213 protein-coding genes, 1 tRNA gene and 2 pseudogenes (1 of these 216 only partly in view) are annotated in these 228879 nt (G+C 60.0%); 106 read left to right on the top strand and 110 right to left on the bottom strand.

Going from position 1 to position 228879, the window contains the following annotated elements:
- On the top strand, positions 1-632 hold the 3' portion of the coding sequence (locus JQR87_RS18095; RefSeq protein WP_407294527.1) for an SdiA-regulated domain-containing protein. 277 nt of this gene lie to the left of the window's left edge; only the last 632 of its 909 coding nucleotides appear in the window; its start codon lies beyond the left edge, outside the window; it ends in the stop codon at positions 630-632.
- Between the two features lie 36 nt (positions 633-668).
- Here the strand turns inward: JQR87_RS18095 and rpiA are convergent, their stop codons facing one another.
- Positions 669-1340, bottom strand: coding sequence for a ribose-5-phosphate isomerase RpiA (gene rpiA, locus JQR87_RS18090; RefSeq protein ID WP_407294529.1), 672 nt, complete (start codon positions 1338-1340; stop codon positions 669-671).
- 173 nt (positions 1341-1513) lie between these two features.
- Here rpiA and ilvA point away from each other — a divergent pair, with 173 nt between their 5' ends.
- Both ilvA and JQR87_RS18080 read left to right on the top strand, forming a co-directional pair.
- Entirely contained in the window at positions 1514-3028 is a 1515-nt protein-coding gene (ilvA, locus tag JQR87_RS18085; protein ID WP_407294531.1) for a threonine ammonia-lyase, biosynthetic, read from the top strand.
- A 20-nt stretch (positions 3029-3048) separates the two neighbouring features.
- The gene (locus JQR87_RS18080; RefSeq protein ID WP_407294533.1) at positions 3049-3489 is read left to right on the top strand and encodes a DUF2269 family protein; all 441 of its coding nucleotides are present in this window, start codon (positions 3049-3051) and stop codon (positions 3487-3489) included.
- Between the two features lie 21 nt (positions 3490-3510).
- Here JQR87_RS18080 and JQR87_RS18075 read toward each other — a convergent pair whose 3' ends face one another.
- Positions 3511-4164, bottom strand: coding sequence for an HAD family hydrolase (locus JQR87_RS18075; RefSeq protein WP_407294534.1), 654 nt, complete (start codon positions 4162-4164; stop codon positions 3511-3513).
- Between the two features lie 179 nt (positions 4165-4343).
- Between JQR87_RS18075 and JQR87_RS18070 the strand changes: the two genes are divergently transcribed.
- Positions 4344-4823 carry an RNA pyrophosphohydrolase gene (locus JQR87_RS18070; protein ID WP_407294536.1) on the top strand — a complete coding sequence of 160 codons (480 nt, stop codon included), beginning with the start codon at positions 4344-4346 and terminating at the stop codon, positions 4821-4823.
- A gap of 19 nt (positions 4824-4842) precedes the next feature.
- Positions 4843-7116 (top strand): phosphoenolpyruvate--protein phosphotransferase, encoded by a 2274-nt coding sequence (gene ptsP / locus JQR87_RS18065; protein WP_407294538.1) that lies wholly within the window; start codon positions 4843-4845, stop codon positions 7114-7116.
- Here ptsP and JQR87_RS18060 read toward each other — a convergent pair.
- On the bottom strand, positions 7113-7892 hold the full coding sequence (locus JQR87_RS18060) for an NRDE family protein (RefSeq protein ID WP_407294539.1): 780 nt from the start codon (positions 7890-7892) through the stop codon (positions 7113-7115). The genes ptsP and JQR87_RS18060 overlap by 4 nt on opposite strands.
- A gap of 156 nt (positions 7893-8048) precedes the next feature.
- Between JQR87_RS18060 and JQR87_RS18055 the strand changes: the two genes are divergently transcribed.
- The 3 genes from JQR87_RS18055 (at position 8049) to JQR87_RS18045 (ending at position 10547) form a co-directional block, all read left to right on the top strand.
- On the top strand, positions 8049-8831 hold the full coding sequence (locus tag JQR87_RS18055; protein ID WP_407294541.1) for a sulfite exporter TauE/SafE family protein: 783 nt from the start codon (positions 8049-8051) through the stop codon (positions 8829-8831).
- A gap of 12 nt (positions 8832-8843) precedes the next feature.
- A complete protein-coding gene (gene lgt / locus JQR87_RS18050; protein ID WP_407294542.1) occupies positions 8844-9644 on the top strand; it encodes a prolipoprotein diacylglyceryl transferase in 801 nt (266 codons plus the stop codon).
- 108 nt (positions 9645-9752) lie between these two features.
- Positions 9753-10547 carry a thymidylate synthase gene (locus tag JQR87_RS18045; protein WP_407294544.1) on the top strand — a complete coding sequence of 265 codons (795 nt, stop codon included), beginning with the start codon at positions 9753-9755 and terminating at the stop codon, positions 10545-10547.
- Positions 10548-10583: 36 nt separating this feature from the next.
- Here the strand turns inward: JQR87_RS18045 and JQR87_RS18040 are convergent, their stop codons facing one another.
- On the bottom strand, positions 10584-11648 hold the full coding sequence (locus tag JQR87_RS18040; protein WP_407294545.1) for a transporter substrate-binding domain-containing protein: 1065 nt from the start codon (positions 11646-11648) through the stop codon (positions 10584-10586).
- 152 nt (positions 11649-11800) lie between these two features.
- Between JQR87_RS18040 and JQR87_RS18035 the strand changes: the two genes are divergently transcribed.
- From JQR87_RS18035 to JQR87_RS18025, 3 genes are all read left to right on the top strand, one after another.
- Positions 11801-12571 carry a ParA family protein gene (locus tag JQR87_RS18035; protein WP_407294547.1) on the top strand — a complete coding sequence of 257 codons (771 nt, stop codon included), beginning with the start codon at positions 11801-11803 and terminating at the stop codon, positions 12569-12571.
- 333 nt (positions 12572-12904) lie between these two features.
- Positions 12905-13819: a response regulator gene (locus tag JQR87_RS18030; protein WP_407294548.1), complete on the top strand. Its 915-nt coding sequence runs from the start codon at positions 12905-12907 to the stop codon at positions 13817-13819.
- A 173-nt stretch (positions 13820-13992) separates the two neighbouring features.
- Positions 13993-14889 carry a peptidoglycan DD-metalloendopeptidase family protein gene (locus tag JQR87_RS18025; protein WP_407297640.1) on the top strand — a complete coding sequence of 299 codons (897 nt, stop codon included), beginning with the start codon at positions 13993-13995 and terminating at the stop codon, positions 14887-14889.
- Between the two features lie 33 nt (positions 14890-14922).
- Here JQR87_RS18025 and JQR87_RS18020 read toward each other — a convergent pair whose 3' ends face one another.
- The 8 genes from JQR87_RS18020 to glcC all read right to left on the bottom strand — a co-directional run bounded on the left by JQR87_RS18020 (position 14923) and on the right by glcC (position 22462).
- Positions 14923-16263: a hemolysin family protein gene (locus JQR87_RS18020; RefSeq protein ID WP_407294550.1), complete on the bottom strand. Its 1341-nt coding sequence runs from the start codon at positions 16261-16263 to the stop codon at positions 14923-14925.
- Between the two features lie 97 nt (positions 16264-16360).
- Positions 16361-17662 (bottom strand): phosphate regulon sensor histidine kinase PhoR, encoded by a 1302-nt coding sequence (gene phoR, locus JQR87_RS18015; RefSeq protein ID WP_407294551.1) that lies wholly within the window; start codon positions 17660-17662, stop codon positions 16361-16363.
- 79 nt (positions 17663-17741) lie between these two features.
- Entirely contained in the window at positions 17742-18431 is a 690-nt protein-coding gene (gene phoB / locus JQR87_RS18010) for a phosphate regulon transcriptional regulator PhoB (RefSeq protein WP_407294553.1), read from the bottom strand.
- Between the two features lie 148 nt (positions 18432-18579).
- Entirely contained in the window at positions 18580-19476 is an 897-nt protein-coding gene (ubiA, locus tag JQR87_RS18005; RefSeq protein ID WP_407294554.1) for a 4-hydroxybenzoate octaprenyltransferase, read from the bottom strand.
- Positions 19477-19525: 49 nt separating this feature from the next.
- The gene (locus JQR87_RS18000) at positions 19526-20065 is read right to left on the bottom strand and encodes a chorismate--pyruvate lyase family protein (protein ID WP_407294556.1); all 540 of its coding nucleotides are present in this window, start codon (positions 20063-20065) and stop codon (positions 19526-19528) included.
- A gap of 190 nt (positions 20066-20255) precedes the next feature.
- Complete coding sequence (locus JQR87_RS17995) at positions 20256-20996, bottom strand: hypothetical protein (protein ID WP_407294558.1); 741 nt, start codon at positions 20994-20996, stop codon at positions 20256-20258.
- A gap of 160 nt (positions 20997-21156) precedes the next feature.
- On the bottom strand, positions 21157-21378 hold the full coding sequence (locus tag JQR87_RS17990) for a hypothetical protein (protein ID WP_407294560.1): 222 nt from the start codon (positions 21376-21378) through the stop codon (positions 21157-21159).
- A 313-nt stretch (positions 21379-21691) separates the two neighbouring features.
- A complete protein-coding gene (glcC, locus tag JQR87_RS17985; RefSeq protein ID WP_407294562.1) occupies positions 21692-22462 on the bottom strand; it encodes a transcriptional regulator GlcC in 771 nt (256 codons plus the stop codon).
- A 233-nt stretch (positions 22463-22695) separates the two neighbouring features.
- Here glcC and glcD point away from each other — a divergent pair, with 233 nt between their 5' ends.
- The 10 genes from glcD (at position 22696) to JQR87_RS17935 (ending at position 33537) form a co-directional block, all read left to right on the top strand.
- The gene (gene glcD / locus JQR87_RS17980; RefSeq protein ID WP_407294564.1) at positions 22696-24195 is read left to right on the top strand and encodes a glycolate oxidase subunit GlcD; all 1500 of its coding nucleotides are present in this window, start codon (positions 22696-22698) and stop codon (positions 24193-24195) included.
- Entirely contained in the window at positions 24195-25253 is a 1059-nt protein-coding gene (gene glcE / locus JQR87_RS17975) for a glycolate oxidase subunit GlcE (protein ID WP_407294566.1), read from the top strand. The genes glcD and glcE overlap by 1 nt, the downstream gene beginning before the upstream one ends.
- A 3-nt stretch (positions 25254-25256) precedes the next feature.
- Entirely contained in the window at positions 25257-26474 is a 1218-nt protein-coding gene (gene glcF / locus JQR87_RS17970; protein ID WP_407294567.1) for a glycolate oxidase subunit GlcF, read from the top strand.
- Positions 26475-26524: 50 nt separating this feature from the next.
- Positions 26525-26929 carry a heme-binding protein gene (locus tag JQR87_RS17965; RefSeq protein ID WP_407294569.1) on the top strand — a complete coding sequence of 135 codons (405 nt, stop codon included), beginning with the start codon at positions 26525-26527 and terminating at the stop codon, positions 26927-26929.
- 18 nt (positions 26930-26947) lie between these two features.
- Entirely contained in the window at positions 26948-29128 is a 2181-nt protein-coding gene (locus JQR87_RS17960; RefSeq protein ID WP_407294571.1) for a malate synthase G, read from the top strand.
- A gap of 223 nt (positions 29129-29351) precedes the next feature.
- On the top strand, positions 29352-31061 hold the full coding sequence (locus JQR87_RS17955) for an L-lactate permease (protein ID WP_407294573.1): 1710 nt from the start codon (positions 29352-29354) through the stop codon (positions 31059-31061).
- Between the two features lie 158 nt (positions 31062-31219).
- Positions 31220-31387: a rubredoxin gene (locus tag JQR87_RS17950; RefSeq protein ID WP_046162989.1), complete on the top strand. Its 168-nt coding sequence runs from the start codon at positions 31220-31222 to the stop codon at positions 31385-31387.
- Between the two features lies 1 nt (position 31388).
- Entirely contained in the window at positions 31389-32591 is a 1203-nt protein-coding gene (locus JQR87_RS17945; RefSeq protein ID WP_407294574.1) for an FAD-dependent oxidoreductase, read from the top strand.
- Positions 32592-32740: 149 nt separating this feature from the next.
- Positions 32741-33013, top strand: coding sequence for an HU family DNA-binding protein (locus JQR87_RS17940; protein WP_158187095.1), 273 nt, complete (start codon positions 32741-32743; stop codon positions 33011-33013).
- Positions 33014-33150: 137 nt separating this feature from the next.
- The gene (locus JQR87_RS17935; RefSeq protein ID WP_407294576.1) at positions 33151-33537 is read left to right on the top strand and encodes an SCP2 sterol-binding domain-containing protein; all 387 of its coding nucleotides are present in this window, start codon (positions 33151-33153) and stop codon (positions 33535-33537) included.
- Positions 33538-33573: 36 nt separating this feature from the next.
- On the opposite strand, the gene JQR87_RS17930 is transcribed toward JQR87_RS17935, so the two are convergent.
- From JQR87_RS17930 to JQR87_RS17920, 3 genes are all read right to left on the bottom strand, one after another.
- Positions 33574-34236, bottom strand: a complete 663-nt coding sequence (locus JQR87_RS17930; protein WP_407294578.1) for a DUF2931 family protein — start codon at positions 34234-34236, stop codon at positions 33574-33576.
- Positions 34233-35786, bottom strand: a complete 1554-nt coding sequence (locus JQR87_RS17925; protein WP_407297642.1) for a phospholipase effector Tle1 domain-containing protein — start codon at positions 35784-35786, stop codon at positions 34233-34235. The genes JQR87_RS17930 and JQR87_RS17925 overlap by 4 nt, the downstream gene beginning before the upstream one ends.
- Before the next feature lie 209 nt (positions 35787-35995).
- Positions 35996-36901, bottom strand: a complete 906-nt coding sequence (locus tag JQR87_RS17920) for a LysR family transcriptional regulator (RefSeq protein ID WP_407294580.1) — start codon at positions 36899-36901, stop codon at positions 35996-35998.
- A gap of 184 nt (positions 36902-37085) precedes the next feature.
- Here JQR87_RS17920 and JQR87_RS17915 point away from each other — a divergent pair, with 184 nt between their 5' ends.
- The 5 genes from JQR87_RS17915 to JQR87_RS17895 all read left to right on the top strand — a co-directional run bounded on the left by JQR87_RS17915 (position 37086) and on the right by JQR87_RS17895 (position 41864).
- Positions 37086-38267, top strand: coding sequence for an acyl-CoA dehydrogenase (locus JQR87_RS17915; RefSeq protein WP_407294582.1), 1182 nt, complete (start codon positions 37086-37088; stop codon positions 38265-38267).
- A 72-nt stretch (positions 38268-38339) separates the two neighbouring features.
- On the top strand, positions 38340-39563 hold the full coding sequence (locus tag JQR87_RS17910; protein WP_407294584.1) for a CaiB/BaiF CoA transferase family protein: 1224 nt from the start codon (positions 38340-38342) through the stop codon (positions 39561-39563).
- A 193-nt stretch (positions 39564-39756) separates the two neighbouring features.
- The gene (locus JQR87_RS17905; protein WP_407294586.1) at positions 39757-40365 is read left to right on the top strand and encodes a LemA family protein; all 609 of its coding nucleotides are present in this window, start codon (positions 39757-39759) and stop codon (positions 40363-40365) included.
- The gene (locus JQR87_RS17900; RefSeq protein WP_407294588.1) at positions 40362-41117 is read left to right on the top strand and encodes a TPM domain-containing protein; all 756 of its coding nucleotides are present in this window, start codon (positions 40362-40364) and stop codon (positions 41115-41117) included. Before JQR87_RS17905 ends, JQR87_RS17900 begins: the two co-directional genes overlap by 4 nt.
- Before the next feature lie 129 nt (positions 41118-41246).
- A complete protein-coding gene (locus JQR87_RS17895; RefSeq protein WP_407294590.1) occupies positions 41247-41864 on the top strand; it encodes a TPM domain-containing protein in 618 nt (205 codons plus the stop codon).
- A gap of 130 nt (positions 41865-41994) precedes the next feature.
- Here the strand turns inward: JQR87_RS17895 and JQR87_RS17890 are convergent, their stop codons facing one another.
- Complete coding sequence (locus JQR87_RS17890) at positions 41995-43962, bottom strand: AAA family ATPase (RefSeq protein ID WP_407294591.1); 1968 nt, start codon at positions 43960-43962, stop codon at positions 41995-41997.
- Between the two features lie 302 nt (positions 43963-44264).
- Between JQR87_RS17890 and JQR87_RS17885 the strand changes: the two genes are divergently transcribed.
- Positions 44265-44525, top strand: a complete 261-nt coding sequence (locus JQR87_RS17885) for a hypothetical protein (protein WP_407294592.1) — start codon at positions 44265-44267, stop codon at positions 44523-44525.
- A 52-nt stretch (positions 44526-44577) separates the two neighbouring features.
- Complete coding sequence (locus JQR87_RS17880) at positions 44578-44775, top strand: hypothetical protein (protein WP_407294593.1); 198 nt, start codon at positions 44578-44580, stop codon at positions 44773-44775.
- A 20-nt stretch (positions 44776-44795) separates the two neighbouring features.
- Here JQR87_RS17880 and JQR87_RS17875 read toward each other — a convergent pair whose 3' ends face one another.
- A complete protein-coding gene (locus tag JQR87_RS17875) occupies positions 44796-46889 on the bottom strand; it encodes an HD domain-containing phosphohydrolase (RefSeq protein WP_407294594.1) in 2094 nt (697 codons plus the stop codon).
- A 101-nt stretch (positions 46890-46990) separates the two neighbouring features.
- Here JQR87_RS17875 and JQR87_RS17870 point away from each other — a divergent pair.
- A pseudogene (locus tag JQR87_RS17870) lies at positions 46991-47413 on the top strand (hypothetical protein); the annotation flags it as partial.
- A gap of 74 nt (positions 47414-47487) precedes the next feature.
- Positions 47488-48081, top strand: a complete 594-nt coding sequence (locus JQR87_RS17865; protein WP_407294596.1) for an OmpA family protein — start codon at positions 47488-47490, stop codon at positions 48079-48081.
- A gap of 6 nt (positions 48082-48087) precedes the next feature.
- Here JQR87_RS17865 and JQR87_RS17860 read toward each other — a convergent pair whose 3' ends face one another.
- The 6 genes from JQR87_RS17860 to JQR87_RS17835 all read right to left on the bottom strand — a co-directional run bounded on the left by JQR87_RS17860 (position 48088) and on the right by JQR87_RS17835 (position 54860).
- Positions 48088-50193: a CHASE2 domain-containing protein gene (locus JQR87_RS17860; RefSeq protein WP_407294598.1), complete on the bottom strand. Its 2106-nt coding sequence runs from the start codon at positions 50191-50193 to the stop codon at positions 48088-48090.
- A 39-nt stretch (positions 50194-50232) separates the two neighbouring features.
- Positions 50233-50613 (bottom strand): RidA family protein, encoded by a 381-nt coding sequence (locus JQR87_RS17855; RefSeq protein WP_407294599.1) that lies wholly within the window; start codon positions 50611-50613, stop codon positions 50233-50235.
- Positions 50614-50697: 84 nt separating this feature from the next.
- Positions 50698-52806, bottom strand: coding sequence for a bifunctional GTP diphosphokinase/guanosine-3',5'-bis pyrophosphate 3'-pyrophosphohydrolase (spoT, locus tag JQR87_RS17850; protein WP_407294601.1), 2109 nt, complete (start codon positions 52804-52806; stop codon positions 50698-50700).
- A 60-nt stretch (positions 52807-52866) separates the two neighbouring features.
- Positions 52867-53130 (bottom strand): DNA-directed RNA polymerase subunit omega, encoded by a 264-nt coding sequence (gene rpoZ, locus JQR87_RS17845; protein WP_021207191.1) that lies wholly within the window; start codon positions 53128-53130, stop codon positions 52867-52869.
- A 173-nt stretch (positions 53131-53303) separates the two neighbouring features.
- Positions 53304-53924: a guanylate kinase gene (gene gmk / locus JQR87_RS17840; protein ID WP_407294603.1), complete on the bottom strand. Its 621-nt coding sequence runs from the start codon at positions 53922-53924 to the stop codon at positions 53304-53306.
- 72 nt (positions 53925-53996) lie between these two features.
- Positions 53997-54860 (bottom strand): YicC/YloC family endoribonuclease, encoded by an 864-nt coding sequence (locus JQR87_RS17835; RefSeq protein ID WP_407294605.1) that lies wholly within the window; start codon positions 54858-54860, stop codon positions 53997-53999.
- Between the two features lie 209 nt (positions 54861-55069).
- Between JQR87_RS17835 and rph the strand changes: the two genes are divergently transcribed.
- Both rph and JQR87_RS17825 read left to right on the top strand, forming a co-directional pair.
- Positions 55070-55792 carry a ribonuclease PH gene (gene rph, locus JQR87_RS17830; RefSeq protein ID WP_407294607.1) on the top strand — a complete coding sequence of 241 codons (723 nt, stop codon included), beginning with the start codon at positions 55070-55072 and terminating at the stop codon, positions 55790-55792.
- A gap of 20 nt (positions 55793-55812) precedes the next feature.
- Positions 55813-56181: a DUF4870 domain-containing protein gene (locus tag JQR87_RS17825; RefSeq protein WP_407294609.1), complete on the top strand. Its 369-nt coding sequence runs from the start codon at positions 55813-55815 to the stop codon at positions 56179-56181.
- 60 nt (positions 56182-56241) lie between these two features.
- Here the strand turns inward: JQR87_RS17825 and JQR87_RS17820 are convergent, their stop codons facing one another.
- The gene (locus tag JQR87_RS17820) at positions 56242-57021 is read right to left on the bottom strand and encodes an exodeoxyribonuclease III (RefSeq protein ID WP_102837741.1); all 780 of its coding nucleotides are present in this window, start codon (positions 57019-57021) and stop codon (positions 56242-56244) included.
- Positions 57022-57105: 84 nt separating this feature from the next.
- Here JQR87_RS17820 and pyrE point away from each other — a divergent pair, with 84 nt between their 5' ends.
- The gene (gene pyrE / locus JQR87_RS17815; protein WP_407294611.1) at positions 57106-57747 is read left to right on the top strand and encodes an orotate phosphoribosyltransferase; all 642 of its coding nucleotides are present in this window, start codon (positions 57106-57108) and stop codon (positions 57745-57747) included.
- 380 nt (positions 57748-58127) lie between these two features.
- Positions 58128-58712: a DUF4124 domain-containing protein gene (locus JQR87_RS17810; RefSeq protein WP_407294613.1), complete on the top strand. Its 585-nt coding sequence runs from the start codon at positions 58128-58130 to the stop codon at positions 58710-58712.
- Between the two features lie 68 nt (positions 58713-58780).
- Here JQR87_RS17810 and argB read toward each other — a convergent pair whose 3' ends face one another.
- From argB to coaBC, 4 genes are all read right to left on the bottom strand, one after another.
- Entirely contained in the window at positions 58781-59695 is a 915-nt protein-coding gene (gene argB / locus JQR87_RS17805) for an acetylglutamate kinase (protein ID WP_407294615.1), read from the bottom strand.
- A gap of 15 nt (positions 59696-59710) precedes the next feature.
- A complete protein-coding gene (algC, locus tag JQR87_RS17800) occupies positions 59711-61102 on the bottom strand; it encodes a phosphomannomutase/phosphoglucomutase (RefSeq protein WP_407297644.1) in 1392 nt (463 codons plus the stop codon).
- A 1235-nt stretch (positions 61103-62337) separates the two neighbouring features.
- Entirely contained in the window at positions 62338-62793 is a 456-nt protein-coding gene (gene dut, locus JQR87_RS17795; protein WP_407294616.1) for a dUTP diphosphatase, read from the bottom strand.
- Positions 62794-62795: 2 nt separating this feature from the next.
- Positions 62796-64004 (bottom strand): bifunctional phosphopantothenoylcysteine decarboxylase/phosphopantothenate--cysteine ligase CoaBC, encoded by a 1209-nt coding sequence (gene coaBC, locus JQR87_RS17790; RefSeq protein WP_407294618.1) that lies wholly within the window; start codon positions 64002-64004, stop codon positions 62796-62798.
- Positions 64005-64124: 120 nt separating this feature from the next.
- On the opposite strand from coaBC, the gene radC reads away from it, so the two are divergent.
- Positions 64125-64799 (top strand): RadC family protein, encoded by a 675-nt coding sequence (gene radC / locus JQR87_RS17785; RefSeq protein ID WP_407294620.1) that lies wholly within the window; start codon positions 64125-64127, stop codon positions 64797-64799.
- Positions 64800-64809: 10 nt separating this feature from the next.
- On the opposite strand, the gene JQR87_RS17780 is transcribed toward radC, so the two are convergent.
- Entirely contained in the window at positions 64810-66150 is a 1341-nt protein-coding gene (locus JQR87_RS17780) for a hypothetical protein (protein ID WP_407294621.1), read from the bottom strand.
- Entirely contained in the window at positions 66151-66597 is a 447-nt protein-coding gene (locus tag JQR87_RS17775) for a PaaI family thioesterase (RefSeq protein WP_407294622.1), read from the bottom strand.
- A 150-nt stretch (positions 66598-66747) separates the two neighbouring features.
- On the opposite strand from JQR87_RS17775, the gene JQR87_RS17770 reads away from it, so the two are divergent.
- Together JQR87_RS17770 and JQR87_RS17765 are read left to right on the top strand one after the other, a co-directional pair.
- Complete coding sequence (locus JQR87_RS17770; RefSeq protein WP_407294624.1) at positions 66748-68265, top strand: 3-hydroxyacyl-CoA dehydrogenase; 1518 nt, start codon at positions 66748-66750, stop codon at positions 68263-68265.
- 179 nt (positions 68266-68444) lie between these two features.
- Positions 68445-68969, top strand: a complete 525-nt coding sequence (locus JQR87_RS17765; RefSeq protein WP_407294626.1) for a DUF962 domain-containing protein — start codon at positions 68445-68447, stop codon at positions 68967-68969.
- An 11-nt stretch (positions 68970-68980) separates the two neighbouring features.
- Here the strand turns inward: JQR87_RS17765 and JQR87_RS17760 are convergent, their stop codons facing one another.
- The 4 genes from JQR87_RS17760 to JQR87_RS17745 form a co-directional block, all read right to left on the bottom strand.
- Positions 68981-69730, bottom strand: a complete 750-nt coding sequence (locus tag JQR87_RS17760; protein WP_407294627.1) for a hypothetical protein — start codon at positions 69728-69730, stop codon at positions 68981-68983.
- 183 nt (positions 69731-69913) lie between these two features.
- Positions 69914-71464 (bottom strand): phospholipase D family protein, encoded by a 1551-nt coding sequence (locus JQR87_RS17755; RefSeq protein WP_407297646.1) that lies wholly within the window; start codon positions 71462-71464, stop codon positions 69914-69916.
- Between the two features lie 60 nt (positions 71465-71524).
- Positions 71525-72835, bottom strand: coding sequence for an NAD(P)/FAD-dependent oxidoreductase (locus tag JQR87_RS17750; protein WP_407294628.1), 1311 nt, complete (start codon positions 72833-72835; stop codon positions 71525-71527).
- 77 nt (positions 72836-72912) lie between these two features.
- On the bottom strand, positions 72913-73401 hold the full coding sequence (locus tag JQR87_RS17745; protein WP_407294630.1) for an Lrp/AsnC ligand binding domain-containing protein: 489 nt from the start codon (positions 73399-73401) through the stop codon (positions 72913-72915).
- Positions 73402-73549: 148 nt separating this feature from the next.
- Here JQR87_RS17745 and dadA point away from each other — a divergent pair, with 148 nt between their 5' ends.
- The 5 genes from dadA to JQR87_RS17720 all read left to right on the top strand — a co-directional run bounded on the left by dadA (position 73550) and on the right by JQR87_RS17720 (position 77093).
- On the top strand, positions 73550-74845 hold the full coding sequence (gene dadA / locus JQR87_RS17740; protein WP_407294631.1) for a D-amino acid dehydrogenase: 1296 nt from the start codon (positions 73550-73552) through the stop codon (positions 74843-74845).
- Complete coding sequence (locus JQR87_RS17735) at positions 74820-75176, top strand: RidA family protein (RefSeq protein WP_407294632.1); 357 nt, start codon at positions 74820-74822, stop codon at positions 75174-75176. Before dadA ends, JQR87_RS17735 begins: the two co-directional genes overlap by 26 nt.
- A 110-nt stretch (positions 75177-75286) precedes the next feature.
- Complete coding sequence (locus tag JQR87_RS17730; protein WP_407294633.1) at positions 75287-75835, top strand: cupin domain-containing protein; 549 nt, start codon at positions 75287-75289, stop codon at positions 75833-75835.
- Between the two features lie 160 nt (positions 75836-75995).
- Positions 75996-76418: a c-type cytochrome gene (locus tag JQR87_RS17725; protein ID WP_407294634.1), complete on the top strand. Its 423-nt coding sequence runs from the start codon at positions 75996-75998 to the stop codon at positions 76416-76418.
- A gap of 156 nt (positions 76419-76574) precedes the next feature.
- Positions 76575-77093 carry a cupin domain-containing protein gene (locus JQR87_RS17720; RefSeq protein WP_407294635.1) on the top strand — a complete coding sequence of 173 codons (519 nt, stop codon included), beginning with the start codon at positions 76575-76577 and terminating at the stop codon, positions 77091-77093.
- A 12-nt stretch (positions 77094-77105) separates the two neighbouring features.
- Here the strand turns inward: JQR87_RS17720 and JQR87_RS17715 are convergent, their stop codons facing one another.
- The 4 genes from JQR87_RS17715 to JQR87_RS17700 all read right to left on the bottom strand — a co-directional run bounded on the left by JQR87_RS17715 (position 77106) and on the right by JQR87_RS17700 (position 81627).
- On the bottom strand, positions 77106-77678 hold the full coding sequence (locus tag JQR87_RS17715; RefSeq protein ID WP_407294636.1) for a xanthine phosphoribosyltransferase: 573 nt from the start codon (positions 77676-77678) through the stop codon (positions 77106-77108).
- A 196-nt stretch (positions 77679-77874) separates the two neighbouring features.
- Entirely contained in the window at positions 77875-78465 is a 591-nt protein-coding gene (locus JQR87_RS17710; RefSeq protein WP_407294637.1) for a 3-keto-disaccharide hydrolase, read from the bottom strand.
- A gap of 4 nt (positions 78466-78469) precedes the next feature.
- Positions 78470-80089, bottom strand: a complete 1620-nt coding sequence (locus JQR87_RS17705; protein ID WP_407294638.1) for an alpha-amylase family protein — start codon at positions 80087-80089, stop codon at positions 78470-78472.
- Positions 80090-80091: 2 nt separating this feature from the next.
- A complete protein-coding gene (locus JQR87_RS17700) occupies positions 80092-81627 on the bottom strand; it encodes an alpha-amylase family glycosyl hydrolase (RefSeq protein WP_407294639.1) in 1536 nt (511 codons plus the stop codon).
- 172 nt (positions 81628-81799) lie between these two features.
- Between JQR87_RS17700 and gap the strand changes: the two genes are divergently transcribed.
- From gap to JQR87_RS17675, 5 genes are all read left to right on the top strand, one after another.
- Positions 81800-82816: a type I glyceraldehyde-3-phosphate dehydrogenase gene (gene gap / locus JQR87_RS17695; protein ID WP_407294640.1), complete on the top strand. Its 1017-nt coding sequence runs from the start codon at positions 81800-81802 to the stop codon at positions 82814-82816.
- On the top strand, positions 82806-83441 hold the full coding sequence (locus tag JQR87_RS17690) for a cyclodeaminase/cyclohydrolase family protein (protein ID WP_407294641.1): 636 nt from the start codon (positions 82806-82808) through the stop codon (positions 83439-83441). The genes gap and JQR87_RS17690 overlap by 11 nt, the downstream gene beginning before the upstream one ends.
- Positions 83442-83784: 343 nt before the next feature.
- Positions 83785-84951 carry an iron-containing alcohol dehydrogenase gene (locus JQR87_RS17685; RefSeq protein ID WP_407294642.1) on the top strand — a complete coding sequence of 389 codons (1167 nt, stop codon included), beginning with the start codon at positions 83785-83787 and terminating at the stop codon, positions 84949-84951.
- Positions 84952-84956: 5 nt separating this feature from the next.
- Positions 84957-86459 carry a CoA-acylating methylmalonate-semialdehyde dehydrogenase gene (locus JQR87_RS17680; protein WP_407294643.1) on the top strand — a complete coding sequence of 501 codons (1503 nt, stop codon included), beginning with the start codon at positions 84957-84959 and terminating at the stop codon, positions 86457-86459.
- Positions 86460-86594: 135 nt separating this feature from the next.
- The gene (locus JQR87_RS17675; protein ID WP_407294645.1) at positions 86595-87359 is read left to right on the top strand and encodes an IclR family transcriptional regulator; all 765 of its coding nucleotides are present in this window, start codon (positions 86595-86597) and stop codon (positions 87357-87359) included.
- Between the two features lie 336 nt (positions 87360-87695).
- On the opposite strand, the gene rep is transcribed toward JQR87_RS17675, so the two are convergent.
- Entirely contained in the window at positions 87696-89705 is a 2010-nt protein-coding gene (gene rep / locus JQR87_RS17670; RefSeq protein ID WP_407294647.1) for a DNA helicase Rep, read from the bottom strand.
- A gap of 263 nt (positions 89706-89968) precedes the next feature.
- Here rep and JQR87_RS17665 point away from each other — a divergent pair, with 263 nt between their 5' ends.
- Positions 89969-91609, top strand: a complete 1641-nt coding sequence (locus JQR87_RS17665; RefSeq protein WP_407297647.1) for a putative bifunctional diguanylate cyclase/phosphodiesterase — start codon at positions 89969-89971, stop codon at positions 91607-91609.
- A gap of 36 nt (positions 91610-91645) precedes the next feature.
- Here JQR87_RS17665 and JQR87_RS17660 read toward each other — a convergent pair whose 3' ends face one another.
- From JQR87_RS17660 to JQR87_RS17650, 3 genes are all read right to left on the bottom strand, one after another.
- Positions 91646-93613, bottom strand: coding sequence for a BCCT family transporter (locus tag JQR87_RS17660; RefSeq protein WP_407294649.1), 1968 nt, complete (start codon positions 93611-93613; stop codon positions 91646-91648).
- A gap of 200 nt (positions 93614-93813) precedes the next feature.
- The gene (locus tag JQR87_RS17655; protein ID WP_407294651.1) at positions 93814-95313 is read right to left on the bottom strand and encodes a YifB family Mg chelatase-like AAA ATPase; all 1500 of its coding nucleotides are present in this window, start codon (positions 95311-95313) and stop codon (positions 93814-93816) included.
- Between the two features lie 32 nt (positions 95314-95345).
- Entirely contained in the window at positions 95346-95609 is a 264-nt protein-coding gene (locus tag JQR87_RS17650; RefSeq protein ID WP_407294652.1) for an accessory factor UbiK family protein, read from the bottom strand.
- Between the two features lie 395 nt (positions 95610-96004).
- Here JQR87_RS17650 and glnK point away from each other — a divergent pair, with 395 nt between their 5' ends.
- The 5 genes from glnK to sutA all read left to right on the top strand — a co-directional run bounded on the left by glnK (position 96005) and on the right by sutA (position 100047).
- Positions 96005-96343 carry a P-II family nitrogen regulator gene (glnK, locus tag JQR87_RS17645; protein WP_003096476.1) on the top strand — a complete coding sequence of 113 codons (339 nt, stop codon included), beginning with the start codon at positions 96005-96007 and terminating at the stop codon, positions 96341-96343.
- Between the two features lie 121 nt (positions 96344-96464).
- The gene (locus tag JQR87_RS17640; protein WP_407294656.1) at positions 96465-97781 is read left to right on the top strand and encodes an ammonium transporter; all 1317 of its coding nucleotides are present in this window, start codon (positions 96465-96467) and stop codon (positions 97779-97781) included.
- 79 nt (positions 97782-97860) lie between these two features.
- Positions 97861-99114, top strand: coding sequence for an ammonium transporter (locus JQR87_RS17635; protein ID WP_407294658.1), 1254 nt, complete (start codon positions 97861-97863; stop codon positions 99112-99114).
- Positions 99115-99211: 97 nt separating this feature from the next.
- Positions 99212-99637, top strand: a complete 426-nt coding sequence (locus JQR87_RS17630) for a secondary thiamine-phosphate synthase enzyme YjbQ (RefSeq protein WP_407297649.1) — start codon at positions 99212-99214, stop codon at positions 99635-99637.
- 74 nt (positions 99638-99711) lie between these two features.
- A complete protein-coding gene (gene sutA, locus JQR87_RS17625) occupies positions 99712-100047 on the top strand; it encodes a transcriptional regulator SutA (RefSeq protein ID WP_407294660.1) in 336 nt (111 codons plus the stop codon).
- 107 nt (positions 100048-100154) lie between these two features.
- Here the strand turns inward: sutA and JQR87_RS17620 are convergent, their stop codons facing one another.
- The 6 genes from JQR87_RS17620 to lptM all read right to left on the bottom strand — a co-directional run bounded on the left by JQR87_RS17620 (position 100155) and on the right by lptM (position 104758).
- Positions 100155-100850, bottom strand: coding sequence for an HAD family hydrolase (locus tag JQR87_RS17620; protein WP_407294661.1), 696 nt, complete (start codon positions 100848-100850; stop codon positions 100155-100157).
- Positions 100847-101746, bottom strand: coding sequence for a tyrosine recombinase XerC (gene xerC / locus JQR87_RS17615; protein WP_407294662.1), 900 nt, complete (start codon positions 101744-101746; stop codon positions 100847-100849). Before xerC ends, JQR87_RS17620 begins: the two co-directional genes overlap by 4 nt.
- Positions 101747-101825: 79 nt before the next feature.
- Positions 101826-102521 carry a DUF484 family protein gene (locus JQR87_RS17610; protein ID WP_407294663.1) on the bottom strand — a complete coding sequence of 232 codons (696 nt, stop codon included), beginning with the start codon at positions 102519-102521 and terminating at the stop codon, positions 101826-101828.
- Complete coding sequence (dapF, locus tag JQR87_RS17605; protein WP_407294665.1) at positions 102518-103348, bottom strand: diaminopimelate epimerase; 831 nt, start codon at positions 103346-103348, stop codon at positions 102518-102520. The genes JQR87_RS17610 and dapF overlap by 4 nt, the downstream gene beginning before the upstream one ends.
- Before the next feature lie 10 nt (positions 103349-103358).
- Positions 103359-104606, bottom strand: a complete 1248-nt coding sequence (gene lysA / locus JQR87_RS17600; RefSeq protein ID WP_407294667.1) for a diaminopimelate decarboxylase — start codon at positions 104604-104606, stop codon at positions 103359-103361.
- Between the two features lie 11 nt (positions 104607-104617).
- Entirely contained in the window at positions 104618-104758 is a 141-nt protein-coding gene (gene lptM, locus JQR87_RS17595) for an LPS translocon maturation chaperone LptM (protein WP_407294669.1), read from the bottom strand.
- Positions 104759-104961: 203 nt separating this feature from the next.
- Here lptM and cyaY point away from each other — a divergent pair, with 203 nt between their 5' ends.
- Together cyaY and rnk are read left to right on the top strand one after the other, a co-directional pair.
- Positions 104962-105294 carry an iron donor protein CyaY gene (gene cyaY / locus JQR87_RS17590; RefSeq protein WP_407294671.1) on the top strand — a complete coding sequence of 111 codons (333 nt, stop codon included), beginning with the start codon at positions 104962-104964 and terminating at the stop codon, positions 105292-105294.
- A gap of 163 nt (positions 105295-105457) precedes the next feature.
- On the top strand, positions 105458-105862 hold the full coding sequence (rnk, locus tag JQR87_RS17585) for a nucleoside diphosphate kinase regulator (protein WP_407294673.1): 405 nt from the start codon (positions 105458-105460) through the stop codon (positions 105860-105862).
- Positions 105863-105900: 38 nt separating this feature from the next.
- On the opposite strand, the gene JQR87_RS17580 is transcribed toward rnk, so the two are convergent.
- The 3 genes and pseudogenes from JQR87_RS17580 to JQR87_RS17570 all read right to left on the bottom strand — a co-directional run.
- Positions 105901-108732, bottom strand: a complete 2832-nt coding sequence (locus JQR87_RS17580; RefSeq protein ID WP_407294675.1) for a class I adenylate cyclase — start codon at positions 108730-108732, stop codon at positions 105901-105903.
- A gap of 179 nt (positions 108733-108911) precedes the next feature.
- Positions 108912-109157 (bottom strand): TIGR02647 family protein, encoded by a 246-nt coding sequence (locus JQR87_RS17575; RefSeq protein WP_407294677.1) that lies wholly within the window; start codon positions 109155-109157, stop codon positions 108912-108914.
- A 76-nt stretch (positions 109158-109233) separates the two neighbouring features.
- Positions 109234-109581, bottom strand: a pseudogene (locus JQR87_RS17570) (hypothetical protein); the annotation flags it as partial.
- A 64-nt stretch (positions 109582-109645) separates the two neighbouring features.
- Here JQR87_RS17570 and JQR87_RS17565 point away from each other — a divergent pair.
- Positions 109646-110611, top strand: a complete 966-nt coding sequence (locus tag JQR87_RS17565; RefSeq protein ID WP_407294678.1) for a magnesium transporter CorA family protein — start codon at positions 109646-109648, stop codon at positions 110609-110611.
- On the opposite strand, the gene JQR87_RS17560 is transcribed toward JQR87_RS17565, so the two are convergent.
- The 4 genes from JQR87_RS17560 to JQR87_RS17545 all read right to left on the bottom strand — a co-directional run bounded on the left by JQR87_RS17560 (position 110612) and on the right by JQR87_RS17545 (position 115169).
- Positions 110612-111139: a hypothetical protein gene (locus JQR87_RS17560; protein ID WP_407294680.1), complete on the bottom strand. Its 528-nt coding sequence runs from the start codon at positions 111137-111139 to the stop codon at positions 110612-110614.
- A gap of 69 nt (positions 111140-111208) precedes the next feature.
- Positions 111209-111691, bottom strand: coding sequence for a GNAT family N-acetyltransferase (locus JQR87_RS17555; RefSeq protein WP_407294681.1), 483 nt, complete (start codon positions 111689-111691; stop codon positions 111209-111211).
- A gap of 57 nt (positions 111692-111748) precedes the next feature.
- Positions 111749-113143 carry an argininosuccinate lyase gene (gene argH, locus JQR87_RS17550; protein ID WP_407294683.1) on the bottom strand — a complete coding sequence of 465 codons (1395 nt, stop codon included), beginning with the start codon at positions 113141-113143 and terminating at the stop codon, positions 111749-111751.
- A 94-nt stretch (positions 113144-113237) separates the two neighbouring features.
- A complete protein-coding gene (locus JQR87_RS17545; RefSeq protein WP_407294685.1) occupies positions 113238-115169 on the bottom strand; it encodes a methyl-accepting chemotaxis protein in 1932 nt (643 codons plus the stop codon).
- A 272-nt stretch (positions 115170-115441) separates the two neighbouring features.
- Between JQR87_RS17545 and JQR87_RS17540 the strand changes: the two genes are divergently transcribed.
- The 9 genes from JQR87_RS17540 (at position 115442) to JQR87_RS17500 (ending at position 123801) form a co-directional block, all read left to right on the top strand.
- Positions 115442-116524: a sensor histidine kinase gene (locus JQR87_RS17540; RefSeq protein WP_407294686.1), complete on the top strand. Its 1083-nt coding sequence runs from the start codon at positions 115442-115444 to the stop codon at positions 116522-116524.
- Entirely contained in the window at positions 116521-117267 is a 747-nt protein-coding gene (locus JQR87_RS17535) for a LytR/AlgR family response regulator transcription factor (RefSeq protein ID WP_045430882.1), read from the top strand. Before JQR87_RS17540 ends, JQR87_RS17535 begins: the two co-directional genes overlap by 4 nt.
- Before the next feature lie 138 nt (positions 117268-117405).
- Positions 117406-118344 (top strand): hydroxymethylbilane synthase, encoded by a 939-nt coding sequence (gene hemC / locus JQR87_RS17530; protein ID WP_407294688.1) that lies wholly within the window; start codon positions 117406-117408, stop codon positions 118342-118344.
- Positions 118341-119111, top strand: coding sequence for a uroporphyrinogen-III synthase (locus JQR87_RS17525; RefSeq protein WP_407294690.1), 771 nt, complete (start codon positions 118341-118343; stop codon positions 119109-119111). The genes hemC and JQR87_RS17525 overlap by 4 nt, the downstream gene beginning before the upstream one ends.
- 16 nt (positions 119112-119127) lie before the next feature.
- On the top strand, positions 119128-120372 hold the full coding sequence (locus JQR87_RS17520) for a uroporphyrinogen-III C-methyltransferase (protein WP_407294691.1): 1245 nt from the start codon (positions 119128-119130) through the stop codon (positions 120370-120372).
- Positions 120369-121610 (top strand): heme biosynthesis HemY N-terminal domain-containing protein, encoded by a 1242-nt coding sequence (locus tag JQR87_RS17515; RefSeq protein WP_407294693.1) that lies wholly within the window; start codon positions 120369-120371, stop codon positions 121608-121610. The genes JQR87_RS17520 and JQR87_RS17515 overlap by 4 nt, the downstream gene beginning before the upstream one ends.
- Before the next feature lie 112 nt (positions 121611-121722).
- A complete protein-coding gene (locus tag JQR87_RS17510) occupies positions 121723-122214 on the top strand; it encodes a disulfide bond formation protein B (RefSeq protein WP_407294695.1) in 492 nt (163 codons plus the stop codon).
- Positions 122215-122465: 251 nt separating this feature from the next.
- Complete coding sequence (rsd, locus tag JQR87_RS17505; protein ID WP_407294696.1) at positions 122466-122930, top strand: sigma D regulator; 465 nt, start codon at positions 122466-122468, stop codon at positions 122928-122930.
- Between the two features lie 115 nt (positions 122931-123045).
- Positions 123046-123801, top strand: coding sequence for an AlgP family protein (locus tag JQR87_RS17500; protein ID WP_407294698.1), 756 nt, complete (start codon positions 123046-123048; stop codon positions 123799-123801).
- Here JQR87_RS17500 and JQR87_RS17495 read toward each other — a convergent pair.
- Positions 123774-124253, bottom strand: coding sequence for a TIGR02444 family protein (locus JQR87_RS17495; protein ID WP_407294700.1), 480 nt, complete (start codon positions 124251-124253; stop codon positions 123774-123776). The genes JQR87_RS17500 and JQR87_RS17495 overlap by 28 nt on opposite strands.
- Positions 124254-124320: 67 nt before the next feature.
- Between JQR87_RS17495 and JQR87_RS17490 the strand changes: the two genes are divergently transcribed.
- Genes JQR87_RS17490 through JQR87_RS17470 form a run of 5 tightly spaced genes read left to right on the top strand, consistent with a single transcriptional unit; the run spans position 124321 to position 128741 of the window.
- The gene (locus tag JQR87_RS17490; protein ID WP_407294702.1) at positions 124321-126231 is read left to right on the top strand and encodes an ATP-binding cassette domain-containing protein; all 1911 of its coding nucleotides are present in this window, start codon (positions 124321-124323) and stop codon (positions 126229-126231) included.
- The gene (locus tag JQR87_RS17485) at positions 126228-126812 is read left to right on the top strand and encodes a mechanosensitive ion channel domain-containing protein (protein ID WP_407294704.1); all 585 of its coding nucleotides are present in this window, start codon (positions 126228-126230) and stop codon (positions 126810-126812) included. The genes JQR87_RS17490 and JQR87_RS17485 overlap by 4 nt, the downstream gene beginning before the upstream one ends.
- 5 nt (positions 126813-126817) lie before the next feature.
- A complete protein-coding gene (locus JQR87_RS17480; RefSeq protein WP_407294706.1) occupies positions 126818-127579 on the top strand; it encodes a TerC family protein in 762 nt (253 codons plus the stop codon).
- A gap of 53 nt (positions 127580-127632) precedes the next feature.
- Entirely contained in the window at positions 127633-128265 is a 633-nt protein-coding gene (locus JQR87_RS17475) for a LysE family transporter (protein ID WP_407294708.1), read from the top strand.
- 14 nt (positions 128266-128279) lie between these two features.
- On the top strand, positions 128280-128741 hold the full coding sequence (locus JQR87_RS17470) for a YaiI/YqxD family protein (protein WP_407297651.1): 462 nt from the start codon (positions 128280-128282) through the stop codon (positions 128739-128741).
- Positions 128742-128811: 70 nt separating this feature from the next.
- Here the strand turns inward: JQR87_RS17470 and JQR87_RS17465 are convergent, their stop codons facing one another.
- Both JQR87_RS17465 and elbB read right to left on the bottom strand, forming a co-directional pair.
- Positions 128812-129282, bottom strand: a complete 471-nt coding sequence (locus JQR87_RS17465; RefSeq protein WP_407294709.1) for a thioesterase family protein — start codon at positions 129280-129282, stop codon at positions 128812-128814.
- Between the two features lie 154 nt (positions 129283-129436).
- Positions 129437-130102 carry an isoprenoid biosynthesis glyoxalase ElbB gene (gene elbB / locus JQR87_RS17460; RefSeq protein WP_407294711.1) on the bottom strand — a complete coding sequence of 222 codons (666 nt, stop codon included), beginning with the start codon at positions 130100-130102 and terminating at the stop codon, positions 129437-129439.
- A 307-nt stretch (positions 130103-130409) separates the two neighbouring features.
- Between elbB and hemB the strand changes: the two genes are divergently transcribed.
- Both hemB and ppk1 read left to right on the top strand, forming a co-directional pair.
- Positions 130410-131423: a porphobilinogen synthase gene (gene hemB / locus JQR87_RS17455; RefSeq protein ID WP_407294712.1), complete on the top strand. Its 1014-nt coding sequence runs from the start codon at positions 130410-130412 to the stop codon at positions 131421-131423.
- A 19-nt stretch (positions 131424-131442) separates the two neighbouring features.
- Positions 131443-133644: a polyphosphate kinase 1 gene (gene ppk1, locus JQR87_RS17450; protein ID WP_407294714.1), complete on the top strand. Its 2202-nt coding sequence runs from the start codon at positions 131443-131445 to the stop codon at positions 133642-133644.
- A 45-nt stretch (positions 133645-133689) separates the two neighbouring features.
- Here ppk1 and ppx read toward each other — a convergent pair whose 3' ends face one another.
- The gene (gene ppx / locus JQR87_RS17445; protein WP_407294716.1) at positions 133690-135192 is read right to left on the bottom strand and encodes an exopolyphosphatase; all 1503 of its coding nucleotides are present in this window, start codon (positions 135190-135192) and stop codon (positions 133690-133692) included.
- Positions 135193-135393: 201 nt separating this feature from the next.
- Between ppx and trxA the strand changes: the two genes are divergently transcribed.
- The 4 genes from trxA (at position 135394) to JQR87_RS17425 (ending at position 139806) form a co-directional block, all read left to right on the top strand.
- Positions 135394-135720 (top strand): thioredoxin TrxA, encoded by a 327-nt coding sequence (trxA, locus tag JQR87_RS17440; RefSeq protein WP_407294718.1) that lies wholly within the window; start codon positions 135394-135396, stop codon positions 135718-135720.
- A gap of 229 nt (positions 135721-135949) precedes the next feature.
- Entirely contained in the window at positions 135950-137209 is a 1260-nt protein-coding gene (rho, locus tag JQR87_RS17435; protein ID WP_217477408.1) for a transcription termination factor Rho, read from the top strand.
- A gap of 121 nt (positions 137210-137330) precedes the next feature.
- Positions 137331-138797 (top strand): 4-hydroxy-3-polyprenylbenzoate decarboxylase, encoded by a 1467-nt coding sequence (gene ubiD, locus JQR87_RS17430; protein WP_407294720.1) that lies wholly within the window; start codon positions 137331-137333, stop codon positions 138795-138797.
- Positions 138798-138831: 34 nt separating this feature from the next.
- On the top strand, positions 138832-139806 hold the full coding sequence (locus tag JQR87_RS17425) for a CDP-6-deoxy-delta-3,4-glucoseen reductase (protein ID WP_407294722.1): 975 nt from the start codon (positions 138832-138834) through the stop codon (positions 139804-139806).
- A 78-nt stretch (positions 139807-139884) separates the two neighbouring features.
- On the opposite strand, the gene JQR87_RS17420 is transcribed toward JQR87_RS17425, so the two are convergent.
- The 3 genes from JQR87_RS17420 to JQR87_RS17410 form a co-directional block, all read right to left on the bottom strand.
- Positions 139885-140544: an SPOR domain-containing protein gene (locus tag JQR87_RS17420; RefSeq protein WP_407294724.1), complete on the bottom strand. Its 660-nt coding sequence runs from the start codon at positions 140542-140544 to the stop codon at positions 139885-139887.
- The gene (gene argS, locus JQR87_RS17415) at positions 140545-142284 is read right to left on the bottom strand and encodes an arginine--tRNA ligase (protein ID WP_407294726.1); all 1740 of its coding nucleotides are present in this window, start codon (positions 142282-142284) and stop codon (positions 140545-140547) included. It abuts the gene before it with no gap.
- A 113-nt stretch (positions 142285-142397) separates the two neighbouring features.
- A complete protein-coding gene (locus JQR87_RS17410) occupies positions 142398-144620 on the bottom strand; it encodes a primosomal protein N' (RefSeq protein ID WP_407294728.1) in 2223 nt (740 codons plus the stop codon).
- A gap of 206 nt (positions 144621-144826) precedes the next feature.
- Between JQR87_RS17410 and rpmE the strand changes: the two genes are divergently transcribed.
- Both rpmE and JQR87_RS17400 read left to right on the top strand, forming a co-directional pair.
- Positions 144827-145039: a 50S ribosomal protein L31 gene (gene rpmE, locus JQR87_RS17405; RefSeq protein WP_407294730.1), complete on the top strand. Its 213-nt coding sequence runs from the start codon at positions 144827-144829 to the stop codon at positions 145037-145039.
- Between the two features lie 679 nt (positions 145040-145718).
- Entirely contained in the window at positions 145719-146987 is a 1269-nt protein-coding gene (locus JQR87_RS17400) for a malic enzyme-like NAD(P)-binding protein (RefSeq protein ID WP_407294731.1), read from the top strand.
- Between the two features lie 109 nt (positions 146988-147096).
- Here JQR87_RS17400 and JQR87_RS17395 read toward each other — a convergent pair whose 3' ends face one another.
- Complete coding sequence (locus JQR87_RS17395) at positions 147097-149532, bottom strand: penicillin-binding protein 1A (RefSeq protein ID WP_407294732.1); 2436 nt, start codon at positions 149530-149532, stop codon at positions 147097-147099.
- 183 nt (positions 149533-149715) lie between these two features.
- Between JQR87_RS17395 and JQR87_RS17390 the strand changes: the two genes are divergently transcribed.
- The 11 genes from JQR87_RS17390 to hemE all read left to right on the top strand — a co-directional run bounded on the left by JQR87_RS17390 (position 149716) and on the right by hemE (position 165246).
- The gene (locus JQR87_RS17390) at positions 149716-150780 is read left to right on the top strand and encodes a pilus assembly protein PilM (protein ID WP_407294734.1); all 1065 of its coding nucleotides are present in this window, start codon (positions 149716-149718) and stop codon (positions 150778-150780) included.
- Positions 150780-151352, top strand: a complete 573-nt coding sequence (gene pilN / locus JQR87_RS17385) for a type 4a pilus biogenesis protein PilN (protein WP_407294736.1) — start codon at positions 150780-150782, stop codon at positions 151350-151352. Before JQR87_RS17390 ends, pilN begins: the two co-directional genes overlap by 1 nt.
- The gene (gene pilO / locus JQR87_RS17380; protein ID WP_407294738.1) at positions 151349-151972 is read left to right on the top strand and encodes a type 4a pilus biogenesis protein PilO; all 624 of its coding nucleotides are present in this window, start codon (positions 151349-151351) and stop codon (positions 151970-151972) included. Before pilN ends, pilO begins: the two co-directional genes overlap by 4 nt.
- Positions 151969-152496, top strand: coding sequence for a type 4a pilus biogenesis lipoprotein PilP (gene pilP / locus JQR87_RS17375; RefSeq protein ID WP_407294740.1), 528 nt, complete (start codon positions 151969-151971; stop codon positions 152494-152496). Before pilO ends, pilP begins: the two co-directional genes overlap by 4 nt.
- Before the next feature lie 51 nt (positions 152497-152547).
- A complete protein-coding gene (gene pilQ / locus JQR87_RS17370; RefSeq protein WP_407294741.1) occupies positions 152548-154659 on the top strand; it encodes a type IV pilus secretin PilQ in 2112 nt (703 codons plus the stop codon).
- Positions 154660-154663: 4 nt separating this feature from the next.
- Positions 154664-155209 (top strand): shikimate kinase AroK, encoded by a 546-nt coding sequence (gene aroK, locus JQR87_RS17365; RefSeq protein WP_407294743.1) that lies wholly within the window; start codon positions 154664-154666, stop codon positions 155207-155209.
- Positions 155210-155232: 23 nt separating this feature from the next.
- Positions 155233-156324, top strand: a complete 1092-nt coding sequence (gene aroB, locus JQR87_RS17360) for a 3-dehydroquinate synthase (RefSeq protein ID WP_407294744.1) — start codon at positions 155233-155235, stop codon at positions 156322-156324.
- Between the two features lie 20 nt (positions 156325-156344).
- Positions 156345-157865 (top strand): AAA family ATPase, encoded by a 1521-nt coding sequence (locus JQR87_RS17355; RefSeq protein WP_407294746.1) that lies wholly within the window; start codon positions 156345-156347, stop codon positions 157863-157865.
- A gap of 176 nt (positions 157866-158041) precedes the next feature.
- A complete protein-coding gene (gene gltB, locus JQR87_RS17350; protein ID WP_407294748.1) occupies positions 158042-162490 on the top strand; it encodes a glutamate synthase large subunit in 4449 nt (1482 codons plus the stop codon).
- A gap of 110 nt (positions 162491-162600) precedes the next feature.
- Positions 162601-164019, top strand: a complete 1419-nt coding sequence (locus JQR87_RS17345) for an FAD-dependent oxidoreductase (RefSeq protein ID WP_407294749.1) — start codon at positions 162601-162603, stop codon at positions 164017-164019.
- Positions 164020-164178: 159 nt separating this feature from the next.
- Positions 164179-165246 carry a uroporphyrinogen decarboxylase gene (gene hemE / locus JQR87_RS17340; protein WP_407294751.1) on the top strand — a complete coding sequence of 356 codons (1068 nt, stop codon included), beginning with the start codon at positions 164179-164181 and terminating at the stop codon, positions 165244-165246.
- 33 nt (positions 165247-165279) lie between these two features.
- Here hemE and JQR87_RS17335 read toward each other — a convergent pair whose 3' ends face one another.
- From JQR87_RS17335 to rpsU, 26 genes are all read right to left on the bottom strand, one after another.
- Positions 165280-165573, bottom strand: a complete 294-nt coding sequence (locus tag JQR87_RS17335; protein WP_407294753.1) for a hypothetical protein — start codon at positions 165571-165573, stop codon at positions 165280-165282.
- Positions 165574-165710: 137 nt separating this feature from the next.
- Positions 165711-166151 (bottom strand): excinuclease, encoded by a 441-nt coding sequence (locus JQR87_RS17330; RefSeq protein ID WP_407294755.1) that lies wholly within the window; start codon positions 166149-166151, stop codon positions 165711-165713.
- 35 nt (positions 166152-166186) lie between these two features.
- Positions 166187-167413, bottom strand: a complete 1227-nt coding sequence (locus JQR87_RS17325) for a beta-ketoacyl-ACP synthase (protein WP_407294757.1) — start codon at positions 167411-167413, stop codon at positions 166187-166189.
- Positions 167413-168141, bottom strand: a complete 729-nt coding sequence (gene fabG / locus JQR87_RS17320; protein WP_407294759.1) for a 3-oxoacyl-ACP reductase FabG — start codon at positions 168139-168141, stop codon at positions 167413-167415. The genes JQR87_RS17325 and fabG overlap by 1 nt, the downstream gene beginning before the upstream one ends.
- Positions 168138-168590: a hotdog family protein gene (locus JQR87_RS17315; protein ID WP_407294761.1), complete on the bottom strand. Its 453-nt coding sequence runs from the start codon at positions 168588-168590 to the stop codon at positions 168138-168140. The genes fabG and JQR87_RS17315 overlap by 4 nt, the downstream gene beginning before the upstream one ends.
- Complete coding sequence (locus JQR87_RS17310; RefSeq protein WP_407294763.1) at positions 168587-169777, bottom strand: beta-ketoacyl-[acyl-carrier-protein] synthase family protein; 1191 nt, start codon at positions 169775-169777, stop codon at positions 168587-168589. The genes JQR87_RS17315 and JQR87_RS17310 overlap by 4 nt, the downstream gene beginning before the upstream one ends.
- Positions 169774-170301, bottom strand: a complete 528-nt coding sequence (locus tag JQR87_RS17305; RefSeq protein WP_407294764.1) for a hypothetical protein — start codon at positions 170299-170301, stop codon at positions 169774-169776. The genes JQR87_RS17310 and JQR87_RS17305 overlap by 4 nt, the downstream gene beginning before the upstream one ends.
- Positions 170298-171551, bottom strand: a complete 1254-nt coding sequence (locus tag JQR87_RS17300; RefSeq protein WP_407294766.1) for an NAD(P)/FAD-dependent oxidoreductase — start codon at positions 171549-171551, stop codon at positions 170298-170300. Before JQR87_RS17300 ends, JQR87_RS17305 begins: the two co-directional genes overlap by 4 nt.
- Positions 171552-171699: 148 nt before the next feature.
- Positions 171700-174039, bottom strand: a complete 2340-nt coding sequence (locus tag JQR87_RS17295; protein WP_407294768.1) for an MMPL family transporter — start codon at positions 174037-174039, stop codon at positions 171700-171702.
- Complete coding sequence (locus tag JQR87_RS17290; protein ID WP_407294770.1) at positions 174023-174643, bottom strand: outer membrane lipoprotein carrier protein LolA; 621 nt, start codon at positions 174641-174643, stop codon at positions 174023-174025. The genes JQR87_RS17295 and JQR87_RS17290 overlap by 17 nt, the downstream gene beginning before the upstream one ends.
- Complete coding sequence (locus JQR87_RS17285) at positions 174640-175065, bottom strand: acyl-CoA thioesterase (protein WP_407294772.1); 426 nt, start codon at positions 175063-175065, stop codon at positions 174640-174642. The genes JQR87_RS17290 and JQR87_RS17285 overlap by 4 nt, the downstream gene beginning before the upstream one ends.
- A complete protein-coding gene (locus JQR87_RS17280) occupies positions 175058-176596 on the bottom strand; it encodes an HAL/PAL/TAL family ammonia-lyase (protein WP_407294774.1) in 1539 nt (512 codons plus the stop codon). The genes JQR87_RS17285 and JQR87_RS17280 overlap by 8 nt, the downstream gene beginning before the upstream one ends.
- Complete coding sequence (locus JQR87_RS17275; protein WP_407294775.1) at positions 176589-177524, bottom strand: glycosyl transferase; 936 nt, start codon at positions 177522-177524, stop codon at positions 176589-176591. The genes JQR87_RS17280 and JQR87_RS17275 overlap by 8 nt, the downstream gene beginning before the upstream one ends.
- On the bottom strand, positions 177521-178267 hold the full coding sequence (locus JQR87_RS17270) for a glycosyltransferase family 2 protein (protein ID WP_407297653.1): 747 nt from the start codon (positions 178265-178267) through the stop codon (positions 177521-177523). The genes JQR87_RS17275 and JQR87_RS17270 overlap by 4 nt, the downstream gene beginning before the upstream one ends.
- A gap of 77 nt (positions 178268-178344) precedes the next feature.
- The gene (locus JQR87_RS17265) at positions 178345-180024 is read right to left on the bottom strand and encodes an AMP-binding protein (RefSeq protein ID WP_407294777.1); all 1680 of its coding nucleotides are present in this window, start codon (positions 180022-180024) and stop codon (positions 178345-178347) included.
- A complete protein-coding gene (locus JQR87_RS17260; protein WP_407294779.1) occupies positions 180021-180599 on the bottom strand; it encodes a hypothetical protein in 579 nt (192 codons plus the stop codon). Before JQR87_RS17260 ends, JQR87_RS17265 begins: the two co-directional genes overlap by 4 nt.
- Positions 180600-180676: 77 nt before the next feature.
- Positions 180677-180934 (bottom strand): acyl carrier protein, encoded by a 258-nt coding sequence (locus tag JQR87_RS17255; RefSeq protein ID WP_407294781.1) that lies wholly within the window; start codon positions 180932-180934, stop codon positions 180677-180679.
- Position 180935: 1 nt separating this feature from the next.
- Positions 180936-181208 (bottom strand): phosphopantetheine-binding protein, encoded by a 273-nt coding sequence (locus JQR87_RS17250; RefSeq protein ID WP_407294783.1) that lies wholly within the window; start codon positions 181206-181208, stop codon positions 180936-180938.
- Positions 181189-181998 (bottom strand): lysophospholipid acyltransferase family protein, encoded by an 810-nt coding sequence (locus JQR87_RS17245; protein WP_407294785.1) that lies wholly within the window; start codon positions 181996-181998, stop codon positions 181189-181191. The genes JQR87_RS17250 and JQR87_RS17245 overlap by 20 nt, the downstream gene beginning before the upstream one ends.
- Positions 181974-182693: a beta-ketoacyl synthase chain length factor gene (locus JQR87_RS17240; RefSeq protein ID WP_407294787.1), complete on the bottom strand. Its 720-nt coding sequence runs from the start codon at positions 182691-182693 to the stop codon at positions 181974-181976. The genes JQR87_RS17245 and JQR87_RS17240 overlap by 25 nt, the downstream gene beginning before the upstream one ends.
- A 389-nt stretch (positions 182694-183082) precedes the next feature.
- Positions 183083-183517 carry a thioredoxin TrxC gene (gene trxC, locus JQR87_RS17235; protein ID WP_407294789.1) on the bottom strand — a complete coding sequence of 145 codons (435 nt, stop codon included), beginning with the start codon at positions 183515-183517 and terminating at the stop codon, positions 183083-183085.
- A 64-nt stretch (positions 183518-183581) separates the two neighbouring features.
- Positions 183582-185372, bottom strand: coding sequence for an SLC13 family permease (locus tag JQR87_RS17230; protein ID WP_407294790.1), 1791 nt, complete (start codon positions 185370-185372; stop codon positions 183582-183584).
- Between the two features lie 204 nt (positions 185373-185576).
- A tRNA-Ile gene (locus tag JQR87_RS17225) sits at positions 185577-185653 on the bottom strand.
- 117 nt (positions 185654-185770) lie between these two features.
- The gene (gene rpoD, locus JQR87_RS17220; protein WP_407294793.1) at positions 185771-187627 is read right to left on the bottom strand and encodes an RNA polymerase sigma factor RpoD; all 1857 of its coding nucleotides are present in this window, start codon (positions 187625-187627) and stop codon (positions 185771-185773) included.
- Positions 187628-187694: 67 nt separating this feature from the next.
- Positions 187695-189626: a DNA primase gene (gene dnaG, locus JQR87_RS17215; RefSeq protein ID WP_407294795.1), complete on the bottom strand. Its 1932-nt coding sequence runs from the start codon at positions 189624-189626 to the stop codon at positions 187695-187697.
- 137 nt (positions 189627-189763) lie between these two features.
- Complete coding sequence (gene rpsU / locus JQR87_RS17210; RefSeq protein ID WP_003283508.1) at positions 189764-189979, bottom strand: 30S ribosomal protein S21; 216 nt, start codon at positions 189977-189979, stop codon at positions 189764-189766.
- 195 nt (positions 189980-190174) lie between these two features.
- On the opposite strand from rpsU, the gene tsaD reads away from it, so the two are divergent.
- A complete protein-coding gene (gene tsaD, locus JQR87_RS17205; RefSeq protein WP_407294798.1) occupies positions 190175-191200 on the top strand; it encodes a tRNA (adenosine(37)-N6)-threonylcarbamoyltransferase complex transferase subunit TsaD in 1026 nt (341 codons plus the stop codon).
- A 12-nt stretch (positions 191201-191212) separates the two neighbouring features.
- Here tsaD and plsY read toward each other — a convergent pair whose 3' ends face one another.
- Positions 191213-191782, bottom strand: coding sequence for a glycerol-3-phosphate 1-O-acyltransferase PlsY (plsY, locus tag JQR87_RS17200; RefSeq protein ID WP_407294801.1), 570 nt, complete (start codon positions 191780-191782; stop codon positions 191213-191215).
- A 76-nt stretch (positions 191783-191858) separates the two neighbouring features.
- Here plsY and folB point away from each other — a divergent pair, with 76 nt between their 5' ends.
- Together folB and folK are read left to right on the top strand one after the other, a co-directional pair.
- The gene (folB, locus tag JQR87_RS17195) at positions 191859-192212 is read left to right on the top strand and encodes a dihydroneopterin aldolase (RefSeq protein ID WP_407294803.1); all 354 of its coding nucleotides are present in this window, start codon (positions 191859-191861) and stop codon (positions 192210-192212) included.
- Positions 192203-192739 carry a 2-amino-4-hydroxy-6-hydroxymethyldihydropteridine diphosphokinase gene (folK, locus tag JQR87_RS17190; RefSeq protein WP_407294805.1) on the top strand — a complete coding sequence of 179 codons (537 nt, stop codon included), beginning with the start codon at positions 192203-192205 and terminating at the stop codon, positions 192737-192739. The genes folB and folK overlap by 10 nt, the downstream gene beginning before the upstream one ends.
- A gap of 50 nt (positions 192740-192789) precedes the next feature.
- Here the strand turns inward: folK and JQR87_RS17185 are convergent, their stop codons facing one another.
- From JQR87_RS17185 to JQR87_RS17135, 11 genes are all read right to left on the bottom strand, one after another.
- The gene (locus JQR87_RS17185) at positions 192790-193998 is read right to left on the bottom strand and encodes a multifunctional CCA addition/repair protein (protein WP_407294807.1); all 1209 of its coding nucleotides are present in this window, start codon (positions 193996-193998) and stop codon (positions 192790-192792) included.
- 92 nt (positions 193999-194090) lie between these two features.
- Complete coding sequence (locus JQR87_RS17180) at positions 194091-195644, bottom strand: SpoVR family protein (protein ID WP_407294810.1); 1554 nt, start codon at positions 195642-195644, stop codon at positions 194091-194093.
- 10 nt (positions 195645-195654) lie between these two features.
- Positions 195655-196926: a YeaH/YhbH family protein gene (locus JQR87_RS17175; RefSeq protein ID WP_407294811.1), complete on the bottom strand. Its 1272-nt coding sequence runs from the start codon at positions 196924-196926 to the stop codon at positions 195655-195657.
- A gap of 92 nt (positions 196927-197018) precedes the next feature.
- Positions 197019-198941: a PrkA family serine protein kinase gene (locus JQR87_RS17170; RefSeq protein WP_407294814.1), complete on the bottom strand. Its 1923-nt coding sequence runs from the start codon at positions 198939-198941 to the stop codon at positions 197019-197021.
- A 267-nt stretch (positions 198942-199208) separates the two neighbouring features.
- Positions 199209-199538, bottom strand: coding sequence for a thiosulfate sulfurtransferase GlpE (gene glpE, locus JQR87_RS17165; RefSeq protein WP_407294816.1), 330 nt, complete (start codon positions 199536-199538; stop codon positions 199209-199211).
- The gene (locus JQR87_RS17160; protein ID WP_407294818.1) at positions 199535-200356 is read right to left on the bottom strand and encodes a symmetrical bis(5'-nucleosyl)-tetraphosphatase; all 822 of its coding nucleotides are present in this window, start codon (positions 200354-200356) and stop codon (positions 199535-199537) included. Before JQR87_RS17160 ends, glpE begins: the two co-directional genes overlap by 4 nt.
- Positions 200353-200736 (bottom strand): Co2+/Mg2+ efflux protein ApaG, encoded by a 384-nt coding sequence (gene apaG / locus JQR87_RS17155; protein WP_407294820.1) that lies wholly within the window; start codon positions 200734-200736, stop codon positions 200353-200355. The genes JQR87_RS17160 and apaG overlap by 4 nt, the downstream gene beginning before the upstream one ends.
- 26 nt (positions 200737-200762) lie before the next feature.
- Complete coding sequence (gene rsmA / locus JQR87_RS17150; protein WP_407294822.1) at positions 200763-201560, bottom strand: 16S rRNA (adenine(1518)-N(6)/adenine(1519)-N(6))-dimethyltransferase RsmA; 798 nt, start codon at positions 201558-201560, stop codon at positions 200763-200765.
- Between the two features lie 134 nt (positions 201561-201694).
- Positions 201695-202684: a 4-hydroxythreonine-4-phosphate dehydrogenase PdxA gene (gene pdxA / locus JQR87_RS17145; protein ID WP_407294823.1), complete on the bottom strand. Its 990-nt coding sequence runs from the start codon at positions 202682-202684 to the stop codon at positions 201695-201697.
- Positions 202685-202771: 87 nt separating this feature from the next.
- Positions 202772-204079, bottom strand: coding sequence for a peptidylprolyl isomerase (locus JQR87_RS17140; RefSeq protein WP_407297655.1), 1308 nt, complete (start codon positions 204077-204079; stop codon positions 202772-202774).
- Complete coding sequence (locus JQR87_RS17135) at positions 204060-206825, bottom strand: LPS-assembly protein LptD (RefSeq protein ID WP_407294824.1); 2766 nt, start codon at positions 206823-206825, stop codon at positions 204060-204062. Before JQR87_RS17135 ends, JQR87_RS17140 begins: the two co-directional genes overlap by 20 nt.
- A gap of 130 nt (positions 206826-206955) precedes the next feature.
- Between JQR87_RS17135 and JQR87_RS17130 the strand changes: the two genes are divergently transcribed.
- From JQR87_RS17130 to JQR87_RS17120, 3 genes are read left to right on the top strand one after another with little or no spacing between them, the layout of a single operon-like run.
- Positions 206956-207975 carry an aminoglycoside phosphotransferase family protein gene (locus JQR87_RS17130; protein WP_407294826.1) on the top strand — a complete coding sequence of 340 codons (1020 nt, stop codon included), beginning with the start codon at positions 206956-206958 and terminating at the stop codon, positions 207973-207975.
- Complete coding sequence (gene murU / locus JQR87_RS17125) at positions 207972-208637, top strand: N-acetylmuramate alpha-1-phosphate uridylyltransferase MurU (protein WP_407294828.1); 666 nt, start codon at positions 207972-207974, stop codon at positions 208635-208637. The genes JQR87_RS17130 and murU overlap by 4 nt, the downstream gene beginning before the upstream one ends.
- Positions 208638-209408: a DnaJ domain-containing protein gene (locus tag JQR87_RS17120; protein ID WP_407294831.1), complete on the top strand. Its 771-nt coding sequence runs from the start codon at positions 208638-208640 to the stop codon at positions 209406-209408.
- A 3-nt stretch (positions 209409-209411) separates the two neighbouring features.
- On the opposite strand, the gene JQR87_RS17115 is transcribed toward JQR87_RS17120, so the two are convergent.
- Positions 209412-210449: a DUF3530 family protein gene (locus tag JQR87_RS17115; protein ID WP_407294833.1), complete on the bottom strand. Its 1038-nt coding sequence runs from the start codon at positions 210447-210449 to the stop codon at positions 209412-209414.
- Positions 210450-210744: 295 nt separating this feature from the next.
- Here JQR87_RS17115 and gabT point away from each other — a divergent pair, with 295 nt between their 5' ends.
- From gabT to trpC, 7 genes are all read left to right on the top strand, one after another.
- A complete protein-coding gene (gene gabT, locus JQR87_RS17110) occupies positions 210745-212025 on the top strand; it encodes a 4-aminobutyrate--2-oxoglutarate transaminase (protein ID WP_407294834.1) in 1281 nt (426 codons plus the stop codon).
- Between the two features lie 94 nt (positions 212026-212119).
- Complete coding sequence (gene rpe / locus JQR87_RS17105) at positions 212120-212794, top strand: ribulose-phosphate 3-epimerase (RefSeq protein ID WP_407294835.1); 675 nt, start codon at positions 212120-212122, stop codon at positions 212792-212794.
- On the top strand, positions 212791-213492 hold the full coding sequence (locus JQR87_RS17100) for a phosphoglycolate phosphatase (RefSeq protein WP_407294838.1): 702 nt from the start codon (positions 212791-212793) through the stop codon (positions 213490-213492). The genes rpe and JQR87_RS17100 overlap by 4 nt, the downstream gene beginning before the upstream one ends.
- A gap of 181 nt (positions 213493-213673) precedes the next feature.
- Positions 213674-215158 carry an anthranilate synthase component I gene (trpE, locus tag JQR87_RS17095; protein ID WP_407294840.1) on the top strand — a complete coding sequence of 495 codons (1485 nt, stop codon included), beginning with the start codon at positions 213674-213676 and terminating at the stop codon, positions 215156-215158.
- 2 nt (positions 215159-215160) lie between these two features.
- Positions 215161-215754 carry an aminodeoxychorismate/anthranilate synthase component II gene (locus tag JQR87_RS17090; RefSeq protein ID WP_407294842.1) on the top strand — a complete coding sequence of 198 codons (594 nt, stop codon included), beginning with the start codon at positions 215161-215163 and terminating at the stop codon, positions 215752-215754.
- Entirely contained in the window at positions 215754-216800 is a 1047-nt protein-coding gene (gene trpD, locus JQR87_RS17085) for an anthranilate phosphoribosyltransferase (RefSeq protein WP_407294845.1), read from the top strand. The genes JQR87_RS17090 and trpD overlap by 1 nt, the downstream gene beginning before the upstream one ends.
- On the top strand, positions 216797-217633 hold the full coding sequence (trpC, locus tag JQR87_RS17080) for an indole-3-glycerol phosphate synthase TrpC (RefSeq protein ID WP_407294847.1): 837 nt from the start codon (positions 216797-216799) through the stop codon (positions 217631-217633). Before trpD ends, trpC begins: the two co-directional genes overlap by 4 nt.
- A 59-nt stretch (positions 217634-217692) precedes the next feature.
- Here the strand turns inward: trpC and crp are convergent, their stop codons facing one another.
- Positions 217693-218337, bottom strand: a complete 645-nt coding sequence (gene crp / locus JQR87_RS17075) for a cAMP-activated global transcriptional regulator CRP (RefSeq protein ID WP_045430655.1) — start codon at positions 218335-218337, stop codon at positions 217693-217695.
- Between the two features lie 218 nt (positions 218338-218555).
- On the opposite strand from crp, the gene JQR87_RS17070 reads away from it, so the two are divergent.
- On the top strand, positions 218556-218978 hold the full coding sequence (locus JQR87_RS17070) for an OsmC family protein (RefSeq protein WP_407294850.1): 423 nt from the start codon (positions 218556-218558) through the stop codon (positions 218976-218978).
- 167 nt (positions 218979-219145) lie between these two features.
- Here the strand turns inward: JQR87_RS17070 and coq7 are convergent, their stop codons facing one another.
- The 5 genes from coq7 to hemJ form a co-directional block, all read right to left on the bottom strand.
- On the bottom strand, positions 219146-219793 hold the full coding sequence (gene coq7 / locus JQR87_RS17065; protein WP_407294853.1) for a 2-polyprenyl-3-methyl-6-methoxy-1,4-benzoquinone monooxygenase: 648 nt from the start codon (positions 219791-219793) through the stop codon (positions 219146-219148).
- 54 nt (positions 219794-219847) lie between these two features.
- The gene (locus JQR87_RS17060) at positions 219848-220189 is read right to left on the bottom strand and encodes a histidine triad nucleotide-binding protein (protein ID WP_407294854.1); all 342 of its coding nucleotides are present in this window, start codon (positions 220187-220189) and stop codon (positions 219848-219850) included.
- 153 nt (positions 220190-220342) lie between these two features.
- Positions 220343-221257 carry a DUF805 domain-containing protein gene (locus JQR87_RS17055; RefSeq protein ID WP_407294856.1) on the bottom strand — a complete coding sequence of 305 codons (915 nt, stop codon included), beginning with the start codon at positions 221255-221257 and terminating at the stop codon, positions 220343-220345.
- Positions 221258-221366: 109 nt separating this feature from the next.
- The gene (locus JQR87_RS17050) at positions 221367-222335 is read right to left on the bottom strand and encodes an NAD(P)H-dependent flavin oxidoreductase (RefSeq protein ID WP_407294857.1); all 969 of its coding nucleotides are present in this window, start codon (positions 222333-222335) and stop codon (positions 221367-221369) included.
- Between the two features lie 20 nt (positions 222336-222355).
- Positions 222356-222784, bottom strand: a complete 429-nt coding sequence (gene hemJ, locus JQR87_RS17045) for a protoporphyrinogen oxidase HemJ (protein ID WP_407294859.1) — start codon at positions 222782-222784, stop codon at positions 222356-222358.
- A gap of 133 nt (positions 222785-222917) precedes the next feature.
- Between hemJ and argC the strand changes: the two genes are divergently transcribed.
- Both argC and erpA read left to right on the top strand, forming a co-directional pair.
- Positions 222918-223952 carry an N-acetyl-gamma-glutamyl-phosphate reductase gene (argC, locus tag JQR87_RS17040; RefSeq protein ID WP_407294861.1) on the top strand — a complete coding sequence of 345 codons (1035 nt, stop codon included), beginning with the start codon at positions 222918-222920 and terminating at the stop codon, positions 223950-223952.
- A gap of 112 nt (positions 223953-224064) precedes the next feature.
- Positions 224065-224415 carry an iron-sulfur cluster insertion protein ErpA gene (gene erpA, locus JQR87_RS17035; RefSeq protein ID WP_407294863.1) on the top strand — a complete coding sequence of 117 codons (351 nt, stop codon included), beginning with the start codon at positions 224065-224067 and terminating at the stop codon, positions 224413-224415.
- Between the two features lie 72 nt (positions 224416-224487).
- Here the strand turns inward: erpA and JQR87_RS17030 are convergent, their stop codons facing one another.
- Entirely contained in the window at positions 224488-225579 is a 1092-nt protein-coding gene (locus tag JQR87_RS17030; protein WP_407294865.1) for an anhydro-N-acetylmuramic acid kinase, read from the bottom strand.
- On the bottom strand, positions 225579-226976 hold the full coding sequence (locus JQR87_RS17025; protein WP_407294867.1) for a peptidoglycan DD-metalloendopeptidase family protein: 1398 nt from the start codon (positions 226974-226976) through the stop codon (positions 225579-225581). The genes JQR87_RS17030 and JQR87_RS17025 overlap by 1 nt, the downstream gene beginning before the upstream one ends.
- Positions 226977-227161: 185 nt before the next feature.
- Here JQR87_RS17025 and tyrS point away from each other — a divergent pair, with 185 nt between their 5' ends.
- The gene (gene tyrS, locus JQR87_RS17020; protein ID WP_407294870.1) at positions 227162-228361 is read left to right on the top strand and encodes a tyrosine--tRNA ligase; all 1200 of its coding nucleotides are present in this window, start codon (positions 227162-227164) and stop codon (positions 228359-228361) included.
- Positions 228362-228879: the final 518 nt, after the last annotated feature.

Genomic DNA, 228879 nt, shown 5'->3' with positions numbered 1-228879 from the left:
AGCTGCTTGAACTCAGCCTCGATGGCGAACTGCTGCGCTCGATCACATTGACCGGTTTTGGCGATCCGGAAGCAATCGAATACATATCCCGCGGTGTGTATGTGATCAGCGACGAGCGCTTGCAACGGTTGCTCCGGGTCGAGATTGACGAGCAAACGAAATCAATCGATGCGGCCAACGTGCAGCAGTTCTCGTTAGGGATCGAGCAGAACGGCAACAAAGGTTTCGAGGGGCTCGCCTTCGATGGTGGGGCTGAGCGCCTGTTCGTGGCGAAGGAGCGCGACCCGGTGCGAATCTATGAAATCACCGGCTTTCCTTATGCCGACGACGGCCAACCGCTCGCCGTGCATGTGAGTGAAGACCGCGAGCGTGATGCGGACCTGTTCGTGCGGGACCTTTCCAGCCTTCAATACGACGAGCAGAGCGGCCATCTACTGGCGCTGTCGGACGAATCGCGGCTAGTGGTGGAGCTGGATACCGAAGGCAAGCCCATCAGCAGCCTGGCGTTGACTGCCGGTAAGCATGGGCTGGACCGGGACGTTCCGCAGGCCGAAGGCATCGCCATGGGGCCAGAGGGTACGCTGTACCTGGTCAGTGAGCCGAACCTTTTCTACGTGTTTCGCAAGCAATGACCCGCCGGCTCTTTTCGGCCGGCTGATCGCGGTGGCTTAGCGCTTGATCGTCTGCACGCCATCTTTGGTGCCCAGCAGCAGAATGTCGGCAGGACGCGCGGCGAACAAACCATTGGTAACCACGCCGACGATGTTGTTGATCTGCGCCTCGACGTCCGGGGCGAAGCCGATCATCAGGTTATGAACGTCCAGAATGACGTTGCCGTTGTCGGTCACGACGCCGTCGCGGTAAACCGGATCCCCGCCCAGTTTGACCAACTCACGCGCCACGTGGCTGCGCGCCATGGGGAGGACTTCAACCGGCAGCGGAAACCCGCCGAGAGCCTCGACCAGCTTGCTACCGTCGGCGATGCAGATAAAGGTCCGGGCGACGGCGGCGACGATCTTTTCCCGCGTCAGGGCGGCACCGCCACCCTTGATCAGTTCCAGATGGCTGTTGGTTTCATCTGCGCCGTCGACGTAGAACTCCAGTTCCGACACCGAATTGAGGTCATACACCGGAATACCGTGCCCTTTCAGCCGCTCGGCGGTGGCGTCCGAGCTGGCGACGGCGCCATCGAAGAAGCCCTTGTGCTTGGCCAGCAGGTCAATGAAGAAATTGGCCGTGGAGCCTGTGCCGACACCGACGATGCTGCGGTCGGTGAGCTGCGGGACGATGAGGTCGACGGCGGCCTGGGCGACAGCCTGCTTGAGTTGATCCTGAGTCATGGCGTTTGGGTCCGGGCGTAGGGAAACGAGGTGCGCAAGTATACCGGCGCGTTGCCAGTCGGGTCTTGTCCGCTGAGGCTGTACCGCTGTCTTGTGCGCCGATTGCCGGTGGTCGGCGGGTTTGCCGCGGGGTAGACTCGTCTGCCCCGCAATGCCCGCCAAGATAGCCCACGATGCTCGAACAGTACGTTAAGAAAATCCTCACCTCGCGCGTTTACGACGTTGCGGTAGAAACACCGTTGCAACCCGCTCGCCAGCTTTCCGAGCGGCTCGGCAACCAGATCCTGCTCAAGCGCGAGGATCTGCAGCCGGTGTTCTCGTTCAAGATTCGCGGTGCCTATAACAAGCTGGCGCAGCTGACACCTGAGGAGTTGGCGCGGGGCGTGGTCACGGCTTCGGCCGGCAACCATGCCCAGGGCCTGGCGCTGGCTGCACGCGAACTGGGCATCAAGGCGACCATCGTGATGCCGCGCACCACGCCGGAGTTAAAGGTGCAGGGCGTGCGTGCCCGTGGTGGCAAGGTCGTTCTGCAGGGCGATGCCTTTCCCGAGGCGCTGGCCTATTCGCTGAAGCTGGTGGAAGAAAAGGGTTACGTCTATATCCATCCCTACGATGATCCGCATGTGATCGCCGGGCAGGGCACCGTGGCGATGGAGATCCTTCGTCAGCATCAGGGCCAGCTCGATGCGGTCTTCGTGCCGGTGGGAGGCGGTGGTTTGATCGCGGGCGTGGCCGCATATATCAAATATCTGCGTCCGGACATCAAGGTCATTGGTGTCGAACCGGACGATTCAAACTGCCTTCAGCAGGCCATGGCCGTGGGCGAGCGGGTCGTGCTGCCCCAGGTCGGGCTGTTCGCTGACGGGGTCGCCGTGGCACAGATCGGCCAGCACACCTTTGACATCTGCAGGCACTACGTCGACGAAGTGATTACCGTCAGTACGGATGAGATCTGCGCGGCGATCAAGGACATCTACGACGATACCCGATCAATCACCGAACCCGCCGGTGCGCTGGCAGTGGCCGGGATCAAGCGTTATGTGGAGCGCGACGGTGACGAAAATCAGGTGCTGGTGGGCATCGATTCGGGCGCCAACGTGAATTTCGACCGCCTGCGCCATGTGGCTGAGCGCGCCGAGCTGGGGGAGAAGCGCGAGGCGATCATCGCGGTAACCATCCCTGAGGAGCCGGGCAGCTTCAAGGCATTCTGCGAGGCCATCGGCAAGCGCCAGATCACCGAGTTCAACTACCGTTATCATCAGGATCGTGAGGCACACATTTTCGTGGGTGTGCAAACGCATCCGGAGAATGATCCGCGAGCGGCGCTGGTGGAAGGGCTGCGAGCGAAGGGCTTTCCCGTCCTGGACCTGACCGATAATGAACTGGCCAAGCTGCATACCCGTCACATGGTCGGCGGCCATGCCTCGGCTGTCAGCGACGAGGTGGTCTATCGGTTCGAGTTCCCGGAACGTCCGGGCGCGCTGTTCAACTTCCTCAACAACCTCGGCGGTCGCTGGAACATTTCGATGTTCCATTACCGTAACCACGGTGCAGCGGACGGTCGGGTCGTCGCGGGCATGCAGGTGCCTGCTGAAGAGCGCCATTTGCTGCCCGCGGCGCTGGACAAGATCGGCTATCGCTACTGGGACGAAACGGACAATCCTGCCTACCAACTGTTTCTCGGCTGAACGCCGTACCGCGAGGGTCAATGGAACACTATCAGCTGTTGAACATCGTACACGCCGCCTTGGCGATTCTGATCACCCTTGGGTTGATTGCGCACATCGCGATGCTCTGGAAAGCCAAACGTCGTGCCGATCCTGCCGTGCTGCAAGCCAAGCTGCGGCGGACTCGGCTGATGTCGCTGCCGCTGCTTGCTGTGCTGGGATTGCTGCTGCCGGTCACAGGCTGGTGGTTGGCCCATCTGGCTGGGTTTCCGCTTGGCCAGCTGTGGCTGCTGGCGAGTTCGGTACTGTTCCTGATTCTGGTGCCGCTAACGCTGCTGCTCGGCGGTCGCTTGCGGGCCTGGCAAGCGCTGGGCAGCACTCCGGCGCCTGCGGCATTGCCACGCTTCGCGCTGGTTTATGCCGGTCTGATTCTGCTGATCCTGATCGTCATCATGGGGCTGATGGGCGCCAAGCCGGTCTGATCTCCGGATCGGCGCGGTCGTTCAGCGCAGGCTGATAATGCCCCAGCCGCGCTGTTCGGCAATGCTGCGAAGGGTCGGGTCCGGATCGACCGCAACCGGATGGGCGACCCGCTCGAGCAGCGGTAGATCGTTGCGCGAATCGCTATAGAAATAGCTGTCGTCCAGGCTCTGGTCGTTGTCCCGCAACCAGCGCTCGATGCGCGTGACCTTGCCTTCCTGGAAGCACGGAACGTCCGTCAGCCGGCCGGTGTAGCGCCCGTCCTGCATCTCGCATTCGGTGGCCAGCAGGGTGTCGACGCCCAGACGCTTGGCGATCGGTCCGGTGATGAAGCGATTGGTGGCGGTGATGATCACGACTCGGTCGCCTGCTTCGTGGTGCTGCCGCACCAGAGCCTCACCTTTCGTCAACACGATGGGCTCGATATGGTCGCGCATGAACTCAGCATGCCATTGCTGCAGCTGAGCCATATCGCTGCGCCCCAGCAGCTCCTGACAAAAATTCTGATACGCCCGTACATCCAGCTCGCCTGCCAGATAGTCCTGGTAGAACGCATCGTTGCGGGCGCGATAGGACTCGGTGTCGACGAGGCCGCGTTGGCAGAGAAATTCGCCCCAGGCATGGTCGCTGTCGCCTGCCAAAAGGGTGTTGTCGAGATCGAATAGGGCCAGGCGCACGCTGCATCCTCGGTGACTTATGATGAGTTGCGCAGCATAGCGGGATTAGCTGCGTTGCGGCACCTGTCGGCTTCTGTAGCAGGGCAGCGGCATGGGGATCAATGGCCGTTCAGCGCGCTTTCTGCTTGTTGTCTTTTTGTGGAACAATGCCGCGACATGCGTTTGCGAGGTTGTATGCCGTGATCGACTCCGATGGTTTTCGCCCCAATGTCGGCATCATCCTGACCAATGATGTCGGACAGGTGCTGTGGGCCCGGCGGATTAATCAGGATGCCTGGCAATTTCCGCAAGGCGGGATCAATCCGCGAGAAACGCCCGAAGAGGCACTCTTTCGCGAGCTTAACGAAGAGGTAGGCTTAGAAGAGCGGGACGTCAAAATCCTTGCGTGCACCCGTGGCTGGCTGCGCTATCGATTGCCGCAGCGCCTGGTGCGCACCCATAGTCAGCCGCTGTGTATCGGTCAGAAACAGAAGTGGTTTCTGCTGCGCCTGACCGGCGCAGAAGATCGCGTCCGCATGGACCTCACCGGCAAGCCTGAATTCGATGGATGGCGCTGGGTCAGTTACTGGTATCCGTTGGGCCAGGTGGTCACCTTCAAGCGCGAGGTTTACCGTCGCGCCTTAAAAGAACTTGCTCCGCGCCTCCTTGCGCGGGACTGACGGGAGAAAGCCCCTGAGCATGCTCGGCACGCTGCGCAAGATCGTCCAGGAAGTCAACGCCGCCAAGGACCTCACGGCGGCGTTGGGCATCATCGTGCTGAGGGTTCGGGAGGCCATGGGCAGCCAGGTCTGCTCGGTCTACCTGCTCGATCCCGAGGCTGGTCGCTTCGTGCTGATGGCCACTGAAGGTCTCAACAAGAAGGCCATCGGTAAAGTCAGCATGGCGCCGAACGAGGGCCTGGTCGGCCTGGTCGGCACGCGCGAGGAGCCGCTCAACCTGGAGCATGCCTCCGAGCACCCACGCTATCGCTACTTCGCCGAGACGGGTGAAGAGCGTTACGCCTCCTTTCTCGGTGCGCCCATCATTCACCATCGGCGGGTGATGGGCGTTCTGGTCATCCAGCAAAAAGAGCAACGGCTGTTCGACGAAGGTGAAGAAGCCTTCCTCGTTACCATGAGCGCGCAGCTCGCCGGTGTTATCGCCCACGCCGAGGCGACTGGCTCGATCCGCGGCCTGGGCCGGCAGGGCAAGGGCATCCAGGAAACCCGCTTTATCGGTATTCCTGGAGCGCCGGGCGCGGCAGTGGGTACGGCCGTCGTCGTTCTGCCACCCGCCGACCTCGACGTGGTGCCAGACAAGACGATCGAAGATATTCCTGCTGAATTGGCGCTGTTTGAGTCTGCGCTTGAAGCCGTCCGAGCAGATATGCGTGCGCTGTCGGAAAAGCTCGCCACCCAGATGCGCAAGGAAGAGCGCGCCCTGTTCGACGTCTATCTGATGATGCTCGACGACTCCGCACTTGGCGGAGAAGTGTCGAAGGTCATCCGTACCGGCCAGTGGGCCCAGGGCGCATTGCGTCAAGTAGTCAGCGACCACGTCGGCCGTTTCGAGATGATGGACGATGCCTACCTGCGCGAGCGCGCCTCGGACGTCAAGGACATTGGCCGGCGCCTGCTCGGCTACCTGCAACAGGCCCGCCAGCAAACCCTGACCTATCCGGACAACACGATTCTGGTCAGCGAAGAACTGTCCCCGGCGATGCTCGGCGAAGTCCCCGAGGGGAAGCTGATGGGCATGGTATCGGTGCTCGGTTCGTCCAACTCGCACGTGGCCATCCTGGCTCGAGCCATGGGCATCCCGACGGTTATGGGTGCGGTCGATCTGCCTTACTCGAAGGTCGACGGCATCGAGTTGATCATCGACGGCACCCGTGGCGAGATCATCACCAATCCCGCCAAGGTTTTGCGCGAGCAGTACCTGGTGCTCGCCGAGCAGGAGCGGCAGCTGTCCGAAGGTCTGGACGTGCTGCGCGAGTTGCCGTGCGAGACCACCGATGGTTTGCGCATTCCGCTGTGGGTGAATACCGGCCTGCTCGCCGATGTCGTACGCGCGCAGGAGCGCGGTGCGGAAGGCGTCGGCCTGTATCGCACCGAGGTGCCCTTCATGATCAAGGAGCGCTTCCCCAGCGAAAAGGAGCAGATGGCGATCTATCGCGAGCAGCTCCAGGCTTTCCATCCGCTGCCAGTGACCATGCGCAGCCTCGATGTGGGCGGTGATAAAAGCCTGCCGTACTTTCCGATCAAAGAAGAAAACCCTTTTCTCGGCTGGCGCGGGATTCGCGTCACCCTCGATCATCCCGAGATATTCCTGCTGCAGACCCGCGCCATGCTCAAGGCCAGCGCCGGGCTGAATAACCTGCGCATTCTGCTGCCCATGATCTCCGGCACCCGCGAACTTGAAGAGGCGCTGCACCTGATCCATCGTGCCTGGGGCGAGGTGCGTGACGAGGGGACCGACGTCGAAATGCCGCCCGTAGGCGTCATGATCGAGGTTCCGGCTGCTGTCTACCTCACCCGTGAACTGGCGCGTCAGGTGGACTTCATCTCGGTGGGGTCAAACGACTTGACCCAGTACCTGCTGGCCGTTGACCGCAACAATCCGCGCGTCGCCGATCTTTACGATTATCTGCATCCCGCTGTGCTCGAAGCGCTGCAGCGAGTCGTTCGAGAGGCCCACGATGAAGGCAAGCCGGTGAGTATCTGCGGTGAGATGGCCGGTGATCCGGGCGCTGCCATTCTGCTGCTGGCGATGGGCTTCGACAGCCTGTCGATGAACGCCACCAACCTGCCAAAAGTGAAATGGATGCTGCGTCAGATCAGTTCGGTCACGGCGCGTGAGCTGTTGGCCAAGGTGATGGTGATGGACAGCCCGCAGGTCATCCACGCCACGGTGCAGCTGACGCTGCGCAACCTGGGGCTGGATCGTATGGTTAACCCGTCTGCAGCGATCTAGCCCGACATCCGTTCCGGCTCGGTTGTTGACGGCGGCAGGTCTATCTCTGTTTCACCGGTAGCGCCAATCGGGCCGAAGCGCCGTTCGGTCAGTGCCGCAGACCCATCCGCGCGGCGGATCAATACGGTGGTGGCGCGGGTGCCATAGTCGGGGCTGGCGATGAACGTACTCGATAAGAGCTTTTCCATCTCTTGCGATATTCCGGTTGCGGGCAGTTCGGCATCCTCGGCGGGTTTCGAATCGCTCATGATCGACAGCAACCGGTCGCGCTCCGGCGTACTGATGCAAGCCTGCAGTGCCGCACGGGCACCTAGCAGCTTTGGCCAGGGTGTATCCAGTGCTGCATTGGACAGACCATAGATGCCTGGCGAGAGCAGGCGAGGTGTTTTTTCCACTGAGTTCAGATACCAGAGCTCAGCGCGATCGCCTACCAGCAGATTGAAACCTGAAAACTGACCGAGACGGCGGGTTAGCGCCTCCAGATAAAGAGCCGGGGGTTGCGAGCCGCGGAGGAAGCGTTCGGGCAGCTCTCCCCGTGATCGTTCACCGACAGGGGAGCCGGGCGCACGAATATTGGTCAGCGCAGCAAAACGCCCGTCGGTGGTAACACCCATCCAGGTGCCGCCCGCTTGCAGGTCGCGACCGGCTACGATCTGTGGAGCATCGCTCCAGTGACCGAGCGGCAGGCTGGGGCGCGCATGGAATTCGTCACGGTTGGCGGCGACGATCAACGGCAGCGTATGGCCGGGGCGCCAGGCGAACACGATCAAGCACATGGGGACTGGACTCGTTGGAAGGACGGGTCGAGGCTAGACGATAACGCAGGCTCCGCGCCACAGCGGCGGAGCGCCAGCTCAGCGTTAAAGCCCAACCACGCTCCGCCCCGCAGACGTTTTCCGCTAACATGCCGCTTTGTTTTTCAGGGTGGCCCGATGGAGTTCGCGCTTTATCTGCTTCTCGGCGGATTCGCTGGTGTCCTGGCGGGGCTGTTCGGTGTCGGCGGTGGTCTGATCATCGTTCCGGTGCTGGTGTTCAGCTTTACGGCGCAAGGTTTCGATTCGCAGGTCCTTACGCACCTGGCCGTGGGTACTTCATTGGCAACCATCGTCTTTACGTCGATCAATTCTATTCTGGCGCACCATCGCAAGCACGCCGTACGGTGGCCCGTGGTGCTCTGGATGACGTCCGGAATTTTGCTCGGTGCGGCGGTGGGAAGTGTGACCGCTGCGGCTATCCAGGGCCCGGTGCTGCAGAAGCTCATAGGTGTGTTCGCCATCGCCATGGCGGTGCAGATGGGCTTTTCACTGCAGCCCAAGGCCAGCGCTGGGCTGCCGGGCAGACCCGTCCTGGCGGCTGCAGGCGTAGTGATTGGTTGGGCCTCCGCCATCTTCGGGATCGGCGGTGGCTCGTTGACGGTGCCGTTTCTCAGCTGGCGTAGCGTACCGATGCAGCAGGCAGTGGGCACCTCTGCGGCGTGCGGTTTGCCGATTGCCATGGCCGGCGCGTTGAGCTTTGCCGTAGTCGGCTGGCAGGATGCACATTTGCCTGAATGGAGTGTCGGCTACGTCTACTTGCCAGCGTTGGTTGGCGTGGCGATCACCAGTATGTTTTTCGCCCGTGTCGGCGCCAATCTGGCGCACCGATTGTCCGCTGTGATGCTGCGGCGCCTGTTCGCGCTGCTGCTGTTGAGCGTAGGAATCAATTTCTTGATCTGAGGAAAAAACCGGATGCTGCCTTATCCGCAGATAGACCCTGTGGCCGTGTCGCTTGGCCCGCTGCAAATCCACTGGTACGGCCTGATGTACCTCATTGGCATTGGTGGTGCCTGGCTGCTAGCTTCACGGCGGCTTCATCGCTTCGATCCCAGCTGGGACAAGGACAAGCTCTCTGACCTGGTGTTCTGGGTGGCTATGGGTGTGATTGTGGGCGGGCGGTTGGGCTACGTGCTGTTTTACGACCTGGCGTCCTACCTTAACGATCCGACGCTGATCTTTCAGGTCTGGAAGGGCGGCATGTCGTTTCATGGCGGTCTGCTTGGCGTGCTGTTGTGCACCTGGATATTCGCCTGCCGCAATGGCAAAAAGTTCTTCGAACTGATGGACTTCATCTCACCCTTCGTCCCAATCGGGCTGGGTGCCGGGCGCATCGGTAACTTCATCAACGCCGAACTGTGGGGCAAAGCGAGCGATGTGCCCTGGGCGATGGTCTTCCCAACCGATCCACAGCAGCTGGCGCGACATCCGTCGCAGCTGTATCAGTTCGCGTTGGAAGGCGTGGCGCTGTTCGTCATTCTCTGGATCTACTCGAGCAAGCCGCGGCCGACCATGGCGGTCTCCGGTCTGTTTGCTGTTTGCTACGGTATCTTCCGCTTCATCGTCGAATTCGTACGCGTGCCCGATGCTCAGCTCGGTTACCTGGCATTCGGCTGGTTGACGATGGGCCAGGTGCTTTGTGTGCCGATGGTCCTGATCGGTCTTGGCATGATTGCCTGGGGTTACCGTCACGAGCCGGTGAAGGCGACCGCCTGATTGCACACCGTCCGGCTTCGTCGCCTATAGGGCGACAAGCCGGACGTCGGCTCTTACTATTGGCAGGATTCCTTTTATCGCGCCACGGCGCCCGCTTCGAGCCCATCGATGAAACAGTACCTCGACCTGATGCGCCATGTGCGCGAGCACGGCACTTTCAAGACCGATCGCACCGGCACCGGCACCTACAGCGTGTTCGGCCACCAGATGCGCTTCGACCTGAGCGAAGGCTTTCCGCTGGTGACGACCAAGAAGTGCCACCTGAAATCGATCATTCATGAGCTGCTGTGGTTTCTCCAGGGCGATACCAATATCAAGTACCTGCAAGACAACGGGGTGCGGATCTGGGACGAGTGGGCCGACGAGAACGGTGAACTCGGTCCGGTCTATGGCTATCAGTGGCGCAATTGGCCGGCGCCCAACGGCGAGTCGGTCGACCAGATCAGCAAGCTGGTTGAAATGATCAAACGAAACCCAGACTCGCGGCGCCTTATCGTCTCGGCCTGGAACCCGGCGCTGGTTGATGAGATGGCTCTGCCCCCATGCCACGCGTTGTTCCAGTTCTATGTTGCGGAGGGCAAGCTCAGCTGCCAGCTGTATCAGCGCTCGGCAGACATCTTCCTTGGTGTGCCCTTCAATATTGCCAGCTACGCACTGCTGACCCTGATGGTGGCCCAGGTGTGCGACCTGCAGCCCGGTGAGTTCATCTGGAGCGGAGGTGATTGTCACCTCTATGCCAATCACCTTGAGCAGGCCGATCTGCAATTATCCCGGGAACCGCTGCCGCTGCCCACGATGAAGCTCAATCCCGAGGTGAAGGATCTGTTCGCTTTCCGCTTCGAAGACTTCGATCTGGTCGGTTACGAAGCCCATCCGCACATCAAGGCCCCAGTCGCTGTCTGAGCACTGGCGCCGCTCGGCCTGGCGACGGCGCGACGATCAATTTCCGCCAAGGTAGCGCGCCTGCACGTCCTGCCAGCGCGCACTGTTGGTGACGTCCAGAATCGCCTGGCTCAGCGGCTCCCGGTATTGGCTGCCAGCCGGTACTGCAAAGGCATACGACTGCTCTTCAAAGGTGCCAGCGAGCAACCTTAGCCCCTCGCCCCGCATTTCCATATTGCGGTATTGCAGGATTGGCTGGTCATACACGATTGCGTCCGCTTCGCCGTCGAGCACGGCTTTGATGGCTTGGCTGACGTCCGGGTAGTCGGTGGCGCGGATGCGGTGTTCCTGCAGATAGCTGGCGCTTACGGTTCCGTTCACCGTCGCAACGTGTGCGCTACGCAGATCGTCGGGTCCTTGCAAACCGCTCTTGAGGCTGCCAACGGTCAGGGTGCTCGTGACCGCCGCGGTAAAGGTCGAGACCATGATCAGTGCGGCAAACATCCAGACGATCGCGATCAGGCGACCGCCTAGTGTTACGGGCGCCTTGTCACCGTAGCCGACAGTGGTCATGGTCACCGCAGCCCACCAGAAGCTGTTGCCGAGCCCTTCTACCGAACTGCCCCCGAACTGCTCACGGTTGCGCCGGCGCTCGAATAGCCAGAGCAGTGCGCCAACCACCAGCAATAGCGCGCCTAGCCCCAGTACCAGACTTGCGAACTGCCAGGAAAACAGCGCCCGGACGGCACCCCAACCGCTGCCCTCCGGCGTCTGCGGCACGCCAATGGCCAGGCCGGTGCGATAGAAGGGATGAGTGAAATCGACCAAAGCCTCGCGCTCGGCAGTCATGGTCAGGGCGCCCACCGCCACATCGAGCTGATTGTTTTGCAGGCCCGGTAACAGCTGATCGAACGGCAGAGGTTGCAAGGCGTAGCGATAGCCCTCCTGTTCAGCAATCGCCTCCCACAGATCGATGCTGATGCCGCTCCAGCTGCCATCCGGCTCGTGAATGACGAAGGGCGGGACTTCGGTGATGCCGACTCTCAGTATGTCGTCCTGCGATTGAGCGATGGTCTGCTGGCTAAGCAGGGCGAACAGCAGAGCGATCAGTAGCCTTGGCACATGTCTCTCCTCGTTATCGTTATGGCGCAAGGGTAACAAAGCTGACCGACAGGGCGCTGTCGCAGGTTGTTATTAGGAAATTAGTCTGAACGCCATCTGTGTTGTATAGACTCGGGTGATACTTTGACCGAACCATAATCAGAGGACGACGCATGCGACGGGTTGTGTTCAATCAGAAGGGTGGGGTTGGTAAGTCGAGCATTGCCTGCAATTTGGCGGCGGTGAGTGCGGCTCACGGCTATCGCACCCTGTTGATTGACCTCGATGCGCAGGCCAACTCCAGTCACTACCTTTCTGGCCTGACCGGCAATGCATTGCCCACCGGTATGGCGGACTACTTCAAGCAGGTCCTGTCGGGCGGGGCGGCAGGTAAGAAGGCGCGTCCACCGATCCACGAAACCCCGTTCGAAAATCTGCACCTGATCACGGCAACGGCCGAGCTCGCTGATCTGCAACCGAAGCTTGAGGCGAAGTACAAGATCAACAAGCTTCGGAAACTGTTGGAAAGCCTGTCCGAAGAGTACGAGCGGATCTACCTGGACACGCCGCCAGCGCTTAATTTCTTTACCGTATCGGCGCTGATAGGGGCAGATCGCTGCCTTATTCCCTTCGATTGCGACAGCTTCTCGCGCCAGGCGCTATACAGCCTGCTCAGTGAAATCGAAGAGCTGCAGGAGGATCATAACGAGGGGCTGGAGGTGGAGGGCATCGTGGTCAACCAGTTCCAGCCTCGCGCAGCGTTGCCACAACAGATGATCGACGACCTGCTCGCCGAAGGCTTACCGGTATTGCCGGTGCACCTGATGAGTTCGGTACGGATGCGTGAATCACATCAGGTCTGCATACCGCTCATCCATTTCGATCCGCGCCACAAGCTGACCCAACAGTTCGTCGAGTTACACGGGCATCTCGAAGGCAACTGAGTCGTTCAGTTCTCGCGTAGACGCCGGGGCGGACGGTCAGCACGGTGACATGAGATGCCGGTGGGCAGGGGCGACTTCGAGCGGTAGCGGAGTGTTGCCCGCGCTGCCAAGCACTGGCCCCCAGTTTCCGATGCCCCCGGCAGGGCCGCCGACGCTACTTCACCTGACATTTGCCTGCTGGCGTTTTAACGCTGCGAAAGCCTGCGGTTGCCCGGTCGCTCGCTATCGCACGATGGTTGGCCCGGTCGCAGAAAAATAAACTCACTGGTCGGCTGCGCTTTTTTCAACCCGCCGCTACCGCTATGCTGGCGGCCATTGCAGCAGGAGCGATTGATGAGCAAGGTCAGTGTGCTGGTAGTGGATGACGCCCCCTTCATCCGTGATCTGGTCAAAAAGGGGCTGCGCAGCCATTTCCCGGGCATTCGAATAGAAGAAGCCGTGAACGGGCGCAAGGCTCAACAAATGCTCGATCGAGATCGCTTCGATCTGATTCTCTGCGACTGGGAAATGCCGGAGATGTCCGGGCTCGAGCTGCTGACCTGGTGCCGTGCCCACGAGAACCTGAAAACGACTCCGTTCATCATGGTGACTAGCCGTGGCGACAAGGAGAACGTGGTGCAGGCGATCCAGTCCGGGGTGTCCGACTTCATTGGCAAGCCATTTTCCAACGAGCAGCTGACGACCAAGGTACGCAAAGCGTTGGGGCGCGCTGGCAAGCTCGATGCGTTGGCGGCAAGTGCCCCGCCACGGCCAACCAACACCGGCATGGCGAATGATTCGTTGGCGGCGCTTACCGGTGGCAAAACCGAGGTCGTCAAGCCCGCTTCCGCTGCGCCGGCCGTCTCGCCAGCGCCCGGATTTGCGGCGCCGCTGGCCCAGCCAAGTGCAGCCAAACCCAGCGCGGTCAATGGGGGGCGCGGCCAGGGTCAGCTGCGGCTGGCGAGTGGCACGCTTCCTTGCATTATCAAAGCGCTCAGCCTTAAAGAGGGTCTGCTGGTCGTCAAGCGTGGTGAGTCACTGCCGCACGTCCTGGAAAGCGCCGTGCTTGACCTGGAGCAGGGCGAAGGCGGCGAAGTTGCCCGTCTCAACGGCTACCTTCATGCGGTTGCGGCTTTGGAGCCCAAGCCGGACAGTGAGTGGTTGCAGCTGACCTTCCGCTTCGTCGATCGCGACCCGCAGAAGCTTGACTACCTGTCCCGGCTGATTGCACGCGGCACGGCGCAGCGGCACTTCGTGCCTGGCGCATAAGGCCGCAGCACGGCTGAGCTGCGGGCAGACCAGACAAGGCGTTGCCCGCCTGTCTGAAAAACCACCGCGAGCAATGAACGATTTCACAGGTCGACAGTCGGTGGCTCGCCTCGGCCCCGTTGCGCTGCTAGGCTGCGGACCTCTGAATACATAACCACATGAAGTCTGCCGTTATGTTGGGGCGCACCATTCTTGCTCTTGGGTTGTTCTGGCTGGCTACGCCTGCTTCGGCCATCACCGTTTACAAATATACCGACGCCAACGGTGTGGTCACCTACAGTGATCAGGCTGCACCGGGCGCCAGCGTGTTTACCTTCAGCGACCGTATGGTCGAGAAGCTCGACACGCAGGTGAAGCTGGAAACCCGCAAGCATGCAGCCGGCGAGACCCTGCTGGTGCGCAACGACCTGTTTGCTCCTGTGGATGTCGAGCTCATGCTGACCGGCGTGCAGAATGCCGTCGGCGTTCCGGACAAGCCGATCCGCTGGGTCTTGCCGCCGCGCAGTCAGATTCGCCTGGCCACACTCGCTCCGCTCGATCCGTCCAAGCCGCTGCGATACACCCCGAAGCTGCGTCATGCGCTGGGCGACCCGCGGCTGCTACCCAAACCCTACAAGTATCCGCTGCCCTGGCGTGGTGGTCCGTTTCGCCTTACGCAGGGCGCTAACGGCAAATACAGCCACTTCACCCCGAAAGGTCGCTATGCCGTCGACATCGCCATGCCCGAGGGTACGCCCATCGTCGCAGCGCGTGGTGGCATGGTGGTCAAAATCGAAAACAGCCAGAGCGGGCGTGGCAACAATCCTTCCGGCAATTTCGTGCGGATTCTCCACGACGACGGCACCATGGGTGTTTATCTGCACCTGATGAAAGGCTCAGTGGCGGTTCGTGAGGGGCAGCGTGTGGAAACAGGAAGCCGCATCGCACGCTCCGGTAATACCGGCAATAGCACGGGTCCGCACTTGCACTTTGTCGTGCAGCGCAACGTTGGACTGGCAATCGAGTCGATTCCCTTCGACTTTTCCCAGCCGGTCAACAGCCTGCCGAACTTCGCGGTCGGTGGTGATTGAAGCGGCGTCAGCCGCTCAGCCGCGGGTGCTGGCTCACTCCTGCTTCAATACCTTGGCCAGAACGATCTTCGGGCCGCGCATCTTCTTGACCACTATCTGCAGGTCGTCCATCAGCAGTTCCTCGTTTTCTTCCGGAACGCGCTTGAGGGTTTCGTAAATCAGCCCTGCGAGGGTGTCCGCCTCGATGTGGTCCAGATCCACACCCAAAAGGCGTTCCAGCTTGAAAAGCGGCGTGTCCCCACGAACCAGCAGCTTGCCCGGCTGATAGGCGAGGATGCCGCGCTCGGTCTTGCGATGCTCATCCTGAATGTCGCCCACCAGCACTTCGAGGACGTCCTCCATGGTCAGGAAGCCCACCACCTTGTGGTCGCCTTCTTCGACCAGTACGAAATGTGCGCCACCCTGACGGAACTGGTCGAGCAGCACGTTGAGAGGCAGATAACGCGGTACGCGTTCCAGCGGTCTGAGAATGTCCCTGAGCACGAAATGCTGCGCCAGCCTGTCGTCGCTCGCCAGGGCTAGCAGCAGATCCTTGATGTGCAGCAGGCCGATGTAGTCGCCTTGCTCGCTGTCGTGCACCGGGTAGCGGCTGTACTTGTGGCGACGGATAAGCTCGAGGATGTCGGCCAGCGAGGCGTCATGTTCCAGTTGCACCAAGTCCTCACGTGAATTAGACCAGTCGGCCACTTCCAGCTCACTCATCTCGACCGCCGAGGCGAGTACCTTGATGTCGTGGTTGGCCGGGTCGAGGGTGGTATTGGAATGGAGGATCAGCTTCAGCTCTTCGCGGCTGTAGTGATGTTCGTGGTGGCTGCCGGGTTCTCCCTGGCCGGCAAAACGCAGGATAGCGTTAGCGCTGGCATTGAGCAGGTAAATGGCCGGGTACATGGCCCAATAGAACAGATACAGCGGCGCGGCCGTCCACAGCGACAGCAGTTCGGGTTTACGGATAGCCCATGACTTCGGGGCCAACTCGCCGACCACGATGTGCAGGTAGGAAATGATGAAGAATGCTGTGAAGAAGGCGATGCCATGAACGACAGCCTGGGACTGTATACCCGCCGCAGCCAGCACGGGTTCGAGCAGGTGCGCGAAGGCTGGTTCACCCACCCAGCCGAGGCCCAGCGAAGCCAGGGTGATGCCTAGCTGGCAGGCTGACAGATAAGCGTCCAGCTGGCTATGGACTTTGCGCAGAATATGGCCGCGCCAGCCGTGTTCCTTGGCGATCGCCTCGACCTTGGTGGCGCGGAGCTTGACCATGGCGAACTCGGCGGCCACGAAAAAGCCGTTGAGCAGAACCAAGAACAAGGCAAAGAGAATCATGCCGAAGTCGGCGAAGTAAGAGGAAGCGGCGTAACTGGGGGAAGGGTCCATTGAAATGTCGGGTAGTCGATGACGGCCCCAAGGATGGGGCCGGTTCGGGGTTATTTCAAGAAGCTGGGCAGAAGCCAGGTGCCGGACGGTCGACTACCTAGTTCACCGTCGCCTGCGACAGTGGGAAATGGCAGGTGAAAGTGCTGCCCTTGCCCGGCGTGCTGTTCACATCCAGGCGGCCCTGATGGCGCAGCAGCACGTGCTTGACAATCGCAAGGCCAAGCCCGGTGCCGCCAGTGTTGCTGGCGCGGCTGGAGTCGACTCGGTAGAAGCGCTCGGTCAATCGCGGAAGATGCTTGGATTCGATCCCGATGCCGGAATCCTGTACCGCCAGGTGAGCGCCGTGCTCGTTGCACCACCAGCGAATATGGACGTCGCCATTATCTGGCGTGTACTTCACCGCATTGAATATGAGGTTGGAGAAGGCGCTTCGCAACTCGCTCTCGCTGCCCTTGAGCCGTAGGGTCGGGTCCGCTTCCAGCGTGATGTTGTGGTTACGCTCAGCCGACAGCGCTTGGGCATCGCCTTTGATCGACTGCAGCAATGTCGCAACGGCTATCGGGCGGGCGTGGGTCGGTGGATTGGTCGCTTCCAGCTTGGCTAGTAGCAACAGGTCGTTCAGCAGGTGCTGCATGCGCCCGGCCTGTTGATTCATTTGGTTCAGCGCCCGGGGCCAGCGGGCCGGCATCTCGTCGGTGTGCTCAAGCATCGTTTCAAGGTAACCGGCAATCACTGTCAGCGGCGTGCGCAGCTCGTGGGAGACGTTGGCGACGAAATCCTTGCGCATCTGCTCCAGCTGGTGAAGGCGCGTAATGTCGCGCACGACCATCAGGTGTTCGCTGTTGCCGTAGCGGGTGATGGTCACTTGCAGCCAGAGGCGATCGTTAACTGGCGAAGACAGCTCCAGTGGCTCTTCGTGACGCCCCTTGTCGAAGTATTCCTTGAAGCTTGGGTGGCGCACCAGGTTGGTCACTGGGTGACCGGTGTCCTGCGGCTTCTTCAGACCCAGCAGGCGCTCGGCGGCAGGGTTCCACCATTCCAGATTGCCGTCGCTGTCGAGCATGATCACTGCATCTCGGAGCGCGCTGGTCGATCCCTGGACCCGGTCGATGACCGATTGCAGCTGGCTTCGCAAGCGAATATCGCGGCGCTGCAGCTGGTAGAGATTGTCGAAGATTTCGCCCCAGATGCCGTGGCTGTCGGGCGGTGGTTGGTCGATCTGATCGCTCTTTAGCCAAAGCAGCAGCCGATAGATCTGGCGCAGCGTCCAGGCCAGGTAACCGGTGAGGCCGATTACCAATGCCCACGCATATTCGCCTGTGACCAGCCCCACCAACAGGCATCCCGCCAATATCAACAGCAGGCGACGCACCAGGGCGCCTTGCCAGTCTTGATTCACCGCTAACGCTCCTTGAGGCAGCTTGAGGCCGGCCGGAATTCATCTACAACGCCAGCTACGCTCGGCGGTTGCGGCTTGTTCAGCTCTTGGTGGAAAAACGATAACCCGTGCCGCGTACGGTTTGCACCAGATTTTCATAGGTCTCGCCCAGGGCCTTGCGCAGACGCCGAATGTGCACATCGACGGTGCGTTCTTCGACATACACATTCCCGCCCCAGACTTGATCGAGTAGCTGGCCTCGGGTGTAGGCGCGCTCCTGATGCGTCATGAAAAACTGCAGCAGGCGATACTCGGTTGGCCCCATGTCGGCGGGTGTGCCATCGATGGTGACGCGGTGACTGATGGGGTCGAGCAACAGGCCGCCGATCTCGATGGGCGTTTCGTTGTCGCTGGTGCCAGCGCGGCGGAGCACAGCCTTGAGGCGCGCAACCAGTTCGCGGGGCGAGAAGGGCTTGGTGATGTAGTCGTCGGCCCCCACCTCCAGACCCTGAATCTTGTTGTCCTCGGCATCTTTGGCGGTAAGCATGATGATCGGTGTGTTGGTCGTCATCTCGTCCCGCTTGAGTCGACGTGCCAGCTCGATGCCGGATGTGCCGGGCAGCATCCAGTCGAGCAAAATCAGGTCCGGCTGACGGTCAATGATCAGCGCATGAGCCTGCTGGGTGTTTTCTGCTTCAAGGCATTCGTAGCCAGCCATTTCCAGCGCCACCACGATCATTTCCCGGATCGGCGCTTCGTCATCGACGATCAGTATGCATTTGCCGTTCATGTCCCGCTCTCGGTACGTTTTATTGTCGATCGGCATTAGATAACGGAAATGTTGCAGCCATGTGACAGAAAATTGTGCACGAGTTGAGCTGAGACTCGATAGGTCCTGGCCTGGATGGAAATTGCAGCCTTCGTCTAGGAACAGGCTGCTAAGCCGCTCTCGTTGCGTAGTCAAGCACGATACCGGCGAGGATCGCCAATCCGGCCCAATGGTTATGCAGAAACGCCTGAAAGCAGACTTGTGGCTTGCGCGAGCGGGTTTTCCAGAACTCCCAGGCAAAACAGGCGGCGGCGATGGTCAGCCCGAGGTGAAACCACTGGCCAAGCTCGAAGCGAACGCCAGCGAGAGCCAGGCAGAGCAGGGCGAGCCCTTGCAACGTGACGATGGCGATCCGGTCGCCGTCGCCGAAGAGGATTGCCGTGGATTTGATACCTATCTTGAGGTCATCCTCACGGTCAGCCATGGCGTAATAGGTGTCGTAGCCGACCGTCCAGAGCACATTGGCAATGAACAGCAGCCAGGCTTCCGGCGGCAGCTCGCCGCGCTCGGCGGTGAAAGCCATCAGCATGCCCCAGGAAAAAGCTGCGCCCAACACCACCTGCGGATAATAGGTATACCGCTTCATGAACGGGTAGAGCGCCGCGACGCCAAGCGCGCCGAACGACAGCCAGACAGTCGCCGCGTTGGTCAGCAGGACCAGCCCGAAGCTCAGCGCGACAAGGATGGCAAAAAGAATCCAGGCTTCCTTTGCAGTGATCTTGCCGGTCGCCAGCGGGCGGCCCTTGGTGCGGCTGACGTGGCCATCCAGGTTGCGGTCGGCAAAGTCATTGATCACGCAGCCGGCAGCGCGCATGAGAATGACGCCAAGCACGAAGATGACGATGTTCTTCACGCTGGGCGAGCCCTCGCCTGCAATCCACAGCGCCCAGAGTGTTGGCCACAGCAGCAGCCAGGTGCCGATCGGGCGATCCAGTCGCATCAGCTGGATGAAGTCCCAGGCGCGCGGATGGAGGCGATTGCTCGATTGCAGAAGCTTCTGGAACATCAGCGGGTCTCCGATCGTTGTTGGCAATGATGGGCAGTCTGTGTCGCGTTCAGATGGCGATCCGTGCGGCCTGCCACAGGGATGGCAGAAACACCTCTGCGACCAGCACGCGTAGATCGCCCTGGGTAAAACAGGAACGGCGCGCCCAGAGCTGTGCCTGGCGTACTTCCTGCGGCAGCCACTCGGGCGGATAACGCCGCGCTTCCAGCGGGCCGCGGGCGAACGCCGGGTCGCTGAACAGCAACTCGCCCAACGAGCGACTGCCAAGATGGGGCAGATCCAGTCCGGACTGCTCCAAGGCGCTCCGTGCGGCAACACTGCGGGCGAACACCCAGGGCTGTTGATGGCCGCGTAGATAGACCTCGCGAACCCAGCCCTGGCTATTCTCCGGTACGCCAAGCGCGCCGCATTCGTCAGCTCGCAGAGCCTGCCAGCCTTCGGTCAGTGGTGTCACGCTGAACGCGCCATCGGCCAGCTCGGTTAGGCGTCGGGTGAGCGAGCCTTTATCGACGTACAGCCAGTCGAGCAGTTCAGGGAGGGGCGGGGCGCAGATGCGGTCAGCGGGCAACCAAGCTTGAGAGTCGGGCACGAGCGGTACGGGTGGCGGAAAGAAGCGGGGAGTCTAACATGGGGCCTATGACGCGGCTTCAAGCCGTAGACTTTGCCTGTCGCCAATGACTGTTCAGCTCTGTGGATAAAGCCCGCTGCTTAGGTCGAAGCCCCGCCTTACCGGCCTGTGGCGCGGGCGGGGCCTGTCGCTAATGGGTCTAGAGGGTCAATCAGCTTTGTTGGACAAGGCTTCGCAAGATCTGCGCAAGCTCGGAGATGTTCTTATGAACGCCGGGATTGAACTGCTCGCCAAGGGCATACGTGCGCCACTCCGCCTCTGCCATATCGTTTAGGCGGTCCAGTTCCTTCTCCATGGTGTCCAGGCGCTGCTGAGCCTGCTGGAGGTTCTGCTTGTTGACGTTCATGCCGTCCATGTCCTGCAGCGCCTGAACCAGGTCTTCGACGGTTTCCTGCAAGTCATCTACCTGATTGACGACGTCGGCGCTGTCGATTTCCTGCATTGTCTGGCTAGTCGCGCCGCTGAGCATCTTGGCGACTTCATCGAGATTGCTGGCGAGCTCATTGACCTGCTTGGTTACGCTGACCTGATAATCTTCGCCTCTGATCCAGGCGGTCCAATCATCGTCAGTACGCTCGGCCTTCTCGTCCAGCCTGTGCTCCATCTGCTGGTTGAGCTGTTGTTCCATCTTTGCCAGTTGGCCTTCGCTCTGTTGCCAGTTGGTCATGCCCATGGACGCACCGGACTGGCGCAGCGACCCGATCAGATCGGCAACGTTCTCACGAACATCGTCAACGGCATCAACGACATTATGGCCGACTCGAATGGAGGCGCCGGCAGCCTGCTGGGTCTGCGTGCCCTGCTGGGATTCTTGGGCTATGGCGGGTAGGGCGAGACTACCGGCCATGAGAGCGGCTGCGAGTGCAAGTGGCTTTTTGTTTGATGCGTTCATTGTTCGATCCTCGCTTGATGTTGATTTGGCTTGCTGCTGGCAATCGCGGTCAGTGCCTGACCTTAGTGGTCGCGGGGCGGCTTGGCTGACGGGTTGGGCGATTGATTCGCATGGGTCCTCTTTCATAGATCGCTATCGAATGCTGGGCGCGTGCCCGGGATTAGCGCTCGGTTTCTACGTCCACGTTCGGAAGTGGCACGGATCGTTCTTTGATACCGACATCCACATCCGCGTCCTTGACGTCGTACTCGGGCATGTTCCCGCCCTGGACATCTACGTCTGGCAGTTGCCCGGACTCTTCCTTCTCGATCGTGCAACCACCTACCCCTAGCATGAGCGCAAGAAGGCTGGTGCCGAGTGCTAATTTGGCTGGTCTGTTCATGCCACATTCCTCCGACTAACTGGCAAATGACGCGGGCTTTACGAAGCAGCAGCGCATGTGCGCCCGGGTGACGATTCGTCCGCGCTCAATAAAGTCGACAGGGAGCATCTTTCCCAGTTCAGCCATTAATCGGGTCAGCCTGGCCCATGGAAATGGCGCGTTTTTACTGACTTTCAGGCTGTCGGTGCCGAAGATGGGTCACGAAGACAGGCATGCCCAGTTAGGCGCGAAAAGGGTTGGCGAGCGATCAGAAGCGGATGAAAAGCGAGGACATGCCGATGAAGCTGCGCCATTGCATAGGCAGTGGCAGCGGTCACCCCCATCCTTCCAACCGCATGGTCGCCCGAACCAGCCGCTGCTCCTCCTGCTCGATCTCCTTGAGGTTGTCACGAATGCTGTGGATGTGGTCCCGGGCAGCACGCTGGGCCTGGTCAGGCAGTCGTTCGGTGATGGCGTGAAACAGACGCGAGTGCTGTCGATCGATCTGGCGTTTCTGCATCGGCCGGTGATAGAGGTTGTTCACCGAGGCGAATACTGTGGACAGCATCAGATCGGTCAGTGACTGCAGGGTGTGCACCAGAACCGGGTTGTGCGAGGCCTCGCTGACGGCCAGGTGGAAGGCATGGTCGAGGCGTGCATGTTCGCGTGGGTCGGCGCTTTCGGCCGTGTGCGCCGCCAGCATCTCCTCGTAGCGGCGGCGCAGCAGGATGAAATCGGCATCGGTACCGCGCAGGGCCGCCAGGCGGGCCGACTCGCCTTCGAGCAAGGCGCGGACTTCCAGTAGATCGTAGAGCGTGCGCGGCTGCGAGTTGAACAGGTGCATCAGCGGGCTGGCATCCTGTTCTCCGGATAACTTAGCGACGTGTGAGCCGCGTCCTTGAGACGTTACGATAATGCCGCGGCCGCGCAGCACGCGAAGGCCCTCACGCAGCGCCGAACGCGAAATGCCAAGCTTTTCGCACAGGCGACGCTCCGACGGCAGCGCCTGGCCGACTTTCAGTACGCCATCGACAATCAGGCGCTCGATGCGCTCGGCCACGACGTCGGCCAGCTGGCGACGCTCTTGAGTATCGGTGATCAGCATAGGGGCTCCGTAACTGGTAGGACCAGTTTGGGCGAATCTTACCTCAAGCCTCTCCCGCTTTGTTGAGAGCCGCGATACGCGGTACTTCAGGCCTATATCGGTGAAAGGCAGATGAAAGAAACTGGTAGGACCAGTTGTCTTCCAAGTGGACGGGAAGGCACCGTCGGGCTAATGATGCGTCAAACCACCGCAGCGGGCCGTGCGCGCGGTGAACAATGAGAGCACCGACTGCCATGAATATCCTCTACGACGAACGCGTCGACGGTGAGCTGCCCAAGGTAGACAAGGCGGCACTGCTCGCCGAGTTGCAGGCGCAGCTGCCCGGCATGGACATCCTTCATCGAGGCGAAGACCTCAAGCCCTACGAGTGCGACGGCCTTTCCGCCTACCGCACTACGCCGATGCTGGTGGTGTTGCCAGAGCGCGTCGAGCAGGTCGAAACCCTGCTGAAGATCGCCCACAAACGAGGTGTGCCTGTCGTGGCGCGCGGGGCCGGTACCGGCCTTTCCGGCGGTGCGCTGCCGTTGGAGCAGGGCATCCTGCTGGTGATGGCGCGCTTCAACAAGATTCTTGAAGTCGACCCGGCCGGTCGCTTCGCCCGCGTACAGCCTGGCGTTCGCAATCTGGCGATTTCCCAGGCTGCGGCGCCGTACGACCTTTATTACGCACCCGATCCGTCTTCGCAGATCGCCTGTTCCATTGGCGGCAATGTCGCGGAGAACGCTGGCGGCGTTCATTGCCTCAAGTACGGCCTGACCGTGCACAACCTGCTCAAGGTGGAGATTCTCACCGTCGAAGGTGAGCGTATGGTGCTCGGCTCTGACGCATTGGACTCGCCCGGCTTCGATCTGCTGGCGCTGTTTACCGGCTCGGAGGGCATGCTCGGTATCGTTACTGAAGTGACGGTCAAACTGCTGCCCAAGCCGCAGGTGGCTAAGGTGCTGCTGGCCGCGTTCGACTCGGTGGAAAAGGCCGGTCGTGCCGTCGGCGACATCATTGCGGCCGGCATCATTCCGGGTGGGCTGGAAATGATGGACAACCTGTCGATTCGCGCGGCCGAAGATTTCATCCGTGCGGGCTACCCCGTAGACGCCGAGGCGATCCTGCTCTGCGAACTGGATGGCGTCGAGGCGGACGTGCACGACGACTGCGCGCGCGTTGGCGAAGTCCTGAAGCTGGCGGGTGCCACCGAGGTTCGGCTGGCGAAGGATGAGGCCGAGCGCGTTAAATTCTGGGCTGGCCGCAAGAATGCCTTTCCAGCGGTCGGGCGGATTTCGCCGGACTACTACTGCATGGACGGCACCATCCCCCGCCGCGAGCTGCCGGGCGTGCTCAAGGGCATCAGTGACCTTTCCGACGAATACGGCTTACGCGTGGCGAACGTGTTCCACGCCGGCGACGGCAACATGCACCCCCTGATTCTCTTTGATGCCAACACCGAAGGCGAGCTGGAGCGCGCCGAGGCGCTAGGCGGCAAGATTCTCGAGCTCTGTGTGAAAGTCGGTGGCTCGATCACTGGGGAACACGGCGTCGGCCGGGAGAAGATCAACCAGATGTGTTCGCAGTTCAATGCCGATGAGTTGACGCTGTTCCATGCCGTGAAGGCTGCGTTCGACCCCAGCGGACTGCTCAATCCCGGCAAGAACATCCCAACGCTGCATCGCTGCGCCGAATTCGGCGGCATGCACGTCCATGGCGGGCAGTTGCCCTTCCCTGAACTGGAGCGCTTCTGATGACGGTTTCCTTCGACGACAGCCAGCAGCTGCTCGACCAGGTCAACCAGGCGTTGGCCAGCAACACCCCGCTGCGCATTCAGGGCGGTGGCAGCAAGGCGTTTCTCGGTCGTGAAGTCCAGGGCACCTTGCTCGACACCCGCGCCCATCGTGGCATCGTCAGTTATGACCCGACCGAACTTGTGGTCAGCGTTCGTGCCGGCACGCCGTTGGCGGAGCTGGAGGCCGCGCTCGACGAGGCGAACCAGATGCTGCCCTGCGAGCCACCGCACCTGGGCGAAGGCGCCACCGTAGGTGGCATGATCGCGGCGGGCCTCTCCGGTCCGCGGCGGCCATGGGCCGGCTCGGTGCGCGACTTCGTGCTGGGCTCGCGGGTGATCACCGGTCACGGCAAGCATCTGCGTTTCGGCGGTGAGGTGATGAAGAACGTTGCCGGCTATGACCTTTCGCGCCTTATGGCCGGCAGCTTTGGTTGCCTCGGCGTGCTTACCGAGGTCTCGTTGAAGGTGCTTCCCAAGCCGCGTCTGTGCCGCAGTTTGCGGGTCGAGATGCCTGTCGATCGCGCGCTGCTCAAGCTTGCCGAGTGGGGGCAACAACCCGTACCGATCACCGCGGCGAGCCACGACGGCCAGGCGCTGCATCTGCGGCTGGAAGGTGGCGAAGGCTCGGTCAACGCCGCTTGCGACCGCATTGGTGGCGAGGCGCTGGATGTCGGCTACTGGAATCAGCTGCGCGAGCAGCGCCTGGGCTTCTTCAGCGACGCTCGCCCGTTGTGGCGCTTGTCGTTGCCCACCGACACCCCTGTGCTGGCCTTGCCCGGTGAGCAACTGATCGACTGGGCTGGTGCTCAGCGCTGGCTCAAATCAGACGCCGATGCACAAACCATCCGGGCCATCGTCAGCGAAGTGGGCGGTCATGCCACCTGTTTCACCGTTGGCGCCACGGCTAGCCCGTTCCAGCCACTGGCCGAGCCGTTGCTGCGCTATCACCGCCAGCTGAAAGCCGCGCTGGACCCGCAGGGGATCTTCAACCCCGGCCGCATGTATTCCGAGGTTTAAGCTGTGCAAACCAATCTGAGCGAACAAGCCAAACTTCACCCGCGTGCCGAGGAAGCCGAAAGCATCCTCCGCTCTTGCGTGCATTGCGGTTTCTGCAATGCCACCTGCCCGACCTATCAGCTGCTCGGCGACGAGCTGGATGGCCCACGTGGGCGCATCTACCTGATGAAACAGATGCTCGAAGGCGGCGAAGTCACCGAAAGCACCCAGACTCACTTGGACCGCTGCCTGACCTGCCGTAACTGCGAGACCACCTGTCCATCCGGCGTCCAGTATCACAACCTGCTGGATATCGGCCGTGACTTCATGGAGCAGCAGGTGCAGCGCTCCACGGGCGAGCGTCTGCTGCGCACCGGCCTGCGCACGGTGATTCCACGGCCCGGGTTGTTCAAGAGCCTGCTCAGCACCGGCAATGCGCTGCGTCCGTTGATGCCAGCCACGCTGCGTTCGCACATGCCACGCAAGGTCACCCCGGCCAAACCGCGTCCGCAGGTTCTGCATGCCCGCCGCGTGCTGATCCTCGAAGGCTGCGTGCAGCCAAGTCTGTCGCCCAATACCAACGCCGCCACGGCGCGCGTGCTCGATCGCCTCGGTATCAGCGTGACGACTGCGCGTGAAGCGGGCTGCTGCGGTGCGGTGGACTATCACCTGAACGCACAGGAGGCGGGGCTCGACCGTGCGCGCCGCAACATCGATGCCTGGTGGCCAGCCATCGAAGGCGGCGCCGAAGCCATCGTCCAGACCGCCAGCGGTTGCGGTGCCTTCATCAAGGATTATGGTCATCTGCTGCGGGACGACCCGGCGTACGCGACCAAGGCGGCGCGTGTCAGTGCGCTGGCCAAGGATCTGGTGGAAGTGATGCGCAGTGTTGAGCTAGAGCGGCTGAAGGTCGAAACCGACAAGCGCATGGCTTTTCATTGCCCTTGCACGTTGCAGCACGCACAGAAGCTCGGCGGCGCGGTCGAAGACGTGCTCACCCGGCTCGGCTTCCATCTCACTGCGGTACCGGATGCGCATCTGTGCTGCGGTTCGGCGGGCAGTTATTCGATCACCCAGCCGGTGTTATCGAAACAGCTGCGCGACAACAAACTCAATGCGCTGGAAAGCGGCAAGCCAGAAGTGATCGTCACCGCTAACATCGGTTGTCAGACGCACCTCGACGGCGCCGGACGCACACCGGTCCGGCACTGGATCGAGATCGTCGAGGAGGCGATGCAGTAACCCCTAACCCCAATCGCGCCGTGACGCACATCGAATCGACAGGAGAGAACATGAAAACCAAAGCCATGCTGACCCAGACCGAAGTGACCGCCATTCTTTCTGCCGCCCGCACCGAAGCGCAGAACAACGGCTGGGCCGTAACCATCGTGGTCGCCGATGATGGCGGCCATCCGCTGGCGTTGGAGCGTCTGGACGGCTGTGCGCCCATCGCCTCCTACATTGCTACTGAAAAGGCACGTAGCGCCGCAGTGGGCCGTCGCGAAACCAAGGGCTACGAGGACATGGTCAACGGCGGGCGCAATGCCTTCCTGTCCGCCCCGGTGGTTTGCTCGCTGGAAGGCGGCGTGCCGGTGATCGTCGATGGGCAGGTAATCGGTTCGGTCGGCGTCTCCGGCGTGACCGCTGCTCAGGACGCGCAGGTAGCCAAGGCCGGCGTCGCCGCTGTCGCCAACTGATTGGGAAAGGAGAAAGACATGACCGAGCGCGTAACTCTGGGTCGCCTGCAAGTGGCGGCCAACCTGCAACGCTTCATCGAAGACGAAGTGCTGCCCGGCACCGGCGTCGAGGCACAGGCTTTCTGGAAGGGCTTCGACGAGCTGGTGCATGATCTGGCACCGAAAAACCGCGCCCTGCTCGCCGAACGCGACCGGCTACAGCTGGAGCTGGACAACTGGCACCGCACCAACCCCGGCCCGATCACCGACATGCCGGCCTATCGCAGCTTCCTTGAGTCCATCGGCTACCTGCAGCCGGAGCCGGGCGACGTGAAGATCAGCACCAGCAATGTCGACAGCGAAATCGCTACCCAGGCCGGACCTCAGCTGGTCGTGCCTATCGGCAACGCGCGCTACGCGCTGAACGCTGCCAATGCCCGCTGGGGCTCGCTGTATGACGCCCTCTACGGCACCGACGCCATCAGCGAAGAGAACGGCGCGCAAAAAGGCCCGGGCTACAACGAAGTGCGTGGCGCCAAGGTCATCGCCTTTGCGCGTAACTTTCTCGACCAGGCCGCGCCGCTGGCTGAAGGCAGCCATGCCGATTCGGTCAGCTACCGTGTGCAGGAGGGTGTGCTCAAGGTCACCCTGGAGAACGGCAGCGTCACCGGCCTCAAGCAGCCCGAGAAGTTCGTTGGCTATCAGGGCGAAGCAGTGGAGCCGACCGCGATCCTGTTGAAGAACAACGGCCTGCACGTCGAGATTCAGATCGATCCCAACAGCCCCATCGGCCAGACCGACGCCGCTGGCGTCAAAGACCTGGTCGTCGAAGCCGCCGTCACCACTATCATGGATTGCGAGGATTCGACCGCCGCGGTCGATGCCGACGACAAGGTGCTGGTCTACCGGAACTGGCTGGGCCTGATGAAGGGCGATCTGGTCGAGGATCTTGAGAAGGGTGGCAAGCGCATCACCCGCCGCCTCAACCAAGATCGCGAATACACCGCAGCCGACGGATCAGACCTCAAGCTGCACGGCCGCTCGCTGCTATTCATCCGCAACGTCGGCCACCTGATGACCAATCCGGCAATCATTGATGGCGAAGGCCATGAGATTCCCGAAGGCATTATGGACGGCGTGGTCACCAGCCTCATCGCCCTGCACGATCAGCAGCGCAAGGGCAACTCACGCACCGGCTCGATGTACATCGTTAAGCCGAAGATGCACGGCCCTGCCGAAGTCGCCTTTACCGACGAGCTGTTCGGTCGTGTCGAAGACCTGATCGGCCTGCCGCGTCACACGCTGAAGGTCGGCATCATGGACGAAGAGCGCCGCACCAGCGTCAATCTCAAGGCATGTATCGGCGCGGCGAAAAACCGTGTGGCCTTCATCAATACCGGGTTCCTCGACCGCACCGGCGATGAGATGCACACCATCATGGAAGCCGGCGCCGTGCTGCGTAAGGGCGACATGAAGAGCACCGCTTGGATCCAGGCTTACGAGCGCAACAACGTGCTGGTCGGCCTGAATTGCGGCCTGCGTGGCAAGGCGCAGATTGGCAAAGGCATGTGGGCCATGCCGGACCTGATGGCCGCCATGCTCGAGCAGAAGATTGCCCATCCCAAGGCCGGTGCCAACACCGCCTGGGTACCGTCACCGACGGGTGCCACGCTGCATGCACTGCATTACCACCAGGTTGATGTGCAGGCCGTTCAGATCGAGCTGGAAAAGGTCGACCTGGCGGGCGAGCGCGACAAGTTGACGAACGATCTGCTGACCATCCCGGTCGCCCCGGAGCGCAACTGGTCCGCCGAGGAAATCCAGCAGGAGCTGGACAACAACTGCCAGGGCATCCTGGGCTACGTGGTGCGTTGGGTCGAGCAGGGCGTCGGTTGCTCCAAGGTGCCGGACATCCATGATGTCGGCTTGATGGAAGACCGCGCCACGCTGCGCATCTCTAGTCAGCATCTGGCCAACTGGCTGCACCACGGTGTGGTCGACGAGGCGCAAGTTCGCGAAACCCTCGAGCGCATGGCCAAGGTGGTCGACCAGCAGAATGCCGGCGACCCTGCGTATCGCCCGATGGCGCCTGACTATGCACAATCGGCTGCATTCCAGGCGGCCTGCGATCTGGTGTTCAAAGGACGCGAGCAGCCGAGTGGTTACACCGAACCCCTGCTGCACGCCTGGCGTCAGCGCTTCAAGCAGCAGGCCGGTTAAGCGGTATCAGTAGCACAGTCGGCGGTCAGCCTGAGCTGATCGCTGACGCGATTTGATGAGCCCCGGACGCTTCGAGCGTCCGGGGCTTTCGAGCAAGAGGGGCCGGCCAATGTGACCTGTTGGTCAGTCTTTCGGACTGAAGTGACTCGTTCATTTCAGCCATGCGTGGGACCGGGTTTGCCCGGATAGAAGTGGTTCACAACAAAAAACAAGGAACCCAACAATGAGTCAGACACTGCTGTCCATACTGGCCTTCGTGCCGCTGGTGCTGGCGGGGGTACTGCTGATCGGCTTTCGCTGGCCGGCCAAGTACGCAATGCCGCTGGTTTTCGTGCTCACTGCGTTAATCGGCCTCTTGGCTTGGGACATGACCTTCAACCGGGTCCTGGCGTCCACGCTGCAAGGCCTCATTCTCACCGCCGCGATCCTTTGGATCATCTTCGGTGCCATTCTTCTCCTTAACACGCTCAAGCACTCCGGGGGCATCGCTTCGATTCGTCGCGGCTTCGCCAACGTGAGCCCGGACAAGCGCGTCCAGGTGCTGATCGTGGCCTGGCTGTTTGGTTGCTTTATCGAAGGGGCTTCTGGCTTCGGTACGCCTGCTGCGGTGGCTGCGCCGCTGCTCGTCGCACTGGGCTTCCCGGCGCTGACAGCTGTGGTGCTGGGCATGATGGTGCAATCGACACCGGTGTCCTTCGGTGCGGTGGGTACGCCGATTCTGGTGGGTGTTGCCGGTGGCCTCGACCAGGCCGCGCTCGGTGGTCAGCTCGCAGCGGCAGGCAGCAGCTGGGAGGTGTTCTTCCATCTGATCTTCTCCCGCGTGGCGATCATCCATGCGCTGTGCGGCATCCTCATGCCGCTGATCATGATCTGCATCATGACGCGCTTCTTCGGTCGCAACCGCTCCTGGGGTGAGGGGCTGGCGATGGCGCCGTTCGCCATCTTCACCGGTCTCGCGTTCGTCATTCCGTATGCCGCGGCAGGGGTGTTCCTCGGTCCGGAATTCCCGTCGATGATCGGCGCCCTGGTAGGCCTGGCTATCGTCGTTCCGGCGGCCAAGGCGGGTTTCCTGCTGCCTAAGTCGAGCTGGGACTTCGCCCCGGCCAGCGAGTGGCCAGTAGAGTGGATGGGCAAGATCGAGATGAAGATCGATGACGTCGCTGGACGTACGCCGATCTCAGTACCGATGGCGTGGGCACCTTATCTGCTGCTGGCTGCATTCTTGGTGATCTCTCGCGTATTCCCAGGCGTGAAAGCAGCACTGATGTCGGTCAGCTTCGGCTGGAGGGACATCCTTGGCGAAACCGGCGTGTCGGGCACCCTCGAGCCGCTGTATCTGCCTGGCGGGATTCTCTGCATGGTGGTACTGGTGACCTTCTTCCTGCATCGGATGAAGGCGGCTCAGTTGGGCGCTGCCATCGCCGAGTCCAGCAAGACACTGCTTGGTGCCGGGTTCGTGCTGATCTTCACCATTCCGATGGTGCGGATCCTGATCAACTCCGGTGTCAACGGTTCGGATCTGGTCTCCATGCCGGTGGCCATGGCACAGCTGGTAGCCAACAGCGTGGGCGGTGTCTATCCGTTCTTCGCTCCGGCTGTAGGTGCGCTGGGTGCGTTCATCGCCGGTTCCAATACCGTGTCCAACCTGATGCTCTCGCAGTTCCAGTTCAACACGGCCGGACTGCTGGGGCTTTCCGGTGCGTTGATGGTGGCACTGCAATCGGTGGGTGCCGCAGCGGGCAACATGATCGCCATTCACAACGTTGTAGCGGCTTCAGCCACCGTTGGGCTGCTGGGGCGTGAAGGCATCACGCTGCGCAAGACCATGCTGCCGACGCTGTACTACCTCGTGCTGGCTGGCACCATCGGCCTGATCGGCTTCTACGTGATGAACATCAGCGATCCGCTGGTGGGGATAGCGACCGCCAGTTGATGGCGACGTGAACCCGGACGGGCGGCTTAGGCCGCCCGTTTCGTTCCAGCCGGAAAACCTTTTGCCGGTGCGGGGTCTATCACCGGTAGGCCGGCGTTTGGCTGTTCGCAATGTTCTGGTATAGCGTGCAGCGCAACCGAGACTGATCGAGGTGAACAATGAAAAAGTGGCAATGCGTGGTGTGTGGACTCATCTATGACGAGGCCGAGGGCTGGCCAGACGACGGCATTGCGCCAGGTACCGCCTGGGAAGATGTGCCCGAAGACTGGCTGTGCCCCGACTGCGGCGTCGGAAAAATGGATTTCGAAATGATCGCGATCGGTTGATATGAACGACTCGAACGCTAAAAACGCACCGCTGGTGATCATCGGCACCGGGCTGGCGGGGTACAACCTCGCACGGGAAGTCCGCAAGCTGGACAGCGAAACGCCACTGCTGCTGATTACCGCTGACGATGGCCGATCGTATTCCAAGCCCATGCTCTCGACCGGTTTCGCCATGAACAAGGATGCCGATGCCCTCGGCATGATGTCGGCCGGGCAGATGGCGATCCAGCTGAACGCAGAAATTCGCACCCATACCCGGGTGACCCGTCTCGATCCGACGAACCGTCGCGTCTGGATTGGGAATGAGCCCGTGCCCTACCGCGACCTCGTGATTGCCTGGGGGGCGCAGACCATCCAGGTCCCGGTAGCGGGCGATGCACAGACTGCGATCTATCCGATTAACGATTTGCTTGACTACGGCCGTTTCCGCGAGGCCGCACATGGCAAACGACGCATCCTGATCCTCGGTGCTGGGCTGATTGGTTGCGAATTCGCCAATGACTTGGTGCAAGGCGGCTTCGAGGTCGATCTGGTTGCGCCGTGCAACCAGATCATGCCCTCGCTATTGCCCGTTGAGCCGGCTGCGGCCGTGCAGCGCGGGTTGGAGTCGCTAGGGGCCCGCTTCCATCTGGGACTGGTGCTTGAACGTCTGGAGCGGCAGGGCGATGGGTTGCAGGCAAAGCTGTCCGATGGCCAGCTGATTCCCTGCGATCTGGTGGTAAGCGCCGTCGGCCTGCGTCCCCGTACCGAGCTGGCCGAGGCGGCAGGGCTGAAGGTCAATCGCGGCATCGAGGTGGATCGCCTGCTGCAGACCTCGGCCGAACACGTCTACGCGCTGGGTGATTGTGCCGAGGTGGAAGGGCTGAACCTGCTGTACGTGATGCCGCTCATGAGTGGCGTCCGCGCTCTGGCCAGAACGCTGATAGGTCAACCCACAACCGTTACCTACGGACCTATGCCGATTACCGTGAAAACACCGGCGTGTCCGCTCGTAGTTTCACCACCGGCTGTTGGAAGTAAGGGTAGCTGGAGCGTGGACGGTGACGGCAACAACCTTAGGGCGACGTTTCGCGCAGCTGACGGCAGACTGCTCGGCTATGCGCTCACCGGAACGGCCGTCGCAGAGCGCCTGGCGCTGAATAAACAGCTACCGCCGGTGTTGGCTGAACTGCCTCAGGATCTGTCGCTAACGCCTTCGAATTGAGCCTTCAATGGACTGGCAAGGGCTGGCGCGAGTGCTAGCAGCGTGCCATGCTCCTTAAGCGCTGCCGCAGCGTAGAGCTGTCGCAGCGCTTTGGAATGCTGTTCGGAGAACAGCAGAACACAACAACAATAAAGTTTCAGAGGCTACCTATGCGCAAACCGGAACTCGCAGCCGCTATCGCCGACAAGGCCGATCTAACCAAGGATCAGGCTAATCGTGTACTCAATGCCGTCCTGGACGAAATCACCAACGCGCTAAACCGCAAGGACAGCGTGACCCTGGTGGGTTTTGGCACCTTCCTGCAGCGGCATCGTGGCGCTCGAACAGGCAAAAACCCCCAAACGGGCGAGCCTGTCACGATCAAAGCCAGCAACACTGTGGCCTTCAAGCCGGGAAAGATGTTGAAAGACGCGATCAACTGACGGCGCGCCGCCCGGGGCCGCGCGGCTCCGGGTCAGGTTGACTGAACAGTCCACTCTAGACCCTTGTGTCTTCCTGCTTTCGCCGCTCAGACCAGCCGCTACAATGCCGCTTTTTTCCCGCCAACGGTCTGTCGATCATGAAATTTCGCTTTCTTCTCTGGATGCTTGGTCGCCTGATGGCCAAGGCCAGCCGCAACAACCCTGACTTCCGGAAACAGCTTGGTGACAAGGACCTGACCTTCCAGCTGCACACCCTCGACGGCAAGGTCGCCCGGCACTACAGGGTCAAGGATCAGCGCGTCAGCAGCCATGGCGGCCCCGCAGCCGAGCCTGCCTTCGCCATCGGTTTCAAGGACAGCGACTACGGCTTCGCCACCATGAACGCGAAGAACAAGCAGCTCGCTTTCATGCAGGGCATCCAAAACAAGGACATCCACATCCAGGGCAACCCGGCGCTGGTGATGTGGTTCCAGGGGCTGACGAAGTATCTCAAGCCGCGCAAGAAGAAGCCGGAAGCGGCTTGATATCGACGCCGCATAGGCGAGCCCGACGATCGATGATCACCAGCTTCCGTAGGGAATACCGTGTTTTTCGACGTAGCGTTTCGACGCAGCAGGCTGGGGATAGTAATGTCCCCCTGATTTTCCTAAATGCGGGCCTAGTGGCTCTACTTCTCCCTGACCACGAGCGATCTTCACCGCGTCGTGGCATTGGTCACGGACCCAGACTTGAACAATTCCCTCAGGGGCCAGGCCCAAGTAGAGCGCGGCCATGAACCGGGCTGGGTGTTCAGGTGTTTCTGCACAGCGACGATGGGTAGAGTCGTACATGATCTGTCGCGCCTCTTCGGGAATGTTTATCCAGGCGCGATAAGTCTGCGGCTCTACTACGGACTGCCAGCGTACAAAGATCCGCTTCGGTAGGTCTGCACCAACAACGCCGCGAATCCCGCTTCCTGAAATACCGTCTGGCCAGCCGCGAGCTAGTTCCGTTTCATAGCCATAGTCGCCGCTGCCAATAACGCCTGCACTGCCGTGGTTGTACAGGTTGCCATGTATGTCCTCTACAAGGCTTGCCTCTACCCAAGCGGTCATATAAATCGGGGCGACGAATTCGAGGTTCCACCAGCGATCTTTCGGATCGCGCTCACCTGACAACGGATCGGGGCGTTGACAGCCGGTTAGATAACAAAGGCATACAAGAGCAACTAGAAATTTCTTCAAAATAGGGTCCAGTTGGGAACGTGGGGATGCTGCCGGCGAAGTCCGTTGGCCTCGGGCGCGTTAATGTAGATCAGCTTGAAATCGCTCGGTGTTCGCTTACCGAGTGGGTTGTTCCAATTTGCCGAGACATGGACGTACCGCTCCCTTAGTAACTTCTCCTCATTTGGGGTCGTGCTGTAGTCACCGGTTAGAAATCGTGTGCAGAGCGGCTTTAGGTCGTCTGGCAGCGAATAGTTGGGGTTATGCTCGTCGATCTCATCGAACCTTACCCCGGTTCTTTTTGCCAGTTCGCACATTACGCGTAGGTATACGCGCGAGAGCGACCCATTAACGGAACGGCGAAGTTGCAGCCCGGCATAGACACGCTGTAGTCGTGGCGCCAGGCGGTCGTGAGGATCGGTTGGCAAAAGCTTGGGAGATGGCGTAACTACCTCCAACATCGTTGCAGGCCAGCCTTCAGCAACCAGGCGCTGCTTTGCTTGTTCTGCATTCTTGTAGATCGAAGTTGCGGTGACATCGATGCCTAGATTAACTGTCAGCGCCTGCATAGGGCTAACTAGTACGCATTCTTCTGCCTCGTTGAGGTAGCCACCACCGATATCGGAATGAGCGCCAGGGAGCGAAATTTCAGCGTGCTCGGGCTTTACTCGAGTGAGAGGAAAATTGCCGCGGATTTCGTCGCGGGCAACTAGGTGAATCACATTGGGAAAATACTTTCGTGGCAAATAAAGATTAATCGAAGGCGTTACGCCGCTTCTTATATTTCCGAGGTTTGATAGACCTCCGACAGAGGCGACGGTGTCGAATAAGCCAATAAACGCCACGTTAATGCCTTGTCCGTATCGTCCTATGAAGTCCGAGGAGAATGCATTCGCGTTGTTTTGCAGCGTAGGTCCTAACGGCCCTGCCAAGCCTTTAACAACTTCATTAGCGAAATGTCTTGCGGCCGCTGCGCCACGGCTGAACCCAAAAGTATCGATTGTCAGCGCACTTATGGTACAGCCAGGGTTTTCTTGCACGGCGAGCGTCACGGTTGTGGCGATCCTGGTGAATGCCCTCTGCACGCAGCCGCTTACACCTGTCTCGCCTCGGCCCATTCCTGAGCCCAGCAAGCTGTCCTCTTTGCCTGCCTCAGTGCCGATGCCTTCGACGTAGATTTTGCGTGAAAGCCGCTTGTGAAGGCCTTCCCCCTCCGGTTTTGCACTGTCCGTGTAAAGCTCCATCAACTTTCGAACATTCGTCGCATCATTTCCATAACTGCTATCCGGGTCAGCCATATAAGGCTTGCAACTGGCGTCAAGATCCTTCGGCTCGATTGGGTGCTGGGCGCCGCAGGCCAGACCTAGTGCCGAATTGGTGGCATTGTTGCCGGTGCCGTCGAAGAAGACGCCGATGCGCAGGGCCAGCTTGATCTTCTCGTCGGGTTTGGCAGGTTGCCTGGCGTGGCGTTCGTATTCGGCCCAACGCTCGGCATGCACGTCGGTCGGCTCGACTTCTTTGAGTTCGGCTTCCCGTTTGGCTCGGGGAATATTGGGGACGTAGCCACTCATCTTTTCTACCTGTCCTTGGTTGAAATGCTGCTGCGGTACAGCGATACGCTGACGCCGATGACCTGCATCCTTGTCTGCAACGGCGTAGTCGGTAGTAGGAACGATGGCGAACGGCGTTTCAAGCGGGCCGTTCACAAAGCGAAGGAGCAAACGCCTGGTTCCGAGGCGAAGGCTGCGTTTCGAGCTTGGCCGTGAGCCTGTGCCACGATCTAGCGCTGCTGCGCCACCCAGGCGCGCGCTTCGTCCAGCAACCAGTCACGAAAGGCATTCAAGGCGGCCGACTCCACGCGGCGCTCGGGAATCATCAAGTGATAGGCCTGATCCTCACGACGGAACGAGTGTGGATGGGCAATCACCAGACGCCCCTCGGCAAGTTCGCGCTGAATCAGAAACGGAGGGATCAGCGCGACCCCCATCTCATGCTCGGCAGCCTGGGCCAGCATGGAGAACAGCTCCAGGCGCGGGCCGGTCATGTCGCGTGCGACTTTCATGCCCAGTGAATCGAACCACTGCCGCCAGGCATAGGGGCGCGTGGTCTGCTGCAGCAACGGCATCTCGGCGATGATGGGTGGCGCGAGCTCGGTCGTGTCGTTCAGCAGGGTGGGGCTACAGACCGGTAGCAACCGTTCAGGCATCAAGGAATGGGCAACGGTGCCGGACCAGTCTCCATCGCCAAAATAGATTGCCGCATCGAATTCGGTATCGGCGAAGAGAAAAGGGCGGGTGCGGTTCGTCAGGTTGACGGTGATCTCAGGGTGCAGCACCTGGAACTGACGCAGCCGAGGTAATAGCCACTGCGTCCCGAAGGTCGGTACCAGTGCCAGCTCGATGGTCTGGGCGCCCTGCTGGCCCATCACTGACAGGGTGTCACGCTCCACCGCATCGAGCTGGGTGGCGATCCGGCGAGCATAGGACTGGCCTGCCTCGGTCAGTTTCACACCGCGGCGTGAGCGGCGGAAGAGCTCCAGCCCGAGAAATTCCTCTAGCCCGCCGATCTGTCGGCAGATGGCGCTCTGGGTCAGCGCCAACTCCTCGGCTGCGCGGGTGAAGCTTTGATGGCGCGCTGCTGCTTCGAAGGCGACCAATGCGGCGGTGCTGGGAATTTTTCGCCGCATTATGCGGTAGCCTCACTAATAAACGGATACTCCAGGCTCATAAGCATACGCTGGAGTGAGAAAAGCGCACAGGTCGTTGCGAAATACTCGTTTGCCGCCAGCGCCGGTGGCTTCTAGGATCAATGCTTCTGAATGCTGTGCCGGGCTCATGCCCGGTTCATCGTCTACGAAAAGAGGACTACTCATGGCCGGCAAAGCAAGCTTCAACTGGATCGACCCGCTGCTGCTCGATCAGCAGCTCACCGATGAAGAGCGCATGGTGCGCGACAGTGCGCAGCAGTTCGCCGCGGATAAGCTGGCACCTCGCGTACTCGAAGCCTTTCGCCACGAGCGCACCGACGCGGCGATCTTCCGAGAAATGGGTGATACCGGCCTGCTTGGCGCGACCATCCCAGAAGCCTACGGTGGCAGCGGACTGAACTACGTTTGCTACGGTCTGATCGCTCGGGAAGTGGAGCGCATCGACTCGGGCTACCGCTCGATGATGAGTGTCCAGTCCTCGCTGGTGATGGTGCCGATCAACGAGTTTGGCAACGAAGAAACCAAGCAGAAATACCTGCCCAAGCTCGCCAGCGGTGAATACATCGGTTGCTTCGGCCTGACCGAACCGAACCACGGTTCAGATCCAGGCTCCATGGTCACGCGCGCCAAGAAGGTGGATGGCGGCTACCGCCTGTCCGGCGCCAAGATGTGGATCACTAACAGCCCGATCGCCGATGTGTTCGTGGTCTGGGCAAAGGACGATGAAGGCGCCATTCGCGGCTTCGTGCTGGAGAAGGGTTGGGAAGGACTGTCTGCTCCTGCGATCCACGGCAAGGTCGGCCTGCGCGCCTCGATCACTGGCGAAATCGTCATGGAAAACGTGTTTTGCCCGGAAGAGAACGCCTTTCCTGACGTCCGTGGCCTGCGCGGTCCTTTCACCTGCCTGGACTCAGCCCGTTACGGCATCAGCTGGGGCGCGATGGGCGCCGCCGAGTTCTGCTGGCACACCGCGCGCCAATATGTGCTGGATCGGCAGCAGTTTGGTCGTCCGCTGGCTGCCAACCAGCTGATCCAGAAGAAGCTCGCTGACATGCAGACCGAAATCACCCTGGCCTTGCAGGGCTGCCTGCGCCTCGGTCGGATGAAGGACGAAGGCACCGCGGCAGTGGAAATCACCTCGATCATGAAGCGCAACAGCTGCGGCAAGGCGTTGGACGTGGCGCGCCTGGCTCGCGATATGCTGGGTGGCAACGGCATCAGTGATGAGTTCGGCGTGGCCCGGCATCTGGTCAACCTCGAGGTGGTCAACACTTACGAAGGCACCCACGATGTCCATGCGCTGATTCTTGGCCGCGCGCAGACCGGCATCCAGGCGTTCTTCTAAGCCCGCCCGTAGGGTGGATGGCGCTTGTTTCATCCACCTCACTCAACCCCATCCGTTACCTGAGAGACCCTTATGTCCGGCGCCCTTTCCCACATCCGCGTCCTCGACCTGTCGCGCGTGCTCGCCGGCCCCTGGTGCGGGCAGATCCTTGGCGATCTTGGCGCCGAGGTGATAAAGGTCGAACGGCCCCGTACGGGTGACGACACTCGCCACTGGGGCCCGCCGTACCTCAAAGATCAGCAGGGTGAGAACACTTCTGAAGCCGCTTACTACCTATCGGCCAACCGCAACAAACAATCGTTGACGCTTGATTTCACACAGCCTGAAGGCCAGCGGATCATCCGCGAGCTGGTCGAGCAATGTGATGTACTGCTGGAGAACTTCAAGGTCGGCGGGTTGGCGGCGTACGGGCTGGACTATGAAAGTCTGAAGGCAATCAATCCACGGCTGATTTATTGCTCGATCACCGGTTTCGGCAGCGACGGTCCCTACGCCAATCGCGCCGGATACGACTTCATGATTCAGGGCCTCGGTGGCCTGATGAGCCTGACAGGGCGTGCTGAGGATGAGGAGGGCGCCGGGCCGGTGAAAGCTGGCGTGGCATTAACCGATATCCTGACCGGACTTTACGCGACCGTTGGCGTACTGGCAGCGCTCAACCATCGCGAGCAGAGGGGTGTCGGTCAGCATGTCGAACTGGCGCTGCTGGATGTGCAGGTGGCCTGTCTGGCGAACCAGGCGATGAACTACCTGACCACTGGCGTAGCGCCCAAGCGCATGGGTAATGCGCACCCCAACATCGTGCCCTATCAGGATTTTCCGACCGCGGACGGGGATATCATCCTCACCATCGGCAACGACGGACAGTTCCGCAAGTTTTCCGAAGTCGCCGGGCATCCGGAGTGGGCTGCAGATCCGCGCTTCGCCACTAACAAGGCGCGCGTCGCTCATCGCAAGGAGCTAGTGCCGCTGATCCGCCAGGTCACGGTGTTTCGCACCACAGCCGAATGGGTTGCCGTGCTGGAGCAGGCCGGCGTGCCCTGTGGGCCGATCAATGATCTGGCGCAGGTGTTTGCCGACCCACAGGTGTTGGCGCGAGGGCTTCGCGTGGACATGCCGCACCCGCTGGCCGGCAGCGTGCCTCAGGTCGCCAGTCCGATTCGTCTTTCCGAGACGCCGGTCGAGTATCGCAAAGCACCGCCGCTGCTAGGCGAGCACAGCGAAGCCGTGCTGCAGGATGTGTTGGGCTTGAGCTTCGAGAAAATCCTCTCCATGCGGCAGTCTGGGGTCATTTGAACGTAGCGCCAGGGTCTGGATCGCCAGCAGGCTGGCGCTACGGCGACGCTTGCAGGACGATCAGGTGCACGGCTGTGGTTACCCGCCTCAGCCATCGACCGAAACGGGACGGCCCACTGACGTTGGCTGAACTCTCCCGACGTTCGGCTATCCGTATGAAAGTACCCATGTATTTTCGGCGGATGAGCGAATCATGCAGACGCAGCGTTATAGATCCACCTGGCAACTTGCGGTTGTCCTGTTCATGTCCTGGCTGCTGGCCGGTTGTGGCATCAACAATATTCCCCAATACGACGAGCAGGTGAAATCGGCCTGGTCGCAGGTTGAAAACCAGTACCAGCGGCGTGCCGATCTCATCCCGAACCTGGTCGAGACAGTCAAAGGCTTCGCTCGTCAGGAGCAGGAAACCCTAACTGCGGTGATGGAGGCTCGCTCTCGTGCCACCTCCATCCAGCTGACGGCTGAAGATCTCGACGATCCACAGAAGCTGCAACAGTTTCAACAGGCGCAGAATCAGCTGACCGGAGCCTTGAGCCGGCTGATGGCGGTGTCCGAGCGCTATCCAGACCTGAAGTCGAACCAGAACTTCCTGGCATTGCAGTCGCAGCTTGAAGGCACTGAAAACCGTATCGCAGTCGCACGTCGGGATTTCATCCAGGCGGTCGAACGCTACAACACCGAGATACGTACCTTTCCCGGTCGCATCTGGCATAGCCTGATGTACAGCGACATGCCGCTCCGTGAAAACTTCGAGGCAACGGCAGAGAACGCGGAGCAGGCGCCGCAAGTGCAGTTTCAATGACCCGTACGTTGCCGCTGATTCTGGCGCTGCTGTTCTGGGCGGGCGGCCTCGTTGCGCAGGAGCTTGAGCTGCCACCGCTGACCGGCCGAGTCGTCGACCGTGCCGATCTGCTCGACACCCAGGCCGAAGCGCGGCTGACCAGCATGCTGGCCGCCCACGAACAGGGCAGCAGCGAGCAGGTTGTCGTCGTGACCGTGCCTGACTTGCAGGGCCGCAGCATCGAGGAGTTCGGTGTAGCCCTCGGCCGCGAGTGGGGAATCGGACAGCAGGGAGAGGACAACGGCGCCTTGCTGATCGTTGCCCGTGATGATCGGCGCGTGCGCATCGAGGTCGGTTATGGACTCGAGGGACGGCTTACCGATGCGCAGTCGTCAGTGATCATCAACCGGATCATCACGCCCGCGTTCCGTGAAGGAAATTTTGCCCAGGGGATCATTGAAGGTACCGCGGCGATCATCCAGGTCCTGGGTGGAGATCCTCTGCGTACTGCCAGCCGAGCGCCGGCCATGCCGATGCATGCGCAGGAGCCCGGCGGGCTCGGCATTCTTGGATTCTTCTTGATGCTGGTCGCGATCTTTGTAATCGGGGGTGGCCGTGGTGGGCGCGGCGGTGGCCGTGGTGCCGGACGTGCGCTGATGCTGGGTGCGTTATTGGGCGGTATGGGCCGTGGCGGCGGTGGCGGGTTCGGCGGCGGAGGTTTTGGTGGTGGCGGTGGCGGCTTTGGTGGCGGTGGCGCTTCCGGTGGCTGGTGACCGACCAAGGCTCTGGCAAGGCCGGAAAACTGGCCGGGAGGGGTGTTGCTCTACCGGTTATACAGCCCTTTGCTTATCAAGCGCGCTCACCCGCGCCGCACAATGAGAACTTTCAACGATGATCGTCCCATGACCCTATTGACCGAAAGCGAACTGAAGCAGGTAGCCGATGCGATCAACCGTGTCGAGCGTGACACCGATGCCGAATTGGTAACGGTTCTGGCTGGCCAGGCCGACGATTACCGCTACATCCCGCTGCTATGGGCCAGCCTGCTCGCGCTACTGCTACCAGGCGCACTGCTGTTCTTCACCGGCTGGCTGACGGGTTGGCAATTGTTGCTGTTGCAATGGTTGACCTTCATCGTGCTGGCGGTGATTTTCCGTATCCCCAGCATGACCAGTCGGCTGATACCTCGCTCTGTACGGCATTGGCGCGCCTGCAATCTGGCGCGGCGGCAATTCATCGAGCAAAACCTGCATCACACCAGTGGCGAAACGGGCATGCTGATCTTTGTCTCTGAAGCAGAGCGTTACGTGGAGATTATGGTTGATCGGGGCATTTCCAGCCGCATCGACAACAGCGCCTGGGAATCAATCGTCGAAACCTTTACCGCCGACGTTCGTAACGGCCGGGTGCTGGAAGGTTTTCTTGGCTGTATCGAATCGTGCGGATCGTTGCTCAAGCAGCACGTTCCGGCGACTCATGAGCGCAACGAATTACCCAACCACCTGGTGGTTCTCGATTAACGATTCCTGAGGCGTACAGCGCGCGGCAGCGCCGTAGGGCTGTCGGTCGTCCAGGGGCGGATCGGTGAAACGGAAACGGCTGAGGTTGCGCGTCGTTAACGCGACCTCCGCCGTTTTGCTTGGGACCGTATCAGGGCATGCCCGGGCCGTCGTCTTCCGGTTGCTCAAGGGGCGCCAGTTCGAACAATTCCGTGCTTTCCATGGCACTGGCAGCTACGCGGTCTATGGTGCTCATGGCGTGGCCGATGATCGAACTGACGCTGGCTTCGTGATGATGCTCTGGCAGGCGCTCGATCGCGGCGAGAACCTCTTCACCCGGCACGGTTTCCTCGGCAAGTAGCTTCTCGGCAATTTCGTCGAGTGCCGGCTTGAGCCGCTGCAGCAGCATCATGCACTCACGGTCGAGTTGCTTGAGCAGGTTGTCGGCCGCACGAATCGACTCACCCGAATCGAACTCGATATGCGCGTCGCGTACTGCCTGCAGGCTGAGCAGAGAACCGCTCGGGCCCATTCCCAGCGCGCCAACCATCGACAGGGCGATCTTCGAGGCTTCCTGCAAGTCCTGACCGGCACCGGAGGACACTTCGTGGAAGTACAACTGCTCAGCGCCGCGGCCAGCCAATAGCATCTGGATGCGGTTGCGCAGTTCGGATTCCATGTGCAGGCGCTTGTCTTCCACCGGCGTTACCAGTGTTACGCCCAATGCCTGACCGCGCGGAAGGATGGTGACTTTTTCTACGCGACCCGTTTTCAGCGCGGCGGCGACAAGGGCGTGGCCGGCCTCGTGTACGGCGATGCGCTTGCGGTCAGTGGGCGACATGGGCGTCACACCCGACGGCTGTTCGCCGATGCGGCAGGTTTCCACGGCGTCGACGAAGTGCGCCATGGTTACAGTCTTCGCGGTGCCACGCGCAGCGAGCAGGGCGGCATGGTTAACGATATAGGCGATGGCGGCGGGTGTAAGGCCGACGGTGTTGCGCGCCAGCTGCGCATAGTCCAGATCCTGTTCGGCGCGAATCTTGGCGGCGTACAGGCGGAACAGCGCCTCGCGGTCGTTCAGACCCGGCAGTCCGACGGCGATGGAGCGGTCGAAGCGGCCTTCGCGGACCAGCGCCGGATCCAGCGAGTTCGGGAAGTTGGTCGCACCCAACACCAGCACGCCACTGGCACCATCGAATCCGTCCATTTCGGCCAGGAACTGGTTGATGATCCGGTTGCTTTCGGCATCGCTGGAGCGCTGCTGCTCGGCACGCTTGCCGATGCCGTCAATCTCATCGATGAAGATGATGCACGGTGCCTGACGACGCGCTGTACGAAACAGCGATTTGACCTTCTGGATGCCGACGCCGAAATACATCGACGAGAAATCGCTGCCGGTCACTTGAATGAAGCTGGCGTTGGACTCGGTAGCCAGCGCCTTGGCGAGCTGAGTCTTGCCGGTACCGGGCTCGCCGGTGAGCAGCACACCCTTTGGCGGGCGGGCGCCCAGTGCGGTGTAGGCGGCCGGATCGCGCAGGTAGGCGGTGACGTCACTTAGCGCCTGCTTGGCTTCGCTCGCACCGATCACATCGGCAAAGCTGATACCGCTGCCTTTGCGATGCACCTGGAACGCCTGACTCTTGATCGCCAGGTAGGTCAGAGCGCCGACCAGCAGCAGAATGAACGGCGCGTAGGGCAGCACGCTCTTGTACCAGGGCGCCTCGGCGTCCGTCTCGAACAGGGTCAGCGGAAATAGCTGACCTTCGCTGCCGGCGTACTGATCAAGCAAGAGCTGGGCAACGCGACCGGACTGGTCGGGTATCCAATAGTGCAGCCCGTCGTGCAGGCTGATGTAGACCGCATCTTTGCCCAGCGCGGCGCTGGCAATGGTAGCGCCACGCAAGTCGCCCATCAGCACGGACAGGTCACGGCGATTGGCTTGCCAGGGGTCAGTAGATTCCTGCAAGGCTTCGAGCATGCTGGCTGCAGCGCCAGTCGCGGGTGTTGCCGGTACGGCTGGCTTCAACTGCCAGAACGCAACGCAAGCGGCGACCAGCAACAACAGGAAAACGGAGAGCACAGGGCCGCGGCGACCTTGCAGCAGACGTGGTGTTTTCATTTCACATCCAATCGGGAAGCCCGATGTTTCGACAATCAACCGCCGGAAGGCGGACCACAGTTGTTCGCGGGGCAGGCCCCGCAGCGCCAACATGATGGCGCAGCACAGTACGGGCGTGTTGGATGCGATTTATATGCCGGACTGCAAATCGGGTTCTGGTGCGCCGATAGCCGGCGAGAATACGGCAAGTACCACCATCCAAGGCGCAACGCGACGAATGGCAAGGCGGTTTACGACGAATGACCCTTTGGTCGTGGAACCGAAGCGGTAGATGGTGTTCGCCGTCCCGGGAGGGAAGCCAAATGGCGTTTGACGCGTGGACCGAATGGGCTGGCGTCATGGCGGCTACGCAGCGCGGCTCCCTCGACGCCCTTCGTCTATACGAAGGGCACCGCGCATCAGCCAGTCTCGGGGCAGCGTCCGCCGTTACACCGCTCGGCGACGGTCGCGGCGTGAGTTCTCAGCGTTGCGAGCTGCAGGCGGGGCGCAGGCTGCCAAACATGCTTGAAACCATCGATCCGATGAGCGGCCTGCTAGGCGTCGCCTGTGTCGCGCAATTATGAGGGATACATAGTAAATAGGCTGCCTTTTCGCACCCAGAGCAGTATCCGCACCATGTCCACCCTGACCGAATTGGCACAGCAGATTGCTGCGCTCTACCCGTTGCAAGACAAATCCGCAGGCAAACGCTACCGCATCGTTAGCCAGCTCGCTGGCATGACAGAGCTGGAGGAGATCGGTGGCATGCCTCGCTACGTCGATACCTGCCAGCTAGAGGACACCGAGATATGGGACAGCCGGGTCGCCAGCTGATCTGCGATGCGGCCTGATCTTCAAGTCTCCACCGCTGCTGCCTTATTGACAAATTCGCTGACGTCGCACTGATCCAGTTGCTCGGGTTTGAGATGGCGCTCGCCGTAGCGCTGGTGCAGCCCGGACGAAAGAAACAGTGCAAAGAGGTCCGGGTCGATGTGGCCGCGGTCGCGCAGCCTCGCCAGGATGCGGATCGATTCGCTCAAGGGCTTGGCCTTTTTATACGGGCGGTCGCAGGCGGTCAGTGCCTCGAAGATGTCGGCAATTGCCATGATCCGCGCGGGTATCGATAGCTGATCGGGGCCCAGCTGCCGTGGGTATCCGGTGCCCAGCAAGGTTTCATGATGGGTGCCGGCGTATTCCGGTACGCGCTGGAGATTTTTCGGGAAGGGCAGGTTCTCCAGCATCACGATGGTCTGCACGATGTGCTCGTTGACCTTGAACCGCTCTTCGGCGGTCAGGGTGCCACGGCTGACGCTCAGGTTGTAGAGTTCGCCAAAATTGAACTGATGCTCGGGCACGCTCATCCTGAAGCCGTACTTGGGATCCAGTGCCCTGGTCTCGGCACGCGGCATCAGGTGTTCGGGCTTGTCCGCCAACAGTTTCTCAGACGCCGGCAGCGGCCTGGCCGGGAAGCCTTCCAGACGTGTCGCCTCTTCATGAGAAATGCCTAACCGATCATCGAAGTGACGCGTCCAGCGTCGTTCGGCGATGTGCTGCAAACGCTCGATCCGCTCCGGCGCCATCAGCTCGCCACCGATGTTGCACTCTGCCACGAAGGCGAATTCTTCTTGCAGCCGTGCTACCTGAGCGGCGTGGCGAGCCTCGACGGCGCCTGGCGGTTCACCGGCAGCCAGGGCTTGGAGACGCTCGATCATCGCGTCGCGTAGCAGCACCTCGAAGCGCATACGAATCTCGTGGATACGGTTGTAGACCGTTTCCAGCTTGGTCGCCTTGTCAACGATATGCTCAGGTGTGGTGATTTTGCCGCAGTCGTGCAGCCAGGCGCCGATGCGAAACTCCCGCCACTGATCTTCGGTTTCGAAGCGGAAGTCCGCCAGCGGCCCTTCTGATGTTGCACTGGCCTGTTCGGCCAGCATCAATGCGAGCTCAGGGACGCGAGCGCAATGCCCACCGGTATAGGCGCTCTTGGCGTCGATTGCCCCGGCCAGAATTTCAATCATCGCGTCGATCAGTGCGGATTGCGAGTCGATCAGGTTGTGATTCTCCAGCGCGACGGCCGACTGGGATGCCAGTGCCTCGACAAAGCGGAGATTCTGCCTGCTGAAGCTGATGACCTCGCCGCTGCCGGGGTTCGTAGCGTTCATGAACTGCAGAACGCCGAGCACCTCGCCACCGTGTGCTACCAACGGTACGCAGAGCATCGAGACCGTGCGATAGCCGGATTCCAAATCGAATCGGCGGGTCCCGGAGAGGTCGAAGCGCGTCTCGCTGTAGACGTCGTCGATGATCACGGTTTCCTTGCGCAGGGCGACATAGGTTGACACGTGCCGCTCGTTGGGTGCGCCGCTGTCGGGGTCGTGCAAGGGAAGCTCGAACGCCGGCAGCTGGTCGGCCTTCGAGCGTAGGGTGAAGCGCAGACTGTCATGGTCAGTCATCAGATACAGCGTGGCGGCGTCAGCATTACAGATGCGCTTGCCTTGCATGAGGATGTGTTGCAGCAGGCGATGCTTGTCGCGCTCGGAGGAAAGCAGCATGCCGTTTTCGACCAGGCTCGCCAATTTTTCCTGCGCCCGTTGAAGGGCATTGTTCTGCGCCTGCAGCGATCGCCGCATGGCGTCGTGCTGTCTATGAAGATCGTCCAGTTCGCGGATCAGCGAGCCAGAGGGTTTGCCGGTGCTGAAATCAAGGTTGCGCAGCCGCTGCATGTCTTCCGCCAGGATGCCGAAGGAGTGGCGCAACGCGTTCAGGCTGACGATCAGCAGCGGTAGGCAGAAAAACATCAACAGCAGTTCTGTAAGCAGCACGCCGCGCAGGTCGAACGAGTCGAAGCCGACCAGCATCAGTACCGGTACGGTGGGCACGAGAACGAACAAGGTGACTAGCGCTGAGGCCCAGGTCTCGTAGCTGAGCTTGTATTTGCTAGAGGTCATACTGCATCCTGCGGCGATTACTTGACGGAAATGCCAAAAAAGCATCGAGCGACCGGAGCCTTGGGCCGCTTCCGCATTGATTTGAAGGCCATTGGCCAGCTATGGAGAGTACCTTGATCATGGTCAGCAAAACGGACGTGTTATCGAAATTTGCCCGGACAGTGCTCGTCCTTGGCCTATTGACCGCCTCCGGGTGGGTCGCCGCCGATGAAGTAAGCGAGCCAATAGGCTACATCATGAAAGTGCAGGGGGAGGCAACCGTCACCAGTCGCGGACAGACAATCGATGCACGAGTCGGCCAGGCCGTTATCATCGGTACGACGTTACGCACAGGCTCGGAAGGCTCGATGGGCGTTACGCTGAGTGACAACACGGTAATGTCCTTCGGGCCCAATAGCGAGTTCATATTGGACGAATACCAGTTCGAGCCGGCCCAGGAAGAGTTGAAGCTGAGCGCGCGTATCAGCAAAGGCACGCTGAATTTCATATCCGGTGTGATTGCCAAGCTCAAGCCCGAGGCTGTCGAGCTTAAGACCCCGACCGGCACCATTGGCGTTCGCGGTACGCATTTTTTGGTGAAAGTTAGCGAGTGAGGCGAATGCTACAGAAACTGTTCACGCTGTTGTGTTTGGCTTTGCTGATGACGGGATGCGCGACGGGCAACTATGTCGTGCTGTTGGAAAGTCCTGATGGCACCACCGGGGCCGTGGTGATCGAGGACGCACAAGGTGAGACGCGCCTTGATCGCAAACATCAGGGTGCTGTGATCGGTTCACGGGGCTTCGGCTCCGGGCCGTTTGAGGTAGGTGACCAGCGCATCGCGCGGGATTTTTCGGCCGCCCTGGCCGCACAGCCGACGCTGCCTCAAGTCTTCCTGCTGTATTTTCAGATCGGTAGCGCAGAACTCACCGAGGAATCGGAGCGGGCGATCGAGGAGATATTCGAAACGATCCGTCAGCGCGGCCCTTCCGCGGTCTCGGTCATCGGTCATACCGACACACTTAGTGGGGCGCGCTGGAACGAGCAGCTGGGGTTGATCCGCGCCAGGGCTGTGGCTGATATGTTGCGAAAACGTCGTATCGACGTGATCGATCTCGACGTCTCGTCACACGGTCAGCGCAATCTCCTGGTCAAGACGCCAGACGGCGTCTCTGAGCCGCGCAACCGCCGGGTCGAAATCAGCGTCCGTTAAAAACGATCACTTCTCCGTCATCACGATGACGTCACCGCGTTGGCCGCTGCGTAAGCGCTCAAGCTGGTAACGCACCAAGGCATCCTCGGGTCGTTGAGCATGCAGCCTCTTGAATGCGTCGAGCGCATCTTCGCTTCCGTCCGATATAAGCCTGTGTGCCGCCTCGTAAAGAGGGTCCGGCTGCGTTTCGCAAGGCTCATAAAGGCGGAGCGGCTGCTCCTTGCCCTTGAGAAGCACGTTGCCGACCGGTCGCATCGGCGCTTCGGGGTTCGATTCGCGAATGGCCTCCGACACGCACAATTCGGTGCCCAGGTAGCGGTTCACGCCTTCCACCCGGGCCGCGACATTCACCGCATCCCCTAGCGCACGGTAATCGAACAGTGTCGAGCCGCCAAAATTACCGACCACCACGTCACCGCTGTGTACGCCGATGCGGGTCCGGCCTAGAGCAATCCCGACGGCTTGCTGGGCGGCGGCATGCTGTCGAGTGAATCGGCGGATCTCCAATGCGCAGGCGAGCGCGCGTTGCTGATGGTCGGGCTGTGCCAGCGGTGCGGAAAAAAGAATTGCCATACCATCGCCCATGATGCGTTCGAGCGTTCCCTGGTGGCGAAAGGCAATCTGAACGATACCCTCCAGGTATTCGTTGAGCATGCTCACCACGCGCTCCGGTGGTTGCCCCTCCATTAGCCTGGTCGAATCCGTCAGGTCGGTGAAGACAAAGCTGCAGCAACGCCGTTCGCCACCCAGGCGCAACTGCTCGGGATGGCGCACCAGATGCTCGACAAGGTTTGGTGAAATATAGCGAGAGAACGCATCGCGGATCCATCGCTGCTGCTGTTCGCTGGCGCGATGGCGGGCAATGCTGGCGCCCAGATAGGCGATAGCCAAGCCCAGGCTCGGGCTGAGCGCATCAAACAGCAAACCGTGGCGTGAATAGGCCCACCAGGCGGTGATGTTCAGCGTGAGCAACAGTCCAGCGGACACCAGGGCCCCCGTCAGCGCTCCGGTAGTAAGCGTTATGCCGCAAAGCAGTATCGCCGCCAGGAGCAGCGTCAGCGCCTCGATTGCGCTGGCCCAATAGGGGCGTTGCAGCGGCGTGCCGAATAAGGCTTGTTCGATGGCCTGCGCATGCACCTGCACACCTGGAACCATACCGCCAAGCGGGCTGAAGCGGAGGTCCTGTAGCCCTTGCGCCGAGCTGCCGACCAGTACGATCGAGCCCTTGAGTCGGGCATCTGGTCGAGCTGCTTCGAACAGCTGCCATGCCGACAGGCTCTGCTCATCCATGTCCTCACGATAGTGCACCCATAACTCACCGCGGCGATTGGTCGGCAGAGCGACAGGGCCTATGCCGACGCTCGCTACGTCACCCCGCGCATCGGCACTGACACGGTAAAGGTTCTGGTTCAGGAAAACGCGAATCGCTTCGGCTGAAAGCGAGGGCAACAGATGCTCACCCACCCTGATCATCAGTGGCACGCGCCTGACCACGCCGTCCCCGTCCGGTTGGAAGGTCATCGCACCCGCGCCTGCCGCAGCGGATGCAAGTTCCGGCAATGCTGTGGCGGTGCCAGCGTAGACAGGAAAGGCAGGGTTACCCGCATCGGCCTGCAGCTGCACGGCGAAGCGGCTCATGGGTGCGGAACGGGTCGGTGATCGCGTTGCGGCGAAGCCAAGAACGCTGGGCTGGCGCTGCAGTGCATTGGCGAACAGCTGGTCGTGATCAGGCAGCTGGCTCAGCTGTGCTGAGAGTTCGACCGGCAGACGTTCGCTCAGCTGCATCGGGGAGCTGCGGTCTGGTTCTGCGAACAGCACGTCGAATACCACAACGGCCGCACCGGCCTCCTGCAATCGGTCCAGCAGCTGCGCCATCTGGTCCCGGGGCCAGGGCCACTGGCCAAGACGCGCCAGGCTGTCTTCGTCGATGTCCAGCACCAGCACTTTCGTTTCTGCCGGTGCGGGACGTGGTTGCCAGCGTTGATACTGGTCGAACAGGCTGTTGCGCAGTGTCTGCAACAGCATCGGCTCGGCGAGATAGAGCGCGCATGCTGCCACCAGCCCGATACAGGCGAGCAGCACGTGCGGTGCCAGACGGCCGGGTAAAGTCATCAGTCGCGCTCCCTGCAACCGGCCGACCGGCTGGCGGTATTATTCGAGTACCAGAACGGCGTCCATCTCGACTTGAGCGGCTTTCGGCAGCGCAGCGATGCCGATGGCTGCACGGGCGGGGTAGGGCTGCTGGAAGTAACGGCTCATGACCTCGTTCACCGTGGCGAAATTGCCGAGATCGGTCAGGTAGATGTTCAGTTTGACGATATCTTTCAGCGATCCGCCAGCGGCTTCAGCGACGGCCTTGAGGTTTTCGAAGACCTGCACGGTTTGGGCTTCGAAGCCTTCCACCAGCTCCATTGTCTTTGGGTTCAGCGGAATCTGCCCTGACATGTAAACGGTATTGCCGGTCCTGATCGCTTGGGAGTAGGTACCGATGGCGGCAGGTGCGTTGTCGCTGTGGATCACGGTCTTGCTCATGGGGTGCTCCGATAGAAGAGTGCGGCCCCAGAGGATACGGGCTGAAGCGAGTGGGCAAAAGCCCCGTGCGCACTGCCGATGATGTTAGGCTTTCATCCGCGTGATGCGCATGACGCCCTTTATCGCACGGAGCTTCTTGATGACTCGGGCCAGGTGGACCCGGTCATGAACGCTGACAACCAGTTGGACCACACTGATACGGCCGTCGCGCTCGTCCATGCCAATTTTTTCGATATTGCCGTCGGCCGCATTGACGCTGCCGGCCAGCAGGGCGATCAGGCCGCGTTGGTGCTCCAGTTCCACCCTGAGTTCGACATTGAACTCGCCGGTGACGTCTTTGGACCAGGACAGCTGAATGCACTTGTCCGGGTTGTGCCGAACGTCCGCGATGTTCCGGCAGGTATCGAGATGAACCACCATGCCTTTTCCAGCGGACAGGTGACCAACGATCGGGTCCCCAGGAATCGGCGTGCAGCACTTGGCGTAGTTCAGCACCAGGCCTTCGGTGCCACGGATAGCCAGCGGGCCCTCGGCACTCGGTGCCTGTTCGCCTTCGCTGGCAACCAATCGACGGGCGATGACGTAGGCCATGCGGTTGCCTAGCCCGATATCCTCGAGCAGGTCTTCGATGACCTCCATGTGGTACTCGTTGAGGACCGTGCGGATTCGCTCCGGAGAGATGCTTTCCATGCTGGTTTCGAACCCGGTCAATGCCTTGTTCAGCAAGCGCTCACCGAGGTTGATCGATTCCGACCGACGCTGCAGCTTCAGAGCATGGCGGATATGCGTCCGCGCCTTGCCGGTTACGACGAAGTTCAGCCAGGCCGGGTTCGGCCGAGCACCCGGCGCAGTGACGATCTCGACGGTGCATCCGCTTTCCAGCGCCTGCGACAACGGCGCCAGGCGCCGATTGACTCGGCAGGCAATGCAGGTATTACCGACATCGGTGTGTACCGCGTAAGCGAAGTCCACCGCGGTCGATCCTTTGGGCAGCTCCATGATGCTGCCCTTGGGCGTGAAGACGTAGACCTCGTCGGGGAACAGGTCGATCTTCACGCTCTCGATGAATTCCAGGGGGTTGCCGGCTCGCTCTTGCAGTTCCAGCACGCCCTTGACCCACTGGCGTGCGCGCGCATGAGTGCCCTTTGGTGTCTCTTCCCCGTTTGACTTGTAAAGCCAATGCGCGGCGATACCGTTGTTGGCCATCTCTTCCATCTCACGGGTGCGGATCTGGATTTCGATGGGCACGCCGTGCATGCCGAACAGCGTCGTGTGCAATGACTGATAGCCGTTCGCTTTGGGAATCGCAATGTAATCTTTGAAGCGGCCGGGGAGAGGCTTGTAGAGGCTGTGTACCGCGCCGAGCACGCGATAACAGGTATCGACTTTGTCGACGACAATGCGGAAGGCATAGACATCCATGATCTCGTTGAACGCCTTTCGCTTGCCGCGCATTTTGTTATAGATGCTGAATAGATGCTTTTCCCGGCCGACGACTTCGCCTTTCAAGCCGTCGCGTTCAAGGCAATGGATGAGCGATTGCTCGATCTTCTCGACGATCTCGTTGCGGTTGCCTCGTGCGCGACGAACGGCCGCTCGGATGCGCTCCGAACGCATCGGGTGCATGGCCTTGAAACCCAGGTCCTCGAACTCCACGCGCATGGCATGCATCCCCAGCCGGTTGGCGATAGGGGCGTAGATCTCCAGGGTTTCCTTGGCGATGCGTCGGCGTTTCTCGCCAGCCAGCACCTCAAGGGTGCGCATGTTATGCAGGCGATCCGCGAGCTTGACCAGGATGACGCGGATATCACGCGCCATGGCCATGGCCATTTTCTGGAAGTTCTCGGCCTGGGCTTCGGCCTTGGTTTCGAACTTCATCTGGGTGAGCTTGCTGACGCCGTCCACCAATTCGGCTACCGTTTCGCCGAACTGCGCAGTCAGCGCCTCCTTGGCGATCCCGGTGTCCTCGATGACGTCATGCAGCATCGCAGCCATCAAGCTCTGATGGTCCATGTGCATGTCGGCGAGGATGTTGGCTACTGCGAGGGGGTGGGTGACGTACGCTTCACCGCTGCGTCGACGCTGGCCATCATGGGCCTGCTCGGCGTAGAAATAGGCACGGCGCACCAGGTTGACCTGGTCAGCGCCGAGGTAGGTCGACAGGCGATCGGCAAGAGCATCTATGGCTGGCAAGGCATTGCTCCTTGCCGGCGGGGCGCTATCTTTGCGGTTCGACTTCGACCTGGCATTTAATCAGAGGGCCTCGTTGGGCTCTTCCTCGTACTGAACGAACAGCGGCTCGTCGTCGACGATGTCGTCTTGGGCGATGACGTCGTAATCCACCAGGCCGGACGCGATTTCACGCAGAGCCACAACCGTCGGCTTGTCATTTTCCCAGGCTACCTTGGGCTCTTTGCCGCCGGTGGCCAGCTGGCGAGAACGCTTGGTGGCGAGCATGACCAGCTCGAAGCGGTTATCTACGTTGTCCAGACAGTCTTCAACGGTAACGCGGGCCATGGTGTTCCTCATCAATAGCGGTAAAGCATGCCCGAATGGGCGAGCGGACGGGATAGTCTAAAAAATCACCAGCCATTAGGGAAGCGGTAAAACGTTTCCCTCCACTGTAAACACCTATTAGCGGACCAGAGACATCCCTAGCGGCGGCTCGGTCAGCTATGGCATCAGTGATCTCAGGCCAACAGCTCCTGGAGCAAGCTGCTGAAGCGTTGCTGCTGAGGGGCCTGCAGAAGCTGATTGGCACGGAAGATCGCTTGCAGGTCGATCAACGCATGGGCGAAGTCGTCGTTGATCACCAGATAGTCGTACTCGACGTAGTGGGTCATCTCGCTGACGGCTTCTCGCATGCGCTTTTCAATGATCTCGTCACTGTCCTGTCCGCGGTTGGTCAGGCGTTGGCGCAGCGCTTCCTGCGTGGGCGGAAGGATGAAGATCGATTTTGCCTGTGGCATCAGGCGACGAACCTGTTGTGCGCCCTGCCAGTCGATTTCCAGAATAAGGTCATACCCTTCATCCAGTGTCTGTTCGACCCAGCGTTGCGACGTGCCGTAAAGATTGCCGAAAACTTCGGCGTGCTCCAGGAATTCGTTGTGCTTGTGTCGTTCCAGAAACTCTTCACGGCTGACGAAGTGATAGTTCACTCCATCCATCTCGCCTGGACGCATCGGTCGGGTCGTGTGTGAAACCGAAACCCGAACCTGCGGCTGTGCATCGAGCAGGGCCTTGACCAGGCTGGTCTTACCGGCCCCGGAAGGCGCGGAAACGATATAGAGCGTACCGGTGGAGGCTGCCATTTGATTCTCTTTGCGGATTGCTGACTTAGGAACTGGCGCTCCTGACCCGTTAAGTTAGGCCAGGCTCAGTGACTATTCGATGTTCTGGACCTGCTCGCGCATCTGCTCGATCAGTACCTTGAGATTGACCGCTGCTTGAGTGCTGCGCGTGTCGAATGCCTTGGAGCCGAGGGTGTTGGCCTCACGGTTGAGTTCCTGCATGAGGAAATCCAGGCGCCGGCCGGCAGCCCCACCGGCCTTCAAAACGCGGCGCACTTCGGTGACATGAGTGCCGAGCCGATCGAGCTCTTCGGCTACGTCGCTTTTCTGCGCCAGCATGACAAGTTCCTGCTCAAGGCGCTGAGGCTCAAGCTCGACGCGCATTTCAGCGCAGCGATCGAGCAGCTTCTGGCGCTGCGCAGCGAGCATCTGCGGCACCTGGCTGCGAAGCGTGGCGGTCTCGGTGCCGATGGCGTCTAGGCGCTCGTTGATCAGGCGCGCAAGTTCTTCGCCCTCGCGCAAGCGGCCGGCCTTCATCTGTTCGAGCGCCTTATGGAACAGCGCCAGAGCGGCGCTATTGAGTGCCTGCGGGTCAGCCGAGTCGCCTACCAGTACACCCGGCCAAGCGAGGATCTCAAGTGGATTGAGTGGTGCAGGCTGTTTGATCAATGCCGCGACGTTCTCCGCCGCACTGATTAGCTGGCGAGCTCGCTCTTGATCGACCTGCATCGAGCGCCCAGCGGCATCTTCAGCGAAGCGCAGTGTGCATTCAACCTTGCCGCGCGAGAGCCCCTTGCGCAATGCCTCCCGAACTGAGCCTTCCAGATCGCGAAAGGCCTCGGGTAGGCGCAGGTGCGGTTCGAGATACCGATGGTTGACCGAGCGGATCTCCCAGCTGAGGGTGCCGTGTTCGCTGGCCTGCTCGGCGCGGGCGAAAGCGGTCATGCTGTAAATCATGGGGACCTCCCGGTGCGGTGACGAAAGGCGGAGGATTGTAAAGGAAAACGCGGTCAGTGACGTCGGTGCCTGATCCGCCGAGGCCCGTCTGTTCAACCTCAGTAACCCTCGTTGTCGGGCGGTTGCGCTCTGAATGGCGTGACGATGGCCCTTACGGTGGGTAAGGCCTCTATAATGGCCGTCACTCATCAAGACTCAGGATATGCCTCATGAAGCGTCCCAGTGGCCGTGCCGCCGACCAGCTGCGTTCGATCCGCATTACTCGCAACTACACCAAGCACGCCGAAGGATCGGTGCTGGTGGAGTTCGGCGACACCAAGGTGATCTGCACCGCCAGCATCGAGAACGGCGTTCCACGGTTCCTCAAGGGGCAGGGGCAGGGCTGGCTTACGGCTGAATACGGCATGTTGCCGCGAGCCACTGGAGATCGTAACCAACGTGAGGCCAGTCGGGGTAAGCAGGGCGGACGCACCCTGGAAATCCAGCGGCTCATCGGTCGCTCGCTTCGAGCGTCGCTTGACATGAGCAAGCTTGGCGAGAACACCATCTATATCGACTGCGACGTGATTCAGGCGGATGGCGGGACGCGTACTGCTTCTATCACGGGCGCGATGGTTGCGCTGGTCGACGCGTTGAAACTACTGAAAAAGCGTGGTGGGCTTAAGGGTGGCGACCCGCTCAAACAGATGGTGGCTGCGGTGTCGGTGGGCATCTACCAGGGCGAGCCGGTACTTGACCTCGATTACCTCGAAGACTCGGCGGCCGAAACGGACCTCAACGTGGTGATGACCAACGTTGGCGGCTTCATCGAGGTACAGGGCACTGCAGAAGGCGCGCCTTTCCAACCTGAAGAACTGAATGCCATGTTGGCCTTGGCGCAAAGCGGTATGCAGGAGCTGTTTGCTCTGCAGGCTGCTGCGCTGGCCGACTAGAAAGAGAAGAGGAGAACGTCATGTCTGGCCAGGAATTGGTTCCGCAGCCCTCTGCACAAGCGCGGCAGTGGGCCATGTTCTGTCATTACTCAGCGTTCTTCTGGTTTCTTGTGCCGATGATCGGCAACGTGCTGGGGCCTTTGATCGTCTGGCAGCTAAAGAAAGAGATGGATCCCTTTGTCGATGAGCAGGGCAAGGAAGCGCTGAACTTCCAGATCACCTTCAGCATATTGCTGATGATCTGCGGAGTACTTGCCTGGATTCTGATCGGCTTTCCGTTGATGGCGCTGATCAGTGTGGTGGCGTTGGTGCTGGTGGTGATAGCCGGGATCCGCGCCAACGAGGGTAAGCCTTATCGGTATCCCTTCTGTTGGCGGATCGTCAAATAGCGTCCAGCGGGTCGGCCAGAGAGAACGCACCCGAGCCGGGCGTGTTCTCCAGCGGACAACTCAGAGGCTGAGCGTCCAGTCGTAATCGACGACCAGCGGTGCGTGCTGGGAGAAGCGTGGCTGACGCGGCAGGCGGGCATTGCGGACGAAGCGGCGCATGCCGGAGGTGAGGATCTGATAGTCGAAACGCCACCCCAGATTGAGCATCTGGGCCTGTTCGGTATCGGGCCACCAACTGTAAAGGTCGCCTTCGCGGGTGACCTCACGCAATGCATCGATGTAGCCCATGTTTCCGAAAATTTCATCGAGCCATGCGCGTTCCGGCGCCAGGAACCCCGTGGCCTGCTGACAGTCGCGCCAGTTCTTCACGTCCAGTTTCTGGTGCGCCACATACAGCGAGCCGCAATAGATGTATTCGCGACGCTTGCGGCGCTGCTTGTCGAGGTAGTGAGCGAAATCGTCCATGAACTTGAATTTCTGGTTCAGGTCTTCATCCCCGCCCCGGCCGGTTGGCAGCAGAAGCGTGGCGATGCTGACCTTATCGAAGTCCGCTTGCAGGTAACGGCCGTAGCGGTCGGCTGTCTCGAACCCGAGCCCCATGATGACAGCCTTGGGCTGCAGCCTGGAATACAGCGCAACGCCACCTTGCTCCGGAATTTCGGCGTCAACGGTATATAGAAAATAGCCGTCGAGCTGATAGGCCGGATCGTCGAGTTCTACTACGGAGGCGCGGGTATCCTGCAGGCAGATGACATCGGCATTCTGCGCTTGCAACCAGCTGAGCAAACCCCGCTGCGCCGCCGCTTGAATGCCATTCACGTTGACGCTGATGATCCGCATAAATGGCCCCTAAAAACACGTGCGTGTATGATAACCCAAGCTCTTCGCAATTAGCTAAATCAGTGTTTTCCGGGAATATCCTTCATGCAGGCGTACCAGCGCGAGTTCATTCGCTTCGCCATCGAACGCGGGGTTTTGCGCTTCGGTGAGTTCACTCTGAAGTCTGGGCGCACCAGCCCGTACTTTTTCAATGCCGGGCTGTTCAACAGCGGATCTGCGCTCGCTCAGTTGGGGCGTTTTTACGCAGCGGCGGTTGTCGACAGCGGCATCGATTTCGATGTGATTTTCGGACCGGCCTACAAGGGCATTCCGCTGGCTGCGGCGACGGCCATTTCGTTGGCCGAGCATCACCAGCGTGACCTGCCGTGGTGCTTCAACCGCAAGGAAGCCAAGGATCATGGTGAAGGCGGAACGCTGGTCGGCGCGCCCCTCGGCGGTCGCGTGTTGATCGTCGATGACGTGATCACCGCCGGAACCGCAATTCGTGAAGTCATGCAGATCATCCAGGCCCAGGGTGCTGAAGCGGCCGGTGTGCTGATTGCTCTGAATCGCCAGGAGCGGGGCCAAGGGCAACTATCCGCGATTCAGGAAGTGGAGCAGGATTACGGCATGCCTGTGGTGAGCATCGTTTCCCTCGCTCAGGTGCTGGAATTCCTGGGACAGGATGAACAGCTCAAGCGCCACTTGCCTGCGGTCGAGGCATATCGGGATGAGTACGGGATTTAAGGTCGTCCAGAGTGGATGCGTGACGTCCTACCGCTGATGTGTGCTCGAGTGACGAAGCCCTGCATCTGATCTGCTTTTTGTCAGCAACTGACCAATTATGTCCGTATCGTTAGAGGTCTGGTGCCACCTCCCCGTTTGCTTGTCCTTGTACGGTCAATCAGACACAGCTGTGTTGTACGCGTCTGTCCAATCGCATGAGGGGCTGGCTATTTGGTGGGTTGCTCCGGGTAGAACCCAGGCCAAAGGTGTCGCCCTTTAGTTGGTGTGTTTATTGCTGCGCAAATGTGATGGGGTTTGTATAAGCTGAGGCCCTTGGGCATCAACAATCGGGCATTACGCGTGGCAATGCCGAAAGCACCGAGTATGGAAGAGGCTGGAGTATGCGAATTGGGAGGCGCGCGGTGTTGCTAATGGGCTTACTGGGGGCGACGGTAGCGCAAGCTGAGCTGTATCGGTATGTCGATGACAAAGGCGTCGTGGTCCTCGACCGGCACGGGGTGCCGCCGCAGTTTATTGGTCGCGGTTATGAGGTTCTCAACGATCAGGGGCGCGTGACCTTGGTCGTACCCCCTGCGCCTACGGCTCAAGAGCGTCAACGCATCCAGGAGGCGAAAGCCCGCGCTGAAAATGACGCCAAGCTGCTGCGTTTGTATGCCAGTGTGGCCGATGTGGAACGTGCCAAGGCGCGCCGCTTGTCGGAGCTCGACAGCGTTATCGGAATCACCCGAGGCAACCTTCAGTCGCTGAGGACGCAGCAGGCAAACCTTCAGAGCCAGGCGGCGAATCACGAACGGGCCGGGCGGAAGGTGCCCGAGCAACTGCTGACACAGATCGAAAACTTGGCCAAAGAGCAGGCCAGCCTGAAGCGGGACGTCGAACGCTACAGGCAGACGCGCAAGCAGGCCGAGGTCAGCTATGGGCAGGAGCGCGAGCGAGTCGCCGAGCTGCTCGGCCAGTCAGAATAGCGTCTCTCCAGACCCTAATAAAAAAGCCCGGCTCTTCATCTGAAAAGCCGGGCTTTTTCATGCCGGTGTCAGTGACTGGTTGATGTCTTGCGGTTGGTGATCAGCGTGCCGACGCCGATGTCCGTGAATATCTCCAGCAGCACCGCATTGGGCACGCGGCCATCGATAATGTGCGCGCTGTGAACGCCGCCTTGTACGGCCTCCAGCGCACAGCGAATCTTTGGCAGCATCCCGCCGTAGATGGTGCCGTCCGCAATCAGGTCGTCGACCTGCGCGGTGGTCAGTCCGGTCAGCACCTGACCTTGCTTATCCATCAGACCGGCAATGTTGGTCAGCAGCATCAGCTTTTCAGACCTCAGCGCCTCGGCGACCTTACCCGCCACCAGGTCGGCGTTGATGTTGTAGGACTCGCCGTCCGGGCCAACCCCGATTGGCGCAATGACGGGGATGAAATTGCCGCGCACGAGCATTTCCAACAGCTCGGTGTTGACGCCTGTCACCTCGCCCACCTGGCCAATATCGATGATCTCGGGAGATGTCATCTCTGGCGTTTGGCGCGTGGCCTTGAGCTTTTTCGCACGGATCAGATTGGCATCTTTGCCGGTCAGGCCGATGGCAGCGCCACCATGCTGGTTGATCAGGCTCACGATGCTTTTATTGACCTGGCCGCCGAGCACCATTTCCACCACGTCCATGGTCTGGCTATCGGTCACCCGCATGCCGTCGATGAATTGGCTCTCAATGCTCAGTCGCTTGAGCAGGTCACCGATCTGCGGGCCGCCGCCGTGCACCACCACCGGATTGATACCCACGGCCTTCATCAGAACGATGTCACGCGCGAAGCCGGTTTTAAGCTCCTCGCTTTCCATCGCATTGCCGCCGTATTTGATGACCAGCGTTTTGCCGACGAATCGTCGGATGTACGGCAGTGCTTCGGACAGAACCTGGGCAAATTGGGTGGCGGCTTCTCGGCTGAGGGTCATGCAGGGCTCCGCAAATCAGAACGGCAGTGTGAGATCAGGCGCAACAGTATAAAGCTGCGCGCGGAAGACTTCCTGTATGCGCTTGAGCTCTTCCTCGGTTTCGGCCTCGAAACGCAGCACCAGAACCGGTGTGGTATTCGAGGCGCGAACCAAGCCCCAGCCTTTTGGATAGTCCACGCGGACACCGTCGAGGGTGGTGATGTTCGCTTCGCCCCAGTGGGCATCGCGATGCAGCTTCTCGATGATGGCGAACTTGCTTTCCTCTGTGACGGTGATATTGATTTCAGGTGTAGAGACATCGTTCGGGAAGGCGGCGAACACCTGCTCGGCGTTGCGCTTGTCCTGGCTGAGAATCTCCAGCAGGCGCACGGCACTGTAGATGCCGTCATCAAAGCCGTACCAGCGCTCCTTGAAGAAGATGTGTCCGCTCATCTCTCCTGCGAGCAGCGCGCCGGTCTCCTTCATCTTCTTCTTGATCAGAGAGTGCCCGGTTTTCCACATGACCGGACGGCCACCGTAGCCGCTGATCAGCGGGGTGAGGCGCCGCGTGCACTTGACGTCGAAGATGATGTCCGCGCCCGGATTGCGCGATACGACATCCTTGGCGAACAGCATCAGCAGACGGTCGGGGAAGACAACGGTGCCGGCGTTGGTGACCACGCCGACGCGGTCACCGTCGCCGTCGAATGCCAGGCCCAGGTCGGCGTTTTCGGACTTGACCTTGGCGATCAGGTCTTCGAGATTTTCCAGCTTGCCCGGGTCGGGATGATGGTTGGGGAAATTACCGTCGACATCACAGAACAGGGGGATGACCTTGCATCCGAGGGCTTCGATCAGCTGCGGAGCGATCACGCCAGCGACGCCGTTGCCGCAGTCGACCACCACCTTCATCGGTTTGGCCAGTGCGATGTCTTCACGGATGCGCTTGAAGTAGCTCTCGAGTACGTCAACCTGTTCCGCCTGGCCTACGCCCTCGCTGAGGTTGCCGGTCTCGATCCGCTCGCGCAGGGCCTGGATTTGCTCGTTGGCGATTGTGTCGCCAGCAATGACGATCTTGAAACCGTTGTAGTCCGGCGGGTTGTGGCTGCCGGTCAGCATCACACCAGACTTGCCCGCCAGGACGTTGGCTGCGTAGTACAGAACCGGGGTCGGGACCATGCCGACATCGCTGACACTACAACCGCTGTCGACCAATCCTTGGATCAGATGCTGGACCAGTTCGGGGCCGGACAGTCGGCCATCGCGGCCTACTGAGACATTTGGCTCGCCCTTGGCCAGGCTCTCGGAGCCAACCGCCCTGCCTATCCAGTAGGCGGTTTCGGTGGTCAGGCTTTCACCGACCACGCCACGGATGTCGTACGCGCGGAAGATGCTCGCTGGCAGTTGCGGGGCTTTGGGGGCGCTCATTGCGGTTTCTCGCTCCTTGGGGTCGAGGCCAAGCCAGTCCTGGTCCTCGTCGAGAATATCGATGTCGAGAATGTCGGTGTTCTGGAAAACGGGGTCGACATAATCGGTGGATGGGGCTTGCCGGACCGCGGCTTGCTCAGCAGCCGTGGCTTTGGCCGGTGCCATCCCTGCGGTGCGCAGTGGCAGGCGGACCAGACTCTTGGCCAGCGCATCAAGCGCCGGCAGGCTCAAGGTCGGTGTTTTGATGGTCCTGCCGTTAGAGAGTTCCTGAACCATTTGTCCAAGATGCAAGACGTCCTCGCGGAGCCTGCGCTGCTGCGCGCTGAGCACCGCTTGCAGTCCGAGCAACAGGCCGCACAAGGCCACCAGCGCTGCTCCGAGCATCAGTAAGGGTGACGGCCCGGCGGCGGCGAGCTCCCCCGCTGGGAGAAAGTTGACCTTCCAGTTCGGATTGTTGCTCGGCAGGTTTATCGCAGCCGCGTCCAGGCCGGCCTCACCGCGCTGAGCCAGCAGTTGCGCGGGTGCGCCACTGAACTGCTGCACCAGGCGCAGTTGCCCAGCGTCGGCCGGTAGCTGGGGCAGGGTTGCGAGAAGACGCTCGAGGCTGGTCACCAGCAACAGCGTACCCTGAACCGGTTGATCGGGCTCTGTGCGTAACGCGACCGCACTGTAGAGCATCCAACGAGTGCCGACCTTGAACGCTTCGGCTGCCGGCTCCTGGCCGTTCTCAGCTCTTTGCAGCAGATCCAGGGCTGCAAAGTTCAGGGGCGCTGGCCGATTGGGGTCCGTACGGGCCTGGCCTCGCAGGTTGAGCTGGGCATCCACCACGCCGTCCCGGTAACCCAACTCGCGCTCGAGGGCACGTATCTGCTGTGGCTGCTCGCTGCGCAACGCTTCGAGCAGTTGCGGATCGCGTGCGGCAGCGCGTGCGTCGTTGGCGAGTTGGCGCAGGGCCTGGTTGATCGCGGAGGCCTGGCTTTGACCCCATGCCTGTGCAAGCGCTCTGGCCTGTTGCTGCTGAGCGCTTTGTTCGGCAAACCAGAGCAACACAGCGGCGGCCACGAGCCCAAGTAGTCCGGGGATCAGGCCGGGCAGGAGCATCTTTACGCCTGAGCTGCGTTGCGGACTGGAGGTGGAGATGGAGGTATCGGCGGGGCTGATAACGCCGTTGTCCTTGGCGGTGCGTTTGAAGAGTTTCATGGGTCTCCTCGGTTCGTCCTGAAGAGGCGAGATTGTCAGTGGCTACCGGAATGGCCGAAACCACCTGCACCGCGTTCACTGTTGTCGAACTCGCTTACGAGCTCGAACTGCGCCTGTATCACGGGCACCAGCATCAGTTGGGCGATGCGCTCACCGACGGCAATCGTGAAGCTGGTCTGGCCGCGGTTCCAGCATGACACCATTAGCTCCCCCTGGTAGTCGGAGTCGATTAGGCCGACCAGGTTGCCCAGCACGATACCGTGCTTGTGACCCAGGCCTGAGCGCGGCAGGATCAGCGCCGCCAGGTTCGGGTCAGCGATATGGATGGAAAGGCCGGTCGGGATCAGCAGCGTCTGCCCGGGTTCAAGGGTCGCATCGGCTTGCAGCATGGCGCGCAGGTCGAGCCCGGCTGAACCGCTGGTGGCGTACGCGGGAAGGGGGAAATCCTGGCCGAGGCGGGGATCGAGTATTTTAGCTTGAAGTTTGTGCATGGTCAGGCCTGATGGTAACGGTCGGCGATAAAGGCGATCAGCTGCCGAGCGATGTGCCCCTTGCTGGCCTGGCTGAAGCGGGTTTCGTCCTGCTGGCGGTCGATCACCGTGACGGCATTTTCTTCGCTGTTGAAGCCAATGCTCGGGTTGGCGACGTCGTTGGCCACGATCAGGTCGAGGTTCTTGTCACGCAGCTTGCGCGTGGCGTACTCGAGCAGGTTTTCCGTCTCGGCTGCGAAGCCGACGCTGAACGGCCGATCTGGCCGCCCGGCCAGCGTGGCGAGGATGTCAGGATTACGGACCATCTGCAGCAGCAGGCCATCGCCCTTGGTAGGGTCCTTTTTCAATTTGTGCGGTGCGACCACTTCGGGGCGGTAATCAGCGACCGCTGCGGCGGCGATGAACAGGTCGCAAGGCATTGCCGCCTCGCACGCGGCGAGCATGTCGCGCGCGCTCACGACATCGATGCGCTGGACCCGGTCGGGTGTCGGCAGCAAGACCGGCCCGGCCACCAGCGTCACACGTGCCCCGGCTTCGGCAGCGGCCTCCGCGAGGGCAAAGCCCATTTTTCCAGAGCTGTGATTAGTGATGTAGCGCACCGGGTCGATGTTTTCCTGGGTAGGACCGGCGGTAATCAATAGATGGGTTCCGGTCAGCAGGTTGCGTTCGAAGCAATCGGCTGCGGCCTGGGCCAGGTCGTCTGCCTCGAGCATCCGGCCAAGACCGACATCGCCGCAGGCCTGGCTGCCGGATGCCGGGCCGAACAGGCGTATGCCCCGCTGCTGTAGCAACGCACGATTGGCTTGGGTGGCGGGGTCAGCCCACATGGCTTGGTTCATGGCAGGAGCCAAAGCAACCGGAGCGTTGGTCGCAAGCACCAGGGTTGTCAGAAGGTCGTTAGCGACCCCCTGTGCCAGGCGCGCCATCAGGTCGGCAGTGGCCGGCGCCACCAGTACCAGATCGGCCCAGCGTGCCAGTTCGATATGGCCCATGGCTGCTTCGGCGGCGGGGTCGAGCAGGTCCAGGTGGACAGGGTGGCCGGACAGGGCCTGGAGGGTTAGCGGCGTAATGAATTCCCGACCACCACTGGTCATCACGACGCGCACTTCGGCGCCCTGGTCGCGTAGCCGGCGCACCAGCTCCGCACTCTTGTAAGCGGCGATTCCGCCACCGACGCCCAGGACGATGCGTTTACGATAAAGCCGCTGCATAGGCCTGCCTTTCAACGGGTGAGAACTGGTTCCGGCGAGGGCCGGTTGCCGTGGATAAAAGGCCGCTAAGATAGCACAGCGCCCTCAGAGGACGAGGGGCACGCTCGACATGGAGGTGACATGAGCATACGTGATTGGCCGGCGGCGGAAAGGCCGCGGGAAAAGCTGCTGGAGCAGGGGGCAGCAGCCCTGTCAGATGCGGAACTCTTGGCCATATTCCTGCGCACCGGGGTGGCCGGAAAAAGCGCAGTGGATCTGGCGCGGTATCTGCTAAGCGAGTTCGGCAGTCTGCGGGCATTACTTGAGAGTGACCTGGCCCAGTTCAGCGGGCACCTGGGCTTGGGGCCGGCCAAATTCGCCCAGCTTCAGGCTGTACTGGAAATGGCGCGACGGCATCTGGCTGAGCGCATCCGTCGGGATTCGGCGTTGGAGAGCCCGCAGGCAGTGCGTGACTTCCTCAAGGCACGCCTGCGCCATGAACCGCACGAGCTGTTTGCTTGCCTCTTTCTCGATTCCAAACACCGGGTGCTGGCCTTCGAGGTGCTGTTTCACGGCACGATAGACGGGGCCAGCGTCTATCCCCGCCAAGTGGTCAAGCGCGCGCTGGCGCAGAACGCCGCGGCGGTCATTCTGACTCATAACCATCCATCCGGCGTGGCCGAGCCGAGCCAGGCTGACCGGCAGCTGACCCGCAGGCTCAGCGATGCGCTGGCGCTCGTTGATGTGCGGGTGCTCGACCATTTCATTGTCGGTGATGGCGAGCCGTTGTCGATGGCTGAATACGGCTGGATGTAGTCGTCACGGTTCATGCCAGCAGGGGAATCAGCAGTAGCGGGATCAATACACTCAGGACGAAGCGGCCATTCCAGCCGACGGCGATGCGCCAGGGTGACAGCTGAGCATGACGAGCCAATAACACAGCAGAGGGCCCGTAGGGCGAGAGCAGCATGGCTAGCGAAAAGCCGAACAGCAGCGCTACGGCCGGCTGCGTTACGGCCAGGCCCTGACTCGCTAGTTGTGCCAGCAGCGCGGCGCAGAGGTTCATTGAGATCAGCGGTGCGACGCCGAGTAGCGCCAACGCCATCACCGCCAGAGCGCCGATCGCACCCAGACCGAACAGTGCCATTGTCGAGCTCCCGAGCTGGTCCGCCAGGTGATGAACCGGCAACAGTGCCGCAACCAGTCCGGCGAGCAACGCCGAACAGGCAAAGATGAACGTCTCGTTGCGCATGCCGATCAACGTTTCGCTGACCTCGCTGAGGACCTGGCGCGGCGCGGTCCGCTGCCACAGCAGGACCAGGATCACGGCTGTTGGCACCGTCAGCATCGCGGCCTGGGTGGCTGACAGCCAGGTCAGCGCGGCCAGAAGGGCGATCAACGTAATGCCAATGACGCTGCCTAACAGCAGGCCATGCAAGCGGCCACCGGTTTGCCGGCTGTCCGGGCCGGCCTCGATCACGGGATATTCGGCCAGCTGTTGCAATCGGCGGTTTTCAACCGCCCAGCCGAACAAAAGCAGGATCAGCCCGCCCAGAAGCCCGAAGGGCAGCAGCGTGCTCCAGCTGAGTCCGAGCTCACGAGTCAGGATCGCCACTGCGACACTGGTCGGCGCCAGCAAAGGCACCAGGGCGAACCCTCGCAACGCTGTGACCATCACGCCGCGGCGACCTTCGCGGCGCTGATGGTCGCTGTAGGGGCGGCGCTCAAGATGGTTGTCCAGTGAACCGCAGATCAGGTTAAGCATGCCGAAACTGAGCACCGAGCTGATCGCAAACGTGCTCAGCAGATAGCCTGGATAAAGCCATTGGCGGGGGCCGGCCAATAGCAGGCGATGCAACTCGCTGAGTTGGTGCAGGCGCTTAACCAGGCAGTGCATTAGCCCCAGCGCCCCAATGAACGCCGCGTAATAGGCGGCCGATGACAGCAGGCGTGCGCCTTGCTCCCAGTTCGCCTCGCCAGACAGCAACCAGTACCCGAGCAGCGCGATGGTGACGATCCCGAGCCGCCTTGGATAGGGCATCAGCGAGCGCCAGTGCCAGACGAAAAACAGCCCCAGAAGGATGCCGCTGATAACGCTAAGCGGCTGGATTCGAGTCATCAGAGCCAGCAGCTCGAACAATAGAGCCAGCGGCAATAGCGCGGTCATCTAAGCGGGGAGCTCCCGCCGCAGAGCGCCACGCTTGAACACGCCTTCCCCGAACGCGATCAATCGATTCTGCTCGTCAAGCAAGTCGCAGCTGGCCATGAACACCTTGTGCCCGGAGGAGCGGCACCGAGCCTGCGCTCGGACGCGGCTGCCAGCAGAGGCAGCTGCGCTGAAATTGATGTTCATCGACAGCGTTAGTGCCACTCGGCGGTCGACCGGATCGGCTTCCCAGGTGCCGCACAAACCCATGGCGACATCCATCAGGGTCGCCATCACTCCGCCGTGCATGTTGCTGGCATTGTTCAGGTGGCGAGGTAACAGCTCAAGCGCGAGGGTGGCGTGTTCGGGACCATAGGCCAGCAGCTCGCAGCCGATGTCTTGGAAGAAGCCGGTAACGGACGCATGGACCTGCTGAAGCTGGTCGGGTGAGTAGTTGGAAGCTGACATGAGGTTCGATCACGGATGGCTTGCTAAGGAGACTGGCAGTCTTTAGGCTCTTGGTCAAATTAGGTGGAATGACGTTCCGCACTGCGGAATACGCATCACCTGTCAGCTCAGATCACCGAATCGCAAGGCCATCCCTGTCAGGAGGTTCCCATGTTTTCCCGTATCGGCATCATCGGGGCCGGCGCCATGGGGCGCGGCATCGCACAACTCTTCGCCAGCGCCGGCCAGCAGGTCTGGTTGTACGACAGTCACTCTGAAACCATAGACCAGGCCCTGCAGTTCAATCGCGAGCTGCTCGAGCGCAGTGTGGCCAAGGGGCGCATGAGTGCCGACGAGCTGACCGCGGTTATGAACCGCATGCAGCCTGCGCATCGGCTCTCCGATCTGTCTGGCTGCGATTTGCTGATCGAAGCGATCGTCGAAAATCTGGAGGCCAAGCAGAGCCTGTTCGTTGAACTGGAAAGTTTGATCTCTGCCGATGCCGTTCTCGCCACCAACACTTCGTCGTTATCGGTGACCCGCATCGCCAGTGCTTGTGAGCGTCCCGAACGGGTTGCTGGCTATCACTTCTTCAACCCGGTCACTCTGATGAAGCTGGTCGAAGTGGTGCGCGGTGAGCGCACCGACCCCTCGGTCATCGAGCGATTGGTGCAATTGGCCGAGCACGCCGGACACTTCCCTGCGATTACGCCGGATACCCCCGGTTTTTTGGTCAACCACGCCGGCCGTGCTTATGGCACCGAGGCGCAGCGCATCCTGAGTGAGGGCATCGCCACGCCGGAGCAGATCGACAGAATCTTGCGTGACGGCCCGGGGTTTCGGATGGGCCCGTTCGAGCTGTTCGATCTGACCGGGCTGGACATCTCTCATGCGGTGATGGAGTCGGTGCATGACCAGTTCTATTACGACGCGCGTTATACCCCTTCGTATCTCGCGGCCCAACGGGTGGCGGCCGGGTTGCTCGGACGCAAGACAGGGCGGGGGTTCTATCGCTACGAAGATGGTCAGCAGATCCGCACGCCGGAGCCTCGCTTCGAACCGGTAACCGTTGACCGGCCGTTCTGGCTCGACACGATCGATCCCGAGCTGCGCAGCCGTATCGGATCGGTCCTGCAGCAGGCTGGCGTGATCTTGGAAGACGGCGCCGAGCCGTCGGAACAGGCGATCTGTCTGATCACGCCGCTGGGAGAGGACGCGAGTAGCTACATCGAGCGGCTGGCGCTGCCAGCGGTGCGCACTATCGCCCTGGACCCATTCAGCGACCTGGAAAAGCGCCGTGTCTTGATGCGTCAGCCAGCGCTCGATCCGGCATTGGAGGCGCAGGCTCGTCAGGCGTTAGGGGGGGACGGGGTCCCGGTAGAGGTGATCAACGATTCACCGGGTTTCATCAGCCAGCGCATCGTGGCCAGTATCGTCAATCTGGGGTGTGAAATCGCTCAAAAGGGCATCGCCTCGCCGGAGACACTCGACCGTGCGGTGATGGTTGCCCTCGGCTATCCAAAAGGGCCGTTGGGGTTTGCTGCGCACTACAACCCGGCACGCATTCTTACCATTCTCGAGGGTATGCAGCGCTGCTATGGTCACGAGCCGCGCTATCGCCCGAGCCCTTGGCTGCGGCGCCGGGTGCAGCTCGGTCTGCCGTTGACGGCTCCCGATCAGGCGCGCTGACCGGAAGCTTTGCCACAGGTGGCTCTGGGGTGGCCTGCGATCGGGTCTCTGTCCGGAACCTTGGCTGCATCGCTGGATGGCACAAGCGCCATGGCTTTTGGCGCTACATCACTACTTGGCGGCGCTTGGCGCAACCCCAGGCTGGCTAAGCTTGCCAAACAGGCTATCCGGAGTTTGCAATGAAAACGCTAACCGATCATCTCGCCCAGTACGCGGCCTACCACCGAGACCCGCGGAATCTGCTCAGTCACTTCATCGGCATTCCGATGATCGTGCTGGCTGTCGCGGTATTACTGTCTCGTCCCGGCGTGGAGGCATTCGGACTCTGGCTGAGCCCGGTTTTATTGGTCGCCTCGATCTCAACGCTGTTCTATCTTCGGCTGGATGTACGCTTCGGCGTGCTCATGGGGGCGCTGCTGGTGCTCTGCGCCTGGATAGGCGCAGCGCTCGCCCAGCAATCGACAACTCGATGGCTGAGCGCCGGGGGCGGTTTGTTCCTGGTTGGTTGGGCCATCCAGTTCATCGGACACTACTTCGAAGGGCGCAAGCCGGCATTCATCGACGATTTGAGCGGGCTGATCATTGGACCACTGTTCGTCGTCGCTGAGCTGGGCTTCATCTTCGGCTTGCGCGAACCCCTGCGCCACGCTATCGAAGAGCGGGTTGGCCCGGTTCGGTTGCGACGGGTGTCGGCTGACGCCTGACGGTCGCGCACTCAATCAGGTGCGATCGCCATCCATTGGTCGCTGAGGCTGCGCGCGTGGCGGTCAACCATGATCGGGGCGAAAGCGCGGCCTGACGCAGTGTTGAAGCTGTTGTTGCCACTGTTCATGTCTTCAAGCGCAACCTTGAGAAACTCCCAGCGGGTCTTCAGTTTCGCAATGGCTGCGTTCGATTTGCCGTCCAGCGTCGCCAGTTGCTCGTCGATCGACGGCACGAGCCGACGCTCGTCCTGGCCAAGGTAGGTGTCTGGTTGTTCGCGCGCGGTTTCGAATGAACCAACATAGGCGCGGCTTAGGTACTGCACGGTGAGGTATTCAACCTTGGCCGGAAGCTCAGCGCGTACATTGGCGCCTTGCTGGCTGCGCACCGCCGTCAGAAAATCGCGCAGCGCCTTGCTCATCTGCAGTGGCCAGCCCCAAGGCATGTCGTCTTCCTGGTAACCGAAGCCTGCCCCTTCGCGGAGCGTTGTCTGCAACACCTGATGCGTTTGGTGAAGGTCATCGCCGGCGCCGGGAAAGCGCTTGACCGTGTCAGCCAGCGCCTCCAGGTCGCTTTCCATTCTGGCTAGGTGCGCCTTCTGAAAGCCCTCGCCACGGTAGAGCAATAGGCTGCTGGTGGCACGGTTGGCATGGATCTGCATGCTCTCCAGCGGGGTGAAGGTTTGTGCTTGAGCAGGAATGATTCCCGCTTGGAACCCGCACGCCAGCAGAACTACCATCCATAGCCATTTGCGATGATTCATGTCGCGCTCCTTTTTATTTTTATAGAAGCAAGTGTCTGGCTGTCGAACCAGCACGGCATCAGCCTGTTAGCCTAGCCAAGGGGTGGCACTCTGTTATCACACAAAGGCGCTATTTTTTGAGGCTCGGCCATTTGAGCGGCAAGATTGGCGGAAGTGTCACGAAACCTCGCCTTTACAGGCCGTTCAGAGCATCCGTTCCAGCCCGATGACCCGGCTGAGCCAGGCATTGAATCGCCGCCAGGCACCGCCTGGTTCGTGCAGCAATACTTTATGCTGACCGTCATCTTCAGCGATCCAGACCAGCCGAGAACTGCCGTTGCGCTCGATCAATCGCACTTCATAGCTGACGGCGGGCGAAGTGCCCTCCTGCGTTAGCTCGTGCACTTCGCTCGCCAGCTCGGGGCTGTCTATGAGAATGCCGACCTCGGTATTCCACAGGACAGAGCGGGGGTCGAAGTTCAGCGAGCCGAGGAACACTCGTTCCCGGTCGAACACCGCAGCCTTACTGTGCAGGCTGGACTCAGATTCGCCACTGATGCTGATGCGGGTGTCCTGGTCGGGTTGCCGACGCAGCTCGAACAGCCTTACTCCCGCCCGTAGTAGCTCCGCACGGTAGGGAGCATATCCGCCATGGACGGCGGGCACGTCGGTGGCTTCGAGGGAATTGGTCAGGACTTGCACTGCAACGCCATTTCGAGCGTGGCTGGCCAGGTATTCCGCGCCTTGCTCGGTTGGCACGAAGTACGCGGAGATCAATGTCAGCGATCGTCTTACGCCGTCCATGCTCGGTTGCAGCTGGGTGGTTAGCAGCAGGCTTTCATTAGGGATGCCGGGCGCTTCGATCTTGTCGGGGTGATCCCAGAGCGCTTCGCCTGGTGCCCAGATCAGATCGGCCAGCCAGTCGCGCGGTAACGGCTCCTGCACACCGCTCATCAGGTGCTGATATCGGCGTTCGTCCTTGCTTCGTTCGGCCTGCAGGTATTGGGTGATATCGAGGCGCGCCAGCTCGAGCTCGTCAACGCTGGGCGGATGGTGCAGGAATTCCTGGATTGGCACGCTTAGCTGATGATTCCAGTACTGATCGAAGCTCACGGCCAGCTGTGCAGCGACCGTGCCGGCCGCCAGCAGGTCAATGTCGGTGAAGTTGAATCCCTGATCTGCATCGAAGTACTCGTCGCCCAGATTGCGACCTCCGACGATCGCGAGGGTGCTGTCGGCGAGCATCAGCTTGTTGTGCATGCGCCGGTGTTGCTTGGATAAATTCAGCAGGCGGCCAAGGGTGCGGGTAACGGCATTACTGCGACCGGCATGTAATGGATTGAACACGCGAATCATTATGTTCGGGTGGGCTGCGAGCGTGGCGATCTGGTAATCACTGCCGTCGCTGGTGGTATCGTCGAGCAGCAGGCGGACCCGAACGCCACGGTCGGCAGCTCGCAGCACTTCCTCGATCAGTGCACGGGTGCTCAGCCCGTCGTGGACGATGTAGTACTGTACGTCGAGGCTCGTTCGGGCTTCGCGGATCAGCCTCATGCGCGCCGAAAAAGCGTCCGCGCTGTCCGCCAGCAGGCGGAAACCGGATGTACCCTCAGCTTGCCCTGCCGCCTGAGTCTCGACTCGCTGGGCCAGCGCCGAAGCATCGTTGGGTAGCGCAAAGGACGTTGGGGCCGGTGTGATCTGGCCGGCACAGCCAGCCAGGAACAGCACTGCCACTAGCAGCAGGTGCATGCGCAGGGTCACTCCTGTCGATTGTTATCTTCCTCAACAGCTTGGACGCCAGCGCAACGGCGAAATTCAGAACTCGTCTTTGAGTCGATGCCAGAGCATGCCGAGTGCGAGCAGGGGGGAGCGCAGCCGCTGTCCACCCGGGAAGGTCGGGTGTGGCACGCGGGCGAACAGATCGAAACGCCCTTCGGCCTGTCCGGCGATGGCCTCGCCCAGCAACCGCCCGGCGAGGTGTGTCGCATTCAAGCCGTGACCCGCGTACGCTTGGGCATAGAACACGTTGGGCTGCTCCGGCAATCGACCGATTTGCGGCAGGCGATTCGCGCCGATACCGATCATGCCGCCCCATTGGAAATCGATGCGCACCGCCTTTAGCTGCGGAAACACATCGAGCATCTTTGGCTGCATATAGGCCGCGATGTCTTTTGGGTCACGACCGGAGTAATGGCAAGCACCGCCAAACAGCAGGCGTCCATCTGCCGACAGGCGAAAGTAATCCAGCGCGACACGCTGGTCGCAGACCGCCATGTTCTGTGGCAGTAGTTCCTGCCTGACCGCCTCTGGCAAAGGTTCGGTGGCAATGATGTAACTGCCGGCGGGTAGCACCTTGCCGGCCAGTGATTTGTTCAGCGAGCCCAGATAGGCATTCCCGGCCAGCACGAGCTGCTTGGCATGTACGCTGCCCTGCGCTGTGTGGACGCGAACCTGGCTGCCATAGTCGATTCGTTCGACTGCGGATCGCTCGTACAGCTGAACGCCAAGTGACTTCGCCGCAGCGGCTTCACCCAGTGCCAGGTTGAGGGGGTGGAGGTGGCCAGACCCCATATCGATCAGGCCGCCCACATAGCGATCGGAGCCGATGACCTCGCGCATGGCCTCCTTCGGCACGCGCCGTAAGGTATGTGGATAACCCAGACGCTGAAGGTCTGCGTAGTCCGCATCGAAGCCATCAAGATGACGTTGTTTCGTTGCCAGATCGCAATAGCCCCAGGTCAAGTCGCAGTCGATGGCGTAACGCTCGATGCGCTCGCGAACGATATCCACCGCTTCGAAACCCATGCGTTTGAGGCTGTCCACGCCCTCTTCACCCAGCACTGGCTGAAACTGCTCGACGTCGTGCCCTACGCCGCGAATCAGCTGCCCGCCGTTGCGCCCGCTGGCACCCCACCCGATGCGATGGGCTTCCAGCAGGACCACAGACAACCCGCGTTCGGCTAGCTCGATTGCGGTATTGAGGCCGCTGAAGCCGCCGCCGACAATGCAGACGTCGGCCTGTTGTTCGCCCTGCAAGGGCATGAACTCAAGCGGTTGATTGACACTGGCGGCGTAGTAGGACGCGGCGTGGTCGTGCGAGGTTGAGGCCGAGTGGCGGTGAGTCATGGTTGAGCCTTGAACGATTTGCCTGGCCGAAGGGTAGACCGGACAGGCCTTGCTCGGCAAAAGCGCAGCGTATCGGATCAATCCGGAACGGGCAGCTCCAAAGACTCCTTTACCTCTTCCATGACGATGTAGCTCTTGGACTCGCGCACATGTGGCAGTTTGAGCAGGATATCTCCGAGCAATTTGCGATACGACGCCATTTCAGAAATGCGGGCCTTGATCAAATAGTCGAAGTCGCCCGAAACCAGGTGACACTCCAGCACATGCGGTAGCTTCAGCACGGCGCGGCGAAACTCCTCGAAGATGTCGCCGGACTTGTAGGACAGGCTGATCTCCACGAATACCAGCAAGCCGCCTTTCAGATGCTGCGGGTTCAGCCTCGCGGTGTACCCCATGATGATGCCCTCACGCTCCAGACGCCTGACGCGCTCCGTGCAGGGTGTGGTCGACAGGCCGATACGCTCGCCGAGTTCCGTGAAGGGCATGCGTCCGTCAGTCTGTAACAGGCGGAGTATCTGGCGGTCGATCTTGTCCAGTTCGCGGCGGGTCTGGTGCTTGGTTCGCATTAGGCATATCGCCTCTGGAATAGCCTTTTCAGGCGTGAATTAATCGCAAATATAGCTTCATATATAGCGAAAAACACTGCCTTACGCTTTCTATACTTCGCATCAACAGTGACTCGAAAAAGCCCGTTAGCACGGGTGGGAGACGACGATGCGTGTTCTGGTGATGGGAAGCGGCGTGATCGGTACCACCAGTGCCTACTATCTGGCTCGGGCCGGTTTCGAGGTCGTGGTTGTCGACCGTCAGCCAGCCGTGGCGATGGAGACGAGCTTCGCCAACGCTGGTCAGGTTTCCCCCGGCTACGCGTCGCCCTGGGCCGCCCCCGGCGTGCCGCTCAAGGCGATGAAATGGCTGATGCAACGTCATGCGCCGCTCGCCATCAAGCTCACCGGCGATATCCACCAGTACCTCTGGATGGCGCAGATGCTGCGTAACTGTACGGCCGCACGCTATGCCGTGAACAAGGAGCGCATGGTGCGACTGTCTGAGTACAGCCGCGATTGCCTGGATGAGTTACGTGCTGAAACTGGTATCGACTACGAAGGGCGGCAATGCGGTACGACTCAGCTGTTCCGCACGCAGGCGCAGCTCGACAACGCGGCCAAGGACATCGCTGTGCTGGATGCCTCTGGCGTACCCTATGAACTGCTTGATCGTGCTGGCATCGCGCGCGCCGAGCCGGCGCTGGCCACGGTTTCGGAAAGACTCAGTGGGGCGCTTCGCCTGCCCAACGATCAGACCGGTGATTGCCAGATGTTCACCACCAAGCTCGCGGACATGGCTCGCAAGCTGGGTGTCGAGTTCCGTTTCAATCAGGGCATCGAGCGGCTGCAATTCGCGGGCAATCGGCTCGAAGGCGTCTGGATCGACGGCCAGCTGGAGAAGGCTGATCGCTATGTGCTGGCGCTGGGCAGCTACAGTCCGCAGATGCTCAAGCCGCTTGGCATACGCGCGCCCGTCTATCCGCTCAAGGGCTACTCGTTGACCGTACCGATCAGCGACCCCTCGATGGCACCGGTTTCCACCGTGCTCGACGAGACTTACAAGGTTGCCATCACCCGCTTCGAGCAGCGTATTCGCGTCGGCGGCATGGCTGAAATTGCCGGACATGATCTGTCACTCAATCCACGTCGCCGGGATACTTTGGAGATGGTCGTTGGCGACCTCTTTCCGCAGGGCGGCGATCCGAGCAGCGCCGAACTCTGGACCGGTCTACGCCCGGCCACCCCGGACGGTACGCCGATCATCGGCGGCACACGCTATCGTAACCTGTATCTAAATACCGGACACGGTACTCTTGGCTGGACCATGGCCTGTGGTTCCGGACGCTTGCTGGCCGACATGCTGGCTCAAAAACGCACGCAGATCAGTACCGACGGCCTCGATATTTCCCGCTACGGCACCCAGAAGGAATCGCACAATGCCCATACAGCGCCTGCACACTAACGCTCGCATGAGCCAGATCGTCATCCACGGCAACACGGTTTATCTGGCCGGTCAGGTAGGCGAGGACATGAGCGCGGGGATCGAACAACAAACCCGCCAGACGCTCGATAATATCGAGCGTCTCCTGCAGCAGGCTGGTACCGATAAGCAGCACATCCTCTCGGTGACCATCTACCTGAAAGACATCGACGCCGATTTCGCCGGCATGAATGCCGTCTGGGATCAGTGGCTTCCCGAAGGCGTCGCGCCTGCGCGCGCCACGGTAGAGGCCAAGCTTTGCGAGCCGGAGATCCTGGTCGAGCTGTCCGTCGTGGCCGCACTGCCGGCTTAACCGGATCGCAACACGGGATGATTGGTCATTTCGTCCCGTTGTGTTGAAAATACTGAACGCCCTCGCCATCATAGCGCCCTCAACAATCGCTCTTATTGGGGGCTCCCGTATTGGACGTCGGTGCTCGGCTGCAAACCATCCGCAAGCTCAAGGGTTTGTCCCAGCGTGAACTCGCCAAGCGTGCAGGCGTTACCAACAGCACGATATCCATGATCGAGAAAAATAGCGTCAGCCCGTCCATCAGTTCGCTGAAGAAGGTGCTGAGCGGCATCCCCATGTCGTTGGTTGAGTTCTTCTCGCCTGATTTCGATCAGGACGCCGATACCCAGGTCGTTTATAAAGCTGGCGAGCTGATCGATATTTCCGACGGTGCCGTCAGCATGAAGCTGGTTGGCAAGGCCCATCCAGGCCGCGCGATTGCCTTTCTCGCCGAAACTTATCCACCCGGGGCGGATACAGGCACGGACATGCTTTCGCATCAGGGGGAGGAGGCTGGGATGCTGGTTGAAGGGCGTCTGGAACTGACCGTCAGCGGCCAGAGTTACATTCTTGAAAGCGGCGATAGCTACTACTTCGAAAGCAGCAAGCCGCATCGCTTCCGCAATCCATTCGAGGCGCCTGCCAAGCTGATCAGCGCCACGACACCAGCCAATTTCTAGGTCGCGGCAGACCTGTGGCATCCCTGTTGGCTGTGCGACAAAGCGTCGCTGGGGATGGCAGGGCCTTTCGTATTGTTTCGGCGGGCATGGCTTGCCGTTATACTGACCACCGCTCGCGATACCGTGGCCGCGAGCGTGTCTAGCCACATGAGGGTATAAGGTGAACCTGATTAAGAAGATCCTGGTAGCGCAGGCTGCCGTAGTTGCCCTATGGGCAGTGAGCGCTCAGGCTGCGACCAACGATGACATCGCCGAACGCCTCAAGCCGGTGGGTAGTGTCTGTATCCAGGGCGAGGAATGCGCAGCGGCCGGTCCAGCAGCTGCTTCGGCTGGTGGCGGAGCTCGCAGCGGTGAAGAAGTGGTCGCCAAGTTCTGTAATGCCTGTCATGGCACCGGTTTGCTGAATTCGCCAAAGGTTGGCGATGCTGCTGCCTGGCAAGCCCACGCCGACAAGGCGGGTGGTCTGGACGGCTTGTTGGCCAATGCCATCACAGGCATTAACGCCATGCCGCCGAAAGGCACCTGCGCTGACTGCTCGGATGACGAATTGCTCGCCGCAATCAAGCAAATGTCCGGTCTGTAACAGGCGCAGCCAAGCGTCAGCCGGTCAGTCAAAGCCGCCCTCGGGCGGCTTTGTCGTTTCTGGTTGGGGAGAAAAGCTGCACGGCGCTGGGTCGAAACTTGAAACCCGTACCCTGGACATTGGCGACGCCGGTCCAGGCAAGAAGATGAGGTGCCCATGCCCAGTTCCGCCCCGCAACCCGAGCAACTTCACTTTTCCAGCGACGGCCGTACGCCGAACAGCTCGCACCCGGTGCTGGTGTACCGGCAGCTGCCGCTCGCTGACAACGACTATGCCAGCGCGTTCGAAAATCTGTTCAACAGCCATCTGTGGCCGGCCCAGTGGCGCGCGGGTGTGTATGGTTATCACCATTACCATTCCACCGCCCATGAAGTGCTAGGGGTATCGCGTGGTTCGGCGCGGCTGATGCTCGGCGGCGAGCAAGGGCAGGAAGTCGAGGTGTGCGCAGGCGACGCGCTGGTATTGCCAGCCGGCACCGGCCACTGCCAGCTCAGCGCCAGCGATGATTTCGAAGTGGTGGGCGGTTATCCCGTTGATCAGGAATACGATCTGCTGCGCCCGGATGCCGCTCACCATGACGAGGCAAGAGCGCGCGCTCAGCGGGTCGGCGTTCCGGTAAGCGATCCGGTTGCCGGCACGCAGGGCGCGTTGGTTGGCCTGTGGCGCAAGGAATAAGCGTTCGGTCGCTTACTCGACGAACACCACCTGGCCGTCGCTGAGGGCGGCCACGCGCGCCAGTGATTCGACCCGGAAACCCGCTTCTTCGAGCTCCTGCCGGCCTGCCTGAAACGACTTTTCGATGACGATGCCGAGTCCGGCGATGCTCGCGCCTGCCTGCTGGATGATGGAGATCAGCCCCTTGGCTGCTTTGCCGTTGGCCAGGAAATCGTCGATAACCAGCACCCGATCACTGGGCGACAGGTGGTTGGTTGAAATCGCGATGGTGCTCTCGACCTGCTTGGTGAAGGAGTACACCGAGGCTGTCAGCAAGTGATCGGTCAAGGTCAGCGACTGATGCTTGCGGGCAAAGATCACCGGTACGCCCAGTTCCAGGCCGGCCATTATCGCCGGAGCAATGCCCGACGCTTCGATCGTGACGATCTTTGTGATCTTCTCGTCGCGGAACCGGCGAGCAAATTCCTGACCGATCTGCTGCATCAGCATGGGATCAATCTGGTGGTTCAGGAACGCATCGACCTTGAGTACGCGGTCGGAGAGTACGATGCCTTCATTGCGGATCTTCTGTTTCAGCTGTTCCACGAACGCGCTACCTCAAGCGTGAGCGGCCGGGTTGCCTGACGAATCGGGGGGGGGGGGCCGAAAAACCAGTTGGGCGCTGCGCCATAAAGGCGAGCGCCCAGCTCGTTTTGATCCAGCGCCCATTCGTCACGGCTTACCGCAGCCTGGAAAGCCGCGCATTCTCGCTCAATTCGATGCGCGGGTCCAAGTGGACCGTTCAGTCCAATGTTTCTATCGACAGGCGGCGGAAACGCACCGCTTCGCCGTGGTGCTGCAGCACAAGGTGGCCTTCGGCGGCCCTGGCAAAACGGGGGTAGCCGCTGAACTTGCTGCCGGCTATGCGCGCCTGCACGGCCGGATCATCAAGGCGATAGCGCAGTACGCAGCGTCCGGCCAGCCAATGCTCGATTTCGCCGTTGCGGGCGCTCAGGGCGGCTTCGATGAACCGCTCGGGCTCGATTGCCGTCTCCAGTTCCGGTGGCAGCAGCCCGTACAGCGCGCCGTTGCGTGTCGTGGGTTGGCGACCATCAGGGTGCGCCTGGTCATCGAGCAGTTGCATTTCCGGCCCGCTCTGCCAGCTGAGTTCGGTATTTTCTTCGACGCGGCAGAACAGGCCGGAGTTGCCCCCAGCAGGCAGGGCAAATTCCAGGCGCAGCACGAAGTCGCGGTAACGCTGCCGCGAGATCAGGTCGACCCGTCGTGTGCCGGCGATGGCATGCAGTTCATCGTCCTCCACACGCCAGCAATCATCGGGAAAGCCGTCTCCGTGCCAGGCGCGCCACTGGGACGCATCAAGTTGTTTGATCATGAGCTTATCCAAACAGTTGCTGTTTGCGCCGCAGCCAACGGTAGCCATACGGCCCTAGACGGATCTTGAGCGGCGAGCCTTCGGGCTGGTCGTAGTTGCAATCAGCGAGCACGTCGACCATGTCCTGTAAGTCGTCCGCAGTGATCTCCACGGTCGTTTCCTTGTCGACCAGGTTGACCAGCATGAGTACGGTGGAGCCATTGTCATGGCGAATGCCAAACACGGCCGGATCGTCGACCTCCACCGTCTCGCGCTTGCCGATGCCGATCTCACGCAGCCCGATGCGGGTACGGATCATGTTGCCAGTGCGCGCCATCAAAGAATCGCTGCGCAGGGTCTGCGCGAATACGTTGATCTTCTCGAAGGCAAAGGGTCCTTCGTCGATCAGGGGCGCCGCCAGCTCACCGTTCGTGCAGGAGAAGCCTGCGTTGGGTTCGTTGGACCATTGCATGGGTGTGCGTACGGCTTGTCGTTCGGGGCGCTCCATGTCATCGCCCATGCCGATTTCTTCGCCGTAGCGGATGATCGGGGTGCCGGGTAGTGAGAACAGCAGGGCATGAGTGGCGGCAATGCGTCGTTCATCGCCATCAAGCATCGGTGCCAGTCGCCGACGAATCCCTCGGTTGTAGGCGCGCATCTTCGGATCGGGCGCGAAGGTGTCCATCACTTCGTTTCGCTCGCTTTCTTCCAGCCGGTCGAGGCTCAACTCGTCATGGTTGCGAATCCAGAGCGCGTATTGCGAATGACTGGGCGGCAGCGGCTGGCTGTTGAGGGCGCGGGTGAGGGGCGCGGCCTGTTGCCGCGCCAGCGCCAGGAACAGATGGTTGTTGGTCCAGAAATCCAGCAGCAGGGTGACGCGGTCGGCCTCGTCGCCGAAATACTCGACGTACTTCTCCGGGTCGGTGTCGATCTCACCGAGCAGTACCGTCTCAGGCCGGCGCATGGTGACGAAATCTCGCATGTGTTCGAGCAGCCAGTATCCTTTTTTCAGGTCACCGCCACCGGCCTGGCGAACCATGTGCACAGCCGCATCGATGCGGAACCCGGACACGCCCAGGCGCAGCCAGAACGACATGATGCGTTCGATTTCGTGGATAACCCGTGGGTTGGTCAGGTCCAGGTCCGGCTCGTGCTTGTAGAACAGGTGACGATAGTACTGGCCGGCTTCCTCGTCCCAGGTCCAGATGCTGTCCTCGACGGTCGGGAAGATCGGTTCCATGGAATCATCCGGCTCGTCCGCCCAGATGTAGTAGTCGCGGTAGGGCGAGTTTCGATCGCGGCGTGCTTCCTGAAACCACTTGTGTTCGATGGACGTGTGCTGCACCAGTAACTCGACGATAACGTGGAGGCCCAGCTCCTCGGCTTTTTCCAGCAGCGCGACCATGTCGGCGAGATCACCGAAGCGCGGCGCGATCTGCAAGTGATCGGTGACGTCGTAGCCGGCATCGAGAAATGGAGACTCGTAGCACGGCATGATCCACACGGCCGTCGCACCCAGGCCGCGGATGTAGTCCAAGCGCTCGGTGATCCCGCGCAGATCGCCGCAGCCATCGCCGTTGCTGTCGCGGAACAGGGCGGGGTCGACCTGATAGATCACGGCGTTGCGGTACCAGAGTGGGCGCATGCTCAGTTCTCCGCTGGGCGCAGGACGACAGCCTGCCCCGGATTCAAGGTTCCGCCATAGGGTTCGCCTTCGCTGACCCCGTCGCTGGCAACGTCCACGAGCCAGTCACCGGCGTGCGGGTAGGCGTGGGGTTGTTCGGCGAAGTTGATGCAGACCAGGCGACAGTCGTCGCCGCGCTGCCGGCGATAGGCCAACACTTCGGGATGTGACGGCAGCTCTTCGAAGCTGCCATGATGCAGCGCCGGGCTGGCTTTACGGGCCGCCAGTAGCCGTCGATAAAGCGCGAACATCGAATTGGCAGCACTCACCTGGCGTTCTGCAGCCAGCTCATCGGCCTCCGGGGGGAAAGGCAGCCAGGGTTCGGCGCCGCTCCAGCCGTGTGGCGCCTCGGCTTGCCAGGGAATGGGTGCGCGACAGCCATCACGACCGCCCGGATCGACACGGGTTTCAGCGGTGATCACCGCATCCTCAAGCCCCAGCTCCTCCCCCTGATAGATGAAGGGCGTGCCGCGGAGCGTAAGCAACAACACCGCAGCGGCGCGAGCGGCCTGCTCGGAGCCTTTGTAACGGCTGCGCTGGCGCACGTTGTCGTGGTTGGACAGCACCCAGGTCGGCCAGGCCCCGGCGGGTTGCAGCCAATGCTGCACATCGCGGATACAGGTGCGGAACAGCACAGGGTCCCAAGGCGCGTCGAGCGGGTTGAAGTTGAAGGCCAGGTGCAGCTCGTCGCCAGCGCCGTAATACTGAAGAACACGCTCCGTGGAGCGAATATTGACCTCGCCCACCAGCATGCGGTCGCCTGGATAGCTATCGACCAGGCGCCGCAGGCCGCGTAGCACTTCATGGCTATAGGGTTGATCGTTGAAATCCGACAACGGCTGGCCGGCCTGACAGCGCGGGTCGTCGGCAAAGCTTGGGTCCTTGCCGGTGCAGTGGATGACATCAATGCGAAAGCCGTCCACACCGCGGTCAAGCCAGAAGCGCAGCACGTCGTGCATCGCCTCGACTACCTCCGGGTTGCGCCAGTTGAGGTCCGGCTGCTTGGCGAGAAACAGGTGCAGGTAGTACTGCTGGGTGTGCTCGTCCCACGTCCAGGCACTGCCAGCGCCCAGCGCCGCCCGCCAGTTGTTCGGCTGGTCACGCCAGATGTACCAGTCGCGCTTGGGATTGTCCCGAGAGCTGCGCGATTCGGCGAACCAGGGGTGTTCGTCGGATGTGTGATTGGGCACGAAGTCCAGCAATACGCGAATGTCTCGCGCGTGGGCTTCCGCGATCAGCTGGTCGATGTCGTCGAGCGAACCGAACAGCGGGTCAATGTCGCAATAGTCGCTGATGTCGTAGCCGGCGTCGGCCATCGGCGAACGAAAAATTGGCGACAACCAAAGCGCATCGACACCGAGCTGCTGCAGATGGTCGAGATGGCGGAGTACGCCGTTGAGGTCGCCTATGCCGTCGCCGTTGCTGTCGGCAAAGGACCGCGGATAGATCTGGTAGATGGTGGCCCCTTTCCACCAGGGTGCTTGGGTTGACTCGCTCATGCTCGTGCCCCTCCGGTATTCGGCAGGCCCGGCGCAACGGCCCTGTGAGGTGTACGACTGACGAGCGGTGCTCCGGTTTCCCTGATTCGTTGATCTCCGTCGGACGGTACTGAACGCGACCCGGGATACTCCGACTAACCTTCACCAGCCTCAACGACACCAGGAGACCGCCATGTTGCGTATTGCCATCAACGGTTATGGCCGTATCGGCCGAGCTGTATTGCGTGCCCTGTTCGAGCGAAATCTGGAAAACGACATCCGCATCGAAGCGATCAACGACCTCAGTGAGCGTTCGGCGATGGCGCACCTGACGCGCTTCGATACCACCTTTGGCCGCTTCCAGGGGCAGGTCGATCTGCACGATGACGTCATGCAGATTCGCGACCAGTCGATCCGGTTGCTGCAGGAGCGCGACCCGACGCAGTTGCCGTGGAAGCAACTCGACGTCGATGTAGTGCTCGAGTGCTCTGGCAAGTTCAAGAAACGGGACATGATCGAGCAGCATCTCCAGGCCGGTGCCAACCGTGTATTCGCTTCGCACCCGCTCGATGGGGCCGATCTGACCGTTGTTTATGGCGTCAACCACGAGCTGCTGGGAAGCCAGCGGGTGATCTCCAACGCCTCCTGCACCACCAACTGCCTGGCACCGATGGCCAAGGTGCTGCATGAGGCGGTGGGAATCCGCCAGGGCCTGCTGAATACCGTGCACTCCTACACCAACGACCAGAGCTTGCTGGACAAGGCGCACAAGGACCTCTACCGCGCCCGTGCCGCGGCCGAATCGATGATTCCATCCACGACAGGTGCTGCAAAGGCCATCGGGCTGGTGCTACCCGAACTGGCCGGGCGCCTTGATGGCCTAGCGGTGCGGGTGCCGACGCCAAACGTGTCGCTCGTCGACTTGACCTTCACCGCGGAACGGGCGCCGGGCAGCGTCGACGCCGTCAATCAGATCCTGCGTGACGGTGCGCAGAAGATGCCGCTCGGGGTGATGGAGTGCAACGACCTGCCGCTGGTGTCGCGGGATTTCTTTGGCCATCCAACGTCATGCGTAGCCGATCTCAGCCATACACGCGTCCAGGGCGATCTGGTCAAGGTGCTGGCCTGGTACGACAACGAGTGGGCCTTCTCCAACCGCATGCTCGACGTTCTGCTGGCCTGGGGTGAGGATGCCGGCCGTGCCGCCTGATCGACCTGCATTGGTCAGCGGCGATCACGCGGGCGTCTGGGCGCAACGGCTGGCAGATTTCAGGGCGGCTACGGCTGCCAGTCAACCTACGCCCGGTTGTGGTGCGGCGGCCGCTGTCACGGCCGACATCGGTCTTGCATTGGTCCTCAAGGGGCTGCGTATCAGCGAGGCCCACGGGTCCGATCCGACTCGCCGCCAGCTGCTGCAAACGGCGGAGGCGCTGTCAGGCAGGCCCGGTGCGTTCGCGGATGATGATGTTAAGGCCTTCGGCGACTACCTGAGCGCTGCTCGTGAGGGTGAGCCCGAACAGAAGCAGGCGGCGTCTCGTCAGGCCTGTGCCGTACCGCTGGCTTTAGCGCATTGCTGTCTGGAGGCGCTCGAGTTGGCGGTCGATGCCTGGCCGTGTACCGATCCGAACGTGCAAAGCGATACTCGGGCCGGCGCCGTGCTCATTCATGCGGGGCTCAGCGCAGCCTTGATCAACGTCGATGCGGACATGGGTGGGCTCGAAGACGCTGCCAACCGTGATCAGGCGGCGCGCATGCGAACGCGCTTGCAGGCCGAGGGCGACGACCTGGTGCGGCGTCTGGTCGATCGAGCTCAGTCCAGTCCCTCGCACAAGTGATCGCCAGCACAGTGGCTTCTACTAACAGCCCGCGTCGGCAGTGACGCAGGGCTGTGACAAACCCCAGTTGAGCTGAAGGAGCCAGCGTGCTGGCGGTTCAATCCGGCGTTCACGTCACGCTCCCGCACCATCCCGTTACCTGTGGTGTTCTTTTCCAATAACGAGAAAAAACGTCTCGTTTTAGGTTGACGGCTGCATGGGTTGTTTCTAGTCTCAAGGCCAAGTGAGACGACCCCCCCCAAAACAACAATCGAGACTAGGGGTTGCTTGCGCAATACGTTCGGGTAGGGCTGTTTTTCTAAACCTTGCCCGAACACAGCGAGAACGCCCATCGGAGAACACCATGAGCCACCGCATTGTTCTGCCGCGTTTGATGGAAGTCGGCGCCGGCGCGAGCCAGCAGATCGTATCCGTGCTGCACAATCTGGGCTGCAAGCGCCCATTGATCGTGACCGACCGGATGATGGTTGAGCTGGGTTACGTCGCACGGCTCAGCGAGATCCTGAGCAAGGCCGACATTCCCAGCGAGTGCTTCGCCGACACCCTGCCCGAGCCGACCGCGGCATCGATCAAGGCGGGTGTCGAGATGGTGCGCCAGGGCAGCTATGACTCGATCATCGCCTTGGGTGGCGGCAGCCCCATCGATTCGGCCAAGGCCATCGGCATACTCGGCAAATTTGGTGGTGAGATGCGTGATTACCGCTTCCCGCGGGATGTCAGCGAAGCCGGCTTGCCGCTGATCGCTATCCCCACCACCGCAGGTACTGGCTCGGAAGCGACACGTTTCACCATCATCACTGACGAAACCAGTGATGAGAAAATGCTCTGCGCTGGACTAGGCTTCATGCCGGTCGCTGCCTTGATCGACTACGAGCTGACCTTGTCCCTGCCGCCACGCGTCACCGCCGATACCGGTATCGATGCACTGACACATGCCATCGAGGCCTACGTCAGCCGCAAGGCCAGCCTCTACAGCGATGCGCAAGCGCTACAGGCCATGCGCTTGCTGGCGCCAAACCTGCGGGCGGCCTACCACGAACCCGGTAACCGCCAGGCCCGCGAGGCGATGATGCTGGGTGCGACCCTTGCCGGCATCGCTTTCTCCAACGCGTCCGTGGCGCTGGTGCATGGCATGAGCCGCCCCATCGGCGCCTTCTTTCATGTGCCGCACGGCTTATCCAACGCCATGCTGCTGCCGGCGGTCACGGCCTTCTCTATTCCCGCAGCGCCCGAACGCTATGCCGATTGTGCCCGCGCCATGGGTGTGGCCGGCGAGGGCGACAGTGTCGAGGTGGCCAATGACAAGCTGCTGACCGAGCTTCGCGCGATCAATAGGGAGCTGCAGGTGCCGAGCCCCGAGCAGTTCGGTATCACCCGCGAGCGCTTTTTCAGTCTGCGGGAAACCATGGCGCGTCAGGCGCTGGCCTCGGGATCGCCCGGCAACAACCCGCGCGTGCCAACCGAAGCGGAAATCATCGATCTCTACGAAACCGTCTGGAACCAGGAGTGAGCCCCATGCAGACCCTCGGCAACCTGATCAACAACGAGGCCGTCGCTGGCCGCTCCGAACGCCATGCGACGGTCTACAACCCGGCTACCGGTGAGCCGCGCCTCTACGTTTCGTTGTCCTCGGCCGATGAAACCCGCGAGGTCATTGCGGCCGCCCAGGCGGCTTTCGAGGGATGGTCGAAAACACCGCCACTGGTGCGCGCGCGGGTCATGTTCCGCTTCAAGGCTCTGCTCGAAGAGCGTCGCGACGACGTGGCGCGGCTCATCTCGCTGGAGCACGGCAAAGTGTTTTCCGACGCGCAGGGTGAAGTCACCCGAGGCCTCGAAGTGGTGGAGTTCGCCTGCGGTATTCCGCACCTGCTCAAGGGCGAATTCTCACCCAACGTCGGACGGGATATCGACTCCAACTCGTTGATGCAACCGCTGGGTGTTTGCGTCGGTATCACGCCGTTCAATTTCCCGGCCATGGTGCCGCTGTGGATGCTGCCGGTGGCCATCGCCTGCGGGAACACCTTCGTCCTCAAACCATCGGAGAAAGACCCGAGCGCGACCATGCTGCTCGGTGAATTACTGGCCGAAGCCGGGCTGCCGGCGGGCGTGCTGAATATCGTAAACGGCGACAAGGAAGCGGTGGACGTCCTGCTGACCGACGAGCGCGTGCAGTCGGTGAGTTTTGTCGGCTCGACGCCTATCGCCGAGTACATCTACACCACCGCCTCAGCCCATGGGAAACGCTGCCAGGCCTTGGGCGGTGCGAAAAACCACATGGTGATCATGCCCGACGCCGATCCGCAGCAGGTGGTCGGCTCGCTGATGGGCGCTGCCTATGGCTCGGCTGGCGAGCGCTGCATGGCGATCTCGGTGGCTGTGTGCGTTGGGGACGAGGTGGCGGACAACCTGGTCGGGATGCTCAAGGCTGAGATCGCTCAGATGCGCGTTGGCCCGGGCACAGGTGTCGAGCCCGAACCGCACATGGGGCCGCTGGTTACGCGCGAGCATCAGCAAAAGGTATCCGGCTACATCGATCTGGGCGTTGAGGAGGGCGCGACGCTGGTCTGTGATGGCCGAGGGTTGAAAGTCGAGGGTTACGAAAACGGCTTCTATGTCGGTCCGACGCTATTCGATCGGGTTAGGCCTGAGATGCGTATCTACAAGGAGGAAATCTTCGGCCCCGTACTGGCGGTCATGCGCGTCAAAACCTTCGACGAGGCGCTGCAGCTGGTGAACGAACATGAGTTCGGCAACGGGACCTCGATCTTCACCCGTGACGGTGATACCGCGCGGCAATACGAGGAAGAGGTAAAGGTGGGTATGGTCGGTATCAACGTGCCGATTCCTGTACCGATGGCGTTCTACTGCTTTGGCGGCTGGAAACGCTCGATCTTCGGTCCGCTGAATATGCACGGTCCGGACGGCGTCCGTTTCTTTACTCGTATGAAGACCGTAACCCGCCGCTGGCCGACCGGTATCCGAGCGGGCGCGGATTTCTCGATGCCGACCATGAAGTAACGGCTAGCCGTTGCCGCCGGCTTGTCGTAGGAGCTGGCTCCTACGGAGCGTTTGAGTCCTGTAGGGTGGGCTTTGGCCCACCCGTTGTACGTAACCCCATGCCAGCCGCTCCATTCATCAACAACAAGGCAAGCGATGCGCAGCAGTCCCCGCGAAAAAGGCTCCTCCATCACACGTGTGCTGGAAATCATCGAGGCCGTGGCTGGTGCCGCGGAGCCGCTAACGCCCAGCGCGCTGGCGGATAAGCTGGACATTCCCAAGCCCAGCGCTCACCGCTTGGTGCAAACGCTGGAAAAAGAAGGTTTTTTGCAGTTCGGCCTCAAGGGTGGCCTGTTGCCGGGCGATCGGCTGCACGCGACGGCTGTAAACATCCTTGGTAGCGGTCGGCATAAAGCGTTGCGCCAGGCCATCCTGCGTCAGCTGTCTGACGAGATCGGCGAAACTTGCGGCTTGTCCGTGCCGGATGGCCTGGACATGCTCTACTTCGACCGTGTGCAAACCAACTGGCCGCTGCAGATCAACCTGCCCATCGGTAGCCACACGCCACTCTGGTGCACCGCCAGCGGCAAACTGTACTTGGCTTCACTTCCGGCCGACCAGCTGGAGCGCATCCTGCCGCGCCTGCCGATCCGGCAAATGGCACGCAACACCATTACCGACCTGAGTGCCCTGCGTGACGATCTGGTGCGGATTCGTGAAGAGGACCTGGCCGCCGATTCGGAGGAATTCATCGATGGCATGGTCGCCTGCGCCGTGCCGGTGCGCGATGCCCGCGGCGAGCTGAGCGCCTGCCTGTTCACCCATGCCCCTGTGATCCGCTGTTCGATGGAGTCGCTGCTGACCTTCGTGCCCCGCCTGCGTGCGGCGGCAAAGGAGCTGGAGGCGATCGTCGCCGGCTGATAGCCGACGGGGCACGCCTGACTATACGACCGTCCCTAACTGTAGGAGCCAGCTTGCTGGCGATCGGCTGCCTTCCTGCACGCCATGATCGCGAGCAAGCTCGCTCCTACAGGGGCACGCGTTGTATTCGGCGCTGTGCCTATCGAAGCGGGCGAAAGCACCGCCAGTAAGTAGGGTGGATGGCGCTCTTTTCACCCACCATGATCCGCTTGGTGGAGCACTACTCGCTGACCGCCCCTCTGATCGCCACCCGGTGGACCGCCACCCGATGGATCGCCACCCGGTGGATCGGTGAAGCTGATCCACCCTACGCCGGCTTGAGTCTTGCCGCCACCGTTACTTCTTCAACATCGCGCGCATCGCCGCCAGTGCATCGTTGCCGCGTGCGGCTTTGACCTCTACGGGCGCGTCTTCCTGGCCTTCCCATTCCAGGTCTTCCTGCGGCAGTTCGTCGAGGAAACGACTGGGCATGCATTCGATGATCTCGCCGTACTGCTTGCGCTTGGCGGCAAAGGTCATCGCCAGGTTTTGCCGCGCACGGGTGATGCCGACATAGGCCAGGCGGCGTTCTTCCTCGATGGTGTCAGCCTCGATGCTTGAGCGGTGCGGAAGGATCTCTTCCTCCATGCCCAGGATAAACACGTAGGGAAATTCCAGGCCCTTGGACGCGTGCAGCGTCATCATTTGCACACCCTCGGCGCCTTCTTCCTCTTCTTGCTGGCGTTCGAGCATGTCGCGTAGGACCAGTTTGGCGATGGCTTCCTCGATGGTCATTTCGCCTTCTTCATCTTTCTCGAGGGTGCTTTTCAACGCATCGATAAGAAACCAGACGTTGCCCATGCGAAAGTCCGCAGCCTTGTCGCTGGAGGTCTGCCCACGCACCCAGGTCTCATAGTCGATGTCTATGACCATGCTGCGCAGGGCCGCGATGGGGTCGTTCTGCGCGCACTGCATGCGCAGGTTGTCCATGTAGCGTTTGAAGCGTGACAGGCGGTCGGTGAAGCGGCTATCCAGATGCTCGCCCAGTCCCATTTCGTCGCAGGCGGCGTACATCGAAATCTTGCGCGTGGTGGCGTAGTTGCCGAGCTTTTCCAGCGTCGTCGAGCCGATTTCTCGGCGTGGCACGTTGATCACACGCAGGAAGGCGTTGTCGTCGTCCGGATTGACCAGCAGGCGGAAGTAGCTCATCAGGTCCTTCACTTCCTGGCGGGCGAAGAAGCTGGTGCCGCCGGACAGCCGATACGGGATTTGGTGATGTTGCAGCTTCAGCTCGATCAGCTTGGCCTGATAGTTACCGCGATAGAGAATCGCGAAATCACTGTAGGGCCGCTGGGTTTTCAGATGCAGGGTGAGGATTTCCATCGCCACGCGCTCGGCCTCGGCTTCCTCGTTGCGGCAGCGAATGACGCGGATCGCATCGCCATGGCCCATTTCCGACCAGAGTTGCTTTTCGAAAGCGTGCGGGTTGTTCGCGATCAGCACGTTGGCGCATTTGAGGATGCGGCTGGTGGAGCGGTAGTTCTGCTCCAGCATCACCACTTTCAGTGAAGGAAAGTCTTCCTTGAGCTGCATCAGGTTTTCCGGCCGCGCGCCGCGCCAGGCATAGATCGACTGATCGTCATCGCCCACTACGGTGAAGTGCGCGCGCTCCTGTACCAACAGCTTCACCAGCAAATACTGGCTGGCATTGGTGTCCTGATATTCGTCCACCAGCATGTAGCGCACCTTGTTGCGCCATTTCTCCAGCACCTCGGGATGGTTCTGGAACAGCTTGACCGGCTGCATGATGAGATCGTCAAAATCCACCGCGTTGTACGCCTTGAGCGTGCGCTGATAGTGGGTGTAGACGATCGCAGCGGTCTGTTCCTTCGGATTACGGGCGTTTTCCAAAGCTTCTTCGGGCGTGATCAGGTCGTTCTTCCAGTTGCCGATGTAGCCCTTGATCTCATCCACGCCGTCGTCACCGGCGTATTCCTTCTGCATGATGTCGGTCAGCAGCGCCTTGATGTCGCCCTCGTCAAAAATCGAAAAGCCGGGCTTGTAGCCGAGCTTGGCGTATTCCTTGCGTATGATGTTGAGGCCGAGGTTGTGGAAGGTCGAGACCGTCAGGCCACGGCCTTCACCCCCGCGCAGCAGGCTGCTGACGCGCTCCTTCATCTCGCGCGCGGCCTTGTTGGTGAAGGTCACGGCGACGATGTATTGGGCACGGATGCCGCACTGCTGAATCAGGTAGGCGATCTTGCGAGTGATCACGCTGGTTTTGCCGGAGCCGGCGCCGGCGAGCACCAGCATCGGGCCGCCGACGTAGTTCACGGCTTCCTGCTGCCGGGGGTTGAGTCGGGACATCGTCGTTTGGTCTGTTGAAGCGGGGGCGAGAGTTTAGCAGGGCTGGCCCCGCTAGTTGGCCACGACGAGACATGGGGGCTACCGGTCGTCGCCGACAGGGCTGGGTTATCAATCGCGATGCACTAGTCTATGCGCCGCGGCGCCCTCTCAAGGTTGCTCAGCTTGCCGTCCTGCTTCGCACATGGAGGTGCAACGTCGAGGTGACAAGCCACCTTCCGCTCCGTTCGAACCGGGGAAATACCGTGACATCCTTTATTCAACCCATGCGTCTGGTTCTGCTTGCCGATGTGCCCACCTGGGCCGAAGAGCTTAAGGCTGCCTTGTCGGCCGTCCGCGGTCGCCATAAGCTGAGCGTGGCTGCAGACTGGCCAGACGCAATCGCTCAGCTTGCCGAGTCCAGTCACGCCTTGTTGATTACCACGCCGGGCTCTCGCCCTGCATCGGCGCAATTTCCCTGGCCCACGGTTTTGTTGCTGGATGACGAGCCCGTAGGGCTGCCCGAAGGCGTCATCGACTGGCTACCCGGGCCTCGCCTGAGCACTGACCTGTTGCGTCGTTGCGTGCGCTATGCCCGCGAACGGTGCAACCTTGAGGGAGCCCTGCAACGCCTGGCCGTGCAGGATCCGTTGACCGGCATCGCCAATCGACAGGGGTTTCAAGCACTGCTTGCGTCGCGCCTGGCCGAGCATGAAGGGCAAGGCCTGACGCTGGGGTGTCTGGACCTGGACAACTTCCGACGAGTCAACGATACCCTGGGTCATCAGGCAGGGGACTGCCTGATCCTGCAAGTCGTAGCGCGCCTGAAGGAACAGCTGGAGGTGGGCGACACCCTGGCCCGCCTGGGTGGTGATGAGTTCGCATTGCTGCTGGATACCGAGCGCCAGCCTGATCGGGCCGAGCGGATCGCTGATCGCATTGTCGAGGCCTTGGCCGAACCCTATTGGATTGACGGCGATACCTTGATGCTTGGCTGTAGCCTTGGGCTTGCACATGCCAAGGCCGATACGGACCCCGACCAACTGCTCTGGCTGGGGCAGGTGGCGATGCGGCACGCCAAGGCGAGCCAAGGCTGTACCTGGTATTTCTACAACGAGCGGGTTAACCGGAGCGCCAGCGATTTTGCTGACTTGGAAGGCGAGTTGCGACGGGCGCTGCGTCGCGATGACCTGGAGTTGCACTATCAGCCGCGGCTGTGCATCGACACCGGTCGCATCGTCGGCATGGAGGCGCTGGTGCGCTGGCCGCATGCCCAGCGCGGGTTGCTCGCACCGGACGAATTCATTCCGATGGCCGAGGAGAGCGGGTTGATCGTACCGCTCGGCTACTGGGTGATCGCGCGGGCGCTGCGAGACATGCAAAGCTTGCGCGAGAGCGGTGCGGGTGAGTTGCATATGGCGGTCAACCTATCGTTCCGCCAGTTCCAGGACAGTCAGTTGTTGACGACGCTGGAGCGGTTGATCGAGGAACGGGGGGTCGATCCGCGCTGGCTGGAATTCGAGCTCACCGAAACCGCCGTAATGCGCCGTAGTGATCAGGTGCGCGGCACCATGAACGCATTGGCTGCGTTAGGTGTGCGGTTCTCGCTGGATGATTTTGGAACCGGCTTTTCTTCGTTCGTGCATCTAAGCCGTCTGCCAATCAGCCTGCTGAAAATCGACAAGAGTTTCGTCAATCAGATGGCAGCACGCCCGCAAAACGGTCGGTTGGTTCGCGCCATGATAAGCCTGGCGCATGACCTGGGCCTGGAAGTGGTGGCCGAGGGGGTGGAGGGCGCGGCGCAGCTCGGTCAGTTGCGTCGCTTCGGAGCGGATCAGGTCCAGGGCTACCTGATCAGCAAGCCGCTGCCGCTTTCTGAGCTGCGGCCTTTCCTTAATCGTGGCCGCACGGCGCAAGCGAGCTGCTGAACGAAGCGCCGGGCATTGAGCCCGGCGCATTGTTGGTCAGCGAACCATGTGCAGGAAGTGCATGTGCTTCTCATACTGGTCGAGGATGTCGCCGATCACGCCATCACGGCTCCAGCCCATCACGTCGTAGTTCTGCCCGCCTTCCTTGAGGTGCACCTCGGCTCGGAAGTAGGTCGCCTCCTCGTCGCCCTCCTCGGTTGCGACAAAGCTTGGCATCGGATAGCCACGCGGACGGATCTGGTAGATGAAATCGGGGGCGCCTTCATGGGTGATCTGCAGCCCGGTTCGGTTGTCGTCTCCGCCCGTAAGCTCCACGGTGTAACCCTGTTTGCGCAGTTCATCGGCAACTTCGGCGCAGGCGGGCGCTGCGATGTTGCTGATGAAGCGCTCCACGTCACGACGGCGCGGATACTTGGTCAGGTTCTGCACCCGGCGGCGCCAGCCACCTTCAGACTGCGGCGCGGTGGGCGTGGTGCTGACCGCCTGATAGCGCAAGCCCTGCTTGGTGGCATCTACGCGCAACGCCTTGAGCAAGCCCCACATGGCGCAGAGCAGCACGATCGTGAAAGGCAATGCACTGGCAATGGTCGCGGTTTGCAGCGCCGTCAGGCCGTCCGCGAGCAGCAGGGCGATGGCGACCGCACCCATGGAGCCAGCCCAGAACACGCGTTGCCAAACCGGAGTCTGGCCCTGACCGCCCGAGGCGAGCATGTCCACGACCAACGCACCGGAGTCCGCCGAGGTGACGAAGAACACCACCACCATGATGATTGCGATCAACGACAGCAGCGAGGCGAAGGGGAAGTACTCAAGAAACGCGAACAGTGCGAGGGAGCTGTCGCGCTCGATGGCTTCGCCCAGGCTGGTGACGTGTTCCCAGAGGATCATGTGAATCGCGGTATCGCCGAACACCGTCATCCACAACAGGGTGAAGGCGGTCGGGACCAGCAACACGCCGGTGACGAACTCGCGGATGGTACGGCCTCGGGAAATGCGGGCAATGAACAGGCCGACAAAGGGCGACCATGCCAGCCACCAGCCCCAATAGAACAGGGTCCAGCCGCCAATCCAGTCGTTCGGCTCGTAGGCGTAGAGGTTGAAGGTCGCGGTGACGATCTGCGAAAAGTAGTTACCGGTGTTCTGCACAAAGGTTTGCAGGATAAACACGGTAGGGCCTGCAACCAGGACCAGCAGAAGCAGCAGAACGGCCAGCGTCAGGTTCAGCTCCGACAGCCTCCGAACGCCCTTGTCCAGGCCGGTCACGACCGAAATGGTGGCCAGCACGGTAGTGCCCGCAATCAAGGCGATCTGCACCGGAACCGATATGGGCAAGCCATACAGGTGGTTCAGCCCGGTGTTGATCTGCGTAACGCCGAGCCCCAGCGAGGTGGCAACACCGAGCACGGTGCCGATGATGGCAAAGATGTCCACTGCATGGCCTAGCGGGCCGTATATCCGTTCCCCGATCAGTGGGTAGAGGGCGGAGCGCAGTGTCAGCGGCAGTCCCTGGCGATAGCTGAAGTAGGCCAGGATCATCGCGACGATGGCGTAGATCGCCCAGGCATGCAGACCCCAGTGAAAGAAAGTGATCTTCATGGCTTCGCGTGCGGCATCGACCGTGCCGCCCTCGCCAACCGGCGGCGAGAGGAAGTGCATAACCGGCTCGGCAACGCCAAAGAACATCAAACCGATGCCCATACCGGCTGAGAACAGCATCGAGAACCAGGTCAGGTTACTGTAGTCCGGCTCGCTGTGGTCAGGGCCCAACTTGATCTCGCCGTAACGGCTAAGGGCCAGTAGCACGACCATCAACAGGATGATCGCGACGGCGAGGATGTAAAGCCAGCTGACGTTGGCGATGATCCATGACTGGACATCGCTGAACACACCTTGGGCATGTTCGGGAGTGGCGACGCTGTAGATCACCAAGAGCAGGACAAGAACGGCAGAGCCGTAGAAAACGGGTGGGTTGAGAGTGGGAGAAGAAGACTTATTGGCCTCCATGCTGCGCTCCTTTAGAACCTATTGGGGAGTGGCCGCCTGTGGCGAAGAACGCATAACCATAACATAAGGGTTAACTTTTGACCGGGGCTGCCACGCGACTGCGGTGTCTCACTAATGCTGAGACTGCTTAACGGCCGGATAGTCGCGGCGAATCGAACCGTGCAGTCGTGACGGACTCCGCGCTCGCTTCAGCTGCTCGTTCAGCTAGCCTGACTGCCAGGTCGGTATTGGAGCGCCTCAGCAAGGTGCGTGCGGGTGATGGCGCTGGCGTGCTGCAAATCTGCGAGCGTTCTCGCCACTTTCAGGATACGGTGCGCCGCGCGCAGCGACAGACCGAGCCGTTCGCAGGCGCGCTCGAGCCATTGCTGATCTTCGGGCGCGAGCTGGCAATGGTTGCGTAGGCCTGTAAGATCGAGAAAGGCATTGGCGCAACCTTGTCGCTTGAGCTGTATGCGTCGCGCTGCAGCCACCTGCTCGGCGACCATCGCTGTGGTTTCGTTGTCCGCAAGCGGTGCGTTCAGTGCCGTGGCCTCGCGAGCCACTGTCAGGTGTAGATCGATGCGATCGAGCAGCGGACCGGACAGCTTGCCCCGATAGCGTTGGATCTGATCTGGTGAACAGCGGCAGCGCCCGCTGGGGTCGCCCAGATAGCCGCAAGGACAAGGGTTCATTGCCGCGACCAGCTGGAACCGTGCCGGAAAGCTCACCTTGTCTCGTGCCCGTGCGATCACGATATGGCCCGACTCCAGGGGCTCGCGTAAAACCTCCAGCACCTTGCGATCGAACTCCGGCAACTCATCAAGAAACAGCACGCCTTGGTGCGCCAGCGTAATTTCCCCCGGTCTTGGCCGACTGCCTCCACCCACCAGCGCCGGCCCCGATGCACTGTGATGGGGCTGTCTAAAAGGCCGTTGCGGCCAGTGGGCCAAGGGCGACTGGCTGGCGACTGACTGAATCGCCGCGACTTCCAGCGCTTCCTGCTCTTCCAGCGGTGGAAGCAGGCCGGGAAGCCGACTGGCCAGCAACGTCTTGCCGGTGCCGGGAGGGCCGGAGAACAGCAGATTATGGGCGCCAGCCGCTGCTACCAACAGGCCTCGCTTGGCGGCGGCTTGGCCCTGCACATCGGCGAGGTCGGGGTAGGGCAGGACCTGGCGTAGCAGGCCCTGGGCTTGATACGGCTCGATTGGCGTCACGCCCTTAAAATGCGCAGCGACTTCCAGCAAGTGGTCGGCGGCGTAGACCACCAGACCGGACGCCAGGCTGGCTTCCTCGGCGTTGGCCCGGGGGACCACCAGGGCGCGACCCGCTTGTCGCGCCGCGAGCGCTGCCGGTAACACGCCCTGGATTGGCCGCAGCGACCCGGACAGGGCCAGTTCGCCCAGGCATTCGAGCGTGTCGAGTCTATCCGCAGGTATCTGGCCGCTCGCCGCCAATATCCCCAGGGCGATGGCCAGATCGAAGCGGCCACCGTCTTTGGGCAAGTCGGCTGGGGCAAGATTGAGGGTGATTCGTCGAGCGGGAAAGTCGAAGCCGGAGGTCAGGATCGCGCTGCGCACGCGGTCCTTGCTTTCCTTGACCGCTGTTTCAGGTAAGCCGACCAAGGCTAGCGAGGGCAAGCCATTGGCGAGATGCGCCTCCACCGTTACGGCGGGGGCCTCCACGCCCACTTGGGCGCGGCTGTGAACAATTGCGAGGGACATTCGATCACTCCTTGATCGTGACCCCGGCCGGTCTATTCAGACGCGGGTGGGGCGAGTTTTTCTTCCAGTTCTGCGACCTTCGCTTCCAGGGCTTCCAGCCTTGCACGCGTGCGCGCCAGAACGACCATCTGGCTATCGAATTCATCGCGGCTAACGACGTCGAGTTTGCTTAACGCGCCCTGCACGATGCCTTTGAGCTGGGCCTCGATTTCACTGCGGGGTAAAGGGTTTTCACCACTGAACAGGCGCGAGGCCTGTGAGCCGATGGCATCAAGAAAAGATTTGGGTGGGAACATGAGCATCACCTGTTTCTGAGCGAAGGGCAGTGTAGCACGCGAATTCAGGCCGTCATTTGCACCGCTGTGCACGTTTACGGGCATTGCGATAGGGCGCCACGCACCGATGTGGTGCGTGGTTTTTACCGTCGTCTCTGAGGCGTTCTTGCGGGGCGTATCGAGAAGCGCGCTGCGCCGGGCCTCGCACAAAACTGGCATTGATTCTGCTTAGGTCAAAATGACGCATGCATCAGCGGGTAACGGTGCATAGGCGATTCGGGACGTGTCGTCGGATTGGTTGATGGTGTCGGAGGTCGCTCGGCAAAGCCGGCGCGTTACAAGAGCCAGACACTGCGCTTAGACTTGAACCGGGTTCGTACTTCTGGGGCAAGTCCACCTAAACGGGAGAAGTTTTCATGAAACTAGTCACTGCCATCATCAAGCCGTTCAAGCTGGACGACGTTCGCGAGTCGCTGTCCGAGATTGGCGTCCAGGGCATCACGGTTACCGAGGTCAAGGGCTTCGGTCGCCAGAAGGGCCACACTGAGCTGTATCGCGGTGCTGAGTACGTGGTCGATTTTTTGCCGAAGGTAAAAATCGACGTGGCAATCGCCGACGATCAGCTCGATCGCGTAATCGAGGCCATCACCAAGGCGGCCAACACCGGCAAGATTGGCGACGGCAAGATATTCGTCGTGAATCTGGAACAGGCCATTCGTATCCGCACAGGCGAAACCGATACCGACGCAATCTGACGGCCTGGCGCGTAGCGAGCATGTGGACGGGTTGTAAGCCCTATCCGTCGCCACGCGCCACCGAGCATTTGCGATTGCCTGCCTAGCAGGCCTACGAACCCCACGCCCCAGGAGTAAAATCATGACTCTGCGAAAATTCGCAGGGCTAGGAGCCCTTTTGTCTCTGATAAGCCCCGGTATCGCCGTGGCGCAGGAGGCAACGCTTGATTCCGGCGATACAGCATGGATGATCACCGCAACTGCGCTGGTGCTGTTCATGACGATTCCGGGCCTGGCGCTGTTCTACGGCGGCATGGTTCGTTCCAAGAATATCCTGTCGGTCATGATGCAGTGCTTCGCTATTACCGGCCTGATGAGCATACTGTGGATGGTCTACGGCTACAGCCTGGCCTTCGACACAGCCGGCATGGAAGCAGGCGTCACCAACCTCAACTCCTTCGTCGGCGGGCTGGGTCGTGTCTTTCTCAGCGGCCTGACGCCCGATAGCCTCACCGGCACCGTGCCTGAGAGCGTCTTCATCACCTTCCAGATGACCTTCGCCATCATCACCCCGGCGCTGATCGTCGGTGCCTTCGCCGAGCGCATGAAGTTCTCGGCGATGCTGATATTCATGGGTGTCTGGTTCACGCTGGTCTACGCGCCTATTGCTCACATGGTATGGGGCGGTGACGGCGGCCTGATGTGGGACTGGGGCGTGCTCGATTTTGCTGGCGGCACCGTGGTGCACATCAACGCGGGTATTGCCGGGTTGGTGGCGTGCATCGTGCTCGGCAAGCGCAAAGGATTCCCGACTACTCCGATGGCACCGCATAACCTCGGCCTGACGCTTGTCGGCGCAGCGATGCTGTGGATCGGCTGGTTTGGTTTCAACGCCGGTTCTTCGCTCGCGGCCAATGGCACCGCTGGCATGGCGATGCTGGTCACCCAGATCGCCACGGCGGCTGCCGCGCTGAGCTGGATGTTCGCCGAGTGGATGACCCACGGTAAACCCAGTGCCCTGGGCATCGCCTCCGGTGTTGTTGCCGGCTTGGTAGCCATCACCCCGGCTGCCGGCACCGTCGGCCCGATGGGCGCGCTGATGATCGGGCTGGCCTCGGGCGTCATCTGCTTCTTCTGTGCCACCAGTCTGAAGCGCAAGCTCGGCTACGACGACTCCCTGGACGCCTTTGGGGTCCACGGCGTTGGCGGCATTGTCGGCGCGCTGCTCACGGGTGTGTTCGCAGCGCCAGCGCTTGGCGGCTTCGGCGAAGTGGAAAACATCGCGCTGCAACTCTGGATCCAGCTCAAGGGTGTGATCTTCACGGTCGTGTACACCGCCATCGTCACCTTCGTGATTCTCAAGGTGATCGACATGGTGATGGGCCTGCGCGTCAGCGAAGAAGAAGAAACCATCGGCCTGGATCTCAGCCTGCACAACGAGCGCGGCTACAACCTGTAAGCACACGGAGTGCGCCCGGAGCCAACCCGGGCGCCTTACCCGAACTGCGCCTTGGCGCGACGGAAAAAGGTGACAAAAAATGGATAGCACAGCACTGATACCCGTCCAGTACGGACTCGATACCTTCTACTTCCTCATCTGCGGTGCGCTGGTGATGTGGATGGCGGCCGGTTTCTCCATGCTCGAAGCCGGTCTGGTTCGGGCGAAGAACACTGCCGAAATCCTGACCAAAAACATCGTGCTCTATGCGGTGGCGTCGATCATGTACCTGCTGATCGGCTACTACATCATGTACTCCAGCCCGGACGGCGGCATCCTGCCGAGCCTGGGCTTCCTGATCGGTGACGAGAACGCGGTCGACGTGGTAGCCGCTGGTGGCGAAGACGCCCCTTATTACTCGACCCGTGCCGACTTTTTCTTCCAGGTGGTATTCGCCGCTACCTGCATGTCGGTGGTTTCCGGTGCAGTCGCCGAGCGCATGAAACTGTGGGCCTTCATCGCCTTCGCGGTGGTGATGACGGGTGTGATCTACCCGGTACAGGGATTCTGGAAGTGGGGCGGCGGTTTCCTCGACGCGGCCGGTTTCCTGGATTTCGCCGGCTCAGGTCTGGTGCACATGGCCGGCGCATCCGCTGCCCTTGCGGGTGTGCTGCTGCTGGGCCCACGTAAGGGCAAATACGGTCCGAACGGGCAGATAAATGCGATTCCCGGCGCCAACCTGCCCCTGGCGACTCTGGGCGCATTCATCCTGTGGATGGGCTGGTTCGGCTTCAACGGTGGTTCGCAGCTGAAGATGAGCACTATCGAAGACGCCAACGCCGTCGCTCAGGTCTTCACCAACACCAACATGGCGGCGGCAGGTGGCCTGGTCGCGGCATTGATTACCGCCCGCCTGCTGTTCGGTAAGTCGGATCTGACCATGGTCCTCAACGGTGCACTGGCTGGCCTGGTCGCCATCACCGCCGAGCCGCTGACCCCCAGCGCGTTGCAGTCCGTACTGATCGGTGGTGTGGGTGGCGTACTGGTCGTGTTCAGCATCCTTGGTCTGGACAAGCTCAAGCTTGATGACCCGGTCGGCGCCATTTCCGTGCACGGTGTGGTCGGTGCCTGGGGTCTGCTGGCGGTGCCGCTGACAAACGCTGACGCGTCCTTTGGTGCTCAGCTGCTGGGCCTGGCATCGATCTTTGCCTGGGTGTTCATCGCCAGTCTGGTCGTCTGGGGAGTTCTCAAGGCAGTGATCGGCCTGCGGGTGAGCGAAGAGGAAGAGTACGAGGGCGTCGACGTTGTCGAGTGCGGCCTCGAAGCCTACCCGGAGTTCACCAACAAGCGTTGATTCGTCTGCTGTTGCCAAGGGCGCCTCAGGGCGCCCTTTGTTTTTTCTGGCGCCGCGCTAGAATGCGCGCGTTCAGGAGCCGAAGGGGTCTATGAGAATGTGGCGACAGACACTCATCACGCTGCGCCCGAGGCCGCGAGGCTTCCATCTGATAACCGACGAGCTGCTTGCACACCTGCCGGAACTGCAACAATGCGAGACCGGTCTGTTACACCTGTGGCTGCGGCATACGTCGGCTTCATTGACGATCAATGAGAATGCTGACGGCGCAGTCCGGCGCGATTTCGAACGGTTTTTCAACCGTCTGGTACCGCAGGGCCAAGCTGGATACGAACACGATTACGAGGGGCCGGACGATCTTCCGGCCCATTTCAAGGCGAGTCTGCTGGGTTGTCAGGTGAGTTTGCCCGTTAGCGAGGGATGCTTGGCACTGGGAACCTGGCAGGGCGTCTATCTCGGTGAGCACCGGGACCAAGGTGGCGCCAGGCAGGTACTGGCCACGTTGCACGGAATGGCAAGTTGAATTTTTTTTGGCGATGGCGAACAAAGCACATCGCTGGGCTATAACTTCCGCTTTGGCAAGGTACGAGGTTGAACATGAGCGACGAAGAATTAGAACAAGACGATCTGGACACAAACGACGAGGATGACGGAGAGGAGCTGGCGGCTGCCGATGACGGTGAAGCGGATAACAGCGCCGACGACGAGAGCACCGACAGCGACCGTGCGACACCGACCAGCAAAAAGAAAGCTAAGGCGGTTGTGGTAGAAGAGCTGCCGAGCCTTGAAGCCAAGCAGAAGGAGCGGGACGAGCTGGCGCGCGCGATGGAAGAGTTCCTGGCACGCGGGGGACGCGTGCAGGAGGTCGAACCCAACGTCGTCGCGGATCCGCCCAAGAAGCCTGACAGCAAATACGGGAGCCGTCCTATCTAGACCCGAAGCGGTCGAGATCAGACGAAGCGTCTTTTTTCACGGCGTGACCGCAGCAAAGCCCAACACGGTCGTGTTGGGCTTTGTCGTGTCTGCAGGGGCGTCAGCGGTCAACGCCACCGAGCCAGCAAAGCGGGTAGCTCTGCCAGGCTGCGAATCTCGGCATCAGGCCCACCTTCATGCTGCCACGCTTTGCCGCCCGGATTGAACCAGATCGCACGTACGCCGGCACGCTGCGCCCCGCCAATATCGTCGTCTGGGTGGTCCCCGACGTGAACGGCGTGTTCGGCGGCTACGCCCGCTCGCCCAAGCGCTTCCCGGAATGGCCTAGGGTCCGGCTTGCCGATGCCCAGGTCTTCTGCGCATAGCGTGAACTGGAAATAGTCAGCCAACCCCAGCCGCCGCACATCTGCGTTTCCGTTGGTCAGGACGCCGAGCTTGTAGTGATTGGCCAGATGCTCCAGTGTCGGGTGTACGTCAGGAAACAGATCGATGGCGTGCCGCGCTTCGAGAAAAACTTCGAATGCCTGACTGGCAAGGTGTCGAGCCTCGCCCTCGGGGTAGCCGGCGTCATGCAAGGCGTGGAACAGGATGCGTCGACGTAGCTCGCTGATGCGGTGCTTCAGGGCTGGTTCGGATTCGACCAGCATGCGGCGGATCGCGGCGAGGGACTCTACCGGAAACTCGCCGAGGCGGGGTGCATGCTGTGCCAGCCAGTCCCGCAGGCAGTTTTCTGCGCTGTGAATGACCGGGCCGACGTCCCACAGGGTGTCATCGAGGTCGAAGGTGATCAATCGAATGCTCATGAATCACTGCCTTGCTTTCTTTTGGCTCGGGGGTGCGCCAAGTCATAGACCTTAGCCAGATGCTGGAAGTCCAGGTGCGTATAAATCTGTGTGGTGGCGATGTCGGCATGGCCGAGCAGCTCCTGCACGGAGCGCAAGTCCTGGGAGGATTCCAGTATGTGACTAGCGAAGCTGTGCCTGAGCATATGCGGGTGCAAGTGCTGCCCCAGCTCACGCACGCCTGCCTGCCGAACCCGTAGCTGCACCGCACGCGGACTCAGTCGACGTCCCTTCTGGCTGACGAACACGGCGCCATCCGGAGGATTGCTCAGCGCACGCAGCGGCAGCCAGGCTTCGAGGGCTTCACGCGCTTTGCGGCCAACCGGCAGCACTCGCGCCTTGTTGCCCTTGCCCTGAACCTGCACCAATCCGGCAGGCAGATCGAGCTGGTCGAGATCTAGCCCGACCAGTTCGGCCAGGCGCAACCCCGAGGAATAGAACAGCTCCAGCATCGCCTGATCGCGATGGCCAATGAAGTCGTCCTCAACGCCGCCATCGAGAAGCTGCATGGCTCGGTCGGTGTCGAGCAGTCTCGGCAGGCGCCGTTCGCCCTTGGGTGCCGAAATGCCGGCAGCCGGATCGTGGGCGCAGCGGCCTTCCTGATTGAGATAGCGATACATTCCCCGTACCGACGACAGAAGCCGAGCGAGGCTGCGTCCAGATTGGCCCAGGCGGTGCTGCTCGGCAATAAGCTGGCGGACGTGCACGCTTTTCAGCTGCCTCCAATCGGTCAGCTGCTGCTTGTTGCAGAAGCTGACGACCTTGGCCAAGTCGCGACGATAGCCATCGAGGGTATGCGGCGACACCTGTCGCTCACTGCGCAGGTGCTCGAAGTAAAGGTCCAGATCGGTTTGCATGAGCGGCGTCTCGCGAGTGCCGGCTAGCCAACGGCAGCGCCTGGCACTCAGGTTTGGCCCGTGTCGGGTGGCTTGTGTCTCAGCGAACCGAGCGCAGCGGTGTGGAGTAGGACGGCAGCACCCGCGTCAGCACTTCGGCAATGTAGCCAAGGAACAACGTGCCCAGTGAGCTCTTGTAGTGCTGCGGGTCCTTGCTGCCAATCGCGAGGATGCCCTGCTGCTGGTTCAATGCGACCACTGCCGCCGATCCGATACTGTGACTTTCTTCCTCTCCGAAGAGAAAAGCGAGTTCGTGAGGACGAAGCACGCCACAGACTGTCTTGCCGCTGCCGAGCAAGCCGCCAACGGCTTGTTGGGCTTCAGCGCTGGTGACGCTACGGCCGACCGGCAAGGGTGTTTCGCTGAACAGGATCAGACTTACGAACGGCACCTGGAATTCGTGCCGCAGGCTTTCGTCCACTGCGCCGATGACTTCCTCCAGGCTGTTGGCATCCAACAGGTCCAGCACCAGACGCCGCGTCTTGTCGAACAGCCGATCGTTGTCGCGCGCGACGTCCATCAGCTGTGAAAGGCGATGGCGCATTTCGATGTTGCGCTCGCGCAGCAGCTTGACCTGCCGCTCGACCAGCGAGACGGCAGTTCCGGGCTGATGCGGGATACGCAGCTCGGGAATCAGCTCGTCGTGATCGACAAAGAACTCCGGATGGGCCCGCAGATAGGCTACGACGGCTTCCGCGTCCGGCAGCTGTGGCTTGTCCTGGTTTTGCTCGGTCATAGGCGAACCTGTCCTTCGAATACGCGAACGGCGGGGCCGGTCATCATAACGGGCTGACCCGCACCTGCCCATTCAATGGACAAACGGCCGCCGGGCAAGTCGAGCTGCACGGGCGAATCCATCCAGCCCTGGCGGATGGCGGCGACTGCTGCGGCGCACGCACCGGTGCCGCAAGCCTGGGTTTCGCCTGCGCCGCGCTCCCACACACGCAGCTTGGCGTGTTGGCGGTCGATCACCTGAAGGAAACCGGCGTTGACGCGCTGCGGAAAGCGCAAGTGATGCTCGATCTTTGGCCCGAGGCTGTGCACCGGAGCGCTCTCGATCTCGTCAACGCGCAACACCGCATGAGGGTTGCCCATGGATAGGGCGGCGATATCCAACTGCTGGCCGTCGACCTGCAGCGGATAACTAAGCGCTTCGCGCTCGGCCTGGAAAGGAATCTCCGCCGGGGTCAGCCGAGGCGGGCCCATGTCGACAGTGATATGCCCGTCGGGCCGCACGATCAGCTCGATGATGCCACCTTTTGTCTCGACCCGGATCTGACGCTTCATGGTCAAGCGCTTGTCCAGCACGAAGCGGGCAAAGCAACGCGCGCCGTTACCGCATTGCTCCACTTCCGAACCGTCGGAATTAAAGATGCGATAGCGAAAATCGACGTCGGGGTTCTGCGGCGGTTCGACCAGCAAGAGCTGGTCGAAGCCGATACCCGTATGACGGTCACCCCATTGCTTGGCGTGCTTGGGCTGGATATGCGCGTGCTGGCTGACCAGGTCGATGACCATGAAATCGTTGCCCAGGCCGTGCATCTTGGTAAAACGCAAAAGCATTGTCGTGGCCTCAGGCAGGCAGCAGGCTTTCGCCGGCGTATAGCTCCTGCACGCTTTCGCGGCGGCGCACTTCGTAGGCTTCGTCACCATCCACCAGCACTTCGGCTGCGCGGCCTCGGGTGTTGTAGTTGGAACTCATGACGAAACCATAGGCACCGGCCGAACGGACCGCCAGCAGATCACCTTCAGCCAGCACCAGCGGCCGCTCCTTCGCAAGGAAGTCTCCGGTTTCGCAGATCGGGCCGACGATGTCGTAGTGGCGCGCCTCGCCATCGCGTGGCTGCACCGGCACGACATCCATCCAGGCCTGGTATAGAGCCGGGCGAATCAGGTCGTTCATCGCCGCGTCGACGATGGCGAAGTCCTTGTGTTCGGTGTGCTTGAGGTATTCCACACGGGTCAGCAACAGGCCCGCATTCGCAACGATCGACCGACCTGGCTCGAACACCAGGGCCAGGTCGCGACCGTCGATGCGCTTGCGAACGGCCTGGATGTAGTCACCGGCCTGCGGCGGCTGTTCTTCGCGATAGCGCACCCCCAGGCCGCCGCCCAGATCCAGATGGCGAATGCGAATGCCGCGTACGGCAAGGCGATCGATCAAGCCCAGAAGCCGGTCGAGCGCATCAAGAAACGGCGGTAACGTCGTGAGCTGCGAGCCGATGTGACAATCGACGCCAACGACTTCCAGGTTGGTCAGCTCGTGGGCACGGGCATAGACCTCTTCGGCGTCGGCGATGGCTATGCCGAACTTGTTTTCCTTAAGCCCCGTGGAAATGTACGGATGGGTCCCGGCATCAACGTCCGGATTGACCCGCAGTGATACCGGCGCCACTGCGCCAAGCTCGGCTGCAACCTGCTGCAGGCGATCGAGCTCGTCGATGGATTCGACGTTGAAGCAGTGCACGCCGACCTCAAGCGCGCGGCGCATGTCGTCACGCGTCTTGCCTACACCGGAAAATACGATGCGATCCGGCTGACCACCGGCCGCGAGCACGCGCTCCAATTCGCCACGCGAAACGATGTCGAAGCCGGCGCCGAGGCGGGCCAGTACGTTGAGCACGCCAAGGTTCGAGTTCGCCTTGACTGCAAAACAGACCAGGTGCGGCATACCTTGCAGCGCGTCGGCATAGGCGCGGTACTGCGCCTCGATATGAGCCCGAGAGTAGACGTAGGTGGGGGTGCCGAAGCGTTGCGCGAGAGCGGGCAACGCCACACCCTCCGCGAAGAGCTGACCGTCGCGGTACGAGAAGGCCTCCATGGAATGCCTCCTTACAGTTCGAATCGGTCTTTGGAGCGTTCTTTGGCAGTTGCCTCGTCATCCGGTAGGTATAACGGGCCTTTCTGACCACAGCCGGAGAGCGCGCAAGCGAGCACCGCAAGGGTAATGAATGGAAGCAGCAGACGCTTCATTGGGGGGCAATCCTAGAAAAATCGATGGGCCGGAGTATACCCAGCACCTGTCGGATTGCCTATGTGGCAGCGCCAGCTGGCATTGGGTGTGGGGTGAGTTCCGTCGGTTGGCCGCTCGCTAGACGTGTCGGTCGCCTGTTAAGCTCGGCGGCATTGTCGAGCGGCCAGATGCCGCTGAAACACCGTACCGAGGAAGCTGATTCATGAGTCTGAGCGAAGCGCGCTATCACGATCTGGTTGACGCTGTGCAGGAAGAAATCGAGGACGTGTTCGATCACAGCGGTCTCGATGTCGATCTGGAAAATTCCGGAGGGGTGCTGACCGTACGTTTTGAGAACGGCACTCAATTGATCTTCAGCCGCCAGCCTCCATTGCGTCAGCTATGGGTCGCGGCGCGCTCGGGTGGTTTCCACTTTGACTATGACGAAGCCAGTTCGCTGTGGATCTGCGATGCCAATGACGAGCGCCTGGGCGAGCTGCTGTCGCGAGTCGCGCTGGAGCAAAGCGGCGAATCGCTGGATTTCGAAGACCTTTGAGCCCGCCGAGCGGGTCTGTGGGCCCCGGCGGATGCGAAGCCCCCGTGGCTTGCTAAATCGATGAGCTGTGTTAGGGTCTTCCTACACGTTAAAAACCCCGCATTCTGGCGGGGTTTTGCTTTTCTATCGCCCAACTTCTATTTGCAGGAGCTAACCCGGACCCATGACCAGTGCACCGTCTATCATCATCACCCAACCCGACCTGCAGCGAATCGAGCGGTTGCTCGATGGCCTGGCTGACTACGGTCCGGCCGCCGAGGCGCTCGAGGAAGAGTTGTCCCGCGCCCAGGTGGTCGAACGTAGCGAATTGCCTGCTGGCGTGGTCTCGATGAACTCCCGGGTGCATTGTCGGGAAGAGGGCAGCGGCAAGGACTACCACCTGACGCTGGTTTATCCACAGGACGCTGGCAAGGAAGGCACCGTTTCGGTGCTTGCCCCGGTGGGCAGTGCTCTTCTGGGGTTGAGTGTCGGCCAGCATATCGACTGGCCGACACCCGGTGGCAAGGTGCTCAAGCTTACCTTGCTGGCTGTCGAGTATCAGCCGGAAGCGGCTGGCGACGTTGGCTGAGCGCGCTCGCACGCGGCGCTCTTGGATGACGCGGTCGGTCAGATTGTTTTGAGAGCCTGGTTGAGCGCGGCTTCAAGATGCGCTTTGTAGCGCAGATGCTGAACGGTCTGGGCGCGGCCGGTGCCGTGCAGCCCGGATAGATCGAGATCGGTGATGTAACAAGGATAGCGTTCAGCCCCGCGCCTTTGCGAGAGGATGTAGTGGGCCACCGCAGCGAAGAGTTCCGAGCCATATTCAAGGCTGGAAAACTCTTGATGGTTGCAATACAAGGTGACCTGCGAGCGGCCCCGCTCGTTGGGTTCGACGATTGCCTGGATGTCGTAGAAGGGGTCGCTCGGTTCATCCCGAGGAGGGGGCCTACGTTCGACCTCCAGAGGGCGGTCAGACGCAGCCGTAATCAGTCGATAGAAAAGGATGTCTATCGCCGCCAGCCGGCTTTCCTCGAAGGGGAGTTGCGTGGTGCGGCGATAGCTCACCGATTGAAGGAAGCGTAGCAAGGGCGTCAGCAGGCTCTGTTCGTCTCGATAGGGCTGCTGCTGGCGCCACAGTGCATTGAATTCGTCGAGTACAGTCAGCTCTGCCACTGTGCCTTGAACGCGATAGAACACCTGAAGACAATCCGCTCTGGCGTGGCCGAGAATCAGCGATAGGTCTGTCCCTTCCAGTGCGTGCCGGTCCACCCGAATGGGGCGGATGGCTTGATGAGCTTCGCCCAGATGCTCAACCAGCGCCGACATGTCGCTCAGAGCGGTGTGCCGGACATTGCCAATGACCAGATCCAGGATGTGGAAATGTTGCCGGACCTGGAGCAGATAACGGCTTTCTGCCGGCTCATCCAGCACCGCCTGGGCGTCAAGGAACACCGTTTCGACCCGCCGCGAAAGGGACAGCCCGGCGTTGCGACTGAAGCAGCGAACCTGCAGGCTTGGGCGCTCGCCGTGAGCAGGTAGCGCCTGAAGGTAGTCGCGAAGACATTCAGCCAGCGGGGCGGGCGCCTCGTAACGCGTAGCGATAAGCTCGCCCCAGCTATTCTGCGTCAACTGGTCGATGCTAAGTACAAGGTTTTCCCGCGCTATCCCATGCCCGAGGGAATCGGTCAGCTCGTCAAACGACAGCGGCTGCGATGGACTGAGCGGGTCGACACCGACATTGATTAACAGCAACACCTTCACTGGCGTCGCCACGCTAAGCAACGCATCGTCTGAGACGGCTTGCGGTGGCATGGGGAGGGCCTGGCGCAGGTCAGTCAGCAGCGCAAACAGCTCGGCCTCGGTCAGGCCGCTATCGCCCGGATGCAGGGAGACATGGGTTGCCGCGTCAACTACGCCGTTGCGATGGCACCAGCCCAGGAGCGGAATCAGCTCACGTGAGCGTTTGAGAGGAGAGTAATTGCTGATTTGCGTTGCGGTCAGGTTGCCCTCGTAAAGCGCCCAGAACAGATCGCCTGCCGCATCGTACCCCTGGACCAGTGTCAGGCTGTGCTCCGCCAGATCACGCACAATGCCGAGATTGATCGCTTCGATCTTCCCGGCCTTGCGTTCAATTGCCGCGTGTAAGCGCCGGCCGAGCACGCCAAAGTCGCGCCCGTTGATACAGCTGGTAATCTGTAACCGTCGGGCTAGGTCGCTGAGGAAGCGATAGCCGTAAGTCAGCTCGTTGACCAGCGCTCGTCTCTCTTCAACGACACGCCTAACCTTCCACTGACTGCGGCTGTCCAGCTGAGCGAACTGGCGCTCGTCCCAGCCCCAGTTGGAGGTAAGGCGCTCGAGCAGGCGGCGCTTCCAGCTCTTGGTGCGACCTGTATGAGGGCGGCTGAGCGGCTTGTTGACCTTGAGGTATAGGCACCGTCGCAGCAGTGCCAGCCTGTCGCGTTCCCCCCGTCGATCCAGATAGCGCTCGATCCTGCGGTAGGCGACGATGTAAGGATCCAGTTCATCAAGGTCCAGTCGATTGGCGTACACCGCCTGTTTGAAATCGAGGCTCAGGCAGCGTACCTGAGGATGATCGCTGGCATAGGCCTCGACCAACAGCAACTTGAACAGCGATTTGTAGGGTGACTCGATAGCCTTGTACAGCTGCCAGAGCCCTGCGCCAAGGTATTCGCCCGGAGGAATGCTTCCCAGGTGGCCGAGGTCCAGGACGTCGTCGCTTCGTACGAAACGTTTGTCCAGCAGAATGCGCACGTATTCGTCGTAGCGATGCTCTTCATAATCGGGCACCAGCCACCACATGGGTGTGCGACCGCCCAGCCAGATCGCGGTGCGGTAGAACTCGTCCAGCAACAGGTAATGTTGGGTCGTGCCGCAATCATCCGAGGTCAGCTTTGTATCACGTGCGCCCTGAGTGAAACGCTCGGGATCGACGAGAAAGAAATGCGCCTCGCTGCCCTGCGTTGCAGCCCATCCTTGAAGCAAGTCGCACTTGCGTCGGAGTTCTTCAAGCTGTGGCTGAGACAGACTTGAGTCGTGGCACACCCAGACATCGAGGTCGCTCTGCTCTTCCTGAGCGACGGTGCCCAGGCTGCCCATGAGAAATAGCCCGAGAATCGAAGCTGGCTGCTGGCCGCGCAGAGGTTTGTAGGCGAACGATCGGCTGAGTCGCTGGGCCTCGGCCAGCGTCTCGGCATCCGGCTCGAAACCGGACAGTCCGGCCGGCGTCGCAGCAGTGACGTAGCCGGGCAGTATTGGGTGATTAACGTGAAACAAGAGAGGCAGCAGTTTCAGTACGCCCTGTTGCCGCGTCGACATCACCTGCCGGGTTCTCTCGAGTCGACCGGCATTGACGCTGAGGAAGCGAGCCCGTAGCCCACTCAACACCTTGCGGTCGATGCCTTCTTCCAGGATCGGGCGTATTTCCTGCTGACGGTTCATGTATTCGGCTTGGGCAAGTTGAGGTTGTCCGATGAGGAACAAGTGAGACAAAAACGGAAAATAACATGACCGGGAGCCGCGAGGAAAAAGCAGAGCGGCTCGGATCGTGGTCGAGCCCTCCGAGGTAGACCGACCACTGGTGGACCCCGACGCCGCAATGCGTCGGAGATGGGGCGGGCTCAGGCGGCAGCCGTTTCCGAGAGAATCGTCAGCAGTATCCTGGCGTGCTCGGCAGCATCCCGGCCGAGACCGGTCAGATAGCCACCGTCGGGTTGTGTTGTCAGACCTTTGGCATGCAAACGCTGGGTTGCTGCAATCGCAGCGTCTCCAGCGTCATGGTGAACCTTGATGCCTTCGAGCGTGTTATCGAGGTTGAACAGCCGAAGAATTTCCAGCTCTGCTACCAGTTCGGGGGTGTACGCCATGTTCGCTCCTCGGGTGGTGGGCCTGCGCCCGGTTCAGCAAGTGTAGATGCTCATACGGAGGCTGCTTGGCCGGTATCTACTCGGGCAGGTCGGGCAGGGCTCGCAGGAGGACTTCATAACGCTCGATGTCGAATGCGCGGTCCTCTTCAAGCATCTGACGAATTTCGTCAGCCAGCACCAGCGCCATCATTTTCAATGTCTCTTCGCGCTCGTAACCCACCAACGTCAGCTTGTTGAGCGTCGCTTGCGCGGCAGCGGGCTCGCCGGTTTCGAGCTGGTTCTCGATGGCCTGGATCAGGGTTTCTTCGGCGAAGATTTCGTCGTCTTCGGAGGTTGAAGCGGTCATGGTGCAGCTCTCATCGGTTGGTTCTTGGTAATCTTGACGGGTTTGTACCGGCTGCGCATGTTCGAGGCGATACCTTGGTGAACGCTTCGCTTGGGTCGGTCTCTATTCCTACTATGGACCATCTAGGAACGCGACCCCAGTAATGATCACACTTCACTGCCTAGAAAACGGCGCGCTGGTGCGGCGCGTTGCCGAGGATCTGCAATCACTTCCAGACAGCGTGCTGTGGATCGACTTGCTGACGCCCACTCATGAGGAAGAGCGCTTCATCGAGGGGGTCCTGGGGGTGGATATCCCGACCCGTGAGGAGCTCGCAGAAATCGAGGACTCGTCGCGTTTCTACGAAGAAAACGGCGCGATTTTCATGACTGCCACCGTGGTGATGGGGATTACCGATCGCCGCCCGGAAAACGCTCAGGTGACCTTCGTTTTGACCCGCCATTGCCTGGTAACGGTGCGCTACACCGAGCTGAGTTCGTTTCGTCAATTCGAGGCCAAACTGGCGCGCCAGCCTGCAGCTTACAGCACAAACCACGCGATCTTCCTCGGTCTTGCCGATGCGGTTGTCGATCGTATTGCTGATGTGCTGGAAAGCGTTCAGATCCAGTTGCAAACCTTGTCGCGATGCATTTTCGATGAGCGAAAGGAGCAGCGCACGGACCTGCAGCAGATGATCCAGCAGCTTGGGCAGCACCGCTCGCTTTTGTCGCAGCTGGGCGAAAGCCTGTTCAGCTCCAGTCGCCTGACCGCTTTTTATCGATTGCATGTCGGCGACGCCAAACAGGGCGTCGCCAAGGGTTCTCTGAAGGCTATGGAGCGCGACGTCCGCTCGCTCGGTGAGCATCAGGCGCGGCTATTGGGAGACATCGCCTTTCTGCTCGATGCAACACTGGGGCTGATCAACATCGAGCAGAACGCGATCATCAAAGTGTTTTCCATCGCTGCGGTGCTTTTTCTGCCGCCGACGTTGGTAGGAACCGTGTACGGCATGAACTTCGAGCACATGCCAGAGTTGGGCTGGCCGTTTGGCTATCCCATGGCGCTCGGAATGATGATTGTCTCGGCGATCATTCCATACGCCTGGTTCAAGTTTCGCGACTGGCTCTGATCAACCGAAGAAATACAGGACAAGGCAAAACACGCCCAGCAGAGTCCATACGCTGCCAAAAATGATCGGCGTACGCAGGGAAAACAGCAGGGTGCGCTTATAGCGTTCGCCACCGGCCGGGCTGTTTCCTTCGCCGAATAGCGCAGAGTCATGGTTGGGCAGTAGGCCGACGTTGCCCTCTGTCTGTAGCAGCTCGGCTTGCTTGCGGTGCCAGCGCTCTATGACGTTGTAGCTCGCCCGGATGCCGGGTATCGCATGGACCGAGGTGAGCAACCCAAGCAATGCCAGTACGCTGGGGACGACCAGGCGAAACAGGCTGCCCCAGTCGGGGTTGGTGTTAGCCATCGATGAGGCAAAGGCGATCATCAGAAACGACTGAGAGGACAGGTAGCCGCTGGTGCGGCTGGCCAGCAGCGTCGACTCGAAGTGAATCTCCGAGCGATAGAAGTTCAGGCGTTCCTTCGCCGAGTCGAAGACTTCTGCGCCTTGCGTGTCCTTGTTCAGCAGCAGCGTTTTGAGATCGGCCATTGGAAACAATCGTTGTGGTCACAACGAATTTTGTGTGTCATCCAGACGCCTGAGTTCCCTTGGGCCGGTTCAGGTTGGCTCTGCCAAGGCCTGAAGCGCGCTACCTGTCAGGCGATAGGTGGTCCACTCGTCTTGCGGGCGCGCACCCAGCGACTCGTAGAACTTTATTGCCGGTTCATTCCAGTCCAAAACCGACCACTCGAAACGACCGCAACCGCGCGACACTGCCAGCTGCGCCAGGTGCTTGAGCAGCGCCTTGCCCGCCCCAGTGCCACGGGCTTCGGGTGTGACGTACAGATCTTCGAGGTACAGGCCGTTGCGGCCGAGCCAGGTGGAGAAGTTGAAGAAAAACACCGCGTAGCCGATCGGCTCACCATCGCGCTCGCAGATGAGTGCGCTTGCGGTGGCGTTCTCTGCGAACAGGCTGGTTTCAATGCCCACGACATCGGTTTTGACTTCGTGCTCGGCGCGTTCGTAGATCGCCAGTTCGGTGATGAAACGCAGGATCAGCGCGGCATCCTCGCGACTGGCGGGGCGGATGTTGAGGGTCATGACTCTCTCCGGTCCGACAGGTGCGAGCCATCTCGCGCCTGCCCTGGGTGACAAGACTTAGCGAGCGGCCAGCAACGCACGGCCACGCTGAACAGCCGCACGCACCTGCGACGGCGCGGTGCCCCCGATGTGATCACGGGCGTTCACCGAGCCTTCCAGTGTCAACACCGCAAAGACATCGTCGCTGATCTGATCGCTGAACTGGCGCAGCTCGTCGAGGCTCATCTCAGCCAGATCCTTGCCGGTTTGCACGCCGTACTTCACAGCGTGGCCGACGATCTCGTGACAGTCGCGGAACGGCAGCCCTTTGCGAACCAGGTAGTCGGCCAGGTCCGTGGCGGTGGAGAATCCGCGCAGCGCGGCTTCACGCATGATAGAGCGCTTGGGCTTGATCGCCGGGACCATATCGGCAAAGGCGCGTAGGCTGTCGCGTAGGGTGTCGGCGGCATCGAAGAGTGGTTCCTTGTCCTCCTGGTTGTCCTTGTTGTAGGCCAGTGGTTGGCCTTTCATCAGTACGAGCAGACCGCTCAGCGCGCCGAATACGCGGCCGGTCTTGCCGCGTACCAGCTCCGGTACGTCCGGGTTCTTCTTCTGCGGCATGATCGAACTGCCTGTGCAGAAGCGATCCGGCAGGTCGATGAACTGGAACTGAGCGCTGGTCCAGAGCACCAGTTCTTCGGAGAAGCGCGACAGGTGCATCATGGCCACCGAGGCAGCGGCACAGAATTCGATGGCAAAGTCTCGATCCGAGACGCCGTCCAGCGAGTTGCCGGAAATGGCTTCGAAGCCGAGCAGCTCACAGGTGATTTCACGCTGAATTGGATAGGTTGTCCCGGCCAGCGCGGCCGAGCCCAATGGCATGCGGTTGGTGCGCTTGCGGCAGTCGAGCAGACGCTCATGGTCGCGGCTGAGCATCTCGAACCAGGCCAGCAGGTGATGACCGAATGTCACTGGCTGTGCAGTCTGCAGGTGGGTGAAGCCGGGCATGATGGTGTCCGCTTCGGCTTCTGCCAGGCTCAGCAAGCCTTCTTGCAGGCGGGTGATCTCTCCAAGAATGGTGTCGATTTCATCACGCAACCACAGGCGAATGTCGGTAGCGACCTGGTCGTTGCGCGAGCGACCGGTGTGCAGCTTCTTGCCGATGACGCCGATGCGGTCGGTCAGTCGGGCTTCGATGTTCATGTGCACGTCTTCCAAGTCGACGCGCCAGTCGAAGGTGCCGGCCTCGATCTCGGCCTGGATGTCCTTGAGGTTCGCGATGATCTGGTCACGCTCGTCCGCACTCAGCACGCCAGCTTTTTCCAGCATGGTGGCGTGGGCAATCGAGCCCATGATGTCGTGCCGATAGAGACGCTTGTCGAACTCGACGGAGGCGGTGAATCGGGCGACGAAGGCGTCGACGGGCTCGCTGAAACGGCCGCCCCAGGACTGGTTGGTCTTGTCGGTGCTCATGAATGCGCTCGCAAATCCGATAGGCAAATGGAAGGGGCCGAATGATAACAGGGTTACGCACGGCTTCCGCGATGCAGGCAGCGAGCAGTTCTGATCAGGCCTTGAACTGGCCGAGGCTGGCTTCAAGCCGCTGTGCAAGCACACCCAGCTCCTTGCCGCTGGCTGCGGTTGCAGTCACTGCATCGGCGGATCGTTCGGCTTCGGTGAGGATGACCTCGACCCGCTCGCGTACGGCCGTTGCGGTCTCGGCTTGTCGTTCCGCGCCTTTGGTAGCCTCACGCACGACCTGATGGACTTGCTCGACGGCAGTCTGCAACGCGCGCTGCAGGTCGCGACTGCTTCCCAGGGAGGCCTGGCCGCTTTCGGCTTGCTTGCCAGCCGTGCTGATTGCCGAGACGGCGTCACGAGCGCCGCGTTGCAGGCTTTCGATATGCGCCTGGATATCGCCGGTAGACTGCTGAGTCTTGCTGGCGAGCGCTCGGACTTCATCGGCGACCACGGCGAACCCACGGCCGCTTTCGCCGGCGCGAGCAGCTTCGATTGCAGCATTGAGCGCCAGCAGGTTGGTTTGCTCGGCGATGCCCTGAATTACGGTCAGTACCACCTCGATCTGTTCGCTCTGCTTTGCCAGTTTTTCGATCACCGAGGCGCTTGTCTGTACGCCGCTGCCAAGCGCCTCGATCGTACGGCCCACCTGTTCGGAAATCGCCTCGTTTTCCACCGCGGCCTTGCGAATCGAGGCGACCTGATCGAGAGCGGTCTGCATGGCCCGGCTTTCATCCTGGGCGCGCTGAGTCATGTCGGCCAGAGCCTGCAGGCTTCCGGCGACTTCGTCACGCTGGCGCGCGGCAGCCGCGGCAGCGGAGCGACTACGGTTGCCCAGGGTGTCGATTTCCGTCCCGGTTTGTACGGCGATGGCACGTGCCTCCTGGACGATAGGCTGAAGCTTGGCCAGAAACAGATTGACCGCATCAGCCATCTCACCCACCTCGTCTGCGCTGTGAATCTTCACGCGCTGGGTAAGGTCGCCGTGGCCGGTCGAGAGGCCGCGTAGTGCGGTGTTGAGCTGGCCCAGCCGGCGTAGTACCTGACGGCCAAGCACCAGCGTGACGGCCAGCAGGAGCAGTGTCCCGGTCGCCGCGAGGCCGACGCTGATCTTCCAAAGTAGCGCCGAAGCCGAGCGCTCCACCGCTTTCTGACTGTTGGACTCGATGCTTCGTGCGACATCCGTTGCAGCGGCCAGGCCTGACGCCATGATCTTCGCGCTGTCGCTGGCCGTTGACGCGAGACCGGCCTCCACCAGACTTGCTCCGCTGGCAACCAACGTCTGGAAGCGACTGTCGAAGGCCTCCAGCTCAGTGCTCACCGCGGAGGTTGAGAAGCCGAGGATTACCTGACCGATGTCGGCGCCTTTGGGGTTGATCGATTGCTTGGCGAGATACAGCGTCGGGTCGCTCTCGGCCGCAGACAGCACTTTGTCGAATGCGGTACGTCCGGTGCCCTTGCTCAACAGCGCTTTGACTCGGGGATCCTGGCGATTCAAGTGACGGGTGAGCTGGTTGCCATTGGCATCGAAATAAGCGACGAAGACGACCGCCGGGTTGCGGTGAGCCATCCTGACAAACTCGGTCAGCGCCGGTACGTCGTTGTCCCAGATCGCTGCTGGCGCAACGCCGGCAAGCAGCGTGGCGAGGTCATCCCCGGACTGCTTGAGGTGACGTTCAAGTACGTCTTTGAGCTGCTTCTGCTCGTCGGTCAGTTGCTGCGTCAGTCCGCTGGACAGAGCACCGGTCATCCGTTCGGCCAGCTTGGCCAGCCCGGCCCCTACCTCGGCATCTGCCGAACGCAGCGCTTGCAGTAGTCGCCCCGAGTCTTCGCTCAGGCTTTGCTCGATGTCTTGTTCTAGCCCGTCGATGGTGCTCCGGGTCAATGCGAGAGCAACCAGGACCTGCACCAGAACGGCGCCGCATAGCGTCAGGAATACCGGCCGTAGCAAGCGGCTACGCAGAGAGGATAACAGCAGCACGAGTCAGTACTCCTAGAGCAGCGCTAACGGTTAGCGAGGTGAACAAAGCGATGCAAGCACTACGCCATCATGCGCCATGACAAGCTGTTCATAGAACCCCTTCTATCGGCCGATACCGCCGAATGCATGACTGCCGAAGCGTGGAACTGGCGACCGTTCGTCACCTTTGGCTCGCGCCGAGCCGATAGACTAGGCTGTTAGTGCGCAACGGCCAGCGCCCACCTTGCCGGGCTCACCTTGTTTTGCACGCCCACCGCGCGGACAGTCAATTCATGCGAGTAAAAAAAACCGATCGGACGCGGCCGGCGGCCCTTACCGATGACTTCTTCGTGCCTGAGCTGTGCCAGCCCGACGCACTGCTTGGCCTGGTACTGCTAGCGGAACTGCTGGTATTGGTGTTGGTGCTAGCCGAGCCGATGCAGCCTGGGTTCAACTGGATGCGCCTGGCTCTGGCGTCACTGTTCGTGCAGTGGGTGATGCTGCTATCGGCCGGTCTGACCTGTCAGCTACGGCCGCTGCTGGCTCGGCTGCCGGTTTGGCTGGCGGGACTTGCTTGCTGCGCAATGGTGGTCGGGTTGACGCTGGCGTGCACAGCGGTCGCCGATATCTATCAGCTCGGTGGCCCGCTGACCCGCGTCGGCGAGGTGAATCTGTACCTGCGCCATGCATTGATCAGTTTGATCATGTCTGGCTTGTTGCTGCGCTATTTCTATCTTCAAAGCCAATGGCGGCGGCAGGAACAGGCTGAGCTGCGTGCGCGCATCGAGTCATTGCAAGCACGAATCCGGCCGCATTTCCTGTTCAACAGCCTGAACAGCATCGCCAGTCTTGTGGTCACCGATCCGGCCAAGGCCGAGCAAGCGGTGCTCGATCTCTCCGATCTGTTTCGTGCAAGCCTGGCGCGCCCCGGTACCTTGGTGCCCTGGCGTGAAGAGTTGGAACTGTCACGCCGGTATCTCTCCATTGAGCAATATCGTCTCGGCGAACGGCTGAAAGTCGAATGGCAGGTCGACGCCGTGCCGGATGATCTGCCGATTCCCCAGCTGACCCTTCAGCCGCTTCTGGAAAACGCGCTTATTCATGGAATCCAGCCAAGGATCGAAGGCGGGGTCATAAGCGTGGCGGCGTACTATGCTGATGACGTGTTCCATTTGCAGGTCAGTAACCCCTTCGACGAAACGGCTCCAAAGCTGCCATCTAGAGGGACTCAGCAAGCGCTGCTCAATATAGACGCACGATTAACGGCACTTTTCGGTCCCGCGGCGAGTCTCAGCGTGGAGCGGCGTAATGCCCGATACTACACCTGTCTACGCTATCCGTGTGCGACACAAAAGCAGGAAGCCAGAACTGTATGAATGTGCTGATTGTCGATGACGAACCTCTAGCCCGCGAGCGCCTCAGCCGACTGGTAGGTGACCTTGACGGCTATCGTGTCCTGGAACCTTCCGCCTCCAATGGCGAAGAGGCGCTGTCCCTGATCGAGGAACTGCGTCCCGATGTTGTGTTGCTGGATATCCGTATGCCGGGGCTTGATGGCCTCCAGGTCGCAGCCAAACTATGCGAGCGCGACGCGCCTCCCGCTGTGATCTTTTGCACCGCCCACGACGAGTTTGCTCTGGATGCTTTCCAAGTGAGCGCCGTTGGTTACCTGGTCAAGCCGGTACGGCCTGAACACCTCGCCGAAGCGTTGAAAAAAGCCGAGCGGCCCAATCGGGTTCAGCTCGCGGCGCTGACGCGTCCCGCAGCGGTAAGCGGTACCGGGCCGCGCAGCCATATCAGCGCGCGGACCCGCAAGGGCATCGAGCTGATCCCTTTGCCCCAGGTGATCTACTTCATCGCCGATCACAAATACGTAACCCTGCGTCACGAGGGCGGTGAAGTCCTGCTGGATGAGCCGTTGAAGGCGCTCGAGGACGAGTTCGGCGAGCGTTTCGTCCGTATCCATCGCAATGCGCTGGTCTATCGCGACCGTATCGAGCGTCTGCAACGTACGCCTCTCGGCCATTTTCAGCTGTTCCTCAAAGGCCTCGAAGGCGAGCCGCTTACCGTTAGCCGCCGTCATGTGGCGGGTGTGCGCAAGCTGATGCAGAACCTCTGATCTGGTTTCAGGCGCTATGGACAGGCGCCCCGCTCCAGTTCAACCGTCTTTCCGGGCGGCTTTGCTTGATCCCTGCCAAACCGATCGCTCCTCCTGGCCTGTTATCATCGCCGGTAGTTCATCTGCCTGGAATTGTTCATGTCCCGCGAAATTCGCATTGCCACCCGAAAGAGTGCCCTGGCCCTGTGGCAGGCCGAATACGTCAAGACGCGTCTGGAGACCGCTCATCCGCATGTGACGGTGAGTCTGGTGCCGATGGTTAGTCGTGGCGACAAGCTGCTCGATGCGCCGCTGGCAAAAATTGGTGGCAAAGGCCTGTTCGTCAAAGAACTTGAGACTGCCCTGATGGAGAACGATGCAGACATCGCCGTGCACTCCATGAAGGACGTGCCCATGGAATTCCCCGAGGGGCTTGGCCTGTATTGCATCTGCGAGCGGGAAGATCCGCGCGATGCGTTCGTTTCCAACCACTACGAGAATTTCAATGCGCTGCCCTCAGGCGCGGTCGTGGGCACCTCCAGCCTGCGGCGGCAAGCGCAGCTGCTGGCACGTCGCCCTGATCTCAAGATCCAGTTTCTCAGGGGCAATGTGAACACTCGTCTGTCCAAGCTCGACGCGGGTGAGTACGACGCGATCATCCTGGCGGCAGCCGGCTTGATCCGCCTTGGGTTTGGCGACCGCATCCGCGCCAGCATCAGCGTCGAGGACAGCTTGCCTGCAGGCGGGCAGGGCGCGGTCGGCATCGAGTGTAGGACCGGCGACACCGAGCTGCATCAGCTGCTTCAATGCATGAACGATCCCCACACCGCGACCCGCGTCACCGCCGAGCGAGCGCTGAATCGCCATTTGAACGGCGGCTGCCAAGTGCCCATCGCCTGTTACGCAGTACTTGAAAATGACCAGCTGTGGTTACGTGGTTTGGTCGGCCAGCCGGATGGCACCCTGTTGCTGCGCGCCGAAGGCAGAGCACCTGCTGAAGAGGCCGAGTCGCTGGGCATTCGCATTGCACAAGAGCTGCTTGAGCAGGGCGCGGGTCAGATTCTGCAAGATATTTATGGCGAGACCGGTAAGGCGTGAACGGCTGGCGGCTATTGCTGACGCGACCGGCAGAGGAATGCGAATCGCTAGCCGCCACGCTTTCAGATCGGTGCATCCACAGCGCAAGCCTGCCACTGCTCGCGATCGAAGCCCTTGCTGAGACGCCTCAGCAGCGCACGACCATGCTTGGGCTGGACCGTTACGCTGCGGTGGTAGTCGTCAGCAAGCCGGCCGCGAGGTTGGGCCTGGAGCTGCTTCGCCGCTACTGGCCGCAGGCGCCGGGCGGGCAAGCCTGGTTCAGCGTTGGTGCGGCGACTGGCGCGATACTTGCCGATTACGGTCTGGACGTGAGCTGGCCGGTCTGTGGTGACGACAGCGAAGCCCTGCTTGCTTTGCCTCGATTGGCTAAGGCAATAAGCGTGCCCCATCCAAAGGTTCTGATCCTTCGAGGCGAAGGCGGACGCGCGTTTATGGCCGACACGCTACGCGCTCGTGGCGTGCAGGTAGACAGCCTCGAGCTGTATCGGCGTCACTTGCCGGATTACCCGCCAGGCACGCTGCTCAAAACCATTCGCTCGGAACGGCTGAACGCGGTGATGGTCAGCAGTGGACAGGGTTTGCTGTCGCTACGCAGCCTGGCCGGCGCCGATTGGGTCGAGCTGCTTGAGCTACCCTTGTTCGTACCAAGCCCACGCGTGGCCGAGATGGCCGCTCAGTTGGGTGCTAACAGAATTGTGGACTGCCGCGGTGCCGGTACTGCGGCTTTGCTAGCGGCGTTACGGGAGTTTCCCCAACCCGCTTCCTGATGCAAAGGATGGAAACGTGAGCGAAGTAGATTCCGATAAGCCAGCGCAGCAACCTAAAAGCAATAATGATCCTGCGACTCCTGCCAAGGAATTTCCGCCGAAGGGCGCCGCGGGCGCCGCTCCAAAGGGACCGGCAAGCAATACCTCAAAGGCGGGCAGCGCTGGAAAAGGCATGGCGGCTATTGCGCTGGTGGTGGGCCTTGCAGGTCTTGCGGCGGGCGGCTACAGCGTCTGGCAGACCCAGCAGCTGGCCGATCAGGAGCAGCAACAGCAGCAGTCGGCGCAGGCTACGAGCGAGCAGACCCGTCAGCTGGGTGAGCGCAGCCAGCAGCTGGCCAGCCGTCTCGGCAAGCTCGAGCAATTGCCGTCGGCCGAGCAACTGGAGGAGCGTCGTCGCCTGCTTTCCGAACTGCAGAGCGATCAGCAGCGGCTAGCGGGGCGCGTTGAGCAGGTCCTCGGAGCCAGCCGCGAGCAATGGCGGCTCGCCGAAGCCGAGCACCTGATGCGCATGGCGATGCTGCGTCTGTCGGCCATGCAGGACGTGAACAGCGCTGAGTCGCTGCTCGCCGAAGCGGATCTTATCTTGCGTAAACAAGACGATCCAGGCGCCTATGCAGCACGGCAAAAGTTGCTCGAAGGGCTTGAGGCGCTGCGCAGTCTGCCGGAGCTGGACCGTACCGGCTTGTTTCTCCAGCTTGGCGCGTTGCGTGGACAGGCCAATCAGCTCAACGGCTTGGCGCCTGAATTCGAGGCAGGTCAGGGCACAGACGGTGGACAAGCTGATAGCCGCTGGCAGCGTTGGTTGAACGAGCTGACACGGTATGTCCGGATCGATTTCGATGCTGGCAATAGCGTCAAACCATTGCTTGCAGGGCAAAGCCTGGCGCAGGTTCGTTTGGCGCTGTCATTGGCTATCGAGCAGGCGCAGTGGGCTGTGCTCAATGGCAACGAAAAGGTCTATCAGCAGTCGCTGGATCAGGCGGCGCAGCTCATCGAGGATCACTTCAGCGAAGAAAACGGTCAGAGCCGCGGCCTTCGGGATCGCATCGAGGAACTGAAGAAACGCCAGGTGGCGGTCAGCCTGCCAGACCTCTCGCCTGCGCTCCGAGCGCTACAGAGCTACGTACAGGATCGTGAGTCGTCTGAACGTTCGCAGTCACCTGCTGAGAGCCGTACAGAACAGCCCACTGACGAGGCGAGCCCGGTACCTGACCAGCCGGCAACAGACGAGCAGTCGGCCGAAGAGGGGCAGCGCGCATGAAGCGGTTTGCCTTCGTCCTGATTCTGTTGATTGCGATCGTCGGGTTCCTTGGCTGGGCCATCGCCCAGGACTCAGGCTATGTTCTGATCAGCTATGACCGCTTTCGCTACGAGTCAAGTTTTTGGATCTTCGTAGGGCTGATTGCGTGTCTCTGGTTGCTCGCGATGGTGGTGCACTGGGTGCTCGGCCTGCTGCACACGTCCGGCGCACTGGTTAACCCATGGTCGCGTCGTCACCGGGAGCGGCGTGTCAGCAAGGCTTCACGCAGCGGTTTGCGTGAGCTGGCCGAGGGGCAGTGGAGCCCTGCATTGGGTCATCTGCGCTCTGCTGCCGAGCACGACCATCACCCGCTGGTGCATTACCTGGGTGCCGCGCGTGCTGCCAATGAGCTGGGCGAGCACGAGCAAAGCGATGAGCTGCTCCGCAAGGCAAGGGAGCGCGAGCCCGGATCAGGCCTCGCCATTGGCCTGACCCACGCGCAGTTGCAGATCGCGAGGGGACAATATGGCGAGGCTCGGGAAACCCTCAATGCGCTGCACGGCGAACACCCCCGTCATCCCTATGTGTTGACCTTGTTGCAGCAACTCTATGTTCAGCTCGAGGACTGGTCGGCTTTGTGCCGTTTGCTACCCGAGCTGCGCAAACAGCGCGTTTTGCCGCCGGCTCGCCTGAGTGAGCTCGAGCTGCTCGCTTGGACTGCATTGCTTGAGCAAGCCGGTCAACCCCCGGCGGCCTACAGCGAGGAGTCGTTGCAGGCGCTAAACCAGAAGTGGCAAACCGTCCCGTCAGGCCTGCGCAGTGAATCGCTGCTGGTGCGAGCCTACGCAGATGGTTTATCCCGGTTGGGTGCAGATGCGAAGGCTGAAGAGGTGCTCTATGCAGCGATCAAGCGTCAGTTCGACACCCGCTTGGTCGAGCGCTACGGTCGTGTCCTCGGTAAGGAGCCCTCTCGCCAGCTGGCGAATGCTGAAGGCTGGCTCAAGGCTCATCCGGAGAATGCCGAGCTGCTGCTCGCGCTGGGTCGGCTGAGCATGCGCAACGCGCTGTGGGGCAAAGCGCGTGACTATCTTGAGGCAAGCCTGAGGTTCGAGCACCGGCCAGAGACCTGCGCCGAGCTAGCGCGTCTGCTGGCCCAGCTTGGCGATAACGAGCGCAGTAACCGCCTGTTTCAAGAAGGACTGGGCCTGCTGGAAAGCCCTCAACTGCCCCCGACGCAAGTGGCCACCAACAGCCAATAGTCGGCCCGCTCGTGATGGCCGTCCCGCGGCTCTGCGCTGCATCATGCGTAGCGCTTGCAGCCAGGGTCGGTCGGCACTACCGTAGCGTGCTTTTCCACCCTGCGGAGTTGCCATGAACCTGGCCAGCCCTCGTTCGCTGTTTCTTCTGGCTTTCATCGGCTGTGTGCTGATGATGATCGCTGCGCTGTACCTTGAGCACGTAGTAGGGCTCGCGCCGTGCCCTCTGTGCATTGTGCAGCGCATCTGCGTCATCGGTTTCGGTCTGGTCTGCCTGTTCGCTGCGGTTCATGGGCCGCGCAAGACCGGGCGTCGCGTCTATTCGGTGCTAGCGCTGTTGTTCGCCCTCGCCGGCGGCGCTACGGCGATACGTCAGATCTGGCTGCAAAGTATCCCGGCCGATGAGCTGCCGAGTTGCCTGCCCAGTCTCGAGTACATGATGGATGCGTTGCCGTTTCAGGAGATTGCCAAGCTGGTGCTTCATGGTACGGCCGAGTGCGCTGAGGTCAGCTGGACGCTGCTCGGCATGAGCATTCCTGAGTGGACTTTGCTTGCCTTCATTGCCATGACCGTCTTCGGTATCTGGCAGCTGCTGCGCCGCGATTGAGAGCTTTTTGTCCAAACGCGCGAATGATCGTTGCACTTGGCGGTCAATGAGCAAGGCGAAGCGGTGTTGTCCGAGATATGCAGGGGAAATTGTTCCTGCTGCTTGATGCTTCGTTCTGTGCAGCTTAGTCTGCCCAGGCGGCGTCGGTTTTCTGCCAATTTCGCTGTCACTCACCCAAGGCCGATATCCCAAGACAGAAAACCGTCTCGGAAGGCGTAACAAGCAACATCGATTAGGGAAGTGAGGTCATCATGCTCGAGAGCTGTCGGAACGCCCAGGAACGCTGGGGAGGTGTACACCTGTTGATTGATCGCTGGCTGCAGGAGCGCCACGCGCTGATCAACGCATACGATGGGCTGCATGGGGGTGCCGAAGCGGCCACCCGCCCGGCCTTGCAAAAATTCTGCGAAATCCTGCTGGACTATGTGTCGGCTGGGCATTTTGAGATCTACGAACAACTGCTCAACGAAGCTGAAGCGTTCGGTGACAAGCGCGGTCTGGATCTGGCGCGTCAGATTTATCCTCGTATTGAGGCTATTACCCAGGTTGCGGTTGCGTTCAATGATCGGTGCGACAACGGTGAGTGCCTTGACAATCCCGGCCTTGCTGAAGAGCTGAAGCATTTGGGCCAGTTGCTGCATGAGCGCTTCGAGCTAGAAGATTGCCTGATCGAAGTGCTGCACACCGCACACAAAGAGCTCGCTGCCACCGCCTGACGGATGTCGGCCAGACGCGAGCGAAGGATTGCTCGTAGCGCGCTTCGCTGAGCAGTTGGCGGATGACTGCGGTCCGTCTAGTATGGCCGCACCAATCCCGCCAGGAGGCGCTTTCATGCCAGCAAAGAAAAACGCGGTGGCGACCCCGCTGCACTTGCTTCAGCAGTTGTCGAAGAGTTTGGTGGTGCATCTGGATAAAGCTTGCACCGATGCCCAGAAGGACGCAGAAATTCTTTTGGCCAAGCTCGAAAAGCAGCGCGGCAAGACGCAAGAGAAATTGATCAAAGCGCGCGCCAAGCTCGACGAGGCAGGCAATGCTGGCAAGTCGAAGGCGCAGACCAGGGCTCGCTCCAAACTGGCCGAGCTGGATGACATGCTCTCCCTGCTGCAATCACGGCAGAGCGAAACCTTGAGTTACCTGGCCGACCTCAAGCGTGATGCAGAGCAAAGTTTGAACCTGGCGCAGGGTGTTACGCAGGTCGAGAAGGCTGCGGCGCAGGCGCTGGAGGCACGCAGCAAGGCTGCGCCGTCACGTTCGGCATCCGCGCAACGCAAGACTCAGCCCGCCACAACCAAGCCAGCTGCGGCGAAGCGCTCATCCAGCAGCTCGAGCCCGGCGGCGAGCAAACCAGCGGCCTCCAAAGCTGGCAAGCCCACGCCGGCTAACGCCTCCAGCCCAGCTGCCGAAAACAATGGCACCGAGAAACGTCCCGCTCGGCCTGCACGTAGTCGCGCAAAGCCGAAACCGGCAGCAGCTAAGCCATCTAGCACGGCCAAGCCCGCTGCCACGCGCAAGCCAGCCGCCACACGCAAGCCTGCCTCAACCAAGACCGGTGGCGCGGATCAATCCGCCCCGCCCGCGTCCAGCTGAGAGGCTGCGCGGCGCAGTACGTCCAGTAAGGCATAGGCGTCTGCATCGACGCCCATGCCCAGTTGATCCAGCCAGTCGTTTGATCCTTTCATTGCCGGCCAGCGCTGCGTTGCCTGTTGAAGGCGTTCGAGCTGAATCCGTTCGGCGTCCAGTTCCAACGTTTTGACGCGCTTGCGCAAGTCGGCGAGCTCAGTGTCCATGACAGCCTGCTCGCGCCACGCCTGGCGTAGGTTTCGCAGGGGCGCTACCACCGTCGCCTGCCAATCGATGCTGAACCGTCTGAGCTCTTCCAGTCTCTGTGCATTATGGGGCACGCCTCTCGCTTCCAACCAAGCGCAGGCAAGCAGTAGGCAGACATCCATTCCTAAGGCCTGTAGATCAAGGCACGCCTTTTCTACGCGGGGCTCTGCATAGCAAGCGAGGGCGAAATTCCAAAGATCGTCTCTTTTCATATGTGATGGTTTTTTTCGTGTGCGGCCGGATGGATTTCCAGGCGACCTGATAAACTCCGCCGCCATTATGATCCGACTTCAGAACCTCACTCTACAGCGCGGCCCGCAGCGTTTGCTCGACGGCGCCGAGTTGACCCTGCACCCCGGCCAGAAGGTCGGCTTGGTCGGTGCCAACGGTGCTGGTAAATCCAGCCTGTTCGCCCTTTTGCGTGGCGAATTTACCGCCGACGGCGGCGATTGCCAGATCCCGCCAGACTGGCGCATCGCACACATGCGCCAGGAGGTCGACACGCTCGATCGGTTGGCGATCGATTACGTGCTGGACGGCGATACCGAGCTGCGCCGCATTCAGCGCGCGCTGATAGAGGCTGAAACCGCCCATGATGGTGGTGCGCTGGCTCGCTTGCATACTGAGCTCGACAACGCCGACGGTTATACCGCTGACGCGCGGGCACGCAAGCTATTGGCAGGCCTGGGTTTCGCCAATGAGCAAATGGATCGGCCGGTTAGCAGCTTTTCGGGTGGCTGGCGGATGCGCCTGAACCTCGCGCAAGCGCTGATGTGCCCGTCGGATTTGCTGCTGCTCGACGAACCCACTAACCACCTTGATCTGGACGCAATCCTCTGGCTGGAGGCATGGCTCAAGAGTTATCCCGGCACCTTGATGCTGATTTCCCATGACCGGGATTTCCTCGACGAAGTCGTGAGCAACGTTGTGCATGTTGAGCAGCGCAAGCTGACGCTATACCGAGGTGGTTACTCTGCGTTCGAACGGGCGCGTGCCGAGCGTCTGGCTCAACAGCAGCAAGCCTTTGAAAAGCAGCAGGCGCAGCGCGAGCACATGGAGGATTTCATCCGCCGCTTCAAAGCCAAGGCAAGTAAAGCTCGCCAGGCTCAAAGCCGAATCAAGGCGCTGGAAAAGCTTGAAGAGCTGGCGCCTGCGCACATCGACTCTCCATTCGATTTCGTATTTCGAGAAGCCGACAAGGTGTCCAGCCCGTTGCTAGACATGAGCGAGGGGCGTCTGGGCTACGGCGAAAAGACCGTCTTGAGCAAGGTCAAGCTTCAGCTGGTGCCCGGTTCACGGATTGGCCTGCTCGGACCCAATGGTGCGGGCAAGTCGACGCTTATCAAGACGCTGGCCAACGAGCTGCAGCCCCTAGGTGGTCGCCTGCAGCGTGGCGAGAACCTGGTTATCGGCTATTTCGCTCAGCATCAACTCGATGCGCTGGACGCCAAGGCCAGCCCGTTGCTACACCTGCAGCGGATTGCGCCAGGCGAGCGCGAGCAAGTGCTGCGGGACTTTCTGGGCGGCTTCGATTTTCGCGGCAATCGCTGCGACGAGCCGGTGCTGAACTTCTCCGGCGGCGAAAAGGCTCGCTTGGCCCTGGCACTGATTGCCTGGGGTAAACCCAATCTGCTGCTGCTCGATGAGCCGACCAACCATTTGGATCTTGAGATGCGCCTGGCCCTTACGCTGGCGCTTCAAGATTTCGAAGGAGCGGTACTGGTGGTCTCCCACGACCGACATCTGCTCAAGAGCACCACTGACGAGTTTCTGTTGGTAGCCGAAGGGAGTGTTGTTGCCTTTGATGGCGACCTCGAAGATTACGCGCGCTGGCTGGTTGATTTTCGGGCCCGCCAACAGCCGACTTCGGTAACCGAGCCGGCCGGGGATAAGACGGACAAGCGTGCGCTGCGCCAGGCTGCCGCCGCGTTACGACAGCAGCTGGCACCGCTCAAGCGGCAATCCGACAAACTCGAAAAGGATCTGGCCGGTGTGCAAGAGCAGCTCGGCACGATTGAGCAAAGTCTTGCTGACAGCGCACTCTATGACGCGTCGCGCAAGGACGAATTGCGCAACCTACTGGCCAGGCAGGCTGAACTAAAGGGGCGCGAAGCCGAGCTGGAGGAAGCCTGGCTGGAGGCGCTCGAAGCGCTCGAATCGTTGCAAAGTAAATTGGAGGCGAGCGCATGAACGAGCGTATCCTAGATCTCTCGCACCAGTGGCAGGACCAGTTGCTGCTGGCCCTTCAGGTGTTGCTGATTCTGCTGGTCGCCTTTGTGCTGCAGCGCCTTGTCGTTCGTGGGCTGTCGCGACTCGGCAGTCGTTATCCGCTGCCTTCCGAGCTGCTCTTGCCGCTGCGCGCAGGAATCCGTTGGCTGATCATCGGTGGCGCGCTGATTATGGTGTTGGAGCGGTTTGGCGTATCGGCCACGGTGCTCTGGACGGCCTTTTCTGGATTCGTAGCCGTTGCCGCGGTGGCCTTTTTCGCCATGTGGAGCGTGCTGTCCAACCTGCTATGCGCGGCGCTGATTATGACGGTCGGGCCGTTTCGGCTCGGTGATGTGGTGGAGTTGGTCGAAAGCTTTGACAAGCCCATCGTCAAAGGGCGAGTCACTGATATCAACCTGCTCTATACCATCCTCGAAGAAACCGCTGAGGATGGAGCGTCGGTAGTCGTCCATGTGCCCAACAGCTTCTTCTTCCAAAAGGTCCTGCGCCGTTGGCGCGGAACCGATATCCGACCCCACATCAACCGCACCCATCACGAGTAACATTCATGGAATGGCTAAGTAACCCGGAAATCTGGGTCGCATTTCTGACGCTGACGGCGTTGGAGATCGTCCTTGGCATCGACAACATCATCTTCATCTCGATCCTGGTCGGTCGTCTGCCGAAAGAGCAGCAGCCAAGAGCGCGTTTCTTCGGCTTGGCTTTGGCGATGGGCACGCGGATTTTGCTGCTGTTGTCGATTGCATGGGTGATGCGTCTCACCGCCGACCTGTTTACAGTGTTCGAACATGGGGTGTCCGGTCGCGATCTTATTTTGTTCTTCGGGGGGTTGTTCCTTCTGTTCAAGAGCACCATGGAGATCTGGCACAGCGTTGAAGGTGAGGAGGAAGACAGCAGCGGTGCGGGCGGCGCCGTAAAGGCCGGGTTCGTCGGCATCATTCTGCAAATCGCAGTGATTGATATCGTCTTCTCGCTGGACTCGGTGATCACGGCTGTCGGCTTGGTCGACAACGTTCAGGTGATGATTGCCGCGATCGTCATCGCTGTTGGCGTGATGATGCTAGCTGCCGGAACCATCAGCAACTTCATCGAGAAGCATCCCACGCTCAAGATTCTGGCGCTGTCTTTCCTGATTGTGGTCGGCACCCTGCTGGTGGCCGAAGCTTTCGGTGCTCACGTGCCAAAAGGCTATGTGTACTTCGCGATGGCATTCTCGCTAGGGGTAGAGGCACTCAATATCCGCATGCGCAAGAGCATGAATCGAAAGCTGAAAGAACCAGTCAAGCTCGGCAAGGATATGCCGAACTAGTTGCTTCATAGGCCGCACCCTCTCCGTGCGGCCAGATCTTGAGAGGATCCACCATGACGCTCGATACCTGGCTTGCTTTCCTGGTTGCCTGTTGGGTAATCAGCTTGTCGCCGGGGGCCGGGGCTATCGCGTCCATGTCTTGCGGCTTGCAGTACGGATTTTGGCGCGGGTATTGGAATGCGATTGGCCTGCAGCTGGCATTGGCGCTGCAAATTGCCGTGGTGGCGGCTGGCGTCGGTGCTGTTCTGGCAACCTCTTCGTTGGCGTTCAGCCTGATCAAGTGGTTCGGTGTCGCCTATCTGCTATGGCTGGCGCTTAAACAATGGCATGCAGTGCCGGAGCAGCTCGACGACAGCGCAGCGCCACGGCCCGTCGGGCGGCCCCTGACGCTTGTGCTGCGCGGTTTTTTGGTCAACGCAAGCAACCCCAAGGCGATCGTGTTCATCCTCGCCGTGCTCCCGCAGTTTCTCGACCCGCAGCGCGATCTGGTGCTGCAGTACATGCACATGGGCAGCACTATGGTAGTGGTCGATCTGATCGTGATGGCGGGTTACACCGGCTTGGCAGCAAAGGTTCTGAGGTTGCTGCGTACGCCGCGCCAGCAGCGTGCGGTCAACCGTAGCTTTGCAGTCATGTTCGCAGGGGCGGCCGGCTTGCTCGCAACTGTACGGCGGGCCGCTGTGTGAGCCCCGGCGAAACCTTGCGTGTCTGGGTCGATGCTGATGCCTGTCCCAAGGCAGCCAAGGATCAGCTGGTAAAGTTTGCCCTCAAACGAAAACTCGAAGTGGTCCTGGTGGCCGGACAAAGCCAGATGAAGCCAGCGTTTGCCTGCGTTCGATTGATCGTCGTGCCGAGTGGGCCGGATGCAGCGGACGATTATCTGGTTGAGCACGCTCAGCCTGGTGAGTTGGTGATCTGTAGCGATGTGCCGTTGGCGGATCGGCTGGTGAAGAAGGGGGTCGCGGCCCTTGACCCCCGCGGCCGCGAGTTCGACGAGCGCAACATGGGTGATCGTCTGGCGGTGCGTAACCTGTTTACAGATCTGCGCGAGCAGGGCCAGGCCGGCGGTGGCCAGGCCGCTTACAGCGAGCGGGATCGCCAAGCGTTTGCTAACGCTTTGGATCGCCTGATCACCCGCATGGCGCTGGCGAGAAGCCGCTAATCAGCGACGAATGCTGTCGAGCCGTTCATCCACTTGCGGCTTTGCTCGCGTTCTTCATCGTTAATCTGACTTAGCCGCATAAGTAAGTACCGGTACCGACTGCGACCAGTACGCCTTCATCATTGTGCAGTTCAGAGCGAACCACGGCGACCTTGTTGCCGGAGCGCAGGAGTGTTGCGCTTGCGCTGAAACGCTGGCCCCGGCCAGGTCTGAGGTAATCGATACGAAGATCGATCGTGCCGAGCCGAGACAGTCGCAGCGCACGCTCCTCAGCCGTCAGGTGCTGATGCTTGTCGAGCGAGCTGATCATGGCCATGGCGCCTCCTGCGACGTCGAGCAGAGAGGCAATCACACCCCCGTGCAGGATGCCGTGGACGTAGTTGCCGACCAATTCCTGTTTCATCGGCAGATGCATGACGATCCGCTCACGGGAGACCTCGTCGAACTCGATGCCGAGGTAGTTATTGAAAGGGATGCGGTCGAAGAGTTGACGGACGGCTTGTTGCTGTCCGTCGGTGCTGTCGATGTCGTGAGTGTTCATTGGGGCTCGCTTGCTTGGCAGTTCGGATCAAGCTGCCGAACCTTGTCTGCCTCCGCCAGTGTTGAGGCACGAGAGCCGGTAGGATTGGCGGTTTAGCCATGCAACGCGCCCAGCTCTGCGGCTTCCATCAGGGCTGGGTTGTGCTGGCATCACATTAGCTGGCGTTCGTCAGCTCCAACACGCGGTCGACCAGCTTGTAGATACCGCCTGCAGCCTCGCTGATAGACTGCGCAAGCATATAGGCGGGGGTCGTGACCAGTTTGTGCTTCGGATCCTCGACGATGTCACCGACCTCACAGGCTTCGTGTTCAGCGCCCATTTCGCGTGACGCCACCGCCGCCGGATCCTCATCATGGCCTAGCGTACAGATGACTCCGGAGCCGAAGATCTGTGCAGCCATGGTCGGTGCGATGCACATCATGCCTACCGGTTTCGCAGATTTGGCGAATGCCTGTGCCAACTCGAGCACGTCTGGCAGGATGTGGCAGGCGGCGCCTTGGCTGGCGAAGTCCGACAGGTTTTTTGCCGCGCCGAAACCGCCCGGCATGATAAGGGCATCGAAATCATCCGCACGGGCGTCACGCAAGTCCTTGATCTCCCCACGCGCCAGGCGTGCGGACTCGGTGAGAACGTTACGGCTTTCAGGCATTTCCTCTCCGGTAAGGTGGTTGATCACATGCATTTGCGCGATGTTAGGCGCGAAGCACTGCACCTTGGCGCCACGCTGGTCCAGGCGCAACAGGGTGATTACGCTTTCGTAGATTTCGGATCCATCGTAGACGCCACAGCCGGAGAGGATCACGGCGACTTTCTTGTTCATAGCTACTCCTGAGTATCAACAGCCCGATGGTCACCGGGCGATGGATTGAATGCTAATGCGTGCTTCGGTTGCAGATAAGCCCACGTCCTGCTCATTGGATCAGTCGGCACGGTCGGCGTTCGCTATGCACAGGCTCTAGCGGGTGAGCTTCAGCCCGACGGTAATTGATCAAAGCACTGGCAGAGGCTGACCTCGGTGGCGACAATGGATCCAGCTTACCTGCCGAACAGAATGGTTTGTCATCAAATCGTCATGTGCCCGGCTTATAACCGTCATATTCGCCCGTGCTGCGGGCTAGGAGTCTGTAGTGAGTTTCGTGCCTGCCAACCGGTTGTTTCCAGCCACTCGCCTGCGCCGTAACCGCCGCGATGATTTTTCCCGACGGCTGGTTCGCGAAAGTGTTCTGAGCGTCGACGATCTGATCCTGCCGGTGTTTGTGCTTGATGGTGAGAATCGTCGTGAGCAGGTGCCATCCATGCCTGGCGTCGAGCGGCTTTCCATCGACCTGTTGCTGGAAGAGGCCGCTGAGCTTGTGACATTAGGCATTCCGGCATTGGCGCTATTCCCCGTCACCCCGCTGGAGAAGAAATCTCTCGACGCAGCGGAAGCATGGAATCCCGACGGCATCGCTCAGCGCGCCACCCGTGCACTGCGGGAGCGGTTCCCTGACCTCGGCATCATCACCGATGTCGCACTGGATCCTTTCACGACTCATGGTCAGGACGGCATCCTCGACGAACAGGGCTACGTACAAAACGACGTCACGGTCGATGCGCTGGTTCGCCAGGCCCTGTCCCACGCGGAGGCGGGCGCTCAGGTCGTTGCGCCATCGGACATGATGGACGGCCGAATCCAGGCCATTCGCGAAGCGCTTGAAGTGGCCGATCACCACAACGTGCGGATCATGGCCTACTCGGCCAAGTACGCCAGTGCCTACTACGGGCCGTTCCGCGATGCGGTGGGCTCGGCTGCAAATCTGGGTAAGGGCAGCAAGAACACTTACCAAATGGACCCGGCAAACGGGGACGAGGCGTTACACGAGGTCGGTGCTGACCTTTCCGAAGGCGCCGACATGGTTATGGTCAAGCCGGGCATGCCCTATCTGGACATTCTCTGGCGCGTTAAAGATGCCTACCGAGTGCCGACCTTCGTCTATCAAGTAAGCGGCGAATACGCGATGCACATGGCAGCGATCCAGAACGGTTGGTTGAGTGACGCGGTGATACTCGAGTCGCTGGTGGCCTTCAAACGCGCCGGTGCCGATGGCATTCTCACTTACTTCGCCAAGCAGGCGGCACAACAATTGAAGCAGGGGCGATAAGCCCTTCCGAGGCAGACCGATGACCAATCAGGGACTCAGCGAAAGCGACTTGCAGCTTGCCCCAGTCGAGGCGCAGCCCCTCGAGGAGATGGCCCCACCGGCCGAGTTGGAAAAGATAGAAGAAGCGCCAGCACCACCGGTACCGCCGCCGAACTTGGACGACAATAGCCTCTACATCCACCGGGAGCTGTCGCAGCTGCAGTTCAATATCCGCGTATTGGAACAGGCGCTGGATGAATCCTATCCGTTGCTTGAGCGGCTGAAGTTTCTATTGATTTTCTCCAGCAACCTCGACGAGTTTTTCGAGATTCGTGTCGCCGGGTTGAAGAAGCAGGTTACCTTCGCCCGCGAGCAGGCCGGTGCCGACGGCTTGCAGCCGCACCAGGCACTCGCCCGGATTTCCGAATTGGTCCACGATCAGGTCAATCGGCAATATTCGATCCTGAACGAAATCCTGCTGCCGGAATTGGCCACGCATCAGGTGCGCTTCGTTCGGCGCCGTCACTGGACAGCGAAGATCAAGACCTGGGTGCGCCGTTTTTTCCGAGACGAAATTGCGCCGATCATTACGCCGATCGGTTTGGATCCAACCCACCCGTTCCCGTTGTTGGTCAACAAAAGCCTCAACTTCATCGTCGAGCTGGAAGGCATCGATGCGTTCGGGCGCGACTCCGGTTTGGCGATTATTCCTGCGCCACGCCTGTTGCCACGGGTAATCCGCGTGCCCGAAGAAGTGGGCGGGCCTGGAGCCAATCATGTCTTCCTGTCTTCGATGATCCACGCACACGCCGATGATCTGTTTCACGGCATGAAGGTCAAGGGTTGCTATCAGTTCCGTCTCACGCGTAACGCTGACCTCTCGGTCGATACCGAGGATGTCGACGACTTGGCTCGGGCATTGCGCGGGGAGCTGATCTCGCGACGCTATGGCGATGCCGTAAGGCTGGAAGTGGTCGACACCTGTCCAAAGCATCTGGCCGACTTCCTGCTCAAGCAGTTCAATCTGAGCGAAAGCGAGCTGTATCGCGTCAACGGCCCGGTCAACCTGACCAGGCTGTTCAGCATTACCGGTCTGGATAGCCACCCCGAACTTCAGTACATGCCGTTCACGCCGGCAATCCCTAAGCTGCTGCAGAACAGCGAAAACATTTTCAGCGTGGTCGGCAAGCAGGACATCCTCTTGCTTCACCCTTACGAGTCGTTTACGCCAGTAGTCGACCTCCTTCGCGAGGCGGCGAAAGACCCGTGCGTACTGGCGGTCAAACAAACGCTATACCGCTCTGGTGCGAATTCTGAAATCGTCGATGCGTTGGTTGAGGCGGCGCGTAACGGCAAGGAGGTCACTGCGGTTATCGAGCTGCGTGCGCGATTTGATGAAGAGTCCAACCTTCAACTGGCGAGTCGCCTTCAGCAGGCCGGCGCGGTGGTCATCTATGGCGTAGTGGGCTACAAGACTCACGCCAAGATGATGCTGATTCTGCGACGCGAGAACGGTGAGCTGCGGCGCTACGCTCATCTGGGGACGGGCAACTACCACGCCGGTAACGCTCGGCTGTATACCGATTACAGCTTGCTGACCTCGGACGACGCGCTCTGCGAAGATGTCTCCAAGCTGTTCAGTCAGCTGATCGGCATGGGTAAGACGATGCGCATGAAAAAGCTGCTGCATGCGCCGTTCACGCTTAAAAAAGCGCTGCTCGATATGATCGCGCAGGAAACCCTGCACGCCAGCGAAGGCAAGCCCGCACACATCATCCTCAAGGTCAATTCACTGACCGACGCCAAAATGATCCGTGCGCTATATAAAGCCAGCCAGACTGGTGTTCGCATCGACCTGATCGTGCGCGGCATGTGTTGTCTGCGGCCGGGAATCGTCGGGGTGTCTCATAACATTCAGGTGCGCTCGATCATCGGTCGCTTCCTTGAGCACAGTCGCGTGTTCTATTTCCTTAACGGCGGTGACGAAAAGCTCTACCTATCCAGCGCTGACTGGATGGAGCGCAATCTGGATCGCAGGGTCGAGACCTGTTTCCCAGTTGAGGGTAAGAAGCTGGTGACCCGCGTGAAAAAGGAGCTTGAAGGCTTCCTGACCGACAACACGCAGAGTTGGATCCTGCAGCCCGATGGCAGTTACCTGCGAAACAGCCCGAGTGGTAATCAGAACGCTCGGAACGTGCAGAACACTCTTTTAGAGCGGCTCGGCAGTCCGATCGCTCGATAAGGGGTCAAGCGGAAGGCGGGCAATAAGCCCGCCGATACGCGGGGCTTACCGTACTGTCAGCGTAAAGTCGATTCGCTTCAACCATTCAGCTTCTAGAGCGAAATCGGCCTGGGTCAACGGGTTCTCGTTCAGCCAGCCTTCTGGGAAGGCCACGTCTAGGCTGTTGTCGCCCGCCTTGAGCTGAAACACGGGTGCTTGTTGTGGGCCACGGATGTGGTGGAACAGGATGGCGAAGCGCAGCAGCACGCAGAGCCGAGTCAGCTTCACGCCTTCCTCGCTCAGTTCCTCGAATTTCTGCTTGGGTATGTTGCGGCGGTGGCCCCGAACGAGCAGCGCCAGCATCTGCTGATCCTGCCGTGAGAAGCCGGGCAGGTCAGAGTGTTCGATCAGGTAGGCGCCGTGCTTGTGGTAGTGGTAATGCGCGATGTCCAGCCCGACCTCGTGAATCCGTGCCGCCCAGCTGAGCAGTTCCCGCAGCCATTCTTCATCCAATGCCCAGTCCTTGGCGACCTGATCGAAAGCCTCAAGTGCCTTGCTTTCAACGCGGGCTGCCTGCTCAGTGTCAACGTGATAGCGCTCCATCAGGAAATTGAGGGTGCGGTCGCGGATGTCTTCCTGATGGTGTCTGCCGATCAGGTCGTACAGCACGCCTTCACGAAGTGCGCCCTCAGAGTGCGCCATGCTGGTGAGTTCCAGCGCGTCGAATATCGCTTCGACAATGGCGAGACCTGCGGGAAAGATCCCCTTGCGGTCCGGCTTAACACCATCCATGTCCAGCTTTTCTACGTCGCCCAGCTTGAACAGCTTGCGCTTAAGCCAGCCAATGCCTTCGGCGGTAACGTCTCCATTGCTCAGTCCGGCGCTCTTGATCGCCAGGCCTACAGCGCGAATGGTACCGGAAGCGCCCACCGCATCCTGCCAGCCGAGGCGGCGCAGGCCGTGCTCGATGCTCATCAGCTCAAGTCTGGCGGCGGTGTAGGCTTGAGCGTAACGGGCCGGCGTAATCTTGCCATCCTGGAAAAATCGTTGAGTAAAACTTACGCAGCCCATCTGCAGGCTTTCTCGTAACAGCGAATCGAAACCTTCGCCGATGATGAATTCGGTGCTGCCTCCACCAATATCAACTACAAGCCGCTTGCCGGTAGAGGTCGGGAAGGTATGCGACACGCCCAGGTAGATAAGCCGTGCTTCTTCGCGCCCGGATATCACCTCTACCTGATGATTGATGATGGTTTCAGCTTGCCGGATGAATTGAGCTCGATTGCGCGCTTCACGCAGGGCATTTGTGCCCACCACGCGCACCGCGCCCTGTGGCAGATGATTTACCAGTTGAGCAAAGCGGCGAAGGCAGTCGAGGCCGCGTTGCATCGCATCATCGTCGAGCTGCCTGTTCTCATCGATACCGGCGGCCAATTGGACCTTTTCGCCGAGTCGCTCGAGTATGCGCATCTCGCCGTTGCTGGTGCGGGCCAGCACCATGTGAAAGCTGTTCGAGCCGAGATCGAGGGCGGCGATCATCGGAAAGGGTTCGGCGGCTAGTGGGCGCATGGGGCAGTCTCTGTGCAAAACCCGGACATCCTGACATGATCGTCGACATCCGCCAACGCGCAACACTGCGTCAAGGTTGCCTACCGGTCGAGCCCAACGCTGAGTACATCGCCTATTAACCAAGTGACCGGCTGCGACTTTCGATCCTGACCGAGCCGGGCTATGATGGCGTCACTTCTGTTTTGACCCTGGAGAAACTCCATGAGCGAATACATCAACAATGTCAGCGACAGCAGCTTCGAGCAGGACGTGCTCCAGGCTGATGGCCACGTTCTGGTCGACTACTGGGCTGAGTGGTGCGGCCCATGCAAGATGATCGCTCCGGTGCTCGATGAGATCGCCAAGGAATACGAAGGTAGACTCAAGGTCTGCAAGCTGAACATCGATGAGAACCAGGAGACGCCGCCAAAGTACGGTGTGCGTGGTATCCCGACTCTGATGTTGTTCAAGAACGGCAACGTTGAGGCGACCAAGGTGGGCGCCCTGTCCAAGTCGCAGCTGGCCGCGTTCCTAGACAGCAATATCTGATTCTGGCAGCTGACATCGAAAGCCCTCGCTAAACGCGGGGGCTTTTTTATAACGGCAGGGTGGACGCTTCGCCTGCACAGTGCTAAATTCGGCCTTGCGACGCTTCTCCGTCGCCCTCTGCATGCCGTCGCCGACGCACTTCAGCCTCACAAAGCACAACGAACCTGTTCGTCTCTTGCTGCGCGGCTTCTCAAGCTAATCGCTTTCTTCACCCCTTCTGACTCTTTCTATGAATCTGACCGAACTTAAGCAAAAGCCCATCACCGAACTGCTGGAAATGGCCGAGCAGATGGGCATCGACAACATGGCCCGTTCGCGCAAGCAGGACGTGATTTTCTCCCTGCTGAAAAAGCACGCGAAAAGCGGCGAGGAAATTTCCGGTGATGGCGTGCTGGAGATCCTGCAGGATGGCTTCGGCTTCCTGCGCTCCGCGGATTCGTCCTATCTCGCCGGGCCAGACGACATCTACGTCTCGCCGAGCCAGATCCGCCGCTTCAATCTGCGCACCGGTGACACCATTGTCGGCAAGATCCGGCCGCCGAAAGAAGGCGAGCGTTATTTTGCGCTGCTCAAGGTCGACACGATCAACTTCGATCGACCGGAGAACGCCAAGAGCAAGATCCTGTTCGAGAACCTGACGCCGCTGTTCCCGAACCAGCGCCTGACGATGGAGGCCGGGAACGGCTCCACCGAAGACTTGACCGGCCGTGTGATCGACCTTTGCGCCCCTATCGGCAAGGGTCAGCGTGGTCTGATCGTCGCGCCGCCAAAAGCGGGCAAGACGATCATGCTGCAGAACATCGCCAGCAACATCACGCGTAACAACCCCGAGTGCCACCTCATCGTTCTGCTGATCGACGAGCGCCCGGAGGAAGTGACAGAAATGCAGCGCACCGTACGTGGTGAAGTGGTCGCCTCGACATTCGACGAGCCGCCGACTCGCCACGTGCAGGTCGCTGAAATGGTGATCGAGAAGGCCAAGCGTCTGGTCGAGCACAAGAAGGACGTGGTCATCCTGCTCGATTCCATCACCCGTCTGGCGCGTGCCTACAACACCGTGATACCGAGTTCCGGCAAGGTGCTGACCGGTGGTGTCGACGCCCATGCCCTGGAAAAGCCAAAGCGTTTCTTCGGTGCCGCACGGAACATCGAAGAAGGCGGAAGCCTGACCATCCTTGCTACCGCACTGGTGGAAACCGGTTCGAAGATGGACGAGGTGATCTACGAGGAATTCAAGGGCACCGGTAACCTTGAGCTCCAACTCGATCGCCGTATCGCGGAAAAGCGCGTATTCCCGGCCATCAACATCAACCGTTCGGGTACTCGCCGCGAAGAGCTGCTGACCAGCGAAGAAGAGCTGCAACGCATCTGGATTCTGCGCAAGCTGCTGCATCCAATGGACGAAACCGCTGCGATCGAGTTCCTGCTCGACAAGCTCAAGGACACCAAGACCAACGACGAATTCTTCATGTCGATGAAGCGCAAGTAAGGTCTGGTTGTTGCTACCAAGGCCGGGGAAACCCGGCCTTTTTATATCTGCAGGTTTTGAATCGGCATGCGCGAACGCTACACTTTTGCCCCGAAACCTGCCGATCCTGCGAGGCTCAAGCATGCAGTATGGTGATTTGCGCGACTTTATCCGAGGCCTGGAACAGCGCGGTGAACTCAAGCGCGTATCGACAGCCGTTTCACCAGTGCTGGAAATGACCGAGATCTGCGACCGCACCTTGCGCAAGCAGGGCCCAGCACTGCTCTTCGAGAACCCGACTGGTTTCGATATGCCGGTGCTCGGCAACTTGTTTGGCACGCCCAAGCGTGTCGCTCTGGGGATGGGCGCCGAAGATGTTTCCGAGCTACGTGAGATTGGCAAGCTGCTAGCCCTCCTAAAGGAGCCGGAGCCCCCGAAGGGGCTGAAAGACGCCTGGAGCAAGCTGCCGATTTACAAAAAAGTCATCAGCATGGCACCAAAGGTGCTCAAGGAAGCGGCCTGCCAGGAAGTGGTGATCGAGGGCGACGATGTCGATCTATCCACCTTGCCGGTTCAGACCTGCTGGCCGGGCGATGCCGGACCACTGATAACCTGGGGTCTGACAATCACAAAAGGCCCGAATAAAGAGCGACAAAATCTGGGGATTTATCGACAGCAAGTGATCGGCCGTAACAAGGTGATCATGCGCTGGCTCAGTCATCGTGGCGGTGCGCTGGATTTCCGCGAGTGGTGCGAGAAATACCCTGATCGACCTTATCCGGTGGCGGTAGCGCTCGGGGCCGATCCGGCAACGATACTCGGCGCGGTTACACCTGTACCGGATTCGTTGTCCGAGTATGCATTTGCCGGTTTACTGCGGGGCAGCCGCACTGAGCTGGTCAAATGCCGCGGCAGTGACCTGCACGTGCCGGCAGGCGCGGAAATTGTCCTTGAAGGCTACATCCAGCCTGGCGAGATGGCCGACGAAGGGCCGTATGGCGATCACACCGGCTACTACAACGAAGTCGATCGGTTTCCCGTGTTTACCGTCGAGCGCATCACCCGCCGTCGCGATGCGATCTACCACAGCACCTATACCGGCCGGCCGCCAGATGAGCCGGCTATCCTTGGTGTTGCCCTCAATGAAGTGTTCGTCCCGATCCTGCAAAAACAGTTTCCCGAAATCACTGACTTCTATCTGCCTCCCGAAGGGTGCTCTTATCGCATGGCTGTCGTAACCATGAAAAAGCAGTACCCAGGGCACGCCAAGCGCGTGATGTTGGGCGTATGGAGCTTCCTGCGGCAGTTCATGTATACGAAGTTCGTGATAGTGACCGATGATGACATCAACGCGCGAGATTGGAATGACGTCATCTGGGCGATCACTACGCGTATGGACCCAAAACGGGACACGGTGCTGATCGAAAACACGCCTATTGATTACCTCGATTTCGCTTCTCCAGTATCTGGTCTGGGAAGCAAGATGGGGCTTGATGCGACCCATAAATGGCCTGGTGAGACCAGTCGTGAATGGGGGCGTGCCATCGTCCAGGATGCAGCGGTCAAGCGCCGGGTCGACGAACTCTGGGCCGAGCTGGGCATCGACTGATGACCTGCCTCGTACACATTCAGGTGTTGCATTGATGAAAGTAACTCTACAGCCGTCCGGCGCGGTCCTTGATGTCGAGCGTGGAGAGCTGATTCTCGACGCTGCACGCCGGTTGGGCTATGACTGCCCCCAGGCATGCCGCAACGGCAACTGCCTGATATGCGCCTCGCTGCTGGTTGACGGCCGGGTGCGCCAGCGCGGCGAAAGCCATAACCACGGCGAGGTGTTTGCCTGTATGGCCGAGCCTGAGGAGGATTGTGTTCTGCTGTGGGATGGCGTGCTCGCACCGGGTGAGTGCCCGGTGCGCACACTCAGTTGTCAGCTAATCAGCTGCGAAGATGTTGGCGGTGGCGTGTTTCGCCTGTTGCTGCGTGCTCCAGCTGGGAGACCCCCGCGGTACCACGCCGGGCAGTATCTGCTGCTGGAGCGGGCAGACGGCGAGTACGGGGCTTTTTCGCTTGCTTCCGCACCAGCAAGCGGGCGCGAGCTGGAATTGCATGTGCTGGCGCGCGAGCCATCGGTGATGGATCTGCTCGAGCACATCCGGCGCGCAGGGACAGCCCGTGTGCAGATGCCGTTCGGCGATACCCACCTTGCCGAACTGCCGGCGGGGCCGCTGGTGCTGATCGCTGCCGGCACTGGTATGGCTCAGATGCAAAGTCTGATCGAGCATTGCCGGGCCGAAGGCTTTGCCCATCCAGTTCATCTCTACTGGGGAGTTCGTCGGCCTGAGGACTTCTATCAGTTGCGGCATTGGCAGGAGTGGCAGCAGATGCCGAACCTGTACCTTCATCAGATCGTAAGTGACATCTGCGGCTGGCAAGGGCGATGCGGCATGTTGCATGAAGCAGTGTGCGAAGACTTTACCGATCTCAGCCCTGTTCATGTCTATGCCAGCGGTTCGCCAGCGATGATCTACGGCACGCTGGATGCGTTAGTGGAGGCGGGAATGGACGCCAGGCAGATGCGAGCGGATGTGTTTGCCTATGCACCGCGGGATGTTGGCTGAGCCTGGCTTTACCGATAATTCTCCAGGAAGCCGTGTGCCGGCCCCCTGTCACTACTCTGCCGTCGGGCCAGGCGCGGCTCACCGTGCCTGGCGTTGCTGTAGGAGCAGGTTGTTATAGCCGCTTGCCGATAGCGTTTTCTGGGCCTGGCCCAGTTGCTCCCGATTGGCAAACGGGCCAACCAGGACGCGATACCAGTCCTCATCGCGCACGGTAACGTTTTCGACACGTACGTCCTGGCCTAGCAGGATGATTTGCGCCCTGACCCTTTCTGCTTCGGGCTGCTTGCGGAACGAGCCAGCTTGCAAGAAGAACTGGGTGACCGGCGCTTTGGCGACCGTAGGCGGAGGCGGCGGGACTTGGCCGTTCAGAGCTGCCTCGGCACGTGCGGCGTCAATCTTGGCGGCCTCTTCCGGTGTCACCGGCTTGGGCGGCTCTGGTTGTGGTGCTTCCGGCGGCACGATCACTTCCGATTCCGGAAGCAACGTATAGAAGTCGTACTTAGGCTTTACCGGCTGGTCCGTAGCGGTTGGGGAGCGCCTTGGCTGCTCCTTTGGTTTGGGCGCGTCCTTGGCGCGCTTGATCTCGTCTCCGCCGGGCTCGAGGTTCATCAGAAACACGATGAAGCCGCCGATGACTAGCCCGCAAACAAGCCAGACCCAGCCCGGAACAGGCCGTTTGGCCGGCGCCTGGTAGCGGCTCGCACCACGTTTGGGGGCGGGTTTCTTCTTGGCAGCCACTTACATCCGCTCCAGCGTTTCCAGGCCTAGCAGTTCCAGCCCCTGTTTAAGGGTCTTCCCGGTGAGGGCCGCCAGCTTCAAGCGGCTCTGCTTCACTGTTTCGTTTTCAGCCGAGAGGATCGGGCAATGCTCGTAGAAACTCGAGAACAGGCCCGCCAGGTCATATAGATAAGTGCACAGCAGATGCGGGACGCCTTTTTCGCCGACGCTGTTGAGCACCTCCGCGAACTGCGCCAACTTGGCACCGAGGGCCTGCTCTTGTTCGGCCTCCAAGTGAATCGATCCTGGCAATTCGTCCATCTTTGCGCCGAGCTTGCGGAATATGCTGGCGACACGGGTGTAGGCATACAGGAGGTAAGGGGCCGTGTTGCCTTCGAAACTCAGCATCTGCTCGAAGTTGAAGCTGTAATCGCTGGTGCGGTGCTTGGACAGGTCGGCGTACTTGACTGCACCAATACCGACCGCTCTAGCAATTCGCCTCAGCTCGGTCTCGTCGAGCTCCGGGTTCTTGCCTTTCACCAGTTCATAGGCGCGCAGCTCCGCTTCATCGAGCAGGTCGACCAGCTTCACTGTGCCGCCGTCGCGTGTTTTGAACGGTCGGCCATCAGCGCCGTTCATGGTGCCGAAGCCCATGTGCTCAAGCTGCATGTCGGGGGCGACGAAGCCGGCTCGGCGCGCGACCTCGAAGGCCATCTGGAAATGCAGCGCCTGACGCTGGTCAACGAAGTACAGCGCCCGGTCAGCGCCCAACTGCTGGCTGCGATAGCGCATCGACGCCAAATCGGTGGTGGCGTACAGGTAGCCACCGCCGGCTTTCTGGACAATCACAGGTAATGGGTTGCCCTCGGCATTCTTGAACTCATCGAGAAACACGCATTGCGCGCCATTGCTCTCGCTCAGTAGCCCCTGCGCCTGCAGCGATGCGACGATATCGCCTAGCTCGGCGTTATAAGCACTTTCGCCTTTTACGTCTGCGGGGGTGAGTTTGACATTGAGGCGGTCGTAGACCTTCTGGCAGTGCGACAGCGAGATCTCGTTAAAGCGCGTCCAGAGGCGCAGGCAGTCAGCGTTCCCGGCCTGCAGTTTGACCACCAGTTCGCGGGCCCGGTCGGCAAACTCACTGGACTCATCGAAACGTTGCTTGGCGGCTCGGTAGAACTGCTCAAGATCGGACAGCTCGGTTTCAGCTGCAGCTGGATTCTCTTCCAGATAAGCCAGCAGCATGCCGAACTGTGTCCCCCAGTCGCCGACGTGGTTCTGTCGGATTACTTCATCGCCCAGAAACTCCAATACACGCGCCACAGCGTCGCCAATAATGGTCGAGCGCAGGTGGCCAACGTGCATTTCCTTGGCCAGGTTGGGCGAGGACAGGTCAATAACGACGCGCTGGCTTGGACCTGCCTTGTTGACACACAAATGCGGATCGGCAAGCGCGGTGTCAAGGCGCTGAGCCAGCGCGGCGCTGTTCTGGAAGAAGTTCAGAAAGCCAGGGCCTGCGATCTCCACCTTGCTGACGCTTGGGTCTGCGGGCAGCGCCTCGATCAGCTTCTGCGCCAGGTCTCGAGGCTTCATCCCAGCAGGCTTTGCCAGCATCATGGCGATGTTGCTTGCGAAGTCCCCGTGGGTCTTGTCGCGGGTGTTCTCCACCTGGATGGTCGGGTTCGATCCTTCCGGCAGCACGCCTTCTGCTGTGAGGCGTGCCAAGGCTTGCTGGATCAGGTGGCGAATGCTGTCTTTCATGATGTGCTCGGTCGGCCGGAGGCTTTGGTCGAAAACTACGCATTATCAGTGCCCGAGGGGAAAACCTTCAAGGCTTAAGGCGCTTAGTTACGGCGGGTATGAGATGGCTGGCGTCAGAACAGGTCGATCGGGTCAACGTCCAGCGACCACCGTACGGTGCGGCTGCCTGGCAGCGCTTCCACTCGCGGTAACCAGGCGCTCATAAGCTTGTGCAGCGGCGCGCGAATATTGGCCTGTAGCAGAAGCTGCGCGCGAAAACGCCCGGCTCGTCGCTCCATCGGGGCAGGGACCGGTCCCAGCAACTCGACACCGGTCAGGCCAAGCTCGTTGAGGAGGTGTTCAGCCTGGCTACAGGCCTCGTCGAGAAAAGCTTCGGCTTGGCCGGGTTTTCCGGCTTCGGCGCGCAAGAGCGCAAGGTGACTAAAGGGCGGCAAGCCTGCTGCCCGACGCTCGCTCAACGCCTGGTCAGCGAAAGCGAAATAGCCTTCTTCAGTCAGTTGAACCAGCAGCGGATGATCGGCGAGATGGGTCTGAATGATGACCTTGCCCGCTTCTTCGGCCCGCCCCGCACGGCCCGCCACCTGCACGATAAGTTGTGCCATCCGTTCGCTGGCGCGGAAATCGGCTGAGAACAGTCCGCCGTCGGCATCCAGAATCGCCACCAGTGTGACGCGTGGAAAGTGGTGACCTTTAGCGAGCATCTGGGTGCCGACCAGCAGACAGGGTTCTCCGCGGTTGATCGTGGTCAGCAGCTGCTCCATCGAACCCTTGCGGGAGGTGCTATCGCGGTCGATGCGTAGCACCGGGTAGTCAGGGAAGAGTACTCCAAGGCGGTCCTCTGCTCGCTCGGTGCCGGCACCAACCGGTCTAAGGTCGAGTTTGTTGCAGTCGGGACAGTGATGGGGCGGCCGCTGCGTATGACCACAGTGGTGGCAACGAAGCTCGTTGTGTCGTTGGTGCAATGTCATGCGGGCGTCACAGCGAGGACATTCGCTGATCCACCCGCAGTCGTGACATAGCAGTGAGGGGGCAAAGCCGCGCCGGTTAAGAAACACCAGCACCTGTTGCCCCGCCCCAAGTGTCTGGGACATGGCCTGCTGCAACGGGCCGGATATGCCGGAGTCGAGCGGGCGGCTCTTAACGTCGAGGCGGAGGAAGCGCGGCGGCTGTGCGCCACCGGCTCGCTCAGTCAGCTTAAGAAGTCCGTAGCGCCCGATATGGGCGTTGTGCAGGCTTTCCAGCGACGGCGTCGCCGAGCCTAGAACAATGGGCAGGTTTTCCTGACGTGCTCTGACAACAGCTAAGTCTCGAGCGTGATAACGCAGGCCTTCCTGCTGCTTGTAGGACGCATCGTGCTCTTCATCAAGAATGATCAGCCCCGGATTTTTCATCGGGGTGAACAGTGCGGAACGGGTGCCGATGATGATGTCCGCCTCTCCGTCCCGCGCTGCAAGCCAGGCGTCGAGCCGATCGCGGTCGTTCACGTTGGAATGCAGCAAGGCGATTCGAGCGTTGAAGCGTTGCTCGAAACGAGCGAGGGTCTGTGGTCCTAGGTTGATTTCAGGGATCAGTACAAGCGCCTGCCTGCCGGCTTGCAGCACTTGGTGGATGAGTTGTAGGTAGACCTCTGTCTTGCCGCTACCGGTGACACCTGCAAGCAGGAAAGCCTGAAAATCGCCCAGGCTTGCACGAATGGCTTCGAACGCAGCGCGTTGCTGCTGATTCAGAGGCAGCTCCGGCTGTAGAAGCCAGCTGCCTTGGTGTCGATGAGTTTGATGGCGTCGCTGGGTTTCGACGCGCAGCAGGCCCTTATGCAGGAGGGGCTCGAGACTGTCCCGGCTCAACTGCAGTTGGGTCAGCAAAGAATGAGGCACGCCGTGCGGGTGCTGGGCGATGGTTCTCAACGCCTCGCGCTGGCGTGGCGCTCGGCTCAGTCTCGGATCCTCCGGTCGTGCGCCGTTGGCAGCATGCCAGAATCGCTCCTGCCTCGCCTCGGCTGGCTCCCCCTGGCGCAGCAGGACTGGCAGTGACCAGCTGAGCGTATCGCCAAGGCTATGCTGATAATACTGGGCGGTCCATAGACACAGTTTGAAGAGCGGCGCGGGTAAAGGAGAGCTCACATCCAGCAATTCAGAAGCCGGTTTGAGCTTTGCTTCGGGGACTTCGCTGTGACTGACGACCTCCACCAGTATTCCGACAACTTCACGGCGGCCAAACGGGACCCTCAGACGCATACCCGGCTGCAGCGATGCGTGCGGGACCCCAGCGGGTGGTAGGTAGTCAAAGAGTCTACGCAGCGGTGAGGGCAGGGCGAGGCGGAGTATCGGTCGATGCACGCGGAAGTCCTTGGCGACGAATGCCTGATCTTAAACGATCCGGTGATACAGCAGGCTCGCCAACGAACCGGAACTCCTGAAGGCGCCACAGGGTTCAGTCCGATCAGCTGCCCTTGCATCGCCTCCATGCTCTGGTACTATTCGCACCCTTCCGTGCGGTACTCGATATAAGGTCGGGTGGCGGCACAAATTCTAGAGGATTTACCATGAAGCCCGATATTCACCCAAACTACGTAGAAATCGACGCCACCTGTAGCTGCGGTAACGTCATCAAGACTCGCTCTACTCTAGGCAAGGATCTAAGCATCGACGTGTGCTCCGAGTGCCATCCTTTCTATACTGGTAAGCAGAAAGTGCTGGACACCGGCGGCCGTATCGATCGCTTCAAGCAGCGTTTTGGCGTGTTCGGCGCCAAATAACAAGCTGCTTTGGCTGCGGAAAATCGATCAGGTTTTCCCAGGCATTTGAAGAAAGGCGTCCCAAGTGGACGCCTTTTTCGTTTCTGTCTTCTTTAAGTTTTGTGTGTCCGCACTGTAGCGGTCAATGGGCCACTGCCTCGGTCGTGAGCGGCAGAAGCGTGGCGATATGCTGCGTCTGCTAACAGGCGCAGCGTGCGCCATCGCTTGAGTGCGCGGGCAAGGCCGCCATGTCGAGCCTCGCCGTAGCCGCGAAGTGTCGGTTGCAGTCCGCTGTGAGGCTTGGCGAGGTGGACGTAGCCCTGGGCCTTGGACGACAGCCCAGACCGTTACGGTCGGGTGTCTGCCTTGGGGTTGGACGAGCACGGCGAGAATCTGGAAGGCCCTAGCTTCGAAGAGTCGGGTTTTTTTCGCAATCAGGCCAAACACATCAGTCACCGATTGCCATCGAGCAGCAGAGCGACACGCTCGGAATAATCAGTGCGGGCGTGCAGAAACGTGGCGCATCGGTTCATTCATCGACGCTGGTCTTGTTGCCGCATGAGCCTGCTCGGAGCTGCTGCCACTGGATGTGGCAGCGTCAGCACTTGACAGTCAGCTTTCTCGCTGCCTTGTGACAGCGCGAGCTCTTGGCGTATCCTCGACCACCTGTCTGTCCCAGCAAAATAAGCGGAAATGCCTCATGAATGACCTGAAATCTGCCGCTCTCGACTATCATTCCCAGCCCCGTCCGGGAAAGCTGAGCGTCGAGCTGACCAAGCCCACCTCTACTGCTCGCGACCTGTCGCTGGCTTACAGCCCTGGCGTAGCCGAGCCGGTTCGCGAGATTGCGCGAGATGCGGAGCTGGCCTATCGATACACTGGTAAGGGCAATCTTGTGGCGGTGATATCCGACGGCACTGCAATTCTGGGGCTCGGAGATCTTGGACCGTTGGCTTCCAAGCCGGTCATGGAGGGCAAGGGCGTTCTGTTCAAGCGATTCGCTGGGGTCGATGTCTTCGACATTGAAGTGGATGCCGAGAGTCCGCAGGCCTTTATTGATACGGTCAAGCGCATTTCAATTACGTTCGGCGGGATCAACCTGGAAGACATCAAAGCGCCGGAGTGCTTTGAGATCGAACGCACCTTGATCGAGCAGTGCGACATCCCGGTTTTTCATGATGACCAACACGGCACCGCTATCGTCACGGCAGCGGGCATGCTCAATGCATTGGAAATTGCCGGAAAGACTTTGGAGCAGGCGAAGATCGTATGCCTCGGTGCTGGAGCCGCTGCTACGTCCTGCATGAAGCTGCTGGTGAGCATGGGCGCAAAGATTGAAAACATCTTCATGATTGACCGCAAGGGCGTCATCCATGCTGGTCGTGACGATCTGAACCAGTACAAAGCGGTGTTCGCTCATGAAACGGACAAGCGCACATTAGACGACGCGCTCGATGGTGCCGATGTCTTTGTTGGGTTGTCGGGTGCGGACCTGCTAAGCGCGGAAGGTCTTAATCGTATGGCGGCGAACCCAGTCGTGTTTGCTTGTTCCAACCCCGATCCGGAGATCAGTCCTGAGCTGGCCCACGCGACTCGTTCCGATGTGATCATGGCCACCGGCCGTTCCGATTACCCGAATCAGGTCAACAACGTGCTGGGCTTTCCCTTCATTTTCCGCGGTGCCTTGGACGTTCGAGCCAAGCGCATCAATGAAGAAATGAAGATAGCGGCTGCGCTTGCGCTGCGAGATCTTGCCAAGTTGCCAGTGCCTGCTGAGGTGGCGGCAGCCTACGGTGTGGACAGTCTGGCATTTGGACGTGAGTACATCATCCCGAAGCCTATGGATCCACGTTTGATCACACTCGTTTCCGATGCTGTGGCTAAAGCCGCGATTGAGAGCGGTGTCGCAACGCTGCCGTATCCATCTAACTACCCGCTCAAGTCGGTCGATGATGTTTTCAGTGTTTGATTAAGCCGCTCATGGCTTAGCTTCGATGAGTACAAAAAAACCGGCCTATGGCCGGTTTTTTGTAGAGATGCCTTTCACTGGGATGATCCAAACGTTGCCTATGTTCTGCTTAAAACAAGTCGATAGGGGCTGCTTCGTTGGCGGGCAATGGGCTGCCCGGAACGGTCGAGCCTGGGACCATTTCGTCGTCCATCTCTGGCGGTGAGTCTTCGCTTCTGAAGATTTCGAAATAGGCATCGGGTGTGCCAGGGGCTGCCGCCCGGCCGCTTCGCGGGTCGATCCGCAAGGTCAAGATGCCATCAGGTTCTGGTGGGGCATGTTCAGGAGTTCCTTCCAGCACCGCACTCATGAACCTCATCCATATGGGTAGGGCTACCGTGCCGCCGTATTCATGGCGACCCAGGCTCTGGGGCTGGTCGAACCCGGTCCAAACGGTTGTAACGATGTCGGCGTTGTACCCTGAGAACCAGCTGTCTTTCGACTCGTTGGTCGTGCCGGTTTTGCCGGCTATATCGCCACGACCCATCGCCAACGCCTTTCGACCTGTGCCGCGTTTGATTACATCCTGCAGCATGCTGGTCATGATGTAGGCGGTGCGCTCATCGATTACCTGTTCAGCAAACCTGTGCGGCTGTTGGGTTTCAGAGGCGTCGCTGGGTATGAATGAGTCTTGCTGCGCGTAGGTCACCGCTGTCGCCTCATCAGCAGGAGCTGTGTTGCGTTCAGGTACCCGCAGCGGATTCATCCTGAATATTTCATTCCCGTCTCGATCCTCGATTCGCTCGATCAGATAGGGTTCTATCTTGTACCCGCCATTTGCGAATGTGGTCCACCCGGTGGCGATTTCCATTGGCGTTAATGTAGCGGTCCCAAGCGCTAACGACAGGTTCGCAGGCAGGTCCTCGGGCTTGAACCCGAAGCGCTGGATGTATTCGACCGTCTGTTGAATCCCGAGGGTTTGTAGCAGGCGAATCGAAACAAGATTACGGGATTTATAAAGCGCCTCACGTAAGCGAATCGGGCCGAGGAAGGTGTTGTTATCGTTCTTGGGGCGCCAGACGCGATCCAACCCTTCCTCCACGAATACTATGGGTGCGTCATTGACAAGCGTTGCAGGCGTGAACCCTGCGTCCAGCGCTGCGCTATAGACGAAGGGTTTGAAGCTTGAACCCGGCTGACGTTTAGCTTGGATGGCGCGGTTGTAGTTGCTTTGTGCGAAGGAAAAGCCTCCCGTCAGTGCTTCGATAGACCCGTCATGCGGATCGAGTGAAACCAGCGCGCCCTGCGCTTGAGGTATCTGACTGAAGAGTGCCTCGCCATCAACAAGGCGGACACGGACGACGTCCCCTGGCTTCACCACATCTGCCGGCATTCTGGGTGCTGGCCCCATGCTGTTGATGTTGATGAATGGGCGTGCCCATTTCATGCTCTGCCACCCGACATCCTGTTCGCTGCCGTCTCGAAGCAAGGTCTTGATTGAATCCGCCGACACACTCGTGACGACGGCTGGCAGCATGCCTGACTGGGCGCGGTATCGGCTGAGCGCTTCCAGCCAGTCTTGGCGGTCCGATCCTTGAAGATGAGCTTCGGGGCCTCGGTAACCGTGACGCTGATCGTATTCGATCAGCCCCAAGGTGACTGCGCTGGTCGCGGCGTTCTGGCGATCACTGGTGATGGTGGTGTTGACCCGAAAGCCATCGGTGTAAGCGGCGCTACCGAAGCGCCCGACCATTTCGGCGCGGACCATCTCTGCAATATAAGGAGCATCAAGTTCGGGCGATGGGCCGTGATAGGACGCATCGACAGGCTCGGCCAGCGCCTGCTGGTAACGGGCCTCATCGATCTTGCCCAGCCTGTACATCCGACCCAGGATCCAGTCGCGTCGTTGTTTGGCCCGCTCAGGGTTTGCCAGCGGGTTGAATGCCGACGGTGCCTTGGGTAAGCCTGCAATCATTGCCATTTGCGCCAGGCTCAGCTCGCGGATCGATTTGCCGTAGTAGACCTGTGCCGCTGCCTCGATCCCGTAGGAGCGGTTCCCCAGGTAAATCTTGTTGACATAGAGCTCTAGGATCTCGTCCTTGCTCAGCTCCCTCTCGATCTGCAGGGCGAGCAGTATTTCGTTGATCTTGCGTGAAAAGCTGCGCTCGCTACTCAGGAAGTAATTCTTCGCAACCTGCATGGTGATGGTGCTGCCGCCGGTCTGAATATGTCCGGTCTTCAATAATTGCGTGGCAGCGCGCATCAGGCTGGAAACATCGACGCCATAATGATTCGCGAAGTTATCGTCCTCTGCCGACAGCAACGCACCGATGAAGTCCTTGGGGATTTCGTTGAAGCCGATAGGTGAGCGACGCATTTCGCCATATTCGGCGATCAGTTTGTCGTCAGCACTGTAGATACGTAGCGGAATCTGGAGCTGGATGCTGCGCAGCGAATCGACCGACGGCAAGTTGGGGCTTAGGTAGAGAAACGCACCACTAAGGCTGAGCGAAAGTCCGCAAAATACTGCCAGGCACGACCATAGGAAAAACTTCAGAAAACGCATCGGGGTTCGTTGAATCCAGGATGGGGAATGGGGTGTAGACCGCAGACGTGCTGAAAGGAAAAACCGTTCACATTATAAGCGGTTTTTTTGCTAGGGAGCCATTTGCGCTTCTGTCAAGGCTGTTATCTAATGCGGACAGACATAATTAATCCGTAAGTAGCGGATAGAGATAGGAAAACGGCCGTGCTAAGGCTCTTCACTAAGAAATCGAATACGCTGCTTGGGATCGACATCAGTTCGACATCCGTCAAGCTGCTGGAATTAAGCCGCTCAGGTTCCCGATATCGGGTTGAGTCGTATGCGGTCGAGCCACTTCCGGCCAATGCCGTTGTGGAAAAGAACATTGCTGAGTTGGAGGGCGTAGGTCAGGCGCTTTCCCGTTTGCTGGCCAAAGCAAAAACTGGAGCCAAGGCCGCAGCTGTTGCGGTATCCGGTTCAGCAGTGATCACCAAAAGTATCGAAATGGAAGCTGGGCTCGGTGATGATGACCTCGAGAACCAGCTGAAAATCGAAGCGGATCAGTACATCCCGTATCCGCTCGAGGAAGTCGCAATCGACTTCGAGGTGCAGGGCCCTGCATCTCGTTCTCCGGGTCGTGTCGAGGTTCTGCTGGCCGCGTGTCGTAAAGAAAACGTGGAGATACGTGAAGCGGCTCTAGCCTTGGCAGGCCTGACAGCCAAGGTCGTGGATGTCGAAGCTTATGCCTTGGAGCGCTCGTATGGTTTGCTGGCGCCTCAGCTGGGGGCTGGACATGACGAGCTGACGGTGGCACTCGTCGATATCGGTGCGACCATGACTACGCTAAGCGTGCTGCACAACGGCCGTACTATCTACACCCGCGAGCAACTGTTCGGTGGGCGACAGCTGACTGAGGAAATTCAGCGTCGTTACGGTTTGTCGATGGAAGAGGCTGGCTTGGCTAAGAAGCAGGGCGGTCTTCCAGATGACTACGACAGTGAGGTGTTGCAGCCGTTCAAGGAAGCGGTGGTTCAGCAGGTCTCGCGTTCGCTGCAGTTCTTCTTTGCTGCTGGCCAGTTCCATGATGTGGATTACATCTTGCTCGCTGGCGGGACTGCTTCAATCCCAGGGCTGGATCGGCTCATTCAGCAGAAAATCGGAACCCAGACTTTAGTCGCGAACCCGTTCGCCGATATGGCATTGAGCAGCAAGGTTAACGCTGGCGCGCTTGCCAGTGATGCGCCTTCCCTGATGATTGCTTGTGGGTTGGCCTTGAGGAGTTTCGACTGATGGCCCGGATCAACCTTTTACCTTGGCGTGAGCAATTACGCGAAGAGCGCAAACAACGTTTTATCGTGTCGTTGGTTGGCGTGGCGTTCGTCGCGCTCGGCCTTGTCTTCCTGGCGGACCAATATTTCACTCATGCCATCGAGCGTCAGAACGCGAGGAATGATTTCGTTCGCAAAGAAATCGCGGTTCTGGATGAGCGGATCGCTGAAATCAAAGAATTGAGAGAGCGTCGGCAGCAACTGCTTGAGCGGATGAAGATCATTCAAGACCTACAGGGCAACCGGCCCATCATTGGTCGAGTGTTCGACCAACTGGTACGTACGCTTCCCGATGGCGTGTATTTCACTGACCTGAAGATGACCGGCAAGAACATTGCCATTGTTGGCGCTGCAGAATCAAACAACCGGGTCTCTAACCTAATGCGCAATCTGGACGGGTCCGAATGGCTGGATGCGCCAAATCTGAACGAAGTGAAGGCAGTCACTGCAGGCGCAGTCGATCAAGAAAATGTCTTCCAGTTGACGGTGCAGCAGACGCAGCCGGCGGCAGCGGCCGAAGGAGTTAAACCATGAGTCTGGCCAGCTCACTTGAAAGCCTCCGTAACACGGATCTTTCTGACCTTGATATGAATAACCTGGGCTCCTGGCCCGCGGCGGTGAAAGTCATTGCTGGGATTTTGCTCCTGGTGCTGGTGCTTGGGGGAGGGTACTACTTCCATCTCAGCGACCTGCAGTCCAGCTTGGAGCAGCAGGCGCGAGAGGAAGAAAGTCTAAAGCAGCAGTTTTCAAGCAAGGCGTTTCAGGCCGCTAACCTCGATGCCTACAAGGCGCAGATGTTGGAGATGGAGGCGTCTTTTGGTGCTTTGCTGCGGCAATTACCCAGCGACACCGAAGTGCCTGGCTTGCTGGAAGACATCACTCGCACCGGATTGGGTAGTGGGCTTGAGTTCGAGGAGATCAAGCTACAGCCAGAGGTGACACAGCAGTTCTACATCGAGTTACCGATCCAGATCAAAGTGGTCGGCAGTTATCACGACCTCGCAACGTTTGTGAGTGGCGTATCGAGTCTGCCGCGTATCGTTACCCTGCATGATTTCGAGATCAAACCGCAGAGCAAGGATTCGTCTTCCAAGCTGCACATGAGCATCCTGGCCAAGACCTATCGCTATAACGACAAGGGGCTGCAGAAATGAAAGGAGCCCGACTTTTCGCAATGGGCCTGGGCTTGGTGCTGTTGACTGGATGTGGTGCGAACGAAGACTTCGGGGATTTGCGTGCTTACATGGACGAAGTCCGGGCGAAGCCGAAAGGCTCGATCGAGCCCCTTCCCGCTTTTTTACCCTATGAAGCCTTTACCTACAGTGCCGCTTCGTTGCGCCATCCGTTCCAACCACCGATGAAGATCGATTTGGCTCAGCGGCAAAAGGGATCAAAGGACATACGGCCTGACGAAACCCGCGTGAAGCAGTTTCTTGAAGGTTTCAATATCGAAAACTTTGTCATGGTCGGCACGTTGACCAATGGTGCGGGCAAGTACGCCTTGATCAAAGGTGGTGATGGGGTTCACCGAGTCATGGTCGGTGATTATCTGGGGCGCAACCACGGTCGTGTTGTCGAGATCAGCGAAGCCGAAGTGGATGTGCTTGAAATCGTTCCGGACGGAGATGGTGGGTGGCTTGAGCGCCCTCGCAGCCTGACCTTGAAAGAGCGCTCTTGAGTCATGGCATTAATGGAAAACCTATACCGGTCTGCACAACGGAAGCCTTTTATGAATACCACTTTCACTCGTCTCGGTTTGTCCTTGCTGGCGGTGTTTATTTCGCCTGCACTGCTAGCTGCGAATCTGAACTCATTGGACGTCGCGTCCCTGCCTGGCGAACGCGTTGAGCTGAAGCTGGCGTTTGACGAGCCGGTGGCTGCCCCGCGTGGCTATACGCTTGACCAGCCCGCCCGCATCGCGCTCGATCTGCCAGGCGTATCGAATAAGTTAGGGTCAAAGAACCGCGAGCTTGGAGTCGGTAACGCACGCAGTGTCACGGTCGTAGAGGCCCAGGGGCGAACCCGGCTGATCGTGAACCTCACTTCGCTGGTTCCTTATTCCACCCGTGTGGACGGTAACGATTTATTTGTCGTGCTTGGCGAAAGTGCAGTATCGCAAGCTGCTGTTGCTGCTCCGGTGACCACAGCGGTGCCAGCGGCAACTCCTGTCTCCCAGGTAGCCGTTGGCAAGTCAATCAGTAATATTGATTTCCGCCGTGGTGAGGATGGTGCGGGTAACGTGGTTATTACACTGTCGGATCCCTCGATCAGCCCGAACATCGAAGAGCAAGGCGGCAAGATCCGCGTTTCATTTGCCAAGACGCAGCTGCCAGAATCGCTGCGTGTGCGCCTTGATGTTCAGGACTTCGCAACGCCGGTCAAATTTGTTGATTCGAGCAGCAAGGCTGATGGAGCAAGTATCGCGATCGAGCCTAGCGGGCGATACGACTACTTGGCCTACCAGACTGACGACAAGCTGACGATCAGTGTCAAGCCGCTGAGTGATGCGGAGGCCGAGAAGCAAAAGGCCGAGCATTTCACGTATTCCGGCGAGAAGCTTTCGCTTAACTTCCAAGACATTGACGTACGCTCCGTGCTGCAGCTGATCGCGGATTTCACCGATCTCAATCTGGTGGCCAGTGATACTGTTCAGGGCAACATCACTCTGCGCTTGCAGAACGTACCTTGGGACCAGGCGCTGGATCTGGTATTGAAAACGAAGGGCCTCGACAAGCGACAGGTAGGTAACGTCTTGCTGGTAGCACCGGCGGATGAGATCGCTGCTCGTGAGCGGCAGGAGCTTGAATCCAAGCGGCAAATCGCCGAATTGGCACCGCTTCGCCGTGAAGTTGTCCAGGTCAATTACGCAAAAGCAGCCGATATTGCGAAGCTCTTCCAGTCGGTTACTGCAGTAGATGGGCAGGCTGACGAGCGCGGCTCTATCTCGGTCGATGATCGCACCAACAATATTATTGCTTACCAGACTCAGGAGCGTCTGGATGAGCTGCGCCGCATTGTGACTCAGCTAGATATTCCTGTCCGCCAGGTCATGATCGAAGCTCGGATTGTTGAGGCAAACGTTGGGTACGATAAGGCCCTCGGGGTTCGTTGGGGCGGTAACGTTGGGAATGGTCGATGGAGTGCTTACGGCAAGGACGGCGCCAGATCAATAGATGACGACGGAGTCTTAGCGTTTCCGGGAAGCAAGACAGTAGGTAATTTCACACTTGAGGACGGTGTGGCCCCAGTTCCTTTCGTGGACTTGGGAGTGCTAAACAGCACGTCGGGTGTGGGCATCGGATTTATTTCAGATCACCTCCTGTTGGACCTGCAGCTTTCCGCCATGGAGAAGACTGGAAACGGGGAAGTGGTATCCCAGCCGAAGGTCATGACAGCTGACAAGGAAACAGCCAAAATCCTGAAGGGTACGGAAGTGCCATATCAGGAGGCCAGTTCAAGTGGTGCGACAAGTACGTCATTCAAGGAGGCGGCACTGTCTTTGGAGGTTACTCCTCAAATCACGCCGGATAACCGCATCATCATGGAGGTCAAGGTGACCAAAGATGCACCGGATTTCCGTAACGCAGTGAACGGCGTTCCTCCAATCGACAAGAACGAAGTCAATGCCAAAGTATTGGTCAACGATGGCGAAACTGTAGTCATTGGTGGTGTATTCTCTAACAGTCAGTCGAAGAGCGTCGACAAGGTCCCGTTTCTGGGTGATGTACCCTATGTTGGCCGCTTGTTTCGTCGCGATGTCGTGACAGATGCCAAGTCTGAGCTTCTGGTATTTTTGACCCCTAGGATCCTGAATCACCAGGCTATCGCAGTGAACCGCTAACTTAGTGAACAACTTTATCCTCGTAGGTCCGATGGGTGCTGGTAAAAGCACCATCGGACGGCTGCTGGCCAAGGAGCTTCGGCTTCCTTTTCGGGACTCCGATAAGGAAATCGAGCAGCGTACCGGGGCCAGCATTCCGCTGATATTCGATGTCGAAGGCGAGCAGGGCTTTCGAGAGAGAGAGCACGCTGCCATCTATGAGTTGTGTCGTATGCAGGGCGTTGTCCTGGCGACTGGTGGCGGCGCTGTACTACGGCAGGATAATCGGCAAGTGTTGCGTGCGGGGGGATATGTAATCTACCTGTGTACCTCGGTCGATCAACAGCTTGACCGAACTTCTCGGGACCGCAATCGCCCTCTGCTACAAACTCCCAATCCACGTGAGGTTCTGGCCGCTTTAATGGCCGTGCGCGATCCTCTGTATCGTGAAATAGCTGACATCATCATCCAGACGGACGAGCGTCCGCCGCGCCTTGTGGTGCAGGAGATCCTCGGGCAGCTGCAGTCCCTTGGGCCCCGTGAAAGCTTGGGTCGATCTGCGCTATCCTAGCTCCCTTTATCATTGGGGGCCTTATGCAGACTCTTCAGGTCGATCTCGGCGAACGTAGCTATCCGATCCATATAGGTGCGCAGCTCTTAGATCGGGGTGAGCTGTTGGCCCGCCACATCCGTGGCAAGCAAGTTGCGATCATTACAAACGACACCGTTGCGCCGCTTTATCTAGAACGGCTATCTCGTAGCCTCGCCGACTACTCTATTACTCCGGTTGTGCTTCCTGATGGCGAGGCGCACAAGAACTGGCAGACGTTGCAGCTGATTTTTGATGCGCTTCTAACGGCCAGGCATGACCGCAGCACCACGATCATAGCCTTGGGCGGCGGAGTGATCGGTGACATGGCCGGGTTTGCCGCTGCCAGTTATCAACGAGGCGTCGATTTTATCCAGGTACCGACGACGTTGCTATCACAGGTCGATTCCTCGGTCGGTGGCAAGACCGGCATCAACCACCCGCTCGGCAAAAACATGATAGGTGCCTTCTATCAACCCCGGGCAGTGCTGATCGATACCGCTACGCTGTCGACGCTGCCATCACGGGAGTTGTCAGCCGGACTAGCCGAGGTCATCAAGTATGGGCTCATCTGCGATGAGCCCTTCATTGCGTGGCTGGAAGCCAACATCGAAGGGCTGCGAGGGCTGGACCAGACGGCGCTTACCGAAGCGATAAAGCGTTCCTGTGATGCGAAGGCTGCGGTCGTTGGAGCGGATGAGCGGGAGTCGGGCGTACGGGCCACGCTCAACCTTGGGCATACCTTTGGCCATGCTATCGAAACCCATCAAGGCTATGGGGCATGGTTGCATGGTGAGGCGGTGTCGGCAGGTACCGTTATGGCCCTTGAAATGTCCCGCCAGCTGGGGTGGATCAGCTCGGCTGAGCGAGATCGCGCGGTGCGTTTATTGTCGCGTGCGGGCCTGCCGGTGGTGCCTCCGGGCAATATGCGCGCGAAGGACTTTCTCAAGCACATGGCTGTGGACAAAAAAGTGCTCAACGGCCAGTTGAGGTTGGTGCTCCTCAAACGTCTTGGTGAGGCTGTCGTAACGAGCGATTTCGCTCGTGAGACGCTTGAAGCCACATTGAATGTCGACTACGACGCGCTTACGCGATAGTCAGAACCTAAGAGATTTCCATGACCAGTTTGTCTGCCGACGATTCGTATCTGAACCATTACGGGTTCAGCCATGATCCTTTTGCTGCTCGCGTACCTGGCTTCAAGTTTTTCCCGGCGCAGCGCAAGCCGGTGCTGGGTCAGTTGCATCACCTTGCGCGCTACAGTCAGTTGCTGCTTGTAGTGACAGGGCCTGAAGGAAGCGGAAAAACACTGGTACGCCAGGCTCTTGTTGCGAGCAGCAACAAGCAGGCTGTTCAAAGCGTGGTCATATCACCTCAGGAAACCGTCGATTCGAACGTTGTCTTGCAGCAGGTAGCTCATGCGCTTGGGAGTCAGCATGCGGACTTCGAATCAATCATGGCGCAGATCATTCAGTTGGCTCTGACAGGCCAAGAAGTCTACCTGCTGGTGGATGATGCGGAGCGGCTTACTGGGGCGGCTGTGGAAACCTTGTTGCGATTGGCTCAGGGTTCCCCTGAGGGGCGTCCACATGTGTTTCTCTTTGGCGAGCACGCTTTGGTTGCGCGGTTGGAGGCATTGGTTGACGGCGAAGAGCGCTTCCATGTCATTGCGCTGCAGCCTTATGAAAAAGACGAAACCCGCGAATATTTGGCGCTGCGCCTTGAAGGCGCAGGGGCTGGATTAGATTGTTTCACTGAAGAGCAGATCGAGCGGATTCATGTCAATTCTGATGGCTGGCCCGGTGCCGTCAATCAGGCGGCCCGAGAAGAGCTTGTCCAGGCCATGCAGCAGACCAAAGGGCGGCGCAAGTCGTCCGGGTGGGGATTGCTGCTCCCGATGAAGCATCTGATGGCATTGGTTGCGGTCGTCGGTATCGTCGTAATTGCGCTACTGATGCGTAACTCCGATGGACAATCAGCGGAGCCTCTGACCACCAATCTGCCGCTCGGAGCGGGTAGTACGCTCGATTCGAAACCACAGGCACCGGCGACCGAAGTGGCTGCAGGGGAGAGTATTGCTTCGCCTGAGGTCAACTCGCCCGAGTCCGGTCAGCCAGTGATCCGTGAGCCCCTTGCCGCTGCGGGTGGTGAAGAGCAGGGCGAGCCTCCAATGGAGGCGGTGGAAGACCCCTTACCAGCTGCGCCGGTGGGCCAAGATGTTCAACTGCCTGCAGAGATCATAACGCCCAAGCCTGTGCAGCCGCCGGCCGCTGAGCCCAGCCCTGTGGTGCCCGCCCGTCAGGAGCCGGTGCGCGCCGCTGCCGACGCGAAGCCGAGCGAGCCCGCAGTGATCACCGATTGGTATACCGCTCAGCCGAAAAACCACTACCTCGTGCAGGTGCTAGGGACGAGGACGTTGACGAATGCGGAGGCCCTGGTGAAGCAGCAGGGAGAAGGCTTCCGCTATTTCGTCAAGCAGCATGAGGGTGCGCCTCTTTATGTGGTGACCTTCGGTAGCTTTTCCAGTCGTAAGGCCGCACTAGATGCTATCAAGACATTGCCGGCTTCGTTGCAGGCTGGAAAGCCATGGGCGCGAAGTTTCGCCAGTGTGCAGCAGGAAATATCTCAGAATCGGTGAGATTTGCCCCAAAAAGGTGCGTTCCGTTTCATTTTGGGGCTTGCAGAAAAATAAAATTGTGTCGCTTTACCGAGCTTTGTAAACTGCTCCCCCTTTTGCCCACGTGTATGACGGGGTAGTTCCGTGCGCCGTCAATAAGGGGTTGATTTACAACGCATTTAGCTGGTGGAGTGCCTATGAGAGCAGGTCTGTTTCGTCCTGAAGAGTTCAAGGATAACTGCGGCTTCGGTCTGATCGCCCACATGCAAGGCGAGGCAAGCCATCACCTGCTTCAGACTGCCATTCAATCCCTCACCTGCATGACTCACCGAGGCGGTATCAACGCTGACGGTAAGACTGGCGACGGTTGCGGCCTGCTTATGCAGAAGCCTGACGCGTTTCTGCGCGCCATGGCCAAGCAGCATTTCAATGCCGATTTGCCTGAGCTTTACGCCGTCGGCATGATCTTTCTCAGCCAGGACGCCGCCAAGGCGGACGCAGCTCGCGCTACCCTCAATGAGCAGATTGCTGCGCAGGGACTGACCTTGGTTGGCTGGCGTGAAGTGCCAGTCGATACCACCGTACTAGGCCGCCTGGCCTTGGAGCGCCTGCCCCGCATCGAACAGGTGTTCGTTTGCGCTGAAGGGCTGTCAGAGCGTGACTTTGGCATCAAGTTGTTTTTCGCTCGCCGCCGTGCCGAAGTTGCGCTGGCCGAAGATAAAGAGTTTTACGTTTGTAGCTTGTCCGACAAGGACATCATCTACAAAGGCCTGATGATGCCGGCCGATCTGGCCCAGTTTTACCCCGACCTGGGTGACGAGCGTCTGGCGACCGCCATTTGCGTCTTCCATCAGCGCTTCTCCACCAACACGATGCCGCAATGGCCGTTGGCTCAGCCGTTCCGCTTCCTGGCTCATAACGGTGAAATCAATACCATCACCGGTAACCGCAACTGGGCACAGGCACGCCGGCTGAAGTTCGCCAACGAGTTGCTGCCCGATCTGGAAAGCCTTGATCCGCTGGTCAACCGCACGGGCTCTGACTCCTCGAGCATGGACAACATGTTGGAGCTCTTGGTCACCGGCGGCATGGATTTGTTCCGTGGCCTGCGGATGATCATCCCGCCGGCCTGGCAGAACGTCGAGACCATGGATCCTGATCTGCGTGCGTTCTACGAATTCAACTCCATGCACATGGAGCCCTGGGATGGCCCGGCTGGTGTGGTGCTGACTGATGGCCGACATGCGATCTGTCTGCTCGACCGCAATGGCCTGCGTCCTGCTCGCTGGGTCACGACCAAGAACGGTTACATCACCCTGGCCTCAGAGGTTGGTGTTTGGGACTACAAGCCGGAAGACGTGATCGCCAAAGGCCGCGTTGGCCCTGGTCAGATTCTAGCTGTGGATACCGAAACCGGGCAGGTGTTGCACACTGACGACATCGATAACCGCCTGAAATCGCAGCATCCATACAAAAGCTGGTTGCGGCAGAACGCGTTGCGTATTCAGTCGACCCTGGATGATAACGACCACGGTTCGGCCTTCTACGACGCCGACCAACTGAAGCAATACATGAAAATGTTCCAGGTCACGTTCGAGGAGCGTGATCAGGTTCTGCGACCACTCGCCGAACAGGGGCAGGAAGCGGTCGGCTCCATGGGCGATGACACGCCGATGGCTGTGCTGTCGCGCAGGGTGCGCTCTCCTTACGACTACTTCCGCCAGCAGTTCGCGCAGGTAACCAACCCGCCGATCGACCCGCTGCGGGAATCCATCGTGATGTCGCTCGAAACCTGCCTGGGTTCCGAGCGTAATGTCTTCGAAGAGACTGCCGACCACGCTGATCGCGCGATCCTGACGACGCCGGTTATCTCCCCAGCCAAGTGGCGCACGATCATGGAGCTCGACCGTCCTGGTTTCGAGCGTCAACTGATCGACCTCAACTACGATGAGTCGATCGGCCTTGAGGCAGCCGTATCCAATATCGCCGATCAGGCCGAAGAAGCTGTGCGCACCGGCAAGGTCATGCTGATTCTCAGCGACCGTAATATTCAGCCAGGCAAGCTGCCTGTGCATGCATCGCTGGCTGTGGGTGCGGTGCATCACCGCCTGATCGAGACCGGCCTGCGGTGCGATTGCAACATTCTGGTGGAAACAGCAACCGCGCGTGATCCGCACCATTTCGCCGTTCTGATCGGCTTCGGTGCGACGGCAGTCTATCCGTTCCTGGCATTCGAAGTGCTGGGCGACCTGATCCGCACCGGTGAAGTGCTGGGCGACCTGTACGAGGTGTTCAAGCATTATCGCAAGGGCATCTCCAAGGGTCTGCTGAAGATCATCTCAAAGATGGGCATCTCGACCATCACCTCCTACCGTGGCGCGCAATTGTTCGAAGCTGTGGGCCTGGCTGACGAGGTAGTCGACGTCAGTTTCCGTGGCGTCGCCAGCCGCATCAAAGGTGCACGCTTCGCCGATCTGGAAGCAGAGCAGAAGGCATTGGCTACGGAAGCCTGGAGCGCGCGCAAACCGATCCAGCAGGGTGGTCTACTCAAGTTTGTTTATGGCGGCGAGTATCACGCCTACAACCCCGACGTTGTCGCGGCGCTGCAGGTTGCGGTGCAAGAAGGCGATTACAGCCGCTTCAAGGAGTACACCGCACTGGTTGATCAGCGTCCTGCGGCGATGCTGCGTGACCTGCTCAAGCTCAAAGTATCCGAGAAGCCGCTTGCGCTTGAGGAAGTCGAGCCACTGCAGCAGATTCTCAAACGCTTCGATTCGGCAGGCATCTCGCTAGGCGCACTCTCTCCAGAGGCTCACGAAGCGATTGCAGCCGCGATGAACCGAATCGGCGCGCGCTCCAACTCTGGTGAAGGCGGCGAAGACCCCGCCCGTTACCGCACCGAGCGCAGCTCGAAGATCAAGCAGGTGGCCACCGGCCGATTTGGTGTCACGCCTGAATATCTGGTTAACGCCGAAGTTCTGCAGATCAAGGTTGCCCAAGGCGCGAAGCCTGGCGAAGGGGGCCAGCTGCCGGGCGGAAAGGTAAACGGTCTTATCGCCAAGCTGCGCTACGCGGTGCCTGGCGTCACCCTGATTTCACCACCGCCGCACCATGACATCTACTCGATCGAAGACCTCGCGCAGCTGATCTTCGACCTCAAGCAGGTCAACCCGAAGGCGCTGGTTTCGGTCAAGCTGGTGGCTGAGCCAGGTGTCGGCACCATTGCAGCTGGCGTCGCAAAGGCCTATGCCGATCTGATTACGATCTCCGGTTACGATGGTGGTACTGGCGCTTCTCCGCTGACCTCGATCCGTTATGCCGGATCGCCATGGGAGCTCGGCCTTGCCGAAACGCACCAGACGCTACGTGGCAACGACCTTCGCGGTAAGGTTCGTGTTCAAACAGACGGTGGCTTGAAAACTGGCCTGGACGTGGTCAAGGCGGCGATTCTGGGTGCCGAAAGCTTTGGTTTTGGCACGGCCCCAATGATTGCGCTGGGCTGCAAATACCTGCGCATCTGCCATCTGAACAATTGCGCTACCGGTGTGGCTACGCAGAACGACCAGCTGCGCAAGGACCACTTCATCGGTACGGTCGACATGGTCGTCAACTTCTTCACCTTTGTTGCTGAAGAAACCCGTGAATGGCTGGCGCGGCTTGGCGTGCGGAGCCTGCAAGATCTTATCGGGCGTACCGATCTGCTCGAGCTGCTGCCGGGCGAAACTGCCAAGCAGAACCATCTTGATCTGTCGCCACTGCTCGGCAGCGACCATGTCCCTGCTGACAAGCCGCAGTTCTGTGAGGTCGAGAAAAACCCACCGTTCGACCAAGGGCTGCTGGCTGAGGAAATGGTCAAGCTCGCACGGGAGGCCATCGACGCGAAGCTTGGTGGGGAGTTCGAACTGGACATCTGTAACTGCGACCGGTCCATCGGAGCGCGTGTATCGGGTGAAATCGCTCAGGTTCACGGCAACCAGGGCATGAAGGACGCGCCGATCACCTTCCGCTTCAAGGGCACGGCAGGGCAGAGCTTCGGCGTTTGGAACGCGGGCGGTCTGCACCTGTACCTCGAAGGCGATGCCAATGATTATGTTGGCAAGGGCATGACGGGCGGCAAGCTGGTCATTACCCCACCGAAGGACAGCGGGTACGCGTCGCAGGATTCCGCGATTGTCGGCAACACCTGCCTTTATGGCGCCACCGGCGGCAAGCTGTTCGCTAGCGGCACCGCTGGAGAGCGATTTGCCGTTCGTAACTCCGGTGCGCACGCGGTCGTTGAGGGCACTGGCGATCACTGCTGCGAGTACATGACTGGCGGATTCGTTTGTGTTCTAGGCAAGACTGGCTACAACTTTGGCTCCGGGATGACCGGCGGCTTCGCCTATGTCCTGGATATGGATAACAGCTTCGTTGATCGGGTAAACAACGAGCTCGTCAACTTGCAGCGCATCACGGGGGAGGCGATGGAAGCCCACCGTAGCCATCTGCAGGGTGTGCTGCGTGAGTATGTAGCCGAAACCGGTAGCGCATGGGGCGCAAAACTCCTGGAGAACCTCGACGACTACCTGCGTCGTTTCTGGCTGGTCAAGCCAAAGGCAGCCAACCTGGCGTCATTGCTGTCGAGTACTCGGGCCAACCCCCAATAAAAAAGGTTTAAGCGGTTGTTCTCGACGCCTGTATCCGAGAACAGCCCCGCTCCGTGATTGTCACGCAGTCTGCTGGCCTACGCTTGCGGCTGCCGCTAAGAGGTTTTGAAATGACTGAACGTCTGAATAACGACTTCCAGTTCATCGAAGTCGGGCGCAAGGATCCGAAGAAGAAGCTGCTGCGACAGCGCAAGAAAGAGTTCGTCGAGATCTATGAACCCTTCAAACCGCAGCAGGCTTGTGAGCAAGCCCATCGCTGTCTAGGTTGCGGCAATCCCTATTGCGAGTGGAAGTGCCCGGTTCATAACTACATTCCCAACTGGCTCAAGCTGGTGTCGGAGGGCAACATTCTTGCCGCTGCCGAATTGGCGCACCAGACCAACACATTGCCGGAAGTCTGCGGTCGCGTCTGCCCGCAGGACCGTCTGTGCGAAGGTGCCTGCACGCTGAATGATGGCTTTGGCGCGGTTACCATTGGTTCGGTTGAAAAGTACATTGCCGACACAGCCTTCGCTATGGGCTGGCGTCCGGACATGTCCAAGGTCAAGCCGACCGGCAAGAGGGTTGCGATCATCGGCGCTGGGCCAGCCGGTCTTGGCTGTGCCGACATCCTTGTGCGCAGCGGCGTCACGCCGGTCGTATTCGACAAGAACCCGGAAATTGGCGGTCTGCTGACCTTCGGTATTCCAGAGTTCAAGTTAGAAAAGTCCGTCCTTACCCGTCGTCGGGACATCTTCGCCGGCATGGGCATTGAATTCCGCTTGAACACGGAAGTGGGCAAGGACATCACCATCGACCAACTGCTCGCCGATTACGACGCAGTGTTCATGGGCATGGGCACCTACACCTACATGAAGGGCGGCTTCCCCGGGGAAGACCTGCCAGGCGTGCACGACGCGCTCGACTTCCTGATTGCGAACGTCAACCGTAACCTTGGTTTCGAGAAGTCAGCTGATGACTTTGTCGATATGAAAGGCAAGAAAGTCGTAGTTCTGGGCGGCGGCGATACGGCGATGGATTGCAACCGCACCTCCATTCGCCAGGGCGCCAAGAGCGTGACCTGTGCCTACCGGCGCGATGCGGCAAACATGCCGGGTTCTCGCAAAGAGGTGAAGAACGCCAAAGAAGAGGGCGTCAAGTTTCTCTTCAATCGCCAACCCATCGCCATCGTTGGCGAAGGCAAGGTCGAGGGCGTTAAAGTGGTCGAGACCCGTCTCGGCGCGCCGGATGCACGTGGTCGCCGTAGCCCGGAACCCATTCCTGGTTCCGAAGAAGTGCTGCCAGCCGATGCGGTCGTCATCGCCTTCGGTTTCCGCCCGAGCCCCGCTGACTGGTTTGAAGGCAAGGGCATTCAAACCGACAATCAGGGCCGTGTCGTGGCCCCGGAGATGGGTCAGTTCAAGCATCAGACCAGCAACCCGAAGATTTTCGCAGGCGGCGATATGGTGCGCGGTTCCGATCTGGTGGTGACGGCGATCTTCGAAGGCCGTCAGGCCGCTGAAGGCATCCTCGACTTCTTGGAAGTCTGACACCTCGGTGGGTCGCGATTCTCTGATCATCTTCGAGGCTTACCGTTGGCGCGGAAAGCCTGATCCGAATCAAGCCCATAGATAAAAGGCACGGCGCTCGCCGTGCCTTTTGTTTTCCGCTTTGCGACAATGCCGCCACTTTTTTGCTGGAACCCAGACATGACTGCCTTGAAGAACGACCGCTTTCTCCGCGCCTTGCTCAGGCAACCTGTCGACGTCACCCCGGTGTGGATGATGCGCCAGGCCGGACGCTACCTGCCGGAATACCGGGCCAGCCGCAGCAAGGCTGGCGACTTCATGAGCCTATGCATGAATCCGGAGCTGGCTTGTGAGGTCACGCTTCAGCCGCTTGAGCGTTACCCGCTGGATGCGGCGATCCTGTTTTCCGACATTCTCACGGTACCTGATGCCATGGGCCTTGGGCTGTACTTCGAGACAGGTGAAGGGCCGCGGTTCAAGAAGGTCGTTCACAGCATGGCCGATATCGAAGCACTGCCGGTTCCGGATCCCGAGCAAGACCTTGGCTATGTAATGAACGCGGTGCGTACCATCCGTCGCGAGCTCAACGGCCGGGTGCCGCTGATTGGCTTTTCCGGCAGCCCTTGGACCTTGGCGACGTACATGGTCGAGGGCGGCTCTTCGAAAGACTTCCGCAAATCGAAGGCCATGCTCTACGAAAACCCGCAAGCCATGCACGCACTGCTGGATAAGCTGGCGCAGTCGGTAACTGCTTACCTAAACGGGCAGATCCTTGCAGGTGCACAGGCCGTGCAGATTTTCGATTCATGGGGCGGAAGCTTGTCGGCGGCGGCCTATCAGGAATTTTCCTTGGCCTATATGCAGAAGATTGTTGATGGCCTGATTCGCGAGCACGACGGGCGTCGCGTACCGGTGATTCTGTTCACTAAAGGCGGTGGGTTGTGGCTGGAGTCCATGGCTGCTTCCGGGGCCGAAGCCTTGGGTCTCGACTGGACATGCGACATTGGTGCCGCACGCGCCAGGGTCGGCGACAAGGTTGCACTCCAAGGCAATATGGACCCGAGCGTACTGTTCGCCAAACCCGATGCCATTCGAGCGGAGGTGGGGCGTATCTTGGCGAGCTTCGGTAGTGGCGAAGGCCATGTATTCAATCTTGGCCATGGCATTACGCCTGAAGTCTATCCGGCACATGCCGGTGCGTTTATCGAGTCGGTCCACGAACTATCGGCGCAATACCACCGGAGCTAAAAGCAAAAAGAGCCGCTCAAGCGGCTCTTTTCATTACGGCTGCTGGTAGTGCCCCGGGGTGGTCTCGGAGTCATGTTCATGGACCAGTTTGGTCACGCGAATATCGGTTATCCCGATGACCTCCGCCTGTTCCAATACCTTACCTTCATCTGCCGTAGCGTCTGGCATCACCAGGCTATTCTCGGCGTCGCCATTGTGCAGCTCGATGAGATGCCTGGCGGCGCTGGCTTGGGACATCCGCTCGTCATCTGACTCAATGATCTGGTTTCGCGGATCGTTCTGAAAGATGTAGTTGACTTCGAATTTATGCGATGGCTTATCGAACATGGGAGCTCCTGAGCAGAGGTTGATCTGTTCAGTTGACTCTTGAGTCCATTTATTTGTTCGACGCGGACGGTGGTAGGCGACGGTCGGAGCTATAGTGTCGAAAGACTAGCGCTCGGCTGCCCGAGCGCCACGAACCATCATTTGACCTTTGCAAGATTGCCCTTGAGCGCGACGCCAGCCATGATCGCGCCGGCATGGCATTCATATTTCTGGCTATCTTTATATTCGACGTGCTTGTAGTTGCTGGCGATGTCCACCACGGCATTGGCACCTGCAACCTTCGCGGCCTTCTGCATGCCGATCAGCGCTGATTGCAGCGCCCAGCTGCAAGCGCCCTCGTCAGTCTTGTTGAAAGCGTTGGTCTTCTTGCTGGTAGTAACGTCACGACGGATAACCTCCGCATCTTTAGGTGACTTACCTGCCAGATAGAACTTTACGCTGCCGTCGAGCTTGCCAGAGGCGGTCGCCTCTGCCACGACCTGATCAAACGGTAAGTAGTGAGTGGTGTCGCGAGCCTGACTGATGCTGGGCACTGCACTGAGCATGATTGCTGTAGCGATCCATAGGGGGTGTTTCATCTGCATACTCCTTGCTTTATTTTGGGGGGAGGAACTTAGCCCCAGCGGCGAAAGATCAACGAGGTGTTGATGCCACCAAAGGCGAAATTATTGTTCATCACATGCTCATGCTGCATGGTGCGCGGCGCGTCTACGAGGTAGTCCAGTTCGCCACAGCGCGGATCAATGCTCTGTAGGTTGAGGGTGTGTATATAGCGGTCGCTGTTCATCATCTCGATGGTGAACCATGACTCCAGCGCGCCGCAGGCACCCAGCGTGTGACCAAGGAAGCTCTTCTGGGAGCTGATGGGCATGCCGCTACCGAAAAGCGACTGGGTGGCGAGGGTTTCAGCTATATCGCCCTGCTCGGTAGCGGTGCCGTGACCATTGACATAGCCGATGGCACCGGGCCGCAACCCGGCATCTTCGAGCGCGAGCTGCATGGCGCGGCACATGGTTGCTTGCTCGGGCTTGGTTGCGTGCTGCCCGTCGGCATTACTACCAAAGCCGATCAGTTCAGCGTGAATGGTCGCGCCCCGGGCCAGCGCATGCTCCAGTTCTTCCAGCACCAGCATGCCGGCGCCTTCTCCGATAACCAGACCGTCGCGGCCTGCGTCATACGGGCGGGGAGATGTATGCGGCGCATCGTTTCGCAGGCTGGTGGCGTATAGAGCATCGAAGACCATGGCTTCGGTGGCACAGAGTTCCTCGGCTCCACCGGCAAGCATCATCGGCACACGACCAAACTTGATTGCCTCGTAGGCGTAGCCGATTCCCTGACTGCCGCTGGTACAAGCGCTGGACGTGGGGATCACGCGGCCAGTGAGACCAAAGAAGATGCTGACATTGGCCGCTGTGGTGTGCGGCATCATGCGGATGTACGAGTTGGCGTTCAGGCCATCGGCCACCGAGTTGAGCAGCATATTGCCGAACGCTTTGATTTCTTCGGTACTGCCGGTGGACGAGCCGCAGGCGACGCCCATGCGACCGTCGCGAATCGACGGATCATCGAGCAGACCCGCGTGATCAAGGGCCTGCTCTGAAGCCTTCACAGCCAGCCGCGAGACCCGGCCCATGCTGCGCAACTGCTTGCGGGTCCAGTGCTTGGGGACCGTGAAATCATCTACCGGCCCCGCCAGTCTGGTATTGAGCTCAGTGAAGCGATCCCACTCGTGCATATAGCGGATGCCGCTGCGGTTGCCGCTGAACTGAGCTTCAATGCTGGCCCAGTCGCTGCCCAATGAGGTGATGCCGGCCATGCCAGTGATGACGACGCGTTTCATCAGCACAACCCGCCGTTGACTGCGAGGACCTGACGGGTGATGTAGCTAGCCTCTTCGGACATCAGGAAATTGACCGCACCGGCGACTTCCTCCGGCGTGCCCATGCGCTGTGCAGGGATCATCTTGAGCATTTCCTCGATGGGTAGGTCGTCGTCGAGCATTTCCGTATCGATCAGGCCCGGCGCGACGCAGTTGACGGTGATACGGCGCTTCCCGAGCTCCACAGCAAGCGCTTTTGCTGCGCCAATCACGCCGGCCTTGGATGCGCTGTAGTTAACCTGACCGCGATTGCCAATCAGCCCTGATACGGAGGTGATGCAGACGATCCGTCCTGGCTGGCGCCGACGAACCATAGGCATGGTCAACGGTTGCAGCACATTGTAGAAGCCGTCCAGGTTGGTGCGCATGACCAGATCCCAGTCGTCCTCAGTCAAGGCCGGAAAGGCGCCGTCGCGGGTAAGCCCAGCGTTACAGACCACTCCGTAGTAAGCGCCATGCAGTTCGACATCTGCCGCCAGCTGTTCGCGACATTGTCCGCGATCAGCTACATCGAACTGGAGGATCCGGGCCGTACGGCCCATGTTTTGAATCTGAGTCTGAACGGTTTCCGCCTCGTCCCGCCGCGCGCGGCAGTGCAAAACGATGTCGTAGCCGCTTTGCGCCAGGCGCAGTGCAATGGCGCGGCCGATGCCACGGCTGGAGCCGGTGACGAGGATGCTTTTACTCATGGGGAAGGCTCTTGCAGATAACTCGCCACTTCAGGCGGGCGAAACACATTGAGACGCGCCTCGGCATGGATGCCAGGCCCGTCGAGATGGCATTCGAATACGCCCATGCCGTTGTCATCCTGCAATGAGCGCATCGCATGGATGCGTAACTGGCTGCCAGCCGGAAAACGCTCGACGTTGCATTGATAGCGGCGAGTCCCCAGCAAGAAACCTAGCTCCACTGGCTGCCCAGCCAGTCGCGCTTGGCAGCCGGCGAAGGCGGCGACCGCCTGCGCCATTATCTCGATACCGACCCAGGCCGGCAGGCTTCCATCGGGCAAACTGAGCAGGCCAGCACTTTTTACCTGTAGCTGGGCAATGATGGTGTCAGCGTCAAAAGACTCGACTGCATCGAGCAGGATCATGTCGGTCGCATGAGGTACCAGTTCGGCGATTGGCCAATCGATCATGGCGCATCTCCCAGGATCAGGCTGATGTTGTTACCGCCAAAGGCGAATGAGTTACTCATCAACCGTCGGGGTCCAGTGGTCAATGCTGCCACCGAGCCCGCTACAACGAGGTTGAGGCGCGGCAGTTCGGCATCTTGCTCGCCGTCCCAGCAATGTGGAGGCAACAGCTGGGTGGGATTGTGTTGAGATAGCGTCAGCCAGCAGAACGCAGCCTCGAGCGCGCCGGCGGCGCCCAGCGTGTGTCCGGTGAGCGGCTTGCTGGATGAGCAGGGCACGCCAGCCGGAAAAACCGCAGTGACAGCCAGGCTCTCCATCGCATCGTTGTGTCGCGTCGCGGTGCCGTGCAGGTTCAGATAGGTGATCTGCTCCGCTGTCGTCGCGGTGCTGCGCAGTGCCTTGCGCATTGTCTCAATGGCGCCGAGACCCTGAGGGTCAGGCGCAGAAATATGGTGAGCATCGGAGCTGGCACCGCCACCAAGGAGGACGATGGGGGCTTTCTCACGAGTCATCAGGAAGATTGCGGCTGCTTCGCCAATGTTGATGCCGTCGCGGTTAACCGAAAACGGATTACAGGTGCGCTCGCTGGTTGCCTCCAGCGAACTGAAGCCGCGTAGCGTCAGATCGCATAGGGTGTCCACTCCGCCGCATATCACCGCATCGCAGATGCCTGCATCCAGCAACCGCTTCGCGCTCAGCAATGCGCGTGCGCTGGACGTGCATGCAGTGGATATCGAGTAGCTGGGGCCGCTGAGCTGCAGCCGCTCGCTGATGAAACTGGCCGGTGCGCAGAGCTCCTGATGGCTGTAGTGGTAGTCGGATGGCAACTGCCCGTTTCGGCCCAGGCTGGCTATACCTTGGGTGGCCTCCTGAATACCGGAAGTGCTCGTCCCAATGACTACACCGACACGGCCAGGCCCGAAGCGGATGATCGCTTCTTGCAAATCCGTTTCGATTTCTTCCAGGGCAGCCAGTAGTAGCCGGTTGTTTCGGGTGACATGTCGCTGTGGAGTGTTGCCAAGCGAGGGCAGATCGGCAGTAACAGCCCCGACCGGCAACCTGCGTCCTGCGACCATTTGCGGGTGTGGCTGCATACCCGAGCTGTCGCCTGCCAGCAGGCGTCGGGCGACTTCAGCCTTGCCGCGGCCCAGCGCGCAGATCAGCCCGAGTGCATTGAGGTAGGCGGTCATTCTGGGCGGGCTCCGGCTGGCACGATAGGCGCGACACGATAGGTGAGCCTTGGCCCGACGTCGAGTTCGAAGCTGCCATTGTCCATATAGTGAACGTGCCAGGCGGATACATCGTCCGCCATCGACCGACTATTCTGCCGCACACTCCAGGGTCGACCCACATAGATCTCGTCCAGCTGCTCGGCGGGGCTGAGCGCAAACAGCAAGGCGGCAAACAGCGCGCGCGCTTCGGCATTGGGCGGTAGCAGGCCGTCCGCCTGCCAGCGGCCATCAAGCAATAGCTGGCGCGCCAATGGCACACCTAAAGGATTGAATAGCGACCAGCGCAATCCTGAACCTTCCTGCTGGATCACCAATAGCCAATCGTCCGTTGCATCTTTTTCGTGACGCTCGACATGCAGTTGCATTGGTAGCGACAACTGTGGCGTCTGGTCTGGCAAGGGCTGGCGATGGGCGCAGGCTCCGAGCAACAGCAGGATTGATAGCCAAGCCAGATGCGGCAGGTGGTGTTTCGACAACATCATACCGGCGCCGGATTGGCACAGAGCTCGGACAAAACCCGCAGGCGGCGTCTGGGCTCGGCGACGTAGGGATTCCTGGTGTCCCAGGCATAACCGGCAAGGATCGAACAGATCATTCGACGAATCTCCGGCTGGGCGCGTTCGTAGTAGATCACGTCCTGGAAACTGCCGTCATACCAGCCCTCGACATAGGCGCGGAAAGTGTCCACGCCCCGCTTGAGTGGGGTTGAGAACTCGCTGTCCCAGTCCACTGCTTCGCCATTCAGCTGCCGATGGAGTACCGCAGCGGCCATACTCGCCGAGCGCATTGCGATGGTCACGCCGGATGAAAACACGGGGTCCAGAAATTCGGCGGCATTGCCCAGCAGGGCAAAGCCGGGGCCGTGCAGCGCTTTGACATTGGCTGAGTAACCGTTGATCAGGCGAGCTGGGGTGTCCCATTCTGCATGCTTGAGGAAACGCTTGAGGTTGGGCGCCTCCATGACGAATTCCTTGAGACAGGCGTCAAGATCCAGCGGACGCCCTTCGTAGCGTTCGACGCTGGCAACCACCCCCAATGAGCAACGGCCGTCGCTGAATGGAATGGTCCAGAACCAGACATCGCGCAGCTCCGGATGAGTGGTGATGAGTATCTTGTCACGGTCGAAATGTGGGTCGTCAATGTTGTCCCGAATGTGAGTGAACACAGCGCGGCGCAGCGGAAAGCTCGACGGCGCTTCGAAATCGAGCAGGCGCGGCAGTACCCGGCCATAGCCACTGGCGTCGAGTATGAATGTGGCCTCGAGAGAATACTCGCTACCGTCGAGGCGGCGTACCTGCAAACGCGGGTGAGAGCCATTGAAATTCGCAGCGAAGATTTCTTCTTCGTAGCGAATCTCTACGCCTTGCAGCGCTGCCTGGTCGGCCAGCAGCTGGTCGAAATCGGCTCGCTGAACCTGATATGTACTGCCGTGGCCCTCAGTGAATTTGTCGCGAAAATCAAACTCCGTATAGCGGTCGCCGCAACCGAACGCTGCGCCATGCTTGGTCTGAAATCCCGCGGCCTGGACCGCTTCAAGCATGCCGGCTTCTTCGATGAAATCCAGGCAGTGCGAGAGCAGGCTCTCTCCGATCGAAAACCGTGGAAACCGCTGTCGCTCGATGATCAGCACGTCGTGCCCTCGGCGCTTGAGCAACGCGGCGGCGATGGCCCCGGAAGGCCCCGCGCCGATAATGACGACGCTACGGTTTTCAGAATGCGAGGAAGCCTTCATGTGTTCGACTCGACAAGGGTGGCGGACGCCGGTTGCTGCCGGCGGGTTGAAAAAAACGAATATCTACTTAAACGCAGGCTCCGATTTCGCCGCGCTGAACGCTGCTCCGAGACCCGCCGAGACCGTAACGAGGTGCGACGCTGGTCGGTCACGATGCTGAGTCTCCGCTGGCATCGCTGGCCCAGGGCGCGAGTAGAAACGCAAATACCAGACCGATGCCCACCGCTAGGCCAAAATTGCTCACTGCCGGCGTACTCGACACGGCCAGCAGGCCGAACGACAACCACGTCGTAACTGCCGCTAGAAGGGTTCCAACCAGGCTCACCGCGGCCCCGCCGATCCGTTCGCGCATAAGAATGGCGTAGTCCACGCCAATTGCAGTGACCAACAGCAGGCCGAACAGGCCAAACAGGGTCAACGGCTGGCCGAGCCAGCCTAGGCACGCCAGGCTGCCGAGCGCTGCAAGTAACGGAACGGCAATGCAGCGCAGAGCACCTCTCCAGCCGAATGGCAAGCACAGCAGAGCCAGGATGACCACAGCTGCGAGCACCTTGAGCAGCGCTGCCTGTCGCTGGGTTTCGGCAAACAACCGATTAAGCTCGGCAGGCCGGTCGATGAGGCTGACCCCTGCAATACCCTCGGCCAGACCGTATAGCGCGGAGCTGTCGCGTAGCCCCTGCAACCTAATCAGCCCAGCGACCGTGCCATCGCTTCGAGTCCCCATCCATAGCGGTCGCCACGGTTCGGCAAGCGGGCCTGCCAACACTTTGTCGAGACCTGTCACTGACCGCGCTTCAAGGTTCGCGAGTTCGCTTTCGAGCGCCTCAACCGACATGCCGAGAGCCAGCAGCGGCTGGCTGTGTTCCAGCAGACGTGGCAGAACAAGATGCAGGCTTTCCTGGGCTGCTATCGGCGCGGCTATCTGGCTCAAAGCCAGATAACCGTGAAGCTTCTGTTCCGCCATCAACTCATCGAGGCGTGTGCCGAGCGCTTCCTGACGCTCCAGCAGCTCGTCGGGCGTTTGCGCGCGAACGATAAAGTACTGGCTGGTCGGCTCAAAACCGGTGATCTGGCCGATACGCTCAGCCTGTTGTTGAAGCTCAGGAGCCCGACTGACCCACTGGCGCAGGTCGTCCCTGAAGGAAACCTGGCTGATACCTGCAGCGCAGAACGCCGCGAAACCGACCAATAACCAGCCTGATGGAAACCGAGTGAGCAGTGCGCGGCGCAGCTTCAACCCGCGCTCAGCCCAGCTGAGTGGTACGGCCCAAGGCAGCAGCGGTGCATTCAGCAACGTAGGTAGCAGGCATGTCGCGCAAGCAAAGGCACCGACCAGACCAGCAGCGGAAAACACCGCGACCTGGCTCAGCGCTGGAAATGCAGTGAACGCCATGGCCAGATAGCCGATGACATTGGTTGTGAGCGCCAGCGCCAAGCCCGGCAGCGTCAAGCGCAGCGCCCGATAGGGCTGCCATGGCTGCAGCGTCCAGCTCTTGGACAGGTAATGCAACGGGAAATCGATACTGACGCCGACCAGACTGGCGCCAAGCACCAGGGTCAGCACATGAATCTGACCGAACAAGGCCACACAGGCAGCCGCCCCGCTCAGAGCACCTACCAGCACTGGCAGTGCGACCAGCAAGACGCGTGGCGTTCGGAACAACAGGTGCAGTAAAGCTAGCGTGGCGACCAGCGACACGCTGCCAATCAGGCTGGCTTCTTCACGCGCTTGCCGCTGCCCGTACGCCGCATATAGGGTGCCGCCTGCCGCGAGCAGTTCGCCGTGCTGAGACTCGACCCAGCGGCGAGCTGCACGAACCTGATCATCAACTTGCAGCGGCATTTCGTCATCAAAGGCGTCACCGTGGGTTTGCGCATGCACTACAGCCCAGTGCTGGCCGTTATGTTCGGCCACCAGCGCGCCGTCGAGGCGCGGGTGAATATGACCCGGCTGCGGGAGTTGCCGCTGTGCCAGATCGGCTAATCCGAACCAGTCCTGTTCGACGGGTGCCAGGCTGGTGCTTTCAAAAGGATTGAACAGGCGCTGCAGACGCTGTTGTATGTAATCTTCCGGGGACGCTATAAGGCTTTCGCGGCTGGCCCGGCTAAGCAGTGCCAGTCGCTGATCCAGCAGTTGCTGACGCATCGCGGGCAGGTCGGCTTGCACGGACCGCTGAATCTGGCTGAACAAGCCGCTGGCATTGAAGATGTCAGCGACCTCTCTGGCCAGCTTGACCGCAGTGTCTTCGTCTTTGTGATGAACGAGCACCATCAGGTCGCGATTGAGCGACTCTTGCATGCGTTTCTCGGCGAATTGTTCGAGCTCGCCTGGTTCGCCGCTGGGCAACAGTTGGAGCAAGTTGGCGCTCACCGGAGGCCCGTCTCGCCATTGCCATGCAGTCAGCCCGACCAGCCCGAGCAATGCTAGAAAGAACAGCGCGGGCAGCCAGACCGGAAGCTTGAGCGCATTGTCAGTCGGCGAGGTCATGGAGTTCGCTGGCGCTCAACTGATTGTCAATCTGGATGTTGGTCAGCCGTAATGAGGTGCTGTCGCCCTGAGCCTCGAGCAGATCGATACGCTCGGCTGTGGCGCTACCTCGTATGTGAATGGAAGAGAAAATCTGTTTAAGCAGTTTGGAGCGTGGGGTCAGTTTTAACGTCCATGCCTGTGTTGTTCCGCTCAATTCCAGTTCGAAATCACGCTGCAAGGCTTCGGTGTCACCTTGCAGCACGGCTAGGAAAAGATCGTTCTGTCTAGCCCCGGTCCTTGACGTGTTAGTCTGCTGCCAGCCATTGGGCGTGCGCTTGGCAATTCCGCTGGCGCTGATACGGTAATCCTGTTGCAGCGGATTCTGCAGGAACCAGAGCAGCCCACGGTCACGTGCTAGAACAAAGGTGCCGGAGCTGACCAGTGGCTGAGGCAGGGCTCGCAGATGCTTTTCCTGAGTAAACGAACCGCGTATCAGAGCCGGTTCACTCAGCTGCAGACTGAGCTGGATCAGCTCGATCGCATGAGCGCTTGTGGCCGTTATGATGAGCAGGCTCAGCGCAATCAACGTCTGGCGGACAGAGAGAATGAGCAATTGCATCATGACAGCGCGCGCTCCACGGCTTCGACCAGCACCTTCGGTGAAGCCAACAGCATTTCGCGACTGGCGATCTCCACGGCGACCTGAACAGTGCTGCCTCGTGTCATCCGTTCGCCGGTTTCGGCATCGCTGATCAGGTAGTTGATCTTCAGGCGGTTCTCCCACTCCAGAAGATCGGCGCGAACGATGATGCGCTGGTTGAAGCGAGCGCCGCGCATATAGCGCAGCTGAAGATCAATGATTGGCCAGGCATAACCGGCGTCTTTCATTTGTACATAGTTATGGCCTATGCGGTCTAGCAGGGCGCAGCGCGCCATTTCGAAGTATTTGACGTAATGACCGTGCCAGACGATGTCCATGGAGTCGACATCAAAGAAAGGCACCAGCACTTCGACCTCAGCCTGCAGCACACCGCTCTTACGCATAAAGCCCCCAATGCTGCGCACGGATGCGCTGCAGGCAAAGGCGCAGTTCGCTTTCCAGCGCCCGATCCTCTATCAAGGGTGGGAAGTCTTCGCCCAACGCGATGTGCATCTGTCGCAGCGGTTCCGGCACCACGCGTGCAGTCTCGCTCCTCTGCCGCAGCCAGACACCCTGGTTGGCGGCAAGCAGCGTGGCGGCAGCAACCTGCTCGGTCAGTTCGAGGCTACGCAGTGCGTCCCGAGCAGCTATGGTGCCCATGCTGACCTTGTCCTGGTTATGGCATTCGGTAGAACGCGAGAAGACGCTGGCCGGCATGCTGTTCTTCAGCGCTTCTGCGGCCCAGGCGCTGGTGCCGATTTGTACCGCCTTGAAGCCGTGATTGATCATTGCCGTGGCGGCCGGTGCGCCGGACAGGTTACTCGGCAAGCCGTGGTTGTAACGGCTGTCCACGAGCAGCGCTAGCTGGCGGTCAAGCAGGTCAGCAACGTTGGCGACAAGGTTCTTCAAGCTGTCCATGGCAAAGGCAATATGCCCGCCATAGAAATGGCCGCCATGGAGCACGCGCTCGTTCTCGGCGTCGATGATCGGGTTGTCGTTAGCGCTGTTCAGTTCGGTCTCGATGAACTGCCGCAGCAGCCCCAGGCTGTCAGCCAGAACGCCCAGCACATGTGGTGCGCAACGCAGCGAGTAGCGATCCTGCAGGCGGTGCAGCGGAGCAGTTGGCGCATCGATCACCAGGTCCTGACGAATCCAGGCGGCGACCCGCATCTGTCCTGGGTGCGGCTTGGCCGCAAAAAGGCGCTCGTCGAAATGCTCTGGATTGCCTTCCAGTGCGAAGACGTTGAGCGCAGTGATACGGGTGGCCAGTTTGAGCAGATAGTCGGCGCGGGCGTAGGCAAGACAGGCCAGGCCCGTCATAACGGCAGTGCCGTTCATTAATGCCAAGGCTTCCTTGGGGCGTAACGTCAGCGGCGTCCAGCCAAGTTGTCGATGCAATTCTGCAGCGCTGCGACGCTCGCCGCGGTACCAGACCTCTCGCTCACCAGCCAGTGTTGCGGCAACGTAAGACAGCGGCGTCAGGTCGCCACTCGCACCGACCGAGCCTTCCTCAGGGATCAGCGGCAAAACGTCATGTTCAAGGAACGCCTGGAGGCGCTCGAGCAGTTCGATGCGCACGCCGGACATGCCATGGGTCAGCGATCGCAAGCGGGCGGCGAGCACTGCGCGCGTGGCTTCGGCATCCAGCAGCTTGCCAAGACCGCAGCCGTGAAACGTGAACAGGTGCTGCGGCAGTGCCTCGACCTGGTGCAGCGGCACGGCTACCACGCAGGAGTCGCCATAGCCAGTGGTTACGCCGTAGATCACACCTTCTCGGTCGAGCAGGGTATCGAGAAACTGAGCGCCACGGGCGATACGCTCGCGAAACGCGGCATCGGACTGCAGCCGGGCTGGCGCGCGCCTCTGGGCCACGGCCAGCAGCTGTTCGATGCACAGAGGGTGTTCGCCAAAGATCACAGGCTCAGCGTTATTCATGGGTCTTCCAGAAAGGGTAGAAGTTGAACCATTGCAATGGGGCTTCCAGACAGCGTGCTGCCAGTCGATCCGCGTAGCGCTGCACCCATTGCTGAACCACTGCATCGCGCTGACCACGTCGCCATTCGACTCGATCGGCGAAAGGCTCCAGATGGACATGAAATTGCCCGTCGTGTTTTAGGCAGAACAGCAGATTTGCCGGGCATTGAAGCAAGCCGGCGAGCAGCCATGGGCCCTGCGGAAAGGCAGCGGGTTGGCCAAGGAACTCGGCAATGGCGATGCGCCCCCCGTGCAGCGGAATCCGGTCGCCGGCGATCGCGAGCCATTCACCTTGGTCCAGCCGGTGGGACAATTCCATCATGATCGCCGGGTCGAGCTCACTGACCTGAATCAGCCGCAAGTTGTCTGCGCCTGATTCGTTCAACAGCCGATTGAAGCGCTCGGCGTGACGCGTATGCACCAGGACATTCATCTTTACCTTGCGGCCCATTTCCGCGAGGGCTCGGCAGATTTCCAGATTGCCCAGATGCGAGCCGACCAACAGTTGGCCGCGAGGGGCTTTGAGGTCAGCGTGCAGGTTACCCTGGTCGTGCAGTACCAGACGATCCAGTGCCAAGCGGCCGCCCCAGACATCGAGCTTGTCCAACAAGGCGTCGGCGAACGCCATGAATTGCCGGTAGACCGAGCGCGAGTTGGGAATAAGGTCGTGGCGGCCACTCCATCGTGAGAGATGACGTTGATAGAGCTGCGCACTGTGCCGGGCGCTGCGGTTGAACAGGTAAAAATACAGGACGATCAGGTAGAGCAGCGGGGCCATGGTGCGTCGGCCAAGCAGGCGCACGGCGACAGCTGTCAGCTTCATCAGGGCAAAGCTTCCCCGTTCACGATGCGTCGCCCAATGTGACCGGGCGCCAGCTTTTTCGCTCATCTGTACAACCGTCGCCAGAGCAATGCGGGCGCGCGCATGAGCATGCCGCCAAACAGGCGCGCATGCATTGATGAGATCAACAGGTTGTCGCGCCACATGCGAAAGTGCGATATGCCGTCTACCGGGTAGCGCACCCGCGTCGGTAACCAGACCATCGGCTGCTCACGCCAGTGCAGGCGGACCAGAATTTCGGTGTCGAAGTCCATGCGCTGGCCCAGCGTCGTAGTATCGAGCAGGGCTAGGGTCGGCTGCAGCGGATAGACACGGAAGCCGCACATGGAGTCGCGAATCGACAGTGATAGGGTATTGATCCATACCCAGACGTGAGTCAGGTACCGTCCATACAGCCGCCCCTTAGGCACGCTCGAATCGTATTCGGGGTAGCCGCAGATGAGCGCATCCGGAGCCTGGCTGGCGCGATCGAGAAACAGCGCCACGCTGCTCAGGTCGTGCTGACCGTCGGCATCAGCCTGCAAGGCATGGCTGAATCCAAGTTGGGCGGCTGAACGCAGGCCGGTAGCCACCGCCGCGCCTTTGCCCTGATTTCGCTGATGGCGAAACACATGCACGCAGGCATGCTCCGCCAGTTGATCGATGACTTGCGCGGTGTCGGCACGGGAGCCATCGTCGACCAGAATGCAGGGCAGGTCTTCGGCAAGTAACGTGTGGACGACCTTAGGCAGGCAGGCCCCGTGGTTGTAGACCGGTACTACCGCACAGGGCTTGAACCAGTCCTCGTCGATCGCCAGCGTAAGCTGTCCATGGCGGTCCTCCGCGACGGGGGCGACGTCCGATGCCGGTGCGATGGGCGTAAGGGTGGTCACTGGCTATCTCCCAGCAGAATGCGGCCCGATGAGCAGGACGCGTCACCGTTGTGGTAGGCGAAATACAATTTGCTGCGCTCGTGGTCGAAGCGCAGGGTCAGGCGTAACCGATCACCCGGGCGGGCCAGTTGCTGGAACTTGAGCACTTCCATGCCTTGAAAACTGGGCGGCAGACCTGCAATCAGCTCACGGGCGAGGCCTATGGCCCAGTCGATCTGCACCACCCCCGGTAGAACTGGCGTCTGCGGGAAATGGCCGGTGAAATGCGCCAGATCGGGGGGGACGGCCAGTTCGAGCTGCCACAGGTCGTCTTGCACACTTGAGCTTATACGCTCAGGTTGTAACGGGCGGGGGCTCTGCAGAAGCGCGTCGAGTTGCGCCTGTGGGAGCTTGCCCTGACTGTTAAAGGGAAGGCGGGTGACCAGCCTCCAGCGGCGCGGCAAAGCCAGCGTTTCGCAGTGACTCGACAAATGCTTGCGCAAACAGTCGGTCAATGCGCGCCGGCCACCGTTGCGCAAGGCATGCAAGCCGGCCTCACTGAGCGCGACCAGCGCCGCCAGGTAAGCGCGGTGGTCGTTGATCACGCCGAGGCGCACCTCGCTGACGAAAGGGTGTGCAGCCAAGGCCTGTTCCAGCATTGGCAAGGAGATGCGCTTCTCTTCCAGCTTGACGATGCGATCCAGTCGTCCGAGCAGCTCGAAGCGCCCATCGGGCTCGATTCGCGCCGCATCCGCCGTTTGTTCGACATGGCCTGGAGGTAGGCAGGGCGAAGCGATGCGCAGCGCCCCATGATCGTCTTGGTTCAGCTGTACGCCGACGAACGGCTGCCACAGGGTTCCGCCTTGGCGCCAGCCGATGCCCCCCGTCTCCGAGCTGCCATATATTTCCGTCGGTAGCTGACCCAGCCGCAGAAGCAGTCGTTGGGCCGCTTCGACATCGAGGGCTCCACCAGAGGAAAAGACCCGGCGCACGCTGCGTAATCCCGGCCAGTCGAGGTTATCGCCCATCCGCTTGAGCAACGCAGGGCTGCTTACCCAGCAGAAGCGAGGATGTTTACGACTCGCCAGCTGGACGTCCTCAGAGAAAGGCTGCGCGCGGCGCAGAAAGGGGCGGCCCGCGCACAATGGCCAGAGCACGCGAAACAGCAAGCCGTAGATATGTTGAGCGGCGACGCTGGCAATCACACAGGCGTCCCCGAGGTCCGAGCCCCAGCACGCTTCGAGTGTTTCCACCTCGTTCGCCAGCTGGCGCAGGCGTTTTTCGATCAGTTTCGGTTCACCGCTCGACCCCGATGTGCAAAGCATCAGTCGGCAGTTGTCCAGGTCCAGCTTCGCTGCCTCCATCGGCTCGGCAAGCAGCTCCGAGATCTGCGCGTCGCCCTCCTGATCCGTTAGCCATAGGTCGGCTTGATGAGCCAATCTCAAGCGGCTAGCGGGCTGCAGGTCGGCCGGCAGTAGCACTGTCACACCCGCTCGCCATGCGCCGAGCAGCGCAACGGCCAGCTCACCCGCATCCTCCAGATGAAGAGCAAGGCGGGCCACGCCCCGGTTCCGTAGCCCTGCAGCCAAGCGCAGGGCTCGCTGTCGCAGTTCAGCATATTCCAGCGCGGGGTCGAACGTGACCGGCCGCGACTTTGGTGCTTGGTCGAGCAAGCGTTCCAGGGGAATCCAACTCATGTAACTTTCCTGACTCGCTGGCGTATCAACCACTCACCGGCGAAAAGCAGCCCCATCAGCAAATATGCGATAAGCCCGGTATACAGCGTCCACCAGCTCAGCGGCGCCCAGAGCGCCAGTCCGCTGGCGATGCTGGCGTTAATGATGAAGTAGCCCACCCAGACCCACGTAACCTGGCGCGTATAGCGCACCGCTGCGGGGGGCATTTGAGGCTCGCTCAGTCGCGCTAGACGTTCGATGATCGGCATGCCGGAGCAGAGGCTGCCGGCAAACAGGCCGAACAGCGCCAGGCTGATCAGCACCGGATACCAGCGCAACAAGGCTGGCTCGCCCGCCAATCCCAGCAGCAGACAGAACATCAGCGCGGTCGATGCCATGGTGTAGCTCAGCGGTGTCTGCTTGCCACTGAGCAGTTTGGCCATCCAAAGGGCACCAAGCAGTACGGCAAACGTGCGGGGCGACAGATGCTCGAGGCCCAGGTAGACCGCGAACGGATAGGCGAGACCGGCCAGCAACAGGCCGAAACCGATCATCCTGCTGGCGTTCGTCTTGCCTGTACGTGCGACTGCTTGCATCGTGACATCCGTGTGATTGCGGGAGCGTGAAAAAGCGTGCCGGAGCGCCGGCATATGCCTGCTTCTCTCAAAGTGGCTCAGGCCGGTTGCGGATTCACCAGGCGATGCACGGCCTCGACGACGTCGCCCACGGTCCTTACCGACTTGAACTCCTCTGCGGCGATTTTCTTACCGGTTTGCCGCTTGATGTGATCGATCAGGTCGACCGCGTCGATGCTGTCGATTTCCAGGTCCTGATAGAGGTTGGCTTCCAGGCTGACGCGCTCGGGCTCGAGCTCGAACAGTTCGACCAGCGCATCACGCAGGGTCTCGAAGATTTCGCTGCGGCTATTCATATCAGGCTTCCTCGACGACAGGGCGGTTAGCGTTGACGTACGCAGTGAGGCTTTCGACACTGGCAAAATGCTTGCGTGTGTCCTTAGCATCAGCGTCAATCTTGATGCCAAAGCGTTTCTGGATAGCCAGCCCCAGTTCCAGCGCATCGACCGAGTCTAGCCCGAGCCCTTCGCCGAATAGCGGCTGATCGGCCACGATGTCGTCCGGGCCAAGGTCTTCCAGACCTAGGGCGTCGATGATCAGTTGCTTGATTTCAAGCTGTAGTTGGCTCATCGAGTGCGAGCTCCTTTATAAAGTGTCGGTGCAGATGGTCATTGAGTTGCCGAGAGGCGATAGGGGCTGCTCCACGAGCGGCGAACACTTGCGGGTCAATGTCCTCACCGACGCGCAAATGAAAGTGAAAACGTCTTGCTGGAATGCGGTACCAGGGCTCGGCCTTGGTCAAGGTCGTCGGCTTCACGGTGATAACCACTGGCGTTACGAGGCGTGCGCCTCGTAGGGCTATGGCCGCCGCGCCGCGATGGAACTGCGGCGCCTGACCGGGAGTGGTGCGCGTGCCTTCAGGAAAGATGATCAGGGTCTGGCCATGTTTCAGCGCATCGGCAGCTTCATCGAGCATCTCCGCACTGCCGTTATTGCTGATGTACTGAGCCGCGCGAATAGGCCCCCGGGTGAAGGGGTTGTCCCACAGGCTCTGCTTGACGACGCAGTTTGCGTCGCGGATCAGGGCAATCAGTACAACCACGTCGATCAGCGAGGGATGGTTGGCAATCACCAGTTGCCCGGGACGGCCGAGTCGCTCTGCGCCTTCGACTTCATAGGTCAATACACCGCTGCGATACATGAATTGAACGAATAGCCAGAACAGGCGGCTTACGGTTTGACGCGCCCGCTGGCGGCGCTTAGCCGAGTCGCCTGGTAAGAGACTCAGCAGAGGGAATACGATCAGTCGCAGGCACAGTCCGCCGAGCCCGAACAGAGTGAACGACATGCCGGTCGCGATCAGACGCCATAGCCAGGGTGCGTCGGGCCGCTTGCTCAATGAGCCTTCTGCCAGGTCCATTGGCGTCTCTCCCATTGGTGCTGAAAGGCCGGCTCGCCGTTTAGCAGCGCACCGACGAGCTTGATAGCGTGCGGTTGTTTTGCCGAGTCATGCGGCTGATCGGTGGTGTGAAGGCTCAGTTCCCAGGTTCGGCCCGGCTTGAGCAGTAGCGCTACGGCGTAGGGGAAACTGACATCGCTGACCCACGGATCATAGGCAGCCGGGGGCTGGTCTTCGGCGACAACGACCAAGACCGCGGGAGCGCCTTCTGCAAGCAGCAGCGAGGCTTCAAGTACGGCGTGTTCCAGCCCGTCGCCTTCGGCAGCTAGTGCAGTCATCTCACTGGTGTCGTTCCGTTGGATCGACCAGAGACCAATGATTGCGTTGTGGACCGACAGGCTGAACTGGGTTGGGGAAAGCGGCTCGTCGCTCGCCAGGTCATTGAGGATGGCGAAGGTGCGCGCCGTTTCACCGTGACGAGAGGCGTAGACGAGGGGCAATGGCGACTGTGCCTGTGCCAGTGGTGTTGCAACGGCAAAGACCATCCTGGCCAGTCGGCTAAGCCGGCGGCGTTGCATGGGTGGCAAGAAGCTAACGTCCGGTTGGGCGTCGCCGATTTCGAGCTCATACTTGTCCCGAGCCCAATTTGCCCAGTCGTCAGCGCTCTCCAGACCTGGAGCCCAAGCCTGCCATTGATCGATATTGAATTGAATCACGCGTGAACTCACCGGCTCGTCCGCGAGCCTTGTTATTGGCGTGTCGACGTCCCTGTATAGCGACTATCGGTAAATGTCTGCGGTGAAAACCGCGGCATTATCCAATCGCCATCAGGCCTAAGCAAACATTGCGTGAAATATCCGGACAAAAGGCGAGCTTAAGTAGGAACCAACTATCTCGTCGTAGGTCTTAGTGAGGTTTTTTCGTTGGCCTAAAGCTGCGCGGCTGTGTTCCTGCAGTTCTGTTTAGCGGCCAGTGGCCAGTCGCTTCAACGCAAAAACGGCAGCGCCTGCTGCCGGTCCATGTCTTGCTCTAGGGCTAAGCGGCGCTCCTCAGCCCAGCTCTTTTCGTAGGCGGTATCCCAAACCGCTGCCGCCGCTCCCGCCCATCAAATCGCGTGCTGTTTTAGCCAACCCAGCAACTGTGGCAGCGTCATGGCGCCGCTCTGGCGATCAATCTCTTGGCCATGCCGAAACAGGAGCAGGCTCGGAATCGAGCGGATACCGAGCTGACTCGACAGCTGCGGATTGGCCTCGCTGTCCAGTTTGGCCAATCGACAGCGCCCATGCAGATGAGCGGCCGCCTGGCTGAAAGTCGGAGCGAAACTGCGGCAAGGCCCGCACCAACTGGCCCAGACATCTATCAGCAACGGCATATCGCCCTTGATCTGGTTGCCGAACTGGGAGGGCTGAAGCTCGAAAGGGGTTTGCAGCAAGGCGTCCTGCTTGCAGCGTCCACAGCGCGGTGCATCCTGCAGGCGCTCGGCGGGAATACGGTTCAGGCTGGCGCAATGGGCGCAGGGGATGATCAGCGAGTCGGTCATGATTTGGCTCCGTGCTGTCTTTGCTATGAATGTGGAGTCGCGCAGCCTGCTATCCAGCGCGGCTTTAAAGCGGCGTCAGCGGCCAGAACAAAGGGATCACCATCATCGCAACGATCCACAACAGGAGGTTCAACGGGATGCCAACTTTGAGAAAGTCAGTAAAACGGTAGCCGCCGGCGTTGTAGACGAAGGTGTTGGTCTGATAGCCGATCGGCGTAGCGAAGCTGGCGCTGGCAGCAAGCATCACAGCAACGACAAACGCACGGGGATCGATGCCGAACTGCTGAGCGAGCCCGATGGCAATCGGAGTGATCAGGACCGCGACCGCGTTGTTCGAAAGAATCTCGGTCAGCACCGACGTGAACAGGTAGATGAACGCCAACATAAACAGCGGGCCTGCCCAAGGCGTTAGATCGACAACGCTGGATACGACCAACTCGACCAGTCCGACCTTGTTCATCGCCACGCTGATGGCGAGCATGCCGAAGATCAGGCTGAGAATTTTCCAGTCCACGGCCTTGTAGGCATCTTCCACGTCCAGGCAGCGGGTCGCCAGTACCGCAGCGGCGCCCATGATTGCGAGGCCTTCGATGGGCATTACACCAAACGCGGCCAGCAGCATCACCGCCAGCGTGGCGCCGATCGCGATCGGGGCCTTGTCCCGGCGAAACGAGCGTTCCTGCACGGCGTTGAGGCTGATCAGCTCGCCGTTGTCAGCAAAGCGCTTGATCTGCGATGGCGTGCCTTCCACAAGCATCACGTCGCCGAACTGCAGCTGGAAGTCATCGAGGTTGCCCTGGATGTTCTCGTCCTGGCGATGCACGGCCAGCACGTTGATCCCGTAGCGCGCTCTGAGGTCGAGATCGCGCATCGGTCGGTGGCTATAGCGTGAATTGCGGCCAACGATGGCTTCGGCGAGCACTTCGTCATCGCTGCTGATCGTCTCGAATGCGTCATCGCGGTTGAAGCTCAGATGGCCACTGCCGCGTAGCTCGACCACATCCTTCACCTGCCCATGAATAACCAGTACATCCCCTGCCTGTAGCCTGAAGCCATGCTCAGGTCGGCTATGCAAGTGTACGCCGCGGTTGACCTGTAGCACTTGCAGGCCGCTGTCTCCGTTGAGGTTGGCCTCAGCGATGCTCTTGCCAATCACCGGAGAGCCATGCGGGACCCGCAGCTCGCTCATGAACGTTCGATCGAGGCGCGGCCCGAGCAATTTGGACAGGGTGTCACGCTCTGGCAACAGCCGCTTGCCGATGGTCAGCATGTACAACATGCCCGCGGCTGCAAGAATCAGCGCGGCGCCGGTTATCTCGAACATGCCGAATGGCGGAAGGCCCGCCTTGCGCGCAACGCCATCGACCAGAATGTTCGTAGAAGTGCCGATCATCGTCAGTGTGCCGCCCAGGATGGTGGCGTAGGACAAGGGGATCAGCAGCTTCGACGGCGTCGTGCCGGCCCGCTTGGCCAGCGAAATTGCCACCGGTGTCAGGATCGCCACAACCGGTGTGTTGTTCAGAAAGGCCGATATGACCAGCGCAGTGATCGTCAAACCGCCGAGTACACGAGTCGGGCTGGCGCCAACCAGTTCGCCGAGCCATTTACCCAGCGCGTCGATGCAGCCAGTGCGCTCGAGGGCTGCGGATATCACGAACATGCAGGCAATGGTGACGGGCGCGGAGTTTGACAGCACGCCTAGCACTTCGGCGGGCGTGAGTAGCTGACTTGCGATCAGCACAGCGACCGCTATCGCGACAACTATATCGGGGCTCCACGTCTCCCGAACAAAAGACACAAGCACCCACAGCAACAAGGCACAGACAAACAGGAGCGGCAGCGAATCGAAGAGCATTAACGTCCTTAACTTGGCAGCGAGCGCATGCAGACAGCAGCTTTGCGCGCACGATAGAGGGCGCTGTTTAGATAGTCTAGAATCGTTTTATCTTGTTTATATGCGTTTCAGTTATTAACGGGCGGGGCGATTGCGGCTAGGCCGTCGAAGCGTGAAGCTGAACTGACCGAAACGAAAAAGCCGCGCAGTGCGCGGCTTTGAAGGTGGTGGGCCCACACGGACTCGAACCGTGGACCAAAGGATTATGAGTCCTCTGCTCTAACCAACTGAGCTATAGGCCCTCAGAGGCGGGCGGATTATACCGGTGGTGTGGTGCAGGAGCCAAGTGAAGCCGAGCGCATGCTGCTGTTTTGTCTGTGCTAAATGCAAAACCCCCGGCGCGGGCCGGGGGTTCTGGGTTACTCGTCAAGGAAGGAGCGCAAGTGCTCGCTTCTTGTCGGGTGGCGCAGCTTGCGCAGCGCTTTGGCTTCGATCTGCCGGATACGCTCACGGGTGACGTCGAACTGCTTGCCGACTTCCTCAAGGGTGTGGTCGGTATTCATGTCGATGCCGAAGCGCATGCGCAGTACCTTGGCTTCCCGAGCGGTAAGGCCGGAGAGGACTTCGCGGGTGGCTTCCTTGAGGCTCTCAACGGTCGCCACATCGATCGGCGATTGCATTGCGGAGTCTTCAATGAAATCACCCAGGTGCGAGTCTTCGTCGTCACCGATCGGGGTTTCCATGGAGATCGGCTCTTTGGCGATCTTCAGTACTTTGCGGATCTTGTCCTCGGGCATCTCCATGCGCTCGCCAAGCTCTTCAGGCGTGGGTTCGCGACCCATTTCCTGCAGCATCTGACGGGAGATGCGGTTGAGCTTGTTGATCGTCTCGATCATGTGAACCGGAATACGGATGGTCCGCGCCTGGTCAGCAATGGAGCGAGTGATCGCCTGGCGAATCCACCAGGTGGCGTAGGTCGAGAATTTATAACCGCGGCGGTATTCAAACTTGTCCACCGCTTTCATTAGGCCGATATTGCCTTCCTGAATCAGGTCAAGAAACTGCAGGCCGCGGTTGGTGTACTTCTTGGCAATGGAGATAACCAGGCGCAGGTTGGCCTCGACCATCTCTTTCTTGGCGCGGCGAGCCTTGGCTTCACCGATCGACATCCGACGGTTAATGTCTTTGATGTCCGCAATCGCCAGTACGCATTCTTCTTCCAGCGCAAGCAGCTTCTGCTGGCAGCGTTGGATGTCTTCCTTGCGTGCGGCAATAGCTTCGGCGTATTTGGTTTTGCCGTTGGCTAGCTTGTCGGCCCAATCAAGGTCAGTTTCGTTGTTAGGGAACTGGCGCAGGAAGTCGGCACGCGGCATGCGTGCGTCGCGTACGCAGATCTGCATGATCGCGCGCTCTTGGGCGCGAATCTGGGCAAGTGCGTCCCGTACCCGCTCTACCAGCGCATCGTACTGCTTCGGGATGAGCTTGATTGGCATGAACAGCGTTGCCAGCTCTTGAAGCGCGTCGGTTGCCTGCTGGCTACCACGGCCATGCTTCTTCAGAGCCTTCTTGGCAATGTCCAGCTGCTCGGCGACGGCGCCGAAGCGAACGCGAGCAACTTCCGGATCCGGACCGCCATCGCCTTCTTCTTCTTCGCTATCGGACTCCTCCTCATCGTCGTCGTCCTTGTCGTCATCGGCCGGCTTCACAGCTGTCTGCGGCGTGACCGGCTCGACTTCTTCCTGAGGCCCGGCTGCGCCGTCATCGTCAGGGTCGATATAACCGCTAAGGATATCGGACAGACGGCCGCCTTCAGAGGTGACGCGATCGTAATCGGCGAGGATGCTGTCGACGGTGCCCGGGAAATGGGCAATGGCGCTCATCACCTCGCGAATGCCTTCCTCGATGCGTTTGGCGATTTCGATCTCGCCTTCGCGGGTCAGCAATTCGACGGTACCCATTTCACGCATGTACATGCGCACAGGGTCGGTGGTGCGGCCAATGTCGGTTTCGACAGCGGCGAGTGCAGCCGCGGCTTCTTCGGCTGCGGCTTCATCGGTATCGGCTTCGGCCAGCAACAGGGCATCGGCATCCGGGGCAACCTCGAATACATTGATACCCATGTCGTTGATCATGCGAATGATGTCTTCCACCTGTTCCGGATCGGAAATATCCTCCGGTAGGTGGTCATTGACCTCGGCGTAAGTCAGGTAACCCTGCTCACGGCCACGCTGGATCAATTCTTTGAGACGGGACTGCTGTTGCGCTTTTCCGGACATATAACCCTATCCACTGACGGTTCTGGCGGGCTGAAAACAAGCTGACCATTATAGCCGAGCAAGGACCTCACGCGCCAGTTGAGGTCGATATAGCGGGTGTTGAGTTGCGATTTAGCAGGCTGCGCAGCTGCTCTTTCTCCTCTGCGCTGAGTTCACCCTGGCGAGCTTTGCGGAGCAGCAGTTCAAGGCTGCGTTCGCGTTGTCTGGCAGCAAGGCTTGTTATGGTGTCGAAAAACTGTTGTTCAAGGTTATCGGCCGAGATTAGCCATTCTTTCTCGGCTAATGCGCGTAAGAGACGCCCTTGGTCGGTTCCATGCCAGCGCGCGATCAATTGCAGGCTGCGCAGCCTCGGATTCTTCTGAAGCGTGCCGAGCAATGCAACGAGTAACTGGGCATAGGTGTCGTCTTCTGCCGCGAAATGGCTGGCATCTTCGACCTTCTGCGCGAGCTCCGGATGGTGCAGGAGGGTGCGAAGGGTCGTCAGGGCTGGTGGCTCTACCGTTGCAGGTGATCTTGGCGCGCGCGGCTTGAAGTCTGGTCGCTGGCCGGGCTTTTTCCACTCCTTTTTCCATTCTTTCTTGCTGTTCTGCTTGGGCTTCGCTGTTTCCGGCGGTGCGTAATAATCGCCTTCGTCGTGTATAGAGTTGGAGTCGTAGTAAAAGTTTTCTTCGTATTCCTGGGCGGACCTTGGCGAGGCGGAGCTCATCTGCTGAATCGCTTCGCTGTGCAGGCCGGTAATTTCGCCGAGACGTTGCCGCATCAGGGCGCGAAGATTTGTGCCGGGAATCTTTTCGATCAGCGGTGCTGCCAGGGTTGCCAGGTGGGCTTTGCCTTCCAGTGATCGAGGATCTGCCTCTTCGCTGAGCTGCTGAAAGAAATAGTCAGCCAGCGGTTGTGCCTGTTGTTGTATCCGAGCCATAAAGGCGTCGGTGCCTTCTCGGCGCACCAGGCTGTCTGGATCTTCTCCTTCGGGGAGAAATAGGAAGCGCGCGCGACGCCCGTCCTGAAGATTGGGCAACGCCGACTCCAGTGCGCGCCAGGCTGCTTTGCGTCCAGCCGCGTCGCCATCAAAGCAGAACAGCACGCTGGGAACGATGCGAAACAGGCGTTTGAGGTGTTCGTCGCTGGTCGCTGTTCCAAGTGTGGCGACCGCGTTACGCAAGCCTTGCTGTGCCAGCGCAATAACGTCCATGTAACCTTCCACGACCATGATTTCATCCAGGTCGCGGTTGGCTTTGCGTGCCTCGAACAGCCCGTAGAGCTCCTGCCCTTTATGAAATACCGGCGTTTCCGGTGAGTTGAGATATTTTGGCTTGTCATCTCCGAGTACGCGTCCGCCGAACGCGATCACGCGTCCACGGCTGTCGCGGATCGGAAACATCACTCGGTCGCGGAAGCGATCATAGCTCCGGCCGGTTTCGGTGTTTTCGATCAAAAGTCCGGCGTCGATCATCGCCTTTTGCTGAAGGGTATCCCCGCCCAGGTGTTTCAGCAGGTTGTCCCAGCCAGGCGGTGCGAAGCCGAGCCCGAAGTCCCTGGCGATAACGCCCGATAGGCCGCGCCCCTTGAGGTATTCCACGGCGGCCTTGCGTGCCGGGTGGCTCTTGAGTGACTGTCGGTAGAATTCGGCGGCTGACTCAAGCAGGGGATATAACGGCGAGTCCACCGGCTGGCGGGGCTTGCGTCCCGGCCCGCTTTCTTCACGGGGTACCTCCATGCCGGCGCGCTTGGCCAGCTCCTCAACAGCCTGGGGGAACTCCAGGCTGTCGTGATCCATGATGAAGCCAAGCGCATTGCCGCCGGCGCCGCAGCCGAAGCAGTAGTAGAACTGCTTGTCGGGGCTGACGCTGAACGAGGGCGTCTTTTCCTGGTGGAAGGGGCAGCAGGCGGTGTAATTCTTACCAGCTTTTTTTAGCTGGATGCGCGAACTCACCACTTCGACAATGTCAGAGCGGTTCAGCAGGTCATCGATGAAGGATTGGGGGATCAGGCCGGCCATAGGGCTAAGACAATACGTTCGCTGTGTACAGGCCGGAATGAAAAAAACTCCGACCATTCGCCGGCTGGCGAAGCGGAGTCCCTTTCAATGCAAAGCCCGGCATTGACCGGGCTTTATGCGGCGTCAGCTGTACTGAATTAGTACAGGCGAACGCTGCGGCGCTGTTCGCGCTGCACTTTCTTGGCGTGACGCTTGACTGCGGCAGCAGCTTTACGCTTGCGCTCTGCAGTGGGCTTCTCGTAGAACTCACGGCTGCGGACTTCAGCCAGAACACCGGCTTTTTCGCAAGAACGCTTGAAGCGACGCAGAGCTACGTCGAATGGTTCGTTCTCTTTAACTTTAACGTTGGGCATCCAGGACGTACCTTCACTTGTTTACCGGTTACAACGCGCTTCGGCAACTATCGCGAGCACGCTGGTTTTAAGGGTTGCGGATGTTAACGCCTTGCTGCGTGGAATGCAAAGCCCCCTGATCGAAAAGCGCTGGTCGGTCGCTGGCTCCGGCGATTAATATGCGCGGCTTCATTCGCTTTTGGGAAGGTCGTGCCCATGCTGGTATTGGGGCTAGAAACTTCATGCGACGAGACCGGTGTCGCACTGTATGACAGCGAGCACGGTCTCCTGGCTGATGCTCTGTTCAGTCAGATTGATCTGCACCGCGTCTACGGTGGCGTAGTGCCGGAGCTAGCCTCGCGTGATCATGTCAAAAGAATGCTACCGCTGATCCGCCAGATCCTCGACGAAGCCGGGCGTCGATCGAGCGATATCGATGCCGTGGCCTACACGGCGGGGCCCGGGTTGGTCGGCGCGCTATTGGTCGGCGCTTCATGCGCGCAGGCGATGGCGTTCGCTTGGGGTGTGCCGGCGGTCGGGGTGCACCACATGGAAGGGCATCTATTGGCGCCCATGCTTGAAGAGCAACCGCCCGCGTTCCCGTTCGTCGCGTTGCTGGTTTCAGGAGGGCATACCCAGCTGGTCAGGGTCGATGGCGTTGGTCGTTACGAATTGCTCGGCGAGTCGGTGGACGACGCTGCCGGCGAAGCCTTCGACAAGACGGCCAAATTGATGGGGTTGCGCTATCCCGGCGGACCGGAAATCGCTGCGCTGGCTGAACGCGGTACCCCTGGCCGATTCACTTTCCCGCGACCGATGACCGATCGGCCAGGGCTCGATTTCAGTTTCAGTGGTCTGAAAACATCCACCTTGACGACCTGGCAGCAATGCCAGAGCGCTGGCGATGACGGTGAACAGACCCGTTGCGATATCGCCCTGGCCTTCCAGCAGGCTGTTGTGGATACGCTGACTATTAAATGTCGCCGCGCGCTAAAACAGACAGGTTTGAACAGTCTGGTGATAGCCGGGGGCGTGAGCGCCAACGCTTCGTTGCGCCAGAACCTGCAAACGATGCTCGCCGAGCTGAAGGGGCAAGTGTTCTATGCCCGGCCTCGTTTCTGCACCGATAATGGCGCGATGATCGCGTACGCGGGTTGCCAGCGTTTGCTCGCCGGTCAGCGGGACGGCCCGGACATTTCGGTACAGGCGCGCTGGGCGATGGAGTCGCTGCTGGCAATATGAGTAGCGCTCAGTCTAGAAGTGTCGTTCGTTGCCAACGGACAGGTCGCGCAAATTGTTCCGGTGCCGCCAGATAATAAGCGCAGCCAGCACTGTCATAGGCCAAAGGGTTTCTGGTTGCATCCAGGCAAGCATCGATACGCAAAGTGGCAATGCCACCAGCGCCGCGAGAGAACTGGTGCGCGACAGCTTGAACACGATCAACCAGACGGCCAAGGCCAGCAATGCGGTCGGTGGATGCAGGCCGAGTAAGGCACCCGCTGCGGTGGCAACGCCCTTGCCGCCGCGAAAGCGGAAATAGATTGGATAGGAGTGACCCAGTACCGCAGCGAGTCCGATCCACGCTTGTTGCTCGACTTCCAGGCCCAGCCCTGCAGCGAGCAGTACCGGTAACAAGCCCTTGAGCATGTCGCCGAACAATGTGCTGATGGCGAGTGCTTTGCCGGCCAGTCGCAGCATGTTGGTGGCGCCGGGATTGCCCGATCCGGCAGCGCGTGGGTCGGGTGCGCCAGTGAGGCGACTGAGTAGAATGGCGAATGACAGCGAGCCGGTCAGATAGGCGAGCAGTGCTAATTGCCAGAACATGGCATCCATCCGGGGCAGGGAGCCTCTGAGTCTAACGGCCTGTGATGAACTTGTCGTGCCGTGGGAGAAACGTTGCGTGGATACAGTTTTCATCGAGGGGCTGGAAGTGGATACGCTGATCGGCGCCTATGATTGGGAGCGCGGCATACGACAATGCCTGCGTTTGGACTTGACCCTGGGGTGGGATATTCGACCTGCAGCGCAGAATGATGAACTGAACAAGGCTCTGGATTACGCCCAGGTGACTGCTGCCATCGACAGTTTTGCGCAGTCGTCACGTTTCGAACTGGTGGAAACCTTTGCCGAGCGCCTCGCTGCCGCGTTAATGGTCCAGTTCGGCATTTGCTGGCTGCGGTTGCGGGTGACCAAGCCAGGCGTCAACTCGCGCGCAAAAGCCTTGGGTGTGGAGATCGAACGCGGATGCCGCTGACTCGCGTACTGCTCGGCCTCGGCAGCAATGTTCAGCGTGAGCTGCATCTAAGCGCTGGTCTTGATGCCTTGCAGCAAGCGCTGGCTGACATGCACTGCTCGCCTGTCTTCGAGAGCCTCGCCGTGGGCTACAAGGGCGACAATTTCTACAACCTGGTCGTTTCCGGCTGGACTGAGTTACCTCTGGCGGAGCTGGAACGGAGGCTCAAGGCCATCGAGGCGGACAATGGTCGCTATGCGCCGGATCGCAAAGGTCTGCCGCTCGATATTGATGTACTGATGTATGGCGATCTGGTGGGTAACTTTCATGGAATCGAGTTGCCTCGGCCCGAGACGCTGAAAAATGCGTTCGTGCTCTGGCCGTTGGCGCTGTTGGCACCGGAAGTAGTCCATCCGCAAGCGAGGGAAAGCTTTGCCAAGCTGTGGAACGAATCCAAGATTGATCAACGGCTATGGCCGGTCCCGTTTTGCTGGAACGGTGTGCAACTCACGCCAGCGTCCCTGCTCAAGACCGAGAGCGGGCACTAAGAACGAAGCCCGTTGCGGCCATCTCACCATCAGATACGCCGCCACAGGCACTATCTGGTATGGCTGCGTTGATAGTCCATGACTGCCTTAAAACGCTCACGTTTGAGCGCCTCGCCCAGTTCCGATCCCTTGTAACCCTGATCGATAAGCGGTCTCGCCTGCACGGCCCTGACGTGCTCGGCAGCGTTGCGCAGGTAATTGGCCTGTACATATTCATGTTGCTCATCACGTCCCAGCGCATCCATCTCACAACTGGCGATGAACTGCTCGAAACGCTCCGGGCGGCGGTAGATGTCGAAGTGCTGGAGCAATTCGAACAGCGTTTCGGCCGGTAGTGTCATCGCGAGGTGGCCGAGCGAGTGGAACTCACCGACAAGCCTGGCCAGTTCCTGGCAGTCTCGCGGCACCTTGTAACGCAGGCTGACGGTGTCTGTCGGTGCCGTCCCGAGGTTGCCTATCTTCGAGCTCGCGGTCTCAGCATCGAGGGGCTCTTCCAGGTGCATTAGCAGGCAAGCCCAGCGCACCGTCAGGGGCTGATGATGGATGGCGCACTGGCGAATCACCGCAAGGGTGTGCTCGCCAAGGTGCGTGCCGTCTCCCGCTGGTTGTGCTGTATCGAGCAACTGATCAATTTCAGGGAGCAGTTCCGCCAGGGCGCCGCATTCGCGCAACACCTGGACGAATACATCTGGGCGACTTTCCATCAAGGCACGGGAAATTTCCTTCCAGCTGCGTTCCGGTGTGAGTGCCTGCAGTTCGCCGGAGATTGCAAGCTCGCGCATCAGCGACAGTGTTTCAGGCGCGACGTTGAAGCCAAGGTCGGCATAACGTGCGGCAAAGCGAGCCACGCGTAACACTCTTAGCGGATCTTCAGCGAAAGCAGGGGAGACATGCCTGAGTGTACGCGCGGCGAGGTCGGCCTGGCCTTGATAGGGATCGATCAGCTGGCCCCGCTCATCTTCGGCCATTGCATTGATCGTCAGATCGCGCCGGATCAGGTCCTCTTCCAAGGTGACGTCCGGGCTGGCGTAGAAGGTAAAGCCGCCATAGCCCCGGCCGCTCTTGCGCTCCGTGCGGGCGAGCGCATATTCCTCGCCGGTTTGCGGATGCAGGAATACCGGGAAGTCAGCCCCCACCGGGCGAAAGCCCCTGGCCTGCATCTCTTCGGCGCTGGAGCCGACCACCACCCAGTCCACTTCGGTTACTGGGCGCCCCAGTAACCGATCACGCACCGCGCCGCCGACTTTATAGACCTGCATGAAATCCTCCGTTTCGCCGGAGGATAAACGAATGCCCCATCGCATCAAGCCGAGGATGCCAACGGGTATCCTCGGCTGAAGTGGCGTGCCGATCAGGTCGGAGGCAGCACCAGGTTCATGCCGGGATATTTAGCCTCAAGTTCCGGTTCGGCTCGGGGAGGCATGTGATGAGTGGCCACCAGCTTATCGTCCTGCATCGACTGCAGATGCACGTCGAAACCCCAGAGTCGATGTAGATGCTTGAGCACCTCGGCAGTAGAGCTGCCCAAGGGTTTACGATCGTGTTGCTGGTGGCGCAGGGTCAGTGAGCGATCACCGCGGCGATCGACACTCCAGACCTGCACATTGGGTTCACGGTTGCCAAGGTTATACTGCGCCGCCAGCAATTCGCGGATGGCGTGGTAGCCGTTCTCGTCATGGATGGCTGGGACCAACAGTTCGTCCTTGCGGTCGTCATCGAGGATGCTGAACAGCTTGAGGTCTCGGATCACCTTGGGCGACAGGAACTGCAAGATGAAGCTTTCATCCTTGAAGTTGTTCATCGCGAATTTCACAGTGGTCAGCCAGTCGCTACCCGCAATGTCGGGGAACCAGCGTTTGTCCTCGTCCGTTGGGTGTTCGCAGATGCGGCGGATGTCCTGATACATGGCGAACCCGAGTGTGTAAGGGTTGATGCCACTGTAGTAAGGACTGTCGAAGCCGGGCTGGTAGATCACGCTGGTATGCGACTGGAGGAACTCCATCATGAAACCGTCAGTTACCAGGCCTTCATCGTAGAGATCATTCAGCAGCGTGTAGTGCCAGAACGTGGCCCAACCCTCGTTCATCACCTGGGTCTGGCGCTGTGGATAGAAATACTGCGCGATCTTTCGCACGATGCGCACGACCTCGCGCTGCCAGGGCTCCAGCAGCGGCGCGTGCTTTTCGATGAAGTAAAGGATGTTCTCCTGGGGCTCGGCGGGAAATCGCTGGTCTCGCTGACGCTCGTCTTCCTTCCCGCCAAAGTTGGGAATGGTTCGCCACAGATCGTTGATCTGTTTTTGCAGATGTTCTTCGCGGTCCTTCTGACGTCGCCGCTCTTCTTCGGCGGAGATCGGATAAGGTCGCTTGTACCTGTCGACGCCGTAGTTCATCAATGCATGGCAGGAATCGAGCAGGTCTTCCACCGCGTCGATGCCGTGGCGCTCCTCGCATTGGGTGATGTACTGCTTGGCGAACACCAGATAATCGATGATAGAGCTGGCGTCGGTCCAGGTGCGGAACAGGTAATTGCCTTTGAAAAAGCTGTTATGCCCGTAGCTGGCGTGGGCAATGACCAGCGCCTGCATCGTAATGGTGTTTTCTTCCATCAGGTAAGCGATGCAGGGGTCGGAATTGATCACGATCTCATAGGCCAGGCCCATCTGCCCACGGCTATAGGATTTTTCAGTGCTGAGGAAATGCTTGCCGTAGGACCAATGGTGATAGCCCAGCGGCATGCCCACCGAGGCGTAAGCGTCCATCATCTGCTCGGCGGTGATGACCTCGATCTGGTTGGGGTAGGTGTCCAGTGCATAGCGCTCGGCGATGCGGCCGATTTCTCGGTCGTAGGTCTGGATCAGCTCGAAGGTCCATTCCGAGCCGGTGGAAATGGGCTGTCGTTTCATGCTGCGTACCTCAGCTAGCCATGCGCCGCTGGAAGAGTTCGCGGAACACCGGGTAGATGTCCCCTGCGGTTACCAGTTGCTGCTGGGCGAACGAGTCGTTGAACGCTTCGGCCACCTGGTTGTATTCGTACCACAGCGCCTGATGTTCTCGCGGGGTGATTTCAACATATGAGAAATACTGGACGAACGGCATGATCTGGTTGATCAGGATGTCCCGGCAAACCGGCGAGTCGTCGTTCCAGTTATCGCCGTCCGACGCCTGCGCCGCATAGATATTCCACTCGTTGGTGGGATAACGCTCGGCCATGATCTCCTGCATCATTTTCAGCGCGCTGGACACGATGGTGCCGCCGGTCTCGCGGGAGTAGAAGAATTCTTCCTCGTCGACTTCCTTGGCGCTGGTGTGATGGCGGATGAACACCACCTCGATCTTGTCGTAGTTCCGCTTGAGGAACAGGTACAGGAGGATGAAAAAGCGTTTGGCGATGTCCTTGGTGGCTTGGGTCATCGAGCCTGACACGTCCATCAGGCAGAACATCACGGCCTTGGAGCTGGGGTTTGGATGTTTCACCAATAGGTTGTACTTGAGGTCGAACGTATCGAGGAAGGGCACCCGGTGAATGCGGGCGCTGAGCCGTTCGATTTCCTCTTCGGCCGCCTGAATGTCGGTGAAGTTGGCGGGCTCCTCCAGCTTCAGTCGCGCCAGCTCAGCTTTGGCTTCGCGGAGCTTGGCGCGGCTGCTTCCCGACAGGGCGATGCGCCTCGCATGAGCCGAGCGTAAGGTGCGCACGATATTGATACGGGACGGATTGCCCTCATTGCTGATGCCGGCGCGAACTGTCTTGAAGGTATCAGTGCCGCTCAGGTGACGTTTGACCAGGTTGGGTAACTCCAGATCCTCGAACATGAAATCGAGGAATTCTTCCTGGGTGATCTGAAACACGAAATCGTCCATGCCTTCGCCGCTGTTGCTGGCCTGGCCAGCCCCCTGGCCGCCACCGCCGCCTTGCGGCCTAGGGATGCGTTCACCGGCGACGAACTCCTTGTTTCCAGGGTGCACGATGGTCTGCCGGCCGCCACGTCCGTGGTGGAGGATCGGCTCATCGGTGTCCCGGCCGGGAATGCTAATCTGTTCGCCGTGCTCCATGTCAGTAATCGAGCGGCGTCCAACGGCCTCCTCAACGGCCTTTTTTATGTGTCCACGGTATCGCTGCAAGAATCGCTGGCGATTGACCGTACTCTTGTTCTTGCCGTTCAAACGGCGGTCGATCACGTAACTCATACGAGCCCTCCGGGCTGAGCTGGAAGTCATGAGCCAGAGCCGGAAGCGTGCTGCATCTGCTTCCAGCTCCGGCTCCAAGCCCTCAGCTGCTCTTACTGCGATTTACGTACGCGCAGATACCATTCCGAAAGCAGGCGTACCTGCTTCTCGGTATAACCGCGCTCGACCATGCGCACGACGAAGTCGTTGTGTTTTTTCTGATCTTCCTTGCTGGCCTTGGCATTGAAACTGATGACCGGGAGTAGATCCTCTGTGTTGGAAAACATTTTCTTCTCGATCACCACGCGCAGCTTCTCGTAGCTGAGCCAGGAAGGATTCTTGCCGTTGTTGTTGGCCCGTGCACGCAGCACGAAGTTGACGATTTCATTGCGGAAGTCTTTCGGGTTGCTGATGCCGGCTGGCTTCTCGATCTTCTCCAGCTCTTCGTTGAGCGCTGCGCGGTTGAGAATCTCGCCGGTTTCCGGGTCGCGGTATTCCTGATCCTGGATCCAGAAGTCGGCATAGAGCACGTAGCGGTCGAAAATGTTCTGGCCATACTCGCTGTAGGATTCCAGATAAGCCGTCTGGATCTCCTTGCCGATAAAGTCGACGTAGCGCGGCGCGAGGTACTCCTTGATGAAGCGCAGATAGCGCTCGCGCACCTCGGCCGGGAATTGCTCCTGCTCGATCTGTTGTTCAAGCACGTACAGCAGGTGAACCGGGTTGGCGGCGATCTCGTGCGGGTCGAAGTTGAACACCTTGGACAGGATCTTGAAAGCGAAGCGGGTCGAGAGCCCGTTCATGCCTTCGTCGACGCCCGCGGTGTCGCGGTACTCCTGTATCGACTTGGCCTTGGGGTCGGTGTCCTTGAGATTCTCTCCGTCATAGACGCGCATTTTCGAATAGATGTTGGAGTTTTCCGGTTCCTTCAGGCGGCTGAGCACCGAGAACTGCGCCAGCATTTTCAATGTGTCGGGCGCGCAATGGGCTTTCGACAGCGAGCTGTTGACCAGCAGCTTGTCGTAGATCTTGATCTCATCGGTCACGCGCAGGCAGTACGGCACCTTGACGATGTAGATGCGGTCGATGAAGGCTTCGTTGTTCTTGTTATTGCGGAAGGTGTGCCATTCCGACTCGTTGGAGTGAGCGAGAAGTATCCCGTTGTAGGGAATCGCCCCAAGGCCTTCGGTGCTGTTGTAGTTGCCCTCCTGGGTAGCGGTCAGCAACGGATGGAGCACTTTGATGGGGGCTTTGAACATCTCCACGAATTCCATCATGCCCTGGTTGGCGCGACACAGCGCTCCCGAGTAGCTGTAGGCATCGGCGTCGTTCTGTGGGAATTCCTCGAGCTTACGGATATCGACCTTGCCCACCAGTGCAGAAATATCCTGGTTGTTTTCATCGCCCGGCTCGGTCTTGGCGACAGCGATCTGATTGAGGATCGAGGGGTAGAGCTTGACCACGCGGAACTGGCTGATATCGCCCCCAAATTCCTGCAGGCGCTTGGTGGCCCAGGGCGACATGATCGAGTTGAGGTATCGCCGCGGGATGCCGTAATCCTCCTCGAGAATCTGCGCATCTTCAGCGGGGTTGAACAGCCCTAACGGCGATTCGAAGACCGGAGAGCCCTTGATTGCATAGAAGGGCACCCGCTCCATCAGTTGCTTGAGTTTCTCGGCAAGCGATGACTTGCCGCCGCCCACCGGGCCCAGCAGGTAGAGGATCTGCTTCTTTTCTTCCAGGCCCTGGGCGGCGTGCCGGAAATAGGAAACGATCTGATCGATACAGTCTTCCATCCCATGGAAGTCTTCAAAGGCGGGGTAGCGGCGGATGACCTTGTTCGAGAAGATGCGCGAGAGTCTCGAGTCGGTCGAGGTATCGATCAGTTCGGGCTCGCCGATGGCCATCAACAGGCGCTCGGCTGCGGTAGCGTAGGTTCCCCGGTCTTCCTTGCACAGGTCGAGATATTCCTGAAGCGAATATTCCTCCTGACGGGTTGCTTCGAATCGTTGCTGGAAATGGCTGAAAATGCTCATTGACTTCACCTCGGACGATGCTCGGAGCCGGTGTTGTCATCATGCATTCAGGTACGGCCGACTTACCGGCCTGTGGAGTTCCCCCGAACACCTGATGGTCGAAACTGAGGCCCGGTAGCCGATGCACGGCTTCCACCTATTTGGATGGCCTGCATTGAGGATAGTCCGGATTCGGCAAGATCAAGGAAGGAGAGCGTTTTTTGCCGCTGCGTTTCGTCGGAAGAGGCTCAAGGCCGCGCTGCCTGCGGCCTGAGAGCGTCGGGGTATTTAGACGGGATCGCCGTGTTCGATCTCTTGCGGAAACGCCTGTCGCCACAGTTCGAAGCCACCGTCGAGGCTGTAGACGTCCGAAAAACCCTGGCTGATCAAGTACGCGGCTGCGCTTTGGCTGGAGTTGCCGTGGTAGCAGGTGACGATCAGTGGCTGGTCGAGGTCGGCCGCCGCGATGAAATCGGGCAAGGAATAATTATCGAGGTGGGTCGAGCCGCTGATATGGCCCCCCGCGTAGCTCTGGGGGTCGCGTATGTCTACGACCACGCCACCTTGTAAGCGCAGTGCCTGTGCCTGCTCTGGGGAGATACGTTTGAATTCTGTCATGGCTTTGCCTCGCAATCGCAGCGGAACAGCTCGTTGCTGTCGACGTTCATCATGGTCATCGAATTGCCCCACACGCAGCCTGTATCCAGTGCGTACACGTTTGGCTCGTCGCAACGGCCCTCAAGCGCTGCCCAGTGGCCGAAGATAATCTTGGCGCCGCGTGCTTTACGGGTTGGATGACTGAACCATGGCGCGTAACCGTCAGGTGCTGACTCGAGACCTTCCTTGGCTTCCAGGTCGAGCGTGCCGTCAGCTTTACAGAAGCGCATACGGGTGAAGTAATTGGTTATCAGCCGTAGACGCGGAATTCCATGCAGGTCCTTGTTCCATTTGGCGGGCTGGTTGCCGTACATGCCATCAAGGAAAGGCTGCAGCGTGGCGTCGTCGCGAAGTGCCTGCTCGACTTCGGCTGCACGGCGCAGGGACTTGGAAAGCGACCACTGCGGCGGAATGCCGGCGTGAACCATGGTGACGTCACGTTCGGCGTCGTGATGAATGAGCTTTTGCTGGCGAAGCCAATAAATCAGATCGGTGCGGTCGGGTGCGTCGAGGATCGCCTGCAGCGTGTCTGATTTCTTGAGCCGTTCGACCTGATACGCAACGGCAAGCAGGTGCAGATCATGGTTGCCCAGTACCGTCACGCCTGAACTGCCGAGATCACGCGCGAAACGTAAGCATTCAAGTGACTGCGGGCCTCGGTTGACCAGGTCGCCTGCCAGCCAGAGGCAGTCTCGGGACGGGCTGAAATCGACTCGCTCCAGCAGGCTTTGTAAAGGTGTAAGGCAACCTTGCAGGTCGCCGACAGCATAGGTAGTCAATGCAAGGCTCCAGGTACGGCCAACCGAAACGGCGCAATGGTGGCATCGAAACGGTGCCCGTCTTCGGCAAGCATCTGATAACTGCCTTGCATCGTGCCGACGCGTGATGCCATCAGCGTACCGCTGGTGTAGACATGACGCTTGCCGGGGGCGAGCACTGGCTGCTCACCGACCACGCCCTCGCCACGCACTTCCTGCACCTGACCGTCTCCGTCAGTGATGATCCAGTGACGTGATAGCAATTGCGCAGTCAGTTGACCCGTGTTTTCGATGGTTACTGTGTAGGCAAAGGCAAAACGGTTTTGTTCCGGCTGTGATTGGTCAGCCAGATAGGCCGGGCGGACACTGATCTCGATCCGGTAGCGGAGGTCTTCAGGCATGGGGTGCTCCTTCGCGCAGGACGCTTTCAGCCGCGGGCAGATAGTTGGTCGGATAGTCTTACGAACGCAGCCAGGTCCAGCTGTTCCGGGCGTAGGCTGCCATCCACATCGGCCGCCACAATGGCGTCCGCATCCAGCAGTCCTTTTAGGGTGTTGCGCAAAGTCTTGCGGCGCTGATTGAACGCCTGACGTACGACGGTTTCGAGCTGCCGATGGTCTCGGGCCGGGTGCGGCAGTATGTCGTGCGGTACCAGGCGAACGATGGCCGAGTCGACCTTCGGGGCTGGATTGAATGCGCCAGGCCCCACGTTGAACAGGTGCTCGACGCGACAGTGATACTGCACCATGATCGACAGCCGACCCCAATCACCACCACCCGGCTCCGCTGCGAGACGCTCGACTACTTCTTTCTGCAGCATGAAATGCATGTCTCGAATCAGGCTGGCGTGATCGAGCAGGTGAAAGATCAGAGGGGTGGAAATGTTGTATGGCAAATTGCCGACGATGCGTAGGCTGTTTGGTTCGGCGCTCAACCTGGCAAAGTCGAATTTCAGCGCATCGCCCTGATTGAGCGCGAAGTTTTCACGGTCAGCGAATTTCTGTTGCAGGATGGGTATCAGGTCCAGATCCAGCTCGACCACATCGAGGTGGGCGCCGCTATCGAGCAGTCCTTCGGTCAGCGCCCCCTGGCCGGGGCCGATCTCGACGATTCGCTCCCCTTGCTTGGCATGAATGGAACGAAGGATGCGATGAATCACCCCCGCATCGTGGAGGAAGTTCTGACCGAAACGCTTGCGCGCTCGGTGTTGGTAATTCTCGGACATGTACAGCAGCTCCAGGCTTCTAGCTGCAAGCATCAAGCGAGAGCACAAAGCAGAAAGTCGAAAGGGCTAAGTTTAGCAGCCAAAAGGAGCCCGGCGCTCTCGCTGAGGTGCGGTGAGGCTGGGCAACCTGTTCGCTATGGCTGAGTAGCAGTCATCTGGTAGGCCGTCTCTATTGCGACCTGCAGACTTCCAGTGTCGATCCGACCCGTACCGGCGAGGTCCAGCGCCGTACCGTGATCGACGGAAGTACGGACGATGGGAAGCCCTAGCGTGACATTGACTGCAGCACCAAACCCTTTGTATTTCAGAACCGGTAAACCCTGGTCGTGATACATCGCCAGTACCGCATCGCAATGCTCCAGATGCTTGGGCGTGAACAAGGTGTCTGCAGGTAGCGGCCCTACCAAGTCCAGGCCTTCTACGCGGAGCTCGTGCAGCGTGGGCTCGATCACCTCGATTTCCTCTCGTCCTAGATGCCCGCCTTCGCCCGCGTGAGGATTCAGGCCGCAGACGAGTATGCGAGGGTGCGGTACGCCGAACTTGCTCACGAGGTCGTAGTGAAGGATACGCGCGACGCGTCGCAGACGCTCCGCTGTAATGGCGCCTGCTACATCTTTGAGTGGGAGATGGGTGGTGACTAAGGCGACGCGCAAATCACGTGTCGCCAGCATCATCACAACCTGCTCGGTCGCGGTCAGCTCAGCAAGAAACTCGGTATGCCCTGAAAAGGCGATACCTGCTTCGTTGATGATGCCCTTGTGCACGGGGGCAGTGATCATGCCGGCAAAGCTGCCGTCGAGGCAGCCGCGCCCGGCGCGCTTTAACGTCTCGAGCACGTAACTGGCATTGGCCGAATCAAGCTTTCCGGCCACTGTTTGTGCGTTCAGGGGCGTGTCCCATACATACTGAGTGCCGGCTGGTGCTGGGGCTTCAGGCCAACACTCGGTAGTTACTTCCTCGATCGTGAGGGCCAATCCCAGCTCGCGTGCACGTGCTCTGAGCATCTCGGCGCTGGCGACAGCGATCAGCGGGTGGGCCTGCGCGTCACGCGCGAGCAGCAGGCAGAGGTCTGGACCGATGCCGGCGGGCTCGCCGGGGGTCAAGGCGAAGCGTTTGGCGGACATGTCGATGCCTTCAGGCTGATGAAAAGAAGCGGGCCGGCCGATTGGCCGGCCCGCTGAGGCGTTGCAGACGAGCAGGTCAACGCACTATCAGATCTTGATCTCGACGTAGGCTTCATCGCGAATCTGGCGAAGCCAGTTCTGCAATTCTTCCTCGTACTTGCGGTTGCGCAGCAGGTTGAGAGCCTGCTGTTCGCGGAACTCATCACTGGCGTCTGTGGCGCGGCGTCCAAGCACTTCCAATATATGCCAGCCGTACGGCGTCTCGAATGGTTCAGACAGCTGGCCGCTGGCTGTGTTGGCCATGACCTCACGGAACTCTGGCACAAGCGAGTTGGGGTCGATCCAGTTCAGGTCGCCGCCATTGAGCGCCGAGCCCGGATCTTCGGAAAAACTCTTCGCCAGTTCGGCAAAGCTTTCGCCCGCCTGGATGCGGTCACGCAGCCGCTGGATCAGACGGCGGCTCTCTTCTTCGCTGCGAATCTGGCTCGGCTTGATCAGGATATGGCGGACATGCACCTCGTCCCTTACCTGCGTCTCGCCACCGCGCTTGTCGAGTACCTTGAGCAGGATGAAGCCCGGCGGAGTACGAACCGGCTGAGTAACGTCGCCTACCGACATGGTGCTGACTTCAGTATCGAAGGGTGGTGGCAGCTGAGCTGCTTTGCGCCAGCCCATGTCCCCGCCTTCAAGTGCGTTCTCGCTCGCAGACCGAGAGACGGCCAGTTGGGCAAAGTCCGCGCCTTGCTGAAGCTGCTGATAGGTGTCCATCGCCAGCTTTTCCGCGTTCTGTATGGCCGCCGAGTCCGCCGACTCTGGCACCGGAATCAGGATATTGGCCAGGCGGTACTCTTCGGATAGCTGCAGTTTGCCGAGATCCGAAGCCAGAAAATTTTCGACCTCTTGATTCGATACCTGAATCCGCTCGGCAATTCGGCGCTGACGCACGCGGCTGATCACCATTTCACGACGAATCTGCTCGCGAGCGGTCTCCAAGCTCAGGCCGTCACGCTCAAGGGCTGCGCGAAACTGGTCCAGGGTCATGTTGTTGCGCTGAGCAATCGTGCTCATTGCCTGGTTGAGCTCTTCATCGGAGATGCGGATGCCGGAACGCTCACCGATCTGCAGTTGTAGATTTTCGGTGATGAGTCGTTCCAGTACCTGCTGCTGCATAACCTCCGTGGGCGGCATTTCGGCGCCGCGTTTCTCGATGGTATGCTGAACTTCGCGCATGCGCTGGTCCAGCTGGCTCTGCATGATCACGTCGTTATCGACGATCGCGACGATACGGTCGAGCTGTCGAATCTCGGCCGAGGCGGTCAGGGTAGCAGTCGCGCTGGCCAGCAGAAGGGCGCCCGCCAGCAGGGGGCGCAGGCAATCAGAAAGCTTGATCTTCACGTTCACGGTAACCTTGTATGCCTTCGTCGAGGAATGTCTCAGTGGAGTTGCCGATGGCGCCACCGAGTCCCTTGAGGACGATTTGCAGGAAGATGCCGTTGTCCGGCTCATCGTTCTGCGATGGGTTGAGACTGGTCTCGTCGTAATCGATCCAGTAGCGGTTGATCAGACGCAGCTTCCAGCAGCAGCTGTCATATTCGAAGCCGCCAAAGGCTTCCAGCGTACGGTTGCGGCTGTAGTCGTGCTGCCAGCGTGCGATCACGCTCCACTGCGGCAGGATAGGCCAGATGGTGGAGATGTCGTGCTGGTTGATCTTGTAATAGTCCTCGATGTACCCCGGCGTGCCTGGCGTACCGTAGTCGCCGCCATAGGTCCACTGACCGGTCGCCTGGTCGAATCGCACGGTGTCGTTGCGATAGCGATAACCGAAGTTGACGATCTTTCGGGGGTTGTCCGCCGGCTGGTAGTGGAACATCGCGCTGCCTGAGCGCGTGCGGCCTTCATCCGGATCCCAGTTGAATGTGGAGGTGAAATGCCAGTCGCGGTCATAGCGATACATGTACTCGAGCGCATATGGCGACACGTCGGATGTCGAACCGGGACGGTTTTCGAGGTTCGGTAGCTGCACTTCGCGATCACGGAAGTAGACGATCTGGCCTATGCTGAAACGCTGGCGCTCCAAACCATTCGGTTCGATCCAGCGACTGGTCACGCCGAGCGAGAGCTGATTGGCATCGCCTATCCGATCCCTGCCGGTGAAGCGATTCTCGCGCCACAACGATGCGTAGCTGAAGGTGTATTCGCCTGTATCGAATACTGGAATGTCGTCCTGATCTTCTTTCGGCACATAGAGGTAGAACATCCGCGGCTCGAGCGTCTGGCGATACTCCTTGCCGAACCACTGCGTGTTGCGATCGAAGTACAAACCGCTGTCGACGCTGATAATCGGCACGCTGCGGTCGGGTGAATCGTTGAAATCGGTCACCTGACTGCGGCCAGTGTTGTCTAGCGTCAGGTCGTATTTGGTGTACGCGTATTTCACCGACGGTTCGACGAAGCCCCAGCTCCAATCCAGCGGAAGACTGACGCCGGGCTCAAGATGGAGGCGTTCACCTTCTGCCCGCGTCAAGCCGGTGAGGCGCGCGTCGTACCAGAGCTGTTCTGGCGTGCCGGTGTTGCCATACTGGTCAGTGAAATACCCGCTACGCAAGCTGCGCTGGAAGCTGACGAATTCAGTGTCGTAGGCGAATCGCAGGCCGCCCGGCTGAAATGGCAGCGCGCCGTTCAAGGTCAGCTGCGGTAGTCGCTCATAAGGCGTAACGTCGGCAATTGTGGCGCGTTCATAGGCATGCACGTTCAGTCGTGCAGTGAAGCTCGGTGCGCGGTAGGTCACGGTGCCGCGCTGATCCAGGTGGTCCGGCTGACCAATACCGAGGTTGGTATCCAAGTCCTGGAAATAGTAGGGATCGCTGATGTCGGTGTAGTCGACCTCTGCCAGCCAGCGCGAATCCAGACCGGTACGATGCTGCCAACTGTACATCCAGCGCTGATCTTCGTATTCCGACTGCAGCTTGCGGTCGTCATTGCTGTCGTCCAGGTAGGCGCCGCCGAATTGACCTTCGCTATTGCGTGTCAGATAGCGGAACTCACCTTCCATCAGCAGGCCGCGATCGGTCATGTAGTTCGGGTAAAGCGTGGCGTCGAAATTCGGCGCCAGGTTGAAATAGTACGGGGTGACGACTGCAAGCCCGGTATCGCTGGAAGAACTGATGCTGGGCGCGAGAAAGCCGGACTGGCGGCGATCATCGATCGGGAAATAGATATAGGGCGTGTAGAAAACCGGTACGCCTTTGACGCGAAGCGTTACGTTGGTCGCCGAGCCGAAGCCTGTAGCGGGATTCAGCGTGACGTTGTTGCCTTGTAGATACCAGTCATTGTCGCCAGGCTCGCAGCGCGTATAGGTGCCGTCCTTGAGACGGATGATGGCGTCCTCGGTACGCTTGGCGTACAGCGCGCTGCCGCGGATCTTGCCTTGATGGACCACGTACTCGGCGTTTTCGACCTGGGCTTCACCGGTGTCGAGGAACAGCTCGGCGCGGTCGCCGACCATCAGCGCGCCGTCATTTCGCAAGCGAACATTGCCTTTCAGCTCGCCGCGGTTCTCCCGCTGATACAGGCTCGCCTCGTCGGCCTCAGCCTGAATACTGCCTTGCCGGAGCACGACGTCGCCTGCCAGCGTAGCGATTTCCTGCTGCTGCTCATAGCGGGTTGCTTTGGCTGACACGTAGGTGGGGGCTTCGCTCATCGGCGTGTCGTCGAACTGACCGGGCCGGTTCGGTTCAACATAGGTACCGGCACAGTACGGACCTGTCTCGGCCAGCTGTGCATTGGTCAACTGATCGCGCGGCACCCAGTCCAGATGACTGTAATCGGCGCTGCGTGATGCAAGGGCGCGCCCCCGGCTTTCGGTGACCAGTGTGGTCATCGCTGCCTGCTGCCCTGTTTTGCTGGTGCGCGGCTGTTCAGACGTGGTTGCGCTGGTAGCGCTACCCGGATGAACGGGGCGAGGTGGCAGTTCGGTGTTAGTGGTGTCGGACGAGCAGTTCCAGCCTCCTCCGGCGCCAGGCTGGCAGGCGAACTGTTCAGCTGCAATAACGAGAGGCGACGCTACAGGTTGAAGTGCGAGCAGGCCGCCGGTTACCAATAGAGGAAATTTTTTGCGAAAAGCGGGATACATGACTGCCATCTTATTTTTGGGTCCGTGCTTGCGGCGAGCCATCGGCCGGGCTGGGCCGCACGCCTCTCGATGGGCTGAAAAAGATGCTGGATAATAAAGCATGACCCGCCTATCGGCTAGCGCCGTGGAGAGCCCCTGTATGCCGCAACACGATCAACGTCTTCTGGACCTTAACGCCTGGCTGAAGCCTCATCTGGACGTGCTTTTCGCGCAGCGTGGCTGGGGGGACGCTCCAGCGGTTGCTCTGACCCCAGCCAGTAGCGATGCCAGTTTCCGGCGCTATTTTCGCTGGGAGACGCCGGAGCGCAGCTTCATCCTGATGGATGCACCACCGCCGCAGGAGAACTGTCGGCCATTTGTGAACATCGCGGCGATGCTTGCCGAAGCAGGCGTGCATGTCCCCGATATTCTGGCAGCGGACCTCGATCAGGGCTTTTTGCTCCTGAGCGATCTCGGCCGGCAAACCTATCTGGACGTGATCGATCCTGACAATGCCGACCAACTGTTCGCCGACGCCATCGAGGCCCTGTTAACGCTCCAAGTCAACGCCGTTCCGAGTGACTTGCCAGCCTATGACCAGGCGCTTCTGCGTCGGGAACTGCAACTGTTTCCAGAATGGTATGTGCAGCAGCATCTGGGGCATGTGCTTACGGCGGACGAGCAGCAGTTGTGGGAGCGCACCTGTCAGGTACTGATCGAATCGGCGCTGGCACAGCCGACGGTCCTGGTGCACCGTGACTACATGCCGCGCAATCTGATGGTCAGTCAGCCGAACCCTGGCGTGCTGGATTTCCAGGATGCGGTCGTCGGCCCGGTAACCTACGACATCACTTCGTTGTTCAAGGATGCCTTTCTCAGCTGGCCTGACGAGCGCGTGCTGGGCTGGTTGCAAGGGTACTGGGAGACGGCGCGTGACAGGGGGATTCCGGTTCAGGAGAGCTTCGACACGTTTCACCGAGCCAGCGATCTGATGGGTGTGCAGCGTCACCTCAAAGTGATCGGCATCTTTGCGCGCATTTGTCACCGCGACGGCAAGCCGCGCTACCTGGGCGATGTGCCGCGCTTCTTCGCCTATCTCGACACTGTGTTGGCGCGACGGCCGGAGCTCGCAGAACTCAAGCAGCTTTTGCAGCGGCTGCCACAGGAGCCCGTCGCATGAAGGCGATGATCCTAGCCGCTGGCAAGGGCGAGCGTCTTCGGCCCTTGACGCTTCACACGCCCAAACCCTTGGTGCGGGCCGGGGGTGTGCCGCTGATCGAATACCACATCCGGGCGCTGGCTGAGGCGGGTTTCGATGAGCTGGTGATCAATCACGCCTGGCTGGGCGAGCAGATCGAGGCTCATCTGGGCGATGGGGCGCGTCTGGGTGTCCATATCAATTATTCCCCAGAGGGTGAGCCGCTGGAAACGGGCGGCGGCATCCATCGTGCGTTACCGCTGTTAGGGGATAGCCCCTTTCTCGTCGTCAACGGTGATATCTGGACTGATTATGACTTCCGCCGATTGAACCGGCCGCTCGAAGGGTTGGCTCATCTGGTACTGGTCAACAACCCCGCGCACCATCTGCAGGGGGATTTCACATTGATCGACGGAAGGGTGCGCGATGAGCTGAGTGCGGCGTTGACCTACAGCGGTATCGCGGTGCTCAGCCCTGAACTGTTCCAGTCCTGCGCCGCGGGTGCATTCAAGCTGGCGCCCCTGTTGCGCCAGGCGATGCTCGACGGACGGGTCACTGGAGAACACCATTCCGGGCATTGGATCGATGTCGGAACTCTGGAGCGCCTGGCTGAAGTCGAGCGCGTCCTTGAGGCCCGAGCCTAGATGTTCTGGCCGATCACTTTCTTGGGCGCGCTGGCCGGCTGGCTGCTGGCAAGCATCCCGGGCGCGCTGCTGGGCGCCTTGATAGGGCAGGTTCTGGATCGCCGTCTGGGTATCGACTCCTGGGCGAACCTCCGTCAGCGCTTGGCTGGTGCCAAGCCAGTCATGCAGGGCAACGATCTGCTCTTCTTCCTGCTTGGGCGCCTGGCGAAAAGCAGCGGAAGGATCAGCGAGGCGCACATTCAGACTGCTCGAAACGAAATGCGTCGACTGCAGCTCTCGGCTGCGCAGCAGCGGGCTGCCATCGACGCCTTTTATCGCGGCAAGTCCAGCGGCGACGGCCTACGTGAGCCCTTGCAGCGCCTGCAGGGGCGTCAGGACGAGGCCAGGTCGATCCTCCAGGCCTGCTGGCGCATGGCACGAGCGCAGGGGCAGATCGATGCGCGCGAGCACGAGCTGATCATGCTGTGGGGTAAGTGGATGGGCTGGGACTCGGTGGCGATCGCCGCGCTGGACCCGTACGGCGGGCGCCGCCAGGGCGCGCCGAGCAACCCTGGCGGCGCATACGAGCAGGCCTTGCGGCTACTGGGGGTTCGTGCCGACAGCGAGCCGCAAGCGATCAAGCGGGCCTATCGACGTTTGCTCAGCAAGCATCATCCCGACAAACAGGCTGGCGCAGGCGCGAACCCGGCGCAAGTTCGCGAGGCCACCGAACGAACACGCGAACTGCACCATGCATACAGTCTGATCCGAGAGCGGCGGGGCTTTCGCTAGCCGTTACGACTGCTTGTCCAGCCAGCCGCGCACCCGCCGCAGCAGTTTTTCCTGGTCGACAGCGCGGTCACCTGTGTGCGGGGGCAGCCCCACCTGACGGTAGCTTGGGTGATTGATCCTTCGGCTCGCGTTCAGTCGTTCACGGGCCGCTGACAGATTGCCTGCGCCGTCCTTGTAAAACAAATCTCCCGTAGCGAGCTTGAGTACTGAAACCAGCTGTACGAGCGGTTCGTCCTGGCTGTCTGGCTTACGAGGCTGAATCATCAGCAGACCTTTAACGTCAGCTGGTGCAGACTGCTGGATATACCGTGCAGCCCAATAGCTACCGGTACCCTGTCCAAGCAACACGATTGCTGCTGGCTGTTTGCTACGGGCGTAAGCAAGCGCCGCCTCGATGCGCTCGTCGATCTGTTCGGCCTGACCGGCTTTCAGTGACTCTGGCTGGGCGCTTGTCTCCGCCTCAGGCGTTCCAACCGGCGGTTCGGCTGGTGGCGTTGCCGTTTGCTCGGGCAGATAACCGGCTTCGCTGGGTGGTTGTGGGTCAGCCTGCTCTGCCTCTTCCGTCTCATCCGCCTCCTCTGCCTCGCTTTGTTCGCCAGGCGGAACGGCCGTCGGCGCCTCTGGTACCGAGGCTATCGGGGTAAGGTTCGGCGAGTCCGGCAAGGTTAGGCTCAGTGTATGCCAGCCGTGATCTGGCAAACCTCGGCGTAGCGGCCCGATGCCGCGTGGCCAGTCGGCCGTCTCTCCTTCGCCTGGGACCAAGATGATCACCCCTTTGGGTGCCCCCACATTCGCAGGTCTCCAGAGCGCGACGAAATCTTCTTCGCCCCCTTTCAGGCTCAGGAACTCCGTGTTCGGGAGTTGATGCACCAGGTCGGCTGCCATCGTGTCGCTGCGTGAAGGCAGCGCAGGCCGCTCGGCAGGAACCGGGGCCGGGGCGGCATCCGGCTCGGTCGGCTCATCCGCAGCACTGACGGACCAGCCCGCAAGGACTGTGGACAGGACGACAGCCCTCCGAATTAGATCGCGAAAACGAGGCATTGACACTCCGTGAATTCGACGCACCAAGCGTTCAGCAAGGTTGGCGTGGATACCTGACTTGTTGTGATGCGTGCGGTACTGCTGGTTCGACTGTGTGCACGGGCACATGAGTAATGCTGGCGTAGGAGCTTATCGGAAGAAAAGGCTTGAAGTTGAGCGTGCAAAATAATGCACAGAGTTCTACTGTGATCCGAACGCTTCGGAAGACGCGGCAGTCGATCATCGTATGCTGCCGTGCCTGCTTCCTGGTGTTCTTTCCGACTTGCGCCGACGATGAGCGGCTACCGAGGAGCTTATGAGCAAGACCAACGAATCCCTTATGCACCGCCGTGTCGCCGCAGTTCCCCGCGGTGTCGGCCAGATCCATCCGATCTTTGCCGACTACGCGAAGAACAGCACGGTGGTCGATGTCGAAGGCCGCGAGTTCATTGACTTCGCCGGCGGTATCGCCGTGCTGAATACTGGGCACCTACACCCGAAAATCCTCAAGGCGGTCGAGGGTCAGTTGCATAAGCTGACCCATACCTGTTTTCAGGTACTCGCCTACGAGCCCTATGTCGAGCTATGCGAGAAGATCAACGCGCGCGTCCCTGGTGACTTCGCCAAGAAGACCCTGCTCGTGACCACAGGCTCCGAGGCAGTGGAAAACGCAGTGAAGATCGCGCGCGCCGCGACTGGCCGAGCCGGTGTCATCGCCTTTACCGGAGCCTATCACGGCCGCACCATGATGACCCTTGGGCTGACCGGCAAGGTCGCACCGTATTCGGCGGGTATGGGGCTGATGCCAGGCGGGATCTTCCGGGCACTGTACCCCTGCGCTATTCACGGCGTCAGCGTCGGCGAGTCCATTGCCAGTATCGAACGCATCTTCAAGAACGACGCCGAGCCACGCGACATCGCCGCGATCATCATTGAGCCGGTGCAGGGCGAGGGTGGTTTCTATGTCGCGCCGAAAGAGTTCATGGTCCGGCTGCGGGCGCTTTGCGATCAGCATGGCATCTTGTTGATCGCCGATGAAGTGCAGACAGGGGCCGGGCGAACCGGCACCTTCTTCGCCATGGAACAGATGGGTGTGGTCGCCGATCTGACCACCTTCGCCAAATCCGTTGGCGGTGGCTTCCCGATTGCGGGCGTGTGCGGCAAGGCCGAGATCATGGACGCGATTGCGCCGGGCGGGCTGGGCGGTACCTACGCCGGCAACCCGTTGTCATGCGCGGCAGCACTGGCAGTCATGGAAATCTTCGAGGAGGAAAGACTGCTTGACCGTTGCAAGTCCGTGGCGGAGAAGCTCACGGCTGGGCTGAAGTCCATCCAGGCGCAACACAAGGAAATCGGCGAGGTGCGCGGGCTTGGCGCGATGATCGCCATCGAGCTGTTCGAAGACGGCGATCTTGCTCGTCCGGCTGCCGCGCTCACATCGCAAATCGTTGCAAAGGCGCGCGAGAAAGGGCTGATCCTGTTGTCCTGCGGCACCTACTACAACGTGTTGAGGGTGCTGGTGCCGCTGACGGCCGAGGACGAGCTGCTCAATCGCGGTCTTGCCATCATTGATGAGTGCTTCGACGAGCTGACCTGATCTATCGGCGGCGCGCTGACTGATGTCAGACGCGCCGCAACTCCGACCCTCGGGTACAATGCGCGGCATTCTGCCCGTGCAACCCGAGGTCGTCATGCAGCCGTTCGCCATCGCCCCTTCGATTCTTTCCGCCAATTTTGCCCGGCTGGGCGAGGAAGTGGACAACGTATTGGCCGCTGGTGCCGACATTGTTCACTTCGACGTGATGGACAACCACTACGTCCCCAACCTCACCATCGGCCCGATGGTTTGCGCGGCGTTGCGCAAGCATGGCGTCACCGCACCCATCGACGTGCATCTGATGGTCAAGCCGGTGGATCGCATGATCGGCGACTTTCTCGAAGCCGGCGCCAGCTACATTACCTTTCATCCCGAGGCCTCCGAGCACATCGACCGCTCCCTGCAGCTGATCAAGGACGGAGGCGCCAAGGCCGGTCTGGTGTTCAACCCGGCGACCCCGCTGGACGTGCTCAAGTATGTGATGGGCAAGGTCGACATGGTCCTGCTCATGAGTGTGAACCCCGGTTTCGGCGGGCAGACGTTCATCCCCAATACGCTCGACAAGCTGCGCGAAGCACGAGCGCTGATCGATGCCAGCGGGCGTGAAATTCGTCTGGAAATCGACGGTGGGGTCAATCCGAAGAATATTCGTGAGATCGCAGCAGCGGGCGCCGACACCTTCGTTGCTGGCTCGGCCATCTTCAACCAGCCCGACTACAAGGCCGTGATCGATCAGATGCGCGCCGAGCTGGCGCTGGCTCGCCCATGACCCGCCTTGAACAACTGTTTAACGGCAAGCTGCCGAGCCTGGTGATGTTCGACCTGGACGGTACATTGATGGATTCGGTGCCGGATCTCGCCGCTGCGGTTGACAAGACCCTGATGCTGCTGGGTCGCGAGCCGGCTGGTGTCGCCCGTGTTCGTGACTGGGTGGGCAACGGTTCGCGTGTGCTTGTACGCCGTGCGCTCGCCGGGCAGCTCCAGCATGGCGAGGTCAGTGATGATCTGGCTGACGAGGCGCTGGCGTTGTTCATGCAGGCTTATTCCGGCGGCCATGAGCTGACCACGGTGTACCCAGGCGTTCGGGATTGCCTTGACTGGCTGCGCGAGCGGAATGTAAGGCTGTCGATCATCACCAACAAGCCGGCGCAGTTCATCGAGCCGCTGCTAGAGGAAAAAGGCCTGGCCGGTTATTTCCAGTGGCTGGTCGGTGGCGATACCCTACCGCAGCAGAAGCCCGACCCAGCGGCGTTACTTTGGGTGATGGAAGAGGCGGGCGTTGCGCCAGCTGAGGCCCTGTTCATAGGTGATTCTCGCAACGATGTTCGCGCTGCAAAGGCAGCGGACGTCAGCTGTGTCGCGCTCAGCTATGGCTACAACCATGGTGAACCCATCGCCAACGAACAGCCGGCGCAGGTACTCGATGACCTGCGCGAGCTGGTTGCTTCGATTTCGGGGCTGCGCTAGTGTGGCCTCTGTCCTGTAAAACCCTCATTCGAGATCAGATCGTGGTGGTCACCCGCAAACAATGGATGAATGTCATTAAGGCCCTGGCCCGTTGGCGCTGGCGCGCCTGACATTTCTTGCCGGCTTGGCCGGTACGTTTGCCGATTTGTCCTAAGTTGTTCCCTCCGACCACGAGGCTGACATGACCCGCGAAGAATTCCTGCGTTTGGCCGCCGAAGGCCATAATCGCATTCCCCTGTCGTTCGAAACCCTCGCCGACTTCGATACACCGCTGACGCTCTATCTCAAGCTCGCCGACGGAGCCAATTCTTACCTGCTCGAATCCGTGCAGGGCGGAGAGAAGTGGGGGCGCTATTCGATCATTGGCCTGCCGTGCCGCACCGTTGTGCGCGTCCAGAACCACCGCATCAGCGTAACCACCGATGGCGTCGAGACCGAAGCCTGTGACGTCGAGGATCCGCTCGCGTTCGTCGAAGCCTTCCAACAGCGCTACCATGTTGCGCCGGTCGAGGGACTGCCGCGCTTCAACGGCGGACTGGTGGGGTATTTCGGCTACGACAGCGTGCGCTATGTCGAACGCAAACTGGCGACCTGTCCCAATCCCGATCCGCTGGGCACGCCCGATATCCTGCTGATGGTATCGGACGCCGTGGTGGTGTTCGACAATCTGGCCGGCAAGCTGCATTGCATCGTGCTGGTCGATCCGGCGCAGCCTGATGCCTACGAGGCGGGTCAGGCCAAACTCCAGGCGCTTCGCGAGAAATTGCGCCAGTCGATCACGCCCCGGCTAGGGCTGGATTTCGAGAAGGGCGGTGGTATCGAGCCCGCCTTTCGCTCCAGTTTCAGCCGAGAGGATTACGAGCAGGCGGTCAACCGGATCAAGGAATACATCCTGGCCGGGGATTGCATGCAGGTAGTGATTTCCCAGCGCATGTCGATCCCGTTCAAGGCTGCGCCGATCGACCTTTACCGCGCGTTGCGCTGCTTCAACCCCACGCCATACATGTACTTCTTCAACTTCGGCGACTTTCATGTGGTGGGCTCGTCGCCTGAGGTGTTGGTTCGCGTCGAGGAAGGGTTGGTGACGGTCCGGCCCATCGCCGGCACCCGTCCACGCGGTGCAAATGAAGAGGCGGATCTGGCGCTTGAAAAAGACCTGCTCAGCGACGCCAAGGAGCTCGCCGAGCATCTGATGCTGATCGATCTCGGCCGCAACGATGTCGGTCGAGTGGCCGAGAACGGCTCGGTGCGGTTGACTGAGAAGATGGTGATCGAGCGCTACTCTAATGTCATGCACATCGTGTCCAACGTGACCGGCCAGCTCAAGGCCCCGCTGACGGCGATGAATGCGCTTCGCGCCATTCTGCCCGCAGGTACCCTGTCCGGCGCGCCGAAGATCCGCGCCATGGAAATTATTGACGAGCTGGAGCCGGTGAAACGTGGCGTCTACGGCGGCGCAGTTGGCTATCTGGCCTGGAACGGCAACATGGATACCGCTATCGCCATCCGCACCGCGGTCATCAAGGACGGCGAACTTCATGTGCAGGCTGGCGCTGGTATCGTGGCCGACTCACAACCCGCACTGGAGTGGGAAGAAACGCTCAACAAACGCCGCGCCATGTTCCGCGCGGTCGCACTGGCCGAACGCGACCAGCAGGAGAACTGATCATGCTGTTGATGCTCGATAACTACGACTCCTTCACCTACAACGTTGTGCAGTATCTCGGTGAGCTCGGCGCGGATGTCAAAGTGGTGCGCAACGACCAGCTGAGCGTCGCCGAGATCGAAGCCCTCAACCCCGAACGCATTGTGGTCTCGCCCGGCCCTTGTACGCCGAATGAGGCGGGCGTTTCACTGGAATTGATCCGTCATTTCGCTGGCAAGCTGCCGATCCTCGGGGTCTGCCTTGGGCACCAGAGCATTGGCCAGGCCTTCGGTGGTGATGTGGTGCGCGCCCGTCAGGTCATGCATGGCAAGACCAGCCCGGTGATCCACGAGAATGATGGCGTGTTCTCTGGCCTAAACAATCCGCTCACGGTCACCCGTTATCACTCGCTGGTGGTCAAGCGTGAAACCCTGCCCGAATGTCTCGAAGCCACGGCATGGACGATCAAGGATGACGGCAGCATCGACGAGATCATGGGATTGCGGCACAAGACCCTGAATATCGAGGGCGTTCAGTTTCACCCTGAGTCGATACTCACCGAACAGGGTCATGAGCTGTTCGCCAATTTTCTGAAGCAGACCGGAGGCGTGCGCTGATGGATATCAAGGAAGCCCTCAACCGCATCGTCGGTCAGCTGGATCTGAGTACAGAGGAAATGAAGGCGGTCATGCGCCAGATCATGACCGGCCAGTGCACCGATGCGCAGATTGGCGCGTTCCTTATGGGGATGCGCATGAAGAGCGAAACCATCGATGAAATCGTCGGTGCCGTGCAGGTCATGCGCGAACTCGCCGAACCCGTGCATTTCGATACCTATCGCCTGGTCGACACCTGCGGCACCGGCGGCGACGGCATGAACATTTTCAACGTCTCGACCGCCGCTGCCTTCGTGGTTGCCGCGGCAGGCGGAAAGGTCGCCAAGCATGGCAATCGCGCCGTATCGGGTAAGAGCGGTAGCGCCGATCTGCTTGAGGCGGCCGGCGTATACCTCGACCTCACACCTGAGCAGGTCGCCCGCAGCGTCGATGCGGTCGGCGTTGGATTCATGTTCGCCCCCGCTCACCATGGTGCGATGAAGTTTGCCGCAGCCCCGAGGCGCGAGCTGGGGCTGCGCACGTTGTTCAACATCCTTGGCCCCATGTCCAATCCTGCGGGCGTCAAGCATCAGGTACTTGGCGTATTCAGCAAGGAACTTTGCCGCCCCATGGCCGAAGTACTTGCGCGCCTCGGTAGCGAACACGTACTGGTGGTTCATGCCCAGGACGGCCTGGACGAAATCAGCCTGGCTGCACCTACGTTCGTCGCCGAGTTGAACAAGGGCGAAATCATCGAATACCGCATCCAGCCGGAAGATTTCGGCATCAAGAGCCAAAGCTTGATTGGCCTCAATGTCGAGGATGCGCAGGGCTCGCTGGCCTTGATTCGCGATGCATTGGGACGCCGCAAGACCGAAAATGGTCAGAAGGCCGCCGACATGATCATCCTCAATGCCGGTGCGGCGCTTTATGCCTCGGATGTAGCCAGCAGTCTTAAGCAGGGCGTGGAGATCGCACATGACGCCCTGCATACGGGCTTGGCGCGGGACAAGTTAGAGGAGTTGGTCTCCTTTACCGTTGTATTCAAACAGGAGCACATGCAATGAGCGGCGTGCCGACGGTGTTGGAAAAGATCATCACGCGCAAGCGCGAGGAGGTGGCCGAACGTCGGAGCCGTGTTGGGTTGGGCGAACTCGAAAAAATGGCGGCTACTGCCGACCCCGTGAGGGGGTTTGCCCGATGCCTGCAGGAGCAGGCTGCTAACAAGAAGCCTGCCGTGATTGCCGAGATCAAGAAAGCCTCGCCGAGCAAGGGGGTGCTACGTGAGAATTTCGTGCCTGCAGACATTGCCCGAAGCTACGAAACGGGGGGCGCCACCTGTCTATCGGTACTGACCGACATCGATTTCTTTCAAGGCGCTGACGAGTACCTCAAGCAGGCGCGCTCGGCGTGCAAGCTCCCTGTGATTCGTAAGGACTTCATGGTCGACCCTTATCAGGTCGTCGAAGCCAGAGCCATGGGTGCCGATTGCATCCTTTTGATCGTTGCAGCGCTGGAGGATGCTCAGATGGCTGAGCTGGCCGATCTGGCCAAGGCGCATGATCTGGATGTGTTGGTAGAAGTGCACGACGGTACGGAGCTGGAGCGCGCGCTGCGGTTGGACACGCCTCTGCTGGGCATCAATAACCGTAACCTGCACACGTTCGAGCTGAGTCTCGAAACCACGCTCGAACTGCTGCCGCGTGTTCCCAAAGATCGCCTGGTCGTTACCGAGAGCGGCATCCTTCACCGGGCTGATGTTGAGTTGATGGAGATCAACCAGGTGTATGCGTTTCTCGTGGGGGAGGCGTTCATGCGTGCCGACGAGCCTGGGGTCGAGCTGCAGCGTTTGTTCTTTCCCGGACGATCTGTCCCGCGTCCTTCTCACGACCCGGAGTGACATGGGTGGCTGATAAAAAAGCCGGCGATCAGCCGGCTTTTTTATGCGTGTCTGGTTGCTCAGCGCGTACCGAACACCACCATCGTCTTCCCTTTTACATGAACCAGCCCCTGGGACTCCAGGCTCTTGAGCACTCGTCCCACCATCTCCCTCGAGCACCCAACGATGCGGCCGATCTCCTGGCGAGTGATCTTGATCTGCATGCCGTCCGGATGCGTCATCGCGTCTGGCTGTTTGCACAGGTCGAGCAGCGTACGGGCAACACGGCCGGTTACGTCGAGAAACGCCAGGTCCCCAACCTTGCGTGTTGTGTTACGCAAGCGTTCGGCCATCTGGCTGCCGAGGGCATACAAAATGTCAGGGTCCTGCTGTGTCAATTCACGGAATTTGGCGTAGCTCAGTTCGGCCACTTCGCACTCGGTCTTGGCGCGAACCCATGCACTGCGTTCCTTCTCCGAGCCCTCTTTCTCGAACAATCCCATCTCACCGAAGAAATCTCCGGAATTGAGATAAGCGATGATCATCTCGCGGCCATCATCGTCTTCGATCAGGATCGTGACCGAACCTTTGACAATGAAAAACAGTGTTTCGGAGCGATCGCCTGCATAGATGATTGTGCTTTTGGCGGTATAGCGCCGACGGTGGCAATGAGCGAGTAGTTTGTCGATGTTCTTAATCTTGGGCGTGAGTGTAATAGCGACCATGCTGTAGTCCCGGAAGATGTGTCCAATAGGAAGGCAGTTCTTATTATGTATGACTAAGTTCGGTTATCTGTCATGGGGAGCTTAACAGACCGGTTCGGTTCGACAACAAAACTGCGACACGAATATCAACTTAAGATCATTCATTTCGTCGGCTTTCTGCCTCCAGTTCCTGATGATGGTCATGGTAAGCTTCGCTCCTTTCCAACCGGGGTCTATCGATGAAAGCGCGCATTCAATGGGCTGGCGAGGCGATGTTTCTTGGCGAGTCGGGCAGTGGTCATGTCGTTGTGATGGATGGTCCGCCGGAAAACGGAGGTCGCAATCTCGGTGTGCGCCCGATGGAAATGTTGTTGCTGGGGCTCGGTGGCTGTAGCAACTTCGATGTGGTGAGCATTCTAAAGAAGTCGCGTCAGGCCGTGGAAAGTTGTGAGGCCTTTCTTGAGGCAGAGCGTGCCGCCGAGGATCCGAAAGTCTTCACCAAGATTCATCTGCGCTTCGTAGTCAAAGGGCGCGGGTTGAAGGAGGCGCAGGTCAAGCGTGCTGTGGAGCTCTCAGCGGAGAAATACTGTTCTGCCTCGATCATGCTCGGGCGCGCAGGTGTGGAGCTGACGCACAACTATGAAATCGTCGAACTCGGCTGATTATCGTTAACTGCGAAGTTGTTACTAGATGCTCAAATCGCGATCTCTATGAAGACTCGTCTGCAAACTCTGGCGCTAGCAGCGTCGTCGGCATGCCCTCAGCGTTGCGATAGGGCATTCAAACCAGAAGGGCGTCTTACATAGGCGCCCTTGCTCGTTATGGCTGATCAGATCCGGTAGGTGGACTTGGTCATGACCTTCGCCATGAGGCTCATCCCGAACTTGATCGGCGCGGGAAATCGAAAGCCGCCCGCGTCGATGGCAGAAGTCGAGTGTTGGGCTTCGTCCATGCGCATCTGTTCAAGAATCGCCCGTGACTTTTCATCGCCTTGCGGAATCTGTTGTAGGTGTTCATCGAGATGCTTGCAGACTTGGTCTTCGGTTGCCGCCACGAAACCAAGACTGACCCGGTCGCTGATAAGGCCGGCAGAAGCGCCGATACCAAACGACAGTCCATAAAACAGCGGATTCAGGATGCTGGTATGGCTACCCAATTGGTGGATGCGCTGTTCGCACCAGGCCAGATGATCAATCTCTTCCTCAGCCGCGCGCTCCATTGCCTCGCGTACTCTCGGTAATCGCGCTGTCAGGGCCTGCCCTTGGTATAGGGCTTGCGCGCACACTTCACCGGTGTGATTGATGCGCATCAGACCTGCAACGTGACGCGCTTCGCTGTCGCTCAGCTCGGTCTCGTTCTTCAACACAGCGGGCGTGGGCCGTTGGGGCTGGCCATTAAACGGCAGAAGAGTCTTCAACGCGGCGTCAGCCTGCATCAGTAAACGGTCCGCGGGAGAATATTGGCGTTGGTTAGGCATGTCGCCTCCAGGGATACGGAGCAGCATAGTAACGGGTCGTGTCAGACGCGGCCCTCAGCCGGGTGGCCAGTGCATTTGACGCTGCCCAAGCACATGCATGTGAATGTGGTAGACGGTTTGGCCGCCCAGGTCATTGCAATTCATCACGACACGAAAGCCTTTCTGGCATCCCTGCTCCTCGGCGAGACGCTGAGCAACAAAGAGGATATGACCAGCGAGGCTCTTGTCATCGGTTTCACTCAGATCATGCAGAGTAGCGATATGCTTTTTCGGAACGACGAGAAAATGCACCGGCGCCTGGGGAGCTATGTCGTTGAAGGCGATGACCTGATCATCCTCGTAGATCTTTTGCGCAGGGACGATCCCCGACACGATCTTGCAAAACAGACAATCCATGACGATTCTCCACATTGGAACAAAACCAGTGTAACAGGCCATTTTCGGACCGGTCAGCTACCACAGCAAATAGCGAAAGAGAAAAGAAGGATTATCCGGAGGGGGTTGTTTTCGGGGCGCGCGGCGTGGGCTGACGGGGGGGGCATGCAGGGCTTACCGATAGGTGGGCAATACCGAAGCGCTCAAAAGGCCGATGACAGGAAAAAGTAGCCATAGCGCCGCAAGAATTTTTACGGCCCGGCTGTTCGGGGGTTGCGGCGGGCCGAAACGATTGACGCCCCCGTTGCCCGGCAACACCATTACCACTAACGGAAAGACGTTGCCCACTACCGGGACCAAATAGAGCAGCATGAACCAGCCTGACCAGCCCAGATCATGCAAGCGTTGCACGCCGATTTGAATGCTTACGAGCAGGAAACCGATTACAGCAGCCACAGCGAGAATTGATCCGAACACTGTGGAGGCTGCGAATACTGTGCTTATGATGATCGCCAGTCCCAGCCCTGCCAATATCGAGGCCATGGACCAGGCCAGGTAGCGCAAGCGGCCGATCCGGCCTTCCGTGGTGAACACCTTGAGCTCGCTCAGCTCCGCTGTTGCTTCGCCAACACCTGCTTGCGGTGGGGCGTATGGCTGCAGAGGGTTTTGGCTCTGGCTAGAATTCTGGTTTCGTTGTTTCTGACGTGCCAGGTACTTCTCGATAACGATGCCACAACTGTCACATACGGTAGCGGTTAGCTGAGCGTGGCCGCATTTGGGACACTCCATCTGGTCGTTAGCGTTGGAGGTCTCGGCTATAGTGTCGTCAACGATACTCAGTGAAAAAACGTGGGGAGCTTCGGGCTCTTTATAGGCTAGAGCGCCCGCTCGTTGCAGCGCGTTCAGGTATCGGTCGGCATCGAGGGCGCTAAGACCCCGCTTGATGTTTACTGAACCGCAATCGAAAAGGCGCTCGACCTTCCCGACGTCGCATTTGAAAAGCAGGGCAAGGTTGCTCTTAACGGATTCGAGTGACATGCCCGGTACGAGCCTGCCGTCGAACACGACGCGGTATTGATCAGTGCTCATGCAGCATCCTTGTCACCTGCAACCCCGAAACTAAATCCCTGGCAAGCCTATCAAGCTGCAGCCAAACGGTGGCAATTTTTGGATACCTCAGTCGAGATCCGTATCACGGTTAGCGCCGCCAGCGTTGCGATAGCTGTGATGAGTAATCCTGTGCGGCACGATATTCCCGATCCAGCCGGGCGATCAGTTCTTCAGTGCTGGGTAGGTCTCGTATTTCTCCGACGCCCTGGCCGGCGGACCAGACGGTTTTCCAAGCTTTGGCCTCGTCGCTGACGGGCTTGAGCTTCTCGCCGTAATTCATTTGCCCTTTGCTTTTCAGGCTCTCGTCGTCATAGCCGGCTTGTTGCAGGCTTTGACGCATGAAGCTTGCGGGTACGCCTGAGACGGCGGCGGTGTGGATGATGTCTGCGGCCTGCGCCTGTAGGAGCATCTGCTTGTATTCATCCGACGCCTGGCTTTCGCGGGTGGCAATGAAGCGTGTCCCCATGTAGGCAAGGTCTGCACCGAGAAGCTGCGCTGCGAATATTTCGTGGCCGTGATTGAGGCAACCAGACAGCAGCACCGTTTTGTCGAAGAACTGGCGAATTTCCGCAATCAGTGCAAACGGGCTCCAGGTGCCGGCATGACCACCGGCACCAGCCGCGACCGCTATCAGCCCGTCGACGCCAGCTTCGGCGGCCTTTTCGGCATGGCGTCGAGTCGTAACGTCATGAAAAACCAAGCCACCATAGCTATGGACGGCGTCGACTACCTCTCTCACGGCACCGAGACTCGTGATTACGATCGGCACTCGCTGGTCCACACATATGGAGAGATCTGCCTGCAACCTGGGGTTGCTGTGATGGACGATCAAATTAACGGCGTACGGGGCGTGATTCGTTGCGCCCGAAAGATGCTGATCTATCTCCTGTAGCCAATCCCGAAACCCGCTGCTCTCTCGTTGGTTAAGCGCAGGGAAACTGCCTACAACGCCGTTGCGGCAGCACGCGGCAACGAGCGCTGGATTGGACACCAGAAACATCGGCGCTGCGACCAGGGGCAGGCGCAGACGGTCTTCGAATAAGGCAGGCAGAGACATCGCGAAAATCCCAGAGTGTTTTAGAACGGTTTGACCACCACCAGGATGACTATAGCTAGCAGTAGCAGCACCGGAAATTCATTGAACCAACGGTAGAACACATGGCTGCGGGTGTTTTCGTTGCGTGCGAATCGCTTTACCTGTGCACCGCACACATGGTGATAGCCGATCAGCAGAACTACCAGCGCAAGTTTGGCGTGCAGCCAGCCGCCGGTTTGGAACAGCCCAGGATTCATCGCGATCATGCCGATCCCGAATATCAGTGTGGCTACCATTGACGGCATCATGATGCCGCGATAAAGCTTACGTTCCATGACTTGGAAACGCTCTCGGCTGACCGCATCTTCGCTCATGGCGTGGTAGACGAAGAGTCTCGGCAGATAGAACAGCCCGGCGAACCAGCAGACAATGGAAACTACGTGCAGGGCTTTCAGCCACAGGTAGAGCATTCGGCGATTCCTTTAGTTAAGAGTCCGCCGGATAGTAGTGCCTGACGAACCACGCGTCATCTAGGTGGTTGGCCCTGGGCACAGGCGCCTTTATCATCTTTGATCTTTATTGTTTCACTGCGAGAGGCAGCTCATGGTCAAGGTCGGAATTGTTGGCGGCACAGGCTATACCGGGGTCGAGTTGCTACGTCTGCTGGCTCAGCATCCCCAGGCCGAGGTGGCTGTGATCACCTCTCGATCCGAGAATGGGGTCAAGGTGACGGATATGTATCCGAACCTGCGCGGGCACTACGACGATCTGGCTTTCAGCGTGCCGGACACCGCCACGCTCGGGGCATGCGATGTTGTGTTTTTCGCCACCCCCCATGGTGTCGCGCACGCGCTGGCCGCTGAGCTCTTGGATGCGGGCACCCGCGTTATCGACCTGTCTGCTGATTTTCGCCTGCAGGACGCGGACGAGTGGGCCAAATGGTACGGTCAGCCGCATGGCGCGCCGACTTTACTTCCAGTGGCTGTCTATGGTCTGCCAGAGGTCAATCGCGAGCAGATCAAGACCGCACGCCTGATCGCTGTTCCTGGTTGTTATCCAACAGCCACTCAACTTGGCTATATACCGCTGCTTGAACGCGGCCTCGTGGACACGTCACGGCTGATTGCCGATTGCAAATCAGGCGTCAGTGGTGCCGGGCGTGCAGCAAAAATTGGTTCCTTGTTCACCGAGGCGGGTGAAAGCATGATGGCATATGCTGTCAAAGGGCACCGTCATCTACCTGAGATCAGCCAGGGTTTGCGGCGTGCGGCAGGGGGAGAAATTGGGCTGACCTTCGTGCCTCACCTAACGCCGATGATCCGGGGTATCCATGCCACGCTATATGCAACATTGACAGACACTTCGGTAGATCTGCAGTCGGTGTTCGAGCAGCGTTACGCTGACGAACCCTTTGTTGATGTGATGCCGGTTGGCAGTCATCCGGAAACTCGTAGCGTACGAGGAGCCAACATGTGCCGCATCGCGGTACACCGTCCTCAGGGCGGAGATCTGGTAGTTGTGCTGTCGGTTATCGACAACCTCGTGAAAGGGGCATCGGGGCAGGCACTGCAGAATATGAACATCATCTTTGGTCTGGATGAGCGGCTTGGGCTAGGCAATGCGGCGTTGTTACCTTGACGAAGATTTTCCGGTCACTACCCGCCTTGATGAATAGTTGACCAAATTTGTAGGATAAGCCGATAATGCGTTGTCAACGCAGTAATGTGCGCTCACGCGCCAGGAGAACCAAATGAGTGTCGAATCCTTCACGCCCACCGCGATTCAGTTCAGTCAGGGTGCCGCGAGTAAGGTGAAGAGTCTGGTCGACGAAGAGGGCAACCCGCGGCTGAAGCTGCGTGTCTTCGTAACGGGAGGCGGTTGCTCTGGTTTTCAGTATGGCTTTACGTTCGATGAAGACTTTGCTGAAGATGACACCATTATCGAACGAGAGGGGGTAAGCCTCGTGGTGGATCCGATGAGCTATCAGTATCTGGCTGGCGCTGAGGTTGACTACCAGGAAGGCCTGGAGGGCTCGCGCTTCGTCATCAAGAATCCGAACGCTACGACCACCTGCGGCTGCGGTCAGTCTTTCTCGATATAGTGGGCAGCTTTGACAAAACACCGTGCAATTGCACGGTGTTTTTGTTTCCGTAGAACCCGTTGTAGAGACGGTTCAGGCTGGGTAAATAGCTCCGAGCACGCGTAGCCCCCTGGCACCCGTCACGCTTGGTCGGTTGGCCGCGATCCCCTCAATGCAGCAATGTGCCAGCCAGGCGAAGGCCATCGCTTCTATCCAGTCAGGCTCCACTCCGTAGCTGGAGGTGCTCGCCACTTCGCATCCTGGTAACAGTGATCGCAGTCTTTGCATCAATACGGTGTTGTGCACGCCGCCGCCGCATACCAGCACGTCCTGCGTATCGGGTTGAGCCGCCAGAAGCGATTCGCAGATGCTGCGCGCCGTGAGTTCGAGCAATGTGGCCTGGACATCCTCGGGCGCAAGTTGTGGGAACGAAGCGAGGTGGGCATACAGCCACGGTAAGTTAAACAGCTCGCGGCCGGTGCTTTTCGGACCTTGAGTGGTAAAGAATTGGTCACCTAACAGCCGATCTAGCAACGGCTCATTAATATGTCCACTTAAAGCCCAGTTGCCACCATCGTCATAGGGATGCCCCTGATGTTGCTGTATCCAGGCATCCAGTAGCACATTGCCTGGACCACAATCGAAGCCCCGGGTCGCTCTTTCGGGATGAAGTAGACTGACGTTACTGAATCCGCCGATGTTCAGTACCGCCCTAACTCGCGTGGCGTCACTGAATACCGCTTCGTGAAAAGCGGGCACCAAGGGCGCACCTTGGCCGCCGGCGGCTATGTCGCGTCGCCGGAAGTCAGTCACGACGCTGATGTTGGTTAGTTCCGCTAGCAGAGCTGGGTGTCCGATCTGGATAGTGAAGCCACGTTGTGGCTCGTGTCGCACGGTTTGGCCGTGACTTCCTATTGCGCGAATGGCGGCTGATTCGACCTGCGCCTTGGCAAGCAGTTTTCGGATCCCTGTGCCGGCTAGTTCAGCCCAAGCCTGTTCGGCCATGGCCGCGCGGGCTAGCTCATCAGAAGCAGGAGCGCACAGATCGAGCAGGTCCTGCTTGAGCTGAGGCGGCATTGGTTCGTAATGCGTAGCAACCAATGTAGCAAGCTGCCCCTGTTCGATCAGCGCGAAATCTAGGCCATCCAGACTGGTGCCTGACATGACCCCGATATAGAGCGGCATTACTCGCTCTTCATTGCGAGCATGGTTGCCCGTTCTTCGTCCATGCGTGCCATAAGCGGCTTGCTCAGCTGCAGGAAACGCTGCTTTTCGTTTTTGGCGATCGGGTCTGCCATTGGTAGTTTCAGGCCCAGCGGGTCGACATGCACGCCATCAACCTGGAACTCATAATGCAAATGGGGGCCGGTCGATAGACCTGTCGTCCCAATGTATCCGATGATTTGACCCTGTTTGACCGACGAGCCGCTACGCACGCCTTTTGCGAATCCTTGCATATGAGCGTACAGAGTGCGGTAGCGATTGCCGTGTTGAATGACTACCGTGTTGCCGTATCCACCCTTGCGGCCAGCGAGGACAACTTTTCCATCCCCGGCGCTCTTGATGGGCGTCCCATGAGGCGCGGCATAATCAACACCTTTGTGGGCTCGAATCTTGTTGAGGATTGGGTGCTTGCGTCCATTGGAGAAACGCGAGCTTATGCGCGCAAAATCGACCGGAGTCCGAATGAACGCCTTGCGCATGCTTTCGCCGTCAGCCGTGTAATAGCTGCTATGGCCCTGCTTGTTGGTATAGCGAACGGCGGTATAGCTTTTGCCCCGATTTACGAATCTTGCGGCAAGGATATTCCCGGTTCCAACTTTTTCGCCTGCAATGGTTTTTTGCTCGTACACAACCTCGAAAGAGTCGCCTTTGCGTATGTCCATCGCGAAATCGATGTCATACCCAAACACATTGGCCAGATCCATTGTCAGGTTGTGACTTAGGCCTGCTGCCTTGGCTGCAAGAAACAAGCTGCTTTCGATGCGACCGTAGGCGTATACGGTGTCGACGTCTGGCTTTAGCTGCTCTTTCTTGAATACATAACCGCTGGCGGTCCGCTCGAGCTGAACGCTTTCCAGCTTATTCAAGGGACTGCGCAGTTGGGCCAAGTTGCCCTGATCGTCGAGCTCGAACTCGAGGCGTTGACCAACCTTGAGGCGTTCGAGCTGCTTGGCGTCTTTGCTGCTGGACAGCACGTCGTGAACGGTGGTCGGAGGAAGACCAACCTTTGCAAACACAGTCGAGAGGGTATCCCCATTAGCGACGACGACCTCTTTTGAAAGGGGCTTCGCGTCGCTCGGCACCTCGTCGCTCTCAGTCAGCGAAACATCAAGCTCAGGCTTGATGGAGTCTGGACTCCCGTTGAATGGAGACTCTGCCGAAGGCTCTACGAGCGGATTTTCCGCAGTGGTGGCGATCTCCGCGGCAGTTTCGAGTTGCAGGTCAAGGAATGTTTTTTTCGCCTCGACTTCGCGGGATGGAAAGACAAGCAGTGCCAGGCTCAGAAGCGCAGCTACACCGCTCGCAGCCAGGAGATGGCTTTTCGGGTAGAGAGGTGCTTTCGATTTTGAATAAGTCATTAGAACGTCTAGAAAGTCTGGCGATTTTTTGTACAGGAAAAATATCTGTCTAAAATATAATCAAAGCCAATGCGAGGCAACCCTTGAATCCCGCGCGTGCGCATGGGTTCGCGTTTGATGACGTTGAATTTTCCCGTCGTTCTTGTAAGGTTGGCGACCTTTATCTAAGTGGCGTGGGGCCCCCAATGAAGTCGGTTCAAGAGCAGCTGTCGGTGATCAAGCGAGGCGCTGACGAAGTGCTGGTTGAAGCAGAATTGGTCAACAAGCTCGAGCGTGGCCTTCCGCTTCGGGTCAAAGCCGGCTTTGATCCGACTGCGCCGGATCTTCATCTCGGTCATACCGTACTCATCAACAAGCTACGACAGTTTCAAGATCTTGGGCACCAAGTAGTCTTCCTTATAGGGGACTTTACCGGAATGATCGGTGATCCGAGTGGCAAAAGCGCAACTCGGCCCCCTCTAACACGAGATCAGGTGTTGGAGAACGCTGAGACTTATAAGAGTCAGGTTTTCAAGATTCTCGATCCGGCCAAGACGGAGGTGGCGTTCAATTCGTCTTGGATGGATCATTTGACGCCTTCGGACTTTATCCGTTTGGCTTCTCAATACACTGTGGCTCGCATGTTGGAGCGCGATGACTTCAGCAAGCGCTACTCGACTAACCAGCCTATTGCCATTCATGAGTTTCTGTACCCCCTTGTGCAGGGGTACGACTCAGTGGCGCTACGTGCGGATGTCGAATTGGGTGGTACCGATCAGAAGTTCAATCTGCTGATGGGGCGCGAACTCCAGCGTTCTTACGGGCAGGAGTCGCAATGCATCGTGACGATGCCGCTCCTTGAGGGGTTGGACGGTATAAAGAAGATGTCCAAGTCACTTGGTAATTACGTGGGCATACAGGAAGCGCCGGGGGTTATGTATAGCAAGCTCGTGTCCATTCCGGATGCGCTCATGTGGCGATACTTCGAATTGCTTAGCTTTCGGGATATGAAGGAGATTGAAGAGTTTCGAGCAGACGTCCAGCGTGGCGCGAATCCTCGCGACATCAAGATCAAACTTGCTGAGGAGATTGTTGCGCGTTTCCATGGGGAGGAAGCAGCAGCCACAGCTCATCGCTCTGCAGGTAACAGAATGAAGGAGGGTGAGCTGCCCGAAGACATTCCTGAGATCGAGCTGACTTCGCCGGAGGATATGCCTATTGCTTCCGTGCTGAATCGAGCCGGTCTAGTGAAGAATGCAGCGGTGGCTCGCGATCTTTTGGCTTCCGGTGGTGTGCGAGTGGATGGTCAGGTCGTAGATAGGGCCTTTGTGGTCAGGCTGGGTGCTACTCATATTTGCCAGGCAGGAAAAAAAGCGTTCGGTCGAATCTCGCTTATTGCGGAATAGCCAAAAACAATCGTTGACGTGAGTTTCTGAGTGCCTATAATGCGCACCTTCTCCGGCGCAGGCCTTAGGCGAAACCTGTTGTAAATCAATAGGTTATCTAGAAATAAGGGTTGCACGGATGGCGGATTCGAGTAGAATGCGCCGGGCTGACAGGGTGGTGGTTGAGTCCTGTTGGTGGCTCTGGTCGGGTTGATCGGAGGCGGTTGAAAGGGGTGGTTGACAGCGGTTTTGAACGCTGTATGATTCGCCTCCCGCTGACGAGAGACGCTAGGTTGATCGGAAGCGCAAGCGGTTGAGAAGAAAGAAAAACTTCTTCAAAAACAGCTTGACGAGAAACAAGGCTGCTGTAGAATGCGCGGCCTCGGTTGAGACGAAAGACTTGATCGAAACGCTCTTTAACAACTGAATCAAGCAATTCGTGTGGGTGCTTGTGAGGTAAGACTGATAGTCAGCAAGATTATCAGCATCACAAATACTCAGCGAGAAATCATTGAGTGCTCTTCTTTTAGGAGAAGAGA

Source organism: Stutzerimonas stutzeri, from assembly GCF_051028275.1.
In the GTDB taxonomy this organism is placed as follows: domain Bacteria; phylum Pseudomonadota; class Gammaproteobacteria; order Pseudomonadales; family Pseudomonadaceae; genus Stutzerimonas; species Stutzerimonas stutzeri_AS.
Note: the sequence above shows the minus strand (reverse complement) of the source record. Positions and strands in the feature narration are given on the sequence as shown.

Coding starts and splice junctions, on each gene's coding strand:
- JQR87_RS17995 (WP_407294558.1), bottom strand. CDS start 20,996: ATGAACGCATCAAACAAAAAGCCACTTGCACTCGCAGCCGCTCTCATG.
- JQR87_RS17180 (WP_407294810.1), bottom strand. CDS start 195,644: ATGAAACGACAGCCCATTTCCACCGGCTCGGAATGGACCTTCGAGCTG.
- rsmA (WP_407294822.1), bottom strand. CDS start 201,560: ATGTCCGAGAATTACCAACACCGAGCGCGCAAGCGTTTCGGTCAGAAC.
- JQR87_RS17960 (WP_407294571.1), top strand. CDS start 26,948: ATGACCGAGCGCGTAACTCTGGGTCGCCTGCAAGTGGCGGCCAACCTG.
- JQR87_RS17655 (WP_407294651.1), bottom strand. CDS start 95,313: ATGTCCCTCGCAATTGTTCACAGCCGCGCCCAAGTGGGCGTGGAGGCC.
- JQR87_RS17500 (WP_407294698.1), top strand. CDS start 123,046: ATGCCAGCAAAGAAAAACGCGGTGGCGACCCCGCTGCACTTGCTTCAG.
- JQR87_RS17580 (WP_407294675.1), bottom strand. CDS start 108,732: ATGAACCGTCAGCAGGAAATACGCCCGATCCTGGAAGAAGGCATCGAC.
- JQR87_RS17490 (WP_407294702.1), top strand. CDS start 124,321: ATGATCCGACTTCAGAACCTCACTCTACAGCGCGGCCCGCAGCGTTTG.
- hemE (WP_407294751.1), top strand. CDS start 164,179: ATGACTGCCTTGAAGAACGACCGCTTTCTCCGCGCCTTGCTCAGGCAA.
- pilQ (WP_407294741.1), top strand. CDS start 152,548: ATGAATACCACTTTCACTCGTCTCGGTTTGTCCTTGCTGGCGGTGTTT.
- JQR87_RS17575 (WP_407294677.1), bottom strand. CDS start 109,157: ATGGCGTACACCCCCGAACTGGTAGCAGAGCTGGAAATTCTTCGGCTG.
- JQR87_RS17765 (WP_407294626.1), top strand. CDS start 68,445: ATGAAAACGCTAACCGATCATCTCGCCCAGTACGCGGCCTACCACCGA.
- JQR87_RS18060 (WP_407294539.1), bottom strand. CDS start 7,892: ATGTGCTTGATCGTGTTCGCCTGGCGCCCCGGCCATACGCTGCCGTTG.
- pdxA (WP_407294823.1), bottom strand. CDS start 202,684: ATGTCCGCCAAACGCTTCGCCTTGACCCCCGGCGAGCCCGCCGGCATC.
- JQR87_RS18020 (WP_407294550.1), bottom strand. CDS start 16,263: ATGGACCCTTCCCCCAGTTACGCCGCTTCCTCTTACTTCGCCGACTTC.
- JQR87_RS17665 (WP_407297647.1), top strand. CDS start 89,969: ATGCGTCTGGTTCTGCTTGCCGATGTGCCCACCTGGGCCGAAGAGCTT.
- JQR87_RS17735 (WP_407294632.1), top strand. CDS start 74,820: ATGCCCATACAGCGCCTGCACACTAACGCTCGCATGAGCCAGATCGTC.
- JQR87_RS17170 (WP_407294814.1), bottom strand. CDS start 198,941: ATGAGCATTTTCAGCCATTTCCAGCAACGATTCGAAGCAACCCGTCAG.
- JQR87_RS17925 (WP_407297642.1), bottom strand. CDS start 35,786: ATGAGTGGCTACGTCCCCAATATTCCCCGAGCCAAACGGGAAGCCGAA.
- coq7 (WP_407294853.1), bottom strand. CDS start 219,793: ATGCCTAACCAACGCCAATATTCTCCCGCGGACCGTTTACTGATGCAG.
- JQR87_RS17120 (WP_407294831.1), top strand. CDS start 208,638: ATGTTCTGGCCGATCACTTTCTTGGGCGCGCTGGCCGGCTGGCTGCTG.
- JQR87_RS17315 (WP_407294761.1), bottom strand. CDS start 168,590: ATGATCGATTGGCCAATCGCCGAACTGGTACCTCATGCGACCGACATG.
- JQR87_RS17300 (WP_407294766.1), bottom strand. CDS start 171,551: ATGAAGGCTTCCTCGCATTCTGAAAACCGTAGCGTCGTCATTATCGGC.
- JQR87_RS17555 (WP_407294681.1), bottom strand. CDS start 111,691: ATGACCCTCAACATCCGCCCCGCCAGTCGCGAGGATGCCGCGCTGATC.
- apaG (WP_407294820.1), bottom strand. CDS start 200,736: ATGCCTGAAGACCTCCGCTACCGGATCGAGATCAGTGTCCGCCCGGCC.
- JQR87_RS17900 (WP_407294588.1), top strand. CDS start 40,362: ATGACCCGTACGTTGCCGCTGATTCTGGCGCTGCTGTTCTGGGCGGGC.
- glpE (WP_407294816.1), bottom strand. CDS start 199,538: ATGACAGAATTCAAACGTATCTCCCCAGAGCAGGCACAGGCACTGCGC.
- erpA (WP_407294863.1), top strand. CDS start 224,065: ATGAGTGTCGAATCCTTCACGCCCACCGCGATTCAGTTCAGTCAGGGT.
- gabT (WP_407294834.1), top strand. CDS start 210,745: ATGAGCAAGACCAACGAATCCCTTATGCACCGCCGTGTCGCCGCAGTT.
- JQR87_RS17310 (WP_407294763.1), bottom strand. CDS start 169,777: ATGACCGCCTACCTCAATGCACTCGGGCTGATCTGCGCGCTGGGCCGC.
- ubiD (WP_407294720.1), top strand. CDS start 137,331: ATGCAGTATGGTGATTTGCGCGACTTTATCCGAGGCCTGGAACAGCGC.
- lgt (WP_407294542.1), top strand. CDS start 8,844: ATGCTGCCTTATCCGCAGATAGACCCTGTGGCCGTGTCGCTTGGCCCG.
- JQR87_RS17955 (WP_407294573.1), top strand. CDS start 29,352: ATGAGTCAGACACTGCTGTCCATACTGGCCTTCGTGCCGCTGGTGCTG.
- JQR87_RS17680 (WP_407294643.1), top strand. CDS start 84,957: ATGCAGACCCTCGGCAACCTGATCAACAACGAGGCCGTCGCTGGCCGC.
- JQR87_RS17675 (WP_407294645.1), top strand. CDS start 86,595: ATGCGCAGCAGTCCCCGCGAAAAAGGCTCCTCCATCACACGTGTGCTG.
- glcC (WP_407294562.1), bottom strand. CDS start 22,462: ATGCTGATCACCGATACTCAAGAGCGTCGCCAGCTGGCCGACGTCGTG.
- folK (WP_407294805.1), top strand. CDS start 192,203: ATGCCGCTGACTCGCGTACTGCTCGGCCTCGGCAGCAATGTTCAGCGT.
- JQR87_RS17090 (WP_407294842.1), top strand. CDS start 215,161: ATGCTGTTGATGCTCGATAACTACGACTCCTTCACCTACAACGTTGTG.
- pyrE (WP_407294611.1), top strand. CDS start 57,106: ATGCAGGCGTACCAGCGCGAGTTCATTCGCTTCGCCATCGAACGCGGG.
- JQR87_RS17070 (WP_407294850.1), top strand. CDS start 218,556: ATGAAAGCGCGCATTCAATGGGCTGGCGAGGCGATGTTTCTTGGCGAG.
- rpoZ (WP_021207191.1), bottom strand. CDS start 53,130: ATGGCCCGCGTTACCGTTGAAGACTGTCTGGACAACGTAGATAACCGC.
- JQR87_RS17720 (WP_407294635.1), top strand. CDS start 76,575: ATGCCCAGTTCCGCCCCGCAACCCGAGCAACTTCACTTTTCCAGCGAC.
- JQR87_RS17745 (WP_407294630.1), bottom strand. CDS start 73,401: ATGCGAACCAAGCACCAGACCCGCCGCGAACTGGACAAGATCGACCGC.
- JQR87_RS17480 (WP_407294706.1), top strand. CDS start 126,818: ATGGAATGGCTAAGTAACCCGGAAATCTGGGTCGCATTTCTGACGCTG.
- glcD (WP_407294564.1), top strand. CDS start 22,696: ATGAATATCCTCTACGACGAACGCGTCGACGGTGAGCTGCCCAAGGTA.
- JQR87_RS17920 (WP_407294580.1), bottom strand. CDS start 36,901: ATGCGGCGAAAAATTCCCAGCACCGCCGCATTGGTCGCCTTCGAAGCA.
- aroB (WP_407294744.1), top strand. CDS start 155,233: ATGCAGACTCTTCAGGTCGATCTCGGCGAACGTAGCTATCCGATCCAT.
- lptM (WP_407294669.1), bottom strand. CDS start 104,758: ATGAAGCGTCTGCTGCTTCCATTCATTACCCTTGCGGTGCTCGCTTGC.
- dadA (WP_407294631.1), top strand. CDS start 73,550: ATGCGTGTTCTGGTGATGGGAAGCGGCGTGATCGGTACCACCAGTGCC.
- ppx (WP_407294716.1), bottom strand. CDS start 135,192: ATGCGCCCACTAGCCGCCGAACCCTTTCCGATGATCGCCGCCCTCGAT.
- glcE (WP_407294566.1), top strand. CDS start 24,195: ATGACGGTTTCCTTCGACGACAGCCAGCAGCTGCTCGACCAGGTCAAC.
- coaBC (WP_407294618.1), bottom strand. CDS start 64,004: ATGCAGCGGCTTTATCGTAAACGCATCGTCCTGGGCGTCGGTGGCGGA.
- JQR87_RS17265 (WP_407294777.1), bottom strand. CDS start 180,024: ATGAGTTGGATTCCCCTGGAACGCTTGCTCGACCAAGCACCAAAGTCG.
- JQR87_RS17275 (WP_407294775.1), bottom strand. CDS start 177,524: ATGAGCGAAAAAGCTGGCGCCCGGTCACATTGGGCGACGCATCGTGAA.
- JQR87_RS18045 (WP_407294544.1), top strand. CDS start 9,753: ATGAAACAGTACCTCGACCTGATGCGCCATGTGCGCGAGCACGGCACT.
- JQR87_RS17050 (WP_407294857.1), bottom strand. CDS start 222,335: ATGTCTCTGCCTGCCTTATTCGAAGACCGTCTGCGCCTGCCCCTGGTC.
- murU (WP_407294828.1), top strand. CDS start 207,972: ATGAAGGCGATGATCCTAGCCGCTGGCAAGGGCGAGCGTCTTCGGCCC.
- rpsU (WP_003283508.1), bottom strand. CDS start 189,979: ATGCCCAACGTTAAAGTTAAAGAGAACGAACCATTCGACGTAGCTCTG.
- JQR87_RS17290 (WP_407294770.1), bottom strand. CDS start 174,643: ATGATGCAATTGCTCATTCTCTCTGTCCGCCAGACGTTGATTGCGCTG.
- gltB (WP_407294748.1), top strand. CDS start 158,042: ATGAGAGCAGGTCTGTTTCGTCCTGAAGAGTTCAAGGATAACTGCGGC.
- JQR87_RS17990 (WP_407294560.1), bottom strand. CDS start 21,378: ATGAACAGACCAGCCAAATTAGCACTCGGCACCAGCCTTCTTGCGCTC.
- dnaG (WP_407294795.1), bottom strand. CDS start 189,626: ATGGCCGGCCTGATCCCCCAATCCTTCATCGATGACCTGCTGAACCGC.
- gap (WP_407294640.1), top strand. CDS start 81,800: ATGTTGCGTATTGCCATCAACGGTTATGGCCGTATCGGCCGAGCTGTA.
- JQR87_RS17705 (WP_407294638.1), bottom strand. CDS start 80,089: ATGCGCCCACTCTGGTACCGCAACGCCGTGATCTATCAGGTCGACCCC.
- JQR87_RS17175 (WP_407294811.1), bottom strand. CDS start 196,926: ATGAGTTACGTGATCGACCGCCGTTTGAACGGCAAGAACAAGAGTACG.
- ppk1 (WP_407294714.1), top strand. CDS start 131,443: ATGACCAATCAGGGACTCAGCGAAAGCGACTTGCAGCTTGCCCCAGTC.
- JQR87_RS17700 (WP_407294639.1), bottom strand. CDS start 81,627: ATGAGCGAGTCAACCCAAGCACCCTGGTGGAAAGGGGCCACCATCTAC.
- JQR87_RS17400 (WP_407294731.1), top strand. CDS start 145,719: ATGAATGACCTGAAATCTGCCGCTCTCGACTATCATTCCCAGCCCCGT.
- JQR87_RS17330 (WP_407294755.1), bottom strand. CDS start 166,151: ATGAAACACCCCCTATGGATCGCTACAGCAATCATGCTCAGTGCAGTG.
- hemC (WP_407294688.1), top strand. CDS start 117,406: ATGTCCCGCGAAATTCGCATTGCCACCCGAAAGAGTGCCCTGGCCCTG.
- JQR87_RS17030 (WP_407294865.1), bottom strand. CDS start 225,579: ATGCCGCTCTATATCGGGGTCATGTCAGGCACCAGTCTGGATGGCCTA.
- phoB (WP_407294553.1), bottom strand. CDS start 18,431: ATGAACGGCAAATGCATACTGATCGTCGATGACGAAGCGCCGATCCGG.
- JQR87_RS17335 (WP_407294753.1), bottom strand. CDS start 165,573: ATGTTCGATAAGCCATCGCATAAATTCGAAGTCAACTACATCTTTCAG.
- fabG (WP_407294759.1), bottom strand. CDS start 168,141: ATGAGTAAAAGCATCCTCGTCACCGGCTCCAGCCGTGGCATCGGCCGC.
- JQR87_RS17130 (WP_407294826.1), top strand. CDS start 206,956: ATGCCGCAACACGATCAACGTCTTCTGGACCTTAACGCCTGGCTGAAG.
- trpE (WP_407294840.1), top strand. CDS start 213,674: ATGACCCGCGAAGAATTCCTGCGTTTGGCCGCCGAAGGCCATAATCGC.
- JQR87_RS17905 (WP_407294586.1), top strand. CDS start 39,757: ATGCAGACGCAGCGTTATAGATCCACCTGGCAACTTGCGGTTGTCCTG.
- rho (WP_217477408.1), top strand. CDS start 135,950: ATGAATCTGACCGAACTTAAGCAAAAGCCCATCACCGAACTGCTGGAA.
- hemJ (WP_407294859.1), bottom strand. CDS start 222,784: ATGCTCTACCTGTGGCTGAAAGCCCTGCACGTAGTTTCCATTGTCTGC.
- rph (WP_407294607.1), top strand. CDS start 55,070: ATGAAGCGTCCCAGTGGCCGTGCCGCCGACCAGCTGCGTTCGATCCGC.
- JQR87_RS17945 (WP_407294574.1), top strand. CDS start 31,389: ATGAACGACTCGAACGCTAAAAACGCACCGCTGGTGATCATCGGCACC.
- JQR87_RS17515 (WP_407294693.1), top strand. CDS start 120,369: ATGAAGCGGTTTGCCTTCGTCCTGATTCTGTTGATTGCGATCGTCGGG.
- JQR87_RS17660 (WP_407294649.1), bottom strand. CDS start 93,613: ATGGAGGCCAATAAGTCTTCTTCTCCCACTCTCAACCCACCCGTTTTC.
- JQR87_RS18035 (WP_407294547.1), top strand. CDS start 11,801: ATGCGACGGGTTGTGTTCAATCAGAAGGGTGGGGTTGGTAAGTCGAGC.
- gmk (WP_407294603.1), bottom strand. CDS start 53,924: ATGGCAGCCTCCACCGGTACGCTCTATATCGTTTCCGCGCCTTCCGGG.
- JQR87_RS18030 (WP_407294548.1), top strand. CDS start 12,905: ATGAGCAAGGTCAGTGTGCTGGTAGTGGATGACGCCCCCTTCATCCGT.
- JQR87_RS17685 (WP_407294642.1), top strand. CDS start 83,785: ATGAGCCACCGCATTGTTCTGCCGCGTTTGATGGAAGTCGGCGCCGGC.
- JQR87_RS17465 (WP_407294709.1), bottom strand. CDS start 129,282: ATGAACACTCACGACATCGACAGCACCGACGGACAGCAACAAGCCGTC.
- trxA (WP_407294718.1), top strand. CDS start 135,394: ATGAGCGAATACATCAACAATGTCAGCGACAGCAGCTTCGAGCAGGAC.
- radC (WP_407294620.1), top strand. CDS start 64,125: ATGAGCATACGTGATTGGCCGGCGGCGGAAAGGCCGCGGGAAAAGCTG.
- JQR87_RS17880 (WP_407294593.1), top strand. CDS start 44,578: ATGTCCACCCTGACCGAATTGGCACAGCAGATTGCTGCGCTCTACCCG.
- JQR87_RS17395 (WP_407294732.1), bottom strand. CDS start 149,532: ATGCGTTTTCTGAAGTTTTTCCTATGGTCGTGCCTGGCAGTATTTTGC.
- JQR87_RS17910 (WP_407294584.1), top strand. CDS start 38,340: ATGTCCGGCGCCCTTTCCCACATCCGCGTCCTCGACCTGTCGCGCGTG.
- JQR87_RS17230 (WP_407294790.1), bottom strand. CDS start 185,372: ATGCTCTTCGATTCGCTGCCGCTCCTGTTTGTCTGTGCCTTGTTGCTG.
- JQR87_RS17610 (WP_407294663.1), bottom strand. CDS start 102,521: ATGACCGAGCAAAACCAGGACAAGCCACAGCTGCCGGACGCGGAAGCC.
- xerC (WP_407294662.1), bottom strand. CDS start 101,746: ATGCAAACCGATCTGGACCTTTACTTCGAGCACCTGCGCAGTGAGCGA.
- JQR87_RS17835 (WP_407294605.1), bottom strand. CDS start 54,860: ATGATTTACAGCATGACCGCTTTCGCCCGCGCCGAGCAGGCCAGCGAA.
- JQR87_RS17965 (WP_407294569.1), top strand. CDS start 26,525: ATGAAAACCAAAGCCATGCTGACCCAGACCGAAGTGACCGCCATTCTT.
- JQR87_RS17185 (WP_407294807.1), bottom strand. CDS start 193,998: ATGCAGGTCTATAAAGTCGGCGGCGCGGTGCGTGATCGGTTACTGGGG.
- lysA (WP_407294667.1), bottom strand. CDS start 104,606: ATGGAGGCCTTCTCGTACCGCGACGGTCAGCTCTTCGCGGAGGGTGTG.
- JQR87_RS17860 (WP_407294598.1), bottom strand. CDS start 50,193: ATGACTTTACCCGGCCGTCTGGCACCGCACGTGCTGCTCGCCTGTATC.
- JQR87_RS18080 (WP_407294533.1), top strand. CDS start 3,049: ATGGAACACTATCAGCTGTTGAACATCGTACACGCCGCCTTGGCGATT.
- JQR87_RS17780 (WP_407294621.1), bottom strand. CDS start 66,150: ATGACCGCGCTATTGCCGCTGGCTCTATTGTTCGAGCTGCTGGCTCTG.
- rnk (WP_407294673.1), top strand. CDS start 105,458: ATGACCAGTGCACCGTCTATCATCATCACCCAACCCGACCTGCAGCGA.
- JQR87_RS17620 (WP_407294661.1), bottom strand. CDS start 100,850: ATGAGCATTCGATTGATCACCTTCGACCTCGATGACACCCTGTGGGAC.
- JQR87_RS17135 (WP_407294824.1), bottom strand. CDS start 206,825: ATGGCAGTCATGTATCCCGCTTTTCGCAAAAAATTTCCTCTATTGGTA.
- JQR87_RS17025 (WP_407294867.1), bottom strand. CDS start 226,976: ATGACTTATTCAAAATCGAAAGCACCTCTCTACCCGAAAAGCCATCTC.
- rpiA (WP_407294529.1), bottom strand. CDS start 1,340: ATGACTCAGGATCAACTCAAGCAGGCTGTCGCCCAGGCCGCCGTCGAC.
- JQR87_RS17245 (WP_407294785.1), bottom strand. CDS start 181,998: ATGGACCTGGCAGAAGGCTCATTGAGCAAGCGGCCCGACGCACCCTGG.
- JQR87_RS17510 (WP_407294695.1), top strand. CDS start 121,723: ATGAACCTGGCCAGCCCTCGTTCGCTGTTTCTTCTGGCTTTCATCGGC.
- JQR87_RS17750 (WP_407294628.1), bottom strand. CDS start 72,835: ATGACTCACCGCCACTCGGCCTCAACCTCGCACGACCACGCCGCGTCC.
- JQR87_RS17630 (WP_407297649.1), top strand. CDS start 99,212: ATGTGGCGACAGACACTCATCACGCTGCGCCCGAGGCCGCGAGGCTTC.
- JQR87_RS17855 (WP_407294599.1), bottom strand. CDS start 50,613: ATGAGCAAGACCGTGATCCACAGCGACAACGCACCTGCCGCCATCGGT.
- JQR87_RS17250 (WP_407294783.1), bottom strand. CDS start 181,208: ATGAGCCAACTACAGCTTGAAATCAAGCAACTGATCATCGACGCCCTA.
- plsY (WP_407294801.1), bottom strand. CDS start 191,782: ATGTTCTGGCAATTAGCACTGCTCGCCTATCTGACCGGCTCGCTGTCA.
- JQR87_RS17100 (WP_407294838.1), top strand. CDS start 212,791: ATGACCCGCCTTGAACAACTGTTTAACGGCAAGCTGCCGAGCCTGGTG.
- trpD (WP_407294845.1), top strand. CDS start 215,754: ATGGATATCAAGGAAGCCCTCAACCGCATCGTCGGTCAGCTGGATCTG.
- elbB (WP_407294711.1), bottom strand. CDS start 130,102: ATGAACAAGAAAGTCGCCGTGATCCTCTCCGGCTGTGGCGTCTACGAT.
- rpmE (WP_407294730.1), top strand. CDS start 144,827: ATGAAGCCCGATATTCACCCAAACTACGTAGAAATCGACGCCACCTGT.
- JQR87_RS17475 (WP_407294708.1), top strand. CDS start 127,633: ATGACGCTCGATACCTGGCTTGCTTTCCTGGTTGCCTGTTGGGTAATC.
- tsaD (WP_407294798.1), top strand. CDS start 190,175: ATGCTGGTATTGGGGCTAGAAACTTCATGCGACGAGACCGGTGTCGCA.
- pilN (WP_407294736.1), top strand. CDS start 150,780: ATGGCCCGGATCAACCTTTTACCTTGGCGTGAGCAATTACGCGAAGAG.
- pilO (WP_407294738.1), top strand. CDS start 151,349: ATGAGTCTGGCCAGCTCACTTGAAAGCCTCCGTAACACGGATCTTTCT.
- sutA (WP_407294660.1), top strand. CDS start 99,712: ATGAGCGACGAAGAATTAGAACAAGACGATCTGGACACAAACGACGAG.
- JQR87_RS17425 (WP_407294722.1), top strand. CDS start 138,832: ATGAAAGTAACTCTACAGCCGTCCGGCGCGGTCCTTGATGTCGAGCGT.
- JQR87_RS17640 (WP_407294656.1), top strand. CDS start 96,465: ATGACTCTGCGAAAATTCGCAGGGCTAGGAGCCCTTTTGTCTCTGATA.
- JQR87_RS17055 (WP_407294856.1), bottom strand. CDS start 221,257: ATGAGCACTGATCAATACCGCGTCGTGTTCGACGGCAGGCTCGTACCG.
- JQR87_RS17760 (WP_407294627.1), bottom strand. CDS start 69,730: ATGAATCATCGCAAATGGCTATGGATGGTAGTTCTGCTGGCGTGCGGG.
- rsd (WP_407294696.1), top strand. CDS start 122,466: ATGCTCGAGAGCTGTCGGAACGCCCAGGAACGCTGGGGAGGTGTACAC.
- crp (WP_045430655.1), bottom strand. CDS start 218,337: ATGGTCGCTATTACACTCACGCCCAAGATTAAGAACATCGACAAACTA.
- JQR87_RS17345 (WP_407294749.1), top strand. CDS start 162,601: ATGACTGAACGTCTGAATAACGACTTCCAGTTCATCGAAGTCGGGCGC.
- JQR87_RS17565 (WP_407294678.1), top strand. CDS start 109,646: ATGATCACACTTCACTGCCTAGAAAACGGCGCGCTGGTGCGGCGCGTT.
- JQR87_RS17485 (WP_407294704.1), top strand. CDS start 126,228: ATGAACGAGCGTATCCTAGATCTCTCGCACCAGTGGCAGGACCAGTTG.
- JQR87_RS17285 (WP_407294772.1), bottom strand. CDS start 175,065: ATGCGTAAGAGCGGTGTGCTGCAGGCTGAGGTCGAAGTGCTGGTGCCT.
- trxC (WP_407294789.1), bottom strand. CDS start 183,517: ATGACCGACTCGCTGATCATCCCCTGCGCCCATTGCGCCAGCCTGAAC.
- rpe (WP_407294835.1), top strand. CDS start 212,120: ATGCAGCCGTTCGCCATCGCCCCTTCGATTCTTTCCGCCAATTTTGCC.
- algC (WP_407297644.1), bottom strand. CDS start 61,102: ATGAGCGCCCCCAAAGCCCCGCAACTGCCAGCGAGCATCTTCCGCGCG.
- ubiA (WP_407294554.1), bottom strand. CDS start 19,476: ATGTTCCAGAAGCTTCTGCAATCGAGCAATCGCCTCCATCCGCGCGCC.
- JQR87_RS17280 (WP_407294774.1), bottom strand. CDS start 176,596: ATGAATAACGCTGAGCCTGTGATCTTTGGCGAACACCCTCTGTGCATC.
- trpC (WP_407294847.1), top strand. CDS start 216,797: ATGAGCGGCGTGCCGACGGTGTTGGAAAAGATCATCACGCGCAAGCGC.
- ilvA (WP_407294531.1), top strand. CDS start 1,514: ATGCTCGAACAGTACGTTAAGAAAATCCTCACCTCGCGCGTTTACGAC.
- JQR87_RS17895 (WP_407294590.1), top strand. CDS start 41,247: ATGACCCTATTGACCGAAAGCGAACTGAAGCAGGTAGCCGATGCGATC.
- JQR87_RS17940 (WP_158187095.1), top strand. CDS start 32,741: ATGCGCAAACCGGAACTCGCAGCCGCTATCGCCGACAAGGCCGATCTA.
- argS (WP_407294726.1), bottom strand. CDS start 142,284: ATGAAAGACAGCATTCGCCACCTGATCCAGCAAGCCTTGGCACGCCTC.
- JQR87_RS17770 (WP_407294624.1), top strand. CDS start 66,748: ATGTTTTCCCGTATCGGCATCATCGGGGCCGGCGCCATGGGGCGCGGC.
- argH (WP_407294683.1), bottom strand. CDS start 113,143: ATGAGCACCGACAAGACCAACCAGTCCTGGGGCGGCCGTTTCAGCGAG.
- JQR87_RS17325 (WP_407294757.1), bottom strand. CDS start 167,413: ATGAAACGCGTCGTCATCACTGGCATGGCCGGCATCACCTCATTGGGC.
- dapF (WP_407294665.1), bottom strand. CDS start 103,348: ATGCTTTTGCGTTTTACCAAGATGCACGGCCTGGGCAACGATTTCATG.
- argC (WP_407294861.1), top strand. CDS start 222,918: ATGGTCAAGGTCGGAATTGTTGGCGGCACAGGCTATACCGGGGTCGAG.
- cyaY (WP_407294671.1), top strand. CDS start 104,962: ATGAGTCTGAGCGAAGCGCGCTATCACGATCTGGTTGACGCTGTGCAG.
- ptsP (WP_407294538.1), top strand. CDS start 4,843: ATGCTCGGCACGCTGCGCAAGATCGTCCAGGAAGTCAACGCCGCCAAG.
- JQR87_RS17535 (WP_045430882.1), top strand. CDS start 116,521: ATGAATGTGCTGATTGTCGATGACGAACCTCTAGCCCGCGAGCGCCTC.
- JQR87_RS17915 (WP_407294582.1), top strand. CDS start 37,086: ATGGCCGGCAAAGCAAGCTTCAACTGGATCGACCCGCTGCTGCTCGAT.
- JQR87_RS17260 (WP_407294779.1), bottom strand. CDS start 180,599: ATGCAAGCAGTCGCACGTACAGGCAAGACGAACGCCAGCAGGATGATC.
- JQR87_RS17650 (WP_407294652.1), bottom strand. CDS start 95,609: ATGTTCCCACCCAAATCTTTTCTTGATGCCATCGGCTCACAGGCCTCG.
- JQR87_RS17295 (WP_407294768.1), bottom strand. CDS start 174,039: ATGACCTCGCCGACTGACAATGCGCTCAAGCTTCCGGTCTGGCTGCCC.
- JQR87_RS17820 (WP_102837741.1), bottom strand. CDS start 57,021: ATGCGGATCATCAGCGTCAACGTGAATGGCATTCAAGCGGCGGCGCAG.
- dut (WP_407294616.1), bottom strand. CDS start 62,793: ATGCACAAACTTCAAGCTAAAATACTCGATCCCCGCCTCGGCCAGGAT.
- JQR87_RS17305 (WP_407294764.1), bottom strand. CDS start 170,301: ATGATGTTGTCGAAACACCACCTGCCGCATCTGGCTTGGCTATCAATC.
- glnK (WP_003096476.1), top strand. CDS start 96,005: ATGAAACTAGTCACTGCCATCATCAAGCCGTTCAAGCTGGACGACGTT.
- JQR87_RS17635 (WP_407294658.1), top strand. CDS start 97,861: ATGGATAGCACAGCACTGATACCCGTCCAGTACGGACTCGATACCTTC.
- JQR87_RS17885 (WP_407294592.1), top strand. CDS start 44,265: ATGGCGTTTGACGCGTGGACCGAATGGGCTGGCGTCATGGCGGCTACG.
- JQR87_RS17255 (WP_407294781.1), bottom strand. CDS start 180,934: ATGAATAGCCGCAGCGAAATCTTCGAGACCCTGCGTGATGCGCTGGTC.
- JQR87_RS18025 (WP_407297640.1), top strand. CDS start 13,993: ATGTTGGGGCGCACCATTCTTGCTCTTGGGTTGTTCTGGCTGGCTACG.
- JQR87_RS17495 (WP_407294700.1), bottom strand. CDS start 124,253: ATGAAAAGAGACGATCTTTGGAATTTCGCCCTCGCTTGCTATGCAGAG.
- JQR87_RS17775 (WP_407294622.1), bottom strand. CDS start 66,597: ATGTCAGCTTCCAACTACTCACCCGACCAGCTTCAGCAGGTCCATGCG.
- JQR87_RS17060 (WP_407294854.1), bottom strand. CDS start 220,189: ATGGATTGTCTGTTTTGCAAGATCGTGTCGGGGATCGTCCCTGCGCAA.
- tyrS (WP_407294870.1), top strand. CDS start 227,162: ATGAAGTCGGTTCAAGAGCAGCTGTCGGTGATCAAGCGAGGCGCTGAC.
- JQR87_RS17540 (WP_407294686.1), top strand. CDS start 115,442: ATGCGAGTAAAAAAAACCGATCGGACGCGGCCGGCGGCCCTTACCGAT.
- JQR87_RS17950 (WP_046162989.1), top strand. CDS start 31,220: ATGAAAAAGTGGCAATGCGTGGTGTGTGGACTCATCTATGACGAGGCC.
- JQR87_RS17355 (WP_407294746.1), top strand. CDS start 156,345: ATGACCAGTTTGTCTGCCGACGATTCGTATCTGAACCATTACGGGTTC.
- JQR87_RS17865 (WP_407294596.1), top strand. CDS start 47,488: ATGCTACAGAAACTGTTCACGCTGTTGTGTTTGGCTTTGCTGATGACG.
- rpoD (WP_407294793.1), bottom strand. CDS start 187,627: ATGTCCGGAAAAGCGCAACAGCAGTCCCGTCTCAAAGAATTGATCCAG.
- JQR87_RS17875 (WP_407294594.1), bottom strand. CDS start 46,889: ATGACCTCTAGCAAATACAAGCTCAGCTACGAGACCTGGGCCTCAGCG.
- JQR87_RS17890 (WP_407294591.1), bottom strand. CDS start 43,962: ATGAAAACACCACGTCTGCTGCAAGGTCGCCGCGGCCCTGTGCTCTCC.
- JQR87_RS17810 (WP_407294613.1), top strand. CDS start 58,128: ATGCGAATTGGGAGGCGCGCGGTGTTGCTAATGGGCTTACTGGGGGCG.
- argB (WP_407294615.1), bottom strand. CDS start 59,695: ATGACCCTCAGCCGAGAAGCCGCCACCCAATTTGCCCAGGTTCTGTCC.
- JQR87_RS18055 (WP_407294541.1), top strand. CDS start 8,049: ATGGAGTTCGCGCTTTATCTGCTTCTCGGCGGATTCGCTGGTGTCCTG.
- JQR87_RS17825 (WP_407294609.1), top strand. CDS start 55,813: ATGTCTGGCCAGGAATTGGTTCCGCAGCCCTCTGCACAAGCGCGGCAG.
- JQR87_RS17935 (WP_407294576.1), top strand. CDS start 33,151: ATGAAATTTCGCTTTCTTCTCTGGATGCTTGGTCGCCTGATGGCCAAG.
- JQR87_RS17560 (WP_407294680.1), bottom strand. CDS start 111,139: ATGGCCGATCTCAAAACGCTGCTGCTGAACAAGGACACGCAAGGCGCA.
- JQR87_RS17115 (WP_407294833.1), bottom strand. CDS start 210,449: ATGCCTCGTTTTCGCGATCTAATTCGGAGGGCTGTCGTCCTGTCCACA.
- rep (WP_407294647.1), bottom strand. CDS start 89,705: ATGTCCCGACTCAACCCCCGGCAGCAGGAAGCCGTGAACTACGTCGGC.
- JQR87_RS17710 (WP_407294637.1), bottom strand. CDS start 78,465: ATGATCAAACAACTTGATGCGTCCCAGTGGCGCGCCTGGCACGGAGAC.
- pilP (WP_407294740.1), top strand. CDS start 151,969: ATGAAAGGAGCCCGACTTTTCGCAATGGGCCTGGGCTTGGTGCTGTTG.